The sequence below is a fragment of the Acinetobacter sp. B-6 genome, from assembly GCF_056930735.1.
This window is the reverse complement of sequence record NZ_JBXPBY010000004.1, coordinates 114,924-289,962: the sequence shown is the minus strand read 5'-3', so window position 1 is coordinate 289,962 and position 175,039 is coordinate 114,924. Positions and strand designations below refer to the sequence as shown.

The window sequence follows — 175,039 nt, the reverse complement described above, 5'->3', positions numbered from 1 at the left end:
AAAATGTTTATTCTTACCGAGAGTTTCGGCTCTCGGTTTGCTTATTAGGTCAGTAGTTCAATTGGTAGAGCGTCGGTCTCCAAAACCGAATGTTGGGGGTTCGAGTCCCTCCTGACCTGCCAGTTTTTAAATAAAAAACTTGATGTCGGCTAAACTGGTCATATAATAAGTCGCGAAACCTACGACGAGTACAAAAATGTCGAACGATAAATCACGTGACGCAACAGGCGGCGCGGCAATTCCTCAAAGCAACAATTCAGCTGAAATGGTGAAGACAAGTTCTCCATTTGATTTTATTTTGTGGATCATTGCATTGGCTTTATTTGGCTGTGCTTTGATGACAAATCAATATCTTCCAGCGTATTGGGCACCAGCAAATAGTATCTGGGTGCGTATTGGGGTAATTATAGCTTGTATCATCGTAGCTTTAGGTTTATTATACGCCACCCATCAAGGCAAAGGCTTTGTTCGTTTGCTTAAAGATTCGCGTATCGAATTGCGTCGAGTCACTTGGCCTACGAAACATGAAACAGTAACCACTTCATGGCAGGTTCTCCTCGTTGTTGTAGTTGCCGCAATTATTTTGTGGTGTTTTGACTATATCATCGGTTGGTTTATGAAGTTTATTATCGGGTAAGAGAGCTATGAAACGTTGGTACATTATTCATGCCTATTCAGGCTATGAAAAACAAGTGATGCGTTCACTTAATGATCGAATCCAGCGTAGCGCTGTTGCTGATAGTTTTGGTGAAGTCCTTGTTCCTACCGAAGAAGTGGTAGAAATGAAGGATGGTAAGAAACGTAAATCAGAGCGTAAATTCTTTCCAGGCTATGTATTGGTCGAAATGGAAATGAATGATGAAACTTGGCACATTGTTAAAGAATGTCCAAAAGTATTGGGTTTCATTGGTGGTACTGCTGAAAAACCGGCGCCAATTACGCAAAAAGAAGCTGATGCGATTCTTGCACGTGTGCACAACAAAGGTGAAGCACCTCGTCCTAAGACGATGTTTGAGCCGGGTGAAGAATTACTTGTTACTGACGGTCCATTCACAGACTTTAAAGGTGTGGTGGAAGAAGTTCAGTACGAAAAATCACGTTTAACGTTGACGATTAACGTATTTAATCGACCAACTCAAGTTGAATTGGAATTTCGCCAAGTCGAAAAAACAATTTAATTTGAATTGTTCAAAAGCGCCCGATTTGTTATGGATCGGGCATTGTTGTTGTAACGGTATCGTTACTTGAAAACTTGGGGAGCTCTAAAAGGCGTTTGTACCCAGAGGTAATTTGAAATGGCTAAGAAGATTGACGGCTATATCAAGCTGCAAGTTCCAGCTGGTAAAGCGAATCCATCTCCACCAATCGGTCCTGCACTAGGTCAACGTGGTGTGAACATCATGGCATTCTGTAAAGAATTCAATGCTGCTACACAAAAAGTTGAACCAGGTCTTCCAATTCCTGTAGTGATCACTGTGTACAACGATAAGTCGTTCACATTCATCATGAAAACTCCACCTGCATCTATTCTTCTTAAGAAAGCTGCTGGTATTCAAAAGGGTTCATCTGTACCAAACAAAACTAAAGTTGGTAAGTTGACTCGTGCTCAATTAGAAGAAATTGCGACTACTAAAGAACCAGATTTAACTGGTGCTGATTTAGACGCACGTGTACGTACCATTGCTGGTTCTGCGCGTTCTATGGGCTTGGAAGTGGAGCTATAAGACATGGCAAAGTTAACTAAACGTCAAAAAGCCATTGCTGCTGCTGTAGAAGCAAACAAAGTTTATACTTTGGAAGAAGCGGTACAAGTTCTTAGCAGCCTTCCTGCTGCAAAATTCAAAGAATCTTTGGATGTTGCGGTAAACCTAGGTGTTGATCCTCGTAAATCTGACCAAGTTGTTCGTGGCGCGACTACACTTCCTGCAGGTACTGGTAAAACTGTACGTGTAGCTGTGTTTGCTCAAGGCGCTGCTGCTGAAGCTGCTAAAGCTGAAGGCGCGGACGTTGTTGGTTTTGATGATCTTGCTGAAAGCATTCAAGCAGGTAACTTAGACTTTGATGTTGTGATTGCTGCTCCAGATGCAATGCGCGTTGTAGGTAAGTTAGGTACGATCCTTGGTCCACGTGGCTTAATGCCAAACCCTAAAGTGGGTACAGTAACTCCTGACGTTGCAACTGCAGTTAAAAATGCAAAAGCAGGTCAAGCACGTTACCGTGTAGACAAAGCGGGTATCATCCACGCTGCGATCGGTCAAGTAGGTTTTACTGCTGAAGCTGTTCGTTCAAACGTTGAAGCACTTATTGCTGACCTTAAGAAAGCAAAACCTGCGACTTCTAAAGGTATCTACATCCAAAAGATCACTTTGAGCTCAACGATGGGTCCTGGTCTTGTTGTAGACGTACAGAACGTTACTAAATAATTATTTTATAGATAATTATTTGCAATAAAAGAATTTTAAAGTCCTGAGTGAAGTTTAAAACATGGTTTTTAAATTTTGCGCAAAATGAGGAAAGCTTCATTCGAGGTTTTTTCTCATCTTGTGAGTTGGCAAGGTTTACTTGCTGATGGGTTCTCAGGCGGACTTTGAATTGATAGATGTAAGTTTATCAGCGTCAAAGACCTCAGGCGAGGCAGGTCTCAGGATTTGCTTCTTAAAATACCAGTCTGAGTAGACGCGGTGGTGTGATTGATTCCTCCTCCGCGTGTAAGTTGAGAAATTGACTTGCGAATTGGGAGTGCAGTCCATTTGTGGATTGCATAAATCACCGTTAGGAGGTTTTACAATGGCTCTTCTTATCGAAGACAAAAAACAGATCGTTGCTGAAGTAAATGAAGTTGCTTCTGTAGCGTTTGCTGCTGTTGTTGCTGACTACCAAGGTTTAACAGTAGAACAATTGACTACACTTCGCGTAGAAGCTCGTAAGTTAGGTGTTAAAACACGTATCGTGCGTAACACTTTGGCTAAGCGTGCACTTGAAGGTACTCAATTCTCTATTTTAGATGAGAACCTTGTTGGTCCAACTATTCTAGCTTTTTCAACTTCTGAAGACGACATGGGCGCAGCTGCTCGCTTGTTTGAAGATTTTGCTAAAACTAACAAAGCATTTGAACTAAAAGCTGCTGCATTTGATGGCAAAGTTTATCAAGGTGCAGATGTTAGCGTTATCGCAAATCTTCCAAACCAAGAAAAAGCACTTACTATGCTTGCCAATGTTCTTCAAGCTCCTATTTCGAAATTGGGTCGCCTTATTACAGCACTCAAAGAGAAAAACGAGTCAGAAGCAGCTTAAGCTTAAAAATTTTCACACACCATTCAATATCCATTTGGAGTTATTCTCATGGCTTTAACTAACGAAGAAATCTTAAACGCAGTTGCTGAAAAAACTGTTCTTGAACTTGTTGAACTTATTTCTGCTTTCGAAGAAAAATTCAACGTATCTGCAGCTGCTGTAGCTGTAGCTGCTGCTCCAGGTGCTGGCGCTGCTGCTGCTGAAGAGCAATCTGAATTCAACGTTGAGTTGACTTCTTTCGGTGCTAACAAAGTTGCTGTAATTAAAGCAGTTCGTGAAGCTACTGGTCTTGGTCTTAAAGAAGCTAAAGATCTTGTTGAAGGCGCTCCTTCAGTTGTTAAAGAAGCGGTTTCTAAAGAAGAAGGCGAAGAACTTAAGAAGAAACTTGAAGAAGCTGGTGCTACAGTTACACTTAAGTAATCTTAAGGGGAGTCGATTTTTTTATAATCGGCTCCACAAATTGGCTGATGGCTCTTGGGTCATCAGCCTTTTTGCGTTACAATAATCGGCTCGATTTTAGATTGATTGATATAAAAATCATCAATTTTTAAAATAAATAAACATAATCAAACGCTTACCAATATTTTTCAGTTTTAAAAATATTGTTAAGCGTTTTGTACCACTGAAATTTGCAGCATTTGTATAAAAGTGGTGGTCATATCGACCTGCGTAATTCCTTCTAAGTTCGTTCTGCAGGCGGGCTTAGTTTACTTTCCGAGGACTCCAGATGGCATACTCATATACCGAAAAGAAACGGATCCGTAAGAATTTTGGTAAATTGCCCCAAGTCATGCATGCTCCGTACTTGCTCGCGATTCAAGTCGACTCGTACAGAACATTCTTGCAAGATGGCAAAACTCCAAAAAATCGCGAAGATATCGGTCTCCAAGCTGCATTTCGTTCAGTTTTTCCTATTGAAAGTTATTCGGGCAATGCTGCTTTAGAATTCGTTGAGTATAGTCTTGGTAAACCAGAGTTTGATGTTCGCGAGTGTATTCTTCGCGGTTCAACCTTTGCGGCACCAATGCGCGTTAAAATTCGTTTGATCATCAAAGATCGTGAAACGAAATCTATCAAAGACGTACGTGAACAAGAAGTGTACATGGGCGAAATGCCACTCATGACTGAGAATGGTACTTTTGTAATCAATGGTACTGAGCGTGTAATCGTATCTCAATTACACCGTTCTCCAGGCGTCTTCTTTGATCACGATAAGGGTAAAACTCATTCAAGTGGTAAAGTGCTTTATTCAGCACGTATCATTCCTTACCGTGGGTCATGGTTGGATTTTGAATTTGATGCTAAAGACTTAGTATTTGTTCGTATTGACCGTCGTCGTAAATTGTTGGCGACTGTTATTCTACGTGCATTGAACTATAGCAATGAACAAATTCTCAATATGTTCTATGAGAAAGTACCTGTATATCTTGATATGGGTAGCTATCAGATTGACCTTGTTCCAGAACGCCTTCGCGGTGAAATGGCGCAGTTCGATATTGCAGACAATGACGGTAAAGTGATTGTTGAACAAGGTAAACGTATCAATGCACGTCATGTGCGTCAAATGGAAGCTGCGGGTTTAACTAAACTTTCTGTTCCTGATGAATACTTGTATGAGCGTATTACAGCTGAAGATATTACTTTACGTGATGGTGAAGTGATTGCTGCCAATACCATTTTAAGCCATGAAGTATTGGTTAAAATCGCTGAAGGTGGTGTTAAACAATTTAACATCTTGTTCACCAATGATATCGATCGTGGTTCGTTTGTTGCAGATACACTACGTGCAGATACGACAACAGGTCGTGAAGAAGCACTTGTAGAAATCTACAAAGTCATGCGTCCAGGTGAGCCACCAACAAAAGAAGCGGCTGAAAACTTATTCAATAACTTATTCTTCTCTACAGAGCGTTATGACTTGTCTCCTGTAGGTCGTATGAAGTTTAACCGTCGTTTGGGTCGTCCTTATGAAGTCGGTACAGATCAGAAGTCTCGTGAAGTAGAAGGTATTCTTTCTAACGATGACATCATTGATGTATTGAAAACATTGGTAGAAATCCGTAACGGTAAAGGTGAAGTCGACGATATCGATCACTTAGGTAACCGTCGTGTACGTTCTGTTGGTGAAATGACAGAAAACCAATTCCGTGTTGGTCTAGTTCGTGTTGAACGTGCTGTAAAAGAGCGTTTAAACCAAGCTGAAACAGATAACTTGTCTCCACAAGATTTGATCAATGCGAAACCAGTTGCAGCTGCAATCAAAGAATTCTTTGGTTCAAGCCAATTGTCTCAGTTTATGGATCAAAACAATCCATTGTCTGAAATTACGCACAAACGTCGTGTTTCAGCGCTTGGTCCTGGTGGTTTGACACGTGAACGCGCAGGCTTTGAGGTACGTGACGTACATCAAACTCACTATGGTCGTGTATGTCCAATTGAGACACCTGAAGGTCCAAACATTGGTTTGATCAACTCACTTTCTGTATATGCAAAAGCCAACAACTTTGGTTTCTTGGAAACTCCATACCGTAAAGTTGTTGATGGTCGTGTAACGGATGATGTTGAGTATTTATCTGCGATTGAAGAAGTAGGCACTGTAATTGCACAAGCCGATTCTGGTGTAGATAAAGACGGTCACTTGACTGAAGAATTCGTTTCTGTACGTCATCAAGGTGAATTCGTTCGTATGCCTCCTGAAAAAGTGACGCATATGGATGTATCTGCTCAACAGGTTGTTTCTGTTGCTGCATCACTTATTCCATTCCTTGAACACGATGATGCGAACCGTGCATTAATGGGTTCAAACATGCAACGTCAGGCTGTTCCTACATTGCTTGCTGACAAGCCACTTGTTGGTACAGGTATGGAAGCAAACGTAGCGCATGACTCTGGTGTGTGTGTAATCGCAAAACGTGGCGGACGTATTGAGTTCGTTGATGCTTCTCGTGTTGTTATTCGTGTGAACGAAGATGAAATGATCGCGGGTGAAGCAGGTGTAGATATCTACAACTTGATCAAATACACACGTTCAAACCAAAACACTTGTATCAACCAAAAAGTTCTTGTGAGCTTGGGCGATAAAGTAGGTCGTGGTGACGTTCTTGCTGATGGTCCATCAACTGACGGTGGTGAATTAGCGCTTGGTCAAAACATGCGTGTCGCGTTCATGACGTGGAACGGTTATAACTACGAAGACTCGATCTTATTATCTGAGCGTGTACTTCAAGAAGACCGTTTGACTTCGATTCACATCCAAGAGTTGTCATGTGTAGCGCGTGATACCAAGTTAGGTGCAGAAGAAATTACTGCTGATATTCCTAACGTGGGTGAAGCAGCTTTATCTAAACTTGATGAATCAGGTATTGTTTATATCGGTGCTGAAGTTTCAGCAGGTGACATCCTTGTTGGTAAGGTAACGCCTAAAGGTGAAACACAATTAACACCTGAAGAAAAATTACTTCGTGCAATTTTCGGTGAAAAAGCTGCGGATGTAAAAGACTCTTCTTTACGTGTTTCTTCAAGCGTAAAAGGTACAGTGATTGACGTTCAAGTGTTTACACGTGACGGTATCGAGAAAGATGAGCGTGCTCAAGCAATTGAAAAAGCGCAACTTGATGCTTACCGTAAAGACTTGAAAGAAGAATTCAAAATCTTCGAAGAAGCTGCTCGTGAACGTATTGTGCGTTTATTGAAAGGTCAAGAGTCAAATGGTGGTGGTACAACGAAACGTGGTGACAAGCTAACTGAAGACGTACTGTCTAACTTAGAGCTTGTTGATCTGTTAGAAGTTCAACCAGCAGACGAAGGTATTGCTGAGCGTTTAACGCAGATTCAAGTGTTCTTGAAAGAGAAGAGCCACGAGATCGATGAGAAGTTTGCTGAGAAAAAACGTAAACTTTCAACGGGTGATGAACTGACAACTGGCGTATTGAAAGTTGTTAAAGTTTATCTTGCAGTTAAACGTCGTATCCAGCCTGGTGATAAGATGGCGGGTCGTCACGGTAACAAGGGTGTTGTATCAAACATCTTACCAGTTGAAGACATGCCGCATGACATCCATGGTGTTCCTGTGGATGTGGTACTTAACCCACTCGGTGTACCATCACGTATGAACGTGGGTCAGATTCTTGAAACTCACTTGGGTATGGCAGCGAAAGGTCTTGGCGATAAGATCGACAAGATGATGAAAGAGCAACGTACTGTTCTTGAACTTCGTGAATTCTTAGACAAGATTTATAACAAAGTTGGTGGCGAGCAAGAAGATCTTGATAGCTTGACCGATGAAGAAATCTTGGTGTTATCAGGTAACTTGCGTAAAGGTGTTCCTTTAGCTACACCAGTATTTGATGGTGCAGAAGAAGGACAAATCAAAGAGTTACTTGAACTTGGTGGTATCTCACGTACAGGTCAAACAGTATTGTATGATGGACGTACAGGTGAGCGTTTTGACCGCCCAGTAACAGTAGGTTATATGTACATGCTCAAGTTGAACCACTTGGTTGACGACAAAATGCATGCACGTTCTACTGGTTCTTACTCACTGGTGACTCAACAACCGCTTGGTGGTAAAGCACAATTCGGTGGTCAGCGTTTCGGTGAGATGGAAGTTTGGGCACTTGAGGCTTATGGTGCTGCTTATACACTTCAAGAAATGTTAACTGTGAAATCGGATGACGTTGAAGGTCGTACTCGCATCTATAAGAACATTGTAGATGGTAACCATTATATGGATCCGGGTATGCCTGAATCGTTCAACGTATTGACCAAAGAGATCCGTTCTTTAGGTATCAACATTGAACTGAAAAATGGTGACTAAATCCCCCTTGATCCCCCTTTGTTAAAGGGGGGATTTCCCCTCTTTGTTAAAGAGGGGGGAGGGGAGATTCCAGATCTCAGTGAAAAAACAATATTTGTGACCCAGCCGTAGAGAAAATGCCTCTTCGGCACACGGAGAAAAAAATTGAAAGACTTGCTCGATATCATGCGCAAAAAGACGGACTCAGACGGTCATGCTCCAGTAGAGTTTGATCGCATCCGTATTGGTCTTGCGTCACCAGAAATGATTAAGTCATGGTCTCACGGTGAAGTTAAAAAGCCAGAAACCATTAACTATCGTACGTTTAAGCCAGAACGTGATGGTTTATTCTGTGCCAAAATCTTTGGTCCAGTAAAAGATTACGAATGCTTGTGCGGTAAATACAAGCGTATGAAATACAAAGGCGTCATTTGTGAAAAATGTGGCGTTGAAGTAACAACTGCGAAAGTTCGTCGTGAGCGTATGGGTCACATCGAATTGGCTTCTCCTGTTGCTCATATTTGGTTCTTGAAATCATTACCAAGCCGTATCGGTTTACTTCTTGATATGACTTTGCGTGATATTGAACGTGTATTGTATTTCGAATCTTATGTGGTGACTGATCCAGGCATGACGCCAATGGAGAAGTACCAACTTCTTAATGATGAAGAATACTTTACTGCGTTAGAAGAACATGGTGATGAATTCAGCGCTAAAATGGGTGCTGAAGCAGTTCAAGACTTGTTGAAAGATATCGATCTTGAAGCTGAAATTTCTCGTTTACGTGAAGAAATTCCAAACACAACTTCAGAAACTAAGCTTAAAAAAGCGTCTAAACGTTTGAAGTTGATGGAAGCGTTCAAAGAGTCAAACAACAAGCCAGAATGGATGGTGATGAATGTACTTCCAGTACTTCCACCTGATCTTCGTCCGTTAGTACCGCTTGAAGGTGGTCGTTTTGCGACTTCTGACTTGAACGATCTTTACCGTCGTGTGATTAACCGTAACAACCGTTTAAAACGTCTTCTTGACCTTGCTGCGCCAGACATTATCGTACGTAACGAAAAACGTATGTTACAAGAGTCTGTCGATGCATTGTTAGACAACGGTCGTCGTGGTCGTGCGATTACAGGTTCGAACAAACGTCCGCTTAAATCTTTGGCTGATATGATCAAAGGTAAACAAGGTCGTTTCCGTCAAAACTTACTTGGTAAGCGTGTTGACTATTCAGGTCGTTCGGTGATTACCGTAGGTCCATCATTACGTTTGCACCAATGTGGTCTTCCAAAGAAAATGGCACTTGAATTATTCAAGCCATTCATTTTTGCGAAATTACAAGCTTCAGGTCAAGCAACAACTATTAAAGCTGCGAAGAAAATGGTTGAGCGTGAAACACCAGAAGTATGGGACGTTCTTGCATCTGTAATTCGTCAGCATCCTGTTATGTTGAACCGTGCGCCAACACTTCACCGTTTAGGTCTTCAAGCATTTGAACCTATCTTGATTGAAGGTAAAGCGATTCGTTTACACCCACTCGTATGTGCTGCGTTTAACGCCGACTTCGATGGTGACCAAATGGCGGTTCACGTACCATTAACACTTGAAGCTCAGTTAGAAGCTCGTGCGTTAATGATGTCGACAAATAACATCTTGTCACCTGCAAATGGTGAGCCAATCATCGTACCTTCTCAGGACGTTGTATTGGGTCTTTACTACATCACACGTGATGCAGTAAACGCCAAAGGTGAAGGCATGGTGTTTGCGGACACACATGAAGTAAACCGTGCACTTGCGACAGGTCAAGTTGATTTACATGCTCGTGTTAAAGCGCGTGTACACCAAACAGTGATTGATGACAACGGTAACCGTGAACATCAAACTATTGTTGTAGATACAACACCGGGTCGTTGCTTACTTTGGGAAGTTGTTCCTGAAGGTATGGATTTCCAACAAATCAACGTAGAGATGACCAAGAAAAACATCTCTAAATTGATTAACTCTTGCTACCGTAAATTAGGTTTGAAAGATACTGTTATCTTTGCTGACCAATTGATGTACTTGGGCTTCCGTCAAGCAACACGTTCAGGTGTTTCTGTGGGTATGGAAGACATGTTGATTCCACCACAAAAGCAAGCAATTATTGAAAAAGCTGAAGTTGAAGTTCGTGAAATTGAACAACAATTCGAGCAAGGTTTCGTAACTGCTGGTGAGCGTTATAACAAAGTTGTCGATATTTGGGCGCGTACCAACGACCAAGTTGCAAAAGCGATGATGGATAACTTGTCATTCACAACTGTTAAAAATAAACAGGGTGAAGATGAGAAGCAAAAATCATTCAACAGTATCTACATGATGTCTGACTCTGGTGCCCGTGGTTCGGCAGCTCAGATTCGTCAGCTTGCAGGTATGCGTGGTTTGATGGCTAAACCAGATGGTTCGATCATTGAAACACCGATTAAAGCAAACTTCCGTGAAGGTTTGACAGTACTTCAGTACTTCATTTCAACACACGGTGCGCGTAAAGGTTTGGCAGATACAGCACTTAAAACTGCGAACTCGGGTTACTTAACACGTCGTCTTGTCGACGTAGCACAAGATTTGGTCATTACTGAGCCAGATTGTGGTACTTATGACGGTCTTGTAATGACTCCATTCATTCAAGGTGGTGATGTCATCGAGAACTTAGGTGCTCGAGTATTGGGTCGTGTACTTGCTGAAGATGTCAAGAAACCAGGTACAGATGATGTCCTTCTTCCACGTAACACATTGATCGACGAGAAACTTGCAACGTTCCTTGAAGATAACGGTGTTGACGAAGTTAAAGTACGTTCAGTTGTAAACTGTGCTTCAACATTCGGTGTATGTGCGAAATGTTATGGTCGTGACTTGGCTCGCGGTCACTTGGTGAATCCAGGTGAATCTGTTGGGGTTATGGCTGCACAATCAATTGGTGAACCTGGTACACAGTTAACCATGCGTACATTCCACGTGGGTGGTGCTGCAAGCCGAACTTCTGCTGCAAACAGTGTTCAAGTACGTAACAAAGGTACAGTTCGTTTCCATAACGTTAAAACTGTTCAACATGCCAAAGGTCATTTGGTATCTGTTTCACGTTCAGGTGAAATCGGTATTGCGGATGACTTAGGTCGTGAGCGTGAACGTTATAAACTTCCATACGGTGCGTCGATCTTGATCAAAGATGGTCAACCTGTAGAAGGCGGCGGTATTGTTGCAACTTGGGATCCGCATACACATCCATTGGTAACAGAAGTTGCTGGTAAAGCACGTTTCAGTCAAATTGCTGATGGTGTAACTGCAACATCGAAAACTGATGATGCAACAGGTATGACGACTGTTGAAATCTTACCTGTAACAGCTCGTCCTGCTTCTGGTAAAGATTTACGTCCTGCAATCGTGTTGGATACAACCGATGGCGGCGAACAGTTCTACTTCTTGCCACAAAATACAATCGTGACTGTTCGTGATGGCGAAACGATTGGTGTGGGTGATGTCATTGGTCGTGTACCACAAGAAACTTCACGTACTCGTGATATTACCGGTGGTCTGCCACGTGTAGCTGACTTGTTCGAAGCGCGTAAGCCGAAAGAGCACGCAATCCTTGCTGAAATTTCAGGTGTTGTAAGCTTTGGTAAAGAAACCAAAGGTAAGAACCGCTTAGTGATTACACCAGATGATGGCTCTGAAATTTATGAAGAGTTGATTCCTAAATGGCGTACCATTAACGTGTTTGAAGGTGAGCATGTGAACCGTGGTGAAACCATTTCTGATGGTCCACAGAACCCACATGACATCTTACGTTTGAAAGGTGAAGTTGCATTAACCAACTACATCGTGAACGAAGTTCAAGACGTTTACCGCTTACAAGGTGTAAAAATCAACGATAAGCATATCGAAGTGATCGTGCGCCAAATGTTGCGTAAAGTTGACATTACTGATGGCGGCGATACAAGCTTCATCAAAGGCGAACAAGTGGATTACATCCGCGTTGTGGGCGAAAACCAAGCGGTATTGGCTCAGAACAAGTTCCCTGCGAAGTATGAACGTCAATTGATGGGTATTACCAAAGCATCGCTTTCTACTGATTCGTTCATCTCTGCTGCATCGTTCCAGGAAACCACACGTGTGTTAACTGAAGCGGCTGTAACAGGTAAAGAAGATGATTTACGTGGCTTGAAAGAAAACGTTGTTGTAGGTCGCTTGATTCCAGCAGGTACTGGTCTTGCATACCACTTAGAACGTCGTCGTCAAGAAGCAGAAGCTGCTGAGCATGAGCTTGTAAATGACTTCTCCGAAGTTGATCAAGCATTCTCTCAGGCTTTAAACGAAGATTCTTTCTAAGTTAAACAGCTTTTGAAATGAAGAAGACGCCTCAGGGCGTCTTTTTTTATATAATCAAAAAATGGAAATTAAAATCAATCTAGAATGAAAATAAATACTGTAGTGAAGACCTTAACTTTGATGACGATTTGTCCATTATTGTTCATGATGTTGCTGCCTGCACCTGCATTGGAACATGGTTGGCAAATTGATATGATGCAATGGATCAATCAATTTTTAAAAATTCAAAGTACCACCACAGGTGAGTTAGAACAATTTAGCCTGTTTGTTAAGACCTACCTGAGCTTGCTGTGTCCACTGTGGGCGTTACTGATTATTTATGCGATAGATAAAGACGAGAAAGTTGAGCAACCTAAACTCAATCAGTTTAAACCTTTAGATGCGGTGATCATTTTTGCTTGTTTCTCATTTTGCATTGGCTTTGCAACGATACTGAGCCTATGGCATTTAAATCCTTCATTGGTGTCTATCCGTGTTAAAAACAGTTATTTATTTCGAGTTTTGTATGAATACAAATTGGGAATTATTTTGGCTGAACTGTTTTACTTTGGCATTCTCCTTTTAGCACTGACAGGGATTATAGGTGTTCTATTTGCAATCATCATCAATATCAAACAACGATTAATGTACAAGTCGTAATGATAAATTTTAATAAATCGCAGAACTAAGGGAGCAAAAAAACCGCTGGAATTCAGCGGTTTTAAGTTCAGTGAAATCCAAATTTTTATTTATGAAGATCGTGGTTTCACCCAGAGTTGATAAGCAACAGCCAATAAGGCAAGCCAAATCGCACCAACATAAAGTGCAGGACGTGAGGCTGGAAAATAACCAATCATAGCAATGACAAAGACCATAAATGCTGTGGCTAAAATCGGTGCAACAGGCCATCCAACTACAGGGAAATCGAGCTTTTTAATTTCTTCAGCACTGAGTTTTTTCCGCATACCAAACTGGGCTAATAAAATCATTAACCACACATAAACAGTTGCAAATGTTGCAATCGAGGCAATGATTTCAAAAACATTTTCAGGAATCAGGTAATTTAAGAGCACCCCAACCAAAAGCACGCTTGCCATGACGATTACGGTCATAAACGGTACGCCATTTCTTGATGTTTTGGCAAAACTTGCTGGCGCTTTGCCTTTAATTGCCATGCCATACATCATTCGCCCAGCACCAAAAACATCACTGTTAATTGCAGAAACAGCAGCAGTAATCACCACAATGTTTAGAACGGCAGCCGCTGATTTGATCCCTAGGCTTTCAAATATTTGCACAAATGGACTGCCATGAGAACCGATTTGATTCCAAGGAAAAATCGACATCAGTACAAAAATAGTCAATACATAGAATAGGATGATGCGAAAAGGAACAGCATTGATGGCTTGAGGTATTGCCACTTTAGGATCTTTGGTTTCTCCAGCAGTCACACCAATGATTTCTATACCACCAAATGCAAAAACAACTACAGAAAAGCAGGCAATAAAACCAGCAATACCATTGGGAAAGAAACCGCCATGTGTCCAAAGGTTCGATATACCTGAACTAAATTCAGTATGTGGAATATGTAAACCGTAGAGCATGATGCCAAAACCACCCAAAATCATGGCAATAATGGCAGTGACCTTAACGATGGATAACCAAAATTCCAATTCACCATAGACTTTGACATGGATCAGGTTAATCGCACCCAAAAAGAAAATTAGAGACAGAATCCAAACCCAACGTGCAACATCGGGAAACCAAAACCCCATGTAAATTCCAAAGGCAGTGACATCGGCGATCGCAACAATGACCATCTCAAAGACATAGGTCCAACCTGTGGTAAAACCTGCAAATGGACTGATATATTCAGAAGCGTAATGACTAAAAGAATCTGAAACAGGATTATGGACAGCCATTTCACCTAGTGCACGCATCACAATATAAATTGCAATGCCTGCAATCATATAAGCCAGTAGTACAGATGGACCTGCTTGCTGTATAGCTGAGGCTGAACCGTAGAATAAACCTGTGCCAATAGCAGAACCTAAAGCAAGGAAACGGATGTGGCGGGTATTGAGTCCCCGTTTTAAAGTGGAAGTTTGTGACATGATAAGCTCCAGTCTTAGCTATAGTTTATAGGAGCTTGATAACGAGTTCATGCTTTTATCCGTAAAATAAGCAATTTACCTTCCATGAATGCACCATGTGTAGCGATTGGATCAAAGCTTAAGTCATTGCCGAGTGTTAAACAAAGTTACAAATGGATGCAATAAAGCAATCATTTCCTCACGAATTTATCTTTACTTTCCATGAGATAATTTCAAGTGGAAGAGCTGTTTGATTGACTTTTTGTAATAACAGAAGGAATAAGAGCATGAAAAAGCAAATAATGACCATAATGTGTGTGGCTTTACCTATCGTGATGCTGACAGGTTGTGAAAACATGTCTGCAAATGATAAGCGTATCGGTTCCGCAGCGCTTGGTGGTGCTGTTGGTGGTGGCTTAGGTAATCATGCAGGTAATGGTATTGGTGCGGCTGTCGGTGCTGGTGGTGGCGCGGCTGTAGGAAGCAAGGCAAGTAATGGTTCAAATCGCAACGCAACTTATAGTGGTGTTGGTGCAGGTATTGGTTCAGTGATTGGTAAAGGTATTCTAGGTGGTGATGCTGGTGCTGCAATTGGTGGTGCAATCGGTGGTGGCGCAGGTGCAGCCATTGAGCAAAACAAATAACTCACTCAATGAACGATAAAAACGCTATGGTGTATTGATTCAGCATAGCGTTTTTTTATTTCTATCGTTTATATTTAACTTATTTAGTAGACCATTAAGCATGTTTAAACGATATTGAAGATCATGCACTAAAGTCATTAACGTTTTAACGGATGTGGATTCTTACGACGGATATAAACGGTTTTTTGTACTTCAGCAATTCGTAACCCTGAATCATCAAAAATATTTAATGTGTAGTTACGATACACAGGCTTATAGTTCTGTGCCAGATCTTTAACATGTTCGATTTCAGCAGCATCCAATCGAATATCGGCATAAACCGTACTGCGTCCGGGTGATAGAAAATTAATGCTCGCAGCTTTGTCCCACACCATGTATTTAGGACCAAGGTGATGCATCAAAAGAAGCATATAAAATGGGTCGACCATCGAATATAAACTGCCACCAAAGTGAACCCCAACAATGTTTTGATTGTTGCGTGTCAGTGGCATTTTGACCCGAATATGATAGTTTTTCAGATCAATTTTTTCGATTTCAATTCCTGCACCTTTGTATGGAGAAAAATGATTCAACATAAATCTAGATACAAATGGAATTGTCTGTAGTTTCTTGATTAGCGCATTCATGGTCAATTCTAGTTATCTATTTTTCAACCATAATAAAGAACTCAAGGCAAAGTGGCATTGATCGAAATGCCCTCTAGAGCGAAATCATAGCCAATGGTGAAAACAATAAAAGGTGACTCAATGCAAGCGCAAACTTATTGGATCTCGACGCAGGATAAGCAAAAACTTTATGCAAAAACATGGGGGAATGCTGAAAACCCCGCGTTGGTCTTGGTGCATGGTTATCCTGATAATCAGGAAGTTTGGGAACCGATTATAGAGCAATTGATTTCACAATTTTATATTGTGACCTATGATGTTCGTGGCGCAGGGCAATCCTCTATTCCAAAACGTATCCGTGATTATGCTTTACCGCGGTTATCGCTAGATTTGGAATGTGTGGTCAATGAATTACTGCCCGAACGTCAGTTTCATTTAGCTGCCCATGACTGGGGGTCAATTCAATCTTGGGAGTCGGTTACTGAAACAAAATTTAAAAATCGTATTTTGTCTTATACCACCATGTCGGGACCATGTTTAGATCATGCCGCATTTTGGATGCGTGAGCAGTTTTTACATGAAAAACCTAAATTTTTTAAACAATTATTGAAATCTTGGTACATTGTTGCTTTTCAACTTCCTATTATTGCACCTACCGTCTGGCATTTTTTCAGTCCACAGCGTTGGGGTGCAATTTTAGCGCAATTGGAGAAGACAAAGGATCTACCTTTAAACTCAAATATTGCGAAAGATGGTGAACATGGTATTGGGTTATATCGCGCTAATTTTTTACCACGTTTAGCGCGTCCACGTCAGCGTTTTGCGATCTGCCCTGTGCAAGCAGTGGTTCTTTTAAAAGATAAATTTGTCAGTCCCGCGTTGATTGATGAAGTGCCAAAGTGGGCGACTGAATTTGAACGTGTTGAGGTTAATGCAAATCACTGGGCGGTACTGAGTCGATCTCAAGAAATTGCACAATATATTCAAGAATTTGCACTGAAAAATAATTAAAAGCTGATACCCTGAATCGAGGTGATCAATACTGGTTACCTCGTTATTTCGCCATCAATTGGATGAATTTACAGCTTCACTGATATGAATCTGATAAAATATCGCCTTTCAAATTTTCGTAAATTTCTCTATGAATGCTGTCGTTATTGCGATTGCCGTGATGTTTATTTTATCACTGGCACGAGTTTCTGTTGTTTTAACATTGGTCATTTCAGCAATTATAGGTGGTTTGGTCGCAGGTTTAAGCTTAGCTGACACTGTTCAAGCATTTAATGCGGGCTTGGGTGATGGTGCTGAAGTGGCATTGGCATACGCTGTATTAGGTGCTTTTGCTTTGGCATTGTCCAAGTCAGGATTACCTGATTTATTGGCACACAAGTTAATTGGTCTGTTGGGGATGGAAGCGACTCAAAAACAAGCAACAAAAGTAAAATTTTTACTGTTGGGAATTTTGTTGATTGCCGCTATTTGTTCGCAAAACTTGATTCCTGTCCATATTGCTTTTATTCCAGTACTGGTTCCACCATTATTAAAAGTAATGAACCATTTAAAACTTGATCGCCGTGCGGCAGCATGTGTCCTGACATTAGGGTTAGTTGGAACTTACATTTTCCTTCCTGTTGGTTTTGGTGCGATTTTCTTAGAGCAAATTTTGATGGGTAACATCAATAAAATCGGAGCAGCATATCAACTTCATGTAGAACGAAGCATGATGCCTATCGGGATGGCAATTCCTGTGCTTGGCATGGTGATCGGCACTTTGGTTGCAGTATTTATCAGTTACCGTAAACCTCGTCTATATGTTGATCGTGATGTTGCACCCATCACCACCATTGATTTAGACAAACCGCTTCGTGCAGTCAATGTGGAAGAACTCAAAGCAGATGGTATTGCTTTAGAACAGCAAGCCAAACAAGCCCCTGTAATTGCAACGAAAACCATTTTAATGGCTTTGTTGGCAATCGTTTTAACGCTGATCTCGCAACTGTATTCTGGTTCAATGATTCTTGGGGGATTGGTTGGTTTTGCTGTATTGTCTGCGGCAGGAATTTTTAAATGGCAAGAAGCGGATGATGTTTTTGTGCAAGGTATGCGCATGATGGCATTGGTCGGTTTTATCATGATTTCTGCTGCTGGATTTGCCTCAGTTATGACGCATACAGGAGATATCAATCATTTGGTCAATGGTGTGGTACATCTGATCGGTGATAATAAAGCTTTGGCGGCATTTTTAATGCTGTTCATTGGTTTATTTGTGACAATTGGAATCGGTTCATCTTTCTCAAGCGTTCCTGTGCTTGCAGTGATTTATGTGCCATTGTGTGTGCAATTTGGTTTTTCGCCACTGGCAACGGTCGCACTCATCGGTACTGCGGCAGCGCTTGGTGATGCGGGTTCTCCTGCCTCAGACTCTACACTCGGACCTACAGCAGGTTTAGGAGTGGATGGGCAGCATGATCATATTTGGGATACTGTTGTACCTACATTTATCCATTTTAATATTCCTTTATTGGTCTTTGGCTGGATTGCAGCTATGGTTTTATAGATTGTTATAGCGAATATTTGAGGCTGTTTATGATGCAATCTAAACAGCTTTTTTTTTACTTATAAGTATTTTATGATTCAAAGTTTGATTTTTAACCAATGCAAAAAAGTAGAATGGTTCTTATCTTTCAATAAATTTTAAATATAACATGTATTTTGTATGCATTACTAATTTATAATAATAAACTGATTATTTTGTGAAAAAATGCTCAATAATCTTGATTAATTTGGTCGGTTTTTAAAACCAACTATTTTAATATGATTAAAATAAATTTATCTATATAACAATTACTTAAAAATAAAGATTATTTTTGTGTTTAAATAGATGTTGCAAAATAATTAATACCTATGTTTAATGTTAATTAATAACAACGCGGGGTATTTATAATGTTAAAGCAACTTGCTCTTATTACATTAATGGGAATTTCTTCTGCTTCATTTGCAGACTGGCAAGTCAAAGTTGGTGGTTCGGTGATTTCACCTACTCAAGACACCAATGTTGCAGGTGTTGGTACTGTGAAAGCTGATCATGAATATGCTTTTACACCATCTGTAGAATATTTCTTTGGTGAAACACCATTTTCAGCTGAGCTTTTGTTAGCTGCACCGATCAGCCATGATGTAAATTTGGATGGTGAAAAAGCAGTTAAACTTAAACATTTACCACCAACTGTTACTTTTAAATATAACTTTAAAAACTCAACACGTTTTACACCATACATTGGTGTAGGTGGTACAGCATTTGTTGCGTGGGATGAAGAATCAACTGGCGCATTAACTGGCACGAAAGTAAAAGTGAAAGATGACTTTGGTTTTGCTGGTCAAATTGGTTTTAATTTCCAACCAGCCGATGCGAAAAACTGGGGTGTTTTCTTTGATGCACGTTATGCGCAACTTAGCCCAGAAGTGAAAGTGACTGCGGGTGGCGCAACTGCTGCAAAATTTGACTTAGATATTGATCCAGTAATCTACACTTTAGGTTATAGCTATAGATTCTAAGTAGATACATTAAAAAGCTCGGTACATACCGAGCTTTTTATTTTTAAACCGATCATTTTTTGTTTGAAACAAGAAACCATAAAAAATAGTCATTTTTGACTATATAACAATGTACAAAATCAATTTAATCTAAAACTCATCACTTTATTTTTTGAATGAATATGAAATTACGAATTCCAATAATATTTTTACTTAGCAGCGGCATTTCAATTACTCATGCAGCCAGTTTTAACTGTGATCACGCCCAAACCAAAACAGAGCATCGTATCTGCGAACAACGCAGTCTAAATGATGCAGATGTTAAAATGGCGACAACCTACAACATTATCCGAAAATTAGTTCCTATGGGAACACGTGGAGTCATTCAAGACCAACAAGTGAAATGGTTACAACTGCGTAATCAATGTCAGGATAATGTGCGTTGTTTGACTGATGCATATCAAATGCGACAACAAAAACTTGAGACTTATATGAATCGAGTCTATGAACAGGGTCCATTTTAAAAAAAATTTGGTTTTACTATTGAAATATGCTTAAACCACTCCATTTCATACAGCATTCGATAAAAAAGCGTTATGAATTTACGGAGTGATTTTATGAGCGAACAGAACGTACAACAAAATTCAAAAAAGCACAGCTTCCAAGCAGAAGTGGCTCAGCTTTTACATTTAGTGACGCATTCACTGTATTCAAATCCTGAAATTTTCCTGCGTGAATTGATTTCTAATGCCTCAGATGCATGTGATAAATTGCGTTTTGAAGGAATTAATCATCCAGAATTTTATGAAAATGATCCGAACCTACACGTACGTGTCAGTCTAGACAAAGATGCGAAAACCATTACGATTTCAGACAATGGGATTGGTTTAAGCCAACAAGAAGCCATCGATAACTTGGGTACGATTGCCAAGTCTGGAACCAAAGACTTTATGTCTAAGCTGTCTGGTGATCAAAAAGCCGATGCACAGTTGATTGGTCAATTCGGTGTTGGTTTTTATTCAGGCTTTATTGTTGCAGACAAAATCACAGTTGAATCTCGCCGTGCGGGTCTGGATGCATCTGAAGGTGTCCGTTGGATCAGTGGTGGAACGGGTGATTTTGAAGTCGCTCAAATTGATAAGGCTTCACGTGGAACAGATATCATCTTGCATTTACGTGATGATGCTCTGGACTATTTAGAAACCTATAAAGTAAAACAAATTATCAATAAATATTCTGATCATATCAGTTTGCCAATCGAAATGCAGAAAGAGGTATGGCAGGAAGAAGAAGCGGTTGAAGGCGAAGAGAAAAAGCCTGGTCAATACGTTAAAACGGATGAATGGGAAGCCATTAACTCTGCAAGCGCATTGTGGACACGCAGTAAAGGCGACATCACAGAAGAGCAGTATGTTGAGTTTTATAAGAACCTGACACATGATTTCGAAGCACCACTTGCATGGGCACACAATCGTGTTGAAGGAAGTACGGAGTATACCCAACTACTTTATATTCCAAGCAAAGCACCAAGCAATATTTTCACACGTGAAGCGAAAGCTGGCATTAAATTGTATGTAAAACGCGTGTTTATTATGGATGATGCAGATAATTTGATTCCAAACTATCTCCGTTTTGTGCAAGGTGTTGTAGATAGTGCAGATCTTCCATTAAATGTCAGTCGTGAACTTCTACAAGAAAGTCGTGATGTGAAAACCATTCGTGAAGGTAATACACGCCGTGTTTTAACCACATTAGATGCTTTGGCGAAATCTGAAGATGAAGCAGATCAAGAAAAGTTCAAAACTTTCTATGCTGAATTTGGCTCAGTGATCAAAGAAGGTCTGGGTGAAGACTTTGGTAATCGTGAAAGAATTCTTAAACTTTTACGCTTCTCTACATCGACCAATGATGATGTTTCAACTTCATTGGAAGCATATAAAGCACGTATGAAAGAAGGGCAAAAGGCGATTTATTATGTGACTGCGGATAGCCTTGCTGCTGCTAAAAACTCACCACAATTAGAATTGTTCCGTAAAAAAGACATTGAAGTGCTATTGATGGCAGATCGTGTTGATGAATGGGCAATGGAATTTGTACATGAGTTTGATGGCACACCGATGCAGAATGTCGCAAAAGGAGCTGTTGATCTCGGTGACTTACAAGATGCTGAAGAGAAAAAGGCACTTGAAGCCGCGGCTGAGCAATTCAAGCCCGTGGTTGAGAAACTATCAGATTCTTTAAAAGCCAAAACTAAAGAAGTGCGTGTAACGACTCGTTTAGTCGATTCACCTGCATGTTTAGTCACTAGCGAAGGTGAGCTTTCTCCACAATTGATTCGTATGTTGAAGCAAGCAGGGCAGGCTGTCCCAGAATCTAAACCAATTTTGGAAATTAACCCAGAACATCCTTTGGTGAAAAAATTGGATGGTTCTGCGCAGTTTGATGATCTAGCCAATGTGATTTTCGATCAAGCGGTAATCGCAGAAGGCGGTTTACCAGATGATCCTGCTGAGTATGTAAAACGTATCAATAATTTATTATTGAAATAAATCGTTGTTGTTTTTCAGAAAGCCTATCTTTAAGATAGGCTTTTTGTTGAAAAATATAAAATGATCAAACTTAAAAGAATTCAATTGATCAGCGGTTTAGTCTTGAGCTCTACCCTGATAACCTCAGTATCCGCATATGAACTTCCTGCTGTTGAAAAACGCCGTGCCAATACTACAGATTTATCTGTACACAATGCGATGTTTCTAAGACAAGGCACTGAAACTTCTGTATTGGGAATATTAAAAAAAAGTGGGAAAAACTATGAATTGGCGAGCTCGGATGGTCAACGTGGTGGTTCATTTCCAATAGCTGTGCATCCAAGTCTTAAAATAGATGATGATTTAGTGGGAAAAGAAGTCCGAGCGATTGGACGTATGACTTATGAAACGATGTCGATGCCGAATTCAATTGAAACTTTATATAGTTTTAAATTAGAACTTTATACTATAGAAGCCATACGCTAGTGCGGATCAACAGACTTGTCTCAAGCGAAGTGGATAAGTAAGAACTTATCCACAGTTGCGTTTAAATATTCATCTAATGCTTAAAATAACGCTTCTAAACGAACCAAGGCACTTGGAAAGTGGCTACGGTCTTCGCGACGGTCATTAAAATAATTTAAATCACCTTGGACATAGAACCATTCACGCCAAACAGGTTGTCGCCAAGAGATAAACGGTCCCCAACTGTTCAGTTTAAGGTCATTATTATTATAATAACCTCCAGTATAAATACCGTAGTTAAAACGATTGTTTTTAAAGAATTGATGTTGACGATAGGTGCGGTTATCCCAAGTTAGATCATCGTCTTGTTCATCGGCATAGGTCAGATAAAATTGGTTGGAAATAAACGGCTGATTTGGTCGTGCGTGAGTCAATTCTAAGTTGGTTCTTAGGTAGTTCTCACTGTCGATCCCATAACGATAAATCTGTTCAGCGTGGAAGGTAAAATCATTTCCCAAAGACCAGTCTCTTTGTGCTTTTAAGCGCGCATAAACATCATCACCTGAACGGATACCTAAGTCTGCATCTAAATCAAAGGGCAAACGTTTTGACAGTTGTGACCAACGGAGTGCAATCGAACTATTATCATCTCTGATTTGTTTACCATCGATTCTTTTGTTTGGATCACCATCCGAATGATTATTTGAAATCGCAATATTGTTGGCAATTTCATCATCTAATGAATCATCACCAAAAACCACACTTAAACGATTTTCTAAGGTAGGGAGTTTAATCTTACCTCGGATACGTGGATTTACATCATAGCCATCATGCTTATTCCACTGATTATCAACCAGAATACGTAATGTTGCAGTTGCAGGGCGAGTTGGGTCAGTTTCTCCAAACCATCCATCCATTTTATTGGCTGTACGATCTACCCAATCGCTGAGTTTTTTCTGCTTTTTATCCGCCCATGTCTGGTCTTCTGTGGCTTGTGTTGGAGGCACAATGACTTGATCAGATTGTTCAGGAAAAATCGTTGGTGTTGAGTCAACGATTTTTGGAATATAGTTGAGTAAGCCTTTTTCCTCTGCCTCAATCGAAGATAATGATTTGCTTGAGTCAGCTTTCTTTGCATCGACATTGGCATCGAGACTATGATTTAGCTCTGCAAAAGCAGAATTCCCCAAAAGACCACCTAATAATAAGGCATAAGGTAATTTTGAGAAAATTAACGATGGAATTTTCTTCATATGCATACTTTCTTAAACGTTGAGTCATTCAGTTTTTAATTTTCAACATCACTATGCCTGAAAAAAACAGTAAATTTCAATTCAATACTGAGAATAGGTACAAAAAACATAAAGTATTGATAAATGAAGTGTATAAATCAAAGGGCAGAACCATGCAAAAAGTACATTTCATCAGTAAAACTGATTATTAATTAAAAATGAAGGATTTATTTTGAATATATTTTAAAGTAGGAAAAATCACTTCAATGCCTAAAAATTATTCAGGATTGTGGATAACTTTGTTTTTATCCTCAAGTGATATTTTATCTGGTGATATACAAAAAAGCCTCCCAAAGGGAGGCTCTTCTGTCTTATAAAATAAGAAAAAATAAGAAACTACAGCGCAAGAATTTCGTGGAAACGAAAAATATGTGCTGATCATAATCTAAGAAAAAAAGTCTGAATAGTTGCTTTTTTGCAACGCTGTATTGCAAAAATGACACGTAAATATATCTAAAAAGTCAATTCAAAATAAGTAATCGAAATGTTTGATAATATTGTGCTCTTAGATACTAACTTATTTTACTTTTCAAATAATGAATATTCAACTTTGATCTAAATATATTGAAGAACTCCATTTGAAGAGTTCTTCAATATTGCTATTTATTTATTCGGTACATCACAAGCGTCATCATTGCAGACAGGAGCATCTTGTTGTTCAACATCTTCATCACTTGCAGTTTCCAGTGCTTTTTGTAAGACCTGAACAAATACTTCACGAGGTTGAGCACCTGCAAGAGCAACACGTTGATCAAATACAAAGAATGGTACACCTGTGACTTTCAATTGCTCATGGGCAACTTGCTCGTCAAATTTTACAAAGTCGGCATATTCTTCAGAGTCCAATACATCATCGACTTCTACAGGGTTCAAACCTATACGTGATGCTACATCTTCAATGGTTTCACGTTCACCGATCGGTAAGCCTTGTGTCATATAACTATAGAAAAATGCTTCTTCCGCTTCTGAACCAAGTCCTTTGCTTTGTGCAAGATGGATGATGCGATGGGCGTTAAATGTATTGCCTGAGTTGGCATTTTCCCAATTAAATTGAATGCCTTCCTCGAGTGCCATGGTTGCAATATTACGTTGCATGTCTTCAACTTCTGCAATAGTACGACCATATTTTTGCGCAAGACGTTCTGAGTTTGAAATTTCTTGGCGTGGTGGCGCATCTGGATCAAGTTCAAAACTATGCCAATGGACTTCAAGTTCGATACCTGCTTGTTCTGCCGCTGCTTCTAAACGTTTTTTACCGATATAACAGAATGGGCAAACTACATCTGACCAAATATCTACGCGCATAGGAAATCTCTACAATCTAATTACTGCTTATGATGGGGTCCAGTAAGGAAAATTTAAAGTCAAATTTTGATCATCAAAAGTAGACTACGTTATTTATCATAATTTTGTAGAAATAATATACAGAAATGAGTTGCTTAGGATATTCTAAGATATCTATAACATGGTTTGGAGACTGGTATGCGTCGAATTTTGATCGTGTTCGGTATCATTTTTCTGGCAATTATTGGATTTTTCTACTACGACCATACTTCAATCAAAAATGAAGAAGCAAATCGACAAGCATTCGATATGGTCATGACCGACAAGATGCGCCAACTTTCAGAGCAAGCACAAGATCGCGCTAAGCCTGTCAATATTGATATTCACGATGCTCGATTAAAAGGTGACTATAAAATTTTGTCAGAGTTCTTGCTTAAATATTGGATCAAGAATATTGATACACGAAATGCTTATTTAAATCAGCTTGCAGCGGCTAAGTGGGACCATTTTTTAGATGTAAATCGTTTGGATGCAGACCGTAAGCAAAATTATCTTGAAACCACTCAGATGCTAGGAACTGTGCGTCAAGCCATGCAACAATATCAACAAAACAATATGAAAAATAAAAACGAGGCGCTTGCTGAATTAAAAAAATCTACTTTACGTAAAGATTTGAAAAAACCTTTACAAGATAAACTTGAACAAAGTGCACAACTTGATCCTGAAAATGCGTTGATTTTAAATGAATTACAAATTTTAGGAAAAGCTGAGACCATGTTTGACATGCTGAAAAAATATCAATGGCAGAAACAAGGCAATCAAATTTTGTTTAAAGAAGATGCCCAGGTCAAACAGTTTAACCAGTTATATCAAGACGTTCTTAAACTAAATAGTCAGATCAATCAGAAAAAGGAACAGAATGCTGAGGTGTTACAAGAAGCTTTGTGAACTCAATAAATAGAATTGGATCAATAAGAAATATAAAACGATGGATGTCTATTGCAATATTTATACTGCTATTGGTTGGTGGCATAAGTTATGTCTATCAGACGCCATTTTTGGTTAAACAAGACTGCAAAAGTGTTGCATTATATCGTTATCATTTTGGTATCTATCAAATTGATCGTGATCCAATTCTTGGTTTTGATCGTTATAAAAAGGTTTATGGCTGGAAACAGTTTTTAGGTATAGCAGCCATTCTCTGTGCTGAACAAATTGAGTACGACAAATGTGCTAGCGAAGAGAAGCAAGCAGCCTTGAATGCCGAGCAGGAAAATAAACAATGGGTCCATGTACGGGATAATTTATATGTTAATGCTCATCATCAATTGGCATTAAAGTTTCCCTACGCAAATCGTTGCAGCCATTTATTCTCTGAACATGTTCAGCCCAGCAAGAGTCTGTCTATGTTTAGCGATCGTTTTTATACACATTTCGGTTTCGGTGGGGATAACGAGCTTTCATTGACAGGAACAATTGATAGCTCGACATTTAAGAGATTAAACCCTTCCAACTTTTATCAAGATAAACGTCATGTTTATCGTTATTTCAACATGCTTGATGGTGGTAATTTTTCTATTTTGGAAGATGCAGATCCAAAAACCTTTAAGTTATTAGGCGATTGCTATGCTAAAGATCACCATCATATTTACGAAGAACGTTTTGGTCAGCTTAAGGATGCTGATTATGCCACTTTTAAAAGTGGCGCTGATGTTGGATGTGTCGCAAAGGATAAAAATGGTTATTGGTTTTGGGATGAGCGAAAATCTTGGGATGATTTGGATTCTGGAGAAAGAGAACGGGTCAGCGTGCTTGAACATTGAAAGTGTAAGTAATGCGATCAATACAGTCATTGATGTATTGATCAGTTTATTTCAATCAAATAACGAATGATCTGAGCGCAATAAAATGAGTGAAAGTGAGTTTTAGAAAATTATATTCTTACTCAACCTTTCCCATGATTAGAAAAGATTTTAATAAGTCTTCTGATTGTTTTAGCTTGGAAATTTTCTCTGAAATATTCTTTAACTCCATGTTTAATGCGTATTTGGCAATTGGACATAAAGTAAATTTTTCCTCACCCAAGTCAAAACAGGGCAGTAAAAGTTTAATGTCTTTTAGATGCATTCCAGCATCGTTGAGCACTTTAATTTTATGAATATCTTCAATATCTTTTTGACTATAAAAGCGATAATGATTTGCTGTTCGTAGAGGATGAATTAATCCTAATTCTTCATAATAACGGAGCATACGAGGACTGATTTGAGTCAGTGCAGCAACTTTAGCAAGGTTCATCATATACCTCTTGACTGTAACAGTACTGTTTGAGTTTATCGTCAATACACTGACCAAACAAGCTGAAGCAATGATGGACTTTGAACAGAAGCAACAACTGATCTGAAAATCTTTTCAATATATTGAATATCGGTGATCTAGATTAAAGAGTACTTGAGCCATATACAGAAGATATTGAATTATTTTTCCTAAATTTGGACGACATCATGGAAAAGAATCAATTCAAATATTTGCTGAATGATTATCCATATCGCCTCAGATAGGCAGACCATCTATATTCCAATAATATTTATCGGCTTAGAATGCTGTTTTTTGACTAAGCCAAGACGTTTATAAAAGTCGATGAATGAAAATTATAAGCCTAAGGTTATTGAATATTTTAGTTGATTGATCACTTGAAAATGAAAATTTATAAATCTTAAAGATGCCAAAAAATACAACATCTCTCAGTAAAATATAAATGATGGCTTTTTTATTTAGAATGTTCAGTAAGAAAATATATATGTTTTTTAATAAGAAAATTAAACGTCGTTACCGTTTATCTGAGCTTTAGTGAATCCAACTTTAAATTGTTATAGCCTATTTAATAGACAATATTCAACATTTAAAAATCATTTTATTGTATTGATAATCTGATTTATTTTTTTAGGTGAAATGTATGAACTTTATCAAAGTTTCTATACTTGCAACGGCATTGTCTGTTTGGTTACCCACTGTACAGGCGGAAGAAGTTGCGTCATTGCCGACAATTAAAGTGATGGCAGATTCTGAGCTTCGTCAGGAAGCGGTAGGTGTTACGCCTTATCAAGAAAACAAAGCTGTGCGTAGAGCATTGCAACATCAAGTTATTAAAAAAGAGAACGAAATTCAAAACTATAGTATTGGCGATAATATCGGTGTATTGGATATTCAGCCTAAAGCGCCTGAACCTAATTTTAATCAAATTCCTTCAGCATTACTCAGAGAATATGTGTTAGCTGTTGCAAATGGTTTACAGTCTTCTGACCCGACTACAGGTTTATTTACCATGATTGAACCACTTTCAATGGGTATGAACCGTGATAAAGCTTTGGAAGCTGTTCGTAATGGAACGTTTCAGTTGAATTTTGATAAAGCACGTTTAGACTTGATGTTAGGTGATAAGTGGCAAAGTGGTCTGCCTAAATAATCAATATAACAGTGTTCTAAATATATGTTGAAGCCAATCTGTTGATTGGCTTTTTGTATTGATAAACTCTAATTAAAAATTAGTGAAAGATTTAGAGAATAAAACTTATGAGATATACGACAAATAATGACGTAACTAATTGTTTCGTATATTACTCTGCATAAATTATTTTGTATTATCTGAGTGAACATTTTGATATAAGGAGCTAATTATGCCACAAGAATTACCATCAGCAGATTTTTTACGTGAAGAAATAGCTTCACAGATTGATTTAGCCATAGAAAGAACTATGTCTGTTAAAGAATTTCAAAAAATTTTCAAGCAAATAGGTAGGAAATTAAGTGCTAGGAAAATGGAGGATTTTGCAGGTAAGCTTGGTGATGTATATGATACTGATAAATTATATACTCTTTTTTTGAAAATTAGAGAAACTGTTACTAATCATTTACTTTACGATGATAAATTCATTACTCTTTATCATAATGTTGAAAATCTTGATCATTTAGAAAAACAACTAAAAACTATTTTCGAAAGTTACGAAACTGATGTAAACAAGGAAGCAGAAGCAAACAAGCAAATTTTCTTTCCAAAAAATCGTGTAGATTTAAGAGAAGATGACACGGTGATTTTATATCAATATTTACAAGTTAGAGAACTGACTGTTAGAGAGGAAATAGATCCTGATGAGTTGAAGGACGATTTGGGTGATTATTTTAGTCAAATTTATGGCTTGAAAACTGATTTAATAACATGCTTCGATTCAATTATTATAGATCTGGAGCGAAATTTATTTATTGTTATGATTGATTTAGCTAGTATTCTACCGAAGAATGAATTAAATGTTATTCAGAACAATTTCACTAATTTTATAAAAAAACAACTAGGGGCTACTTTAGTTTTAGGCAATAGTTTAGAAGAAAAAATTTTGAACCTTTTTCCATGTATTCAAGCATTTTATGATGAACAAATTGATGATCGAAGTGGGGTCACTGAAATTTATTTTAAAACTACCGAAGGCACTGCACATCATGAAAAATTGAATAAAAATAATGCTGATATAAGAAAAAATTTATATCATGAATCTGGAGTAAATGGTTTAAAAAATACTACTATTAATGGTATAAAACTAGATGAGACTATAACTCCTTATAGAATTAGCAAGAAATATTACGATAGGGACATAGAAGTTTCATTAAATAGTAGTTATCATGCCTTAAGTAGTGGTGATCAATTGTTGTACAGCACATTTGTTTATGGCTCTAGATCTTATGAGGATATTGAGTTCGTAATAAATAAATTACTTAATTTAAGGTAATTTTATGGAACGCTCTGTTTATGTTGAACAAATTAAGTGTTTGATTCAAGAGCAACTAGAATTTGCTCCAACTGAAATGCTATCTGCTTGTTTAAGCTTAATTGATTATATTTCAGTTGGACCTCAATATAAAAAACACTTAACTTTCAGTGAATTATATAATAGTATAAATGCGCCTATATCTAAGAATATTTTTATTAACTCAGTTTTTTATTTAACAAGAGAGGATATAAATGTTTTAAATCAAAAGTTTGAAATATTTAATCCTAGATTTGGCAGATATGAAGAGTTAGAAGATGAAGAAGATATTCTTGAGCTTATTGAGGCTATTGAAGCTAATGACTATTTTAATCCATTAACTGGATCTACCTTAACAAAAGAAGATTTTAAAAAACAGGTATTAACTTTTTTTTCAATTTCACCTCAATTTGAAAGAACGGTGAATCTTGATGGCTGATTTCTCATTAGATGACTTAGATATAACTGATTCACATGTTCTTAAGATGATTAAACGTAGAAAACCTAAGAATTATGAAAGTTTTGTAGAAACTTTATATGAGGATATTGACTCTATTATTTCAGATATATCTGATGCTAGGAAATACATAAGGCAGAAATATCAGAATCTAGATTCTGCTCATTTGAAAATATTTGAAGACGATATGAATATTCAAATTGTTAATGGTTTGAAGCAATTATCTTATTCAGCTTGTCATGATAAATATCGAAATGGTCATGTTGATATACATGTTGAAATTGATGGTAAGCCATATAAGTGGCTAGGGGAGTCCAAAATTTGGACAGGATTATCTTGGATTCACCACGGTTTCAAACAATTGATTGATGATTACTCTACAGGCGAAGAAAATGAGTGTTGTGGGGGAATTATCATTTATGCTGTAGATACTCTATTGTCAACTAACACGATGTTAGAAAGTTGGGCATCATTTTTGTTTGAACAAAGTAATAATGAAGATGATTCTAATTTTAAAGATTTTATATCATGGTCAAATTACCCATCAACTAATAGAAATAGCTTCTTTAGTAGTCAAATTCATCCACACTCAGGGTTACCAGATTATAAAATTAGGCACTTGATAGCAAACTTTAGAAGTAATCGATAAAAATCCCCGCAATAAGCGAGGATTTTTTTCGAGGTGTTTTAATTAAAATTTAAACACGTTCGATAATTGTCGCGATACCTTGACCAAGACCGATACACATGGTTGCAAGACCGATTTGTGTATCTTGTTGCTCCATCACGTTCAACAATGTTGTGGTGATACGCGCACCAGAACAGCCCAATGGGTGACCCAATGCAATCGCACCGCCGTTCAAGTTGATCTTGTCTTGCTTGTCATAGATGTTCAAGCCTTTCATTACGGAAAGACCTTGAGCAGCAAACGCTTCGTTTAACTCGATGGTTTGGATATCATCCATCGTTAAGCCAGCACGTTTAAGCGCTTTTTGAGTTGCAGGAACAGGACCATAACCCATGATCGCAGCATCACAGCCTGCAATTGCCATAGAGCGAATCACCGCACGTGGCTTAAGACCTAAAGCTTGAGCACGTTCAGCAGACATCAATAACATTGCAGACGCGCCGTCAGACAATGCAGAAGAAGTCGCAGCAGTTACAGTACCGCCTTTAGGGTCAAATACAGGACGCAATGCTTTAAATGCTTCAATGTTCGCATCTGGACGAATCACTTCATCGATGTCACATAGAACTTTAAAGCCATTGGCATCATGACCTTCAACACCAATGATTTCGTTTTTAAAACGACCTTCTTGTGTTGCAGCCCAAGCACGACGGTGAGATTCAACACCAAATGCATCTTGTTCATCACGGCTAATACCGTTCATACGACCTAACATTTCAGCAGTTAAACCCATCATGTTAGATGCTTTTGCATAGTGTTTTGATGCTTCAGGGTTAAGGTCGATGCCATGCATCATACCTACATGCCCCATATGCTCGACACCACCCACGATGAAGATATCACCTTGGTTTGTTGCAATTTGAGCAGCAGCAGTATGGATGGATTGCATAGAAGAACCGCAAAGACGGTTAACCGTTTGACCACCAACAGTTTTTGGTAAATCAGCCAACAATACGATGTTACGACCAATGTTCATACCTTGTTCTAAAGTTTGGTTCACACATCCCCAAATTAGATCTTCAACTTCATTGACATCAAACTGGTTACGAGCAACTAAAGCACGTACTAATTCAGCAGATAAGCTGTCCGCACGAACATTGCGGAACATACCGTTTTTGGTTTTACCCATTGCAGAACGTACGCCATCAACGATGACAACGTCACGTGGATTTAAAGTAGCCATTCACGTTGCTCCTTAACCGTAGAATTTTTTGTTGTTAGCAGCCATGTCACGCAACATTTGTGGCGCTTCATAAGCTTTACCTAAGTGTGCGTATTTGTCGCAAAGTGCTACATATTCAGCTACACCAGTTTGGTCGATGTATCGCGCAGGACCACCACGGAATGGAGGGAAACCAACACCCATGATCATTGCCATATCTGCTTCAGACGCAGTTGCAACAATGTTGTCTTCTAAGCAACGAACAGTTTCGTTACAGAACGCAAGCATCATACGGTCAATAATTTCTTGTGGATCAAACTCATGTTTTTCAGTTGTTGCCATTGTTGCAACAAGATCATATGCAGTTGGATCAACAGTTTTGGCTTTTTTGCCTTTACGATCGAGTTCATATTTATAGAAACCAACGTCGTTCTTTTGACCAAGACGTTTGTTTTCATACATGATTTCGATTGCACCTTTGTAGTTAGGCTTCATACGGTCTGGGAAACCTTCAGCCATAACTTCAGCACCATGAACACCTGTGTCGATCCCTACAACGTCGATGAGGTATGCAGGACCCATAGGCCAGCCGAATTTTTCCATGACTTTATCCACTTGCTGGAAGTCAGCACCATCTTTAAGAAGAAGGTCAAACGCACCAAAGTAAGGGAACAATACACGGTTAACAAGGAAGCCTGGGCAGTCGTTTACAACGATTGGTGTTTTACCCATTTTCTGAGCAAGTACTACAGTTGTGGCAATTGCTTCTTCAGAAGTTTTTTCACCACGGATCACTTCAACCAACGGCATCATGTGCACAGGGTTAAAGAAGTGCATACCGACAAAGTTTTCAGGACGAGCCAAGGCTTGAGCAAGACGTGTAATAGAAATCGTTGAAGTGTTCGATGCAATGATTGTATTTTCACGCACTTTCGCTTCAGTATCTTTCAATACAGCTTCTTTGATTTTTGGATTTTCAGTCACCGCTTCAATCACGATATCGACTTCTTTAAACTCGTCATAGCTTAAAGTTGGGCGGATACGTGCAAGCGTTTCACCCATTTTTGCAGGTGTCATCTTTTTACGTTCAACTTGTTTAGTCAACAATTTGTTCGCTTCAGACATACCCAATGCAAGTTGTGGGTTACCAATGTCTTTCATGATGATCGGTGTGCCTTTGCTCGCCGCTTGGTAAGCAATACCACCACCCATAATACCCGCACCTAAAACAGCTGCTTGGTTAACAGGGTGAGCACCTTTTTCATGCTTTTTAGATGCTTTTTTCACAACTTGGTCGTTGATGAATAAGCCAATCAAAGCACCTGCTTGTGGTGTAATCGCAGCTTTAGCAAATGCTTCAGCTTCAATTTTTAATGCAGCGTCACGTTTTTGGCTAACACCTGCTTGAAGTGAATCAAGAAGAAGTTTTGGTGCAGGGTATTGGGCTGGGTTTGCTTTAGCCAGTACCACACCTTTAGATGAGTTAAACGCCATCATTTGTTCAAGCATGTCTAATTTAACAGGCTCTAATTTTTCTTGACGTTTTGCTTTCCAGTCCAAACGACCAGAGATCGCTTGCTTGACAAGATCAATCGCAGCTTCTTGTAATTTATCAGCAGCGACAACAGCATCTACAGCACCGTCTTTAAGTGCAGCTTCAGGGCGTTTGCTTGCAGACGTTGCAATCCACTCTACAGCGTTATCAATACCGATCAAACGGCTTAAACGAACTGTACCACCGAAACCAGGGATGATTCCCAATTTAACTTCAGGTAAGCCTACGGTTGCAGTCGTTGACATGACACGGTAGTCACATACCAGACACATTTCAAAACCGCCACCCAAAGCAATGCCATTGATCGCAGCAACTTTAGGAATTTCTAAGTCTTCAAACGCATTGAAGATTTGATGAACAGGCATTGCCCATTCTACAATCGCACTTTCGCCTTGCTTAAAGTTATCACCGAACTCAGTGATGTCGGCACCAACGATGAATGTAGATTTACCAGAAGTAACGATTAAACCTTTCACTTCACTGTTATTTTTTACAGCTTCAATAGCAGCTTTAAAGTCTTCAATCGTTGCACGGTTGAATTTGTTAACCGACTCACCTTGTAAGTCAAAGCGGAATTCTGCAATTCCGTCCGAAAGCAATTGGACGGTAATGGCATTGCCAGCGTGGATCATGCCCTGATCTCCTTTTTTGGAGGACTTCTAAGTTGATGTTCTGAAGTGTGTATGCTTTTCCCGCACACATTTCGACTTCAATAATCTTACGATAACTATATCTAAAAATAACCTAACAAGTTGTATCAAGCCGTGACGCAAGGGTCATCAATTTTTTTTGGATATCATATTGATTTAACCTGTTGAATTTTAAGAAATGTAAGTCGTTTTTGTGTAAGTGTTTATATTTTAGCAATTTAATTTATATTTTATTGAGCATTCTTTCACAAAAGGATTGAGCTGAAATATTAAATTAGGTTTGTTATTTCTGTCATTTAGGTCAACTGAGTTTTAAATATGAATTAATTTTTTAGAAATTCTTAAAAAACAATTGAATAATATTTGTCATATATATAATATTTTATGCGACGTTTATCACAAAAAAAGAACTAATCATGCCTATACAAAACAAAAAACTCACGCTGATGGCTATTTCTGTATGTCTTCTTGTCGTCGGCTGTGGTGGTGGTGGAGATTCTTCTTCATCAAATTCCTCAAACGCTACAACAACCGAAGACAATTTAGAAAATGGAACTCGATATTATTTTGTCGACTATGAGCTTAATGATGACTCAGATAATTTAACGATGGAGTATTACGAAGTTTTTAATAAGCAGTTTAAGAACCTTCAATCAAATACAAGTTTGGATGAATATATTCTTACAGCAAATAAGCTATACACACCACGAGATATTGCAACTAACAAAGTCATATTGAATTCGACCACATCATGGACATCAACATTAATTGGTGATGTAAAAACAGATATTAAGCTCGAAAAAGTAGATATTTCTGGCAGAAATATTTTTGATACGGTTTTACCTAGTTACCGTAGCTTAGGCTTTGACAATGAAAACAATTATGGAGAAGCACGAAAATTGTTAGCTTCATATGGTAAAGAAAACTTTCCAAAAGGCAGCAATTGTTATCGAATTATCTCAACTAAGAATAACCAAGATTATTTTAGATTTGAGACTAACCAAGAATTTAATCAGTCTTTTGAAGACTTCAATCAAGATAATATTGGCTATGTAGATTATTTAAATGAACATTACAAACCTTTAGGTTTGAGTTATCGCTACGAAAGTGGTAATTGGCAAGGGATTCCTTGGACAACGATTTATGAAATTGAACTGGGCATTGGAGACGAAGATGCTGTTGCAGTAAAATATCAAAATAAAACATATTTAGCCGAGTACAACAGTCGTATCGAATGGACCAACGGTAAAGAAATTAGACAGTGGGAAAATCTATTAGGTAGAACCACGACAGATAAAGAAAGAATACCAAAATTGAATATTGAAAGATTAAAAAATGGTTGTACGGTTTTTAATTCAACAGCTGCTTCTACTTTAAGTTCATTGAAATTGATTGATTGGAATTAAATTAATAGGTAAGCGTAATTAAGTAAATAAATCCAAACTTCAATGTATAAAAATTATTGTACATTGGAGTTTTTTAAAATAAATATAATAAAAACAGTTGATTGCTTGGTTTTAGTTTTTTTGATTTGTAGATTTGATATAATAAAAGTTACGCTATCTAATTCTAATGTTCACAATGCTGTAGAACATCCCGATTTTTTAAAAAAGAGTGCTATATGATTAAATGGATCATATTGGCGATTTTTGTGATTTCTGCTTTGTATATCCAAAATCGCGGTAAAGTACGACATTCGTTTTATCGTCAATTTTTTGATCATTCAACGATACTCGCACCGATTAACTTTCTCATGTATATGTTTTCAAAAGTGCCGAATCAGCCGTATATCGACACGCAATATTTTAAAGATTTAAAAGTATTGGATGAAAACTGGGAAATGATTCGCGATGAAGCGCAAGCTTTATATGCTAAAGGTGGAATTAAAGCTTCAAGTACATATGATGACTTGGGTTTTAACTCGTTCTTTAAAACAGGTTGGAAGCGTTTTTATCTGAAATGGTATGATTCTGCTCATCCATCTGCTGCGGAACTTTGCCCAAAAACAACGGCTTTGTTGAAAACTTTGCCGACCATCAAGGCAGCAATGTTTACTGAACTTGCACCTGATAGTCGTCTTGTTCGTCATCGTGATCCTTATGCAGGTTCTTTGCGTTATCATTTGGGATTGATTACGCCGAATGATGACCGCTGCTTTATTGACGTAGATGGTCAACGTTATTCTTGGCGTGATGGTGAAAGTGTGGTTTTTGATGAAACTTATATTCACTATGCCGAAAATACCACGGATCAAAATCGTATTATTTTCTTTGCTGATGTTGAACGTCCTTTAAAAACCAAGTTAATGGAGCGCTTTAACCATTGGTTTGGTAAAAAAGTTATGACGGCTGCCAGCTCTCCAAACGAAGCAGGCGACCAAACTGGCGGTTTAAATAAAGTTTTTGGTTATGTTTATCAAATTCGTATCAAGGCGAAAGCGCTGAAAAAATCCAATCGCTCATTGTACTATTTTTTAAAATGGTTCTTGATGTTGGGTATTTTCTTCCTGATTTTTATTCGTCCTTATATGTCGCAGATTATTGCTTTTATTCAAAAGCTAATCTGATTTAAAGCGCCCATTTTGGGCGTTTTTTTTATTGTATAAATAAATGATTCAATGATCATATTTCAGCTAGAATATTATTTTGTAAAACAAATGATAAAGAACGTGATGCAAAAATTTCATACTAAAATTGATTGGTGGGTGTTAGGTTTCTTAATTGCAATGACAGGTTTACTGGTTCAATTGCTGTTTACGATGTATGCCAAAGGAACAATGGTTGAATATCCTGAGCATACCATAGTTTATATTCTCACGATTGCTGTGATTTGGTGGCCTGCATTCAATACTCGCTATAGGATTCAAGACCGAATATTGAGTATTTCTTGCTTATTTTTAAAATGGTATATTCCATTGGCAACCATTCAAAAGATCACCCCTACTCATGATTCGATTGCATCACCTGCTTTATCTTTAGATCGGTTGAAAATTGAATATAGTAAAGATGGTGAAATTAAGCAGGTTCTGATTTCTCCAAGAAATCACCAAGCTTTTATTGAGGCTGTAGAGAAACAACAACTTATCAAATAGCGATTGAATCAACGCTCGTGTAGTCATCAGAAAACTTGGCTCAAGTGTTATACATGAACCATCGAGAACAATAATGATCCCCATTGGTACTTTTAGCTTTCTACAATTCTTTTTATTATTTATCTGCCCAATATTAGGGGGGATTTCATGCATCATCTTGGTTGTCTTGGGACTGAACTATTTCATTCAAAAATTTATCAATAAGGTTCCAGATCAGCATTTTTTGTCACTGAAAGTAAAATGTTTTTTAGTATTCTTTGCGGTTTTCAATATCTGGAATATCTATCTGTTTTTTCTGTCAGAACGAGTAAGTGATGAGGTCAATGTATCGATGGAAAATAAAGAAAAACGTAAACGTTTTATATTGCCAGTGGATTATGTTTATGATGGTTTTGTATTTCCTCAAGGAACATTAATCAATGCATATAATGCGCATGACGATGGTGGTCGTTATCGTTATTTAACGCTTTCAGGGCTTGAGCAAGCACGTTTTCAACAGCCTGTATATATTGCAGGTGTCTGGGCTAAGGCGATTAAGGTCGACTCAGATCATGAGTTTTTAATTGAACTTTCACAAGATCAAGATATTTCACCTGTTTATATTCTAGATGGTCAGGGTGAATATAAAGTAGATTCTGCACGTGCTTCAATACATTGTAAAAAGGATCAAATCGCGCAATATACAGTGAATTCTGGTTACTATCCTGATAAAGATTATACCAGTGAAGACTGGTATATACTTGAAAAGGAACGTTTTGATCCAAAACAATGGCTGTTTAGAGGCTGTTTTTCCGCTCCGCCAATCTATGTCGATCGCCCTTATCCACAAACAAAATTATATGATGAAGAACGAATGAGCGAGGTAACGAATGCTGCAATAATTTAAAAATTGGCTGTTTTAAGGCATTAAAGACTTATTTTTAAAAAACAGTTTCAGAATTAAATACAATTAAAATGCTTGAAAATAGGCTTAAAAGCATCACATTATGAGGTGTAGAGCGGAACAACAGGTTTAATGTGAACGAAAACGCACGAACAAACATTGAAAAGATTTTAGCCCATATGACCACCTTACCTGGTGTCTATAAAATGCTAGGAAAAGATGGTGAATTGTTATATGTGGGAAAAGCCAAAAATCTAAAAAATCGTGTATCAAGTTATTTTGTCAAAACCATTGAACATCCCAAAACTCAAGCATTGGTTGCACGAATCTATAATATTGAAACCTTGGTAGTTCGTTCTGAAACAGAAGCATTGTTGCTTGAACAAAATCTAATTAAGCTGCATCGTCCACCATATAACATTATGCTGCGTGATGATAAGTCATATGTTTATATCTTTGTATCCGCAGATAAACCTTACCCGCGTATTGCCTCAGGACGAGGTAAAGGGAAACACCAAGTGGGTAAGTTTTTTGGACCTTATCCCAGCGCATATAATGCGCGAGATACCCTGCTCGTTTTACAGAAATTATTTAATGTACGTCAGTGTGAAAATAGCTATTTTTCACAGCGCAAACGCCCGTGTCTACAATATCAAATCAAACGTTGTACTGCACCTTGTGTTGGACTGATTAGCCCAGAAGCCTACCATGAAGACGTTCAGAACTCGATTCGCTTTCTCAATGGTGATACCAAAGAGTTGAATCAGGAGTTGATTCAAAAAATGGAACAGGCTGCCGAGAATCTGGAATTTGAAAAAGCAGTATTCTATCGTGATCGTATGGCTTTACTTAGAGATGTTCAGGCACAACAAGCCATTTATAAAGTGAAAGGCGAGGCTGATATCTTGGCAATTGCCTATCAGGCAGGAGTGACCTGTGTACAGATCATGCATGTGCGTAATGGCAAAATGCTGGGTGGAAAAAGTTATTTTCCAGATATGCTTGGTGATGATCTGGGGCAAATGTTGGCAGATTTTATTGCCAATTTCTATTTCCAAGTGGCAGATGAAGTCCCTGCTGAATTGATTGTGAATGTTGAGGTTTCTGATCGGAAAGAATTAGAAGCAGCATTGCATCAACAATTCGAAAAGAAAATTCAGATTAAACACAATGTTCGAGAAACTCGTGCTGAATGGCTGGAGTTGGCTGAAATGAATGTACAGCATGCCATCAAAGGTAAACTTGCCAACCATTTAGAGCTAAATGAGCGTTTTTATCAGCTTGAGCAAGTGTGTGGTCGCCCAATTGACAGTATTGAATGTTTTGATATTTCCCACACGATGGGTGAGGCAACGATTGCTTCATGTGTGGTGTTCGATGCAGGTGGGGCACGTAAGCGCGATTATCGACAATTCTCGATCGAAGACATTACAGGTGGTGATGATTATGCTGCGATGCGTCAAGCATTGACTCGACGTTATAAAAAAGCCATGTTGCCCGATTTATTGCTGATCGATGGGGGTAAGGGGCAGTTACATATGGCGATGGAAGTGATGCAAGAGTTGGGCTTAGAAGCGTTTATGGTTGGAGTCTCTAAAGGTGAGGGGCGTAAACCGGGTTTAGAAACCTTACATTTTACCGATGGTACAAAAATACAACTCCCAGAAGACCATAAAGCCCTGCATTTGATTCAACAAGTCCGCGATGAAGCACATCGTTTTGCCATCACCAAACATCGTGCTAAGCGTGATAAACGACGAGGTGGTTCAGTGCTTGAAGCAATTCCTGGTTTAGGACCAAAACGCCGCCGTGATTTGCTTACTCATTTTGGTGGTATTCAAGGTGTACTCAAGGCTTCAGAACATGATTTAAAAAATGTTCCGGGTCTTGGTGATGTCATGGCACGTATGATTTATAAAGTTTTGCATGAGTAAACTGCCCCTGTTATCCGTAATACATTGTTATCAGGGATAAGGTACATTTGCCAAAACGACCATTGACGCATGAGTCATTGATCATTTTCATCTTGCTTTAAATATGGAACAGTACAGCAAAGGTCAAAAAATTGGACAGATCATGTCATTAGAATCGCTGTTTCAGCAGATTGAGCAAAAGCAATGGATTGATATTCCTCAAGGATGGTTACAAGGACGTACAATTTTTGGCGGTCTTGTCGCTGGTATGTTGATTCATAAAGCCATCACCACCATTGCTGATACTGGGAAAAAGCTGCTTAGCTGTAGCATTACATTTGTGGGTCCAGTTGAAGAAGTACAAGTTAAATTAACTGCTGAAATTCTTCGTCAAGGCAAGTCTGTGACAACAATTGAGGTTCGACTTTGGCAAAATGAAGCTGTGCAAAGTATTCTTATTGCCAGTTTTGGAAGTCAGCGCGATTCAAAAATTCAGGTCGCAAAAGAGCCACAAGTGCCTGATTTTCCATCACTTGATCAAATGAGTATTGTGCCGAAGTATTTACCTTTTCCTGAATGTGTAAAGAATTTTCAATTGGGATGGACCGAGGGTAATTATCCCATGACAGGCAGTAAGCAACCGGATTTTGCTGGGCGTTGTCGTTTTGACCCTGATCTACACAGTAATCGTGAAATGCATGTTGCAGATCTGTTGACGCTGATGGATGTTTGGCCACCTGGAGTCTTGCCGATGTTTAAAATGCCCGCGCCTGCCAGTTCACTCACTTGGCATGTCACCTTGGTTCATCCACTGAACAATCAGTTGAATGATTGGTTTAAATATCAAGTGATCACAGACTTTGCTGAACATGGCTATGCAACAGAGCATGCCTACTTATGGGACGAGCAAAATCGCCTCATTGCGATTGCAAGACAGACAGTTACTGTATTTGCCTAGTCGACAGTTTTACGTGAATCGTATAAAGTATGAATGAAATAGAGCTTTACTCTACATGATTATTTACCATTAAATTGGGTAAATAGGGGACTCACTGGCGGTGTCTATGACTACAGGTCGTATCCTGAATATTCCAAATATCTTGACGCTTGCTCGGATTGCGTTAATTCCAGTTTTTTTAATCATCGCCTATTGGCCACCTGCAATTGGAGTAGGTGGGCATACTGGTGGCATGACACGACATATTATTTTAACTGCAATTTTTGTGATTGCTGCTGTGACGGACTGGTTTGATGGCTATTTGGCTCGAACCTTGAACCAAACCTCAGCATTTGGGCGTTTTTTAGATCCCGTTGCAGATAAATTGATGGTTGCAGCAGCTTTAATTGTATTGGTGCAATGGCAACCTACGATCGCAATGGCTTTTGCCGCAATTGTAATTATTTCCCGAGAAATTACTGTTTCAGCATTACGTGAGTGGATGGCTGAATTAGGTGCACGTACCAATGTTGCGGTATCGACTGTAGGTAAATATAAAACAGCATTTCAAATGATCGCGATCACGGTATTTCTGTTAAATTGGCAACCTCTTGAAATGTTAGCTTATGCATTACTGTATACAGCAGTCATTTTGACGTTATGGTCGATGTTTATTTATCTCAAAGCAGCGTGGCCTTATTTGAAGCAACCTTAAGGAACAAAAGTTGTTGTTTAACTTGTGGTCGTAATGGGAAATTAATGTATTTCACCATTACGACATCATTCAAACATAAAATAATTTACTTTCCCTTTGCTTTTCTCGTTACTCGTGATCAGAACTTATACCATTCAAGAAAACTTGCAACACATAGCTAATTTGTTTAAAAAATTATTAAGTATTTGATTTTAAATTATTTGCTGTGTGCCAAGACTAAAATATAAGATTGACTGTGATCTTATGCTATATTGCTGAAGAACAAGATTAGAAAAAATACTGTTGTGACGTTCTCGTCAACTACATCGTCATCAGTAGAACAAAGGAATATTTATGTCATCATTGTTTTATTTATCAAATCAAAATTTATATTTATTGGATGGAAATAAAAGTATAACCGTACCTTGCCAAGCGATTGACCAATATAAGAAAAATCTAGTTGAGATTCAGCAGCGTAAAGAGTGGAAAACCAAAGGGACTGGTGCTCAGTTTACGGGAAATTTTTCACAAGATGATCAAGTTGATTTAAATCATATTTTTCCAACCGATGTGGTCTTAACATCGGATCATAAAATGATTTATACCGCATGCTTACAAGAAGGAACATCAATTAATATTAAATCTCTCAATGACTTGCAAGAAACAGAGGGTTTAATACTCAGAAAAAATGATTTTGTGGTTCAGGACATGGCATATGATGAAGCGAAAAAACGATTAGCACTCTCTGTCAATTCAAGTGGTTATGAGCGCCATATTTGTATTTTACCTTTAGACGCTAATCGGACACAGTATTTAACAGAAGGCGACTGTCAGGACTCAAATCCATGTTTTGATCCACAAGATACTATGCAACTTTATTATGACTCTTGTGGTCTAGCTTATGGCGAGCATCGAATTGCTTATAGCCCAAAGGAAATCTACCATTTAGATATGGGGACAGGTGAGTTACAAACGGTTGCTTCGGACCCGAAATTTGATTTCTTTAAACCTAAAATGGATAGTTTAGGAAATTTATATTTTATTAAAAGACCTTATTCACGTGATGGTAGTCATCATTCGCCAGTGACCACAATAAAAGATATTATTTTTGCACCATTTAAAATTATTCGGGCAATTGTGGGCTGGTTAGATTTTTTTACACAGCGTTATACAGGTGAATCTTTAAAAACAACATCAGGGAATAATCCTGCCAAGTCTCAACAAAAGTCAGAAGAAGAATTATTTGTTGAAGGTAATCTGATCAAAGCTCAACAAAATTTAGAGCGTAATCAGAAGTCTGGAGAAAAATACCCTGGCATGATTCCAAAGTCTTGGGAGTTGGTTAAAATGTCACCCACGGGTGAAATGACGACATTAAAGCGAGGGGTGATGAGCTTCGCTTTAAAAGATGACACTATTTTTTATTCCAATGGAAAATATTTAATTGAACTTGATGCAGATCAAAATGAGCATCTTAGAATTGAAGCTAAGTTAATTTCAAAGATTATTTGTGGATGATATTGTCATTTTTGAAGTAAAGAAAACGTTATTGAGCGTTTTCTTTATGGAGCTTTTTTTTGAATTAAGCTTAGCAATGTTTTTAAATGTGATTCAGCTTGACCAACTTGAAAGTGCTATCATTATATATGGTCAATCTGCTTAAAAACGCCTGCAGTAAAATATAATGTCTCTTGATCAATACAATCAATCTATTGTTGAATCATATCAAACTTTTATTGCCAAGCTTTGCCGTTAAAGCTTAAATAACTTAGGGCTTCATCTAGGTGATGCTTTATTAAAAAGTCCTAAGGATGAAGTTGATTTTGACTAAGGCTTAACATTTTTTTATTAATACCGCACACATTAATTTTTGATAATGGTGAGTGATGTATGACCAAATCGTGATTTGGTTTGATCAGTATTTTTGAGTGAAAAACTGCCTTTCTCTGATTCTCGAAAAAGAAATACCGACAGTGATTGAAAATCTGCACGACTAATGAATAAATCTTGTATAGACAGGGTCCATTTTTCTCCTGAACGCAGTTGAGCAATTCGGGTCGAAATTTGCTTGAGCAGATCCATTTTATTCATCCTGATTAAGGTGATAAATACTTTGCTATAGCATATAAAAATAGTATTTATCACATCATTTATTTTGCCCTAATTGTTACAAGATCATTTATCAAGGCTATCTAGCATGACTATTTTGTGACAAATATATTGCATTTTCGTGACAAGTCAAAAAGGCTTTAGATATAAAATAGATAAGCTTTTCTATTTTTCTGCTGAGAAATTGGAATTTGCTAAAATATATTCTATTTCATCTTTTGCTGCTGTTTGAAGTTTACTGCGAAAGGCATCTACCGCTTGTTCAATCAATGTTTCAGCTTCTAATTCAAGACGAAGACGGACACTTTCTAGCTCCGAGGTGATCTGTGCATCTGCAACAGCAAATTGACCATTGGCATAGTCGATCGCTGGTGTATCAGGATTCTTGGTATATTTTTCACTATAAATTGAAATTTCAAGATCAATTTGCTGACGTAAATTTTGTAAGTTTAGTGTTTGTTGCTCATATTGCTGAGTTTCATCTTTTTGTAGTTCTAAATTATAAGCATCTTGTTGTGCACGTTTTTCAGCTAAAGCTTTCTCTAGTGCTAATTGTTTACGAACACGGGCTTCTTCGATCAATTGAGCTTTTAAGTCAGCATAAGCTTGTTCTACTTTGAGTTGAGCAACTTGCATTTCACGTTGGTCGTTGCTTAACCACTGTTGTACATCCGTTTTTGGGCTGAGAAGATCACAGATGCGATTGAGGTCATCTACAAAAGTTTGGCGTACAGCCTCAGGCGTGTCTAACCAACGCTTTTTAAAATCTTGACCGACATTTAATGTCACCGCATATCTCCTTGGGAAAATGTTTAAAATTTATAACTTATAGGTTTGAGGCTGAGTACCCATGTGTCGATAGGCTTTGTATTTCTCTCGACCAACTTGCTTAGCAGACTCATCATTTTCGATGATTTCTATAATGTGACTAAATTGTGTCACTTGTTCAAGTGCTTGACTGTTAAAATTAAACACAATCCATTCAGATGATTCGGGAAGTTTGGATGAAATACAGATCGGTGCATCGACTTGATCAATACCATGCGCCAAAAAACTAGTGGGATCAAAAGACCACAAATATTCATCCAGTTGTTGTTGCATATTCACATCAGGGCAATGCAGCCAAATTTTAGCTGCATTTCGTAGAATTTTACGACATAAACGACAAGCACTTTCAACTTGTCGTTCAGGGCTTTTTTCAAACAAGTAAAAGCTAATTTTAGCCATTAGTTTTTACACGATTGGCAATGAATTGCATGAGTAATGGTACTGGACGACCAGTAGCGCCTTTGTTTGCGCCAGAGTTCCATGCTGTACCTGCAATATCCAAGTGCGCCCAACGGTAATCACGAGTAAAGCGTTCCAAGAAACACGCTGCGGTGACTGCGCCTGCTTTTGGACCACCGATATTGGCAATATCCGCAAATGGCGAGTCAAGTTGCTCTTGATAGTCCTCATAAACTGGCATACGCCATACACGGTCAAATGATGCGTGTCCTGCTGCTGTAATTTCTTCTGCGAGTTCATCATCAGGTGTAAATAAGCCTGAGACAACAGAACCTAGTGCAACCACACAAGCACCTGTTAATGTTGCAATATCAATAACCAGCGCAGGATTGAAACGCTTGATATAGGTTAACGTATCGCAAAGTACCAAACGACCTTCTGCATCAGTATTTAAAATTTCAACAGTTTGCCCACTCATGGTGGTGACAATATCGCCAGGGCGGGTTGCATGACCTGATGGCATGTTTTCAGCGGCAGCAATTGCACCGACCACATGAATCGGTAGTTTTGCTTCACATAGGGCACGGATAGTACCCAATACCGATGCTGAACCACACATATCAAATTTCATCTCATCCATGCCTAAGCCTGGTTTCAGTGAAATACCGCCTGTATCAAAAGTAACACCTTTACCAACCAATACAATTGGTGCTTGGTCTATATCTGCCTTATATTCGAGTGTAATCACACGTCCAGGTCGGTCAGAACCTTTGCTGACAGCGAGAAAAGCGTTCATACCTAAATCAGCCAATTGCTGTTCTTCGAGTACAGTTACTTTTAGCAAATCAGGAAATTCAACGGCTAAAGCACGGGCTTGTTCTGCTAAATATTCTGGAAAGCAAATATTTGGTGGGCAATTGCCCAAGTCGCGGGTAAAGTTTTGACCCTTTTGCACAGCAGAGATCAAATGCAGTTTTTCGCTATTTAAATCTGATTGTGTCGCAATAAATTCAATACTTTCTAAGCTGAATTCATTCTTTTTAGATTTATACTCATCGTAACCATAAGCGGCTTGAGTGAGGCTTAATGCAAATAAATAGTGCAACTCTGAAGGGAGCGCAGAAATATCAATACTGACTTGTTGGAATTTTTTTTGTGACGCTTTGATAATGGTTTGTGCGATTTTTGCTAATTTTGCAACTTTGACATCAGATGCTTTATCTAAACCAATTAAGGTACATTGCGCAACTTGAGTTAGCTTTCCGATCAGTGGTAAAGTTTCATTTAAGCTTGCTTTATATTGAATGCTATCAATCAATGCGTTTAAGTCATTGATTTTATATGTTTCTTGAACCTGTTGTAAGTTTTCAGAATCCACCAGAATAAATAACGCCTGGCGAGATGTAGACGCTGAAAATGACGTGTTAATCGTAAGTTTCATATGTTGTCTTTGTGCCTGTTGTACATTTCAAATCATTAAACCATTGAACCACTTCAAATGGTAGAATTTCAATCTAGTTTTATAATTTTAACTTCGGGTAAACTAGCGCTACGTCATGATACTACCCTTATTTGGAAGATTAATTTGATTATTCGACGCTACCTTGTCAAACAAGTCGTTTCGACCTCCTTAGTGGTGGTTGCATTATTGACACTCATCATGATGGGTGGGCAATTGATTAAGCAATTTGGTCGTGCTGCAATGGGGCGTGTAGACCCAAGTATTCTATTGAGTATTATTGGATTTCGTTTACCTGAGTTCTTGACCTTAATCCTTCCTTTGGGTTTCTTTATTGGGCTGATGTTGGTTTTTGGTCGTTTATATGTTGACCATGAAATGGCCGTGCTCAATGGGAGTGGAATCAGTCGTATTCAGGTTGCTCGATTATTAATTCCATTAACCATTGTTTATTTGCTTGTACAAAGTGCGTTAATGATCTGGATTTCACCTTGGGGACTTCGTCAGTATGGGCAATTGGTTTCTACCCAAGCTGTACGAACTGGTTTTGATTTAGTTCGACCCAGAGAATTTATTTCATCGGGTGCATATACCATCTATGCTGGTTCTCTGTCTGAAGATCGAAAAAATCTTAAAGATATTTTCTTTTATCAGCGTGCAGAGAAAGAAGGTAAGCCTGATGTCATGATTTTGGCGAAAGAAGCGACCCGTGTGGAAATGGCGAATGAAACTGCAAGTGTTGTGGACTTGGTTCTGGGGCGACGCTATGAAATTTATCCAGGTACACCGAAATATAGTCAAACTGAATTTCAAACCTACCGTTTACGTTTAGAGAATAATAAAGAAGCAAAGTTTGAAAGTGATGAGGTTGAAGCACTCGGTTTTGGCAAATTACTTGAGAATAAAGATGACCCAGTCATACAAAGTGAATTGGGATGGCGGTTATTTGTGCCATTCTCAATGATTGTAGCTTTAATGTTAGCAACGGCTTTGTGTGAAGTCAGCCCGCGTCAAGGTCGCTATCTTAAACTCTTCCCAGCCTTATTGATTTTCGCCAGTTTGATTGTGGCGTTGATGGCGATTAGAACAAGGATCAGTAAAGATGAAGTTGGGATTTGGGCATATCCTGCAATACTCTTGTTCTATGCGATTGCCGCTGCTTTATTTTCAAGAAAGCAGAAGTTGGCACCGAAGATTAAGAAGCAAATACAGCGAGTGAAATCATAATGTTAGCACGTAGAATTGTCGCAAAACATGTGACCAAGACCACAGTACTCGCTATGGTAGGCGCAACAGCTGTGCTTTCCATTTTGCAAATTTTATTTACCTATTTAGGTGAGCTTAGTAGCTTAAAAGACAATTATACAGCGTGGAATGCATTGCAGTATGTTTTGTGGGGGGCACCTCGTTATCTCTATGAAATCCTTCCTATTGCAGCTTTGATTGGTGCCGTTTTGGGTTTAGGCTCTATGGCATCAAATAGTGAGTTAATTGTCATGCGTGCTGCAGGCATTAGCTTATGGCGCATTGTTGGATGGGTAATGCGTTCTGCAATGCTTTTGGTGATTCTTTCTTTTGCTTTGAGTGAATTTGTGATTCCTTATACCAATGAGCAAGCCAAAAGCATTAAAAGTCACCGTAGCGTTGCAGCATTGGGTGAAGTAAAAGGCTATTGGACACGCGAAGGACAACGGTTTATTTATATTGATTATGCCAATTCACAAGGTACGTTGAAACAAGTTCAGGTGGTGGATTTCGATGAAAATTATCGAATGAAATCTTTGCTCAATTCTGAAGAAGGTCAATTTTTAAAAGAAGGGCAATGGAATTTAAAACAGACGGCCCAAGTCAATTTACTTGCCAATGGTCAAGCACAAGTGGTTGATCAAAATCAGCAAAATCTAGCTCTTGCGCTACAACCTAAGTATGTCCATATGGTGACGATTGATCCAGAAGATTTAGCACCAAGTCAGTTGTTAAGTTTTATGGATTATATGCATGAATATAGTCAAGTACCGAAAACCTATTTATTGGCATTCTGGAAAAATGTAGGTTCACCTTTTGCCTTGCTGGCACTGGTTTTGATTGCTTGTTCATTTATTTTTGGACCATTGCGTCAGCAATCTATGGGATTCCGTTTGGTGATTGCCTTATTTGTGGGCTTGGCATTCTATTATGTGCAGGACTTTTTAGGTTATGCCAGTCTGATTTATGCTCCATCACCCGCATGGTTTGTTTTTTTACCGATCGTATTTATGTTTGGTATAGGGAGCTACTTATTGTATCGGGCTCGATAAGAAATCGTTATATAAGAAATCGGTATATAGCAATCAACTACAGCGAATGAGATAAGAATTTTAGATTGTGGCAAACAGTTATTGCCATTGTCTAAGGATAGAGTCTGCCGTAAAAAAACGGTAAGATATGATGATTAATTTGTAAACAGTAAAAAGAGTGTAAATCATGACGGATGCAACTGCTGGCAAAATCCCTCACGTTCTGGTGATTATGGATGGTGTGGGTCATCGTGAAGCGGTCGAAGATAATGCGTTTTTAGCAGCCAAGACGCCAAATCTAACCATGATGCAAGAAAAGCATCCGCATAGTTTAATTTCAGGTTCAGGTGAAGACGTTGGTTTGCCTGATGGGCAAATGGGCAACTCAGAAGTGGGGCATATGAACTTGGGTGCAGGTCGTGTGTTATACCAAGACTTCACTCGTATTACCAAAGACATTCGTACTGGTGCTTTTTTTGAACATGAAGTATTGATTGATGCTGTAGAAAAAGCCAAAGCGGCAAATGGCGCTGTCCATATTATGGGCTTGTTGTCAGAAGGTGGTGTACATTCACATCAAGATCATATTATTGCAATGTGTGAGTTGGCTTTAAAACGTGGTGCAAAAGTTTATTTACATGCCTTCCTAGATGGTCGTGATACTCCTCCACGCAGTGCAAAACCTTCTTTGGAAAAATTGGATGCAGTCTTCGCACAGTACCCTCAACAAGGTCGTATTGCGACAATGATTGGTCGTTACTTCGCAATGGATCGTGATAATCGCTGGGACCGTGTAGAGCAAGCCTATCGCTTAATCACTGAAGGTGAAGCTTTGCGTGTTGTTGATTCAGCAACTGAAGGTTTAGAACAGGCCTATGCAGCAAATGAAAATGATGAGTTTGTAAAAGCAACCCGTATTGGCGACATCGCCAAAGTTCAAGATGGTGATAGCATTGTCTTTATGAACTTCCGTGCGGATCGTGCCCGTGAAATCACCAAAGCTTTTGTAGAAAAAGATTTTGCTGGCTTTGAGCGTAAAGTGGTTCCTCAACTGTCAAAGTTTGTCATGTTGACTCGCTATCAAGCAACTATTGATGCGCCTGTGGCTTATATGCCAGAAGAATTAAAAAATTCAATTGGTGAGTACCTTTCATCTTTAGGTAAAACGCAATTGCGTATTGCGGAAACAGAAAAATATGCCCATGTGACATTCTTCTTTAGTGGTGGACGTGAAGATGAATACCCTGGGGAAAAGCGCATTTTAATTCCGTCACCTAAAGTCGCGACTTATGATTTACAACCTGAGATGAGCGCACCTGAAGTCACTGACAAACTTGTCGAGGCGATTAACTCAGGTGAGTTTGATCTTCTGGTCGTGAACTATGCAAATGGTGATATGGTCGGGCATACAGGTGTATTTGATGCGGCAGTCAAAGCAGTTGAAGCAGTTGATGTAAGTTTGGGGCGTTTATATGACGCTGTTATGGCAAAACATGGACATATGTTGATTACTGCCGATCATGGTAATGTTGAGCAAATGCAAGACTATGTAAGTGGTCAGGTACATACTCAACATACCACAGAACTTGTACCGTTTATTTATGTCGGTCCGACATCAGCAACAATTGCAGAAGATGGCGTGCTTGCAGATGTTGCTCCAACAATTTTAACTTTAATGCAGCTTCCTGTACCGAAAGAAATGCAAGGTCGCAATTTAATTACATTAAAAGTCTAAATATCATTATTTAAATTTAGGTGCGGGAATGGTTCAAGCTTGGAAGTATATTGTTGTATTAACAGGATTATTAACTTGTGGAAGCCATTCCGTTTGGGCAGCCGAAAATGCTGCCGCACTTGATTTTGATGGTGATGTTGAAGAAAGCATCGCAGAAGTTCCAATTGAATCAATTGAACAATTTGTTCAGATTTATGGCATTGTCAAAGACAACTATGTTCAAGAAAAGCCGGATGATGTACTGTTCTTGCAAGCTATTAAAGGCTTGGTCGGTGGCTTAGACCGTTATTCGCGTTATTTAAGCCCTGAAGAATATAAACAACTGATGCAATATACCGAGAGTGATCTTGCAACAGCAGACTTTGAATTGGGCTTTGATAGCCATATTCATCAGTGGAAAATTCAGAATCTACGAGACAATGCTGATTCATTTAAATTAGGTTTAAAAAATGGATTCACCATTTTTAAAATTGAAAATCAAGAGTTGAAAAATTTAAATGCAGAACAAGTCGAAGATTTGTTGCATGGTTCGATCGGCTCTACCTTTCAATTACAACTGAATGAGAAAAGCCCTGCAATCACAGTAGTCAGAAATCGTAAGCTTGATGTTGCTGATATTGAACCTGTGATGTTGCATAATCAGGTTTTGGTGCTTAAAGTTAAAGTTTTTCAACAAGATACTGCGAACGAAATTAAACGATTAATCGAAGAATATAGCACTCAAAAAACCAAGGCGGTTTTATTCGACCTGCGTAATAATCCGGGTGGCTTACTTTCTGCAGCCGTTGAAACAGCCGATTTATTTTTAAATCAGGGAATTATTGTTTCAACCAAAAGTCGTTCCGAAGGCAATCAACAGTTTCAAGCTCTACCCGGTGATGAATTTTCAAATATTAAATTGGGTATTTTGATCAATGGTCGTTCTGCTTCAGCAGCTGAAGTATTTACCGCTGCCATGAAAGAACATCAACGTGCATGGGTGGCAGGTGAGAAAAGCTATGGCAAAGGTGTGGTACAGAAGCTATTTCCGTTGCCAAATGGCGCAGCTTTACAGATGACTGTTTCGCATTATTATACCCCGAATGGCAATATGATTGATGGGCAGGGGATTCGTCCGAATTGGGAATATCCTTGGGCATTGGATCAAAAAGAAGAAACTTATTTAAATAATGTTGCAGACCAATTATTAAAACATCGCTGATCGAATGTGAATGACATAAAAAAGCTGAGTATTTGATTCTCAGCTTTTTTTGATTATGAACAAAATTTATTATTATTGGAGATCAATATCAGCAGATTCTATTCATCATCAGTATCTAGACCAAACTTTTTCAAACGATAACGTAAAGATCGAAAGGTCATGCCGAGTTTTTTCGCAGCTAAGGTCCGATTCCAATGCGTTTGATTTAACGCAGATAACAAGACTTCCTTTTCAACATTTTCCAAATATTGTTCCAAGCCTTCTTTCGGAATATTCGGTGCTTTGTTTGGAAGTTCAATCGCCGTATGATTGGTCGGGACAGACTCAAAGGATTCAATTTTGTTAATACTGCTCCGTTGTGGCGCAGGTTGGAGTTGTTGAATATCGATAGAATCCTCATCACACATCGTGATGGCTTTTTCAATAATATTGCGCAGTTCACGAACATTACCGGAATAATGTTGCTGTAAAAGAAATGTTTTAGCTGCATCTGTGAATGATTTGCTCGGAATTCGCCATTCAGTACAAATTTGTTGAATAAAATGATTGGCTAAAATCAAGATGTCACGTTCGCGATCACGTAATGGCGGGAGTGTAATATCCATGACATGAATTCTAAAAAACAAGTCATGGCGGAACTTCCCTTGTTCAACCAGAGCTTCGATATTTTGATGCGTTGCACTGATGATTCGAAAATCAACTTCTATTTCAGTATCGCTACCCAAAGGACGGATTTTTTTTTCCTGAACAGCACGTAAAAGTTTAGCCTGCATGGCTAAAGACAGTTCTGCGACTTCATCCAAGAATAATGTGCCACCATTGGCAGCCTGAACCAAGCCTTGTTTATCTTGCGTTGCGCCAGAGAAACAGCCTTTCTTATGTCCGAAAAGCTCACTTTCCATCAGTTCTTCAGAGATAGCCCCGCAGTTGATTGCAATAAATGGACTATCACTGCGGTTACTGAGTAAATGAATAAGATTCGCAACCACTTCTTTCCCTGTACCAGACTCCCCAGTAATAAAAACAGGTGCTTGTGAACGGGCAATTTTTTTAATCGATTCTCTTAATTTACGAATGATTTGTGAGTCACCAATGAGCATGGACTCTTCAAGTGGGGCTTTAGTTACAGTTTCACTCAACTGAGGAACATGTAAAGCTTTTTGTAAAAGTTGCTGTAAATGTAGTTGATTGATTGGTTTGCTAACGAAATCAAAAGCCCCAGCTTTAAGTGATGCAATTGCGATTTCCATATTGCCATATGCTGTGAGTACAGCGATAGGCGTTTTTGGATAATGTTGCGATACATGTTTGACTAAATCTAAACCACTCCCATCAGGCAAGTTTAAATCTGTAATACAGGCATCATATTTATATTCACTAAAAAAATATTTGGCTTGCTGTAAATGATGTGCCATATGTGTTTTGATGCCCATTCGCGATAGGCTCATTTGCATCAACATACATAAATCTTGTTCATCATCTACAAGTAACACCAATGGTTGTCGTGTAGTCATATCCCCAAAAACCTAATCTAATCCATGCGTGGGCATTCGATACGAAAGCATGCCCCTTGTTGTTTTTGCTCAACGTAAATTAATTTCGCTTGATTTGCTTCGCATATAGTTTGCGATAGGTACAATCCTAAACCAGTTCCATTGATTTCGGTACTAAAAAATGGCTGAAATAATTGTGAAAGATCTTGTTTTGTGACCCCTTTCCCATAATCAATCACATCTATACAAATATGTGCGTCATTTTTAAACGCCTTGACCAAAACGTATTCCGCATTTTGATCATTATGGCGTAATGCATTACGCAATAGATTGACAAGTACTTGCCTTAATTGCGAATCATCAAAATAAATCACAAGATTTGCTTCAATTTCAGTTTGGATTTTAGCTTGAGCATCACTTAAATCGTGTAACAATAAATCTTCTAAAAATAGCGGTAAGTCGATTTGACTGGCATGGGTTTTTTTGTTTTTTGCCATATCTAAAGTATCTTTGATAATACTGTTAATACGGACAGTCTGCTTGGTAATCATTTGATGGAGTAAGGCTTGCTGCTGTTCATCACTCATCAGAAAAAGATCATTTGCCTGCGTAATGGCAGCGAGTGGATTACGTATCTCATGAGCAATACTTGCTGATAATTGTCCCAATGCTGCAAGTTTAAGCTGTTGTACCTTTTGATTTATTTTTTGTGCATCTTCAAGTACAAGAAGTGTGAGCGCCTGATGTGGAACAATCAGTTTTTGTACCCGAATATCAACGGTAAATGAAGATTGCTGTGATTCAAATTGAAAACGCTCACCATCTCGAAACATGGCATCTTTTAAAATTTCATAGAGATCAGGCTGGAAATTGGATAAGTGATATTGTTCATGTGCATACAGGGGAGATATTCCTAATAGTGAACATGCGGCAGGATTACTGACAATAATTTTACATTTTTCATCGAGTACCAAATAACCGACTTCGATTTGTTCTAAAATATAGCGGTTGATGTTTTGTAGCTTAAAAAGCTCTAAAGATTGGTACGTATTTAAGGACTCAAGAACCTGAAAACGGTTGATTGCAATTTGCCCGATTCCGTACACCATAAAAAACAAGAAAGCCAATAAGGCACTATTACTAATATTATTTAAATTAGAAAAATCAAAATAACTGCCCAGAAATTGCTGATAGATAATGGCAATGACAGACACTAAGGTAATAAATAATGCTTTGTTTTTACTCAGTAAAAAATTTGCAGTAAAGACTGCAATCACAAATAAAATACTGATGGCTAAATTTGGACCATTCAGCGCAAATACCAAGATACTGAGGAATGGAATATCAACAATAAAAAAGCCAATAAACTGCTGTGCAACGCCATGAGGGTAAAATTTCAACAGCATCATTTGCAATGCTGCAATGATGGTAAAGGTCGCGATCGAATAAAAATATAAACTTGGGTATTCGTAGTGAACAGGCTGATTTTCTAAGGTAATCAGAAAAATAATGATTAAACAAAAGGCAATAATCAGTCGATAACCTGAGTAAAGTGTGCCTAGACGGTAAATTGTTTGATAAATAGGCACAGATACCGTAGACGACATACTCACACTCAAAGGTAGATCATTGTTTTATAAGATTTATGGCTTAATTAGACCATAACGTATGGCTAGATGAGTAAGTTTGACATCACTATCGAGACCCAGTTTCTCAAAGATACGGTAACGATATGTATTGACCGTTTTTACACTCACAAACAGTTTGTCTGAAATTTCTTGAGCGCTGACACAATTCACCACCATCATCGCAACTTGCATTTCTCGTTCTGAAAGTGCGTCGAAGGGTGAAGTTTGGGTATCTGATAAATATGAGCTGGCAAGTTGCTCTGCAATATCTGCGCTAAAGTATTTTCCACCTTGCATGACTTTTTTGATTGCACGGACCATTTCTGTAATGGGTGCACCTTTGGTGATATAACCCCGTGCGCCTGCTTTGAGTAACAGAGACGGGTAGGGTTCCTCAGCTAAACCACTTACCGCTAAAACTTTGGTATCAGGAGCAGTTTGTAATAAACGACGGGTCGTTTCTACCCCGCCAATACCAGGCATATTGACATCTAAAAGAACGACATTAGGGTGTTGCTGCCTTACAATGGTAATGGCTTCTTCACCAGATTCTGCTTGTCCGATGACTTGAATATCAGTCTGATCTTCTAACATTCTGCAGATGCCTGTTCTTACTAATTCATGGTCATCTACCACTAAAACAGTAATCACTTACACCTCCTTAAATTTTCCAATATCAACATTTTTGTTACATAAAGCAAAAAAGACTTGCAATGACATAACAAAATTGGCAATCCTATTCCTAATATCTATTCAATATTTGCGCACAATACATTGTGATTGAAATATTCGTTTTAATATAGTCACGTTTGAGTGTAAATGTAAGTCATATTTGAGGTAATTAGCAAGTTTGTGAATACCTCCCTGAGGTGAGTAAGTTATCGTGAAAAAACCAAAAAAAACGTTAATGCATGTGCTGAGTTTGTCAGTACTACTCAGTTTGAGTTCAACAAGTTTTGCTGAAATCATCATGAATTCAGGGGGAAGCGGACAAGCGAGTGTAAGTTGGTCATCTTCCGACGCAAGCCAATTATTAAATGGCGACTCTGTTGATGATGATGGTGAAGATATTTCACCTAAAGGCTCAACTACTTTAACCACAACAATTCGTCCATCAAATGCTGCACCAACAACACTGACTAACAAGTCTGTGCAGATTTATGATACCAATAGTTATAACAGTCAACCTTCAGTTAATGCTCGTGCTGCACTCGTGATGGATGCAACAACGGGTGAAGTGCTTTACAGTAAAAATACCAATACTTCGATGCCGATCGCTTCTATTACCAAGTTAATGACTGCGGTAATTACAGCAGACGCACGTTTGAATATGTCAGAAGAGATTACACTTCAACAAATTGATTTTGCTGGAGCAGGTGGTAAGAACTCAAGCTCAACTTTAAAAGTCGGCGATAGCATGAATCGCGCTGAAATGTTGCTTGTGGCGTTGATGAAATCTGAAAATCCAGCTGCAGCAGCTTTAGCACGTACCTATCCAGGTGGGCGACAAGCATTTATTGCGGCAATGAACGCGAAAGCGCGTCAATTAGGTATGACGTCTACACGTTATGTCGAGTCTACAGGTTTAGATCCTCATAATGTGTCTTCTGCGCGTGATTTAGGCATTTTGGTGAGTGCGGCATCTCAATATGGCTTAATTCGTCAATTCTCGACTACAGCGCATTATGACTTCAATTTAGGCTATCGTATCCTGAAGTCAAATAATACCAATGCACTGGTTCGTAATGGTGGATGGAATATCAATATTTCCAAAACAGGTTATATCAATGAAGCAGGACGTTGTGTAGTGATGCACACTACGGTGAATAGTCGTCCAGCTGTTGTAGTGTTATTGGGTGCAAGTTCTTCTCAGGCACGTACCAATGATGCAACCAATTTGTTGAATTGGGTGAGTAATTTACCAAAACGTATTTAAGCTTTTGGGATTTAAAAAAAACTTTTCAATATGAAGAGTTTTTTTGTGGTTGTTAGAAACTTAAATCAAAAAGGAATGCCTTAAGTCATATTCTGTCCATCTTAATATGTCGATGTGAAACAGGATAAAACGATAGTGATAAAGCGATTCAAATAACTGTTTATGTTGGACATAAAAAAACCAGTTGCGAGCAACTGGTTTTTTTTTGCTGCAAAGACGTTATTACATATTTGAAAGAATCGAATCACGAACTTGGTTTAAGGTCGCATCAATCGACAGCATAACCGCATCTTCACATTGTTTAATGGCTGTATCAGGGTCTTTTAAGCCATTACCAGTCACAGTACATACAATCACAGAACCTTCCGCAATTTTACCTGCTTTAATATCACGGATAGCACCACCGATTGATGCAGCCGATGCTGGTTCAACGAATACACCTTCATACATAGAAAGTAAACGTTGCGCTTCTAAGATTTCAGCATCAGTTAACTCATCAAACCAACCCTTTGAATCACGTACAACTGCTTTTGCATGATTAAAGCTTTGTGGATTACCGATACGGATTGCTGTGGCAACTGTCTCTGGATTTTCAACCGGACCACCACGTAGGAATGGCGCAGCACCTGAAGCTTGATAGCCCACCATGATAGGGCGACCTTCAGGATTTGGACCTGTAAACTGATCAGTTTCAGGGTCATAAACCACTTGTTCAAATGCTTCAACGGGCTGGTTTGCAACGGCCTCAGTATAACCCATCCAGTGTGCAGTGATATTTCCAGCGTTTCCTACAGGTAAGCAGTGATAATCTGGTGCACGACCTAATGCCTCTACAATCTCATATGCAATAGTTTTTTGACCTTGTAAACGGTAAGGGTTGATTGAGTTCACAATAGTCACAGGTGCTTTATCTGCCACTTCTTTCACTAGACGCATACCGTCATCAAAATTACCACGGATCTGCATAGTAATTGCGCCATACATCATCGCTTGAGCCATTTTACCCATGGCAATTTTGCCTTCTGGAATCAAGACAAATGCTTTGATTCCAGCACGTGCAGCATAAGCAGCAGCCGCCGCTGAGGTATTTCCTGTAGATGCACAGATAATCGCTTTAGAGCCTTCTTCAACTGCTTTGGTCACAGCCATGGTCATACCACGGTCTTTAAATGAACCTGTTGGGTTTAAACCTTCGTATTTCACATAAATTTCAACATTTTTGCCAATAAGACGAGGAATGTTGTCTAATTTAATGAGAGGCGTGTTCCCTTCATTTAAAGAAATAGCACGAGTAGTTTTTGATACGGGGAGGCGGTCACGATAGCGATCAACAAGTCCTGTATAGCGATTGGCATTAGACATGATGGTGTTCCAGTTGTATGTAGAGCAAATAAAGGTATTCTTTCGCCTCTAGCCTCTTATCAAAGAAGCTAAATTCACCATTTGATCTGTCTGAAATGGCGAATTTATCTGCATCTTTGTTATCGATGCAGATGAGGGGAGGATTAAATCCGATTAGTTATCGAGCAATTCTAAACGAATTCGTACGATTTCGCCATGAATAGCAGGTAAGGCTTGAATTTGTGCAATCGCTTCATTCATTTTTGATTCAACGATTGGATCTGTCAAAATCACAATCGGGATTAAATCTTTTAAGCGAGGTTGTTGCATAATTGCATCAATACTGATTCCTGTACGGCTTAAGATGGTGGTGACATCTGCAAGTACGCCCGTTTGGTCTTCAGCATTTAAACGCAAATAGTAACCTGTAGTCATTTCATCACTAGATAAAATAGGCAAGTCTGAAAGGGCTTCAAAAGCCAATTGTGGAATTGTACCTGAACCATCTTCTGTATATATGATGTCACGAACAATATCGACCACATCAGCAACAACAGCAGAGGCAGTTGGACCTGCACCCGCACCTGCACCATAGTAAAGTGTCGGACCTACGGCATTGGCTTGTACCAATACTGCATTTTTTACACCATTTACATTGGCAATCAATTCTTCTTCGGGGATCAGCGTTGGATGAACACGCAATTCAATGCCTTTAGTTGAACGACGTGCTATGCCCAAATGTTTGATTTTATACCCAAGCTCTTCAGCATATTTAACGTCTTGTGCCGTTACTTTGGTAATTCCTTCAGTATAGACTTTGTCAAACTGTAAAGGGATACCAAATGCACATGATGCAAGAATCGTGAGTTTATGTGCCGCATCAATTCCTTCCACATCAAAAGTTGGGTCAGCTTCTGCATAGCCTAGCTCTTGTGCTTCTTTGAGAACATCAGCAAAGGCACGGCCTTTTTCACTCATTTCTGTGAGGATAAAGTTGCCTGTTCCATTGATAATGCCTGCCAACCATTCAATTTTATTGGCTGCCAAGCCTTCACGAATGACTTTAATAATTGGGATGCCGCCTGCAACAGCTGCCTCATAGGCAATCTGTACATGATGATCATCAGCTGCTTTAAATAACTCATTACCATGTTCAGCAAGTAAGGCTTTATTTGCAGTCACCACTTGTTTACCATGTTTGATGGCTTCCATAATGACTTCATAAGCAGGATGAATTCCGCCCATAACTTCAACCACAACATCTACATCGGGTTGGCGAACGATCTCTAACAGATCTGCACTTTGCTTCACACTTGCTGGTAAATTTAGATCTGGACGTGGACGACGAGTGCCTACGTGGGTAATTTCAATTTCTCGACCGGTGCGACGTCTAATTTCAGCAGCGTTTTCTTGTAGTAGTTTAAGGGCTCCACCGCCTACGGTTCCTAGACCGAGTATTGCCAGACGAACTGGTTTCACGTCACACTCCAATTATGCATATAAATTATATTAAGCTTAGATCATAGCTAAAAAATGCGCCAGACTCTAGAGTCTGGCGCATCTTTATATTGAGCTATAAATAATAGTAAATTTACTGATAAAATTGGGGAATGTTAGCATTTCATTTATGACTTGCGTTGTAAGCTAAAATTGAGCAGTTAAGGCGTGAAACGAAGAGAATAGCGAGACTCTTTTCAAGTTTCATAACGCAGACTGAGAAAATTTTAGCTACAACCCTTCGGGACAAAAGTATTTTTTGTCGCTACGTTGTTACGAACTACTCATTTAGAGTGGCTAAACTTCGTATTTCGTGCCTAGTTTCGACTAAAAAATACGTATAGTCGCAAGCATGAATGAATTGTCAACAGTCCCTACTTATTTAAACGGCTTTCGATTTCATCAGCTGTCATGTAGCCGCCCAGATATTCACCATCTGCATTGTAGATTGCAGGGGTACCATTTACGCCCATTCTTAAACCTAAAGCATAAAGGTCACGGACTGGGTTTTTACATGTTGCAGGTGGAAGGGCAGTACCTGCAATGGCTTGATTGAATGCGCTATGGCGATCAGCACTACACCAAATGCTTTCCATGGTTGGAATAAACTGTTCTCCACGAGGCCAAGGGATATAGCGTATTTCAATACCTTTTGCGGTGATTTCACCAATATGTTCATGCAGTTTATGGCAATACGGGCAGCTTGCATCAGTAAACACATAAATCACATGTTTAACTTTACCTTGTGCTGGATAAACCAAGAGGTCTTTAACATTTAAATCAGCAAAGTGTTTTTTATTTTCAGCTGCTTGAAGCTTGTCACCGATACTACTGAGTTTTTCACCGCCTAAACGAATGACATCACCTTGGATTAAAAATTTACCGTCAGCAGTGGCATAGACTGAACTCATGCCTTCCATGCTGATCCAATACAGATTTGGCATTTCAGTCGGTTTAGCATCCAAGATTTTAGCATTCACGCCTGCTTTCTTGAAATTGGCTTGTAGTGTTTGGATGAGGCGTTGTTTAGCGTCACGTTCAGTTAAATTTGATGCCTCACCAGTTGCGGGTGCTGTTGCAGTCAAAGTGTCATCTTTTTTTGAGTCTGGCGTTTTTGAGCAAGCACTCACTGCCATCGTGCTTGCAATTAGACAAGCCAACATCAATTTTGAACGATTCAATTGCATAAATAACTCTTTTATGTTTCTTCAGCATTATTGTGTGGGGAATTAGCATAGCAAAAAAATCAAAGCCATACTTTAAAACTTGATTAAGGGATGTAAATTATCGGTATTACTTCCATTTGAAAATCTTATGCGCGTGGGTGATATTTTTCATGTAATTGCTGCATACGCACCTGTGCCACATGAGTGTAAATTTGAGTGGTGGATAGATCACTATGCCCTAAAAGCATTTGCACCACACGTAAATCAGCACCATGGTTGAGTAGATGTGTTGCAAAGGCGTGGCGGAGTGTATGTGGCGATAACTCTGCTTGAATGTTTGCCTGTAAAGCATAGCGTTTGATGGCATACCAAAAGTTTTGCCGACTCATGATGCCACCATGCTGGGTTAAAAATAAGTAATCGGTTGCTGACTTATACAGCTGCGGTCGAGAGGTATTTAGGTATTGTTCAACCCATTCACAAGCAACCTCACCTAATGGTACAAGCCTCTCTTTATTTCCTTTACCTGTAATTCTTAAATAACCCTGTTTTAAATTGATCAAATCTAGTCTTAAATTTAAAAGTTCTGATACACGCAATCCACAAGCATAGAGAACTTCAAACATGGCTCTGTCACGTAAGCCCAATGCTGTACTTATATCAGGTGCTTGGATCAGCGCCTCTACATCTTGCTCAGATAGATCTTTAGGCAATGCTCGTCCAAGTTTGGGAGTTTTATGCATGGCAACTGGATTATCTAAACGAATCTTTTGCTCACGTAAAAATTTAAAAAATGAACGGAGTGCTGAAAGTGAGCGTGCTATCGAGCGTGGGCTTTTACCTTGTTTGGTCAGTTCTATGAGGACATCGGAAATATCGTCATGTGTCCAATCGGGTAAATAAGCATTTACACATTCACTACATTGGATTAAGTCGGATAAATAGGCGTTTCTTGTATGCGGACTGACCGTTTGAGCAATTAAATAATCACGAAAACCTTGTAAAAAGCTTAAATTTTCAGGAATGGCAACTGCAGTTGGAATACGTGGTTTCTTATTTAACATGGTCTTAGCAAAGTTTAAAACGTCTCTGAGAGAAGAATGTAGACTAAAAAAATAAAGAAGTCGAATACCTAAAGTGAATGAGAATTGTAATGAACCTTACTTGGTAATTATTCTCATTTGTATGTATAATAAACTATATATCGTATTCATTTTAGGGTTAATTGCAGTGCGTTTGTCAGACTTGAAAGTAAAGCAAACTGCCATTATCTCAAAGGTCAGTCGCACCTCAGAAGATAATGTCAATCAGCCAGATTTAGTGGCAAGCCGTTTGGAAACACTAGGTTTTGTGCCTGGCACACGTGTACAAGTGATCACAAAAGGGATTTTTGGTGGTGATCCTATTTTAATTCAAATTGGTTTTACTCGATTTGCTTTACGTAAAGTGGAAGCGCAGAAAATTGAAATTCATCAGGCATTAGAAGGGGCTTCCGCATGAGCGAAACTTTACGTATTGCTTTAGTGGGAAATCCTAACTGCGGTAAAACTTCTCTTTTCAATCACCTTACTGGAACACGCCAAAAAGTTGCCAATTATGCAGGGGTGACTGTTGAACGTAAAGTTGGGGCATTTAATTTACCTTCAGGTCGCGCGGTTCGTGTTTTAGATTTACCTGGAACGTATAGCTTAAATGCAACAAGTCCAGATGAAGCCATTACCCGTGATGTGGTCTTGGGTAAAATTGCAGATGAACAAGATCAACAAGCGTTTTTATGTGTGGTCGATGCGACCAACTTAAAATTGCATTTAGGTCTGGTTCTTGAAGTGATTGAACAAGGCAAACCGATTCTACTTGTATTAAACATGATGGATGAGGCTCGTCGCCGTGGTATGCAAATCAACACTCAGAAACTATCACAACGTTTAGGTATTCCTGTCGTTGAAACAGTTGCTGTGCGAAATGCAGGAATTGAAAATCTGATGGCGGCTTTAGAAGATGAGAAATTCCGTACCCCAAGCGCAGAATTGAGTGATGTGAAGCTTTCAGGTTCTAATCATGAAAAAATCGACCAAATCTTAAAGGATGTGGTGGTTTTTGTAGATCATGAAGATAAACGTACTGATTTTCTCGATAAAATTTTCCTGCATCCTGTTTTAGGGCTTCTAAGCCTTGCACTCATGATGTTTGTCGTGTTCCAAGCCGTTTTTGCTTGGGCTGCACCATTTATGGATGGAATTGAAGAATTCTTTGCGTGGTTTGGTGAATGGATTGGACAATTTATTTCACAGCCATTGCTTAATAGTTTGGTGGTTGATGGTGTGATCGCGGGGGCAGGTAGTGTGGTGGTTTTCTTGCCACAGATTCTGATTTTATTCTTCTTTATTTTGGTCTTAGAAGAATCTGGGTATTTGCCACGTGCTGCGTTTCTGCTGGATAAATTGATGTTTAAAGCTGGCTTAAGTGGTCGAGCTTTTATCCCATTATTATCAAGTTTTGCTTGTGCTGTACCAGGTATTATGGCGACACGAAGTATCAGTGATCCGCGAGATCGTTTGGTTACGATATTGGTTGCACCACTGATGACATGCTCGGCACGTTTACCTGTATATGCTTTGTTAATTGCAGCATTTATTCCGGAAAAAATGGTTTGGGGCTTTCTGAACCTACAAGGCTTGGTGCTGTTTGGTCTGTATATGGCAGGCATTGTCAGTGCACTGATTGTTGCAACTGTACTGAAATTTTTCCAAAAGGATAAATCTCAACATGCGTTATTGATGGAATTACCAAGTTATCGTATACCTGATATTAAAAGCGTTTGGATTGGGTTATTAGACCGTGCCAAGATTTTCTTAAAGCGTGTGGGGGGAATTATCTTCGCTTTGTCGATCTTGTTATGGTTCTTGTGTACTTTCCCTCAACCGCCTGAAGGCGCAACTTTACCTGCGATTGACTATTCTTTTGCAGGGATGTTAGGGCATGTCATGCAACCGATCTTTGCACCATTAGGTTTTAACTGGCAGATTTGTATTGCCTTAATTCCAGCGATGGCTGCACGTGAAGTTGTTGTTGCTGCATTGGGTACGGTTTACGCATTGTCAGCAGCAGATGATGATGCTGTTGCTCAAGGTCTATCGCATTTGATCAGCCAAGGTGACTTGAGCTGGACAGTGGCAACAGGTTTATCATTACTGGTGTGGTTTATCTATGCACCTCATTGTTTGGCGACATTGGCAACAGTAAGACGTGAAACAGGTTCGTGGAAAACTGTGGCAGGTATGACCATATATTTATTTGGTCTAGCATATCTTATGGCATTCCTGACTTATCAAATTGCATCACGCTATTTTGGTCTATAAGGTGAATTAAAAAACCTTAAACCTTTGAGCTAAAGGAGTTCGAGATGATTGAATCATTGATTGTTGCGGTATTGGTGATATGGAGTGCGATCTTTGTGTTTAAGAAGGTTTTTCCTAAGTCGGCATATTCGGTATTTTCTAAATTGGCTCAATTCTTTCAAGCGAGAGGTTGGACGCGTTTAGCACAATGGACTCAGCCTGCAATGGTGAGTGGTTGTGGTGGTGGGTGCGGTTGTAGTACAAATGAACCCGAAACGACTAAAAAATCAGAAGTGCAAGCAGTTAAATGGAAATAACTTAATCTGCATGTTCTCTTGAACCATTTCAAAGTTTAAGAGTCATTTTGGCGAAATAAAGAAGCCATTTTCAATTGAGAATGGCTTTTTTTATTGGTCTTATCTTGACCTGAGTTTGATGTAATTAAATTCTCAAATCATTGAAAAATAATAAATTTTTTATGGGGCTTGCTGAGTTTTCATCAAATTTTAGGATGAGGAGCGGAGCTCCGCAAGCGCAACCATCAATAGCTTTTCATTTCTCTTGATCAATAAAATGAAAGCGATCAATAGATTGTTTGATGATCTAAAGCTTGCACTGCCACGCTTTAGTGCTAAAGTTTAGGCGATGCCTCACTTTTCAGAGATGAAAAGTGACAAAAATCTTTCGTTGAGCGAGGGGTACATCCTCATACCCCCGCTCAACATGGCGACATTCATGTCGCCTCAAGATCGCAAGACCATCGATGATTCAAAAGTACAAAATAAATGAATCATCCAAATCACTTGTATGAATAATCAAGCGTTTTGGCTGTATCATCTTTCATCAAGGTTTTATCGAACTCAGGTTATCTTGTTCTATTTAGGGTTGAAGCTATTCAATCAAATCATTGTTTAATAACTGTATAACATAATGATAGAACGAGACTATTTTCATCATAGTGCGATTGAATACTGAATGTTTAAATACACTGATTTGAACAATAGTCCATCACTATCATTAGCTATGTGTTTCTTCTTCAGTATCATCTTCAAAAGTTTGAGCAATTTTTTCAATATTCAAACTTTTTGCCATGGCATCAAAAATTTCTTTATAAGTGCCATCTTGATGGTAAAGCTCATGATGTTCGCCATGCTCGACAATTTGTCCATCCTTCATGACATAAGTGTAGTCAGCATCAATAATTTGCGAAAGACTATGTGAAATCATGATCACCGTTCGACCTTGCTTGATTTCGTCCAGACTTTGTTTAATTTGTTCAGCCGCGATGGCATCTAAACTTGCTGTAGGTTCATCTAAAAAGATAATGGGTGGATTTTTAAGAAACATACGGGCAAGGGCAATACGTTGTTGCTGACCACCTGATAACAATAAAGCATCAGCTTCGTAAGCATGTGGCAGTTTTAAAATTTGTTCATGAATTGAGGCTTTTTTTGCAGCTTGTATCACTTCCTCATTACTGGACTGAGGTTTACCATAACGAATATTTTCTAAAATAGAACCCTGAAAAATATGGTTTTTTTGTAGCACTAAACCAATATGTTCACGGAGGTAGTGGGTGTCAATTTCTTCTAAATCAATCCCATCTAGTTTGATACAGCCTGCATTCGGAAGATAAAATTTATCTAATAAACTGATCAGGGTCGATTTTCCTGCGCCTGATAAGCCCACCAATGCAGTGATTTTATTAGGTTGTATGGTCATGTTGATATGATGCAAAGCCTGATAACCATTGGGATAGGTAAAATCGACATGTTCAAGTTCAAATTTGCCTAGAATTTTAGGTTGTCTTGAGCCACTGGCTTCGATCTCATTGTCCGCTTCTAAAATATTAAAGAAGCTTTCGGAGTAAATCATTGCCGAGTTAATTTCATCATAAATACGATGTAAAGAACGAATAGGTGCAGAGACATTATTAAACAACAACACGTGATACATGATCATACCGATACTCATTTGACCATCTAACACAAAATAGGCTGTTAAAATGATGATGAAAACCACACCCACTTGTTCAATAAAAGTTTTCAAACCATCAAAAAGATAGCTGGTTTGGCGGGTTTGCATTTGATTTTCGGTGAGTGATTTTTGTAGATTCAACTGTTTGGTTGACTCAACACTTTCTTTATTAAAGGATTTAATGACTGTAATCGAATTGATAATACTGAGAATGCCTTGATTCTTTTTTTCAAAATTATCGCGCAATGCACGCCGTTTACCAGACAGTTTTTGCGACTGTTTAAAGGTCAACCAGAAGTAAATAGGAACAATAATGGTAGCAACTAAACCGACCCAAAAATTGGCATAATACATTAAAGCCAAAGCGATAATTGCGCTGCTAAATAGCGGTAAAATATCAATAAAAAAGATCTGTACAAGACGAGTCAGTGAGCTGACTCCACGATCAATACGTGTTTGTAATTTCCCTGCTTGATTATTCTGTTGATCGAAAAAAGCCAGTCTATAGGTAATGAATTTCTCAATGATTCCTTGCGAAAGGTCTTGTGAAATTAAAATCCTTAGTTTTTCACCAAATGACTTTTGCCCGAATTGCACAATGGCATTGATGACCTCCTTTCCCAATAAAACAAGGGTGATGGTGATAATGATATGCCATCCATCCGCCAATCCTTGTCCTGCTTGAATCAGTTGATTGATACTGTCTACGGCATATTTAAGAGTCAGTGCATTGACCTGTGCAGTCAGTGAACCGACCAAGGTTAAAAATAAGGTCACGATGACGAGCCAGCGATAGGGACGTACAAAGGGGCGTAGTTTTAGAAATAATTGCCATAAGTTCATAAGTTTTTGCTTTTTAGATTTGCTTTTAGTCTAAAACTGAATAAATTTTGTCACAAGTACTTCATGTGTTTTGAATTGTGAAGCGCTAAAGTAAACTTTAAGTAGACATAAGTAAGATTGTTTGGTGATGAATTTAGAACTTTTTGAACCTGAAGCGAAAGATAATTTACTGCCTTGTGATGGGGAAGTGAAGGATTTTGGCTTGATCTTAGACCATGCACAGAGTCAAAAATATTTAGTTTATTTCTTAAAACATTTGGCTTGGCAGCACGATGAAGTGTATTTGCATGGGCAATATTATCAAACTGAGCGTAAAGTGGTGTGGTATGGCGATGATCATTATCAATATCATTATTCAGGCATGGCAAAACAGGCACATGTTTGGAATCCTGCCTTATTCCGACTAAAGCAACATATCGAGCAATTGACTGGGTATACTTATAATTCATGTCTTGCCAATTTATATGAAAATGGCACACAAGGCGTAGGTTGGCACAGTGATGATGAACCTTCTTTGGAGTCGCCAGAAAGAAATGTGGTGATTGCCTCACTGAGTTTTGGTGCAACACGAAAGTTTAGTTTCAAACACAAATGGAAAGCTGAAAAGGTAGATTTAAGCTTACAAAGTGGACAGTTGATCGTGATGCAAGGAAGGACACAACGTTATTGGAAACATATGCTCGCCAAATCTACACGTGTGGTGGAGCCACGGGTAAATTTGACTTTTCGCTATTTTTATCCAACTGAATCGCAGTAAAGATATTTACGAAATAATGGTTTTTTTATCTCAACGAATACTTGTTAAAGTGGATAAAGTTTGTCATCAAACTGTTCTAGTTTTGGAAATTCTAAAGCTTGTAACTGTTCTAAATTCTGCAAATGTTGCTGATATTGTTGTAATAATTGCTGGCGAGCTTCATTGGTAATATAGGGCACATGATAGGCAATAAATGGAGGTAGCACCTCAAATCCAACATAAGCCAATGTGCCACGCTGAATAGGAAGCAATAAATCGTCTATAGCGCCATGAATTGCGTTTTGCCCAAACATATGGTCACGACCACCGAGGGTAAAACTGAGCATTGCTTTTTTGCCTAACATACCACCACGATTATAAAAACGTTTACCACCGTAAAAAATACCTGAAACAAAGACTCGATCAATCCATCCTTTTAAAATGGCAGGTACAGAAGTCCAATACATGGGGAAACTGAAAATTAATAAATCTGCTTTTTGCACTTTTTCAATTTCAATTTGAATGTCTTGTGCAAGATCATGGGTTTTCGATGCGTGACGTTGTTCTAAAGCATAATTCAAATATTCTTGGTTGCTTCGACTATCAAAGTCTGCTTGAGATGCAACGGGATTAAAGTTCATTGCGTATAAGTCTGAAACTTCTACATGATGTCCTAAATTATGTAGTGTATCAACAGCATGATCTTTTAGTGCTGTTGTAAACGAAAGTGGTTCAGGGTGAGCGTGAACGATAAGAATATTCATAGCAGTCCTTGAAAAATAATGATGATTTTATTGTTTGATATTTGGATTATTTCTAAAAAAGCATGATTCGCCAATCACCTGAATTATTTTTTTTAGGTCATCAGGGTAAATCAAATTTTTAATACAAGTGGTCTAATCATAAATAAACCAGTACGCATAAAAAAAGCCTATGTTTAAGGGCATAGGCTTTCTTACTCTGAGGAGGCATTGTCTTCTAAAAAACAATGCCAAAATATCATGGATTACTGAAGAACATAATCATATTATGAGAATGTAAAAACATTATCAAGAGAGAAAAACATTACAAAATGTTAAATTATCAATTTATCCCTTCTTGTGGATGAAAGGCAGAAAGCTGATCATTGGCAGAAAGAGCCTGGTAACGTTTTTCGATTTGAGTGGCTGAATCTTGTAAGGTTTCAATCAGTTTTTGAGTATTGACGTATTCAAAACGATTTTTAGAGGCAAGTACAGTAAGCGCTAAAGGTGCTTCTTTGCTTGAGAATTTAACGGGAATAGACAGACCTGAAACATTAGGATCTAATTCACCTTGCGAAAAATAGAAGCCTTGTTTTTTGATTTTTTTCATTTTATTGATAAAGGTTTCAGCATTTTCAGCAAAATTGACCTCTGCCAGTTGGGTCGCAAAACGATTGTAATAGTCATGAATTTTTTGCTTAGGTAAATGGGCAATGATCACTTTGGGTGATGAACCCATAAATACTGGACGAGGACAACCACGCCCATAAGATAATAACGTTTCATCACGATAAACCTCATGATGAACATCGATACAGTAGTCATCATTTAAATGTGTCAACAGGCAACACAGTTCTGTACGTTCTGAGATTTCCTGCATAAATGGCTTACTGATACGCACCAATGGATCTGTCGTTCTAGAAATATAATCCATGACTGCAATTTTAGGACCCAGTGTATAGTCACCTGAGGTTCCATTTAAACGTTGCAAAATATCAGCCGACACTAATTCTTTCAAATAACGATAGCTGGTCGGTTTCGATAGACCAAGCTCTTCACAAATCACATCGACATTAATTACTGGGCGAGACACCGAAAATAAATCTAAGACGGTGAGAATTTTGCCAAAACTTGAAAGTGCCATTGATGACCTACTCAATAAGTGAGAATCAAAAAAATAAAAAATTAATGTTACTTTATAACAAATTGTTCAAGAAAAAACAGCCGAATTTGCAATGTAATTGCAAATGATTCTAGATTTATTACTTTAGTGCTAATTTTGAGAAAATGCACTACATTTAAGCAATGATTTAAACTATATTGTAGTTTATTATCAAAATAAGATATTTTTATTGACTTATTTGATGTTTTTTGAAAAAATTGTCTACATGAATATCCAATGACGAAATTTATCTATTGAAAAATAGTTTAAATTTTGAGCATAAATTTTCATTGTCAATTGAGTCTTTCTCTACTCAATGGTTGTACTGAGCAAAATCCTAAATTTGTTCCTCTATTCAGTTTTTATTCATCACACTGTTTATTTCTTTAAGCAGTGCGTTTTTTTGGTCGTGAATAAAACAAAAGATAAATCGTACAGCTCAAAAACCAACATTATTCAATCATCGTGAGCCGCAAACATGTTATTAATCAAACCACTATTGGCTTTTAGACCCAATAAACTGGATTGGATTTTTGCGACTAAAACATTTATTGCTGGCATGTTGGCGTTATATATTGCGTTTGAACTCAACCTCAGTTATCCCATTTGGGCGATTGGTACAGTTTTTGTGATTGCCAATCCGTATTCAGGAATGCTGGCATCTAAAAGTATTTATCGGATTTTAGGGACCTTGTTTGGGGCGATTTTTGCAATTGCCGTGATGCCTCATTTGGTCAATACGCCGTGGTTATTTACTTTTGTCTTGGCAGCTTGGGTAGGGTTGTGTCTTTATTTGTCTTTAATTGATCGCTCACCACGCAGTTATGTGGTGATGTTGGCAGGATATACCGCAGTTATTATCTGTTTTAACTCAATTTTTTACATCGATACCGTTTCAATTTTTGATATGGCAGTGGGGCGATTTTTAGAAATCTCCTTGGGTGTTGTGTGTAGTGCAGTTGTCTCAGCAACGATATTTCCCATGCATATTGGACCTGTTATTCAAATGCGTGTATCTAAAACCATGCAAGACACCAAACAGGCATTTGACTCTATTTTGTCAGATGCTCAACATTCTGAAAATTATACTCAGCTCTTGGCAAATATTACACGTGACACCACTGATATTCATACCATGGCGGTGCATTTAAGTTATGAAACATCTAAATTTAAAGGGATGACCAAGCCATTACAGGAACTATTGCATCAAGTGACGATGTTGGTGGCAAATTTGGTCGCGATGTCTGAAAGAATGAAACAGTTGGATCAAATTGATCTGAACTATCGTCCGTATTTGCAAAAGTTTCATCGTAATGTAGATGACTTTTTAGATAATGAACGTGTCATTCTTGAACATCAGCTAAAACATTTACCTGAGCATTTTGAATCCGATTTTCAAGCCATTGTTGATCATGCATCTCCTGAGCAACAGATTATTCTGGGCAGCTTGAAAATGGATATTCGTCATTTTATTCAAAATGTGCGTGCGGTGAAATTGATTTGGCAATGTATGCAACGGGGAGACAACACCTTACCAGAATCCATTACACCATTAACCACCACCTATCCAAGTTTACATCGTGATTACGGTGTTGCTGTTCGAGGTGGAATTTCCGCATTTCTCACCACCTTACTTGCTTGTACATTCTGGATTTTAAGCGGTTGGAAAATGGGCTTTATGTTGGCTGAGATGGCGGCAATTACTGCCTGTATTCTGACATTCATGGATGATCCTGTACCTGCATTAAAAATTTTTATTCGTGCCAGTGTTTATGCTGCATTTCTGGTTTTTATTTATGCTTATGGCATTTTTCCTCATGTGACCGCTTTTTGGGAATTAGCTATCGTATTGGCACCTTTCATTATGTTTTGTGTGATGTTGTATTTGCATCCACCTTTACATGCACTGGGTTTGCCGCTGATTATGAGTACTGTCATGGGATTGAATTTACAAAACCGCTATATGATGGATCAAGTCACCTTTTTCGATGCTTCAATTGCAACGGTGATTGGACCGATTATTTCAGTTTGTGTCATGCAAATGGTCCGTTCGATGTCACCTGAAATGACCGTAAAACGCATGTTGACCTTACACTATAAAGCGATGCGTGAAAGTATCACGATGCCTTATGGTACAGGCTTTAGAATTCATTTAAGAAGTATTCTCGATCGTATTGGTGTTTTAAATACCAAGCAGATTCAGTCAGAACAACTCAAAATAGAAATTAATAACGCATTAATTGAGTCAAGTGCTGCAATTGATTTAACCCGTTTACAAGAGCTGGTGCAAAAGCTTTCTCCAGAATCAGCAAGCACAAGATCGATTGTCAAATTACAAGATCTGCTTGAACGGTGGTGGACGGAGAAAAAGCATAGCCAACCTACCGATCATATAAAACAGCAATTGATCCAACAATTTGATCAAGTGATTGATGATGTGCAAGCCGTTGGTGATGAAGACATTCGACATCGTATTGAAATTTCAGTGAATAATATTCGAAGCAGTATGTGTCATATTCAACAGATTGAGCGACAGCCTTCTTTACCTTTACTTGGAGCATAAATATGGGTGAGCTAAATATTTATGGTGTTTATGTCCCAATATTTTTAATCCAAGCTGTGGTGGCTTTTTTGATTTGGAAAATTGTTTGTATTGGTACAGATCGCTTGGTTGAAAAAGAATGGATTGCATTGCCAGGCATCTTCAACATCTGTACCTATTTGATTTTATTGTGGTCAATACATTGGTTTTTTATTCAGATCACGACTTAGCGTCTATAGATTGTTGGTTTTAAAGTTTCAGGTTTTAAAAATTTAAGTTTAATGATTGGATTTGTGAAATGAAAACGTTTGATATACGTAAGGCTATACGCCCAATATTCTTAGCTATTGTAATCATTATTGCGATACTTTGCGCACGACATATTTGGAATTATTACAATGCTGAGCCATGGACACGAGATGGTCGTATTCGTGGAGATGTCATTCAAGTATCGTCCGATATTGCTGGATTAGTCACAGAGGTGATGGTTCAAGATAACCAAACGGTGAAAAAGGGACAGGTGTTATTTAAAATTGATGTGGCTCGTCAGGCTTTGGATGTTGAGCAGGCCAAATCCGATCTCGCCAAAGCACAATCTGGACTTGCTGAAGCGGAAGCTGCACTTGCTGAGGCAAAAGCCAATATTGTGAAGTCGAAAGCCAACATTAATCTTGCTGATAAAAATGCACGCCGATATTCGGATTTAATGGATGGTGCAATTTCTAAACAAGAGCAAGATCAAATGTTTGCGACACGAGATCAAACTCATGCTGAGCATCAACAACTTGAAGCTGCTGTGCAACAGGCAGAAGCCAGTATCAAGCAACAAAAAGCCTTGATTGAAGCTGCAAATAGTAGTGTGCACCTTGCTCAACTGAATTTACAACGTTCAGAGGTATTGGCGCCTGCGGATGGAACATTATCCAACTTCGATTTACGCGTCGGAAACTATGTCAAAGTTGGTCAAGCTGTTGCGGCCTTGTTAGATCGAAAACAATTGTATGTGGTTGGTTATTTTGAAGAAACCAAGCTTAATAAAATTCATTTGAATGATCCAGTAACTGTACAGTTAATGGGTGATTCCATCAAATATAAAGGGCATGTTCAAGGTATTGCATCTGGGATTGAAGACCGTGAGCGAACCACTTCTTCAGGATTGTTGGCGAATGTGAATCCAACGTTCAGTTGGGTACGTTTAGCACAGCGTGTTCCTGTTAAAATTGTTTTAGATGATGTTCCGCATGATTCATTGGCATTTGTTGCAGGGCGTACAGTGACAGTACATATTTTGGAAAAAGCTAAGAAATGATCAATTTCAGTCATTAAACTTTAAATTTTAAACCCATCAGATGATGGTTTTTTTTTTATAGATTCAAATCTGCCATTGCAGGCATATCGATTTCTTTTACACAACTTGCTTTGCTGGTTGATAATATAAATTGAATGGCAAGCACTACGTCTTGCAAAGGGATTAGTTGAGCATCACTCTGTAAAATTACTTCATCTATGGGGGTGCTGATATCAAATTCCGTGGCCAAATAACCTAAGTTTAAGATGCTAATCCCAATTTGATCTTTGCGTAATGTTTCACGTAAAGCATGTACAATCCCTCGTAAAGCAAATTTAGTGGCAGAGAATACCACTTCTTTTCCAGAATGGTTATCAAGTCCCCATGTGGAACCAATTAAGATGATTTTGGCATTTGCAGAAAGGCGTAAATTTTCTAGTAAGGACTGAATTGCCAAAATGCAGGATTGAATATTGGTCTGAACTAAATTGGAAATTTCTAAATCTGAACATTGTTCAAATGCATAATCTGTATCAAATGCTTTTTCTTCCCAAATACCGACATTGTAAATCAGATAGTCGACCGTTTGACGCTGGATTTGATGTTTAACAGTATCTCTTGCTTGTTCAGGTTGAGCAAGATCAGCACAAATCCAATGAAAATTTGGCAGATCTGATTCAGGTTTTGAACGAGAAACGCCAAAAACCTGATCTTGTCTTTGCGGAATTGTTTGTAAAAGGGCTTGCCCTAAGCCCTTACTGACACCATAAATTACAAAGGTCTTTGACATTTAAATGACTCAAATTATGGCGTAATCCCTTCAGGATTTCGATACCAGCTTTCGATAAATAATGCAGCTGCGATACTGTCAGCGGCTAATTTTTTTGCCCGACCCTGAGCTTGATAATGTTCAAGTTCATCTCGTGCTTCACGGGTGGTCAAACGTTCATCAACCATAACTGTTTCAATGTTGGTTTGATGGCGTAAGCGCCGTGCGAATTTACGTGCTCGGGTTGATAATTCAGATTCAGAATCATCCATATTGAGCGGCAAGCCGACCAAAAATAAATTTGGTTGGTGTTGTTTAACGATTTTTAACAGCTCATCCCAATTGGGGATGCCATCTTTCATCGGGAAAAGTGCAAGCGGTGTTGCACTTTCAATGAGAGATGAACCCACCGCCATGCCCATTTTTTGTGTACCAAAATCAAATGCAATAATGAGTTGCGGTGATTTTAAATCAGGCATGTCCAATCTCAGAAGCTAACCAAGTACGATCAATGCCTATTTTACGATAAGCTGCATCCCAACGGTCGGTATAAGGTAAATTAAATACCAGATCCATATCTGAGTCACAAATCAACCAATCTCCACGAGCAATTTCTTCTTCCAATTGATTTTTAGTCCAACTGGCATAACCCAAAGCAATTTGATAACGCCCGACACCTTCATTATGGGCAATCGCATCTAAAATATCTTTACTGGTGGTGATACAAAGATTTTCACCCACTGCAATTGAAGAATGCCAAGTCGGTTGTCCAGTATGCAGAACAAAGCCTGCTTCTGGGCGTAAAGGACCCCCTTGTAAAACTTCATGTGGATGGACATTATCTGCTGCGATGTCTAAGTCATTGAGCAATTCTTTGACTTGAATGCCAGAAGGGCGATTGATAATAATCCCTTGCGCTCCATCTCCATCATGACGGGCAATATAAATTACGGTATTCGCAAAGAAATCATCCGCAAGATCAGGAGGGGCGATTAGGCAACGATGAGAAAGATATTGTTTGGTCACCGATATGCAGCTCCTTGTCGAACTCAGGTTAAATATTTTAATTTTTGAGAAAATCTATAACTATATAAATAGCACAATTAATATCAATAGGTTGTGAATATTTCAAAAGCCTACAAAAACAGTGAGGTTTTGCAATGAGTTTGATGAAAAATTAATCAAAAAACATACTTTAAGTTAAATGCTTCTCAATTGAGGAGCATTTATATGGTCGCTCCAAATCATGATTGAAGTAGCAATAGAGACTATAAATGCATTTGTTACGAATGCTGGAATTTTAATTGTCGGAGTTGTTTGGCGTGTTGTAATGTGGTTTCACCAATTTCAATACCACCGGTCATGCGTGCCAACTCTAAAATTCGTTGCTCTTCTTCAAGTTCCACAATGGTACTGCTTGCAGGGTCAGTTTGGAGCTTTTTCACCAATAGATGTTGGTCTGATTGTGCTGCCACTTGAGCCTGATGGGTAATACAAAGAATCTGTACATGTTGACCTAAACCAGCCAATAGACGCCCAACAATTTCAGCAGTACCACCGCTTATACCGACATCAATTTCATCAAAAACCAAAACCTCAGCTTCGGTTTTTTCAGCATTCATCACTTGCATGACAAGTGCGATACGTGATAATTCACCTCCTGAAGCAACACGCGCGAGCGGTTGAGGAGGAATGCCTTTATTGGCTGTAAACAGCAGTTGGATAAAGCTTAATCCTTCCGCAGTAACAGGTTCTAAAGGTTCAAATTTAAACTCGAAATGCGCCTCAGGTAGTGCCAGCTGTTTAACTTGTTCAGTCAGTTGTTTGGCTAAAGGTTCAGCAGCTTGGCGACGGATTTGGTCTAAATACTGCGCTTTTTCTATAAAAGCTTGATGGGCGTGTTCAACTTGCTCTGCTAATGTCTCAGGGTCTTCAAGTTGATGTAATTGTTCTAATTCATTTTGCCAAGTTTCATATTGCTGTTTAAGCTCATCAGGCTGAATACGATATTTGCGTGCCAGACGATGGAAGACTTCGAGTTGCTTATTGAGTTCATCCATACGCTCAGGATCAAAGCTTTGACGATCTATAAACTGACGTAAATTGGCTGTTGCATCATCGATTTCACTTTGTGCATTAATCAAAGAGTTGTAGATTTCTGACAATTGCTCACTACGACCCGCATGCGATTCAAGACGACGAATAATAGATGAAATTTCTTGGGTAATATTCTGTTCTGACTCATCCAACACGTTTAAGCTGTATCCACAATCTTGCATGATGTGTTCGTGGTGACTTAAACGGTCAAATTCTTGTTCTATTTCTTTGTAGTCAACCCGAATCACATCCTCAAGCTCTTCGAGTTGCAGTTTTAAAGTATCAATACGTTGCAGGCGATTAGCTTGTGCATCTATAGCTGCTTGATGAATACGAATGTTTTTTTGCCATGTGCTATAGGCATCACGAACATCTTGAGCGGCTTGGTAAAAATTACTATAACGATCTAACCAGTGTTTGGGATAAGGTGGTTCCAAAAGTTGTTGTTGGCTATGCTGGCTATATAATTGTACCAACAAACGTCCTAGTTCTTTTAGTTCAGCAAGGCTACTTGGACGCCCGTTAATCCATGCTTTACTGCGACCTGTGGCAAAAATCACGCGTCTTAAATGAATTTCACCAGATTCATCATCTAATTCATGGGTGGTTAACCATACTGCTTCAGGACTTTCAGGTTGATAACTAAAAACTGCAGTAATATCTGCTTTCTCTGAACCATAACGCACATAATTGGTGTCCGTACGCTCACCTAGGCAGGCTGATAGTGCATCTAACAATAATGACTTACCTGCACCTGTTTCGCCTGTGAGGACATTGAAGCCTTTTTCAATATCAATGGCAAGATTATCCGCTAAAGCAAAATTGATCAGATTTAAGTGTGTCAGCATAAACGCATCCAAGCTGCGAACGGTGAAGTTCTAAGATAGTGAAGTTTTGTTTTAGTCACAAGTCAGAAAATATTCTAATGCGCATATTTTTAAGTATTTTAAATAGATTTAAGCTGAAAATAAAATGTCTTGAGTTTAAACAATCGATAGGCTATGTATAAAGCGAGTATTGAGGTGATATTTCTAAATAAACCTAAGCTTTATCCATCTATCCAATGATGACATTCATAATGCCTTAGAAGTGAGGGAGCCTCGAACAGTTAAGGATAAGTAGTAAATATCACAATTCTTCAATCACTTTATATCGAACGCAAATTGAGACTATAAATAGGCATATCCTTTGCTTGTATTAGAGTTGCGTTTTCAGGCTTTGCTTCAGTGAAGAGATGAACTGATGACGATTACCCATGTCAATTTGTAAAGGCGTGAAACCACCACAATAAAATCTTCGATTGATTAGTTTGTAGCACGACATTAAACTACATCGAACATAATTTTTATAAATGCGCATTATCTGGAGAATACGCATGTCAGCTCAGTACGATCACGTATCCGTAGTTAAAAAATCCAATGTATATTTTGGTGGTCTATGTATTAGTCACACTGTGCAATTTGAAGACGGAACAAAAAAGACTTTAGGCGTTATTCTTCCTACTGAGGAAGCTTTAACATTTGAAACACATGTCCCAGAGCGTATGGAAATTATTTCTGGTGAATGTCGTGTCAAGATTGCCGACAGCGAAGAAAGTGAGCTGTTCCGTGCCGGACAATCTTTTTATGTCCCTGGAAATAGCCGTTTTAAAATTGAAACAGATGATGTACTCGATTACGTTTGTCATTTGGAAGGCTAAACACTGTAACAATGCGAGTGTTTTGAAATTAAGCAAAGAATTTCTTAGCTAAATCGGTTAAACTGAATCATCAAATAGAATCCTGTAAAGTTGGCTTTGCAGGATTTTTCATTTCTATCATCCTGTTGTTAATGAGGTTGTTCATGGCGAAGTCTGAATATTATTATGGCGTTCATTCAGTGGAGTCATTATTAGAGTTGGAACCTGAACGTGTTTTAACCTTATTTACGTTAAAAGGGCGTGATGATCAGCGTTTGCAACGTATCTTGCAGCTTGCGGAACCGTTTGGGATCAGCGTGCAAAAAGCCAGTCGTGATAGTTTGGAAAAACTTGCAGGACAACCTTTCCATCAAGGGGTGGTCGCGGCAGTACGCCCACATCCTGTGTTGAATGAAAAAGATCTTGAGCAACTTTTAGAAAGCACTGATTCACCATTGTTGTTAGCACTTGATCACATCACAGACCCTCATAACCTTGGTGCATGTATTCGTACAGCAGCAGCGATGGGGGTTGAAGCCGTGATTGTACCACGTGATCGTTCAGCGACATTGACGCCGACTGCGCGTAAAGTCGCTGCGGGTGGTGCTGAAAAAGTGAAATTTATTCAAGTGACCAATTTGGCGCGAACACTCGGTCATATTAAAGAGCATTATCATGTTCGTGTGGTGGGCACCATGTTAGACGAAAATGCCTTGCCTATTCACAAGTTCGATTTTACAGGAACGCCTGTATGTGTGGTGATGGGTGCCGAAGATACGGGTTTGCGTCCAATTACCCAATCACAATGTGATCAAACTGTATTTATTCCTATGTCTGGGAATTTGCAAAGTTTGAATGTCAGTGTGGCGACAGGTATGGCATTGTACGAAGCATGTCGCCAACGTCAAGCAAGTTAATACGATCATTGCGATGATTGATCGTATTTGAGAAAACATCATGATGACTGTTCGTATCCAAGGCTATATTTATGTGGCAATCACCATGTGTATTTGGGGCGGATTTACCATTACCTCAAGGCTGAATGCGCTTTGGCATATCAGCCCTTGGGATATTACCGCATTACGTTTTTCTTTGGCATTTTGTATTTTGATGCCTATTTTAATTTATAAAAAAGACACCGCTTTTCTATTTAAAAAACAACCTTTTATTCTGGCTATGGTTGGTGGTGTTGTTTATTGCTTAACTTCTTATAGTGCATTCCATTTTGTACCAGCAGCCCATGCCGCAATTTTTCTAAATGGTTGTATTCCATTATGTACTGCCTTAGCGGGTTATTTGCTCTATCGCCAACCTTTTGACAAACATACATGGATCAGTTTGATTATTATGTTATTGGCGATCTCAGTGATGAGTTTCTTGATGTATCAACAAACAGGTGTGGCATTTGGTTTTGGTGATTTGCTATTTTTTCTCAGTGCAATCTGGTGGGGAATTTTTACAGTATTACTGCGTCAGTGGAAGCTTTCTGCATGGCATTCTATGGCTGGTGTGGCGATCTGGTCCGCTATCGTTTATGTACCGATGTATCTATTATTTTTACCAAAGCATTTGGACCAAGCGTCAACACCGCATTTATTGCTACAGACACTTTTTCATGGTGTATTTGTCGTGATCGTGGCAACCTTAGCCTATGTAGAAGCGATTAAGCGCCTTGGTGCATTTAAAACAGGCAGTATCGTAACACTGGCACCTTTTATCGCGGCAATAATTGCTGTGCCTTTGTTAAATGAGCCATTAAGTTTGGCAATGATCTGCGGTTTGATTGGTATGGGAATTGGGGCACTACAGCCTTGGCGTTGGTTTAGCCATAAAGACAGTTTGCAACAACGTTTAGATGTTAATAAACATAATCAATGAGTATTTTTAATTGCATGTTATTGATTTTCTGAGTGATAGTGCAGAATTAAGCTGTTGCAAGCTCTAGGTAGTATTGATGTAAGGGTGCTAATTTTGCATATAGATGATCAATATGACCATCGTTTAAAATAATATCATCTGCATGGTTTTGCTTTTCATGTCGTGGCATTTGCGCTGCAATGATTTTTTCAATTTGTTCAATAGATTGCCCATCACGTTGCGATGCACGTAAGATTTGTAAGTCTTCACTGGCATCTATCAATAAAGTACGTTGAGTCAGTTCGTGCTGATTGGTTTCAAACAGCAGTGGAGAAACCAAAATTGCATAGGGGCTGGTAGCTGCTTGTAGTTGTTGAATGATTGAAGCTCGAATCGCGGGGTGAGTGATCGACTCGAGCTGTTGGCGTGCCGAAGCATCTTTAAAAATATGTTCTCTTAATGCGCGACGATCCAATTCACCATTTGCCGTTAAAGTCCAATCGCCAAATACCTCTTGGATTTTTTTAAGCGCAGATTGACCTTTTTCAACAATTTCTCGTGCCACTATATCTGCATCTACAACAACAATTCCTTGGGACTCAAACCATTGACTTGCTGCGGATTTACCACTTCCAATGCCACCTGTTAAGCCCAAGATAAAAGTCATGTTGTCATCCCCATCGATGTTTAGATTATTGACCTAAGTAAATCTTCATGATTTGTTCGCCCCATAAGAATGCAATCCAACCCGCAATGGCGATATAAGGTCCAAAAGCAAAAGGAATATTTTCCTTACGAATTTTTAGCAGGATGATGCCAATGATTGCCCCGACAACCGAAGAAAGCAGGATAATCAAAGGTAGCATCAACGGTCCCATCCAAGCACCTAGTGCAGCAAGAAGCTTAAAGTCACCATAACCCATACCTTCCTTGCCTGTCACGATTTTAAACAGGTAATAGACAATCCATAGGCAAAGAAAACCAATAATATAACCCCAAATTGCAGCATTTGCTGTGGTATATATTTCAAATGAGTTAATTCCTAAACCCACAGCTGCGAGTGTTAAGGTAAAACGATCAGGTAGTAACTGTGTATCAAAATCAATAAAAGTCAGAGTAATCAGCACCCATGTCAGTAATACACCAAACACCATTTGGAGTGTTGGTCCATATACTGCAACAACGGTTAAGGAGCAGATTGCTGTCAGTAGTTCAACCAAAGGATAGCGGATACTGATGGGGTTTTGACATGAAGCACATTTACCACGTAACGCCAACCAACTGATCACTGGGATATTTTGATACCAGCGAATCGGTGTTTTGCATTGTGGACAGGTAGACGCTGGTTGACTCAGACTCAGCTTTTCTTCATCAATAACGATCTGTTGAGAACCTGCAAGCAATTGACATTCTGCTTGCCACTCTTGGCGCCACTCCTTTTCCATCATCTTCGGTGTGCGATAAATCACCACATTCAGGAAACTCCCGACACATAGACTGACTAGACCGACAACAATAAAAAGTGCAGTCGGTGATTGAATCAGAAGGTTTAAAAAATCGTGAAACATATTCATTATTATCCGCCAACAACTGAACCCATTTGGAAAATTGGAAGATACATGGCAATTACAAGACCACCAACCAATACGCCTAAGATTGCCATAATCAAAGGTTCCATCATTGAGGTTAAACCATCAACTGCATTATCCACTTCATTTTCAAAATGTGTAGCGACTTTATCGAGCATGGCATCCAGTGCACCAGACTCTTCACCGATCGCGACCATTTGCACAGCCATAGCTGGAAATTTGTTACTGACACGCATGGCAAAATTTAATTGTTGTCCTGTGGAGACATCTTCACGGATTTTCATCACCGCTTGTTCATAGACCACATTGTTGGTTGCCCCAGCAGTGGATTCTAATGCTTCAATGAGGGGAACCCCTGCTGCAAAGGTGGTGGCTAAGGTACGGCTATAACGTGCAATAATCGCTTTATAGACCAAATCACCAAAAATTGGCAATTTGAGTGCGGTTCGATCTAAAAAGTCTCGAAATTTTTGACTACGTTTTTTTGCTTCTAAAACTGCGGTAATCATAATCCCTATCATTAATAAAAGAACAAACCAATATTTTTGTGTCCAGTCTGACATACTGACTACCATTTGAGTAAAAGCAGGAAGATCTGCACCAAAAGAGCTAAAGAGATCCTGGAATACTGGGACAACCTTGACCATAAGGATAATGGTGACAATGAAAGCGACAATAATAACTGTAATAGGATACTTCATGGCCTTTTTAATTTTCTGTTTTAACAGCTCACTTTTTTCTTTATAGATCGCGACACGGTCTAGCATAGTCTCTAAAGCACCTGATTGCTCTCCTGACTCCACCAAGGAACAAAACAAGTTATCAAAGTAGCGGGGATATTTTCTTAGTGCCCCAGCAAAAGTATTTCCGCCTTCAACTTCACTTTTGATTCCTAAAACAACTTCTCGCATAGAAGGGTTTTCTAAACCTTCGGCAACAATTTCAAAACTTTGTACCAAAGGCACACCCGCTTTCATCATAGTAGCAAGTTGGCGGGTAAAAATGGTAATATCTAAAGTTGATATTCCCTTTTTCATTAAACCTTCAAAAATATTTTTCTTTTTTTCTCGAATGGTTTTAATGGTAATGCCTTGCTTTCTCAACGTAACTTTGGCAAGTGCCATATTCCGTGCAGGCAATTCTCCCTTGACCTTGATTCCTTTACGATCAACCCCGTCATAAGCAAAGGTAGGCATCATTTGCGCTTTTTTAGCTGCCATAACAATTTCCTTAAATATTGATTATATTTATTCGCTGGTTACGCGGTTAATTTCTTGTAAAGACGTTAAACCATTCATAACCTTTTTTAAACCCGAACGTCGCAAATTATCAAACCCCAATTTTTCAGATGCTGCTGCAATTTGCAGTGCGTTGCCATCTTCCATGATAATTTTTGAAATTTCAGGTGTTACTTTCATCACCTCATAAATACCGACTCGTCCTTTATAACCTTCTCTACATTCAGAACAGCCTACAGGCTGAAAAATCTGTAAATCAGGGTGGTTTAAGTCTTGTTCAGTAAAGCCCAGTTCTAACAAACTTTGTTTCGGAATTTCAATAGGTGCTTTACAGTGGTTGCATAAGCGCCGAGCAAGACGTTGTGCAATCACAAGATTGACCGATGTTGCAATATTGAAGGATGGCACGCCCATATTGCGCAAACGGGTTAAGGTTTCAGGTGCACTGTTGGTATGCAGTGTGGACATCACCATATGACCTGTTTGGGCTGCTTTGATTGCAATTTCAGCCGTTTCAAGGTCTCGAATCTCCCCGACCATAATAATATCTGGATCTTGACGAAGAAATGATTTTAGTGCGACCGAAAAGGTCAATCCTGCTTTAAGATTGACGTTGACTTGGTTAATCCCCTCCAAGTTAATCTCGACAGGGTCTTCTGCGGTTGAAATATTGGAACTTTCGGTATTGAGGATATTTAAGCCTGTATACAACGATACGGTTTTACCAGACCCTGTTGGACCTGTAATCAATAACATGCCTTGTGGTTTTTCTAGAGCTTCCATAAATAAAGCTTTTTGATCTTCTTCATAGCCCAACGCATCAATCCCTAACATGGCACTGGAAGGATCAAGAATACGTAGAACTAATTTTTCACCAAACAATGTTGGCAGTGAGTTAACACGAAAATCAATAGCTTTGGTTTTGGATAGTTTTAGCTTAATACGCCCATCTTGAGGAATACGTTTCTCTGAAATATCCATTTGTGACATGACTTTTAAACGGGATGCTAAACGATTCGCCAATTGCAGTGGGGGATTGGTAATGGTTCTAAGTACACCATCTACGCGATAGCGAACACGATAACTTTTTTCATAAGGTTCAAAATGTAAGTCTGAGGCGCCCATTCGAATGGCATCAATTAGCAGTTTATTGACATATTTAACAATCGGCGCTTCTTCTTCAGCAGTTTCTTCATCAAGCTCTGCGGGTTCATTTTCATCTGTTGCAATAATATCAACATCAAAATCTTCATCGCCAAAATTAAAGCTTTCTTCTACAGTAAAATGCTTGGCTATAATTTTTTCTAATTTATGATGTTCAACGATGATTGGTTCAATATTTAGACCACAACTAAAACGAATCGCATCAAGTGCCTCGATATTGGTGGGGTCGCTGGTTGCAACATATAAGATATTACCGCGTTGCACCAATGGAATCACCCCATGTTTACTGATCAAACCGGCGTCCACAATGTCCTTGGGCAACATTTCAGGGTTAAAACTGTCTAGATCAAAAATAGGCTCACCGAACTCGGAGGAGATCATTTCAGCGATCAGCAATGGTGAGATCGCTAATTTCTCAATCAGGTAAGGCACCAAATGGGTTTTACTTTTTTGAGCACTTGTTAAGGCATCTTTCATTTGCTGAGCAGATAAAAAGCCTTCATCGACTAAGCGACGGATATAACCCGAAAACTTAGGTGAACCATTTTGCATAGACATCCCCAAAACACTTTAAATTTAATTTTATAATTGGAATAATAAAATTATACGATGATCCTTAAAAATATCTAGAATTAAACGTATTCTTCTAAAAACATATTTTAACCATAATTTGCGCCAATTTGACTTTTGTTGACGATCTTTGAAACGTTTTATATTTCTAGCGCATATATTCACTGACAGACTTTAGAACAGAAGTGCGAATTGATAAAGAAAAAATACTTTAAAAATCTAAATTCCGTGTAGAATGTGCACATTTTCGATAAAAGGTTAGATGTATGTCGAGTTCGACTATTATTCCTTGGGTTGTCGGCAATTGGAAAATGAACCCAATGCAAGCGAATTCGCAACAGCTCATACAAGACTTAAAACAGTATTTACAACAAAACCCAATTACACAACAACAATGTCATTTGGGGGTTGCGCCGATTTCTATTGCTTTATTGTCGGTACAACAACAACTTCAAGATGCTCATTCACCGGTTAAGGTTGTTGCTCAAGACTTGTCTCAAATGTCAGGTACTGGTGCATATACCGGTGAAGTGAGTGCAGAATTGCTCAAAGATAGTCAGATTGATTATGTATTGGTTGGGCATTCTGAGCGCCGTGAAATTTTTGGTGATGATGTTGTGAAAGTAAAAGCGAAACTGACCAATGCGCTGAATGCTGGGCTAACTGTCATTTATTGCGTTGGGGAAAGCCTCGAACAACGTGAGACGGGTCAAGCTGAACAGGTGGTTTTACAACAAATTTGTGATCTTGCTGCGGTTGTAAAAGCAGGGCAGTGGCACAATATTGTTATTGCTTATGAGCCAATTTGGGCGATTGGAACAGGCAAGACCGCATCGCCACAAGATGCTCAAGCGATGCATGCAAAAATTCGTGAAGGTTTAACTCAAATTGCAGTTGAAGCACAACAAACGGCTATTTTATATGGCGGTAGTGTCAAAGCTGAAAATGCAGTAGAGTTGGCTGCGTGTCCAGATATCAACGGTGCACTGGTTGGTGGTGCATCACTTAATGCAGAGTCTTTTTATAAAATTGCTCAAGCATTTGCTAATACAAAAGAATAGGAGTTCAGCATGCATACATTTGTGCTGGTTGTACATATCATCTTGGCTGTTTTAATGATCGGGCTTATTCTCGTTCAGCACGGTAAAGGTGCAGATGCAGGCGCTTCATTTGGTGGTGGTGGCGCAGCTACGGTATTTGGTGCTTCAGGTTCAGCAAGCTTTTTAACCCGATTAACTGCAATTTTGACGGCTTTATTTTTTATTACCAGCTTAAGCCTAGCAGTCTTTGCGAAAAAACAAACGACGGATGCTTATGGGTTGAAAACAGTACAAACGACAACCCAAACAACTGCACCTGTACCAACAAATACGGGTGAAACTTCGCCAACTGCACCAAAAACTGGCGAATAATGTCAATTAGTCCTTTCTTTTTCTAAGGGATGCGACTAGAATGCGTCACAGCTGCGGTGGTGGTGGAATTGGTAGACACGCTACCTTGAGGTGGTAGTGCTTTCGGGCGTGGGGGTTCAAGTCCCCCCTTCCGCACCAACAATAAACCAGTATTGTTGGTGCTAGCGGCTAAAAAACATTGTTGCGGGATGGAGCAGTCTGGTAGCTCGTCGGGCTCATAACCCGAAGGTCGTTGGTTCAAATCCAGCTCCCGCTACCAATTTAATTAAGATGCAACTTAATTAAAGATAATTTAGATCAAAAGTCTATTTTATTTGTAAATTTGCAGTATTGTTGCGGGATGGAGCAGTCTGGTAGCTCGTCGGGCTCATAACCCGAAGGTCGTTGGTTCAAATCCAGCTCCCGCTACCATTTTGATTGAGGTGCAACTTGATCAAGCAAGAAAATAGAATGATCAATATTTTAATATTGATTGAAAAATTCAAAGTTCTTGTATATAATTTTGCAACGCTGATGCGGGATGGAGCAGTCTGGTAGCTCGTCGGGCTCATAACCCGAAGGTCGTTGGTTCAAATCCAGCTCCCGCTACCAAGTTTCTAAAAAGGGCTCACAGATAGGTGGGTCTTTTTGCATAGTGAATTACGATTTACTGTGCGATAATAGGGGCGATTACGCCCTTTTTTATTGGCTATCGTGTGGTGTGGACATCAATTGGTCAAAAAGACATGCTTCACTATAGTAAGTTGAATAAGTCCAGTGAGCGATTGAATCGCACAAATATGACGAGAGTAAATGAAGCTATCAAATAAAACTCAAGCACTTCAAGATTTAATAACTCCTGCAGTGCAAGCTTGTGATGTAGAACTTTGGGGGATTGAATTCATTCCTCAAGGTAAGCGTTCTTTATTGCGTATTTATATTGATAAAGACGTTGCTGAAAATGCTGAGCCAACCATAAATGAAGATGGTGAGGTTGAGTTGGGTCGTGGTATTGGCGTACAGGACTGTGTGCGTGTGACTCAACAGGTGGGTGCAATCTTAGATGTGCATGATCCAATTTCAGGTGAGTATGCTTTGGAAGTGTCTTCTCCAGGTTGGGATCGTCCATTCTTTCAGTTGGCGCAGTTAGAAAAATATATCGGACAACAAGTTGCATTGCGTTTGATTGCAGCCGTTGAAAATCGTCGTAAATTCCAAGCCAAGTTGGTTGCTGTAGATTTAGAAAATGAAATGATTCAAGTCGAAGTTGAAAAACAGCAGGTACTTGAGATAGACAGTAACAACATAGACAAAGCGAATTTGATCTTTCAGGATTAATCCAGAAATAGAAATCTGAATAAATAGGTGACTTATGGCACGTGAAATTCTCACCGTCGTTGAAACGGTTAGTAATGAGAAAGGTGTGAGTCGTGAAGCAATTTTTGAAGCACTTGAACAGGCTTTAGTTGCAGCGACTAAAAAGAAATTCTACGAAGGAACGAATTCGGAAGAAGCGCAGTTACGTGTAGAAATTGACCGCAAAACCGGTGACTATAGTACTTTTCGTCAGTGGGAAGTGGTTGCAGATGAAGATCACGAAATGCCAGCATGTCAGGATGCAATTTCTGATGTAGATCCTGCAAAATGGTCGATCGGGGATATTCGTGAGCTCGAAGTACCGTCTATTGATTTCGGTCGTATTGCTGCGCAAATTGCTAAACAAGTGATTGTACAAAAAATTCGTGAAGCAGAGCGTGCATTGGTTGCTGATGCTTATGAGTCTAAAGTGGGTGAGTTAATCTACGGTGAAGTGAAAAAACAAACCAAAGATGGCTTTATCATTGACTTAGGTGATAACGCAGAAGCATATTTGGCACGTGAAGAAATGATTCCAAAAGAAATTCTTCGTCCAAAACAACGTATGAATGCGATTCTTTATAATGTGAATCGTGAAGGTCGTGGCGCACAGTTACTATTGTCTCGTGCTAAACCTGAAATGCTGATTGCTTTGATGAAAAAAGAAATTCCAGAAATTTCTGAGGAAATCATTGAAATTAAAGCAGCAGCACGTCAACCGGGTGTACGCGCAAAAATCGCGGTCAAAACCAATGACCATCGTATTGACCCTGTAGGTGCATGTATTGGTATGCGTGGTACACGTATCCAAGCAGTACAATCAGAGTTAAATGGTGAACGTATTGATGTTGTGGTGTGGTCTGATGATCCAGCTCAATATATCGCAAGTGCTTTAGAGCCAGCAGATGTATCGGGTATCGTGATTGATGAAGATGCACACACAGCGGATATTATTTTTGCAACCAGTGATCAACTTGCTCGTGCAATTGGCTCACAAGGACAAAACGTTCGTTTAGCATCAGAGCTGACAGGTTATAAGTTAGATATGATGCTTGAAGATGAGTATCGTGCTCGTCAACAAAATGAAGCTCAACAGTATTTAGATATGTTTGTTACACGTCTAGATATTGAAGAAGATCTCGCAATGGCTTTGGTAGAAATGGGCTTTACCTCACTTGAGGAAATTGCTTATGTACCTGCGGAAACTTTCGATGAAATCGAATTGGATGCAGATACAGTTGAATTACTACAAAGTCGCGCAAAAGAAGCCGCTTTGGCTGATGCATTAAAACAGCAAGAAGATATTCAGGACCCAAGTCCAGAACTTGTTGCGATGGAAGGTATGACTTCTGAAATTGCACAGGCTTTAGCAGCACGCGGTGTAATCACAGTCGATGACTTGGCGGATCAAGCAACGGATGATATTTCTGATATCGAAGGCTTGGGCGCTGAAAAAGCGGGTCAATTGATTATGAAAGCACGTGAATCATGGTTTAACTAGGAGGTAGTACATGACGGATAAGTCAATTCAAGAGTTAGCAGTCAGTGTAGGACTTCCAGTTACAAAGCTCCTTGATCAGGTGCGTGAAGCTGGGTTACCTCAAAAGCAGGCTGAAGACAAAATTTCTACTGAACAGCAAGATGTGCTCGTGAACCATTTGAAAAAAGCTCATGGTCAAGATACGGGACAAGCAGGACAAATCACGTTGAAACGTAAAACGACAAGTACCGCGAAAGTGGCGAGTACTTCAGGTAAGGCTAAAACTATCAATGTTGAAGTTCGTAAAAAACATACGTTTACTAAGCCAGATCCTGAACAAATTAAAGCGGAAGCTTTAGCAAAAGCGCAAGCGACGGCTCAGGCAAATTCAGCGCCAAAAGCACAGCAAGTGCCTGTGGCAAATGAAGCTGAAAAAACAGAAAGCTCTGCAAAAGCCAATTTAGAAAAAATGCGTGCTGCGGCAAAACAGCAAACTGCAGCAAAAGAAACACCAAAAGCAGCTGTGGTTGTTAAACGTAAGTCGACCAATAAACCGATTACCAAAGCAACTGTAAAAACAATTGAAACACCTGAACAAAAGCGTGCGCGTGAAGCTCAGGCAGCCCAATTAAAAGCTGCTGAGGAAGCGGCTCGTCGTAAGTCAGCAGAAGAAGCACAACAACGTACACTTGAGCAAATGCGTCAAATGGCGTCTAAGTATTCTTCTGATGAAACAACAACGACTATTCGTGTAGTTGATGATTCACCGTTGGCTGCTGGTTTGGTTGGTCAAGCATATGAAGACTCATTTGCAAAAGAAGACCGTGAAATCAAACGTGGTACCAATACTGCAAATACACGTTCTCCGAAGAAAGGTGGTCGTCGTGGTCAGGAAGAACAATCTTTCAGTCATAACCCACATAAACGTGGTTTAAAAACCAGCCAAGCGAATAAACATGGTTTTGAAAAACCTGTTAAAAAGCAAGTGTATGACGTTGAAATTGGTTCAACAATCGTGGTTGCTGACTTGGCTGCAAAAATGGCAGTTAAAGTCCGTGAAGTGATTAAATCACTCATGAAAATGGGTGAATTGGTTACACAAAACCAAGCCATTGATCAAGAAGTTGCAGCATTGATTGTTGAGGAAATGGGACATAATCCAGTTCTTGTTTCTGATACACAAGCTGAAGATAACTTGCTCGAAGCAGCTGAAGGCGCGCGTGGAGCACAAACTACACGTGCACCAGTGGTTACCATCATGGGTCACGTTGACCATGGTAAAACATCGCTTCTTGACCGTATTCGTCGTGCTAAAGTGGCTCAAGGCGAAGCGGGCGGTATCACACAGCATATCGGTGCTTATCATGTAACCACTGATAAAGGGATTATTACTTTCCTTGATACACCAGGACATGCTGCATTTACTGCAATGCGTTCACGTGGTGCGAAAGCTACAGATATCGTGGTATTGGTTGTTGCAGCAGATGATGGCGTAATGCCACAAACTGCGGAAGCGATTGATCATGCTCGTGCTGCAGGTACTCCGATTATTGTTGCAATCAACAAAATGGATAAAGAATCTGCCGATCCAGATCGTGTATTGAACGAATTGACGACCAAAGAAATCGTGCCTGAACAATGGGGCGGTGATGTTCCAGTTGCAATGGTTTCAGCACACTCTGGTCAAGGTATCGATGAGCTTCTAGATTTAATTTCAATTCAAGCTGAAATGTTAGAGTTGAAAGCATCTGAAGAAGGTGCTGCGCAAGGTGTTGTAATTGAAGCGCGTGTAGACAATAGCCGTGGTGCGGTAACGTCTATTCTGGTTCAAAACGGTACTTTGAAAGTTGGTGATCTTGTTCTTGCTGGTGCATCTTACGGACGTGTTCGTGCGATGACAGATGAAAACGGTCAACGTATTCAATCAGCAGGTCCTTCGATTCCAGTTGAGATTTTAGGTCTTCCTGAAGCACCAATGGCTGGTGATGAAGTGCTTGTTGTTAATGACGAGAAAAAAGCACGTGAAGTTGCTGATGCTCGTATGGATCGTGAACGTCAAAAACGTCTTGAACGTCAAAGTGCGATGCGTCTTGAAAACATCATGGCATCTATGGGCAAGAAAGATGTGCCTATCGTGAATGTTGTGCTTAAAACTGATGTACGTGGTACCTTGGAAGCATTGCATGTTGCATTGGCTGATCTTGCGACTGATGAAGTTAAAGTCCGTGTAATCGGTTCGGGCGTGGGCGCAATCACTGAGTCTGATGTTACTCTTGCTGAATCTTCAGAAGCTGTACTGCTAGGCTTTAACGTACGTGCTGATAATACTGCACGTCAAAAAGCAGATGCTGATGGTATCGACATTCGTTACTACTCAATCATTTATCAGCTTATTGATGATGTGAAAGCTGCAATGAGTGGTAAACTTGCACCTGAACATCGTGAAACGATTCTGGGTGTTGCAGAAGTTCGTGAAGTATTCCATTCAAGTAAATTCGGTGCTGCTGCGGGCTGTATGGTACTTGAAGGTGTATTGCATCGTAATAAACCAATTCGTGTACTTCGTGATGATGTGGTGGTATTCCAAGGTGAGCTTGAGTCACTTCGCCGTTATAAAGAAGTGGTTGAAGAAGTTCGTGCTGGTATGGAATGTGGTCTTGCTGTTAAAGGCTATAAAGACATCAAAGCCCTCGATAAAATCGAAGTATATGATGTTCAGTTGATCAAACGGAGTCTTTAATGGCGGGTAGTCAACGTCTTAAGCGCATGGCGGATACAGTACAACGTGAGTTGTCAGAACTGATTCGTCAAGAGCTTAAAGATCCACGCTTAGGTGGTCTTGTGACCATTTCAGCGGTGAAAGTCAGTGCTGACTTGGGTTATGCAGAAGTTTACGTGACTGTTATGGGGCGTGAACTTGGTGATGAGCAAAGTGAAGCAGCAAATAAAGAAACCTTGGATGTGTTAAATAAAGCCTCTGGTTTCTTGCGTCACGAGTTAGGTCGTCGGATCAAAACACGTATAACGCCTCGTTTGCGCTTTCATTACGACAAAACCAATGCTTATGGTAACTATATGTTTGGTTTAATCGCAGAAGCAGTAAAAGATTTACCTGAGCAAAAAGACGAAGAATAAGTATTTGTAGAAAGCCACCTGAGGGTGGCTTTCTTATATCTGAGAAAATATGGCTATCAAGCCCCATCTTTTTAAACTATATTCTAAAATAATGAGTACTCTTGCCTTAACACACTTTTTTAAAAAATGTATGTCATTCCCAAAAAAGCTTAATTGCGAATAGATAGCAGAAATTAAACAAAACTTTGCCTGAAACTGTATAGAATGCAGATATATCAACAAATACAAATAAATATCTCTGAGGAATAAGCAATGAATGCAATGAAAAAAAGTTTGGTAGCACTGACTTTAGCGAGTACTTTGGCTTTTTCAGGTTGTGGTTATAATACTTTGCAAGCCAAAGATGAGTCCGTCAATGCGGCTTGGTCTGAAGTGGAAAACCAATATCAACGTCGTGCAGATTTAGTGCCTAACCTTGTGAATGTCGTCAAAGGTTATGCAACGCATGAAGAAAAAGTTTTAACTGAAGTGACTGAGGCGCGTGCCAATGTTGCAGGTTTAAAAGTAGATAAAGAAGTATTGAACGATCCAGAATTGTTTAAAAAGTATCAAGAAGCACAGTCACAAATGACGGGTGCATTATCTCGACTTTTAGCCGTCACTGAAAACTACCCTGACTTAAAAGCCAATGAGCAATTCCGTGATTTACAAGTGCAATTAGAGGGGACTGAAAACCGAATCAGTACAGCAAGAACACGCTATGTTCAGACGGTACAAGACTACAATACTTATGTACGTCAGTTCCCACAAGTAATGACTGCAAAAGTGATCGGAATGAAAGCCAAACCAAACTTTAGTGCTGAAGCAGGCGCATCGAAAGCACCAACAGTGAATTTTAATTAATCACTGGGCTTTCTCTTATTTGGTGAATCACTCGAAAGAGATGAAAGACCTATCTATTATTTAAGTAAAGGTGAGTTATGCTTGAACGGAAAGGAAAATCAGCAATTCAAATAATCAGTACATTATTCTATGTGCTTTTGGCGCTGATCCTTTCTGTTCAATCTCAGGTTTGGGCTGAAACAGCAACTGCGACAGATGAACAACAAGCACAAGAAGCCATTGTTCTCGGAAAAGTTGCTCCAAATACTAACTTGCCAAATGTGCTTGGTTCATCACCAGTAGATGGTCAAAAACAAAATCAACCGACAACCACATCTCAACAATCGTCACAGAGCTCTTCATCAAATCAAGCCAAAGTCGCCAATGATATTGCAGAGGGTGAGACAGAAAGAAATATCCCTACATTGAATCAACCCGTGGTTGATCAAGCCAATGTTTTATCTGCGGCTGAAAAGCAAAATTTAGAGCAACAAATCCGTAACATTTATCGTCAAGGCAAAGCACAGATCGGGATTATTATTGTTCCAACCACAGGGCAAGAAGGTATTTTTGATTTTGCAATGCGTGTTGCAGAGCAATGGAAACTTGGTTCAGCAAAACAAGACAATGGTCTATTGATCGCTGTTGCTGTGAATGACCATAAAATTCATATCGCCACTGGTTATGGTTTAGAAGGTGTATTGCCTGATATTATGGTTAGTCGGATTATCCGTAATCAAATTTCACCAGCGTTTAAACAAGGGCAATATGCACAAGGTTTACAAGCCGCTGTGGGAGAAATTGAACGTATTCTAAATTTAGATCCTGAAATTGCGCAACAAGCTGCCGATGAGCTCAAAGAACGCCAAAACCAAGCAATACAAGCGCAAGAAGCAAAGGATCGCACCTTAACTACGGCAATGATTATTTTGGTGATGGGTATATTTGCTTCATTTATCGTTGGTAATCGCTTAAGTGCAGCAGTAGCTGGGGTGACAGCAACAGCAGCTGGGCTGATATATGGTTCTGGCATTGTGATGAGCCTGATTTTAGGCTTTGGTGTGTTTTTCTTATTGATCACTTCTCTAGCTCAACTGATCTTACAAATGTTTCTCTCTGGCGGTGGGCGTGGTGGAGGCAGCGGTGGTGGTTTTGGTGGAGGCGGTGGCTATAGCGGCGGCGGCGGTGGTTTTGGTGGGGGAGGCGCATCAGGCTCATGGTAACAAAAACTGATACAACAGAAATTTTGACTGAACCAAAATTACAGGAAAAAGTACAGCCGAGTTTTAAGCGCTGGCTCAAGCATTGTCTTTATATGCCAGCATCTAAGCGCTACTTTTCCAAGCAGGATCAACATACAATTGCTCAAGCAGTTCAACAAGCCGAAGAAGGTCATGTGGGTGAAATACAGGTGGTGATCGAGGGGCATATCCCCAGCCATCAAGCCTATCATCAAAATACGCGTCTAAGAGCGCAACAACTCTTTGCCGAGTTGGGTGTATGGGATACCGAATATAACAGCGGTGTTTTACTTTATTTAAACTTGTGTGAAAAAGCGGTAGAAATTGTCATAGATCGTGGTATCCATCAGGCGACTACACAGCAAACGTGGCAACAGATTTGTGATGAAATGATAGTGCAATTAAAAAATAAACAATATCGCTTGGCGGTCGAAAGTGGTGTAAATGAAATAGGCAAAGTATTGAATTTGTTTTACAAACAACAAAAACCTGATAATATGAATGAATTGGCAAATCAGCCAATTATTTTGAATTAATGTCAAATAAAAACCAAAATATTTTTAAACAAGAGTGACAGGAAATGTCACTTTTTTACGTTTAATTACTTAAAAGAATCAGATGAAAAAAAAAAGCTTGTAAACTGTTACATACTCTCTAAAATCGAAGTGTGTAAGTTGGTTGTTGATTTTTTCCACAAAAACAGCCACATAAATTGCTCGAAAAAAGGCTAATAAATCTTTAAAAACATTGGAGAAATGTTATGAAATCAGTTCAAAAGGGTTTTACTCTTATCGAATTAATGATCGTTGTTGCGATTATTGGTATTCTTGCTGCGATTGCGATTCCTGCGTATAAAAATTATACGATTAAATCGTCTAACCGTGCTTGTTTAGCTGAGGCCAAGTCTTATGCGAATGCAGCTTTGGCTGCATTAAGCGATAGTGCTTCTGCTCCAGTTCCTGCTAATAAAGCTTGTAAAAATACAACTGACGTTTCTACTGTAACCAATGTAAATAATTTTACTGGTGTGTCAGCAACTGCTGTGGGTAATGGTGATGCTGCTGTTTCATGTAACCAAACGGCTTCGTGTTCATATACATCTGCTACAAATAACTAATTTTCATTATAAAAAGGCTCAATATTGAGCCTTTTTTTTTGAGTAAAAATTAATGTTTAAAAAAATATGTGTAGTTTTTTCATTATTGTTTATATTTATTGCGTGGTTAATACCCGTTCATGAAAGTCCGTGGGTGACTTTCCTAAATGAAACGTTTGCTTTTTTAAGTTTAATTTCGCTAATCTTATTTTTTAAAGATACTACAGTACTTGTTCCAAAAATATTACTTCCAATTATTACTATTGCTTTTATTCCATTGATTCAATACTTTTTAGGTATAGAATACTATTTTGAAACGGCATTTTTATGCTTTTTATATTTGTGTAGTGTTTTTTTAGCAACTATTATCGGATTTAATTTTGCAGATGAAATGTATAAAGATAAAACGGAGTTATTTTTCTCATGGATTTTATTGCTTGCAGGGGTGCTCTCTAGTTTATTTTCGATTACTCAATGGTTGAACCTTGAAAATAATATAATTTTTATCTCTACGTTAAGTGGGAATAGACCATATGGTAATTTTTCTCAGCCAAATAATATGGCAACTTTTCTAATTTTTTCTTTTTTAAGTTTATTATTTCTTAATTATAAGGAGAAAATTAATGGTAGCTTATTATATTTCTTGGGCACTTTAATACTATTTTCTATAGCTTTAACATTCTCACGAACAGCGTGGCTACAACTAGCTTTTATAATATCTATTATATTATTTTTTAGTAAAAATACTAAGAAGAACTCTTTAATATTTTTTAGTCTATTCTTTATTATATCTCTTTTTACTATACCTCATATTTCTCATTCTTTAAGTTATTGGGGCCTAGGGGTTGGATCGAGTAATACTTTGGCTGAAAGGTTAACTACTGGTAATTTACGTTTAGGTATTTGGAAACAAATGCTTATTGCTATATTTAATAATCCTTGGTTTGGTTACGGATGGGATCAGACTATTATTGCTCAAACCCAAGCTGCAAAAATTTTCTACCACGGTGAGCAAACTAAAAGTGCTCACAATATTATATTAGATTTATTGGTCTGGAATGGAATTATTGTGGGGGGAGGTATTGTTATTTATGCAATTTTTTTAATAAAGAAAATAATTTTTGATAATTTTTCAAATTTATTTTTCAAGTTAATAATTATATGTTTTTTTGTGCATGCTTTGCTTGAATACCCACAAAACTATTCTTTTTTCTTGTTGCCTATTTTTTTCTTATTTGGTTTTTTGTTGAGAGGAAATAAAAATTTATTATTTTTTGAAATATCTAATAAAATTACATTATTAGTTTTTTTTATAGCTATAACTTTAACTGGTGGGATTGTAAGGGATTACATGAATATGAGATATATATTATTAAGTTATGATTCTAATGATTATAAAAGTGGAAAAATTAAGGAGAAACTTATTTTTTTAGATAAAATTAATAGCTTAATTAGTTGGATTCTTTTTGATAAAAGTTCAGCTATTAATGATTCGGATTTCAATAACTTAAGAAAATTTATTGAAATTTCACCCTCTGAATATAATTTGGTTAATTTTATTAAATTATTAATAAGATCAGGGAGAGTAGATGATGGTGAAAAATATTATAAAATTTTGTATGATTTGTATCATGTAAATTATACATATGATGATATATATAAATCTGTAAAAAATAACAAACCTATTCGTATGAATGAAAATAGTGAGAAAAGATGAAAAAAAATAGTGGATTTAGTTTAATAGAGATCATTATTGCTGTTGCAATAATAGGTATTCTAGTTACAATTTCTTTTTCTGCTTATAATAATTATACTCGGAAAGCGAAGCAAAATGCATGTCTTTCAGAAACAAAAGCTTATGCAAATAGTGTTTTTTATGTAATATTTGTCTCTGAAGCAAATACATTCCCTAATTCACCTAAATCATCAGCATGTGAAGTTATCACCGATGCTTCTTCATGGAATGAATCGACAACAAACTTGGTGATCGAAGCGAAAAGTAAAAATTCATCTACAGTCGATATCCGTTGTGACCTAAGCAAAGGGGCAAACTGTACAATCATTCCTTAAACAAAAAGTGTTAGAAACGCTATAATAGCCCAGTTTTTCTATTTACTTTTCATATGAATGCCATTCCTTATATCCTTTCAGCCTTGTTGCTTTTACTTGCGTGGCTTTTGCCAATTCATAAGATGCCATGGACGACTTTTGGTAGTGAAGCACTGACTTTTCTATCAGCATTGGCTTTGTTAAGTGCTTTTTATCACCAAGATTTAAAAATACCGAGACCTCAGTTAATTGTATTGCCTGTACTCACAATTCCTCTGATTCAATGGGGTTTTGGAGAGATTCTATACCTGAGTAATGCACTACTTTGTACAGCCTATATTGCCATGTTTTGGTTGATGGTGGTGGTGGGTTATAACTTAGCAATTGGTGAAAAAGGTCAAAGAGAACAGGTATTTAAAATTTTCTGTTTGGTGGTATTTACGGGTGGAATACTTTCGAGCTTTATTGCAATCACGCAATGGTTGGATATAAATGAATATTTTAGCCCATTGGTCAATCTTCTTAATGGTAATCGTCCCTATGCAAATTTTGCCCAGCCCAATAATTTAGCGACCTTTATTTGTATGGGTGTGTTTGCATGCTTATATTTTTATGAAAAGAAAATTTTCTCGAATTATGTGCTTTTACCTACTGCATTTATATTTTTATTGACCATTGCATTAACCCAATCCCGTACTGCATGGGTAGTCTGTTTATTTACACTGATTTATTTAACGATAAAGCAATTCGGTCAAACTAAACGCTTTGGTTTTGCAAAACTGCTGGTATGGAGCGGTGTATTCGTTGTTCTTATCACTAGTTTACCACTGATTAATCAATGGCTTGCTGCGGTATCAACGCAAGACATTGCACAAGCCTCTTCAGTGGTAGAGCGGGCAAGTTCGGGTTATCTGCGATTGGATATGTGGAACCAAGCTTTAATTGCGATTTCAGAAAAGCCTTGGCTGGGGTATGGCTGGAATCAAACGGGAATGGCGCAAATTGCTGCTTTTGATGTATATCCATCACATGAATGGTATAAAACAGCACATAACGTAGTTTTGGATTTACTGATCTGGAATGGTATTCCGTTGGGTGGGGTAATCATTCTCTATGTCGTTTTTTGGTTGTATTGGTTAAATAAAGGTATAAAGGAACCTGTTTCAATTGTCGCCAGTTTGATGGTCTGTGCAATTCTGATTCATGCATTATTAGAATATCCGATTCATTATGCTTATTTTTTACTGCCTTTGGGTTTTTTACTGGGGCTGATTCAAGCGCAATATCCTCGACTACCGACTGTGAAGCTGAAATCGTCGATCATTGTGAGTATTATTGTGATCGGTCTGGTATTGGTTGGTGTGATTTATCGAGACTATATTTTATATCGCCAACAAAGTGTTTTTGTGACCAAAAAGATACCTTTAAGTGCTTCACAACAAGCAGTGATGAATCAAGATATTTGGTTGCTGACGCAGTTTAAAGAGCGTGTATGGTGGATTGGTTTAAATCCTTATACAAAAATGACGGATCAACAATTGCAGTATATGGGACGTATGGTGGCAAATTTAGCATCAGCATATGATATTCATAAATATGCACAGGTCTTGGCTTTTAATGGTAAAAAGTCTGAAGCTGAGCATCAATTATGGATATTGAAGACACTGCATGGGCAAGACAAGACGTATCAGGATCTCTTGCCTGTATCTATTGTAGGGAAATAAAATTCTTTTTTACTTTTTGCATTGTTGAGTCATAGATGGTTATCCTATCGCGGGGCGACAGGGATGTCGCCGTTGGGCGGGGGCAGGACGTACCCCTCGCCCAATAGAAGATTTTTGTCATCTTTTCATCTCTGAAAAGTGAGGCATCGCCTACGCAAAGATATTTAAACTTTGAATGTAAGGTATCGCAGTGAAAGCTTTAAATGTTCAATCATGCTTAATGACTAATACAAGTATTTGATTCAGATCATTGATCCAAAATGAAGCTTATATTTTGGTGTATGTGCTTTTTGATAAGTTGACTATCGTATTTTGTATTTGAAATAAAAAATCCCCAATTTAATTGGGGATTTTTTTACAGACTCAAACTTACATTTGGCTTTGAATATAATTCTCGATGCCTACACTTTCAGTAAGATCTAATTGAGTAGTGGTCCAATCCCAATACTCTTCTTCTTTTTCCAGAATTTCTTGAACCAAATCGCGTGTCACATAGTCTAAATGTGTTTCTGCCAATGCAACAGCAGTTTTTAATGCTTCAATATTTTCTTTGACTTTACGAACGTCACAATTCAAAACTTCAACCGTATGTTGACCGATATACAGTTTTCCTAAATGTTGAAGGTTTGGTAAGCCTTCTAAAAAAAGAATACGCTCAATAATTTTATCGGCATGCTTCATCTGACGAATAGACTCTTTATATTCAGCTGAGCCCAGTTGTTCAATTCCCCAATCATTAAACATACGAGAGTGTAAAAAATATTGGTTAATTGCAGTCAGGTGGTGAAAAAGCACTTGGTTGAGTTGGTTGATAACGTCACGATTGCCTTTCATGGTCAAAGCTCCATTCTAAATTTCTGCCTTAAATCCTATCCAAAATGTTTCACTCAAAAGGATGTCATTGAAATATAGTAATTAAGGCAATCTGATATCAGTCTATATTAATCAACTTTTGAGATGCTGACGAGTTATTTATAGAACGGCAAATGAAAATCGCAATCAAAAACAATAGGGATGTCGTTTTATGATGAGCAACGATCTTAAAAAATGAACCCGCTTTGAGTCGAAGCGGGGGAGGAGAATGATCCGGAGATCATTAGAAAACTTATTTATTATCGTTATAAGGAAATTCTTGGTATTGCTTTGCTAAGCTGCTACAGAAATACGTGCAGCAATTAGTGAGAGTTCTTCATTGATAATGCTTTTTGCTTCAGGTGCGCAACGACCACAGCAGGTACCCAAATCTAATAATTCACGCACTTCACGATAGCTTTCCGCACCATTAGCCATAGCGTCTTTAATATCTTGATCTGTAATACCACGACATAAGCATACGTACATGAAAACTCAACCTAGCGGTTAAATGCGATAACTAATATTATTGATAATTATTATCACTTGTCAATAATATTTATTTAAAATACGACTGATCATGATTGGCTTTTTGAATAAAAAAATACCACCTGATCGGTAGTATTTTTTGTATATTTTTAATACATTTTAAATCAATTGCTTAGCTAAAAGCGCTTTTTTCGCAATTATTGCGGGATAATCACCACACCGTCCATTTCAACCAATGCACCTTTCGGCAATGCAGCAACACCTAGGGCGGCACGTGCTGGATAAGGTTGAGCAAAGTACTCCCCCATAATTTGATTGACCAACTGGAAATTTGATAAATCTGTCAGGAAAATATTGAGTTTTGCGATATCAGCCAACGAGCCACCTGCCGCTTCGCAAACTGCTTTTAAATTGTCAAAAACACGTCGAATTTGCGCTTCAATGCCTTCAACCAATTCCATGCTGTATGGATCTAAGCCAATTTGCCCTGAAAGATATAAAGTATTGTCTACGAGGATTGCTTGTGAATAAGTTCCAATCGCAGCAGGGGCATTTTCAGTATGAATCACTTGGCGGGACATTGATTTCTCCTTGATTTTTAAATCATTTCATCATGACACATAAACGAGACACCATTCATCGATGAATGACGATAAATTACATACAGCTTAATTTAGCATGCTTTTGCTTTCAGTGTTTCATTCATTGCAATGGGCATTGCCAATCGACTGATACGAGGGAAGCCAAACTGCATTCGGAGCTCACGAATGATTTGTGCAATTTGTTTGCGATTATTCACCACGATATTCACATAAGTTTTATCTTCGTGTGTACGCACCGATTCGACGCCCGTTTTTGCTTTACGGCAGAGATAAATCAATTCCGAAATTTGCTCATCAGTGAGCACCAAGTCAATACTTAAGTAAGCATTGAAGTTTACATCGTCTTCTTGTTCAGAAGTCCAATGGAGCAACATGATATTTTCAGGATGTAAATGTTGTTCATGCAACAGGTTGTGACAGCGCTCACGATGAACAATTAAACCACGACGTGATAAATGCCCTTGAATTGGATCGCCTAATACAGGGTTGCAACAATGTGCATATTTAACATCTACGCCATCTGTCCCTTGGATTAAGCGATTTGAAGCATGTTCTTCGGTATTTTGCGATTGCGCATATAAATGATTGGCAACCAATTGAGGAAGCAAATCACCTACAGCAATTTGTTCAAATAAGGTGTCTTTATCTTGAATATGGCGCCATTCCAACAGATCAGCCCAATCTGCTTCTGATAAATCTTTAATTGAACGATTGAACAATTTTAAAGCACGGTTTAATGCTTGTTGTCCTACCAATCGTTGTTCATCAGGATCTTGATCTCGCAAAATATTTTGGATCGCACGTCGTGCTTTTTGGGTATTAATAAAGCTTAACCAATCTGGGTTTGGCGTTGCCAATACATCTGTGATGATTTCAATCACTTGACCACTGACCAGTGGTGTTGAAAGTGGCTTAATTTCCCCATTGATTTTGGCACCCACAGCATGGTTACCTAAAAACAAACTTGCTGAATAGGCAAAATCAACAGCCGTCGCGCCTTGCGGTAGCTCGTGCAATTGACCATGTGGGGTATAAACCCAAATTTTTTCTTGATGCAAATAATCCAATAAGTCGCTAAATGTAGTTTTAGCACATTCATTACCCACCAAAAGATCGAGATTCTTCATGGATGCTTGAATTGCTGAACGGCAAGCTTGCGGTGCATTTTCACCTAGAACCACACCAAATCGTGCTGCTTTACGCATCAATTCAGTTTGAATGGTCAGTGACAGTGTAGTGCGTTCACCTTTGAGTTTGATCATTAAAGATTGATTACCACCAGGGAGTGGGCGACGAATATGATCTTCATAGTCTAAAACTTGGAAGTTTTCCCGTAATGCATCGACCAGACGGTCACAGTCGGCAATGCTTTGTAAAATAATTTCAAAAGCATGGCTATGGGTGAGTTCTTGCAAATCAATTTCATTTTTAACAAAATGGCGCAATAATTCGATATTGTTATTCTTCTTTTTAATACGCCCTTGAATATTATAATTATTCAGCAATTCAGCTAAATTTTGTTCCCAAACAGATTGATATTTACATCGTTCTGGTTTGGTTTTGAGTAGATTCTCTTGGACGTCATTGTACATATCAAGATCAAGATTTTGATAGCACAGATGCTCTAAGTTATCTGCCATTTCATTCATACCCACAAGACGTGCCATAGGTACAAAAATATCAAAGGTTTCTTGAGCAATGCGTGCACGTTTATCTGGGCGTAAAGCGCCGAGCGTGGTCATATTGTGATAGCGATCTGCAAGCTTGATGATAATCACGCGAGGGTCTTGCAAGGTAGCTTGGAGAATTTTACGGAAAGATGCGGCTTTATTATATTCTTTGTCACTGGAATGGCTGAGTTTGGTGACACCATCAACCAATTCTGCAACAGTCTTGCCAAATTTTTCGGTAATGTCTTCTTTGGTAAAATCAGTATCTTCAATGACATCATGCAGCAAAGCTGCCATTAATGTTTCAGCATCCATTCGCATATGCGCCAAAATACAGCTCACAGCAATCGGATGTAGGATATAGGGTTCACCACTTTTACGTGTAATACCATCATGCGCAATATCAGCATAATCACAAGCCGTAAGAACCCGCTCGACATCGCTTGGTTTTAAGTAAGCGTCGATAATTACGTTAAGCTGTTGCTTGGCTTGGCTGACCTCTTGGCCTGGCATAAAAACACCTATCCTAAATTACAAATTTGAAATCTTTTCCTAATGCTTAATGAAAAGCATATTGAGCGACTTGTCAATTTCTAGATCGAAAAAATATTTATTTTTTTAACAAATATTTTGAAATTTGTCGATCAATAGGCGATTTTTGTTGAGAAGCGACTGCAATAAAAAAGCCTAGTTGAAAAACTAGGCTTTTAGAAAAAGCTGATCTTATTGGAAAGAAAAACCTTCAAGATTAAGATTGTTTGCAGATAAAGCAAGGTCAAGACTTGATGTTTGATAATCTTGATCACGTTGTTTCAAAATATCTTTGGTCACATGACCAATCGCAATCTCACGTAATGCAACAACAGTCGGCTTGTCATTGTCCCACTCAACAGTAGGCTCAATACCTTGACGTGCCAATTGACGCGCGCGTTTGCTTGCCACTAGTACAAGCTCAAAGCGGTTGTCTACATGGTCTAAACAATCTTCAACGGTTACGCGTGCCATAGGAATTCTCGTTTGGATACAAAATTTTTAAATAGACTATGCAGTATAAAATGCTTTCATCACATACTCAAGTTTTAATCGAAGCTTATTGAATAAACTTCAACTCAAAAAATTAACTTTGCGGGGTAATTAGCTTTGTAATCAAAGCTTGATGTCGGTTCGCTTGCTGCTCTATTTTTAAGCGATTGGCGTTGATTACAGATTCTAAGTCATGCAAAGCTTTATTGAAATCATCATTGATAATAATGTATTCAAAATTAACATATTGTTGCATGTCTTCAACAGCACAGCTGAGACGGTGCTCAATTACTTCTACAGAGTCAGTTCCTCGATTTGAAAGACGTTGACGTAAATCAAACTGAGTTGGTGGGAGGATAAAGATTTGTTTAGATTCAGGAAAAAGTTTACGAACTTGTTCAGCACCTTGCCAGTCAATCTCTAAAAGCACATCATGACCTTTTGCCAATTGTTCTTTTACTGTTGCTTGTGCAGTACCATAGTAATTGCCAAACACTTCTGCATATTCGATAAAACCACCTTGATTGACTTGGTCAAGAAAGTTTTCTTTAGACGTAAAATGATAATGAACACCGTCGAGTTCGCCAGGTCGTTGACCACGAGTCGTATGAGAAACAGAAACATGTAAATTGCTTACACGTTCAAGTAGCGCCTTCACGAGAGATGTTTTGCCTGTTCCTGAAGCCGCAGAAACGACAAACAATAGACCCGACATGATATTTTTCCTGATATGATAAAATATCTTCTCTATTTTAGAGTAGAGCGCAGACAAACAAAATAGTTTTTACACATTGTTTGTGTTTAATCGCTAAAATATATCCAACCATTGAAGTGAGCAACGAGGATTTTATGGAAATTGTATTGGCTAATCCACGTGGATTTTGTGCAGGTGTAGATCGTGCAATTGCCATTGTCAATCGTGCACTTGAATGTTTTAGCCCACCAATCTATGTTCGTCATGAAGTAGTACATAACAAATTTGTGGTGGATGATCTTCGTCAACGTGGTGCAATTTTTGTTGATGAGTTGGATGAAGTTCCAGATGATAATATTGTTATTTTTAGTGCACATGGTGTATCCAAAGCCGTACAACAAGAAGCTGAACGTCGTGGATTAAAAGTTTTTGATGCAACTTGCCCGTTGGTCACTAAAGTCCATATCGAAGTCACCAAATATGCTCGTGAGGGCACAGAAGCAATTCTCATTGGTCATGAAGGTCACCCTGAAGTTGAAGGAACGATGGGACAGTATGATAAAAAAAATGGTGGTGAAATTTATCTGGTTGAAGATGAAGAAGACGTTGCATCATTAAGCGTTAAACATCCTGAAAAAGTCGCATTTGTTACTCAAACCACGTTATCTATTGATGATACAGCCAAAGTCATTGATGCCTTACGTCATAAATTTCCGCATATCCAAGGTCCTCGCAAAGATGATATTTGTTATGCTACTCAAAATCGTCAAGATGCTGTACGAGATTTAGCAACCCAGTGTGATGTAGTGTTGGTGGTAGGCTCTCCAAACTCCTCTAATTCAAATCGTTTACGTGAGTTGGCAGAGCGAATGGGGAAACATGCTTATTTGGTGGATAATGCGGACGAGTTGCAACAAGCATGGTTTAGTCCTGAGCATAAAATTGGGGTGACTGCAGGAGCTTCTGCACCAGAGATTTTGATTAAGCAGGTCATCCAGCGTTTGCAGGACTGGGGTGCAACAGCACCACAAGAACTCAACGGTCGTGAGGAAAATATCACATTTAGCTTGCCAAAAGAGTTACGGATTCATGTAACTCAAGCGTAAGCACTATGGTTTTGAGTTATTCTGTCCAGCTAAAGACATAGAGCTCTAAGTCATTCTATAGATTGGAGTTAAATTAAAAAGCATGCTTTTCAATTTAACATATCATATGCTGATAACCGATCGGCTAAATGTTGTAGGCGTCTGGTAATATTTAATATGAGTTCGCCTATTTCATTTGCTCCAACATTTAAAGATATAGTCAATCTGTTGAAAAATGCATACATTAAAAGATACTTTGAATTAATCAATGCGATGAATATATGTTTGCATGATCTAAAGCTTTCATTGCCATACTTTACATCTAAAGTTTAAATAGACATGCGTAGGCAATGCTTCACTTTTCAAAGATGAAAAGATGACAAAAATCTTCCGTTGAGCGAGGGGTACATCCTATACCCCCGCTCAACATGGCGACATCCATGTCGCCTCGAGATAGCTAGACCAGTGATTATTCAAAAAGCTCAAATAAATGAATTAGCAAATCTTCTATCAATTTGTATAAAAACTATAAAGTTCATTAGATGGGCACATCTTCTACTTCATAAGATCACTGAGTTTTACAGGTTAATTATCAGTTAAACAAGCAAGCATTTTAAATTAAAAAAAATGGAAAATAAGTCTATATAGTCGCGAGTTTGAAAAATATTTTGACAATTTTATAGCTTTTTAATACTGCTGATTGTATACACACAAAATGCCTAAGAATATGCCAAAATTTTCAATAAAAATATAAAATAAGTGTTAATTTTCAAATAGATACATTGATTCGGTCATCTGCTTTTTAATACCTTTTATCCAACTTATATTGGTTTTTTAAGTGTTTTGGCTATGATTTTTAATCAAGTAAGGTTTTGCTTATGTTGGTGAGCTAATGCGAAAGAACAGGGGATTTACCTTGATTGAGCTGATCGTGACGATTGCTGTTTTAGCGATTATTGCGACGATTACTGCACCTTCCTTTATGCAGATGATTCGAAGCAATCAGCTCACCAAGGATACCCGTAATTTTATAGATTTATTGGCTGAAACAAGATCGGAAGCCATCTTTAAACAAGCGGAGAAGGTCTTAACATTAGATGCCAATGCCGCAGTCTTTTATAAAAAATGGTCACCGACCTATGTTGAAAAGTCTAGTGGAGATTCTAGTGTTACTTTTAATCGTTTAGGTCAATCGACGATTACAACAAACGGTCAGTGTTTTATCTTTCAACATAGAAATAACACCTCACTAAAATCCTACGTATATGTAGAAAGAGCTGGCGCTGTATTTTATAAAAAAACAGCAACAAGTTGTCCAACTTCTTAATAGGGAGGAAAGCATAATGAAAATTCAAAAAGGAGCTGGACTCGTTGAAGTTGTGGTGGCTTTGATACTATTGAGTATTGCAGTTTTGGGGTTTGTGGCATTACAGGTGAGAGCTGTCGCAGCCAGTAATGAGGCTACTAATAACGTTCAGGCAACCAATATCGCACATGATTTGGCAGAACGAATGCGTATGAATCGGGAAGGTTTGTCTGAATATAAAGATGTTGCTTCTCCACCAACTCAATGTGCAACTACGTTTTGTAGTGTGGATGCAATGGCACAATATGATTATGCGCAGGTAAAAGCTCGTGCCAATAGCATGGGGATGAGTATCAATGTATTAGATTGTCAAGGTACTACACTCGTGCGTAAATGTATTTACGTTGCATGGGAACGTACAACTGCAACTGATGGCACAAACCCAACAGATTGCACCAATGGTACAGCCTATATACCCAATGCCAAATGTATCATCATGGAGGTATATAACTATGGCTGATCGCCGTTATACCTCAGGTTTTACCCTCCTTGAACTCATGATAGCTCTAAGTTTGGGATTGCTTATTGTTGCTGCTGGATTTGCTGTATTTTTAAGCAGTCAACGTTCATTGGGTCTACAATTTGGCATGGGGGAGTTGCAGCAAAATGCTAATTTTGGTCTGTCTTTAGTGACCTATGATTTACGGCAGACCAATCTAAATACAGATTCTTCGCAGAAAGTGAATAATTTGGTCAAAGGCTCTGGCATTATTTTTAAAAAAGAAAATCTACCCGCATCTTCACAATCAGTCAGTGCTCTAGAAACAGATTTGGTCACATTGGAATCAAAGGATAATGACAATACCACAGGCAAAAGTGATCGTTTAACGATCCAGTATACCCCTGAAGAAAGCCGTATTATCAATTGTGAAGGCGCAGAAGTGACCAATGCCTCGGATAAGGTGGTTGTACAACGATATTATTTAGCGCAAAGTCCACAACAAACTGCAGGTGAACCCATCGCATATTCACTCTATTGCGATGCTGGTGAGTATCCAAAAAGTGGTGCAACTGTAGTTACAGGTCTAAATACTCAGGCACAGCAGATCATGCAACGGGTAGATGCTTTTAAAGTTCGTCTAGGGGTTAAAAAGTTGGATGATCCAACAAATTCTAATCCTAAACTCCGTTATAAATTTCGTTATATGACAATCAATGAATATCTTGCTGCAATGGATGTTATTCGTTCAGCTTGTACGGCACCTAACGGCTGTTCCGAAATGTATTTACAAGTCATTTCGATTGATGTGGGAATCTTGTCACGTTCAACAACGGGTATTGGGGCTGAAGCGAGCCTAAATACTCAAACAACCTTCAAACTTGCAGGTACGGATGTCACTTTGTCTGGAGATGCAACATTAAATAAAAAATATTTAAGGCAGGCTGTAAATCAGGTCGTCGCCATTCGCAATACATTGGGAGCATCATGATGAAAAGTCAACGAGGTGCGACACTGATTACGGTTTTAATTATTTTGGTGATTATCACGATACTGGGAACGATTGCCATAAAGTCAGGTATTTTAGGTTTGAAAATTGCAACCAATAGCCAAGTAAATTCATTATTACTTAAGAACTCTGATGCAGCGTTATTCAATATTGAAAACCCAAAAGACGTTGCAAGGCAATTGGCACTGGATGGTATGTTTGCGTATTTCAATGCCGTGGAAAATGCCGATGATGAACTTACCTTTTGCTATCGTGCATCGGAAAACGTTTTTTTTGCACTGCCTAAAGCCAGTGCTATTACGGATGGTGGTACCAAAACTACCAAAATTGGTGTTGATGGTTTTTGTAAGGCAAATCAGTTTGCAACAGGTCGTTCCGCTGTACTGTCACAGGTGTACTTAACCAAGAGTAAGGTTCCGTCGGTACCTTTTGGCTCTGTACCAAAAGGCACCAGTCTAGGACAAAGCAATATTCCAATGACTACAAATAATATTGGAGCAACAGTGATCTCTGTTTTACCGAGTTTTTCTGGTGCTTCAAGTTCAGCGATTGAAAGTTGCTTTAAACGTCCATCGATTAAACCTGCGACAGGTACCACTGTGAATGAATGTTTTGATGCTTTGGGGGTGCCTTATAACATGCAACATGCAGACTATGTGGTGGGCGGGCAACCGAAATTAGTGCCTTAAGAATGGATAAATAGAAAAGTAAATCAGAGATATATCGTTGCAATAGTGCCTCTCTATTGGATACGCAGAATTTGGAAACATAAGACGCACAGCAACGAATTCAAACTTAACAATATTTGAGCTTTTTAATGCCTACAAAAAAGGGGAGGCAGTAAATGAAAAATTTTGACCGAAAAAAATTATTTTCAACAACGGTGTCCATGATGATGACATGGACGATTTGTCAAAGTGTATCTGTAAATGCCAGTGATATTGATATTTACAGTAATGCTACTGGGGGTAAGACCACCATTACCATGATGTTGGATACTTCAGGAAGTATGAGTGTTGAACAGGTCAGGCAGAGTGCTTGTGATTTACCAGATGGGGCCGTTTATAATTCTTGGTCCAGTGAAATGTCAAATACATCACCTTCATACCCAAGAAGATACTGCACGATCCAAGGGAACCCGACTACACGATATTATGATCGTTTAACACGATTAAAAGATGCGCTATTTACCTTGATGGACAGTAACCAAATTGACTCAAACAACGTGGCGATCGGAATAGGTCAGTTCTCATCACAAAGCGAGAGTAACAATGTCTATACCGCTGCTGACGGTTTCAGTGGAAAAATTGTAGTTCCCGCAGCACCATTAACGCCTGCACAACGTTTAGCAATTAAAACAGCGGTTGCAAATTTTCAAGGCTGGAATGGCACGCCTACTGCCAGTGCCTATGCCGAAGTGGCAGCTTATATGTTAGGGGAAACTACAGCAACGGGTAGTCAAAATTATCCTGGCTATTTTATAGGAGATGGTACTGATGGTCGGTATTTAATATGTGGAGCATGGGCGGGAACCAACTGCGCCACTTGGTATGGGTGGTATTTGCAACCAGGATTAGTTCCGATTGGATATACGCCTGGCGCTATAGTTAATTTATATGGATTTTGGGGACGCCTATTTCTGGCTGAGAAAGGGGATCGAGGATTTCATAAATCGGTAACATCTTCTAAAAGTGGTGGTAGGTATATTAGCCCTTTGTCAACAAGCAATACACAATGCGATGGTCGCGGAATTTACTTTTTTACCGACGGTGAACCGAATAGTTCATATGATCCTGTATCCGTGATGCAACGTGCTTTAGGTTCAGCAGGTGCCGCTTTTAGTGTTCCAGCAACAGGAACCTTACCAGACGGCACTCAAGCAGGTCATGCGATGCCTGCGGTGGGGGAGTTTGCCAAAGCCTTACGTAATCAGAAAGCATCACCAAGTGCACCAGATCGTAATCCTTTAGGGCTTGAAATTAAAACCGCCGTGGTTGGATTTGGTTCAGTATTTGATGTGAATCGAACTGTAGATGCAGCTAAACCAGAAAATCAGCGAATTATACGCTCCCTAGATTATATTAATAGTAAGGGAGAGCGAACCAATCAGAAACGAGATTATTACAATTGTGCCTTAATTCAAAATGTTGATGCGCGTAATGCATGTAATTGGGGTGAAAAATCGCATCCTGATTTACCTGGTGTTGGTGGTTATGGGGAAGGTGGGTTTTATTCCGCTCAATCGACCGCAGATGTCATCGAAAGTGTGATGAAGTTTTTGGATGAAGTAAAACCCGAATTTGATCCAGTTGCAACAGGTTCACCTTCCTTGCCAAAAGATGCTTTAAATCCTTTACGTATCCAGCCATTTGGCTATTATGCAGCATTTATCCCCAAACCACAGGAATCCACTCAATTGTGGCTGGGGAATATCAATAAATATCATATTTATAGTGGTGAGTTATATAATTTTGATAAAACCAAAAAGTTAATTTTGGCGAATGGTTCATTAAATATAGATGCAGATGGTCTATGGTCGAATGGTATGAAAGGGCGACTGCCATTAGGTTTAGGGACTACAGCCACGAATCAACCCATTATGAATCGTACAATCTTTACCAATCGTAAAATCAGTACGGCTGCACCTTATACTGCAAGTGATTCTAATACCTTAAAAAAAGTGAATGTGGAAACCTTATTTGGTACAGGTGCAACAGGATTATTTGCCAATGATCCTGACAAAAATTATTGGTTGAATGTGCTGGGCTACAATATTAGTGCATCTGCAACAGGTGTTACCTTAGCGAATCTGCCCACCCAACCTGAATTACGTCAAGTGGGGGCGATAATGCATTCAAAACCTGTTTTACTCACCCAAAAAGGGAAAGTGACATACACTTCTGGCAGTATCGACACATCAAATCGTGATGACTATCTACTGTTTGGTAGTTCACAAGGGTTGTTACATGTTGTGGATGCGCAAACGGGGATTGAGAAATTTGCTTTCGCGCCGAATGAAATGATGCAAAATCAAAAGGCTGCTTTTTTATCTGAAACAAGCAGTACGGGTGGAAAAAATAATTTGTTTTATGGTGTCGATGCACCGTGGACAGCACATACTCAATACGTTGCTAAAGCTGATGGAACATTAACGGTCAATAAATCGGACCGTACCAGTGATGGAAGTTCTGACCAAAACCTTGCACTTAAAGGTTTGCAGTGGGTGTATGGCGGTCTACGGATGGGCGGTAAAAGCTATTATGCTTTAGATTTGTCTGATTTAGAGCAGCCTAGTCTTAAATTTCATATCGATCCAGAGAATGCAAAAATTTATAAATCTGGTTCCTCCACGCCAGTCAGTGTTCCTGCATTAAGCTATATGGGGCAAAGTTGGTCTAAGCCAACACTGGCTTATGTGAATTTTGGTGGAGTTAAAAAATTAGTCATGTTTGTCGGAGGTGGCTACGATACTGGTTATGAAAGTGAAAATTATGTGCAAAACAATACTGTAGGTGGTGGTGCTGGTGTATATATGTTTGACGCCAATACCGGGGATTTACTGTGGTGGACGAGTGCCAATGCAACTGAGGCAAAGGGTGCTGAAGCTTATACAAATACCAGCACCAACTCGATCAATATGAAATACAGTGTGGTCAGCCAAATCAATGCGATTGACCGTGATAGCGATGGTTTGGTGGATCATCTTTATTTTGGTGATTTACGGGGGCAGACCTTTCGTGTTGATCTCAATAATCTCGCAACCACCAAAGCTGATTTTGCAACCCGTGTTGTCCGCTTGTTTTATCATTCAGACCTAGTCAATCCAGTACCGCGTTTCTATGAGATGCCAAGTTTTTCAGTGCATGATGATGGAAATAATCGTCTGATTGGAGCTGTGGCTTTTAGTTCTGGAAATCGTAGTTCACCTTTATCAGGTAATAAGGTAGCAATATTTGATGGTATATATGTGGTTTATGATAAAGATGTCACCAACAGTAACTTATATCAGTCAAATTATTCATTAACGACAGAACATGTCGGCTTAGCAAGTCTAAATGGCAATATGGCGACAGGTATTGCGATAGCGAATAACAGTGGCTGGAAATATACCTTTTCTAATATTTCTGGCGCCTATATGGGAATGAACGAACTCTATGCTATAGACGATATGCTCTATGTTAATGTATTCCACCGTGATGGTGCTGGTATTGGTGGTTCATGTGGTGCGGGGGTAAAAGGTGATTCATATATCTACCAATTCTGTTTACCTACAGGAAAATGTCCATTTCCTACAACAAATTTGAATACGCCAAATAGAATCAAAATTGGCGCCGGAATATTAGGCGGTGGAATTGGGCAGGCTGTTGATAATAATGCAACCAATATTGGTTTGGTTGTTCCTCGAGCACCTACCCATGGTTGTGCAGCAACCTCGAATGCCCCTGAATGTCAGAAGTTTAATGTTGTTCCAAAAAGCCAGCAATTGCGCTGGTATGAAATGAGATAGGTGAAATCATGAAGAATCGATATGGTTTTACACTGATTGAACTTGTCATCGTGGTGGTGGTTGTGGCGATTATCGCTGCAATTGCGATTCCGAATTATGCGCAATTTATAGAACGTAAGGATGAGGCTATTGCAAAACAGGAGGCACAAAAGGTTGCAGCAGAATTAGAACGTTTTAAATCAAAAAATTTTAGCTATAAGGGCTTCGATGCAAGTTATCTTTATCGTTTTACTGATACCGATGCGCATGGTAATTCAGTCATAAGTAGTCATTATAATCCTTCAACAGGGCAGCTTTTATTACCAATAGGTGTTGATACCAATAATGCTAAATATAAATTGACTCTGGTTGATGGCACTACACATCAACCTTTGACAATTAAGAAAGGTGCAAATGGTACTGAAACTCCTGACTCTACAAGCGTAAAAGGATTGAGTTGGGCAATTGCCGTTGAACGTGTCAAAGGAAACAGTGGAGAACCGAAACAACCACGTAACAACGATTTATTGTCTTTAAGTACAGGGCTTCGATGTATGACGAAGGTCAAAGATGTAGTGAGCCTATTTTCAGATTGTGGTAGTGCAGGTGAATCATGGTGAAAAATATCAGTAAAAATAGGGGTTTTACTTTGATGGAGTTGATGATTGTTGTTGCAATCATCGCCATTCTTGCGGCAATTGCTTATCCGTCATACTCGAATTATAAAATTCGTACAAATCGAGTGGATACACAAAGTGAAATGATGCAAATTTCTCAGCGTTTACAAAGTTATTATGCCATTCATCATAATTATACCAATGCAAAGCTGGATACCAATACCATGACTAAAGATTATCCCGCCTTTGCTGAGCTTTATACAATTAGATTAACAACCAGTGATCAAACATGGACATTGACAGCAGAACCAAAATCAAATTCTGTTCAGTCATCAGACGGGAATCTTGTACTAAATAGCCAGGGTCAAAAATGTTGGATGAAAGGCGCTACATGTATTCCTTCCGCTACCACAAACTGGGAAGGTCAATAAAATTTTGATTTCCGTATCAAAGCGTGTGTTTGTTGAAGTGAACAATAAAATTTATGCAATGACTCTAAATTGCTGAAAGATATAAAGCTTTGATTGACACACTTTACCTTTTAAAGTCTAAATAACCTGAGTTCGATAAAAATCCTTGATGAAATATGATACTCGGAAACGTCATCCGCAACTGTTCGAGGCAGGACTCCTTTCATAAGATATTGTTTCTGCGACTTATTGAAAATGTTGATGGTGGTTGACGAGTTTTGCGGCGAGCCGCAGGCTGATCCTGAAATTGGATGAAAACTCAGCAAGACTCCGCCGAGATTTATTATTTTTCAATAAGTTAAAAGTGTGATTGCATCGAACTCACGTTAAATAGATTTGCGTAGGCGGTGTCTCGTTTTGCTCAACTCATTTTTTGCTTAGTCACATTTTTTCGCTACAAACAAAGCCGTGCTTGGTTTTGCCCATTTGCCTCTCCTCAACATGACGATATCCATGTCGTCACACGATCAAAGATCCAGCGAAGATTCAAATGCACAAGATAAATGAATCACCAAAAGCTTTTTAACAATTTGTATAAAAACCATAAATTTGATTGGATATGAATCATCAGGTGTTTTGATGATATTAAAGTTAAAATTATAATATATTTAAGATAAATTTACATGAAATTTCAGCAGACAATCAAATGTGACAATTGTCCGTTTTTTTATGCCTTTCATCTAACTTGTATTGGTTTTGTAAGTGTTTTGGTTATGATTTTAAGTTAGGTAAAGTTTTGTTCTAGAGGGATTGTGATGCAAAATAATCGGGGATTCACTTTAATTGAATTAATAGTCACATTAATCATTATCTCGATTGTTGCCATAATTGCCGCGCCAAAAATTCAAGATTTAACGTTAAAAAGAAAGCTTGAGAGAACTTCAGTTGATTTAGAAAAAATATTGACCCAAGCAAGGTCAGATGCCGTTGTATTTCGGAAAAAAGTCACTGTTAATCTTAATACAGCTGGAAAAGATTCTGCTCAAAGTAAATATTGGAATATACCTTCAGGACAAACTTTAATTTTTAAAACAGGTGAATGTATTACTGATGATAAGGGAAAAAAGTCATGGGGCTATAGTTCTACGATTCCCACACTCGCTAAAATTGTATTTTTACCACAAGGAAATGTAGAAAATTTCCCTCAAAATTTAGAAATACAAATTTCAAGTGATTCATATACTAAATATGTATATTTAACAAATTTTGGCAAAGTTACAACAACGAATAAATCTAATTTTGACGGGGATTGTACCTCATGATGAAAGCATTATCTTCCCAAAAGGGAATAGGTATGATGGAAGTCCTTGTTGCACTCATATTATTATCAATTGGGGTGTTAGGTTTTGCGATGCTACAAATGAGAGCCATGGAAGCTTCTCTTGATGCGTCTAAACGTATTCAAGCAATGAGTTTGGCTCGTGATATGTCTGAGCGAATGCGGGCAAATAATCAAGGTTTAGCTAAAAATATAACAATTAAAGTAAATGATGTTGATCAAGTTGTTGATGCATATGCAAATGCTTTTGCTGGACGCACATATGCGACGTCTTATTCAGCAAAGTGCAACAACACAACAAAATGTTCTAGCCAGAAATTTGCAGAAGAAGATGTAAATCAAATTTTATATAAAGCTTTCCTGAATGGAATGAAAACAGCAATAAGTGATTGCCCTGGAAATATGACCAGAAGCCGTTATTGTGTCTATGTCGCTTGGGATGAAACTGAGCCAACTAATAGTGATTCTACAAATAGCTGCACTAAAGGCGGTTCTTATAATAAAGACTCTAAGTGTATTATTTTGGAGACTTACTAATGAATTATTCAAAAGGTATGACGCTTGTAGAGTTGATGTTAGCACTGGTTATTGGTTTATTAATCATGGCAGCAGCTATGCAGTTATTTTTGACAGGTAGTATCAATTATGGGCTTCAGAAGAACTTAGCAGAATTACAAGATAACGGAAATTTTGGTTTAAATTTTATTTTAAAAGACATAAAACTCGCAAATTTAGATGCAGATTTAGCGGTTGTGAATGATCGTAATCAATACAGTGGCGTCGTATTTACAACGATAAAAAGTTACGCTGGTTTAACTGAAGATGAGAAAAAAGTTGCAACAGCAAATATTCCTTATTTTATTTCTGGTGATTCAGCAAATTTAGCGAATTTCACTCAAGCTAAAGTCGGATTGTCAAATGTAAATGTAAAAAGTGATCAATTGGTCATTCAATATAAAGCTTTTGATCCAAATGGTTTTGATTGCGAAGGCAATCCAATTTCGCAAGATGATATAGATAAGGGCACATTCATTGTGCAGCGATATTTTTTACGTCAGGATGGTTCAGCAGGGAATCTAGCTTTGGTTTGTGATGCTGGACGTTATAAAACATTGGTAGAAACGGCTGCTTTACCTACAAATATTTCTGGTTTAGGTGAAGGTAGTCAAATCATTATGCGTCGTGTGGACTATTTTCATGTTTTGCTTGGCGTTAAGCAAAATAATACAGATGAATTTAGCTATATGACGATTGACCAATATATGGGAGCAACCAACTCACTGACTAAAGCAGGAACTCCTAGACCTCGAATAATGTCGATTCAGTTAGGTGCTTTAGTACGTGGTTATGATTCTATTTCAGAAAAAGATAAATTACCAAGTGGTTTTACTGTTTTAGATCAAGCGGTGACTTTAAGTACATCAGATTCAGATCCTAAATATATTCGCGATGTAATCAGTCAGACAGTTGCATTACGAAATGGCTATGGCCTCATGGAGGATTTATAAATGCGAGTCCATCAACGAGGTATCACAATTATCGCGGTGCTCTTTGTTCTTATTTTAATGGTTTTAATTGGTACTCTGGCAGTGAAACAGAGTCTAACAGGGTTAAGTATTGCGACGAATAGTCAGATTCAAAGTTTGAACCAGCAAACAGCGGATGCCGTATTCTTTGCACTTGAAAAAGATAACAAGGATTCTGCAACTTTACAGAAAAATTTAAGCTCCTTAGGCCTATTTGGGATTGTAAAGTCAGATAGTTTTTTAAACAAAGAGCTGGTTTTCTGTTATCGACCGAAAACCCAAGCCAAATTATTTTCTATTCAACAAGCAAGTGTTATTTATCCTACAAGTGATGCAGATGTAAATAATAGTGAGCTAGGTGTTGCTGGTTACTGTCAATATACAAAAAATGATTATAGCAGTGGACGGGATATTATGATTTCGCAAATTGCTGTGAAAAAAAGTAGTAGTAATACTGACGTACCCTTCAAATATTTTCCCACTGGTACAGATACATCCACTGTTCAACTTGATCAGGTGCAACCTGTGCAAATTATTGTGACCACGATTATCCCAGGTGCAGCGAATGGTAGTGGCTCTGGATGGTCAAGTTTTTCAAGCCAAATTAATGATTGTTTTAAAAACCATTTGAATGATAAGTCTGCAAAGTATGCAGCACAAAAGACAGTTGCAGAATGTTTTGCTGATTTGGGTGTGCCATATAGTCAACAAGTCATGGATTATGCTGTGATTAGTTATGCGACTAAGAGCTAAGGTAAAGGGGATATCTTATGAAAACTAAATATAAAAAAATAGTTGTTGCGATACAAACAGCTTTTATCACCTCATTAGTTTGTTCTGCTTTACCGAGTTATGCAAGTGATACGGAACTCTATAAAGCACCTCAAACTTCAGTTACGACTATTATGTTTATGCTTGATGTTTCAGGGAGTATGAACCCAAGCCTCAATGATTATGGTGAAAATCGAATTCAAAGCCTAAAAAATGGGATGCTAAAACTTCTTCAGGGTGATGCTTCTCAAGGAATAGAACGATTACCAGATAAACTAGTAGTTGGTTTGTCTGAGTTTAGTGGAACTACTGGGCGTATTGACTTAGAGGCTCGAGCTTTAGGACAAGAAACAGATATTGGGACTAAAGAAATCTATCGAGTTTCTACTTCGGCAACATTCAACTTGTCTAGAGACTTAACGAGAGTGAACAGTCGAGATAGATATAGTACACAGACCAGAACAAGAAGATATTCTTGGAGTGATTGGGGTACTTGGAGTGGTTGGAGTGGTTGGAGTGGTTGGAGTGGTTGGAGTGGTTCTAATCCGAGTGCAAGTGGTGAATCCGTAGATAGTAAAGTACTAGGCAATACCATAACTGTTCAAGAATGTATTGATTGGAATAATATAAATAATAGCAATGATCCAAGTTGTAAAACATGGGCAGATTCAACAAAAACCTTAGCGGATTTAAATGGTTTAAATTCAACTAGTCAAAATCAATATGGGTATCCTAATTGGACTGATCAAGGAGGGTGGGTTAATATTGGTTCAAGTAATCAAACATATAACGATGTTGTAACATGTACAAGCTCTAGTTGGGGGACTTGTTACGAACAAACCAATACAAGAACGAATACTGAAAGTCAGAATCAAAAGAAAAGTCAAACAGCTACTATTGCTGGACAAGTAGTTACTACTTATACGGGTAATGCTAAAGATACTCACCGTAATAAAATGATACGTGCTGTGAATGCATTATCAGCAGGCGGAGGTACTCCTACAGCATTTGCTTATGCTGAGGTTGCTGCGTATTTGATGGGACAATCTACGCGAAATTCTAGTGGCAGCGGATTTATCTCGAATGTCACCAATATTAGTGGTTCTACTAGGTATTTAAATCCCGAAACTATTACCTCAACTAAGCAATGCAATACACAAGGTATTTATTTTCTAACAGATGGTGTTCCTGAGTATGGGCGAAATAATTCATCTCTGAATATTATGCGTGAAAGTTTAAATGACTCTGGTTTTAGGTGTGCAAGTGATTCTTTAGGTGGCAGTACGCCGTACTATAATAGTAGTAATAATACAAATAACTGGACTTGTATTGGTGAATATACTAAACGGTTATTAAAAGGTGGTTCAAATAATCCAGCTGGTGTATCAATCAAGACAGCAGTTGTTGGATTTGGATCTGATATGACAGGTACGCCAACATCTAATAAAGCCAATGATATTAGTGATGCTAAAAAATGGGGAATATTGGGTGGGGGAGGATATTACCCTGGCAATAATGATGCCGATGTTGTTGCTAGTGTTAATGCTTTCCTTAAAAAGCTTCAAAAATATATTCCGCCAGTTACTACAGGCTCAATTACCATACCTGTAGATAATTTAGATACTCAAAATATTCAGCCTTGGGGGTACTTCCCACAATTTGATCCAGCTCCAGATGCTCAAGTCACAACATGGATTGGTAATCTTAAAAAATACCAAGTGGTTGATAATATAATTAAAGATCGTGATAACAAGATTGTATTTGATGCTACAAAGGGAATTAGTGTTGATGATCCAAATGATTATTGGGCAGATACTGCTATTAAAAAGACAATTACCAAAATCGTTCAAGAAAATAACGTAGATGTTGAAAAAGAATTTGAAGTAAGAGTTGGTGGAGCCTTAAGTCAATTTAAGTTAGGGAATGTCAATAATATTGAAAGAACTATTTATACAGACAGAAAAGTTGGTAATGATGGTACTGCATCGAGTATTGGGAATGATAAGGCTTTATTACAAGTAAGTAGTGCTGATTTAAAAGCCAATAACCCTACGAATAATTTTAGTATAGATACCAAACGTGGTTATCTTGCAGCGTTGTTTGGTTACAATGTAACTTCTGCCATGGCATCAAACCTAACGACGAGCAATAGTGATGCTGCCAATACGTCCTTTGTAAATTTTCTCACACAATCCAATGCAACACTTAGACAAATGGGCGCAGTAATGCATTCTAGACCCATATTGATTACACAAAAAGGGACAACCCAATTTGATGCTAAAACAGGTGATTTAAGTTACAAGGATCGTGATGACTTAATTGTATTTGGAACAACTCAAGGGTTATTACATGTCATCCGAGCAGGTGACAGTGCAACAGACAGTAATGCGGGTAAAGAAGTATTTACATTTGTTCCTAATGAAATGATTGAAAAGCAAAGCAAAGGTTTTTTAAATCAAGAAAATCAGGGAAGAAACCTAGAGTATGGAGTTGACGGTCCTTGGACAGCCTATACTGAATATGTCACTAAGTCTGGTACAAATGCAACAGAGCCTGTTGTAACGGTGAGCGGTGGTAAACAATGGTTATATGGTGGTTTACGCATGGGGGGGCGCAGTTATTATGCTCTAGATTTATCTGATGTTACCTCTACCAGCGGAAAACCAAAAATAAAATTTAGAATCAGTCCTGACGATGCAGCAGCATATTCACCAATTAGCTATATGGGGCAAAGTTGGTCTAAACCTACTTTAGCTTGGATAAACTGGCAAGGTTCACGCAAGCTGGTAATGATTGTTGGTGGTGGTTATGACCCAATTTATGAAAATATAGGTACGCCAACATCCAGTAGTATTGATAAAGGTGCAGGCGTATATATTTTTGATGCTGAAACTGGCTCAGTTTTATGGTGGGCAAGTGCAAATGCGGCAGCTGATAAAGTCACCGAGACGAATGTCAGTAATATGAAGCGTAGTGTGGTGAGTCAGATAAAAGCAATTGACCGTAATAGTGATGGACTCGTAGATCACCTATACTTTGGTGATTTAGGTGGTCAATTGTGGCGTGTAGACTTAGACAGTTCAAATCAAGCGGGTAAGACGGCTAATTTAGCGAAACGTGTCACTCGTATTCTAAATCAGTCTAATGCATCAGATGTACCAAGATTCTATTCTACACCTACATTTACCATTCATAACAATGGCGGAAGTTTGTTTGCAGTACTGACAATTGGTTCTGGTAACTTGAGTTCACCTATGTCAGAAACCAATAAAAATGATGCTTTATATGCTATTTATGATAAAGATGTAACACGTCGAAATTTATCAGTATTAAAGGACAGTGAATTAAATTCGGTTGATATCAATTCAATGACCACAGGTAGTAAACAGCTGGTTAAAAATACTGATGGTAATACTGCGACAAGTTTCAGTTTTGGTGGGTGGTATTATCCGTTAGGTTCTAAAAAACGTGTTCTCAATGATAATATCGCGATTGACAGTGATTTATATGTCAGCATATTTAATGCAAACATAGATATTGATGACGTTGATTGTTACGGTGGTGTGCGAGGTGAAAGTAAGGCTAATCAATTCTGTCTACCTTATGGTCAATGCACTGTATTGAGTGGGAATACTATAGTTGTTAAGAATCGTCCAAATGAAATTTCATTAGGAAAAGGGAATATCGGTATCAGTTTCGGTGGTAAGGACAAAAATCGTGGTTTAGTTCTAAACTTTCCTACAACTGAAACTTTAACAAACTATACCAGTAAAACTAAGTTTATTTCCCAGCGTTGGTATGAACGTTAAGGACGAATCCATGAAAAAAATACAAGGATTTACCCTTATTGAGTTAGTTATTGTTGTCATTATTATTGCAATAATGGCAGCTATAGCCATACCTACCTATAAGGATATAATTCAGTCAAATAGAGAGAAAAAAGTTCAACAAGAAATCTTAAAGCTTGCTGAGCAATTGGAAAGATATAAAACTAGAAATTTTAATTATAGAAATTTTTCTGAAACGGCTACAGAGTTACCTGAAGGCTATATATTGAAAATTTTAGATTTGGAAGACAGTTCAAAAAATCTGACAGATGATGTACAGGGGATAGGCTGGTATATTTCAGTCGCCCCACCTACTGATGTAAACAATCGTAACTATAATCCTAAAAATAATTATTTTTTGATGAGTAGTAATGGATTGCAATGTAAATCACGTTTAGCAAGTGATGTAAATTTTAAATGTGAACCTTGGAACGATGGAACAAAAACAGGAAGCCAACCATGGTAAAAGAACAGGGTTTTAGCTTAATCGAACTACTTATTGTTGTTGCAATTTTAGGGATATTGGCAAGAATTGCTTATCCAATGTATACAGACTATTTAATCAAAGCAAACCGTGTTGATATGCAGTCTGAAATGGTTAGGATTGGCGGCTTATTACAAAAATATAGGACATTGAACTCTACATTTCTAAAAAAACAGGATGCGACTCCAATTGATCTAACTACAGTAGGTGTTGCAGATCAATATCCTTCTGGCGGTAAACCATTATATAAGCTTACTTTATCTAATGTATCAGCAGGAACATGGACATTAACAGCAATGCCAAATGAAAATACAAATCAAGCTGGAAATGGTTCTATAGTGCTGAACAATCAAGGTCAAAAATGTTGGACCAAAGGTACCTCATGCACCCCGTCCGCAACTACAAACTGGGACGGCAGATAAAATTTAAATTCAAAATTGTGGATAAAGAAAAATTGATCTTTCTTTCACACTCAAGATAACGTAAAATACTGCCCTCTATGAAAGGGGTTTGAAATGTACCGATGGTCGGTGCAAGGATAATCCGTAAAAACTATAAGGTTCTATCATGGTTGTAATTCGTCTAGCACGCGGTGGTGCTAAAAAACGTCCGTTCTATCAAATCATTGTGACTGATAGCCGTAATGCACGTGACGGTCGTTTCATCGAACGTATTGGTTTCTTTAACCCTACAGCTCAAGGTAAAGCAGAAAAACTTCGTTTAGATGCTGACCGTTTTGCTCACTGGGTTTCACAAGGTGCTCAACCTTCTGAACGTGTTGCTTCTTTAGCTGCTCAAGCGAAGAAAGCTGCAGCTGCTGCATAATTTATTCAGCAGTAGGTAGCCCATGACACCAACACAGAATGTGCCCGAAGATCGTATTCAGATTGGACAGCTACGTTCAGCATATGGATTAAATGGGTGGCTCTGGGTCTATTCCAATACTGAACCCATGAGCAACATTTTTGACTACCTGCCTTGGTACATAGAAACCAAAGCAGGTTGGCAAATTATCGATGTAAAACGTTGGAAACCACATGGCAAAGGTCTTGTTGTTGCGCTAAAAGGTGTGATTGATCGTACCGCAGCAGACAATTTGGTTGGCGCTAATATCTGGATTTCAAAGTCGCAACTGCCTCAACCGGGTGTGGATGAGTACTATTGGTCTGATTTAAAAGGTCTAACAGTGTTAGGTTTGAATGATGAAGAGCAAGAAGTAAATCTCGGTAAAATCCATGAACTGTTTGAAACAGGTGCCAATGATGTAATGGTTGTTCGTGCAACAGCAGATAGCATCGATGGTGAAGAGCGAATGATTCCATGGCATAAAGATGTGGTACAACGCGTTGATCTCGAAGCTGGTCGTATCTACGTGAATTGGGGCGTGGATTATTAATCCTTAGGATTGGCACAGCAGGAAAATAGAGGAGTCTGCGGTGTTTTTTGCAGTCATTACGCTTTTTCCTGAAATGTTTGAAGCGATTACAGCGTACGGCATTAGCGGACGCGCGGTGAAACGTGACATTGTACAAGTTCATTGTATCAATCCACGAGAATTTGCCGAGGGCAACTACAAAAGAGTGGATGAACGTCCATTTGGTGGTGGTCCAGGTATGGTGATGATGGCTGAGCCTTTGGCAAAAGCAATACACCATGCCAAACAGCTTGCAAAGCAAGCAGGAGCGGTTCATGTCCCTGTGGTGTATATGTCTCCACAAGGTAAAACCCTAAATGAACCTGCGGTACAGCAATTTATTCATTATGACGGATTGATTGTACTGTGTGGACGTTATGAGGGGGTCGATGAACGTTTGATCCAAAAATATGTAGATCAGGAATGGTCGATTGGAGATTACGTATTGTCGGGTGGTGAACTACCTGCGATGGTTCTATTAGACAGTGTGATTCGACGTTTGCCGAATACCATGTCAGATGAACAGTCAGCAGTGCAAGATTCATTTGTGGACGGTCTACTCGATTGCCCACAATATACCAAGCCAGACCATTTTGAAGGTTTGGATGTTCCTGATGTTTTAAAGTCAGGTCATCATGCAAATATTGAAAAATGGCGGTTTTTGCAACGCTATCAACGCACTTTGGAACGTCGCCCTGAGTTGGTGGAAAAAGTTGAGTTGACCAAGCAGCAAAAGAAATGGCTAAAAGATCAGCAAGACTCAGCAAAATGATGCTTGGTTCGAGCACAAGATTGAGAAGCAATGCTTCAACAAATTGATATTTAGCCTTGGTTAAATGTCTTTTATAGGCTCCTTAAGCTCTCTCATATTTGAGTAAGGCTAAGGGGAAAGATAAACGGGTTGATATGCGATTTAGCCTCTGTCCCCAGCGGTTGTACAGACCTCTTCTGTTCCGCAAAATCGGAGATTCCCACAATGAGTGGTAAACATCCTTTAGTTCAAGCAATTGAAAACCAACAGTTAAAAACTGACATCCCTGCTTTTGCTCCTGGTGACACAGTTGTTGTCCAAGTAAAAGTAAAAGAAGGTGACCGTGAGCGTCTTCAGGCGTTTGAAGGTGTGGTGATTGCGAAGAAAAACCGTGGTTTGAACTCAGCGTTCACAGTACGTAAAATTTCTAGCGGTGTTGGTGTTGAGCGCGTATTCCAAACTCACTCTCCAATCGTTGCTAAAATCGAAGTGAAACGTCGTGGTGACGTTCGTCGTGCTAAGCTTTATTACCTACGCGAATTGTCTGGTAAAGCTGCACGTATTCGTGAGAAATTACCAGCGCGTAAACAAGGTTAATTTTAACTTTGCTTTACAGCTAAAAATGCGCCTTATTAGGCGCATTTTTTATGACTAATTGATGAATGAAAATAGTATATAGACAACCTGTTGAAAAATGCATACAGCAAAATATCATTTTTCTTGATCAATAAAATCAAAGTGATCAATAGATTGCTTGAAGATCTAAAGCTTGCACTGCCACGTTTTAGCTCTAAAGTTTTAATTGATTTGCGTTGGCGATGTCTTACTTTTTAGAGATGAAAAGTAACAAAAATCCTTTGTTTAACAGGGATCTTGCGCTGCAAACAAAGCAGTGCTTTGTTTTTGCTCATATCGCCCTTGACCGATGGCGGCATCCATGCCGCACCCGCGATAGCGATGTCAGGTAAAATCTGCTGATGAAAAAAGCAAAGACCATTTCAATTATATTAAGTCAATAATATTGATTGCTATTATAATCCTTGTAATTTTAAACGGTTGGCTTGTTCACGATAGACTTGTACTGGATCAGGTGCAAAGATTGCACGCAAGCCTAAAACCTGATTGACTTCATCTAAATGATTCCAACGATAATCATCACGAATCGTTTTACCAAATTTGGCACTACAGCGAGAGACAAGTCCATCATTGGTTTCAGGAATATTGCGACTGGTGCTGAGCAAGAATGCATCCGTTAAATCTGCAAGATTTGTTAAAACAGCACTTCCTGTGAAAGAATAAAAATAAATGCCTTTTTCCTGATATGCACCTTCTCCACATGTTGTTGTCGGAACGCCCATTGGAAATTGATTATTGAAAAGAGCAGAGCCTTCGGTGCTTAAACTTTTTGAACCTGCCAATGCATCATGCGGAAACTCTTTGGGATCAAAGCCCTTAGACCAAACAATCATATTGGAAATAAAATTAACCATGTTGACCAATGGACCTTCAGCTGGAGTGCCTTCTGCTCGTAAAATCACATCCGAAAGTGGACTCCCTTTGTTTGGGGAGCCAACAGCTGTTACCGAAGCAACGTTGTTCGGCATCACTCCGGCAACATAACGTGCAGTGGGACCACCATGTGAGTGACCAATGAGGTTGATTTTTGTTTGTCCTGTAATGGCGAGGATATCTTCAACTTGTTGTACCAATTGTTCACCTCTAACTTCTGTTGAGTTAAATGGTGAAACACGTGTGACCCATGTATTTGCACCATTACGTGCTAAGTCAGGTGCAATTTGGTACCAGTAGTCTTGTCCTGAAGCATTGTCTGAACGAATAAATCCAGCCATGCCATGTACCAATACAATAGGATATTTAGTTTTAGCATAAGTTGATGTTGTTTGACTTGTGGTGATTTGCTGGGCATTAGACGCATACGCACTGGGTACTAAACAAGCCAAGATTAGACTTGCCATCAATGATCCATATTTCATGGGGAAGCTCCATTTAAAATTGTTATTTATTATTGATTCACTTCTAAGTGAAATTTAAAAATATCAAAATTGTCATGAATTACGAGCGGAAAAGTATGAAAAACAACCTTAAATGTAATATTTTATTTCGTAAAAATGTTTATTCAGTGTTAAATTCATAAAAGCCATTGAAATTTATGGAAAACTTAAAACTAGGTCAAAGAATATTCATACAAGTGATTTGATTTCAATCATTCATATCCAATGCGCTTTATGTTTTATAAAAATTGTTAGAGCCTTTGGTGATTGGTTTATTTTGCACTTTTGGATCATAGAAGGTCTTTTTATTGTGAGGTGGCATGGATGTTTTTATATTGAGCGAAGGGATATGAGCAAAACCAAAAGCCATATTGTAAAAAGAGATACAATATGGCTAATTTAAGTTGAGAACTTACAAACCTTGTACTTTCAAACGGTTGGCATGTTCACGATAGACTTGTACTGGGTCTGGCGCAAAGAGCGCGCGTAAACCTAAAATTTGATTGATTTCGTCCAAATGATTCCAGCGGTAATTATCTCGAATAGTTCTGCCGAATTTCGCACTACAACGTGACACTAAACCATCATTATCATGACCGAGATTGATCAATAAGCTTGTACCAAGTAGTGCTGAATCCAAGTCTAAAAGATTGGTGACGACTGAATTGCCTGTAAATGAAAAAAATTGAATGCCTTTTTCTTGATAAGCACCTTCGCTACATGCTGTAGCGCCGACGCCCATTGGAAATTTACGATTAAATAAAACTGAACCTTCGGTCGTAACACTTTTTCCACTGGCAAGTGCATCATGAGGAAAGCTTTTTGGATCTAAGCCTTGCGCCCAAACAATGGTTTTCGAGAATAAATTGACAAGACTGACAACGGGTCCTTCAAGAACTGTACCCTCTGCACTCAAAATGACATCTGCAACTGGGCTGCCCCTTTGTGGTGAACCAATCGCGGTCACGGATGCAACGCGAGTAGGCATGACACCCGCGACATAGCGACTGGTTGGACCACCATGAGAATGACCGACTAAATTGACCTTTTGGCTACCTGTGATGGCTAAAATCTCTTCTACTTGTTGAGCCAGTTGTTCGCCGCGCACTTCGGTTGAATTAAACGGTGATACACGTGTCGCCCATGTGCTTGCGCCGTTTCGTGCCAAATTAGGTAAAATTTGATACCAGTAATCGAGTCCTAAAACATCACCCACCCGAATAAATCCTGCCATACCATGAGCAAATACAATTGGGTATTTGGTTTTTGCATAATCAGAACTTACTTTTGTTGCAGTGACTTGTTGTGCATTGGATGCATGTGTCGTGGATAAAGTACATGCGAGAAATAGACCTGTGATCAGATGTCCATATTTCATCATAAATCTCCGTTGGTTTTATTATTGAGGGGTTTTTGGTATGTATCGTTTTTTAACCTAGCAAAGCTGAAGTGAGGTTATCGATGAAATTTGGATGAAAAACAACCTAAACTGTAACTTAATATTTTATTTCTTGGTAAAAAATGAATTGATGTGTTGCCATAACCGTCGTATGGCAACAGGATTTGAGGGCTTTATTTTTAAATCAAACATAAATAAAATCTACTGTTGTTGACCTCACAGTAAATATTTTAGATTAGAAATATTATAAGCCTTCTAATTTCAAGCGATTGGCTTGTTGGCGAAATTGATCAACTGGATTCGGTGAAAATAATCCGCGTAACCCTAAAATTTGATTGACCTCATCCAAGTGGGTTTGATCATAATTATCTCGAATCACTTGTCCTAAATGCGTATTGCAACGAGTGACTAAGCCATCATTATCTAGATTTTTATATGACAAAGGTGCAAGGGTAGAAATTGCAGCATCAGTCAGATCAAGAACATTGGTCAATTGTGCTTTACCCGTCCATGAATAATGGTAGACACCATTTGAAGTCACTTTTTGCCCCTGACCACAATCTTTGGGAATCGCTGCACTTGGATATTTTGCATTAAATTCAGCTGAACCTTTTTCACTAATACTTTGTAAAGAACGATTTAAGCTGTTGGGTAATGATGGATTATTTTCCAGTAACGTAATCACCGGCGCTAAAATATATTGACTTACAACGGTTAACAGCGCACTCGCGCCTCGATTACTCAATATATCATCTGCAACTTTAGAGCCTTTTATCGTTCCTGCAACAGCAGTTAAAGATGCTACTTTGGAAGGTGCAACGATTTCAATATAACGAATGGTTGGACCACCATGACTATGTCCAATGAGATTCACTTTGGCTGATCCTGTTAATGCCAAAACCTCATCAACTTGTTGTAAAAGTTGCTCACCACGAACCTCAGTGCTTTCTAAAGGAGAAACCTGTGTTGCATAGACCTTCGCACCATTTCGAGCAAGATCGGGGAGCACCTGATAAAAATAATCTAAGCCAAATGATGATATACCAAGCCGAGTGAAACCAAACATGCCATGGTTAAATACGATTGGATATTTGGTTTTTGCATAGTCAGAACTGACATAGGTTGGAGTGACAGTTTGTAGCCCTGATGCTGAGACTGTCATTCCACTGAGTCCGAGGACGAGACCCAGCCCGAGTGAACCGATCTTTAATTTCATTTTAAATACTCTTTTTGTTTTAACTGGATAAATAACCCACAATTTCTAGAATTGTAAGTTGGTGTAGATTACAGTCCTTGTAACTTCAAACGATTGGCATGCTGTCGATATAAGGCTACGGGATCTTGTGAGAACCAACCTCGTAAACCAAACATCATATTGGCTAAATCGGTATGATTTAAATCGTAATTATCTCTAATCACTTGCCCAATATGCGTACTACAGCGCGGTACCATGCCGTCATTATCAGTGTTGCCGTACACTAAGGGGGCAAGTTGCATTAATAGGGTATCGATATCTAATAAATTTGTGGTTTGCGCAGTTCCTCCCCAAGAGTAATAATGAATTCCATTTTCTACTTTCGCACCCGTTTTATTACAATCTGTGGCGAGTGCAGTTGTTGGAAATTTGCTGTTAAATGTAGAAGAGCCTGTTTCTGAGAGCGATTTCATCGAGGCATCAAAGTTAATCGCTAAATCTGGATTTTCCTGTGCCCATGTGATCAGTGGACCAACAATATATTGTCCCAAAATATTCATCAAAATTTTACTTGCTTGATTATTTTGAATGCTGTCGGCAACACGAGAACCTCGAAAAGTTCCACCTACACCCGTGATAGACGCGACATATTGAGGTTTAACCGCTGCAACATAGCGGATAGTTGGACCGCCATGACTGTGTCCAATCAAGTTGACTTTGTCCTTTCCTGTGAGTGCTAAAACCTCTTCTACTTGAGTGATCAGTTGTTCTCCACGCACTTCAGTGGTATTGGCAGGAGACAATTGTGCTGCAAATACTGTTGCACCATTACGCGCCATGTCGGGTAAGATCTGATACCAATAGTCAATATTAAAACGCTCATTTCCGATTCGAGACCATCCGAGCCAACCATGTGTCATGACTATAGGATATGCAGTTTTTGCATAATCTGATTTGATTGTATCTTTGATTTGCAAAATGCATGGAGATGCCTGTGTCAAGCTGGCTAAACTAAGTCCCAACACACAGCATATACTGAGCCCCATACGATTTTTTATTGTCCTGTTTTTCATTTTTTTCCTGTTATGTCACAATTTTATTGATTAATTTGCAAACGGTAATTGACCTCCTTGGTCATGTACCGTTTCAAATGTTTGTAATCTAAGTTGTTCTTGTTGATTGGAAAATTGTTGTGATTTGAGTTGTTGTATTGCACTTTGTTTAGCGGAATCACTCATATTGCTGTTGAGAATGGTGTCTCGCTCAGATAAATACTGGTTCACTTTATTTTTCCAGTCACCTCTTTGGACATCTAATGTTTCTAAACGTTGAGTTGCTTCTGGACCAACAAGATTAGTACGCATTTGATGCAGTTCTTGTGCTGAGCCACCGCGTGCTTTAATGTCTGCTGTGAGTTTTCTGAGGTCTTCAAGCTGATTCAGTTGTTGCAGATTTTCTTTCCAATCTTCAGGAAGTTGATCAAACAATGCTTTAAGTTTTTTGGCTTTTTCGCTTGCAGATAAGGATGCGTCATCCATCACAGCCATTCGATCGACGGTATATTGGTCATAGGTATCTTGCGTACCAAATAGACCTTGGATTTCATAATCTGAGAAGAATTTCTTTCTTAAATTTTTGGTATTGTCCACAATCTGTTGATAGTATTTTGCACTTTCCTTGTCCGCATTGGGTGCTTGTAAATCTGCTAATTTACTTCGGTAATCCATGTAGCGTGTCCATAAATCACTCAACTGAGATAGAACAGGCTCTTTATAGCTTGTTTGAAGATAACGCTGGAAATCTGTTTTGATTTGTTCAATTGTTTTTTCACCATACTGGGTAATGAAATATTCAAAACAGTCTTTGGTTTGTTCATTGACAATTAAGCGGTTGGAAGCATCTACTCGAATTTGACAATTAATTTGCGTGTCTTGTTGGCTCTTGCTGGCAAAACTTAGCGCTTCTGATGTTGAAAGCTGAGAAGCGGCAATTTGTCCTTCAGACTGAGTTGTATCGTCCGAAGTCTGATGTGCTTCAGCTGTTTGATGACTGGGTTTAAGCCAGAAAATGACTGCCAAAATCACCACTAAAATAATAAACAACACTATCCCAAGCGTTTTTTTTCTAGATGAATCCATCTAATGTCCTATATTTTTTGTATTTTTATTCAAAAATAATTTGCCATAAAACCGCAAGTTTCAAATATAAAATTTGTAAAAATAGATGAGTGGTTTTTGTTAAAATAACCCATCAACTTATGTATAAAGATCAAGATGTCCTCAAAAGCCCAGAAGATTCCACGTCGTCATATCAGTGGTGTATTTTTATTGAATAAACCATTGGGCATTAGTTCAAATGCAGCATTGCAAAAAGTTCGTTGGTTGTATCGAGCACAAAAAGCCGGGCATACAGGTGCACTTGATCCTTTGGCTTCGGGTTTACTGCCGATTTGTTTAGGCGAAGCGACCAAGTTTTCGCATTATTTATTAGATTCGAACAAACGTTATCGTACAACCATTCAGTTGGGGCACAGTACAACTACAGGTGATGTGGAAGGCGAGGTCTTGTTAGAAAAAGATGTACCTGAATTAAGCCAAGCGAATATTGAGCAGGTTTTGAAACAATTCACTGGTGACATACAGCAAATTCCTCCAATGTATTCAGCTTTAAAGAAACAAGGACGTCCATTGTATGAGTTGGCTCGTCAAGGCATTGAAATTGAGCGTGAGGCTCGACCTATCCATATTTTTGCTGTTGAACTTATTGAGTTTACATCACAGAGCCTGACTTTAGATATCACTTGTTCGAAAGGGACTTATATTCGAGTGCTAGGTGAAGATATTGCCAAAGCATTAGGTACGTATGGACATTTGACTTATTTACATCGGATTCAGACAGGTCACTTTGATTTAATCCCCGAATATACCATTGAATATTTGGAAAGCTTAACTGAACAAGAGCGAGAAAAGTTGTTGCTTCCTGTATATGCACCAATTGATCATTTTTTAAAGGTTCAGGTACCTCAAGGTCGTGCAGAATATTTCTGCCGCGGTATGGAAAGTAATATAGATCATGTTGCAGTCGCAGAAGTGCTTGTATTCGATGGTGAAAAATGTTTAGGGCTGGCTGAAATTACGGATAAGAAGCGCTTGGTACCGAAACGTGTTTTAAATCTTTGATTAGAAATATTGCCTCAAAATTCAGTGGATTGAAGAACGAGCACTGTTCAAATATAGCACCGTTAAAAGATAAGTGAATGTTATGGAATTTGATATTATTCTCAGTTTAGTGTTTTTTGCCTTTTGTGCAGGCGCGATTGATGCTGCTGTCGGAGGTGGGGGACTGATTCAAATTCCTGCTTTGATGGGGGCGTTGCCTCATTATCCGACGGCTACGGTTTTTGGTACTAACAAGCTTGCATCCATTTGTGGAACTGCATCCGCAGCATTTTCTTATTTAAAACAAGTCAAAATTGAATGGAAATTGCTTGCGGTTATCGGGATCACAGCTTTCATCAGTTCATTTGGTGGTGCTGCTTGTGTCTCTTTAATTCCACAGGAAATTTTACGTCCCTTTGTCTTGTTTATGTTGATTGTCATCGCAATCTATACGTTTTTTAAAAAACAGTTTGGGCAAGTACATTTTCAACAGGAAGTTACCCATAAAATGCTGTTGATCGCAGGTATCGGTGGTTTATTGATTGGTTTTTATGATGGAATTTTTGGACCAGGCACAGGCAGTTTCTTTATTTTTTATTTTATTCGTTATTTGAAAGTTGACTTTCTCCATGCTTCGGCACTTTCGAAAATCGGCAATTTCATGACCAATTTTGCAGCATTGAGTTTCTTTATTCCCACAGGGCATGTGCTATTTCAATTGGGCTTAATGATGGCAGTCGCCAATATTTGTGGCTCACTGGTGGGCGTGAAAATGGCGTTGAAATATGGAAGTGGTTTTATTCGAATTTTATTTTTAATTTTAGTCAGTATCTTGATTTGTCGTTTGGGATACCAAATGTTCATGGCTTAAGCCTTATATTCAAAACACCCCACAAAATTTAAGTTTTTTTGATACAAAAAACTCTTAAATTTTGTGGGGCTTTTTTTTGATGCTTTATTTATGATTGATGACTTATTCAGCGAAATTTATCGACTCAATAAAAAAGAAATCAGCGCTCACGTAGAATCAAAAAAAGAGGGATTTTGATGAACATATTCGAGGCTTTACGAGAAAGCCACAGGATTCAGAAGGATTTGTCTGAACAGCTCATTCATACATCAGGTGATACGCCTGAACGACGGAAAATTTTTAATTTACTCAAAAATGAACTATTTGCACATGCAGTTGCCGAGGATCGTTATTTTTACAGTCCGTTAATGATGACGGATTCAGGTTTAAATATTACACGTTTGGCGCTTGCTGAATATCAAGAAATGGAGGCGATCTTAGATTCTTTAGAACAAACTGATTTTAGTCATTCACGTTGGTTGGTGTTGGCAAAAAGGTTATCGGATACTGTTGCAGGGCACATCTACCAGAAAGAGCAAAATTTTTTTATGAAAGCAGGGAAAATTTTAGATGAAAATCAGAAAATAACCTTAGCGAAAAAATATTTGTCAGAATATAAAAAATATAAAGCAAAAGAAATAATGCGTTTGATTGGGTAATCCTACTCAATTCACCTGATCGTAACCACTAAGATTTGATTAAAATCAATTCGGCTTAGCTTGACGCTAGATCTTTATACATCGGATAGGACTCGCTTAAAACAATGACTAAAAAAGATCAGTCATTGTTGAGTGCAGCTGGATTTCGTGCAGAACGGAAGGTTACCCCTACAGAAGCGGTCATGATACAAATTAAAGCAATAATTTGCCATGTTGTAATATGTTCATTGAGTAAAACCATTCCAGCAATTGCTGCCAGAGCAGGGGATAAGCTGGACAAGGTACCATAGCTCATTTTACTGAGTTGTTTGAGTGCCAGTAGATCTAAAGCATAAGGGATTGCTGTTGCCAAAAGCGCAATCAGTAAGGCTTTACCCCAATATTGAGTTTGTAATAAAGCCTGTGAATCATGTACTGCGCTGATTGGTAACATCACCAGTGCCGAGAGAACAATCGCAATACTGAGCGCATGCATACCTATATTTTGGCGTACCACTTTCTGACCAAAGTAAATATAACTTGCCCAGCAAATACCCGCACCAAGCGCAAATGCTGCACCAAGATAAGAAAAGTTATGCGCATTGGCATCATGCCAAGGCACCATTAAGGCGATACCTATGATGGCGAGGAATACCCAAATATAATCACTTTTTTGTTTAATCGAGAGTAGTGCTAATGTCAGTGGACCTAAAAACTCGAGTCCAACAGCAATCCCTTGTGGTAATTTGCCTAAAGATGCATAGAACAATACATTCATCAGACATACGGAACCACTATAATATAAAAGTTCTTTCCATCTTAGATAAGGCAAACGTTTGATAATTTTCCATGAACGGAACATCAAAATAATTAAAATGGAAGCAAAACATAACCTTAAAGTCACGACCGTAATGGGATCTAAAACTTCAAACAACTGTTTGGCAAATGAAGCACTGATCTGATAAGCCACCATAGATAAAACCATGAAAAGCACAGCAGTGAGTTGAGAGTTTGGCATGTTTATGGTGTAAAAAAGAATTGGATAGATTTTAACACTTTCTTAAATTTATTTTGGTATTTCGTAAATATATGAATATTCATTTAATATTTTGCTTTGAGATTATGGGTACTCCTCTGTAAGATGTGAAAGATTATACTTGCAATGGCACATGTGTTAGGAATAAAAGATGTCAGGACATACGAACAATACTGAAAATATAGCCTTAAATGGGGCGCAACATTCACAAGCAGAAGCTTGGTATATCGAAGTCCTAAAATTAGAACAACAAGGCTTTGCCCAAACTGAACAAGATGCTCAGGCACGTGTGGATTTGTTGGTCAATGCATCGAATCAAGACTTTGCGCCCGCAAGTACCTTGTTAGGTCAGTGGCATGTCTTGGGACGTTATTTAAACCAAAGTATTCCTTCCGCCATTCTTTTTTTTCAACATGCCGCAAAGCTTAATCATGGTTTAGCACATTTAGAACTCGCTTATCTTGGATTGAACCATGCAAGCGATCAGTTGACTCAGGCACAAGCATTGATGCACTTGCAACAAGCTGTCCAATTGAACCATCCAGAGGCAATTTTTGTCTATGCACAACAACAACTTGCACAAGATCCGCAAGCTGCTTACCAATTGCTTTTAGACAATTATTTAAAAAACCAGCATCAAAATAGCTTGAAGTTTTGTGTCGAGTTTTCTGGATTTGACCCGATCAAAGTACAAAATGAATTACTCAAAATTGCTGAAAAAGATCATTTTGCCTGTGCGTTATTGGCATTTAGTTATTTCACGCAGCACAATCTAGATGCTGCTTTCAAATATGCTGAAATTGCTCAACAACACAATGATCCTTTTGGTTGTTATGTTCGTGCTTTAGTTGAGCAACAACGTGATCAAGGTGATGCCACACTTGCTCAAGAGTTTTTACTCAAAGCTGCGAAAAATGGACATATTGAGTCGGCTTACTTAGCCGCATTAAACTTGCTCAAAAACGCTGAAAATGCCAAGACTGAACAAAAACACCAAGAATATGCCACACTGGCTGTTGAATTATTATCACATGCAGCAGTTGCCGGGCATGTACCCGCACAATATTCGCTAGCCCAATGTTTACGTTATGGTTTAGGCACTGAAAAAAATCTGGATCAAGGTGTTTCTTGGTTAGAAAGAGCAGCAATGCAAAATCATCCGGATGCACAATTTGAACTGTCTATGTTATTGCCTTTGGAACATGAACATCACTTACCCTTATTAAATGCTGCGGCAGATAAAGGGCATACTCAGGCGATGCTGTGTATGTCGATTTTTGAACAGCGTCAAGACAATGCTCAAGGAGCACTAGATTGGTTAAATAAGGCAAAAGAACTCCAAGTACCACGTGCATTTTTTCTACTCGGACAAATGTATCGAGAGGGTAAATGTGTTGATGTTGATTTGAGTCTAAGTGCAGATTTATTTAAACAGGCAGCGGATCATGGTGATATAGATTCTTATTTCGAACTGTTTAAAATTTATAAAGATGGAATCGGTGTACGAAAAAATAAGAAAACAGCCAGTAAATATTTAGATTTAGCAAAAGAAAATCAGCATATTGAAGCGGCATCTATTGAGTTCTAAATCAAAGTTCAGCAGATGAATGATTTATCACATCGCATTTTTGCACATGTAGAGACATATATTCACCATACAGGTCGCTTATTTGTGGTGGGGGATATTCATGGTCACTATGATGCATTGATACAAAAATTGGCAGATGTGCGCTTTGATTTTCAAACTGATGTGCTAATTGCTGTAGGTGATCTTGTTGATCGAGGTCCTGAGAGTCTGAAATGTTTGAATTTAATTGATGAGCCGTGGTTTAAAAGCATCCTCGGCAATCATGAGGAAATGTGCATTTTATCCCATGTCGATCCCCTGATGAAAAATCTGCACGCCCAACATGGGGGTGAATGGTTTTATGCTTTAAGTTTGCAACAGCAAAAACAAGTGATTGAGAAGCTGGAAACATTACCTGTACTTTTAGAAGTCATACATCAAAACAAAAAATATGGTTTTGTGCATGCAGATATTGATCTTAATGATTGGGAAGCTTTTAAATTATCGACAAAAGCGAAAAGTAGAGAGTTGGCACTTTGGGGGAGAGGACGAATTAAAAATAAACGCTTTATGCGTTATTCGAATGTTAAAGGGGTTGAGCAGGTTTTTCTGGGGCATACTGTGGTTGATTATGTGACAAAGAAGCACAATTGCTATTTTCTCGATACGGGTGCTTGTTTTGGGCGTGAATTAACACTTGTTGAAATAGATTGCCAGCTTCCTATAGAAAAACAGCAACGTGTAATCAAATCTTAATCCAATAAAATTCTATGTTGTTTTAAATCAACTTCATTTTAGAATCACTCGTAATATTAATCATCTCATTACACTTTATGACTCTATTGATTGAAATTTATTGTTATTTTGTTGAATAAGTTAGGTACATCATAAGAAAAATAGCATCAAATTTTTGAAATAAAATGCCTATATCGAAAAATAAATACATACTAAACTTAATTTTGTTAAGTGTGTCACAAAATTAGTAAAAAAGGCGATTAAAATGAAAAACTATATAAAATGGGTACTTTTGGCATTCATTGGCTTATTTTTGGTTGCATGTAAGCCGACCGCAAAATTTGAATATAGTCCTGTTGCACCAAGTACAGGCGAAATTGTCAAATTTGATGCGACGAAAAGTACGGTATATAAAGCAAAAGAAGGCAATGCAATCCGCACGTATGCTTGGAATTTTGGTGATGGTACTCAGGGAACGGGTGCCACAGTTGAACATACTTATACGCAAGTGGGGCAATATACAGTGACATTGAATGTCACCGATCTTGCGGGACAAACCAGCTCCACCACACAAAAAATAAAAGTAAAACAGGGTGCAATCACAACCAATAAAGAAGTTGCAATTCTGGTTCAAACTGTTAATGGTGCATCCATTCCTGATGCGGATGTTACCATACTAGGGCAGCGTATAAAAACGGATCAAAATGGTCGTGCAAGTTTGAACCTTATACTGCCTCAAGCGACAAAAACAGTGGTCGCTCAGTTTGAAAAAGCAGGTTTTATTGGTCAGTCCATCGTGTATGAGGTGGCAAATTTAAAAGCACTATCTGTAAATTTATTGGCGATCAAACAGGTTGTCCCTGTATCTGAAATTTCTATGGCTCAAGTGATTCAATCTCAAAATTTGGGTGCAACCATTACGATTCCTGCAAACGCTTTTGTAAAAAATAATGGTGAGTTGGCAACGGGTGCAGTAAATGTCGAATTTACGCCTTGGGATATCACCAATGCCGATCTAAATGCGATGCCTGCCAATGGCGTGGCAAAAGATGCACAAGGTAACATTGTTGATCTGATTAGCGCAGGGATGATTACCGCAACATTTAAAGATGCCAATGGTCAGGAACTACAACTTGCAAATGGGAAAACAGCAGATATTCAAATGAATTTACCTGTAAAAAGTCTCAATAACAAAGAAATGAAAGCTGGAACTGAAATTCCTATGTGGTATTTCGACGAAAGCAGTGGATTGTGGATTGAGGAAGGTAAAGGTCAAGTCATTACATCAAATCAATCTGCTACAGGTCTTGCTGTACATGCGACAGTGCGTCATTTTTCGACATGGAACTGGGATTTAAAATTTGAAAATGCGGGTTCAGTCTTTGTCCAGTGTCAATCTAGTGGAGAGGCGATTCCATGTTATGTCACGGCAAAAATCACCCTAAATGATGGTTCTGCTTTAACCAAATCAAATAGTGTTGCTAAAGAAGGCTTAACCGTAGTGAATATGCCTTCAAGCGGTACAATTTATTGGTCAGCCAAAGACCTCACAGGTACGCTGTTGGGAGAAAAAACTTCAACAACTGCAGGTAATGTGATCATTGATCTTGGAAAACCGACGACGGATCATTTTATAAAATGTGAACTTCCTAATGGCACAGCAGTGTCCTGCTCTGGAAAAATAAATGAGAAGTTTGACTTTTCTGTAGCGCAAGATGGCGGACGCTTGATCACAGGTATAAACGATTCAGATGGACAGTTGGACTGGTCAGCACAAAGCGCTTTAATTTTTGAAACCAATCAATGGGTACGTTACAAAGGTAAACAAGTTTCAGGTTTGAATGGTAATGTGAATATTGTTTTGACTGATCGTGAAGTTGTTTACAGCAGTAGTAAAGGTTTAACTTTTCCTGCCGTTTGTACCAGTTTGATTGATTCTTCAAATGGACCCATTGAACCTAATGGCAATTGGGAAGTTATGCCTGAATTAATTGGAAAGTCTTGCAATATAGAAATTACGGTATATGGCTTAGATGGTGTAGAGGAGGAAACCTTAACGTTTAATGCTATTTATGGAAAACCAGTACAAATTCAACTACCAAATCAATATTCAGGTTTTCTTGCAAGTGGAAAAGGTCCTATTGGTTATTTAAGTATTTATGCATTGATACAAGACAATGGGCAAGAATGGGTTGAGCGAATTGGTTTTGAATCTGAGCCTGATCAGAATGCCATGATCAAACTATTGATGGGTGCACCTGACTGGTAGTTTTTACATGAAACTCATTAAAACCACCTTTCGAGGTGGTTTTTTTAGATTTGCTTTCTTTTTTGGGCAGTCACTGTACATCCAATTGAAGCACTGATAATGGTGGCTAAAGCTAACCATTGTGTCCATAACAATTGTTCACCTAAGAAAATAAACCCAGAGAATGCTGCAATTGCTGGCTCAAGACTCATCAGTGTCCCAAAACTTAAAGCGGATAAATTTCTTAAAGCAATCATTTCCAAAGAGAACGGCAAAGCACTTGCCAAAATAGCCAATGCAATAAAATAGACTAAATTCGATGGCTGAAAAATTTCAATCGGCATCCCTGAGAACAAGGCAATCGGTAGTAAACACAGCGTTCCTACAAACATGCCCAAACATACGGTGTGATTTCCCGAAACACCAGAGGGACGTTGCCCTGCAACAATATAAACAGCCCAACATGCGCCAGCAGCTAAGGCAAAAGCAATTCCAACAGGATCAAGGTGATGTTGTGCTTGGTCAAAAGGAAACAATAAAACTAAGCCGAGAATTGCAAGCCCGACCCAAATAAAATCAAATTTTCGACGCGCATGGAAAAGTGCAACACTCAGTGGACCGATAAATTCAAAAGCGACAGCAATGCCTAGCGGAATACGGTGAATAGACAGATAAAATAAAGCATTCATTCCAGCAAGTGCCAAACCGTAACTGATAATAGATGACCATTTGACTTGCTTTAAATTGACCTGCCAGATTTTAAAAATGACAGCTAGAATCAATCCACCTAAAAGCAGACGCATCGCAGAAATCGTCAATACTGGAAATTGTTCAAACAGCGTTTTGGCAAGAGCACCGCTGCTTTGCACACTGATCATGGCAAAAAACAGTAAAGCGATCGCTTGTAGATGTGGTGCATTTTTTAAATTGAGCATGCTATGAAATACTTAGAATAAGGATGATATGTATTAAGAATTTGAATTTTTAACGAAGTGCAGTCTTAGAGATGATTGTACATTTGATCTGAAGTAATGACCAATAAAAAAACCACAGGGCAAACCCTGTGGTTTTTCAAGCTTAATAGCCTTAGAACAATACGCGAACGCGGATTGTACCTTCAACTTCATGAAGAGTATCAAGCGCTTCTTGAGATGCAGTTGCGTCTACATCCATTACCAAGTAACCAACGTCACCTTTAGTCATTAAAGACTGACCAGAAATGTTGATTCCATGTTCAGCGAACAGGTTGTTGATCTTAGAAAGAACACCCGGTACGTTTTTATGGATATGCAGTAAACGGTGTTTCCCTTCAGTCAATGGAAGTGCAATTTCAGGGAAGTTTACAGCAGATAAAGTCATACCTTTATCTGAGTAAGCAACAAATTTCTCTGCAACTTCTAAACCAATATTGGCTTGAGCTTCCATCGTTGATCCACCAACGTGTGGTGTAAGGATTACATTGTCTAAACCACGAAGAGGAGAAACAAATTCTTCACCATTGGCTTTCGGCTCTTTCGGGAATACATCTACTGCTGCACCAGCAATATGACCAGATTTGATCGCATCCGCTAAATCTTCGATAACAACACATGTACCACGTGCTGCATTGAGGAAGATTGAACCTTCTTTCATTTTTGCAAATTGATCTTTTGCAAAGAAATTACGTGTTGAAGGAACATCTGGAACATGTAAAGTAACCACATCAGCATTGGCAAGTAATTCATCTAAAGAACCAACTTGGCGTGCATTACCCATAGGAAGCTTGGTCACAGCATCATAATAAATCACATGCATACCCATGCTTTCAGCCAAAACTGAAAGTTGTGAACCAATTGAGCCGTAACCCACGATACCTAAAGTTTTTCCACGTGTTTCAAACGAGCCTACAGCTGACTTGTTCCAACCACCACGGTGTGTAGATGCAGATTTAGCAGGTACACCGCGAAGTAAAAGAATCGATTCTGCAAGAACAAGTTCTGCAACTGAACGAGTATTTGAGTATGGTGCGTTAAATACAGGAATACCACGAATCATGGCTGCATTTAAATTCACTTGGTTTGTTCCGATACAGAAACAACCCACTGCGATCAATTTATTCGCAGCTTCAAAGATTTCTTCAGTTAATTGTGTACGGGAACGAATACCAATGAAGTGAGCATCTTTCACCGCTTCTTTCAACGCTTCACCCTCAAGCGCAGTTTTACGGTAATCGATATTGGTATATCCAGCAGCATTTAATGTGTCGATCGCGTTTTGGTGAACGCCTTCTAACAACAAGAAACGAATTTTATCTTTAGGTAGTGAAAGATGTTGGCTCATTACGGCTCCGCTACAAAGGCCAAATTTAGTCGCAATATGATACCATAGACCTTGTTCTATAGATATTTTGATTGTGACACTACAGTGGATATTTTATCTACGATTTCTGATAAGCATTATTCAAAAATCAAATGAAATGCTAATGCATTGATTTTTATCATGCTTGCTGATGGCTTTATATACAAAGTGTGGATAATGTGAATCAAATCTGTACTTTATCCTGAGCAGTCATCTGGGTAAAATAGTGCTGAAATCGGTGAGATTGAAGATTTAGGCTAAAAAATATGCTGAAAAATTTTCACTGACTGATTTAAAATCTCAAATGTTGTATACGACGCCTTTTATTTACTTCTTGCTAGGTCCGCAAAACGATGAATGCTCCAGTAACGATAGCACCAGAATTATTGACCCAATTGACGCAAATTGTCGGTGAAAACCGAATTAAAACCGATGCGGACAGTTTAGAAAATTGGGGTAAAGATCATACTAAGCATTTCGATCCAAAACCTTCGATTATCGTTTTTCCTTCTAGTACGGAGCAGGTGCAAGCCATTGTTCAATTGGCCAATCAATTTAATGTTGCGATCACACCATCTGGTGGACGTACTGGATTATCGGCTGGTGCTGTTGCCGCGGATGGTGAAATTGTCGTGAGCTTCGACAAAATGAACCAGATTTTAGAGTTTTATCCTGCTGATCGTATGGTGCGTATCCAAGCTGGTGTCGTGACTGAGCAACTGCAGAATTATGCTGAAGAACAGGGAATGTATTATCCCGTTGATTTTGCTTCTGCTGGTTCGTCTCAACTTGGTGGAAACATTGGAACCAATGCAGGTGGGATTAAAGTCATCAAGTACGGTATGACACGTAACTGGGTGCTTGGTCTGACAGTCGTGACAGGAAAGGGTGATGTATTGCGTTTAAATAAAGGCATGATCAAAAATGCCACAGGTTATGCAATGCAGCACTTATTCATCGGTGGTGAAGGTACTTTAGGTCTAGTGACTGAAGCTGAAATTAAACTTGAACGTCAACCACATGACTTACAAGTGATGGTACTGGGTGTACCTGATTTTGATGCGATCATGCCAGTATTACATGCTTTTCAAAATAAAATTGACCTCACCGCATTTGAGTTCTTTGGTGAACTTGCGATGCAAAAGGTATTAGACCGTGGTCATGTTCAACGTCCATTTGAAACTGAATGTCCATTCTATGTTTTGCTTGAGTTTGAAGCGCCGTATGAACCGATTATGGATGCGGCGATGGAAATTTTTGAGCATTGTATGGAACAAGGTTGGGTACTTGATGGCGTGATGAGCCAAAGTCTCGAACAAGTACAAAGCTTATGGCGCTTACGTGAAGACATTTCAGAAACGATTGCACCATTTACCCCTTATAAAAATGATATTTCTGTACTGATTACGCATGTTCCTGCGTTTATTAAGGAAATAGATACGATTGTTGCGGAGAACTATCCCGACTTTGAAATTTGCTGGTTCGGGCATATTGGTGACGGCAACCTGCATTTAAATATTTTAAAACCTGCAAATTTATCGAAAGATGAATTCTTTGCAAAGTGTCAGGTTGTCAATAAATATGTGTTTGAAACAGTGAAGAAATATGATGGTTCGATTTCTGCTGAGCATGGTGTGGGCATGACCAAAAAGCCTTATCTTGATTACACCCGTACTGCTGAAGAAATTGAATACATGAAGGCTTTAAAGAAAGTATTTGATCCAAACGGTATTATGAACCCGGGTAAACTCTTTGATCTTTAAAAGTTTGAACCAAAACGCTCCTTAGGGAGCGTTTTTTATGGACACACAAAAATAAAAATAAATTTACAGTCTTGTGGTCATTTGTCGTTAAAAATTTGTTATGTTTGTAGCGCTTAAATATTGATAAGAAACTGAAAGTGATGCTGATTGATAATATTTTAATTTCTAAACAAAGTTTAGAAAGTGATGATCATTATGATGTGATCATGTCCAATATCGATACATTAAATGAATTATTTGAACACTATATCGAATACGATGAAGTGTCAGCTGAAGCGCTATATAGCTATTTTGTGGATTATTATCTCGCCCAAGTCAATAACGGTGGATTCTCTCAATTTGTGTATAACACGGGGTGGGATGCATTTATGGTGAAGCATGTTCGTGATGGTTTAAAAGCCATGAATGCCACTCAACATTCAACTTTATTTGAACAAAGCGCTAATTTGATCGAACAATTTTCTGATGAGGAATTTGAACAGTTTTTAGAGGGTGAATATTTTGGTGAGAACCAACAGCGTGATTTACTCAATAGCTTTGATGATAAATTCTTTGCATTGAATGAAAGTGAAGATCTGATTGAAATCAATAGCCAATGGTTAAGACAGCATCCAAAGTTACAAGCAGTGGATGAAGATGAAATATTGACGGTTATTGAACAAGTTTCAGCGAAGATTCCAAATCTAGAACAGCGGAAGCAACAGGCAGCTGAAAATCAACCCCGTTATTTTAAAATTATTGAAGAATTATGTCAGCAGGTTGGTCAAGAGCTGGATCGTATTACTATCGGTGATCCATCGCATCAATATAATGGACAAGAGATTGTCGCTTGGCATTTTCTAACGGAACAAGGGCATTTCTATATGCTGGATTTAGATGATCAAGCATTGATGTTTGATGATCAAGATCAACAAGTCATTGCTCTCGATATTGCTCATATTGCAGATGAGTCATAAAGTCACAGTTTTTAAATAGTGTAAGTTGAATGTGCATAGCATCATAAAGCGATGCTTTGAGTTTTAAGGATAACCAGAATGAACCGTTTGAGTTTAATTTCAGTATTTTGTTTAGTGACTCTGTCGGGTTGTGCAACAACACAAAATTTAATCAATAAAGTGGGTGGTTCTGAAACGCCATTGAGCCAAGTTTTAAATGAGCGTCCTGATCTGCGCAAAGATTTAGCGACTGTTGAATTACGTCAATATTTTAACCGTGTTGAATCGCCAACAGTCGCTGAGGTGAAATTGACTGAAACGGGTTTGATGGATGATTCAGTTCGTTCAATTCGTACGGTATATAGCTTTAAAAATGTAGATGGTCAGTGGAAACGCATAGACGTACAAAAGGAATATCAGTGTTTACGTGGTAAAAATACCAAGACATTCCAAAAGGCAAAATGTCCTTAATCAATGATTTAACGGGAATTATAGATTTGAAAAATTAAAAATAGAGAACAACAAAATGGCAAAAACGAGAGTTGGAATAATTTTTGGTGGAAAATCATCAGAGCATCGCGTGTCACTACAGTCAGCACAAAATATCGTGGATGCAATAGATCGGCAAAAGTTTGATCTTAGTTTGATTGGGATAGATCAAGATGGCACTTGGCGTATTTTAGATGCTACACATTATTTAGAATATGGTCACGATCCTAAATTAATTTCTCTTGCCGCACGTGAACAGCAAGATCATTTACAGTCTAAGCCACCTCAAATTTTTGAAATTGAAAATGCACAAGGATTAGCGCCCCTTGATGTTATTTTTCCAATTATTCATGGGACCTTAGGTGAAGATGGTGCATTACAAGGCATGCTTAAAATTTTAGATCTACCATTTGTGGGCTCAGATGTTTTAAGTTCTGCAATTTGTATGGATAAAGATGTTACCAAGCGTTTATTACAAGGTTCTGGTATTGCTGTTGCACCATTTCTAACGATTCATGCTTATGACCTAAATGAGGTAAGTTTCGATGAGGTTCAAACTACTTTAGGTCTTCCTGTATTCGTAAAACCTGCAAATCAAGGTTCTTCCGTCGGGGTGAGTAAAGTTGAAAATGAACAGGAATTTATTGCTGCTTTAGAAAATGCATTTCAATATGACAGCAAAGTATTGATCGAAAAATTTATCAAAGGTCGTGAAATTGAGTGCGGGGTTTTGGGAAATTATTATCCAAGAGCCAGTGTTTGCGGTGAAGTAGTTGTAAAGTCTAGTTTTTATTCTTATGAAGCAAAATATATAGATAATCAATCTTCTGCAGTCGTGATTCCTGCTCCAATTTCGAATGAGCAAAGTAATAAGATCCGTGAGATTTCGATTAAAGCTTTTAAAATTCTGGGTTGTTTTGGACTTGCACGTGTCGATTTTTTCTTGACTGAAAATGGTGATATTTTTCTGAATGAAGTAAATACTTTGCCAGGGTTTACCAATAACAGTATGTATCCAAAGCTTTGGGAAGCAAGTGGGATCACTTATTCTGAATTAATTACTCAACTCATAGAATTGGCTTTAGAGCGTCATGAAAATTTATTAAGAAATCCAAAATTGGTGTCCAAAGGATAGCTGTTTTTCGCTATTCATATGTTTTATTGAAGAATGGATAAGACATTTGCTTGAGAACGCACCAGATATGATGCGTTTTTAGAATATCAATAGAATCAATTAACGAGAGTGAATTTTTGCTCCCTTGTCTGAGTGATAGTTTCAGTGTAATCAGGCTTCAGCATGCTTAATCAATTCGATGAAAATAGGTATTCAAAAACTAAAGAAAATTCAAAATTCATTGAAATTAATGATATAAAACTTATAGATTACCAAAAATGTGAACACAATGAACATCCAGCAAGAAATTCAAAACTTATTCCAAAATCGAGATGAACATCCACTATTTTATATCGAAAGTGGTAGTCGATTATGGGGCATGGCAAGTCCAGACAGCGACTATGATGTGCGTGGTTTCCATTTACCTTCTAAAGCTCAATATTATGATTATCGTCAACATCGTGACTTAATCGAAATCATGGAGGGGGATTTTGACTTTGTTTCATTTGATTTAAATAAGATGTTTGGACTTTTGGCAAAGAGTAATCCTACAGTACTTGAATGGGTACGAGCGCATATTGTCTATTTTAATCAATTTCCTGAGTGGGAAAGCTTTAGAGCAGGTTTGCTGGAACGAATAGACTATAAAGCGCTGTATTATCATTACTTATCGCTAGCTAAAGGCGGTATGCAAGTCATGCAAACTGCAGATAATTTTACTTATAAAAAAGTGTTTTATTCGATTCGTGGTTTGATGTCCGCAGAACTTGCAACACAACAGATTATGCCTGAACTCCAGATCACGCAGTTGTTCGATCAAATTGATGCCAAAGATCCACTCCGCCATTGGGCAGAGGATTATTTGGAAATCAAAAAACAGCAGAAAGAAAAAGCGCAATTACCGGTGGTTGAACAAGCGCAGATCTTAAAATTATTGGAAGATAAGATTCAAGCTTTAAATTTAAGGGCAATTGAACCGACCAATGATATTGAAAAATTAAAGCAATATCTCACAGCATATAGCTTCAATTTAAAACAGCATTTTTACGGTTAATGCGTTTACCAATTAGAGAAGATCGACAGTATGAAAACCCTTGCCTTTATTCATCGTAATGATACGCGCTTTGCGATAGGGGATTTTTATCCTGTACTTTCTGTATTTTCACACTATGAATTAGGCAATACCGTCTCTCCCTTTCTGTTACTTGATCACTTGGGACCTGGAGTTTTAAAACCGACCAATTTACGCAAAGGCGTGAGTGAACATCCACATCGAGGTTTTGAAACCGTCACGCTGATTTTTGCTGGAGAACTCGAACATCGAGATTCATCGGGTGGCGGAGGGATCGTTTCTGCAGGCGATGTGCAATGGATGACGGCTGCTTCAGGAGTCCAACATAAAGAAGTGTTTAGTGAGGCATTCTCAAAAACTGGGGGGTATTTTGAAATGGTACAGTTGTGGGTGAATTTGCCTGCCAAAGATAAAATGAATCCACCCCGTTATCAAAGTCTGCGCAAAGCGGATATTCCAGTGATTGAACTTAGCCATTCCGCAGGAACAGTCAGGGTCATTGCTGGGCATTATGGAAATGCCCAAGGACCAGCCAAAACGCATTCGCCACTCCAAGTTTTAGACATCGAAGTCCAGCCAGGGCATCGTGTGGTTCTACCTGCGAATATTGGCGACACCACTATGATTTATTTAAGAACTGGTAAAGTTCAATTTCAGCCTGAAGATGAAATTCTCGAAGAACAAGGCTTGGCTGTGATGTCGAGTTTAGGGCAGGATATTGAGATCACCGCTTTACAGTATTGCAAGTTATTGTTGCTGACAGGCAAACCACTTCAAGAGCCGATCAATGGTCATGGTCCATTTGTAATGAACAGCTATGATCAAATTCTTGAAGCATATGACGATATAAAAAATGGTACATTCATCAAGTTTAAAGTGTTAGATGATCAATGACAGCAAGTTCAACGTATAATTTGCTGTAAAGTGTTAAATGCCAGTTTGAGATTTATTTTTTAAACCAATCAGACCTTTGATGAGCAATGCAATTCCAATTCCCACACATAGACCCATCAGGAATTTACCGAATATACCTAAACCAAGTTCTTTTTGATTGGCTGAGCTAATTGCTTTCGCTGTATCTTCTGCTGAGCCTGTCGCATTGGCTTGAGCGTCCATCATGGCAACAAAACCTGTATCCGTTTTACAGCTTGAGATAATTGAGCCAGAGTTTTCACCATATTTTTTTTGCACTAATTCTTCACATCTGGCTTGATCAGAAGCACTGATATGGGATCCGGAACTCATAAAATAAAGCCCACCACCGACCAGAAGTAAAATAATGCCGATGATGATCAATGAAACTGGATTTTTATTTTTCATTTAATTTATTCATATAGATTTATGTGACATTTAGAGTAGCCTAAGAATATTAAATGTTCAACTTCCTCTCGAAAAATGTCTGTGTTACACTACAAAAACTCAACCCTGTGTGTACTTTCTATAAACTTTTTTATAGTAGGGTTTAGTTATAAATCTCACAAATTTGCTGCAAGCATTACTTTTTTACCTATTGAATTAGACACCTTGTGAATGCGGTGTTGACCCCTTATTCAACGTAAATTCCACAACTTAATATTTAAATTTCAGTGCTTGTCATTGGGATGACGCTTATCTTTAGAAAAATAGTGTCACTCCAGCAAGCCTATAATGATATGTAGAAAACAATGCAAAATTCAGTGCAACAAGAACACACTGCAAGTTTGAGTCGCGCTACGCTCATGTTTCCATTGGCGTTGGTGCTTTTTGAGTTTTCAGTGTATATCGGAAATGATTTGGTTCAGCCGGCTATGCTCGCGATTACCAAGGAATTTGGCGTAAGTAGTGCATGGGCACCGTCGTCGATGTCCTTTTATCTGCTTGGTGGTGCATGTGTCGCAGGCTTATTGGGGCCATTATCTGACCGATTAGGACGAAAAAAAGTCTTATTGGCTGGTGTGGCATTCTTTGTTATCACCTGCTTATTGATCTTACTGACACATCATATTGAAAGTTTTCTCGCTTTGAGATTTTTACAAGGCTTTGGTTTATCCGTGATTGCAGCGGTTGGTTATGCTGCAATTCAGGAAACTTTTGAAGAACGTGATGCAATTAAAGTCATGGCACTCATGGCTAACATTTCTCTACTGGCGCCGTTAATTGGACCTGTCGTAGGTGCTTTCCTGATTGATCATGTATCGTGGCATTGGGGCTTTATTGGCATTGCATTTTTAGCCTTTCTGAGTTGGTTTGGTTTAAAGGCTAAAATGCCAGCGCGTCGCATCAGTATTCCAAAACAACCATTGAGTTATATTTGGGATGACTATAAGAAAGTCTTTAAGAATAAGACCTTTATGGGAATGACTTTAGGTCTGCCTATGGTGGCGATGCCTTTAATGCTGTGGATTGCTCTGTCCCCAGTGATGTTGGTTGAAGAACTAGGGCTGACGAGTCTGCAATATGGATTAGCGCAGTTTCCTGTATTGGGCGGGCTGATCTTAGGTAATATTGTGCTGATTCGAGTGATTGATCGTTTGGCGCTTGGAAAAACAGTGTTAATTGGCTTGCCATTGATGCTTTTGGGCACTGTGATTGTGTTCGCAGGTGTGCTCTGGCGCGAATATTTTTTATATTGCGTCATTTTAGGCATGACCTTGGTGAGTTTTGGTGAAGGGATCAGTTTCTCCGTGCTGTATCGTTTTGCCTTGATGTCTTCAGAGGTTTCTAAAGGTACAGTTGCCGCTGCTGTTTCAGTCTTGATGATGTTTACCTTTTTCTTTGTCATTGAACTGATACGAATTTTATATGAGCACTTCCATCTCTGGGCGTATGCTTTGTCATGTTTTGCATTGATTGCTTTATGGTTCACAATTCCACGTGGGTTATTAAAAGCAATTATGAAACAACGTCAGGTAGACGGTATTTTTTAAAATTCAAAAAGCTCCCTTTCCTAAAGGAAAGGGAGCTTTAAAACTATGTACCTAATGGAGATTAAGAAGATTGCGCTTGCTTTAATTTATGATCAAAGACAAAGGGTCCAAAAGGTAAAATTGAAGCGATTAAGCCTAAAATAAACATTTTGAGTGACCATTTTTGCTTTTGACAAACAATAAATAGAACGGCAAGAAAGGCAATAAAGAGTAAGCCGTGTCCCATACCAACGTATTTCACATAGATTGGGTTATCCCAAATATATTTGAGCGGCATTGCAATAAACAGCAGGAGAAGAAAGGAAATCCCTTCAAGAAAACCAACAAGACGTAAAGTTTTGATATTCATGGTCACTTAGTCAAATGAGAATGAATCTTGAGTCTAACCGAATTGTGTTCAAAAGTTGAATATATTTATCACTCTCATCAGTTCCATTAAGTGATGTTATTCAGTGTAAAAATGACCTCGATCATGTTGTTAAAATATCACAATCGAAAGTCATTATTACACATCAGTTTTTTATGATTTATTGAAAAGTATGCAGAATTGGCATAGCATTAAATCTTTAAGCATTCTCGATTTCGATGTTTGTTGATTACTGTGCGGCTTCAAGTGCAGCTTCTTGTTGCTGTTGTTCAAACTCGGAAATATAAACGCAACCCAGATAAGTTTTATTTTCTCCTTCATTGATAACAGGATTGGATTCAGCAAGGGTCAGTTTTCGAACAGACTTTTCAGCGTCTTTGGTCGCAGGATCAGTTTTTACAATTTTTTCGCCTGAAAAATACGGCATATCTTTAAAAAATCGATTTTGAGAAATTTTAAATTTTTCAGCAAGTTCTTTGGTATTGGCATTTTTAAATACAGCCAACATGCCACCAGCAACCAAACTAATTTCATGGCTTGTTTGACCAAAGACTTTGATGGGTTCTTTACTCACATATGAATAATCTTCCCCTTGTTTGATCCAACCATTCTTTTTTAGATTGTCTTCAAACTCAAAACCTAGACCATAATAATCACTGAGCGTTTTCTTACATTCTAAAAATTGCTCTAAGTTTTGATTAAATTGAGTATCTGCATAACTAGATGTCATGGCACCTAGCGTGAATAAAGCGGCGACTAATTGTAAATGCTGTTTAAGTTTCATTTGAACCCTCTCAAATCATGTCGTCATTTCTATTTAATTTCTAATCCAAGTAAAGTTGTTTTAAGTCTTAACAACTCAGGTAAGGTTTCCAATAATAAACTGATTTGTTTTAAGGCTAATAGTAAACCATCTGATAAATTGTCTTGATCACTTAAACTTTGTATTTCTGCCAATTTCTGGTCAATCGCAGCCTCATTTAAAGGGGCTTGATTGAGTAAAGCCTCATTCAAGGTGTGTTTACACCAAAGCATTAAATCTAAAATTTGTTGATCATGTACCTGTTCACGATGGCTGCCGAGAGCAGATACATAACTGAGTTGACTATGACTATAGACCAAGTACCTAAATGCATGATGAATTAAATCTTGATTGGGATTGGGTTCGGCACTAAGGCTGGAAATCATGGTGGATAATTCAATTTGCGCATTGTGGGCTGCACGACGGGCTTTACGATAATCAATACTGTTTGTGCGCCCTTGTTGATATTGTTCTACCACAGCATCGAAATAATCTAGGGTTGCTTTACTGCTCTTTAGAATATTGTTGGAAATATTTCGGAAATTCCAATCCGGCCAAATAAAGCTGACAGCAAACCATGCGATTAAACAGCCTAAAAGTGTATCTATGATGCGCGGTAAAATGATGGCATAGCCTGCACCTTTAAGATTAAAAATCAACAAGACCATCAGGGTTGCCATTAATGTCGCCATGGCATATTTTTTGGAACGCAAATAGAAAAAATACACCCCAAAAATAATGGTAAGTACCAACTGACCTTCAATACTGGGTACAAAATATAAGATTGGAATTCCTAAAATGACACCTAAAACAGTGCCCAACGTTCGCATTTTTAAACGGCTTTTCGTGGCAAAGTAGCTGATTTGGCAGACAAATAAGCTGGTCAATAAAATCCAGTAACCATTTTTGGCAAAAGGCAATAAAGACATGGCATAGCCCACAGCGAACACAAAACCAATCCGGACAGCATGACGAAACAGGGCTGACTTTGGGGTTAAATGTTGTTTGATCTTGAGCCAAAGATCTTGTATGCCGTGGATATCGTCATCCAATAAATTTAAATTATCCCGGTGTTGACTGTAGCTTTGTTGATAATTGACCTGTTCAATACTGAGGTTGGTGAACTGGTCTTGAACATTTTTTAAATTTCTTAAAACCAAAACTAAGTTTTTTACTTCTAAATTATGTGGATTTTGTTGAATCCAATCATGCATGGAACTTTCTAAATGTGCTAAGACCGTACTATGGTCTGCATGAACTGTAAAAGTATGACGTTTTAAAATAGACTCAGCGAGCTTTTGACAATGCTGTGCTTGTAAACGTACATTCTTTTGAATTCGATAAATTAAATCGGTACGGCTAAAGTTCTGTTGGATCCTTTCATAATGTAGATAATTGGATGTGGCTTGTTCATGGATATCTTGGGCGAGAAAATATAAATTCAGCCAATAAATGGTATTTTTATTGGCGCGTGAGGCTTTCAAACGAGTCAGTAATGATGCTTTGGTGGTATTTAAGCTGTGTACCACAACACTATTTTTTAATGAAAGATCATATAAAAGTTGTTCAACATTGTCTTTATTATCAGGGTCGAACAGTTTGGCTTTTGCCATGAGTAAGTCGCAAAGATTATTGAAACTGTTTGATAAATTGTCCTGTACAGCTTGCGTTGGTTTAAGTAGATAAAAAATAATCGAAGTCAGACCATACCAGAGCGCTCCCATGACAAAGTAACTCGGCTGTTGATACCACTCAGAATATTCACCTAAGCCAAACATGGTATAAATTGAAAGTAACACAGTACCAAAAGAAATGGTGGCATAGCGTTGCCCCAATGCACCCATTAATATAAAAGCGGCACTGGAAAGGGATAAATAAATTAAGAATAAAAGTTTATAGGGATGTAAAAAATCTAAGATACTGCTGACGCTAAAAAATAGAACACACACCAGTCCAAGATTTCTTAAGCGAATACTGAGACGATCATCAAAGTCAGTCAATGCTGTTGCAATTGCTCCAAGCGTCAAAGGAACAATCAATTGCTGATAGCCAAGAAAATAAAGCCCCAGCGTTGTTCCTGTGAAAACAATCAAAATCTGTAAGCAATAAATGAATGTTGAATTTGACTTTAGATTTTGAAAGATTTGATGAACGCTATTCACAATATCGTTTCGCAGATAGGGAGTCTTTATATTTTACTCATTTATGATACTTTCAGATGCTTTATTCGCTGTGGAAATGTAAAAATTAATAGGAAAATTCAACATTTTATATACAGATTGCCTATTACGCAGCAGATTAAAAACATCCAGAATAAATCATTGAATGCTTAAAAATATCGACAATGTTAAAAAAACAAAACACCGCAATTAAACAACCGCGTTATCGTAATGCTGAGTTAACCGAACGCCGTAATTTAAAAATGGCACGTTCAATCCATGCTTATGTACGCGGCAATACTGCTAAATATTATGATTGGCTCAAACAAGCTGAAATTAGCTCCATTCCTCAAGGTCCTGCAATTTGGATTTGTGGCGATTGCCATACTGGGAATTTAGGTCCTGTTGCCAATGCTGAAGGGAAGATTGACATTGAAATTAGGGACTTGGATCAGACTGTGATTGGTAATCCAGCCAATGATTTGATTCGTTTAGGTTTATCTTTAGCAACAGCAGTACGCAGTTCAGACTTACCGGGTGTGGTGACTGCACAAATGATTGAAGCGCTGTATGCTGGCTATATTTATGCGCTGGAACGTAGTGGTCGAACAAGTGATCAGTTACAGCGTCCTGCTTTAGTACACAGTGTGATGGAAAAAGCAGTGAAACGATCATGGAAAAGCTTAGCAAAAGAACGTCTGGAAGATGTAAAACCACAAATTACCTTGGGTAAACGATTTTGGCCGTTATTAAAAAAAGAGCAGTTGGAAATACACAATGTTTTTGCTCAACCAGATATAGAAGATTTGGTCAAAATGATTGGGCAGCGTGATGCATCAGCACAGCTCAAAGTGATTGATTCGGCGTACTGGGTGAAAGGCTGCAGTTCTTTAGGCTTATTGCGCTATATCGTTTTAATGGATTCATCCAATCATATTGTCAGAGATGGTAAAGGCTTGTGTTTAATGGATTTAAAAGAAGCCACCACAGCTTTAGCGCCTCGCTATTCAAATGCGCCGATGCCGAAAGACAATGCAATGCGAATTGTGGAAGGTGCACGACATTTATCCCCTTATCTGGGTGAGCGAATGCGAGCAACCAAATTTTTAGAGCGATCGATCTTTATTCGTGAGTTATTACCGCAGGATTTAAAATTAGAAATCGAGGGCATGAATCAAACTGGGGCGAGAGATTTGGCGTTTTATTTGGCTTTTGTGGTAGGACGAGCACATGTTCGGCAAATGGATGATTCAACTCGAAATAGTTGGCTCAAAGAGCTGCAACGAAATCAGTCTAAAACCATAGATGCTCCATTTTGGTTGTGGCGCAGTATTGTGGAATTAATCAGTGTACATGAAGCGGGTTATTTGGATCACTGCCGCCGTTATGCACTTGCTCATCAAAAATAAAGTAATATGTGGATAACTGCATGGTTATCCACATATTGTAAAGCTGAATTTTCATCTTCACAGGTCTTGAGTAGTAAGATTTTTAAAGCACAACATCAAATTGGCTTTAACCGAATAGATGAAGACTATGATTCACGATAAAAAGATATTAGAACGTATAAGCAATACCCAAGCTCACGCTTTGAGATTTATTTGAAATGCCACCACCATCTTTGGAGCTTGAGATTTCATTGGTTTGATTTTCCATCATGACCAAATCAGTTGTCACATGTTTATATTGATTCCATGCATATTCAGTAAATAATTTTGTATCCGGTCGAATATTATAGCCTGCGTTTACAATTGCTCCATAATACCTTCCATTGCTGGCTTTAGTATCAAATGTAGTATCACGTAAGTAATGATTATCACGATCTGATGCATTGACCCAACGACTATATTTTAGCGTAGTATTCAGTTCAAAATTATTGTATTCAAATTTATTATAGATGCCGATATAAGGCATTTTAAATTTTTGCTTATAGCCAATAAGCTTCTCATTAGGGTCAAATTCTCCGACATTACTAAGTGCTGATCCTTCAACATAATCCCCATCATCATCTTGTTCAGAATAATAATATGAACCACCCATCGCTGACCATGAGTATCTATTTTGCTGATAACCCAATAAAGTACCTAACTTATAATGTGGTGTGTCCAGTAGATTGATATTGACATTGAAATCAAACTCATTCGCAAAGTTGAGTGGTGTACGATCATGATGAGACCAATCCGTCAATAAATCTCTATCTGTTTCCGACATCCAGTCATAGTTATTCATCACCGATGAGTTTTTAGATAATGTACTCCATCCTCTCGCATTAAAAGAAAACTTAGGATGGATTTGCCAATTTATTTCAGCATTGATGATATTCGCGCTGTTGGTGTCCCAAGTGAGTTCGGATGCTTTGCTTTGATCATCCATATAAACCAGTTCTTTGGCTTTGGAGTTCAGTAAAAGCCCAGAAGATAAAGATATAGAAAGATCGCTTGGTGTAAATCGACTCGACCCATTATTTTCACTTGCAAACGTGGAGTTTACACACAGCATAAGTATTGGTATTACGATCTTTTTCATTAAAATAAAAGCCTTTTTAAATGAGTTAATTATTTAATTTGCTAAAGTGCGGATTTAATCTATTTGATTTTTACTAGATTGTAAAATTACAAATATTATTTTAATTGCAGATAGTGTCTTTTTAATTTAATTGCTAAATATATTTGTTTTTTAAATATCAGTGAGTTGTTTGATTGATTTTTAAGTTGTATTTATTTTAAAAAAATTCATTTTAAATTCAAATTGGGTTAAAATTTTTTTGGTTGAAGTGTTTGGAATTTTATTTTATCGCATTGGTTTTTCTAAGTGTATGGTTGGATAATACTTTATTAATGAAGTAAAAATGTGTTTTATTTATTATTATTAAACCGTGATAATATTAACATTTTTATCTATTATTATTTAAATTATCTCATATTAATAAAAATCGTTTAGATTAAATTTTTATATACTTTTTGGGGAAGATCTTGAGTAGAATCTGCTATAGTCAAGCTGTTGAAAAACGCATAGAGTAAAATATAGTTTCTCTTAAATAAGAGAATCAATCCGAACGTCACTCTAATCAAACTTTTTTGTTTAACTGCATTTTTGCACTGCCAATAAAGTATTGCTTTTTTGCCTATATCCTTCGCTCCGCATGGCGACATCTCTGCCACCTTATGCTAGACATATTCACGATGATTCAACAGTACAGAATAAAGAAGTCGCCAAGTCTTTCAATAATTTGTATAAAAACGATAAAGCGCATTGCATATGGATGATTGAAATCAAATGAGGTGTTTAAACAATCAAGCGCCTTGATTCTATTTCTCCTTTTGATGATGAAGAGAAGAAAATTTTAATTTCAATATGATTGATGATGCATCATTTTTTTATGATGTAGATACGAATTAAATGTTTTAAAAGTACAAATTACTGATCAGCAGAATGATTTGGATGAGTGTCTTTGTGATACACGCTGATAGAAAAACCAGAGATGTGGATAAGTATATGTTTATCCACATCTCTGGTTTTTTATAGAATAACGATTAGGTTACTGGATTACACCACAAGCAATACGATCTCCACCGCCACCTAAAGGTTTTGGATGATCAGAATAGTTATCACCACCTGCATGGATCATAATGGCTAAACCTTGTATATCAGCAAGTTTCAATCGTGGGGCAATCAATGTGGTTTTAGCATTCCCATTTGAATCAACATTCAATACAGGTAAATCACCCATATGTCCATCATTTGGTGTGCCATGTCCAGTTTGGAGAGGATTGTAATGCCCGCCAGCAGCGAGGGCAGCCCCCATTTTTCCATCCTTTTCAGCAGGCGCGCAAGAGCCTTTTTCATGAATATGAAAACCGTGAAAACCAGAAGGAAGTTGGCTGAGTTGAGTCGAAATATTTAAACCGTTTGGAGAGTCTTGAAAACTAATTGTACCAATCTTGGCACCAATACCTTGCGCTGAAACAGCATGAACATCAATCGTTTTTTGAGGTGTTTTAAGTTTAGTTGTGTGCGGTGTTGTGCTACATGCAGCTGTAAAAAGCGCTACACACATACAAAGTATTGATGTTTTAAAAAAAGTAGATGTCATTATTCGCATCCAATAGCTTTAATCATGATTTAAATACTATTCAAACAAAGCATGTATGGATAAACAATGTGAATTAAATATCTGATTGTATAAGTTTATTTAATAACTGGTAAATTGGCATTGATTATGCTGTGCCTTGTAGGGAATGAAAAAAATCCGCCAAATAAAATATTTGGCGAATCCTGTATCAGGAGAGGGTGTTAATCAGGCTTTTTCAGGTCGTTTTCTTCAATTTCATATGCCATTGTCGCATCAGGCATTAAAATACCAGGCTCCGTGGTTTCATGTAGCCATTCACGCCAAATTGCCAATAATATTGCCAAAATAACAGGACCAATAAAGAGTCCAACCAGCCCAAAACTCGCCAATCCGCCCAGCACACCAAACATAATCAATAAGAATGGAATTTTTGTTGCACCTGAAATGACCAATGGACGAATCACATTATCTGCGGTACTGACAATACAGACACCCCAAGCCATCACGCCGATTGCTTCAACTGTTTGACCTTGGGAAAATAGCCATAACGATACTGCACCATAAGCGACAGGTGGTCCAAATGGGATTAGTGCCATCAGAAAAGTGGCAATCGTTAGTACCATCGGATTTGGTACGCCTGCAACAAAGTAGCTGATGCCTGCAAGAATAGATTGTGCAACCGCAGTTAAACCGACGCCATAGACCACAGCACGTGTGGTTTCAGAGATCGTATCCAAATAATGATGGATACGAGGTCCAATTAACATTTGTAATGCCTTGCTGACTTGTTCCAAAATGGTTTGACCATCTCGATAGAAAAAGAACAACGACATGATGGCAAAGCCTAGTTTGACTAAATTTTTGGTGATCTCATTCAGTACAAACTTCCCATAGTTCAAATGTCCTTGAATCCAAAGACCAATGGTTTGAGAAAGCGATGTCGGATCTGCATTTATTTCACGAACAGTTCGGCTGACTTCCTTTCCGATAATAGGGAGTTCACGAATAAAATCAGGAACAGTTAAATGACCCGATGATAATTGGCGTTGTAGGTCAAAATACAAATTTCGACCTTCATGCTGCAAAATAAAAATCGCAAAGGTGAGTGGAATGCCAACCACTAAAACAACCAGCGTAATCATCACTGAGGCACTTAATGTAGGTCGGTTCGGACCAAACATTCTTAATATGCGCTTATACATTGGCCATGTCATATAGGCGATGATACATGCCCATAATACAGGGACAATAAAATATTTGAGAATATCGTAGCCCAAGAAAATCAGGATAAACAATAACCCAAACAATAAGATGCGTTGTAAGTTTGAAGTGAAGTCTTGCACTAACTACTCTAAAAATTGCTGAGTGATTCACTCAATATTAACTGAAAAATCAAATGTGGCAAATTTTAAGCTTGCTTTATCCGACCTGCTTTAGATTGGGTTTAGAACCAATCACTTGGATCATCTATTAAAGCATCAAGCAGTGGTTGCCATTGTTCTTGAATGGTTAAAAAATTCTTTTGGGTCTTATCAAAAATATTTAAGCCCTGCATTGCCAATTGACCATATGCGGTACGTTCTGAAATCCAAGCAACGGGTTGCTGATCAATCTTTTCAAAAAATTGTTGAATATCTTTTGAACTCGCACTGTTGGCTTTCATCCGATTGGCAATCAAGTGTACCGCAACTTTTCCCTTACGAATTTTTTTAATGTCTTGGATGTGTTTGAGAAAACGTCGAGTACTGTCGATGTCAAAAAATGAGGGTTGTAGTGGTGTAACCACAGCATGACTTTCACTGATTAACTGTTCAGCGTGTTCACCGGTTAAAGCGCCAGGTGCATCAATGACTAAATAATCGAGATTTTTAGGTGCATCTCCTATTGATTTTTCATGTCGCCAATCGAGACTTTGAATTTTCGCTGCTTGTTCAGGGCGCTGTTTTAACCATTGTAGTGCTGACTTTTGTCCATCAGCATCGGCTAATGCAACTTTATAACCTTTTTGTGCCAATGCTGTGGCTAAAGTAATTGCTGTAATTGTTTTTCCACAACCGCCTTTTAAATTTGCAACAAGTATTGTTTTCATCGTATATCAATAATATCTGTCCGCTAGCCCTTGTCTACTTTAGCATTAATTTTAAGCATATAGGTTACACATGACAAAACTTTAGTAGTTGTTTACATTGTGCCAAGGATTTACAGAAAGGAAAGCGCATGTCCATCTGGATGGCGATGTTGATAGGAGCATGTATTGGCATCGTTTTAACGACAATCGTGTTATCGAGTACGCGAAATGGCAAGATTAAAGCAGAGTATGAACAATACATCACTGAGCTTGAACTGGAACATCAACAGGCACTTGCACATGCGCAAAAGCGCAGTGTGAATACCAGTCGTGCTGTTCTAAAAGGAAAGATGGCGGAACAACTTGCGCCAATCATGCCTGAGTTCCAATATTTGCCGAGTGATGCCAAGTTTTTAGGTGATCCTATCGACTATGTGATTTTTGATGGCTATACCGACTTTCGAGATGGTGAAGGCTTGGCTGAAGATATTGAAGTGGTATTGATTGATATCAAGAGTGGTGGCGCACGTTTGACCAAAGGACAACAAGCAATTGCTCAAGCCATCCGTGAAGGGCGGGTACGTTTTGAAACAATCCATATTGATTTTGCCGATTAAATTTTTTGTGCTCTTGCCATAAACATGCGTCTTCCCACTTTAGGTAGATCTTCTGCATCGAAATAATATTTTTCAGAAAACTTGAAGCCAGCGTTTAATAACTCAAGTTCAATATTGCGATTTAGATGACATCCATCAGCGAGGACTTTTTGAATTGGGGTCAAAAGGTCTTGTAACTTTTTCAAGGTCGAATTGTCATGATACTGAACATGTTCAATCAGGTGTAAGTTGCCTTCAGGTTTTAATACACGATGAATTTCTTGGAGTGCTTGTGCTAAGTCGGCAATACTACACATGGTCCATGTACTGACAATATTTTCAACTGAATGATCTGCAAAAGGTAATTTTTCGGCGCTGGCTTGGATATGCTGGATATGAAAGGGAGTATCAAAGATTCGCTTTTGAGCAAGACGATATACATCAGGATTTGGCTCAAGTGCATAGAGTTGATCAACTGCTTGATAAAAAGGTAAATTCAAGCCTGTCCCAAAACCAATTTCTAATACTTCGCCACGGATTTTTTTAATCAGTTCTGCACGACCTTCCATCATGCTGGGTGTTTGCATGACTTGATTAAGCAGGTGAGGAAAAATGCGTTGTTGATAATATTTATAAATCATAATTTGGTCATTTTAAGAGTATGATCATGATTCTAACCAATGCGAGTTTTGAATATAAGACAAAAATAGGACGAAATTTCTGTATTTTGTTACCGAAACTCGATTTTATTTTAAGTTTATCGGTTAATACTAGGTCCAGATATTTTGCTGGTTGAGTACTGAGTTTGAGGAGCATGTTATGAATAAAAAGTTAGTCTGTGCAGCATTGATGGCACTGAGTGCTTTTCAGGTCAATGCTTTTCAATCTACTGCTGTGCCCAAGGCACAATTATCCAATCCGGCCTTTAATATCGCCAATGGTTTAGCGCCGATTGATCAAAATCAGAAAGTCTCTGTTCTGGAGCCATTCCGTGGTGAGTTTCGTATTTTAGGGTCAAAAGAATATCATGACGATGCACAGGCAAAATTCTCACCGATTGACTATGCTGTGACACGGGGATTATTTACTGAACCTGAAATTGCCCGTCAAATTTCAATCAATCAATATGACCGATTCCTCAATTGGAAAATGGCTCGCCCGCCTATTCCTGCACAACTGGCAACTCAATTGGTCAGTAATATGCACATCATTCCTGCCAATCCTGAAATTGCCAAAAAAATTAAACAAGTTAAACGTGGAGACTTGGTTCGTTTAACGGGCGATTTGGTTCAGGTGAATGATAAAGATTTGGTTTGGAAGTCGGCTTTAGATTGGAATGGGGTGGGAGATGGTGCTTGTAAACTGATTCGAGTCAATTCGATTCAATGGTTAGAAAAGCAAAATATCTAAATTCAATTGAGCCAAATCCGAGAAGATGCTAAGGTGAGATGTATAATTTTAGGTCAATTGAACAATAAAGAGTGTGATAAATGAAAGGTTTAGCGTGTTTTACTTTGTTGGTTTGCAGTTTGGGGCTGGTTGCTTGTCAAAGTCCAAATCCTAGCGTAGGTAAAACACATGAATACACCCTCAAACAAAAGTGCCCAACGCTCATGGATATGAAAGTGGGAGAGGTGTTGTTGTTCAATGCTCCTGAAAATCCAAGTACGGGTTATCAATGGCAATTATTACAGCCACTGAAAATATTTAAAACTGAAGAAACCTATTTACAAAATGACAGTGAAGAAGGTGCTGTAGGTGTGGGTGGAACCAAAACTTTCCGTTTTACAGCAGAGAAACCAGGGCAGGATTATATTGAATTGGTTCATATCAGAGCTTGGGAGTCTTCTAAACAACCAGATCAACAATGGCGTTGCCGCATTCGGGTTTCTTAAGCTCAAATCACTCTAATTGTTATTTTAGCTTGTTCTCTAGACCTTTAAGACTTTTTATTGCAGAGAAGCCTTCCTATACAGGCTTACAATGGAGTAGCGACATCCATGTCGCTTTACGGTAGAAAGCCTATGGGTGTTTTATTAATCTTTGAGAGTGCTCAACTTTAAGAGCATCCAAAAATTGAATGCTCATTTTAACCACAACCCTGAGCAAGAACAAAGCACTGCTTTGTTTGCAGCGCAAGGCGCAGCGGGGACTAGCGTGTTTTTTGTCGCTTCGTCGTTCCCTTGTGAAACAGTGTTTCTCATCATTTAGAATGACTAAATTTCGTATTTCGCGCCTAGAATCGCCTAAAAAACACACCTAGTCGCAAACATAGACGAATTGTCCACAGACCCTAGTCTGATTAAAGCATTATTTACTTTCAGTGGTTTGCTTCCAGTGATCAAGCTGTTCATCGGCAGTGAACATTTCTCCCATGCCTTTGACTGCATCACTTGGATTTTTAAGCTCACCATCAGCAGATTGCTTTTTCTCATCATAGACTTTGGCTTGGTTTTCCCAATATTGATAACGTAAACCTTGAATATAGCGCCCTTGTTCTGTTTTAAGGTCCAAGTCTTTCAACATATTGAGTGCCGATTCAATATTATCTCGCTTGAGTTGGCGATCAATGTCTTCGGTTAGACTGCCATCAGCAGCACGTTTTTTAAGATCAGCTTCTAAAGCATTATTATTTTCAGTAAATTTTTGATCATATTCATCGAGCAAGGCAATATCGTGTGCATCATTTGGCGTACTCGGAAAGGCTTTAATCGGTTTGGTTTTCAGTTGGTCCATAACTTCTTGAGATGCATCTTTCGGCTCAGATGAATTGTTTTGTTGACCATCTTTAGGGGAACATGCAGCCATGAAAACGATAGATGTGAGTAAACTTGAAAGAAGCAAAGGGCGAAGTATTAAATTCATGATAAACATTCCTCATTAAAGCGTATCAATTAGCGCAGTTTCCTAAAGTTATAAACATAGGTGACATAAGGGAAGTCTATTTCATCTTGAGCTTGTTTGCCCGTATATTCCGATACAATCTGTTCGAATTTGTGTTTCAATTTGAGTTGTTCTTGTTCTGGCATCGCTGCAATAAAGCTGGTTGAGAGCAACCGTTTACTCACCACATTTTCTACCGTACCTGTGTGTAGCTGTGAAAATACTTTAGCGGTTTCAAGTTGGAACAAAAATTGATTTTCAAATACCTGCTTCCATTGCCCGCTGTGATAGCGTGGGGTATCTCCTTCAAGGGTTGCGAGCAAATCTGCCAATGCTTTCACCCAGTCTATGTTCTCGTCTCGTTGATTCCAAACCAAACCTAAATGACCTTCGGGCTTTAAAACATGGTGGATTTCGTTCAATGTTTCGATATTGGCAAACCAATGAAAGGACTGAGCGCACAAAACAGCATCAATACTTTCAGATTCTAACGGAATTTGATCACTCTTCGCTTGAAGCGTTTGTACATCAGGATGTACTATTTTCAATTGCTCCAGCATTTCAGAAACAGGTTCAATTGCAATGATATTGGGCGTCGCTTGTTTTAGATAAGGTAGAAATTTTCCAGTACCTGCACCCAAGTCAACCACCTTTGAATCTGGGCTGAGTGCTAAATCTTCGATGAGCCATTGAACCACAGCCTGTGGATAATTGGGTCTGGCTTGTTGATAGAGTTCAGCAGCCGTACTGAAACCTTTTTGAGCAGCAGGATGTAAGGAATGTGTCATATTTTGCGCTTTTTTATCTGACTAGACTCTATAAAATATGACACTTGAAGCAATCAATAGGCAAGAGCCGATTGATTTAATTTCAGCCAATGAAAGAGCGGATGCTCGGTGTGCGAATGGATAAACAAATAATTTTTGAAGATGATCATATCAGAGCAATCTATTTAACAGGTGAATCTGACACTTTAGTCCTGTCATTTGGGGACTTGATCACTCGCGCTAAAGGGCTTTCAATTAATGCTGAAAAGTCTTTGATGAAATATAACTATGCTGTTGTCGGTATTATGCCTAAGCAAAAGTCTTGGTTTCCTGCATCAAGTATGGCTGCACTTTTACAGCATCTGCAACCCATCTTAAGTCAATTCAAGAATATTGTCGGTTATGGTGGATCGATGGGGGGCTATGCAGCGATCAAATATGCCAAAGATTTAAACATGAATCGTGTAGTTGCTATGGTTCCGCAATATTCAATAGATCCTTCAGAAGTTGAAGATAAACGTTATACGGATTTCTATGACGCTGATTTAAACGCAAATATGCGTATTCAGGCACAGGATATCGTTGAAGATTGTGAATACATCATTGTTTATGATCCGTATTTTGAAAATGATAAAGAGCATTATTTAAAAATTAAGCCATTAATTCCTCAACTGCACACCCTTCATTTACCCTATACAGGGCATGATGCAATTGCTGTTTTGGCGAACTCTGCCTTATTACATGATTTTATTGAACGCCCCTATGATCAAACTTATTTCTATAAGCAGATTCGTGAGGTCAAGAAGAACAGTAAGTTTTACTATCGCAGTGTGATTGCTCGTTTGTTGGGAACACACAATGAAGCATTGGGTAAAATTCTCAAAGGAACTGATATTCAACTGGACAGTACTTTCTTTGATGCCAGTTTAAAGCAGACCATTACCCGTATTTTATTAACCAATAAACGTGTGGATGAGCAAGATCTGCAAAAGCTGGGGATTCAGGTCAATTTTGCATTTGAGGACAAAACTCAGCTACAAGACAACTTTGGTAATATCTTGGTATTTAATGTCATTACCCAGAAACTGGAAAGCTATGATCAACAGGTGATTGATGTTAATGGCAAATATATTATTCCATTAAATGTTGAAAGCAATGGTCTAGCGCAAGTCGAGATTAAGAAACAGACCTATTTGATTTGCATGAATGATCGTCGTGTGACTAAACTCTTTAAACATGATGAAGCGTTGTCATTGGATATGAATCCAATTGTGATCAAGAAAACTCCTGACTTTTATGTGTTGAGTTATAAAAACTTCTATATGAGCTGTGATATTCAAGGTCAAGTTAGTTTTGACGATGAAAGTTTAAATGAGTTTTGTCATTTTAAGATCGCTTAAGCTCAGACAATTCATCGTATGATTAAATCGGCTTTGGCTAAAGCCTTTTTTAACAGCATCATTCAATAATATAGCCCTTTTTCTCGCCTTCTCTCAAAAAGAGAAGGCGTGATCAAGAGCAATATGATTGATTACTTATCATGCTTTCGAATGTATGGAAGTGCTTTAAAAGCACCTTCATTTATATACATTGCTTTAAATAGCGTGTTGGGAACAATGCTTGATATTTCTTAAATTCACTTTGAACTTTTAAGTCATCGAGTTTATAAGTTTCGCTTGAATGTTGATAAACACCTGTTACCGCCATGAGTGAGCCTTCTTGACCTTCTTTGTAATGATAACGAAAGGTTTTTCGTGAGGCATGTAGAAGTTTTTGATCAATAAATTTATAACTAAATAATAGATTTTCCATTTCTAAATAATACCGAGCCTCTATACGACAACCTCGATTCAATTGAATTAATCTAAAATAATTTCCTTCTGAACTTCTAAATTCTGCCTCATCTAAATTTTGAATCGACTGTAAAACGAGATCTTTTGCATGTGCTGAATATGCAGATAAGATAAAACAGCTCATCAATAATATCAGTGAGCTTGATTTTGATTGTTTCATTCTAATATCTTTTTAAATTTCATTTGATTGACTATATCGTCTAAGTGCATGTTTGAATATAAAAAAAAGAGGACCCCATGCCGGAGATCCCCATAAACTGAAATTCAACCTGAAAAACATAAAGTTTAGAATCTACGATTTGCGCGTTTAAAGGTTCCAAAGTCATTAAATCGCACACCATTTTCTTTCATGATTGGATAGCAGTCTTCAGCAATCGCTTGGCGGATATAAAATGGATCACGAACAACAAAGTGATGTATTGCATGAGTACCTGCAAAGTTAAAACAAAATGCCTGCAAAGGTTTCATGCGCCAATCCGTCCAAATCTGGCATTGCTGTACAACATTTCCATCCTCAACATCGCCGTAATAATGCATATTGGAACTGGTGAAGTGTAAACTCAAGGTACGGAGAAAGTTAGGCGCAGCAATACTTACCGCATAAAATTTTGTGCTGCGGTCAACAAACTTCCATAAGCTATTCTTAGGTTGTGCGATGCCAAAAACTTTCATTGCTAATTTGGCAGCACTGATCAATAGAAAGCTATGCCAAAGTGCATAATGAATATGCCCAAATGGTGCATAACTTGCAGATAGCTTTGCCTTTAATTTAAGCTTTTCAGTTTTCGATAAATTCTTCTGCGCATGAATATAGCGGTTGGTGGTTTTCATCATGGTGATGGGGCGTAAATAGACAGCTAACATATTGTCACCTGTCATGATCAAGCGTTTTAAACCCCATTTGTCACCATTGTTAATACCTCGTTCTTCTAAATCTGTTTTTGTACCTGAGGATTTATGGTGATGTAGGTGTACTTCACGACGTATCCACGGATTGACTGTACTTGGACGAAAGGCATACACGGCTGCAAGCATGGCATCATTTATTTTTTTATTCTTACGATAATACATTTGATGAATCAAATCGTGTTCCAGTTCATGCAAAATTGACATCCAAAATGCAGAAAGTGGAATTGCCACATACCAAGCCATTTTCCCGCGAGCGTATTGTGTTATATTGAAAATAATCCCTGTAATAGCAGTAACCAGAATACTTAAACCGATTTGATCTTGATATTGAACCAGCCAAGGATGGCGTTCTCGTAACTGATTCCCAGCTTCCAAAATCGCTTTACGAATTCGATGACTGCGTTGCTCATCTTCGGGGTCAGCAAAGTTTTTGGCTTTGTTTAGCTTGGATATATGTACATCGGAAAGGGGTAAATTCATTTCCGTTTTCCTCTATATTTTTGTTTGAGAACAAGGAAGTTTTAAAAACCAACATTTGTTGGATTTTTTTGAGAGATTATCTGATGATCAAAATAACGTCAACGTCAGTTTTAAAGAAAATGACCAAAAAAGTGAGTCAACCAAAACAAGAACGCTCACAAAAAAGAATGGAAAAGATGTTGGCGACTACGCAAGAATTGTTGTTATCCATTGGAATTGAAAAGATTTCTATTCCTGAAATTGCCAATGCTTCTGGCGTTCCCCGTACCAGCATTTATCAATTTTTTCCGACGAAATACGATATTCTGCGTCATATTGCACTCGCACACTTAAATGATTTGGTGAAACAACTGGGGAAGGCTGCTGTTCGCGTTTTGACGGATAATCCCAAAGCAAGCATCGAAGTGTACGGACAACTGCTTTCAGAAAGTATGATTCGGACCACGGCTAAATTTTTCAATGAATCAGAAATTGCCAGCTTACTGATTCTTAGTGGTCCTTTTACACGGCAAGCTTATCTTGAGTATCAAATCGAGTTGAAAAAAGTCAGTGATGGTGTACGTAAAGCATTGGAAATGATTCAGGTGGATAATTATGTCCCTCAACAACCCGATACTTTAACCATTTTGATGGAATTGGTTTTTACCTGTATGAAGCATGGTTATTACAATGAAAGTTATATTTCTGAAGCCATTATTCAAGAAGCCTACCGTATGACCAATGCGTATTTATTGGCACTCAAAAATAACACCTTTGGTTTTCCTCAAGTATCAACGCAATCTTAAAATTATTGAATTGGAAAGGGGGTGTTTTTAAAGCTGAATAATGACGGTTTACATTTCAAAATATTCTAAAGAGCTGTATGAAAATCATTGAAATTTTCATGTTATAAACAAGATTGTGCAAATGATTGAAACCACAAGGTAAAGGCAATGAAGGCTGTATTTTTAGATTATGAATCTCTAGACAAAAATGATTTGGATTTTAGTCAGTTAAACTCAGCTTTTGATGAACTTGTGCTTTATCCCTCGACCACGACTGAGCAGGTATTAGCACGTGTAGCGCATGCCGATGTGCTCATCAGCAATAAAGTATTGATCAATGCTGAAACAATTGAGCAATCGAAGCATCTAAAGCTCATTTTAATTTCGGCAACAGGAACCAATAATGTCGATTTAGATGCAGCCAAGTCTAAAGGCATCGTGGTGTGCAACTGTCAGGGCTACGGCACATCAGCAGTTGCACAGCATACGCTGACATTGATGTTGGCTTTAGCAACCTCTTTGCTCAAGTATGATCATGCTGTGAAGAATGGAGAATGGAATAAATCTCCAATTTTCTGTTTATTGGATTTTCCCATTGTAGAGTTGTCAGGAAAAACTTTAGGGATCATTGGTTATGGAGAGTTGGGGCAAGCGGTTGCCAAATTAGCTGAAGCTTTTGCTATGAAGGTTTTGGTAGGGGCTCTGCCAAGCCGTCCACAGCATAAAGAACGAATAGCTTTTGCTGAACTACTTCCACAAGTCGATTTTCTTTCTTTACATTGTCCTTTAACTGATGAAACACGAGACTTGATTGATACACAAGCATTGGACTCGATGAAAAAATCAGCATTCTTAATCAATTGTGCCCGTGGAGGCATTGTGAATGAGCAGGCTTTGGCAGATGCATTAAGACAAGGCAAGATTGCAGGAGCTGCGATAGATGTACTCTCTGTTGAACCTCCGCAACAAGGAAATGTGTTGCTTGCAGAGGACATTCCAAATTTGATCATTACCCCGCACAGTGCTTGGGGAAGTGTTGATGCTCGGCAACGTATCGTAAATCAAATGTTGGAGAATTTTGAGGCATTTCAGCAGGGCAAGGTGATCCGTCAAGTGAATCACTGAGGCTTTAGAACATCGTTATAATGCTATAAACAAGCTTACCACTGCATCATCGCCCTTTAAATTACGATTTTCTCCGATTTTAGCTTTAATGAACTAAGCTTTAATGAACTGATTTTAAGATCGTTTATCTTGGTACACCTGTATCATCATCTACTGAAATGCTGGTATTGGTATTTTGATTGGGCTTGGAGTCTGTTGATGATGGACTCGGGGTGTTGGTCTGGTTCTCTATAGGCAAGCTTTGTTTTTTCATTTCTAGCTCCGGTTGTTCGGACTGAACATTTTGCGAAGCTTGTGTTTGAAGTGATGGTTGTGCAGATATCGTCGGCTGATCTGGGATGTTTTGATTAGAAATGTTTGGAACAGTGGCTGTAACAGAGGCATTCGCAGAGTTTGCAGTAGTTGATGATTGACTCAAGCTGCCTTGTTCTATTGGCACGTTATAGCTGTTTTTGCCCATCACACGGTCTTTGGTCTGTTCAACCTTTTTGACAGCGGTATCTATACCTTGTCGTGTATTGTCTCGGGCAATCGTTGCTTGTTCACTGGTATATTTTTTCGTATTTTCAATGGTTTCATCAAATGAAGGTTTGATTTTTTGAATGCCTTTTTCGGTCGCATCTCCTACTTTTTCAGCTGTATTTTGTACTGCTTCACCTGTCTTATGGGCTAGGACTCTAAATATATTGGGGTTATCACCATAAGGTTGTGTGTGAGTGTCTGTTTGAGCATAAAGTGATGATGTTGCACATATTGCAGTGATCATACATAAACTTTTCATCTTCACCATGTTTTCATTCCTTTATGATGATGTCATTAACGCTGTGAATCATATTGAGCAATGGTACTGTTTTATTCAATTACCCGCTTAAACAGTAATAAATCAGCGACAGCAAAATATAACAATATATGGTTCGTAATATTACTGAGTATTTGAAAGAAAAGCCCACGGATGTGAGCTTTTCATCTTAATATTGTGGGTTAGAGGTCATCAATTGCAATTATTTAGCTGCAACTTTGAGCCTGTAAAAACTTCTGTGTAAATGTCGCTTAAATGAAAGCGTCTAAACGACCTTCAAATTCGATCATAAACCGACTCATAGCAGCACGCCAATCCCGAATTGGCATATTCCACTTTTTTGATGCAGCTTCAATTGCCAAATAGATTACCTTTCTGACCGAGTCATCGGTTGGAAAGAGCTTACGCTTCTTGATTGCCTGCCTAATCACACTATTTAGTGATTCAATTGCATTGGTGGTGTAAATCGCTTTACGAATATCTGCTGGATAAGCAAACAAGGTATTTAGGTTCTGCCAGTGCCCGTACCAAGATTTGCTAATCTGCGGGTATTTATCATCCCATGTGCTCGCAAAGACTTCTAATGCCTGCAAGGCAGACTCTTCAGTAACAGCTTGATAAATACGCTTCAAGTCACTGGTGACGGCTTTATAGTCCTTCCAACTCACATATTTCAAACTGTTGCGTACCATGTGGATAATACATAGTTGAATGCGTGTTTGTGGGTAGACGGTAGTAATCGCATCAGGAAAGCCTTTCAAACCATCTACACAGGCAATCAGAATGTCTTGTACACCACGATTCTTTAGTTCTGTTAGAACGGACAGCCAGAATTTGGCACCTTCATTCTCGGCGATCCACATACCCAGCAGTTCTTTGTGACCCTCAAGGTTAACACCCAATGCTAGAAAGACAGCTTTGTTAATAACGCTGTTGTCCTGTCTGACCTTCACCACAATGCAATCAAGGTACACGATGGGGTAAATGTTATCGAGTGGGCGATTCTGCCACTCAATCACTTGCTCTTTAACCGCATCTGTCACCTTGGAAATCAAACTAGGAGATACATCTGCATCGTATAGTTCTTTGAATGTACTGACGATTTCACGGGTGGTCATGCCTTTGGCATACAGCGATAGGATTTGGCTATCCATGCTGGTGATTCTGGTTTGGTGTTTCTTCACTAATTGTGGTTCAAATGTACCATCACGATCACGTGGGGTATTCAGCTCAAACTCACCATCACCCGTGAGTAGTTGCTTCTTACTGTAGCCATTACGTGCATTGCCTTTGGCACTAGGCTGGTGACGCTCATGCCCTAAATGCTCGGTGAGTTCTGCATTTAGAGCTGTTTCAACGGTAAGTTTCTTTAGAGCTTTACTGAATTCATTCAGGTCAGAATCTGTTTTTAGGTTTTTGGCAAATTCTTTTGCCAGTGCCATCAATTGACTGTGATCCATTGTGGATGTCTCCATCTATCCCTATTACAGGGTACTAAGATTTGGACATTTACACAGTTTTATTTACAGGCTCGCAACTTTGGCTTCTGTTGATACGCCGACGTTTGCACTACCTACTGGTGTTTTCACATGTGTTTGTGAATTTACTTTAGCTCCTGTGTTGGTTGATTTCGGCTTAACCAAGTCTTTGGTTTTTTGCCAAGTTTTACTGGTTGCAGATTTGGTTTTATCTTTCGCTTTTATCGCAGCTTCTTTGGTGTTATGACCTGCTTCTGAACTTAGCTTTTTGGTATTTTCCCAAGCACCTTTGCTGGCTACTTTACCTTTATCGATTCCAGTTTCAACACTTGTACCGACTTTATCAGCAGTATTTTTAGTGCCATCCCAAGCATCTTTAGAGACTTCACGAGTTTTGTCGACACCTTTTTCTACACCAGTACCGACTTTACCTGCTACATTCTTGGTGCCATCCCAAGCATCTTTTGACACATCACGGGTCTTATCGACACCTTTTTCGATACCATCACCGACTTTAACGGCAGTATTTTTTGTACCATCCCAAGCATCTTTTGAGACTTCACGAGTCTTATCGACACCTTTTTCAATACCATTACCAACTTTGTCTGCTGTATTATGGATTCCTTGACCAATATTGCTGAGTAGACCTCCACCATTTGCATTGACTTCAGCTGATGCATTGGCGCTGACATTTGTATTGGCGAAAATAAGAGGAGAGCTAGCTAAAAGGGCTGTAGCGATCACTGTTGTTTTAAGCATTTTCATAATTAGTTTTATCCTATACCTGAATGAGTTCAAGTTTGAGTGTTGCCTATCATAATGTGAAATTTGAGTGAAAATAGTCTTAGAGATAAAACAGCAACAGCTTATCTACACAGTTTTAACAATAATGTAAAAATTATGAATAAAGATTAAGATCGAGTTTTTATGAAAAAAACTTTATTTTTTATTTTAAAATTCTGATACTTATAAATGAAAACTCACGATTCTAAACGTTGTGTTATTCACATCGTCATCTTGTCATTGAAACAAAAAACACATAAGCTTTGGAATCAATCTATATCTTATTCCTATAATGAACATTATAAAAATCTTAGTGTTGTTGAGTATATTTTTCAGTTTTAGACCGAGTTTTGCCTGTGCTTGTGGGGAAGAAGTCCCTTTCAGTCATCAAATGATTGGCTGGGTTACAACGGCAATCATATTTCTCATTTATTTGATTCCTAGTTTTTATTTTGCAAAATATTTTAAGAAATATCAGCTATCTATCCTACACCTCATTTTGCCCCATATGCTGATGGTTGTGCTGTTATATGCGATGATGAATTCTTTTAAATTGGGTTTAAATCCAATTTATTATTGGGTCGCGGATTACCTTCCGAATAACTTAATTTTTGTTGTGATTGGACTGATTGGTGTGATTTTTTGGCTCTATCCCGTGATTTATGTTGTTAAAAAGAGCTAAATGGTTGTGTATTTAGCTCTACGGACAGCGTAAGTCAAGTGCTGAGATTAATTACATTTTTCCAGATTTGATACTTTAAAGTTATTTTTGAGTGAATTGAAGTTTTTTAGCTTTTCAGCATCTTTAGGATCAAAAACTGTCTGCTTCTGTTCAATATCCGCATCGACATTTGAAAATGCTGAAATCAATTGCTCTCCTTTGAAAATCCAATGTTCAGTTGCTTTTCCTGTTTCAAAGTTCCCTGTAAATTCAATCACACAGTTATCTGTTTGGATTGTTGGATGTCGTTGTACAGATGGGTCAGGATATTAATTTTACTTTTTTACTTATAGTTAGTTAAAATATAAATATTAAATTAGTATTTATATATTATACTATTGTGGGATGATTTAAAAAAGTAGAAATTACTTATGAGTTATAGATTAGATTCAATTAGATTAAAAAATCTTCGTAGCTTAAGAGATACTGGAGAAATTAAATTAAAACCAATTACAATATTAGTTGGGAAAAATAGTGTAGGAAAAAGTACTTTTTTAAGAAGTTTTCCTTTGTTAAGACAAAGTTGTGAAAAACAAAAAAGAGCTCCTATTTTATGGTATGGTAAATTGGTTGATTTTGGTGATTTTAATACTACAATTAACCGTAATGCGAAAAAAAATAAAGAAGATAATATTTGTTTTAGTTTTAATTTTAAAAAGCGTAAAGTTTTAAATTTGCTAGGTAAAAATAGTAATTTTAAAAAAATATTCGAAAGTGTTGATGATTTGTTGCTAACTTTTAACTTAAAGAGTGAAGATAATATAACTTTTTTATCAGATATTGAACTTAATTTTAATAAAAGAAAAATTAAATTAGAATATGGTTTTTTTGAAAAAAGGGATTCATTTTTAAAAAAAATTTCAATTGATGAAACTGTTTTGTTTGAGCAAGGGTTTTATGATCAATTTTTTGATATGAAACAAGAGAATTTTTTGATGAATATGGAGGGAAGCCTCACAAATATATCTCAATATTATCTTTTAGATGAGGATTTTATATTATCAGATTTTAGAAGAGTATCATTTACTGCTTTAATGTGCTTTTTTAATAATTTTTTGAATAAAAATGATATTTTTATTGATGATGAAAAGAATAGTATTTTAAGTTTTTGTGCTAAAATTTATAAAAATAGAAATAATTTTGAAAAAATAAATGATTTGGATGATTTTTTAATTAATGTTCTGGAAGCAAGAAAAAATGAAAAATTTTTTAATTTTATTCTTGATAAAGAAAATGTATTTAAAATATTCGAAATATTGAATTTAGATGCTTATATGGAGGCTGTTTCCAAGATTGATTCAGTTTTAGGTGATTTTTATAAAAATACAAGATATTTAGAACCATTAAGAGCTACCGCACAACGTTACTACCGAAGGCAGGAACTATCTGTTGATGAAATTGATTCTAAAGGTTCTAATATTGCTATGTTCCTAGATAATTTAAATTCAAAAAAGCAAATAGAACTTAAAAAATTTGTTGAAAACTATTTCGGAGTTGAAGTGAGGGTTAAAAAAGATGGTGGTCATTTAGCATTAACTATTTACAATAATTTATTAAAGACAGAAACCAATATTGCAGATTTAGGTGTAGGATACTCACAATTACTTCCTTTTGTTATTCAATTATGGGATATGTCTAATAATATTGAAATTGAGGATCGACGACCAGAATATTTGTGGAAATATAATGATATGGATCATCAATCAAAATTCCTATTAATAGAGCAACCGGAGCTTCATTTACATCCTGCTTATCAAATTAAAATTGTTGATATTATAGCAGACTTAGTTAAGTCGCATAATTCCCAAAGATTGGGTGTACTTTTAGAAACTCATAGTCCGAATATTGTTTATAGAATTAGTGAGTTAATTGAAAATAATGTGATTGATAGTAATAGTGTCCAAATATTAATTTTTGAAGATGATATTAATGGAAGTACTGAAATTAGACATGCTAGTTTTGATGAAGATGGTGATTTAATAAATTGGCCTACAGGTTTTTTTCAGGTTTAGAAATTATGTATATATATCTCGAAAATGATTTAGCTAATTTAGATTTTAGGTTGGAAGAAAATGAAGAGTTATTAGATTTTTTTTGTGATTTAATTTATAAAAGCTTTAAAGGGAAATTTATTTTGGATGGTAAAAAGGCTTTAAGAAACATAGCAAAATATGCTGGAGAAGAAAGGATAATTAAGAAAATAAATTTTATAATTCAAAGAAATATGGAATATAGGGGGGTATTTAATTCATTGAATTTTAAAATAAATATTTCTAAAAGCTATACAAATGTTGAAAGGAATAATTTTTCAATAAATATCCCTTTAGATATTTTTTTTACCTATGATTTTGGTTATGTAGACTTTATAGCAGAAGATTTTAATGATTCTGATTATATAGATCAGGCTATTAGATCATTTCAAGTACTTAAAGATGAGCTTGGAATTTTTAATGTTAAGTATAATAAAATTAATGGAGGTGGCGCGAATACTCCAAATGTGTACGAGCATCATTTAAATAGCAAGCTTAATTACGTTATATGTCTATGTGATAGTGATAAATATAGTCCTAAAGGTCCTTTTGGTATAAATGCGAGAGAATGCTTAAAAAAATTAAAAACGGACACTATAGGTAGACTTTTTATTACACATGGAAGAGAAATAGAAAATGACATTCCTTATCCACTGCTTTTTCAAACTTTTTCAAATGATCCTTCGACTTTAAGAAAAATATCTGAGTTACCGTGCTATAAAGAATATATTTGTGAGCAGATCTTGAAATATGCTGATTTGAAAAAAGGAGTATTGTTAAGTTGGGTTGATAAAATACCAGCTTCTTCCGAAAATGAAAAATATTGGTCAAATCAATCTAGATTTATAATGGATAATTTTTGGCATAAAATTATTGATGACAAAGTTGTTTTGGTGCCAGGTGTTTCTGAAAAATTATTGAAGAATGTATCTCAGTTTTTAAAGAAAAAAAGCGATCAGGAATTGAAAGAATTTTTAATATCGCATAATGCATCAAGTAATGACGAATTTTATCAATTTATTAGTCTAGGAGAAGATTTTTTTTGGATTCTCTTTAGTTTCTGCGATAAGAAGTTTGTAGCTTAAATAAAACCTGCCAAAAGGCAGGTCTTATTTTTTCAGTGATTTAACTTCTTAATGTTGTAACACTGAAATATCCGCAACGCTTGTAAATAAATCACGTAATTGTGCAAGTAAACGTAAGCGGTTTGCTTTTAACTCTGCATCATCCGCCATGACCATAACACCTTCAAAGAAAGCATCAATTGGTGCGCGCAATGCTGCCAGCTTGGAAAGCGCAGTGGTGTAGTCTTTTGCATCTAAAAGTGGCTGAACAACAGGAAGGATATTTTGAATCTCGCTATAAAGTGCTTTCTCTGCATCTTCTACCAGTTTAGCTTCAATAATCTCACCAGTAGGTGCAGC

At 38.3% G+C, this 175,039-nt stretch carries 162 protein-coding genes and 5 tRNA genes (1 of these 167 running past the window's edge); 106 read left to right on the top strand and 61 right to left on the bottom strand.

Features of this window, described 5'->3' with window-relative positions:
• Positions 1-46 precede the first annotated feature (46 nt).
• The 10 genes from AC1Z3T_RS07455 to AC1Z3T_RS07410 all read left to right on the top strand — a co-directional run bounded on the left by AC1Z3T_RS07455 (position 47) and on the right by AC1Z3T_RS07410 (position 13,087).
• Positions 47-122: transfer RNA gene (locus AC1Z3T_RS07455), tRNA-Trp, on the top strand.
• A gap of 74 nt (positions 123-196) precedes the next feature.
• A complete protein-coding gene (gene secE, locus AC1Z3T_RS07450) occupies positions 197-637 on the top strand; it encodes a preprotein translocase subunit SecE (RefSeq protein ID WP_004826233.1) in 441 nt (146 codons plus the stop codon).
• A 7-nt stretch (positions 638-644) separates the two neighbouring features.
• Entirely contained in the window at positions 645-1,178 is a 534-nt protein-coding gene (gene nusG, locus AC1Z3T_RS07445) for a transcription termination/antitermination protein NusG (protein WP_004718486.1), read from the top strand.
• Between the two features lie 117 nt (positions 1,179-1,295).
• Positions 1,296-1,724 carry a 50S ribosomal protein L11 gene (gene rplK / locus AC1Z3T_RS07440; RefSeq protein WP_001074682.1) on the top strand — a complete coding sequence of 143 codons (429 nt, stop codon included), beginning with the start codon at positions 1,296-1,298 and terminating at the stop codon, positions 1,722-1,724.
• 3 nt (positions 1,725-1,727) lie between these two features.
• Complete coding sequence (gene rplA, locus AC1Z3T_RS07435) at positions 1,728-2,423, top strand: 50S ribosomal protein L1 (RefSeq protein WP_004826236.1); 696 nt, start codon at positions 1,728-1,730, stop codon at positions 2,421-2,423.
• 364 nt (positions 2,424-2,787) lie between these two features.
• Positions 2,788-3,294, top strand: a complete 507-nt coding sequence (gene rplJ / locus AC1Z3T_RS07430; RefSeq protein ID WP_004826238.1) for a 50S ribosomal protein L10 — start codon at positions 2,788-2,790, stop codon at positions 3,292-3,294.
• Between the two features lie 48 nt (positions 3,295-3,342).
• Entirely contained in the window at positions 3,343-3,714 is a 372-nt protein-coding gene (gene rplL, locus AC1Z3T_RS07425; RefSeq protein ID WP_004826239.1) for a 50S ribosomal protein L7/L12, read from the top strand.
• A 307-nt stretch (positions 3,715-4,021) separates the two neighbouring features.
• Complete coding sequence (gene rpoB / locus AC1Z3T_RS07420) at positions 4,022-8,110, top strand: DNA-directed RNA polymerase subunit beta (RefSeq protein ID WP_004826241.1); 4,089 nt, start codon at positions 4,022-4,024, stop codon at positions 8,108-8,110.
• 144 nt (positions 8,111-8,254) lie between these two features.
• A complete protein-coding gene (gene rpoC / locus AC1Z3T_RS07415) occupies positions 8,255-12,448 on the top strand; it encodes a DNA-directed RNA polymerase subunit beta' (protein ID WP_004826243.1) in 4,194 nt (1,397 codons plus the stop codon).
• An 84-nt stretch (positions 12,449-12,532) separates the two neighbouring features.
• Complete coding sequence (locus tag AC1Z3T_RS07410) at positions 12,533-13,087, top strand: hypothetical protein (protein WP_419320185.1); 555 nt, start codon at positions 12,533-12,535, stop codon at positions 13,085-13,087.
• Positions 13,088-13,176: 89 nt separating this feature from the next.
• On the opposite strand, the gene AC1Z3T_RS07405 is transcribed toward AC1Z3T_RS07410, so the two are convergent.
• Positions 13,177-14,541: an amino acid permease gene (locus AC1Z3T_RS07405; RefSeq protein ID WP_004826246.1), complete on the bottom strand. Its 1,365-nt coding sequence runs from the start codon at positions 14,539-14,541 to the stop codon at positions 13,177-13,179.
• Between the two features lie 266 nt (positions 14,542-14,807).
• Here AC1Z3T_RS07405 and AC1Z3T_RS07400 point away from each other — a divergent pair, with 266 nt between their 5' ends.
• A complete protein-coding gene (locus AC1Z3T_RS07400; RefSeq protein ID WP_009584442.1) occupies positions 14,808-15,164 on the top strand; it encodes a hypothetical protein in 357 nt (118 codons plus the stop codon).
• A 137-nt stretch (positions 15,165-15,301) separates the two neighbouring features.
• Here the strand turns inward: AC1Z3T_RS07400 and AC1Z3T_RS07395 are convergent, their stop codons facing one another.
• Complete coding sequence (locus tag AC1Z3T_RS07395) at positions 15,302-15,790, bottom strand: PaaI family thioesterase (RefSeq protein WP_005035285.1); 489 nt, start codon at positions 15,788-15,790, stop codon at positions 15,302-15,304.
• A 120-nt stretch (positions 15,791-15,910) separates the two neighbouring features.
• On the opposite strand from AC1Z3T_RS07395, the gene AC1Z3T_RS07390 reads away from it, so the two are divergent.
• From AC1Z3T_RS07390 to AC1Z3T_RS07365, 6 genes are all read left to right on the top strand, one after another.
• Entirely contained in the window at positions 15,911-16,780 is an 870-nt protein-coding gene (locus tag AC1Z3T_RS07390; RefSeq protein ID WP_100886335.1) for an alpha/beta fold hydrolase, read from the top strand.
• A gap of 130 nt (positions 16,781-16,910) precedes the next feature.
• Positions 16,911-18,326 (top strand): Na+/H+ antiporter family protein, encoded by a 1,416-nt coding sequence (locus AC1Z3T_RS07385; RefSeq protein WP_004826254.1) that lies wholly within the window; start codon positions 16,911-16,913, stop codon positions 18,324-18,326.
• Positions 18,327-18,712: 386 nt separating this feature from the next.
• The gene (locus AC1Z3T_RS07380; RefSeq protein WP_009584462.1) at positions 18,713-19,324 is read left to right on the top strand and encodes an OmpW/AlkL family protein; all 612 of its coding nucleotides are present in this window, start codon (positions 18,713-18,715) and stop codon (positions 19,322-19,324) included.
• A gap of 161 nt (positions 19,325-19,485) precedes the next feature.
• Positions 19,486-19,827, top strand: a complete 342-nt coding sequence (locus tag AC1Z3T_RS07375; protein WP_009584443.1) for a lysozyme inhibitor LprI family protein — start codon at positions 19,486-19,488, stop codon at positions 19,825-19,827.
• Between the two features lie 93 nt (positions 19,828-19,920).
• A complete protein-coding gene (htpG, locus tag AC1Z3T_RS07370) occupies positions 19,921-21,852 on the top strand; it encodes a molecular chaperone HtpG (protein ID WP_394893882.1) in 1,932 nt (643 codons plus the stop codon).
• A 60-nt stretch (positions 21,853-21,912) separates the two neighbouring features.
• The gene (locus AC1Z3T_RS07365) at positions 21,913-22,317 is read left to right on the top strand and encodes a hypothetical protein (protein ID WP_151798282.1); all 405 of its coding nucleotides are present in this window, start codon (positions 21,913-21,915) and stop codon (positions 22,315-22,317) included.
• Positions 22,318-22,397: 80 nt separating this feature from the next.
• Here AC1Z3T_RS07365 and AC1Z3T_RS07360 read toward each other — a convergent pair whose 3' ends face one another.
• Together AC1Z3T_RS07360 and AC1Z3T_RS07355 are read right to left on the bottom strand one after the other, a co-directional pair.
• Positions 22,398-23,549 (bottom strand): hypothetical protein, encoded by a 1,152-nt coding sequence (locus AC1Z3T_RS07360; protein WP_005035298.1) that lies wholly within the window; start codon positions 23,547-23,549, stop codon positions 22,398-22,400.
• A 642-nt stretch (positions 23,550-24,191) separates the two neighbouring features.
• Positions 24,192-24,893 (bottom strand): DsbA family oxidoreductase, encoded by a 702-nt coding sequence (locus AC1Z3T_RS07355; protein ID WP_042089621.1) that lies wholly within the window; start codon positions 24,891-24,893, stop codon positions 24,192-24,194.
• Positions 24,894-25,070: 177 nt separating this feature from the next.
• On the opposite strand from AC1Z3T_RS07355, the gene AC1Z3T_RS07350 reads away from it, so the two are divergent.
• On the top strand, positions 25,071-25,820 hold the full coding sequence (locus tag AC1Z3T_RS07350; RefSeq protein ID WP_139419984.1) for a hypothetical protein: 750 nt from the start codon (positions 25,071-25,073) through the stop codon (positions 25,818-25,820).
• 44 nt (positions 25,821-25,864) lie between these two features.
• A complete protein-coding gene (locus AC1Z3T_RS07345; protein ID WP_483396556.1) occupies positions 25,865-26,695 on the top strand; it encodes a DKNYY domain-containing protein in 831 nt (276 codons plus the stop codon).
• Between the two features lie 118 nt (positions 26,696-26,813).
• Here AC1Z3T_RS07345 and AC1Z3T_RS07340 read toward each other — a convergent pair whose 3' ends face one another.
• Positions 26,814-27,167, bottom strand: coding sequence for a MerR family transcriptional regulator (locus AC1Z3T_RS07340; RefSeq protein WP_483396557.1), 354 nt, complete (start codon positions 27,165-27,167; stop codon positions 26,814-26,816).
• Between the two features lie 658 nt (positions 27,168-27,825).
• Here AC1Z3T_RS07340 and AC1Z3T_RS07335 point away from each other — a divergent pair.
• From AC1Z3T_RS07335 to AC1Z3T_RS07320, 4 genes are all read left to right on the top strand, one after another.
• Positions 27,826-28,335, top strand: a complete 510-nt coding sequence (locus AC1Z3T_RS07335) for a hypothetical protein (RefSeq protein WP_004826268.1) — start codon at positions 27,826-27,828, stop codon at positions 28,333-28,335.
• Positions 28,336-28,546: 211 nt separating this feature from the next.
• The gene (locus AC1Z3T_RS07330; protein ID WP_483396555.1) at positions 28,547-29,650 is read left to right on the top strand and encodes a hypothetical protein; all 1,104 of its coding nucleotides are present in this window, start codon (positions 28,547-28,549) and stop codon (positions 29,648-29,650) included.
• 4 nt (positions 29,651-29,654) lie between these two features.
• Positions 29,655-30,107 carry a hypothetical protein gene (locus tag AC1Z3T_RS07325; RefSeq protein ID WP_483396554.1) on the top strand — a complete coding sequence of 151 codons (453 nt, stop codon included), beginning with the start codon at positions 29,655-29,657 and terminating at the stop codon, positions 30,105-30,107.
• On the top strand, positions 30,100-30,774 hold the full coding sequence (locus AC1Z3T_RS07320) for a hypothetical protein (RefSeq protein WP_483396553.1): 675 nt from the start codon (positions 30,100-30,102) through the stop codon (positions 30,772-30,774). The genes AC1Z3T_RS07325 and AC1Z3T_RS07320 overlap by 8 nt, the downstream gene beginning before the upstream one ends.
• A gap of 49 nt (positions 30,775-30,823) precedes the next feature.
• Here the strand turns inward: AC1Z3T_RS07320 and fadA are convergent, their stop codons facing one another.
• Positions 30,824-31,996 carry an acetyl-CoA C-acyltransferase FadA gene (gene fadA, locus AC1Z3T_RS07315; protein WP_009584468.1) on the bottom strand — a complete coding sequence of 391 codons (1,173 nt, stop codon included), beginning with the start codon at positions 31,994-31,996 and terminating at the stop codon, positions 30,824-30,826.
• Positions 31,997-32,008: 12 nt separating this feature from the next.
• The gene (gene fadB / locus AC1Z3T_RS07310; protein ID WP_483396552.1) at positions 32,009-34,162 is read right to left on the bottom strand and encodes a fatty acid oxidation complex subunit alpha FadB; all 2,154 of its coding nucleotides are present in this window, start codon (positions 34,160-34,162) and stop codon (positions 32,009-32,011) included.
• Positions 34,163-34,596: 434 nt separating this feature from the next.
• Between fadB and AC1Z3T_RS07305 the strand changes: the two genes are divergently transcribed.
• The 9 genes from AC1Z3T_RS07305 (at position 34,597) to AC1Z3T_RS07265 (ending at position 43,361) form a co-directional block, all read left to right on the top strand.
• Positions 34,597-35,586 (top strand): hypothetical protein, encoded by a 990-nt coding sequence (locus AC1Z3T_RS07305; protein WP_483396551.1) that lies wholly within the window; start codon positions 34,597-34,599, stop codon positions 35,584-35,586.
• A 215-nt stretch (positions 35,587-35,801) separates the two neighbouring features.
• On the top strand, positions 35,802-36,746 hold the full coding sequence (gene lpxO, locus AC1Z3T_RS07300; RefSeq protein WP_009584430.1) for a lipid A hydroxylase LpxO: 945 nt from the start codon (positions 35,802-35,804) through the stop codon (positions 36,744-36,746).
• Positions 36,747-36,851: 105 nt separating this feature from the next.
• Positions 36,852-37,271 (top strand): PH domain-containing protein, encoded by a 420-nt coding sequence (locus AC1Z3T_RS07295; RefSeq protein ID WP_009584467.1) that lies wholly within the window; start codon positions 36,852-36,854, stop codon positions 37,269-37,271.
• A gap of 331 nt (positions 37,272-37,602) precedes the next feature.
• A complete protein-coding gene (locus AC1Z3T_RS07290) occupies positions 37,603-38,157 on the top strand; it encodes a hypothetical protein (protein WP_483396550.1) in 555 nt (184 codons plus the stop codon).
• A 131-nt stretch (positions 38,158-38,288) separates the two neighbouring features.
• Positions 38,289-40,088, top strand: a complete 1,800-nt coding sequence (gene uvrC / locus AC1Z3T_RS07285) for an excinuclease ABC subunit UvrC (protein ID WP_151713861.1) — start codon at positions 38,289-38,291, stop codon at positions 40,086-40,088.
• A 142-nt stretch (positions 40,089-40,230) separates the two neighbouring features.
• Positions 40,231-41,025 carry a thioesterase family protein gene (locus AC1Z3T_RS07280; RefSeq protein ID WP_100886334.1) on the top strand — a complete coding sequence of 265 codons (795 nt, stop codon included), beginning with the start codon at positions 40,231-40,233 and terminating at the stop codon, positions 41,023-41,025.
• Positions 41,026-41,131: 106 nt separating this feature from the next.
• Complete coding sequence (gene pgsA / locus AC1Z3T_RS07275) at positions 41,132-41,719, top strand: CDP-diacylglycerol--glycerol-3-phosphate 3-phosphatidyltransferase (protein WP_004826293.1); 588 nt, start codon at positions 41,132-41,134, stop codon at positions 41,717-41,719.
• Positions 41,720-42,052: 333 nt separating this feature from the next.
• Positions 42,053-43,216, top strand: coding sequence for a hypothetical protein (locus AC1Z3T_RS07270; protein WP_100886100.1), 1,164 nt, complete (start codon positions 42,053-42,055; stop codon positions 43,214-43,216).
• Positions 43,209-43,361, top strand: coding sequence for a hypothetical protein (locus AC1Z3T_RS07265; protein ID WP_157811023.1), 153 nt, complete (start codon positions 43,209-43,211; stop codon positions 43,359-43,361). The genes AC1Z3T_RS07270 and AC1Z3T_RS07265 overlap by 8 nt, the downstream gene beginning before the upstream one ends.
• 200 nt (positions 43,362-43,561) lie before the next feature.
• Here the strand turns inward: AC1Z3T_RS07265 and AC1Z3T_RS07260 are convergent, their stop codons facing one another.
• From AC1Z3T_RS07260 to AC1Z3T_RS07245, 4 genes are all read right to left on the bottom strand, one after another.
• Positions 43,562-43,780, bottom strand: a complete 219-nt coding sequence (locus AC1Z3T_RS07260; protein WP_009584473.1) for a hypothetical protein — start codon at positions 43,778-43,780, stop codon at positions 43,562-43,564.
• A gap of 192 nt (positions 43,781-43,972) precedes the next feature.
• Positions 43,973-44,596 (bottom strand): cell division protein BlhA, encoded by a 624-nt coding sequence (blhA, locus tag AC1Z3T_RS07255; RefSeq protein ID WP_005035326.1) that lies wholly within the window; start codon positions 44,594-44,596, stop codon positions 43,973-43,975.
• Between the two features lie 30 nt (positions 44,597-44,626).
• Positions 44,627-45,034, bottom strand: a complete 408-nt coding sequence (locus tag AC1Z3T_RS07250) for a DNA polymerase III subunit chi (RefSeq protein WP_046759904.1) — start codon at positions 45,032-45,034, stop codon at positions 44,627-44,629.
• Positions 45,027-46,475 carry a leucyl aminopeptidase gene (locus AC1Z3T_RS07245; RefSeq protein ID WP_100886099.1) on the bottom strand — a complete coding sequence of 483 codons (1,449 nt, stop codon included), beginning with the start codon at positions 46,473-46,475 and terminating at the stop codon, positions 45,027-45,029. The genes AC1Z3T_RS07250 and AC1Z3T_RS07245 overlap by 8 nt, the downstream gene beginning before the upstream one ends.
• A gap of 144 nt (positions 46,476-46,619) precedes the next feature.
• On the opposite strand from AC1Z3T_RS07245, the gene lptF reads away from it, so the two are divergent.
• The 4 genes from lptF (at position 46,620) to AC1Z3T_RS07225 (ending at position 51,705) form a co-directional block, all read left to right on the top strand.
• The gene (lptF, locus tag AC1Z3T_RS07240; RefSeq protein WP_010591214.1) at positions 46,620-47,720 is read left to right on the top strand and encodes an LPS export ABC transporter permease LptF; all 1,101 of its coding nucleotides are present in this window, start codon (positions 46,620-46,622) and stop codon (positions 47,718-47,720) included.
• On the top strand, positions 47,720-48,790 hold the full coding sequence (lptG, locus tag AC1Z3T_RS07235) for an LPS export ABC transporter permease LptG (protein ID WP_004826310.1): 1,071 nt from the start codon (positions 47,720-47,722) through the stop codon (positions 48,788-48,790). The genes lptF and lptG overlap by 1 nt, the downstream gene beginning before the upstream one ends.
• A gap of 166 nt (positions 48,791-48,956) precedes the next feature.
• On the top strand, positions 48,957-50,504 hold the full coding sequence (gene gpmI / locus AC1Z3T_RS07230; protein ID WP_100886098.1) for a 2,3-bisphosphoglycerate-independent phosphoglycerate mutase: 1,548 nt from the start codon (positions 48,957-48,959) through the stop codon (positions 50,502-50,504).
• A 28-nt stretch (positions 50,505-50,532) separates the two neighbouring features.
• Entirely contained in the window at positions 50,533-51,705 is a 1,173-nt protein-coding gene (locus tag AC1Z3T_RS07225) for a S41 family peptidase (protein ID WP_151806017.1), read from the top strand.
• A 98-nt stretch (positions 51,706-51,803) separates the two neighbouring features.
• Here AC1Z3T_RS07225 and AC1Z3T_RS07220 read toward each other — a convergent pair whose 3' ends face one another.
• The 3 genes from AC1Z3T_RS07220 to gacA are packed head-to-tail and all read right to left on the bottom strand — an operon-like array spanning position 51,804 to position 55,477.
• Positions 51,804-53,219, bottom strand: coding sequence for a sigma-54-dependent transcriptional regulator (locus tag AC1Z3T_RS07220; protein WP_100886096.1), 1,416 nt, complete (start codon positions 53,217-53,219; stop codon positions 51,804-51,806).
• 17 nt (positions 53,220-53,236) lie between these two features.
• Positions 53,237-54,805 carry a sensor histidine kinase gene (locus AC1Z3T_RS07215; RefSeq protein ID WP_100886095.1) on the bottom strand — a complete coding sequence of 523 codons (1,569 nt, stop codon included), beginning with the start codon at positions 54,803-54,805 and terminating at the stop codon, positions 53,237-53,239.
• Between the two features lie 36 nt (positions 54,806-54,841).
• Positions 54,842-55,477: a response regulator transcription factor GacA gene (gene gacA, locus AC1Z3T_RS07210; protein WP_004718392.1), complete on the bottom strand. Its 636-nt coding sequence runs from the start codon at positions 55,475-55,477 to the stop codon at positions 54,842-54,844.
• Positions 55,478-55,709: 232 nt separating this feature from the next.
• On the opposite strand from gacA, the gene pbpG reads away from it, so the two are divergent.
• Entirely contained in the window at positions 55,710-56,762 is a 1,053-nt protein-coding gene (gene pbpG, locus AC1Z3T_RS07205) for a D-alanyl-D-alanine endopeptidase PBP7/8 (protein ID WP_004826319.1), read from the top strand.
• A gap of 222 nt (positions 56,763-56,984) precedes the next feature.
• Here pbpG and thrC read toward each other — a convergent pair whose 3' ends face one another.
• The 4 genes from thrC to xerD form a co-directional block, all read right to left on the bottom strand.
• Positions 56,985-58,124 (bottom strand): threonine synthase, encoded by a 1,140-nt coding sequence (gene thrC, locus AC1Z3T_RS07200; protein ID WP_046759909.1) that lies wholly within the window; start codon positions 58,122-58,124, stop codon positions 56,985-56,987.
• 153 nt (positions 58,125-58,277) lie between these two features.
• Entirely contained in the window at positions 58,278-59,582 is a 1,305-nt protein-coding gene (locus tag AC1Z3T_RS07195; RefSeq protein WP_005035343.1) for a homoserine dehydrogenase, read from the bottom strand.
• A gap of 392 nt (positions 59,583-59,974) precedes the next feature.
• Positions 59,975-60,787 (bottom strand): DsbC family protein, encoded by an 813-nt coding sequence (locus AC1Z3T_RS07190; protein ID WP_004826328.1) that lies wholly within the window; start codon positions 60,785-60,787, stop codon positions 59,975-59,977.
• A 125-nt stretch (positions 60,788-60,912) separates the two neighbouring features.
• Positions 60,913-61,830 (bottom strand): site-specific tyrosine recombinase XerD, encoded by a 918-nt coding sequence (xerD, locus tag AC1Z3T_RS07185; protein WP_058968066.1) that lies wholly within the window; start codon positions 61,828-61,830, stop codon positions 60,913-60,915.
• 166 nt (positions 61,831-61,996) lie between these two features.
• Between xerD and AC1Z3T_RS07180 the strand changes: the two genes are divergently transcribed.
• Genes AC1Z3T_RS07180 through AC1Z3T_RS07170 form a run of 3 tightly spaced genes read left to right on the top strand, consistent with a single transcriptional unit; the run spans position 61,997 to position 64,421 of the window.
• Positions 61,997-62,266 (top strand): FeoA family protein, encoded by a 270-nt coding sequence (locus AC1Z3T_RS07180; RefSeq protein ID WP_010591216.1) that lies wholly within the window; start codon positions 61,997-61,999, stop codon positions 62,264-62,266.
• Positions 62,263-64,125 carry a ferrous iron transport protein B gene (feoB, locus tag AC1Z3T_RS07175; RefSeq protein ID WP_042088577.1) on the top strand — a complete coding sequence of 621 codons (1,863 nt, stop codon included), beginning with the start codon at positions 62,263-62,265 and terminating at the stop codon, positions 64,123-64,125. Before AC1Z3T_RS07180 ends, feoB begins: the two co-directional genes overlap by 4 nt.
• A 44-nt stretch (positions 64,126-64,169) precedes the next feature.
• A complete protein-coding gene (locus tag AC1Z3T_RS07170) occupies positions 64,170-64,421 on the top strand; it encodes a DUF6587 family protein (protein WP_058968063.1) in 252 nt (83 codons plus the stop codon).
• A 700-nt stretch (positions 64,422-65,121) separates the two neighbouring features.
• On the opposite strand, the gene AC1Z3T_RS07165 is transcribed toward AC1Z3T_RS07170, so the two are convergent.
• Positions 65,122-66,924, bottom strand: a complete 1,803-nt coding sequence (locus tag AC1Z3T_RS07165) for an ABC transporter ATP-binding protein (protein WP_483396549.1) — start codon at positions 66,922-66,924, stop codon at positions 65,122-65,124.
• Positions 66,925-67,051: 127 nt separating this feature from the next.
• On the opposite strand from AC1Z3T_RS07165, the gene AC1Z3T_RS07160 reads away from it, so the two are divergent.
• Positions 67,052-67,681 carry an alpha-ketoglutarate-dependent dioxygenase AlkB family protein gene (locus AC1Z3T_RS07160; RefSeq protein ID WP_483396548.1) on the top strand — a complete coding sequence of 210 codons (630 nt, stop codon included), beginning with the start codon at positions 67,052-67,054 and terminating at the stop codon, positions 67,679-67,681.
• Positions 67,682-67,725: 44 nt separating this feature from the next.
• On the opposite strand, the gene AC1Z3T_RS07155 is transcribed toward AC1Z3T_RS07160, so the two are convergent.
• Both AC1Z3T_RS07155 and AC1Z3T_RS07150 read right to left on the bottom strand, forming a co-directional pair.
• Positions 67,726-68,424: an NAD(P)H-dependent oxidoreductase gene (locus AC1Z3T_RS07155; protein WP_009584418.1), complete on the bottom strand. Its 699-nt coding sequence runs from the start codon at positions 68,422-68,424 to the stop codon at positions 67,726-67,728.
• A gap of 319 nt (positions 68,425-68,743) precedes the next feature.
• Positions 68,744-69,547, bottom strand: coding sequence for an IclR family transcriptional regulator (locus AC1Z3T_RS07150; RefSeq protein ID WP_009584423.1), 804 nt, complete (start codon positions 69,545-69,547; stop codon positions 68,744-68,746).
• A gap of 496 nt (positions 69,548-70,043) precedes the next feature.
• On the opposite strand from AC1Z3T_RS07150, the gene AC1Z3T_RS07145 reads away from it, so the two are divergent.
• The 3 genes from AC1Z3T_RS07145 to AC1Z3T_RS07135 all read left to right on the top strand — a co-directional run bounded on the left by AC1Z3T_RS07145 (position 70,044) and on the right by AC1Z3T_RS07135 (position 73,416).
• A complete protein-coding gene (locus tag AC1Z3T_RS07145; RefSeq protein WP_100886091.1) occupies positions 70,044-72,128 on the top strand; it encodes an FUSC family protein in 2,085 nt (694 codons plus the stop codon).
• Between the two features lie 2 nt (positions 72,129-72,130).
• A complete protein-coding gene (locus AC1Z3T_RS07140; protein WP_009584428.1) occupies positions 72,131-72,337 on the top strand; it encodes a DUF1656 domain-containing protein in 207 nt (68 codons plus the stop codon).
• Between the two features lie 68 nt (positions 72,338-72,405).
• Positions 72,406-73,416 carry an HlyD family secretion protein gene (locus AC1Z3T_RS07135; protein ID WP_483396547.1) on the top strand — a complete coding sequence of 337 codons (1,011 nt, stop codon included), beginning with the start codon at positions 72,406-72,408 and terminating at the stop codon, positions 73,414-73,416.
• Between the two features lie 55 nt (positions 73,417-73,471).
• Here AC1Z3T_RS07135 and AC1Z3T_RS07130 read toward each other — a convergent pair whose 3' ends face one another.
• From AC1Z3T_RS07130 to recN, 4 genes are all read right to left on the bottom strand, one after another.
• Positions 73,472-74,185, bottom strand: coding sequence for an SDR family NAD(P)-dependent oxidoreductase (locus tag AC1Z3T_RS07130; protein WP_046759917.1), 714 nt, complete (start codon positions 74,183-74,185; stop codon positions 73,472-73,474).
• A 14-nt stretch (positions 74,186-74,199) separates the two neighbouring features.
• Positions 74,200-74,643, bottom strand: coding sequence for a Holliday junction resolvase RuvX (gene ruvX, locus AC1Z3T_RS07125; RefSeq protein WP_483396546.1), 444 nt, complete (start codon positions 74,641-74,643; stop codon positions 74,200-74,202).
• The gene (locus tag AC1Z3T_RS07120; protein WP_004826354.1) at positions 74,636-75,190 is read right to left on the bottom strand and encodes a YqgE/AlgH family protein; all 555 of its coding nucleotides are present in this window, start codon (positions 75,188-75,190) and stop codon (positions 74,636-74,638) included. The genes ruvX and AC1Z3T_RS07120 overlap by 8 nt, the downstream gene beginning before the upstream one ends.
• A gap of 257 nt (positions 75,191-75,447) precedes the next feature.
• A complete protein-coding gene (gene recN, locus AC1Z3T_RS07115) occupies positions 75,448-77,109 on the bottom strand; it encodes a DNA repair protein RecN (RefSeq protein WP_042088570.1) in 1,662 nt (553 codons plus the stop codon).
• 527 nt (positions 77,110-77,636) lie between these two features.
• Here recN and ppnP point away from each other — a divergent pair.
• The 3 genes from ppnP (at position 77,637) to AC1Z3T_RS07100 (ending at position 79,817) form a co-directional block, all read left to right on the top strand.
• Positions 77,637-77,960 carry a pyrimidine/purine nucleoside phosphorylase gene (gene ppnP, locus AC1Z3T_RS07110; RefSeq protein WP_004718357.1) on the top strand — a complete coding sequence of 108 codons (324 nt, stop codon included), beginning with the start codon at positions 77,637-77,639 and terminating at the stop codon, positions 77,958-77,960.
• A 143-nt stretch (positions 77,961-78,103) separates the two neighbouring features.
• Positions 78,104-78,856, top strand: coding sequence for a 23S rRNA (guanosine(2251)-2'-O)-methyltransferase RlmB (rlmB, locus tag AC1Z3T_RS07105; RefSeq protein ID WP_009584411.1), 753 nt, complete (start codon positions 78,104-78,106; stop codon positions 78,854-78,856).
• Positions 78,857-78,896: 40 nt separating this feature from the next.
• A complete protein-coding gene (locus tag AC1Z3T_RS07100; RefSeq protein WP_100886088.1) occupies positions 78,897-79,817 on the top strand; it encodes a DMT family transporter in 921 nt (306 codons plus the stop codon).
• A 46-nt stretch (positions 79,818-79,863) separates the two neighbouring features.
• Here the strand turns inward: AC1Z3T_RS07100 and coaE are convergent, their stop codons facing one another.
• From coaE to pilB, 4 genes are read right to left on the bottom strand one after another with little or no spacing between them, the layout of a single operon-like run.
• Positions 79,864-80,463, bottom strand: coding sequence for a dephospho-CoA kinase (gene coaE, locus AC1Z3T_RS07095; RefSeq protein ID WP_100886087.1), 600 nt, complete (start codon positions 80,461-80,463; stop codon positions 79,864-79,866).
• Between the two features lie 25 nt (positions 80,464-80,488).
• Positions 80,489-81,370, bottom strand: a complete 882-nt coding sequence (locus AC1Z3T_RS07090; protein WP_171266140.1) for a prepilin peptidase — start codon at positions 81,368-81,370, stop codon at positions 80,489-80,491.
• Positions 81,371-81,372: 2 nt separating this feature from the next.
• Positions 81,373-82,605, bottom strand: coding sequence for a type II secretion system F family protein (locus AC1Z3T_RS07085; protein ID WP_100886086.1), 1,233 nt, complete (start codon positions 82,603-82,605; stop codon positions 81,373-81,375).
• Positions 82,606-82,632: 27 nt separating this feature from the next.
• Positions 82,633-84,345 (bottom strand): type IV-A pilus assembly ATPase PilB, encoded by a 1,713-nt coding sequence (gene pilB / locus AC1Z3T_RS07080; RefSeq protein WP_100886085.1) that lies wholly within the window; start codon positions 84,343-84,345, stop codon positions 82,633-82,635.
• Between the two features lie 278 nt (positions 84,346-84,623).
• Between pilB and tpiA the strand changes: the two genes are divergently transcribed.
• From tpiA to AC1Z3T_RS06995, 17 genes are all read left to right on the top strand, one after another.
• The gene (tpiA, locus tag AC1Z3T_RS07075; RefSeq protein ID WP_100886084.1) at positions 84,624-85,418 is read left to right on the top strand and encodes a triose-phosphate isomerase; all 795 of its coding nucleotides are present in this window, start codon (positions 84,624-84,626) and stop codon (positions 85,416-85,418) included.
• A 9-nt stretch (positions 85,419-85,427) separates the two neighbouring features.
• Entirely contained in the window at positions 85,428-85,769 is a 342-nt protein-coding gene (gene secG, locus AC1Z3T_RS07070; protein ID WP_004826367.1) for a preprotein translocase subunit SecG, read from the top strand.
• A 53-nt stretch (positions 85,770-85,822) separates the two neighbouring features.
• Positions 85,823-85,907: transfer RNA gene (locus tag AC1Z3T_RS07065), tRNA-Leu, on the top strand.
• A gap of 44 nt (positions 85,908-85,951) precedes the next feature.
• Positions 85,952-86,028: transfer RNA gene (locus tag AC1Z3T_RS07060), tRNA-Met, on the top strand.
• 75 nt (positions 86,029-86,103) lie between these two features.
• Positions 86,104-86,180: transfer RNA gene (locus tag AC1Z3T_RS07055), tRNA-Met, on the top strand.
• Positions 86,181-86,283: 103 nt separating this feature from the next.
• Positions 86,284-86,360, top strand: a tRNA-Met gene (locus tag AC1Z3T_RS07050).
• 201 nt (positions 86,361-86,561) lie between these two features.
• Positions 86,562-87,086 (top strand): ribosome maturation factor RimP, encoded by a 525-nt coding sequence (gene rimP / locus AC1Z3T_RS07045; protein WP_004826368.1) that lies wholly within the window; start codon positions 86,562-86,564, stop codon positions 87,084-87,086.
• A gap of 34 nt (positions 87,087-87,120) precedes the next feature.
• Positions 87,121-88,605, top strand: coding sequence for a transcription termination factor NusA (gene nusA, locus AC1Z3T_RS07040; protein ID WP_004826370.1), 1,485 nt, complete (start codon positions 87,121-87,123; stop codon positions 88,603-88,605).
• Positions 88,606-88,615: 10 nt separating this feature from the next.
• A complete protein-coding gene (gene infB, locus AC1Z3T_RS07035) occupies positions 88,616-91,324 on the top strand; it encodes a translation initiation factor IF-2 (RefSeq protein WP_004826372.1) in 2,709 nt (902 codons plus the stop codon).
• A complete protein-coding gene (locus AC1Z3T_RS07030) occupies positions 91,324-91,719 on the top strand; it encodes a ribosome-binding factor A (RefSeq protein WP_004826375.1) in 396 nt (131 codons plus the stop codon). The genes infB and AC1Z3T_RS07030 overlap by 1 nt, the downstream gene beginning before the upstream one ends.
• A gap of 252 nt (positions 91,720-91,971) precedes the next feature.
• Complete coding sequence (locus tag AC1Z3T_RS07025; RefSeq protein ID WP_483396545.1) at positions 91,972-92,562, top strand: LemA family protein; 591 nt, start codon at positions 91,972-91,974, stop codon at positions 92,560-92,562.
• Positions 92,563-92,639: 77 nt separating this feature from the next.
• Positions 92,640-93,764, top strand: coding sequence for a TPM domain-containing protein (locus AC1Z3T_RS07020; protein WP_100886082.1), 1,125 nt, complete (start codon positions 92,640-92,642; stop codon positions 93,762-93,764).
• Positions 93,758-94,318 (top strand): TPM domain-containing protein, encoded by a 561-nt coding sequence (locus AC1Z3T_RS07015; RefSeq protein ID WP_483396544.1) that lies wholly within the window; start codon positions 93,758-93,760, stop codon positions 94,316-94,318. Before AC1Z3T_RS07020 ends, AC1Z3T_RS07015 begins: the two co-directional genes overlap by 7 nt.
• 224 nt (positions 94,319-94,542) lie before the next feature.
• Entirely contained in the window at positions 94,543-94,899 is a 357-nt protein-coding gene (locus AC1Z3T_RS07010; RefSeq protein ID WP_100886080.1) for a prepilin-type N-terminal cleavage/methylation domain-containing protein, read from the top strand.
• Between the two features lie 52 nt (positions 94,900-94,951).
• The gene (locus AC1Z3T_RS07005) at positions 94,952-96,595 is read left to right on the top strand and encodes an O-antigen ligase family protein (RefSeq protein ID WP_419320165.1); all 1,644 of its coding nucleotides are present in this window, start codon (positions 94,952-94,954) and stop codon (positions 96,593-96,595) included.
• A complete protein-coding gene (locus AC1Z3T_RS07000; protein ID WP_100886078.1) occupies positions 96,592-96,948 on the top strand; it encodes a prepilin-type N-terminal cleavage/methylation domain-containing protein in 357 nt (118 codons plus the stop codon). The genes AC1Z3T_RS07005 and AC1Z3T_RS07000 overlap by 4 nt, the downstream gene beginning before the upstream one ends.
• A 53-nt stretch (positions 96,949-97,001) precedes the next feature.
• Positions 97,002-98,651: an O-antigen ligase family protein gene (locus AC1Z3T_RS06995; RefSeq protein WP_100886077.1), complete on the top strand. Its 1,650-nt coding sequence runs from the start codon at positions 97,002-97,004 to the stop codon at positions 98,649-98,651.
• 369 nt (positions 98,652-99,020) lie between these two features.
• Here the strand turns inward: AC1Z3T_RS06995 and bfr are convergent, their stop codons facing one another.
• From bfr to gmk, 6 genes are all read right to left on the bottom strand, one after another.
• Positions 99,021-99,485: a heteropolymeric bacterioferritin subunit Bfr gene (gene bfr, locus AC1Z3T_RS06990; protein ID WP_004826395.1), complete on the bottom strand. Its 465-nt coding sequence runs from the start codon at positions 99,483-99,485 to the stop codon at positions 99,021-99,023.
• 312 nt (positions 99,486-99,797) lie between these two features.
• Complete coding sequence (locus tag AC1Z3T_RS06985; RefSeq protein ID WP_004718308.1) at positions 99,798-99,992, bottom strand: bacterioferritin-associated ferredoxin; 195 nt, start codon at positions 99,990-99,992, stop codon at positions 99,798-99,800.
• 197 nt (positions 99,993-100,189) lie between these two features.
• Positions 100,190-100,573, bottom strand: a complete 384-nt coding sequence (locus AC1Z3T_RS06980; RefSeq protein WP_100886076.1) for a RidA family protein — start codon at positions 100,571-100,573, stop codon at positions 100,190-100,192.
• 92 nt (positions 100,574-100,665) lie between these two features.
• Entirely contained in the window at positions 100,666-102,777 is a 2,112-nt protein-coding gene (locus AC1Z3T_RS06975; protein WP_004826400.1) for a RelA/SpoT family protein, read from the bottom strand.
• A gap of 210 nt (positions 102,778-102,987) precedes the next feature.
• Positions 102,988-103,269, bottom strand: coding sequence for a DNA-directed RNA polymerase subunit omega (rpoZ, locus tag AC1Z3T_RS06970; protein ID WP_004718302.1), 282 nt, complete (start codon positions 103,267-103,269; stop codon positions 102,988-102,990).
• 112 nt (positions 103,270-103,381) lie between these two features.
• Positions 103,382-104,002 (bottom strand): guanylate kinase, encoded by a 621-nt coding sequence (gene gmk, locus AC1Z3T_RS06965; RefSeq protein WP_042088553.1) that lies wholly within the window; start codon positions 104,000-104,002, stop codon positions 103,382-103,384.
• A gap of 134 nt (positions 104,003-104,136) precedes the next feature.
• On the opposite strand from gmk, the gene ispH reads away from it, so the two are divergent.
• The 19 genes from ispH (at position 104,137) to rplS (ending at position 124,102) form a co-directional block, all read left to right on the top strand.
• The gene (gene ispH, locus AC1Z3T_RS06960) at positions 104,137-105,087 is read left to right on the top strand and encodes a 4-hydroxy-3-methylbut-2-enyl diphosphate reductase (protein ID WP_042088552.1); all 951 of its coding nucleotides are present in this window, start codon (positions 104,137-104,139) and stop codon (positions 105,085-105,087) included.
• Between the two features lie 871 nt (positions 105,088-105,958).
• Positions 105,959-106,393, top strand: coding sequence for a pilus assembly FimT family protein (locus AC1Z3T_RS06955; protein WP_009584409.1), 435 nt, complete (start codon positions 105,959-105,961; stop codon positions 106,391-106,393).
• A gap of 13 nt (positions 106,394-106,406) precedes the next feature.
• A complete protein-coding gene (pilV, locus tag AC1Z3T_RS06950) occupies positions 106,407-106,892 on the top strand; it encodes a type IV pilus modification protein PilV (protein ID WP_167387402.1) in 486 nt (161 codons plus the stop codon).
• Positions 106,885-107,862, top strand: coding sequence for a PilW family protein (locus AC1Z3T_RS06945; RefSeq protein WP_009584422.1), 978 nt, complete (start codon positions 106,885-106,887; stop codon positions 107,860-107,862). The genes pilV (AC1Z3T_RS06950) and AC1Z3T_RS06945 overlap by 8 nt, the downstream gene beginning before the upstream one ends.
• Positions 107,862-108,569 carry a pilus assembly protein PilX gene (locus AC1Z3T_RS06940; protein ID WP_100886074.1) on the top strand — a complete coding sequence of 236 codons (708 nt, stop codon included), beginning with the start codon at positions 107,862-107,864 and terminating at the stop codon, positions 108,567-108,569. Before AC1Z3T_RS06945 ends, AC1Z3T_RS06940 begins: the two co-directional genes overlap by 1 nt.
• Positions 108,570-108,724: 155 nt before the next feature.
• The gene (locus tag AC1Z3T_RS06935) at positions 108,725-112,387 is read left to right on the top strand and encodes a pilus assembly protein (RefSeq protein ID WP_100886073.1); all 3,663 of its coding nucleotides are present in this window, start codon (positions 108,725-108,727) and stop codon (positions 112,385-112,387) included.
• A gap of 8 nt (positions 112,388-112,395) precedes the next feature.
• Entirely contained in the window at positions 112,396-112,986 is a 591-nt protein-coding gene (locus tag AC1Z3T_RS06930) for a prepilin-type N-terminal cleavage/methylation domain-containing protein (protein ID WP_042088547.1), read from the top strand.
• On the top strand, positions 112,980-113,414 hold the full coding sequence (locus AC1Z3T_RS06925; RefSeq protein ID WP_042088546.1) for a type IV pilin protein: 435 nt from the start codon (positions 112,980-112,982) through the stop codon (positions 113,412-113,414). The genes AC1Z3T_RS06930 and AC1Z3T_RS06925 overlap by 7 nt, the downstream gene beginning before the upstream one ends.
• A gap of 794 nt (positions 113,415-114,208) precedes the next feature.
• Positions 114,209-114,715: a pilus assembly FimT family protein gene (locus AC1Z3T_RS06920; protein ID WP_042088545.1), complete on the top strand. Its 507-nt coding sequence runs from the start codon at positions 114,209-114,211 to the stop codon at positions 114,713-114,715.
• Positions 114,712-115,269 carry a type IV pilus modification protein PilV gene (gene pilV, locus AC1Z3T_RS06915; RefSeq protein WP_042088543.1) on the top strand — a complete coding sequence of 186 codons (558 nt, stop codon included), beginning with the start codon at positions 114,712-114,714 and terminating at the stop codon, positions 115,267-115,269. Before AC1Z3T_RS06920 ends, pilV (AC1Z3T_RS06915) begins: the two co-directional genes overlap by 4 nt.
• Positions 115,269-116,240 (top strand): PilW family protein, encoded by a 972-nt coding sequence (locus AC1Z3T_RS06910; protein WP_100886072.1) that lies wholly within the window; start codon positions 115,269-115,271, stop codon positions 116,238-116,240. Before pilV (AC1Z3T_RS06915) ends, AC1Z3T_RS06910 begins: the two co-directional genes overlap by 1 nt.
• On the top strand, positions 116,241-117,011 hold the full coding sequence (locus AC1Z3T_RS06905; RefSeq protein WP_009586178.1) for a pilus assembly PilX family protein: 771 nt from the start codon (positions 116,241-116,243) through the stop codon (positions 117,009-117,011).
• Positions 117,012-117,028: 17 nt separating this feature from the next.
• The gene (locus AC1Z3T_RS06900) at positions 117,029-120,838 is read left to right on the top strand and encodes a PilC/PilY family type IV pilus protein (protein ID WP_100886071.1); all 3,810 of its coding nucleotides are present in this window, start codon (positions 117,029-117,031) and stop codon (positions 120,836-120,838) included.
• Positions 120,839-120,848: 10 nt separating this feature from the next.
• Positions 120,849-121,322: a prepilin-type N-terminal cleavage/methylation domain-containing protein gene (locus AC1Z3T_RS06895; protein WP_042088540.1), complete on the top strand. Its 474-nt coding sequence runs from the start codon at positions 120,849-120,851 to the stop codon at positions 121,320-121,322.
• Positions 121,316-121,762, top strand: coding sequence for a type IV pilin protein (locus AC1Z3T_RS06890; protein WP_100886070.1), 447 nt, complete (start codon positions 121,316-121,318; stop codon positions 121,760-121,762). Before AC1Z3T_RS06895 ends, AC1Z3T_RS06890 begins: the two co-directional genes overlap by 7 nt.
• 145 nt (positions 121,763-121,907) lie before the next feature.
• Positions 121,908-122,165: a 30S ribosomal protein S16 gene (gene rpsP / locus AC1Z3T_RS06885; RefSeq protein ID WP_004826436.1), complete on the top strand. Its 258-nt coding sequence runs from the start codon at positions 121,908-121,910 to the stop codon at positions 122,163-122,165.
• A gap of 22 nt (positions 122,166-122,187) precedes the next feature.
• Positions 122,188-122,736 (top strand): ribosome maturation factor RimM, encoded by a 549-nt coding sequence (gene rimM, locus AC1Z3T_RS06880; RefSeq protein ID WP_005035430.1) that lies wholly within the window; start codon positions 122,188-122,190, stop codon positions 122,734-122,736.
• A 40-nt stretch (positions 122,737-122,776) separates the two neighbouring features.
• The gene (gene trmD / locus AC1Z3T_RS06875) at positions 122,777-123,526 is read left to right on the top strand and encodes a tRNA (guanosine(37)-N1)-methyltransferase TrmD (protein WP_100886069.1); all 750 of its coding nucleotides are present in this window, start codon (positions 122,777-122,779) and stop codon (positions 123,524-123,526) included.
• A gap of 204 nt (positions 123,527-123,730) precedes the next feature.
• Positions 123,731-124,102, top strand: coding sequence for a 50S ribosomal protein L19 (gene rplS / locus AC1Z3T_RS06870; RefSeq protein WP_004826442.1), 372 nt, complete (start codon positions 123,731-123,733; stop codon positions 124,100-124,102).
• Between the two features lie 434 nt (positions 124,103-124,536).
• Here rplS and AC1Z3T_RS06865 read toward each other — a convergent pair whose 3' ends face one another.
• The 5 genes from AC1Z3T_RS06865 to AC1Z3T_RS06845 all read right to left on the bottom strand — a co-directional run bounded on the left by AC1Z3T_RS06865 (position 124,537) and on the right by AC1Z3T_RS06845 (position 130,249).
• A complete protein-coding gene (locus tag AC1Z3T_RS06865; RefSeq protein WP_004826444.1) occupies positions 124,537-125,499 on the bottom strand; it encodes a lipase family alpha/beta hydrolase in 963 nt (320 codons plus the stop codon).
• Between the two features lie 430 nt (positions 125,500-125,929).
• A complete protein-coding gene (locus AC1Z3T_RS06860) occupies positions 125,930-126,895 on the bottom strand; it encodes a lipase family alpha/beta hydrolase (protein WP_100886068.1) in 966 nt (321 codons plus the stop codon).
• Between the two features lie 265 nt (positions 126,896-127,160).
• Positions 127,161-128,132: an esterase/lipase family protein gene (locus AC1Z3T_RS06855; RefSeq protein ID WP_100886067.1), complete on the bottom strand. Its 972-nt coding sequence runs from the start codon at positions 128,130-128,132 to the stop codon at positions 127,161-127,163.
• A 68-nt stretch (positions 128,133-128,200) separates the two neighbouring features.
• Entirely contained in the window at positions 128,201-129,184 is a 984-nt protein-coding gene (locus AC1Z3T_RS06850; protein ID WP_100886066.1) for an esterase/lipase family protein, read from the bottom strand.
• 30 nt (positions 129,185-129,214) lie between these two features.
• The gene (locus AC1Z3T_RS06845) at positions 129,215-130,249 is read right to left on the bottom strand and encodes a lipase secretion chaperone (RefSeq protein ID WP_005035442.1); all 1,035 of its coding nucleotides are present in this window, start codon (positions 130,247-130,249) and stop codon (positions 129,215-129,217) included.
• Positions 130,250-130,384: 135 nt separating this feature from the next.
• Here AC1Z3T_RS06845 and truB point away from each other — a divergent pair, with 135 nt between their 5' ends.
• The 3 genes from truB to AC1Z3T_RS06830 all read left to right on the top strand — a co-directional run bounded on the left by truB (position 130,385) and on the right by AC1Z3T_RS06830 (position 132,778).
• Positions 130,385-131,290, top strand: a complete 906-nt coding sequence (gene truB / locus AC1Z3T_RS06840; RefSeq protein WP_004826452.1) for a tRNA pseudouridine(55) synthase TruB — start codon at positions 130,385-130,387, stop codon at positions 131,288-131,290.
• Positions 131,291-131,372: 82 nt separating this feature from the next.
• Positions 131,373-132,140, top strand: coding sequence for a sulfite exporter TauE/SafE family protein (locus AC1Z3T_RS06835; RefSeq protein ID WP_005035448.1), 768 nt, complete (start codon positions 131,373-131,375; stop codon positions 132,138-132,140).
• Between the two features lie 176 nt (positions 132,141-132,316).
• Positions 132,317-132,778 carry a hemerythrin domain-containing protein gene (locus AC1Z3T_RS06830; RefSeq protein WP_004826456.1) on the top strand — a complete coding sequence of 154 codons (462 nt, stop codon included), beginning with the start codon at positions 132,317-132,319 and terminating at the stop codon, positions 132,776-132,778.
• Between the two features lie 118 nt (positions 132,779-132,896).
• On the opposite strand, the gene AC1Z3T_RS06825 is transcribed toward AC1Z3T_RS06830, so the two are convergent.
• Complete coding sequence (locus AC1Z3T_RS06825) at positions 132,897-133,775, bottom strand: EamA family transporter (RefSeq protein ID WP_004826457.1); 879 nt, start codon at positions 133,773-133,775, stop codon at positions 132,897-132,899.
• A gap of 169 nt (positions 133,776-133,944) precedes the next feature.
• On the opposite strand from AC1Z3T_RS06825, the gene AC1Z3T_RS06820 reads away from it, so the two are divergent.
• The 3 genes from AC1Z3T_RS06820 to AC1Z3T_RS06810 all read left to right on the top strand — a co-directional run bounded on the left by AC1Z3T_RS06820 (position 133,945) and on the right by AC1Z3T_RS06810 (position 138,364).
• Positions 133,945-135,381, top strand: a complete 1,437-nt coding sequence (locus AC1Z3T_RS06820; protein WP_100886065.1) for a tetratricopeptide repeat protein — start codon at positions 133,945-133,947, stop codon at positions 135,379-135,381.
• A 15-nt stretch (positions 135,382-135,396) separates the two neighbouring features.
• Complete coding sequence (locus AC1Z3T_RS06815) at positions 135,397-136,116, top strand: metallophosphoesterase (RefSeq protein WP_100886064.1); 720 nt, start codon at positions 135,397-135,399, stop codon at positions 136,114-136,116.
• Between the two features lie 244 nt (positions 136,117-136,360).
• On the top strand, positions 136,361-138,364 hold the full coding sequence (locus tag AC1Z3T_RS06810; RefSeq protein WP_100886063.1) for a PKD domain-containing protein: 2,004 nt from the start codon (positions 136,361-136,363) through the stop codon (positions 138,362-138,364).
• A gap of 44 nt (positions 138,365-138,408) precedes the next feature.
• Here the strand turns inward: AC1Z3T_RS06810 and AC1Z3T_RS06805 are convergent, their stop codons facing one another.
• Both AC1Z3T_RS06805 and serA read right to left on the bottom strand, forming a co-directional pair.
• Positions 138,409-139,278 carry an EamA family transporter gene (locus AC1Z3T_RS06805; RefSeq protein ID WP_100886062.1) on the bottom strand — a complete coding sequence of 290 codons (870 nt, stop codon included), beginning with the start codon at positions 139,276-139,278 and terminating at the stop codon, positions 138,409-138,411.
• 151 nt (positions 139,279-139,429) lie between these two features.
• On the bottom strand, positions 139,430-140,662 hold the full coding sequence (gene serA, locus AC1Z3T_RS06800; RefSeq protein WP_005035460.1) for a phosphoglycerate dehydrogenase: 1,233 nt from the start codon (positions 140,660-140,662) through the stop codon (positions 139,430-139,432).
• A gap of 371 nt (positions 140,663-141,033) precedes the next feature.
• Here serA and AC1Z3T_RS06795 point away from each other — a divergent pair, with 371 nt between their 5' ends.
• The 6 genes from AC1Z3T_RS06795 to AC1Z3T_RS06770 all read left to right on the top strand — a co-directional run bounded on the left by AC1Z3T_RS06795 (position 141,034) and on the right by AC1Z3T_RS06770 (position 146,947).
• Entirely contained in the window at positions 141,034-142,443 is a 1,410-nt protein-coding gene (locus AC1Z3T_RS06795; protein WP_100886061.1) for an FAD-binding oxidoreductase, read from the top strand.
• A 140-nt stretch (positions 142,444-142,583) separates the two neighbouring features.
• Positions 142,584-143,399, top strand: a complete 816-nt coding sequence (locus AC1Z3T_RS06790; RefSeq protein WP_167387371.1) for a DMP19 family protein — start codon at positions 142,584-142,586, stop codon at positions 143,397-143,399.
• Between the two features lie 78 nt (positions 143,400-143,477).
• Entirely contained in the window at positions 143,478-143,849 is a 372-nt protein-coding gene (locus AC1Z3T_RS06785; protein ID WP_004826467.1) for a hypothetical protein, read from the top strand.
• A gap of 55 nt (positions 143,850-143,904) precedes the next feature.
• Positions 143,905-145,002 (top strand): D-alanine--D-alanine ligase, encoded by a 1,098-nt coding sequence (gene ddlA, locus AC1Z3T_RS06780; RefSeq protein ID WP_100886059.1) that lies wholly within the window; start codon positions 143,905-143,907, stop codon positions 145,000-145,002.
• A gap of 268 nt (positions 145,003-145,270) precedes the next feature.
• A complete protein-coding gene (locus tag AC1Z3T_RS06775; RefSeq protein WP_100886058.1) occupies positions 145,271-146,035 on the top strand; it encodes a nucleotidyltransferase domain-containing protein in 765 nt (254 codons plus the stop codon).
• A 30-nt stretch (positions 146,036-146,065) separates the two neighbouring features.
• A complete protein-coding gene (locus AC1Z3T_RS06770) occupies positions 146,066-146,947 on the top strand; it encodes a pirin family protein (RefSeq protein ID WP_046759795.1) in 882 nt (293 codons plus the stop codon).
• 33 nt (positions 146,948-146,980) lie between these two features.
• On the opposite strand, the gene AC1Z3T_RS06765 is transcribed toward AC1Z3T_RS06770, so the two are convergent.
• A complete protein-coding gene (locus tag AC1Z3T_RS06765; protein ID WP_042088527.1) occupies positions 146,981-147,373 on the bottom strand; it encodes a hypothetical protein in 393 nt (130 codons plus the stop codon).
• Between the two features lie 344 nt (positions 147,374-147,717).
• Between AC1Z3T_RS06765 and craA the strand changes: the two genes are divergently transcribed.
• Positions 147,718-148,959, top strand: coding sequence for a chloramphenicol efflux MFS transporter CraA (craA, locus tag AC1Z3T_RS06760; protein ID WP_419320152.1), 1,242 nt, complete (start codon positions 147,718-147,720; stop codon positions 148,957-148,959).
• A gap of 61 nt (positions 148,960-149,020) precedes the next feature.
• Here craA and AC1Z3T_RS06755 read toward each other — a convergent pair whose 3' ends face one another.
• From AC1Z3T_RS06755 to yccS, 3 genes are all read right to left on the bottom strand, one after another.
• The gene (locus AC1Z3T_RS06755; protein ID WP_005035475.1) at positions 149,021-149,308 is read right to left on the bottom strand and encodes a DUF3817 domain-containing protein; all 288 of its coding nucleotides are present in this window, start codon (positions 149,306-149,308) and stop codon (positions 149,021-149,023) included.
• Between the two features lie 247 nt (positions 149,309-149,555).
• Positions 149,556-150,110 carry a hypothetical protein gene (locus AC1Z3T_RS06750; protein ID WP_009586115.1) on the bottom strand — a complete coding sequence of 185 codons (555 nt, stop codon included), beginning with the start codon at positions 150,108-150,110 and terminating at the stop codon, positions 149,556-149,558.
• A 29-nt stretch (positions 150,111-150,139) separates the two neighbouring features.
• Complete coding sequence (yccS, locus tag AC1Z3T_RS06745; RefSeq protein ID WP_419320150.1) at positions 150,140-152,290, bottom strand: YccS family putative transporter; 2,151 nt, start codon at positions 152,288-152,290, stop codon at positions 150,140-150,142.
• Between the two features lie 182 nt (positions 152,291-152,472).
• On the opposite strand from yccS, the gene AC1Z3T_RS06740 reads away from it, so the two are divergent.
• Positions 152,473-153,696, top strand: coding sequence for a DUF2252 family protein (locus AC1Z3T_RS06740; RefSeq protein ID WP_419320148.1), 1,224 nt, complete (start codon positions 152,473-152,475; stop codon positions 153,694-153,696).
• Between the two features lie 148 nt (positions 153,697-153,844).
• Here the strand turns inward: AC1Z3T_RS06740 and AC1Z3T_RS06735 are convergent, their stop codons facing one another.
• The 4 genes from AC1Z3T_RS06735 to AC1Z3T_RS06720 form a co-directional block, all read right to left on the bottom strand.
• Complete coding sequence (locus tag AC1Z3T_RS06735) at positions 153,845-154,813, bottom strand: omptin family outer membrane protease (RefSeq protein ID WP_151713817.1); 969 nt, start codon at positions 154,811-154,813, stop codon at positions 153,845-153,847.
• Between the two features lie 1,012 nt (positions 154,814-155,825).
• Positions 155,826-156,380, bottom strand: a complete 555-nt coding sequence (gene sodC / locus AC1Z3T_RS06730; RefSeq protein ID WP_009586124.1) for a superoxide dismutase family protein — start codon at positions 156,378-156,380, stop codon at positions 155,826-155,828.
• Positions 156,381-156,580: 200 nt separating this feature from the next.
• On the bottom strand, positions 156,581-157,702 hold the full coding sequence (locus tag AC1Z3T_RS06725) for an AI-2E family transporter (RefSeq protein ID WP_009586180.1): 1,122 nt from the start codon (positions 157,700-157,702) through the stop codon (positions 156,581-156,583).
• A gap of 101 nt (positions 157,703-157,803) precedes the next feature.
• Complete coding sequence (locus AC1Z3T_RS06720) at positions 157,804-158,448, bottom strand: ParA family protein (RefSeq protein WP_004826486.1); 645 nt, start codon at positions 158,446-158,448, stop codon at positions 157,804-157,806.
• Between the two features lie 128 nt (positions 158,449-158,576).
• Here AC1Z3T_RS06720 and AC1Z3T_RS06715 point away from each other — a divergent pair, with 128 nt between their 5' ends.
• Entirely contained in the window at positions 158,577-159,044 is a 468-nt protein-coding gene (locus tag AC1Z3T_RS06715; RefSeq protein WP_009586148.1) for a Holliday junction resolvase-like protein, read from the top strand.
• On the opposite strand, the gene AC1Z3T_RS06710 is transcribed toward AC1Z3T_RS06715, so the two are convergent.
• Positions 159,041-159,664 (bottom strand): class I SAM-dependent methyltransferase, encoded by a 624-nt coding sequence (locus AC1Z3T_RS06710; RefSeq protein ID WP_100886051.1) that lies wholly within the window; start codon positions 159,662-159,664, stop codon positions 159,041-159,043. The two genes, AC1Z3T_RS06715 and AC1Z3T_RS06710, sit on opposite strands and share 4 nt — an antisense overlap.
• Before the next feature lie 178 nt (positions 159,665-159,842).
• Here AC1Z3T_RS06710 and AC1Z3T_RS06705 point away from each other — a divergent pair, with 178 nt between their 5' ends.
• Both AC1Z3T_RS06705 and AC1Z3T_RS06700 read left to right on the top strand, forming a co-directional pair.
• The gene (locus AC1Z3T_RS06705; RefSeq protein ID WP_004826492.1) at positions 159,843-160,433 is read left to right on the top strand and encodes a hypothetical protein; all 591 of its coding nucleotides are present in this window, start codon (positions 159,843-159,845) and stop codon (positions 160,431-160,433) included.
• An 80-nt stretch (positions 160,434-160,513) separates the two neighbouring features.
• On the top strand, positions 160,514-160,918 hold the full coding sequence (locus AC1Z3T_RS06700) for a protease inhibitor I42 family protein (RefSeq protein WP_004826493.1): 405 nt from the start codon (positions 160,514-160,516) through the stop codon (positions 160,916-160,918).
• A gap of 415 nt (positions 160,919-161,333) precedes the next feature.
• Here AC1Z3T_RS06700 and AC1Z3T_RS06695 read toward each other — a convergent pair whose 3' ends face one another.
• On the bottom strand, positions 161,334-161,888 hold the full coding sequence (locus AC1Z3T_RS06695; protein ID WP_004826494.1) for a hypothetical protein: 555 nt from the start codon (positions 161,886-161,888) through the stop codon (positions 161,334-161,336).
• Positions 161,889-161,917: 29 nt separating this feature from the next.
• Positions 161,918-162,694: a class I SAM-dependent methyltransferase gene (locus AC1Z3T_RS06690; protein WP_009586166.1), complete on the bottom strand. Its 777-nt coding sequence runs from the start codon at positions 162,692-162,694 to the stop codon at positions 161,918-161,920.
• 116 nt (positions 162,695-162,810) lie between these two features.
• On the opposite strand from AC1Z3T_RS06690, the gene AC1Z3T_RS06685 reads away from it, so the two are divergent.
• Complete coding sequence (locus AC1Z3T_RS06685) at positions 162,811-164,073, top strand: hypothetical protein (protein WP_035301289.1); 1,263 nt, start codon at positions 162,811-162,813, stop codon at positions 164,071-164,073.
• A gap of 181 nt (positions 164,074-164,254) precedes the next feature.
• Here AC1Z3T_RS06685 and AC1Z3T_RS06680 read toward each other — a convergent pair whose 3' ends face one another.
• The gene (locus AC1Z3T_RS06680) at positions 164,255-164,686 is read right to left on the bottom strand and encodes a hypothetical protein (RefSeq protein ID WP_100886050.1); all 432 of its coding nucleotides are present in this window, start codon (positions 164,684-164,686) and stop codon (positions 164,255-164,257) included.
• Positions 164,687-164,811: 125 nt separating this feature from the next.
• Positions 164,812-165,915 (bottom strand): fatty acid desaturase, encoded by a 1,104-nt coding sequence (locus tag AC1Z3T_RS06675; protein WP_100886049.1) that lies wholly within the window; start codon positions 165,913-165,915, stop codon positions 164,812-164,814.
• A gap of 83 nt (positions 165,916-165,998) precedes the next feature.
• On the opposite strand from AC1Z3T_RS06675, the gene AC1Z3T_RS06670 reads away from it, so the two are divergent.
• Positions 165,999-166,700, top strand: coding sequence for a TetR/AcrR family transcriptional regulator (locus tag AC1Z3T_RS06670; RefSeq protein ID WP_004826499.1), 702 nt, complete (start codon positions 165,999-166,001; stop codon positions 166,698-166,700).
• Positions 166,701-166,847: 147 nt separating this feature from the next.
• A complete protein-coding gene (locus AC1Z3T_RS06665) occupies positions 166,848-167,804 on the top strand; it encodes a 2-hydroxyacid dehydrogenase (protein WP_100886048.1) in 957 nt (318 codons plus the stop codon).
• A gap of 124 nt (positions 167,805-167,928) precedes the next feature.
• Here AC1Z3T_RS06665 and AC1Z3T_RS06660 read toward each other — a convergent pair whose 3' ends face one another.
• From AC1Z3T_RS06660 to AC1Z3T_RS06650, 3 genes are all read right to left on the bottom strand, one after another.
• Complete coding sequence (locus AC1Z3T_RS06660; protein WP_100886047.1) at positions 167,929-168,594, bottom strand: hypothetical protein; 666 nt, start codon at positions 168,592-168,594, stop codon at positions 167,929-167,931.
• 260 nt (positions 168,595-168,854) lie between these two features.
• Positions 168,855-170,063: an IS256-like element ISAbe10 family transposase gene (locus AC1Z3T_RS06655; protein ID WP_100886046.1), complete on the bottom strand. Its 1,209-nt coding sequence runs from the start codon at positions 170,061-170,063 to the stop codon at positions 168,855-168,857.
• A gap of 63 nt (positions 170,064-170,126) precedes the next feature.
• Positions 170,127-170,846, bottom strand: coding sequence for a hypothetical protein (locus AC1Z3T_RS06650; RefSeq protein ID WP_100886045.1), 720 nt, complete (start codon positions 170,844-170,846; stop codon positions 170,127-170,129).
• Between the two features lie 553 nt (positions 170,847-171,399).
• Here AC1Z3T_RS06650 and AC1Z3T_RS06645 point away from each other — a divergent pair.
• Positions 171,400-171,546, top strand: a complete 147-nt coding sequence (locus AC1Z3T_RS06645; protein WP_228153636.1) for a hypothetical protein — start codon at positions 171,400-171,402, stop codon at positions 171,544-171,546.
• 47 nt (positions 171,547-171,593) lie between these two features.
• Here AC1Z3T_RS06645 and AC1Z3T_RS06640 read toward each other — a convergent pair whose 3' ends face one another.
• Complete coding sequence (locus AC1Z3T_RS06640) at positions 171,594-171,803, bottom strand: hypothetical protein (RefSeq protein WP_419320142.1); 210 nt, start codon at positions 171,801-171,803, stop codon at positions 171,594-171,596.
• Between the two features lie 153 nt (positions 171,804-171,956).
• Here AC1Z3T_RS06640 and AC1Z3T_RS06635 point away from each other — a divergent pair, with 153 nt between their 5' ends.
• A complete protein-coding gene (locus AC1Z3T_RS06635) occupies positions 171,957-173,597 on the top strand; it encodes an AAA family ATPase (RefSeq protein WP_419320141.1) in 1,641 nt (546 codons plus the stop codon).
• A 5-nt stretch (positions 173,598-173,602) separates the two neighbouring features.
• The gene (locus AC1Z3T_RS06630) at positions 173,603-174,700 is read left to right on the top strand and encodes a hypothetical protein (protein WP_100886042.1); all 1,098 of its coding nucleotides are present in this window, start codon (positions 173,603-173,605) and stop codon (positions 174,698-174,700) included.
• 48 nt (positions 174,701-174,748) lie between these two features.
• Here AC1Z3T_RS06630 and glyS read toward each other — a convergent pair whose 3' ends face one another.
• On the bottom strand, positions 174,749-175,039 hold the 3' portion of the coding sequence (gene glyS, locus AC1Z3T_RS06625; RefSeq protein ID WP_100886041.1) for a glycine--tRNA ligase subunit beta. 1,779 nt of this gene lie beyond the right edge of the window; only the last 291 of its 2,070 coding nucleotides appear in the window; the start codon falls outside the window, past its right edge — the gene reads right to left on this strand; it ends in the stop codon at positions 174,749-174,751.

What these genes read in the sequence shown, in the direction of transcription:
- secE (WP_004826233.1), top strand. Translation starts at nt 197, where the DNA reads ATGTCGAACGATAAATCACGTGACGCAACAGGCGGCGCGGCAATTCCT.
- nusG (WP_004718486.1), top strand. Translation starts at nt 645, where the DNA reads ATGAAACGTTGGTACATTATTCATGCCTATTCAGGCTATGAAAAACAA.
- rplK (WP_001074682.1), top strand. Translation starts at nt 1,296, where the DNA reads ATGGCTAAGAAGATTGACGGCTATATCAAGCTGCAAGTTCCAGCTGGT.
- rplA (WP_004826236.1), top strand. Translation starts at nt 1,728, where the DNA reads ATGGCAAAGTTAACTAAACGTCAAAAAGCCATTGCTGCTGCTGTAGAA.
- rplJ (WP_004826238.1), top strand. Translation starts at nt 2,788, where the DNA reads ATGGCTCTTCTTATCGAAGACAAAAAACAGATCGTTGCTGAAGTAAAT.
- rplL (WP_004826239.1), top strand. Translation starts at nt 3,343, where the DNA reads ATGGCTTTAACTAACGAAGAAATCTTAAACGCAGTTGCTGAAAAAACT.
- rpoB (WP_004826241.1), top strand. Translation starts at nt 4,022, where the DNA reads ATGGCATACTCATATACCGAAAAGAAACGGATCCGTAAGAATTTTGGT.
- AC1Z3T_RS07410 (WP_419320185.1), top strand. Translation starts at nt 12,533, where the DNA reads ATGAAAATAAATACTGTAGTGAAGACCTTAACTTTGATGACGATTTGT.
- AC1Z3T_RS07405 (WP_004826246.1), bottom strand. Translation starts at nt 14,541, where the DNA reads ATGTCACAAACTTCCACTTTAAAACGGGGACTCAATACCCGCCACATC.
- AC1Z3T_RS07400 (WP_009584442.1), top strand. Translation starts at nt 14,808, where the DNA reads ATGAAAAAGCAAATAATGACCATAATGTGTGTGGCTTTACCTATCGTG.
- AC1Z3T_RS07395 (WP_005035285.1), bottom strand. Translation starts at nt 15,790, where the DNA reads ATGAATGCGCTAATCAAGAAACTACAGACAATTCCATTTGTATCTAGA.
- AC1Z3T_RS07390 (WP_100886335.1), top strand. Translation starts at nt 15,911, where the DNA reads ATGCAAGCGCAAACTTATTGGATCTCGACGCAGGATAAGCAAAAACTT.
- AC1Z3T_RS07385 (WP_004826254.1), top strand. Translation starts at nt 16,911, where the DNA reads ATGAATGCTGTCGTTATTGCGATTGCCGTGATGTTTATTTTATCACTG.
- AC1Z3T_RS07380 (WP_009584462.1), top strand. Translation starts at nt 18,713, where the DNA reads ATGTTAAAGCAACTTGCTCTTATTACATTAATGGGAATTTCTTCTGCT.
- AC1Z3T_RS07375 (WP_009584443.1), top strand. Translation starts at nt 19,486, where the DNA reads ATGAAATTACGAATTCCAATAATATTTTTACTTAGCAGCGGCATTTCA.
- htpG (WP_394893882.1), top strand. Translation starts at nt 19,921, where the DNA reads ATGAGCGAACAGAACGTACAACAAAATTCAAAAAAGCACAGCTTCCAA.
- AC1Z3T_RS07365 (WP_151798282.1), top strand. Translation starts at nt 21,913, where the DNA reads ATGATCAAACTTAAAAGAATTCAATTGATCAGCGGTTTAGTCTTGAGC.
- AC1Z3T_RS07360 (WP_005035298.1), bottom strand. Translation starts at nt 23,549, where the DNA reads ATGAAGAAAATTCCATCGTTAATTTTCTCAAAATTACCTTATGCCTTA.
- AC1Z3T_RS07355 (WP_042089621.1), bottom strand. Translation starts at nt 24,893, where the DNA reads ATGCGCGTAGATATTTGGTCAGATGTAGTTTGCCCATTCTGTTATATC.
- AC1Z3T_RS07350 (WP_139419984.1), top strand. Translation starts at nt 25,071, where the DNA reads ATGCGTCGAATTTTGATCGTGTTCGGTATCATTTTTCTGGCAATTATT.
- AC1Z3T_RS07345 (WP_483396556.1), top strand. Translation starts at nt 25,865, where the DNA reads ATGTCTATTGCAATATTTATACTGCTATTGGTTGGTGGCATAAGTTAT.
- AC1Z3T_RS07340 (WP_483396557.1), bottom strand. Translation starts at nt 27,167, where the DNA reads ATGAACCTTGCTAAAGTTGCTGCACTGACTCAAATCAGTCCTCGTATG.
- AC1Z3T_RS07335 (WP_004826268.1), top strand. Translation starts at nt 27,826, where the DNA reads ATGAACTTTATCAAAGTTTCTATACTTGCAACGGCATTGTCTGTTTGG.
- AC1Z3T_RS07330 (WP_483396555.1), top strand. Translation starts at nt 28,547, where the DNA reads ATGCCACAAGAATTACCATCAGCAGATTTTTTACGTGAAGAAATAGCT.
- AC1Z3T_RS07325 (WP_483396554.1), top strand. Translation starts at nt 29,655, where the DNA reads ATGGAACGCTCTGTTTATGTTGAACAAATTAAGTGTTTGATTCAAGAG.
- AC1Z3T_RS07320 (WP_483396553.1), top strand. Translation starts at nt 30,100, where the DNA reads ATGGCTGATTTCTCATTAGATGACTTAGATATAACTGATTCACATGTT.
- fadA (WP_009584468.1), bottom strand. Translation starts at nt 31,996, where the DNA reads ATGGCTACTTTAAATCCACGTGACGTTGTCATCGTTGATGGCGTACGT.
- fadB (WP_483396552.1), bottom strand. Translation starts at nt 34,162, where the DNA reads ATGATCCACGCTGGCAATGCCATTACCGTCCAATTGCTTTCGGACGGA.
- AC1Z3T_RS07305 (WP_483396551.1), top strand. Translation starts at nt 34,597, where the DNA reads ATGCCTATACAAAACAAAAAACTCACGCTGATGGCTATTTCTGTATGT.
- lpxO (WP_009584430.1), top strand. Translation starts at nt 35,802, where the DNA reads ATGATTAAATGGATCATATTGGCGATTTTTGTGATTTCTGCTTTGTAT.
- AC1Z3T_RS07295 (WP_009584467.1), top strand. Translation starts at nt 36,852, where the DNA reads ATGCAAAAATTTCATACTAAAATTGATTGGTGGGTGTTAGGTTTCTTA.
- AC1Z3T_RS07290 (WP_483396550.1), top strand. Translation starts at nt 37,603, where the DNA reads ATGGAAAATAAAGAAAAACGTAAACGTTTTATATTGCCAGTGGATTAT.
- AC1Z3T_RS07280 (WP_100886334.1), top strand. Translation starts at nt 40,231, where the DNA reads ATGTCATTAGAATCGCTGTTTCAGCAGATTGAGCAAAAGCAATGGATT.
- pgsA (WP_004826293.1), top strand. Translation starts at nt 41,132, where the DNA reads ATGACTACAGGTCGTATCCTGAATATTCCAAATATCTTGACGCTTGCT.
- AC1Z3T_RS07270 (WP_100886100.1), top strand. Translation starts at nt 42,053, where the DNA reads ATGTCATCATTGTTTTATTTATCAAATCAAAATTTATATTTATTGGAT.
- AC1Z3T_RS07260 (WP_009584473.1), bottom strand. Translation starts at nt 43,780, where the DNA reads ATGGATCTGCTCAAGCAAATTTCGACCCGAATTGCTCAACTGCGTTCA.
- AC1Z3T_RS07250 (WP_046759904.1), bottom strand. Translation starts at nt 45,034, where the DNA reads ATGGCTAAAATTAGCTTTTACTTGTTTGAAAAAAGCCCTGAACGACAA.
- AC1Z3T_RS07245 (WP_100886099.1), bottom strand. Translation starts at nt 46,475, where the DNA reads ATGAAACTTACGATTAACACGTCATTTTCAGCGTCTACATCTCGCCAG.
- lptG (WP_004826310.1), top strand. Translation starts at nt 47,720, where the DNA reads ATGTTAGCACGTAGAATTGTCGCAAAACATGTGACCAAGACCACAGTA.
- gpmI (WP_100886098.1), top strand. Translation starts at nt 48,957, where the DNA reads ATGACGGATGCAACTGCTGGCAAAATCCCTCACGTTCTGGTGATTATG.
- AC1Z3T_RS07225 (WP_151806017.1), top strand. Translation starts at nt 50,533, where the DNA reads ATGGTTCAAGCTTGGAAGTATATTGTTGTATTAACAGGATTATTAACT.
- AC1Z3T_RS07220 (WP_100886096.1), bottom strand. Translation starts at nt 53,219, where the DNA reads ATGACTACACGACAACCATTGGTGTTACTTGTAGATGATGAACAAGAT.
- AC1Z3T_RS07215 (WP_100886095.1), bottom strand. Translation starts at nt 54,805, where the DNA reads ATGTCGTCTACGGTATCTGTGCCTATTTATCAAACAATTTACCGTCTA.
- thrC (WP_046759909.1), bottom strand. Translation starts at nt 58,124, where the DNA reads ATGTCTAATGCCAATCGCTATACAGGACTTGTTGATCGCTATCGTGAC.
- AC1Z3T_RS07190 (WP_004826328.1), bottom strand. Translation starts at nt 60,787, where the DNA reads ATGCAATTGAATCGTTCAAAATTGATGTTGGCTTGTCTAATTGCAAGC.
- xerD (WP_058968066.1), bottom strand. Translation starts at nt 61,830, where the DNA reads ATGTTAAATAAGAAACCACGTATTCCAACTGCAGTTGCCATTCCTGAA.
- feoB (WP_042088577.1), top strand. Translation starts at nt 62,263, where the DNA reads ATGAGCGAAACTTTACGTATTGCTTTAGTGGGAAATCCTAACTGCGGT.
- AC1Z3T_RS07170 (WP_058968063.1), top strand. Translation starts at nt 64,170, where the DNA reads ATGATTGAATCATTGATTGTTGCGGTATTGGTGATATGGAGTGCGATC.
- AC1Z3T_RS07165 (WP_483396549.1), bottom strand. Translation starts at nt 66,924, where the DNA reads ATGAACTTATGGCAATTATTTCTAAAACTACGCCCCTTTGTACGTCCC.
- AC1Z3T_RS07160 (WP_483396548.1), top strand. Translation starts at nt 67,052, where the DNA reads ATGAATTTAGAACTTTTTGAACCTGAAGCGAAAGATAATTTACTGCCT.
- AC1Z3T_RS07155 (WP_009584418.1), bottom strand. Translation starts at nt 68,424, where the DNA reads ATGAATATTCTTATCGTTCACGCTCACCCTGAACCACTTTCGTTTACA.
- AC1Z3T_RS07150 (WP_009584423.1), bottom strand. Translation starts at nt 69,547, where the DNA reads ATGGCACTTTCAAGTTTTGGCAAAATTCTCACCGTCTTAGATTTATTT.
- AC1Z3T_RS07145 (WP_100886091.1), top strand. Translation starts at nt 70,044, where the DNA reads ATGTTATTAATCAAACCACTATTGGCTTTTAGACCCAATAAACTGGAT.
- AC1Z3T_RS07140 (WP_009584428.1), top strand. Translation starts at nt 72,131, where the DNA reads ATGGGTGAGCTAAATATTTATGGTGTTTATGTCCCAATATTTTTAATC.
- AC1Z3T_RS07135 (WP_483396547.1), top strand. Translation starts at nt 72,406, where the DNA reads ATGAAAACGTTTGATATACGTAAGGCTATACGCCCAATATTCTTAGCT.
- AC1Z3T_RS07130 (WP_046759917.1), bottom strand. Translation starts at nt 74,185, where the DNA reads ATGTCAAAGACCTTTGTAATTTATGGTGTCAGTAAGGGCTTAGGGCAA.
- ruvX (WP_483396546.1), bottom strand. Translation starts at nt 74,643, where the DNA reads ATGCCTGATTTAAAATCACCGCAACTCATTATTGCATTTGATTTTGGT.
- recN (WP_042088570.1), bottom strand. Translation starts at nt 77,109, where the DNA reads ATGCTGACACACTTAAATCTGATCAATTTTGCTTTAGCGGATAATCTT.
- ppnP (WP_004718357.1), top strand. Translation starts at nt 77,637, where the DNA reads ATGTCAGCTCAGTACGATCACGTATCCGTAGTTAAAAAATCCAATGTA.
- rlmB (WP_009584411.1), top strand. Translation starts at nt 78,104, where the DNA reads ATGGCGAAGTCTGAATATTATTATGGCGTTCATTCAGTGGAGTCATTA.
- AC1Z3T_RS07100 (WP_100886088.1), top strand. Translation starts at nt 78,897, where the DNA reads ATGATGACTGTTCGTATCCAAGGCTATATTTATGTGGCAATCACCATG.
- coaE (WP_100886087.1), bottom strand. Translation starts at nt 80,463, where the DNA reads ATGACTTTTATCTTGGGCTTAACAGGTGGCATTGGAAGTGGTAAATCC.
- AC1Z3T_RS07090 (WP_171266140.1), bottom strand. Translation starts at nt 81,370, where the DNA reads ATGAATATGTTTCACGATTTTTTAAACCTTCTGATTCAATCACCGACT.
- AC1Z3T_RS07085 (WP_100886086.1), bottom strand. Translation starts at nt 82,605, where the DNA reads ATGGCAGCTAAAAAAGCGCAAATGATGCCTACCTTTGCTTATGACGGG.
- pilB (WP_100886085.1), bottom strand. Translation starts at nt 84,345, where the DNA reads ATGTCTATGCAAAATGGTTCACCTAAGTTTTCGGGTTATATCCGTCGC.
- tpiA (WP_100886084.1), top strand. Translation starts at nt 84,624, where the DNA reads ATGTCGAGTTCGACTATTATTCCTTGGGTTGTCGGCAATTGGAAAATG.
- secG (WP_004826367.1), top strand. Translation starts at nt 85,428, where the DNA reads ATGCATACATTTGTGCTGGTTGTACATATCATCTTGGCTGTTTTAATG.
- rimP (WP_004826368.1), top strand. Translation starts at nt 86,562, where the DNA reads ATGAAGCTATCAAATAAAACTCAAGCACTTCAAGATTTAATAACTCCT.
- nusA (WP_004826370.1), top strand. Translation starts at nt 87,121, where the DNA reads ATGGCACGTGAAATTCTCACCGTCGTTGAAACGGTTAGTAATGAGAAA.
- infB (WP_004826372.1), top strand. Translation starts at nt 88,616, where the DNA reads ATGACGGATAAGTCAATTCAAGAGTTAGCAGTCAGTGTAGGACTTCCA.
- AC1Z3T_RS07030 (WP_004826375.1), top strand. Translation starts at nt 91,324, where the DNA reads ATGGCGGGTAGTCAACGTCTTAAGCGCATGGCGGATACAGTACAACGT.
- AC1Z3T_RS07025 (WP_483396545.1), top strand. Translation starts at nt 91,972, where the DNA reads ATGAATGCAATGAAAAAAAGTTTGGTAGCACTGACTTTAGCGAGTACT.
- AC1Z3T_RS07020 (WP_100886082.1), top strand. Translation starts at nt 92,640, where the DNA reads ATGCTTGAACGGAAAGGAAAATCAGCAATTCAAATAATCAGTACATTA.
- AC1Z3T_RS07015 (WP_483396544.1), top strand. Translation starts at nt 93,758, where the DNA reads ATGGTAACAAAAACTGATACAACAGAAATTTTGACTGAACCAAAATTA.
- AC1Z3T_RS07010 (WP_100886080.1), top strand. Translation starts at nt 94,543, where the DNA reads ATGAAATCAGTTCAAAAGGGTTTTACTCTTATCGAATTAATGATCGTT.
- AC1Z3T_RS07005 (WP_419320165.1), top strand. Translation starts at nt 94,952, where the DNA reads ATGTTTAAAAAAATATGTGTAGTTTTTTCATTATTGTTTATATTTATT.
- AC1Z3T_RS07000 (WP_100886078.1), top strand. Translation starts at nt 96,592, where the DNA reads ATGAAAAAAAATAGTGGATTTAGTTTAATAGAGATCATTATTGCTGTT.
- AC1Z3T_RS06995 (WP_100886077.1), top strand. Translation starts at nt 97,002, where the DNA reads ATGAATGCCATTCCTTATATCCTTTCAGCCTTGTTGCTTTTACTTGCG.
- bfr (WP_004826395.1), bottom strand. Translation starts at nt 99,485, where the DNA reads ATGAAAGGCAATCGTGACGTTATCAACCAACTCAACCAAGTGCTTTTT.
- AC1Z3T_RS06985 (WP_004718308.1), bottom strand. Translation starts at nt 99,992, where the DNA reads ATGTACGTATGCTTATGTCGTGGTATTACAGATCAAGATATTAAAGAC.
- AC1Z3T_RS06980 (WP_100886076.1), bottom strand. Translation starts at nt 100,573, where the DNA reads ATGTCCCGCCAAGTGATTCATACTGAAAATGCCCCTGCTGCGATTGGA.
- AC1Z3T_RS06975 (WP_004826400.1), bottom strand. Translation starts at nt 102,777, where the DNA reads ATGCCAGGCCAAGAGGTCAGCCAAGCCAAGCAACAGCTTAACGTAATT.
- rpoZ (WP_004718302.1), bottom strand. Translation starts at nt 103,269, where the DNA reads ATGGCACGCGTAACCGTTGAAGATTGTTTAGACCATGTAGACAACCGC.
- gmk (WP_042088553.1), bottom strand. Translation starts at nt 104,002, where the DNA reads ATGTCGGGTCTATTGTTTGTCGTTTCTGCGGCTTCAGGAACAGGCAAA.
- ispH (WP_042088552.1), top strand. Translation starts at nt 104,137, where the DNA reads ATGGAAATTGTATTGGCTAATCCACGTGGATTTTGTGCAGGTGTAGAT.
- AC1Z3T_RS06955 (WP_009584409.1), top strand. Translation starts at nt 105,959, where the DNA reads ATGCGAAAGAACAGGGGATTTACCTTGATTGAGCTGATCGTGACGATT.
- AC1Z3T_RS06945 (WP_009584422.1), top strand. Translation starts at nt 106,885, where the DNA reads ATGGCTGATCGCCGTTATACCTCAGGTTTTACCCTCCTTGAACTCATG.
- AC1Z3T_RS06940 (WP_100886074.1), top strand. Translation starts at nt 107,862, where the DNA reads ATGAAAAGTCAACGAGGTGCGACACTGATTACGGTTTTAATTATTTTG.
- AC1Z3T_RS06935 (WP_100886073.1), top strand. Translation starts at nt 108,725, where the DNA reads ATGAAAAATTTTGACCGAAAAAAATTATTTTCAACAACGGTGTCCATG.
- AC1Z3T_RS06930 (WP_042088547.1), top strand. Translation starts at nt 112,396, where the DNA reads ATGAAGAATCGATATGGTTTTACACTGATTGAACTTGTCATCGTGGTG.
- AC1Z3T_RS06925 (WP_042088546.1), top strand. Translation starts at nt 112,980, where the DNA reads ATGGTGAAAAATATCAGTAAAAATAGGGGTTTTACTTTGATGGAGTTG.
- AC1Z3T_RS06920 (WP_042088545.1), top strand. Translation starts at nt 114,209, where the DNA reads ATGCAAAATAATCGGGGATTCACTTTAATTGAATTAATAGTCACATTA.
- pilV (WP_042088543.1), top strand. Translation starts at nt 114,712, where the DNA reads ATGATGAAAGCATTATCTTCCCAAAAGGGAATAGGTATGATGGAAGTC.
- AC1Z3T_RS06910 (WP_100886072.1), top strand. Translation starts at nt 115,269, where the DNA reads ATGAATTATTCAAAAGGTATGACGCTTGTAGAGTTGATGTTAGCACTG.
- AC1Z3T_RS06905 (WP_009586178.1), top strand. Translation starts at nt 116,241, where the DNA reads ATGCGAGTCCATCAACGAGGTATCACAATTATCGCGGTGCTCTTTGTT.
- AC1Z3T_RS06900 (WP_100886071.1), top strand. Translation starts at nt 117,029, where the DNA reads ATGAAAACTAAATATAAAAAAATAGTTGTTGCGATACAAACAGCTTTT.
- AC1Z3T_RS06895 (WP_042088540.1), top strand. Translation starts at nt 120,849, where the DNA reads ATGAAAAAAATACAAGGATTTACCCTTATTGAGTTAGTTATTGTTGTC.
- AC1Z3T_RS06890 (WP_100886070.1), top strand. Translation starts at nt 121,316, where the DNA reads ATGGTAAAAGAACAGGGTTTTAGCTTAATCGAACTACTTATTGTTGTT.
- rpsP (WP_004826436.1), top strand. Translation starts at nt 121,908, where the DNA reads ATGGTTGTAATTCGTCTAGCACGCGGTGGTGCTAAAAAACGTCCGTTC.
- rimM (WP_005035430.1), top strand. Translation starts at nt 122,188, where the DNA reads ATGACACCAACACAGAATGTGCCCGAAGATCGTATTCAGATTGGACAG.
- rplS (WP_004826442.1), top strand. Translation starts at nt 123,731, where the DNA reads ATGAGTGGTAAACATCCTTTAGTTCAAGCAATTGAAAACCAACAGTTA.
- AC1Z3T_RS06865 (WP_004826444.1), bottom strand. Translation starts at nt 125,499, where the DNA reads ATGAAATATGGATCATTGATGGCAAGTCTAATCTTGGCTTGTTTAGTA.
- AC1Z3T_RS06860 (WP_100886068.1), bottom strand. Translation starts at nt 126,895, where the DNA reads ATGAAATATGGACATCTGATCACAGGTCTATTTCTCGCATGTACTTTA.
- AC1Z3T_RS06855 (WP_100886067.1), bottom strand. Translation starts at nt 128,132, where the DNA reads ATGAAATTAAAGATCGGTTCACTCGGGCTGGGTCTCGTCCTCGGACTC.
- AC1Z3T_RS06850 (WP_100886066.1), bottom strand. Translation starts at nt 129,184, where the DNA reads ATGAAAAACAGGACAATAAAAAATCGTATGGGGCTCAGTATATGCTGT.
- AC1Z3T_RS06845 (WP_005035442.1), bottom strand. Translation starts at nt 130,249, where the DNA reads ATGGATTCATCTAGAAAAAAAACGCTTGGGATAGTGTTGTTTATTATT.
- truB (WP_004826452.1), top strand. Translation starts at nt 130,385, where the DNA reads ATGTCCTCAAAAGCCCAGAAGATTCCACGTCGTCATATCAGTGGTGTA.
- AC1Z3T_RS06835 (WP_005035448.1), top strand. Translation starts at nt 131,373, where the DNA reads ATGGAATTTGATATTATTCTCAGTTTAGTGTTTTTTGCCTTTTGTGCA.
- AC1Z3T_RS06830 (WP_004826456.1), top strand. Translation starts at nt 132,317, where the DNA reads ATGAACATATTCGAGGCTTTACGAGAAAGCCACAGGATTCAGAAGGAT.
- AC1Z3T_RS06825 (WP_004826457.1), bottom strand. Translation starts at nt 133,775, where the DNA reads ATGCCAAACTCTCAACTCACTGCTGTGCTTTTCATGGTTTTATCTATG.
- AC1Z3T_RS06820 (WP_100886065.1), top strand. Translation starts at nt 133,945, where the DNA reads ATGTCAGGACATACGAACAATACTGAAAATATAGCCTTAAATGGGGCG.
- AC1Z3T_RS06815 (WP_100886064.1), top strand. Translation starts at nt 135,397, where the DNA reads ATGAATGATTTATCACATCGCATTTTTGCACATGTAGAGACATATATT.
- AC1Z3T_RS06810 (WP_100886063.1), top strand. Translation starts at nt 136,361, where the DNA reads ATGAAAAACTATATAAAATGGGTACTTTTGGCATTCATTGGCTTATTT.
- AC1Z3T_RS06805 (WP_100886062.1), bottom strand. Translation starts at nt 139,278, where the DNA reads ATGCTCAATTTAAAAAATGCACCACATCTACAAGCGATCGCTTTACTG.
- serA (WP_005035460.1), bottom strand. Translation starts at nt 140,662, where the DNA reads ATGAGCCAACATCTTTCACTACCTAAAGATAAAATTCGTTTCTTGTTG.
- AC1Z3T_RS06795 (WP_100886061.1), top strand. Translation starts at nt 141,034, where the DNA reads ATGAATGCTCCAGTAACGATAGCACCAGAATTATTGACCCAATTGACG.
- AC1Z3T_RS06790 (WP_167387371.1), top strand. Translation starts at nt 142,584, where the DNA reads ATGCTGATTGATAATATTTTAATTTCTAAACAAAGTTTAGAAAGTGAT.
- AC1Z3T_RS06785 (WP_004826467.1), top strand. Translation starts at nt 143,478, where the DNA reads ATGAACCGTTTGAGTTTAATTTCAGTATTTTGTTTAGTGACTCTGTCG.
- ddlA (WP_100886059.1), top strand. Translation starts at nt 143,905, where the DNA reads ATGGCAAAAACGAGAGTTGGAATAATTTTTGGTGGAAAATCATCAGAG.
- AC1Z3T_RS06775 (WP_100886058.1), top strand. Translation starts at nt 145,271, where the DNA reads ATGAACATCCAGCAAGAAATTCAAAACTTATTCCAAAATCGAGATGAA.
- AC1Z3T_RS06770 (WP_046759795.1), top strand. Translation starts at nt 146,066, where the DNA reads ATGAAAACCCTTGCCTTTATTCATCGTAATGATACGCGCTTTGCGATA.
- AC1Z3T_RS06765 (WP_042088527.1), bottom strand. Translation starts at nt 147,373, where the DNA reads ATGAAAAATAAAAATCCAGTTTCATTGATCATCATCGGCATTATTTTA.
- craA (WP_419320152.1), top strand. Translation starts at nt 147,718, where the DNA reads ATGCAAAATTCAGTGCAACAAGAACACACTGCAAGTTTGAGTCGCGCT.
- AC1Z3T_RS06755 (WP_005035475.1), bottom strand. Translation starts at nt 149,308, where the DNA reads ATGAATATCAAAACTTTACGTCTTGTTGGTTTTCTTGAAGGGATTTCC.
- AC1Z3T_RS06750 (WP_009586115.1), bottom strand. Translation starts at nt 150,110, where the DNA reads ATGAAACTTAAACAGCATTTACAATTAGTCGCCGCTTTATTCACGCTA.
- AC1Z3T_RS06740 (WP_419320148.1), top strand. Translation starts at nt 152,473, where the DNA reads ATGTTAAAAAAACAAAACACCGCAATTAAACAACCGCGTTATCGTAAT.
- AC1Z3T_RS06735 (WP_151713817.1), bottom strand. Translation starts at nt 154,813, where the DNA reads ATGAAAAAGATCGTAATACCAATACTTATGCTGTGTGTAAACTCCACG.
- sodC (WP_009586124.1), bottom strand. Translation starts at nt 156,380, where the DNA reads ATGACATCTACTTTTTTTAAAACATCAATACTTTGTATGTGTGTAGCG.
- AC1Z3T_RS06720 (WP_004826486.1), bottom strand. Translation starts at nt 158,448, where the DNA reads ATGAAAACAATACTTGTTGCAAATTTAAAAGGCGGTTGTGGAAAAACA.
- AC1Z3T_RS06715 (WP_009586148.1), top strand. Translation starts at nt 158,577, where the DNA reads ATGTCCATCTGGATGGCGATGTTGATAGGAGCATGTATTGGCATCGTT.
- AC1Z3T_RS06710 (WP_100886051.1), bottom strand. Translation starts at nt 159,664, where the DNA reads ATGATTTATAAATATTATCAACAACGCATTTTTCCTCACCTGCTTAAT.
- AC1Z3T_RS06705 (WP_004826492.1), top strand. Translation starts at nt 159,843, where the DNA reads ATGAATAAAAAGTTAGTCTGTGCAGCATTGATGGCACTGAGTGCTTTT.
- AC1Z3T_RS06700 (WP_004826493.1), top strand. Translation starts at nt 160,514, where the DNA reads ATGAAAGGTTTAGCGTGTTTTACTTTGTTGGTTTGCAGTTTGGGGCTG.
- AC1Z3T_RS06695 (WP_004826494.1), bottom strand. Translation starts at nt 161,888, where the DNA reads ATGAATTTAATACTTCGCCCTTTGCTTCTTTCAAGTTTACTCACATCT.
- AC1Z3T_RS06690 (WP_009586166.1), bottom strand. Translation starts at nt 162,694, where the DNA reads ATGACACATTCCTTACATCCTGCTGCTCAAAAAGGTTTCAGTACGGCT.
- AC1Z3T_RS06685 (WP_035301289.1), top strand. Translation starts at nt 162,811, where the DNA reads ATGGATAAACAAATAATTTTTGAAGATGATCATATCAGAGCAATCTAT.
- AC1Z3T_RS06680 (WP_100886050.1), bottom strand. Translation starts at nt 164,686, where the DNA reads ATGAAACAATCAAAATCAAGCTCACTGATATTATTGATGAGCTGTTTT.
- AC1Z3T_RS06675 (WP_100886049.1), bottom strand. Translation starts at nt 165,915, where the DNA reads ATGAATTTACCCCTTTCCGATGTACATATATCCAAGCTAAACAAAGCC.
- AC1Z3T_RS06670 (WP_004826499.1), top strand. Translation starts at nt 165,999, where the DNA reads ATGATCAAAATAACGTCAACGTCAGTTTTAAAGAAAATGACCAAAAAA.
- AC1Z3T_RS06665 (WP_100886048.1), top strand. Translation starts at nt 166,848, where the DNA reads ATGAAGGCTGTATTTTTAGATTATGAATCTCTAGACAAAAATGATTTG.
- AC1Z3T_RS06660 (WP_100886047.1), bottom strand. Translation starts at nt 168,594, where the DNA reads ATGGTGAAGATGAAAAGTTTATGTATGATCACTGCAATATGTGCAACA.
- AC1Z3T_RS06655 (WP_100886046.1), bottom strand. Translation starts at nt 170,063, where the DNA reads ATGGATCACAGTCAATTGATGGCACTGGCAAAAGAATTTGCCAAAAAC.
- AC1Z3T_RS06650 (WP_100886045.1), bottom strand. Translation starts at nt 170,846, where the DNA reads ATGAAAATGCTTAAAACAACAGTGATCGCTACAGCCCTTTTAGCTAGC.
- AC1Z3T_RS06645 (WP_228153636.1), top strand. Translation starts at nt 171,400, where the DNA reads ATGATGAATTCTTTTAAATTGGGTTTAAATCCAATTTATTATTGGGTC.
- AC1Z3T_RS06635 (WP_419320141.1), top strand. Translation starts at nt 171,957, where the DNA reads ATGAGTTATAGATTAGATTCAATTAGATTAAAAAATCTTCGTAGCTTA.
- AC1Z3T_RS06630 (WP_100886042.1), top strand. Translation starts at nt 173,603, where the DNA reads ATGTATATATATCTCGAAAATGATTTAGCTAATTTAGATTTTAGGTTG.